Source organism: Flavobacterium cryoconiti (assembly GCF_048158645.1).
Lineage (GTDB): Bacteria > Bacteroidota > Bacteroidia > Flavobacteriales > Flavobacteriaceae > Flavobacterium > Flavobacterium cryoconiti.
In genome coordinates this window covers 115,343-346,028 of sequence record NZ_JBLNKW010000001.1, presented here as the reverse complement: position 1 = coordinate 346,028, position 230,686 = coordinate 115,343, and the positions used below count along the sequence as shown (strand labels likewise).

Sequence of the window (230,686 nt, the reverse complement as noted above, 5' to 3'; positions counted from 1 at the left end):
TTTGTGCTTTTAAAATGATGGATGGCATCATTGTCATACACTTCAAAATAATAGTCATAGGACACTCCTTGTTCTACTGGAAGATTACTCGGGAAGGAAAATACAAATTGATCGACCGTTGTTTTTTTAACAGCTATTGTTCCACGTTTAGCAGTTTGCGGTTTGTTTCTTTCGTAATATACAATCTGGAGTTTTGACAATCCATAATCATCAGAAATTTGCCCTAAAACATAGTTCCTTCCCACCTTCAAACTGTCTGGTACATTGTTTACAGTAATCGCTGGAAACTGATCTTTGACAATGGTAAGCTGATAATTCAGTTTTTCGTAGTTTTTTACCTTATCATTCGAAGTAAGAATTTGATAATCTGTGTTTTGAAGTATATTTTTAGATAAAGTAAAACTATTTTCCGTTTTCGAAAAGGAAACAGTAGACTTACCTTCAATCCAATCTATTTTTTGAGTGGCTTGTGTATCCATTTTCCAAGTTACACGAGTTCCTTCGGGAATAATGGCGTTACCGGTTCCTTTGATGTTTTCAGGTTTTTTATTCAAATAAGAAGGAAAGTTCAATTGCATTTCGAAATTAGCAATCGAAGGAACAGTAATCACTTTCAATTCATAATCGGATGAAGAAACAGCATTTCCCTCCACGTGGAACAAAACAGTTTCAGAAGGCTTTAGAATTTTAAATTCGAACTCCCCTGCTTTTGTGTTTTCCATAAAATAACTTTCATCTCCTATGAAAATCATGGCATTCTCCGGAACAACTTTACCTACTGTTTTAACTCGAAGTATAAAATCTTTTCCTTGTTCAGTTTGCAGACTCGAATTTAAAACTACAAACTTGAAAGGAGCCGGAGGTAAAAAAGCCGAATTGAAATGCACTACTCTATTCAAACTTTGCGAAATCACATTGCTATTACCCGAAAAATAAAAGACGGCAAAAAACAAAATAGGAATTAGTGCTAACGGTAAATATTTCTGGTTTGTATTGAAGTTTATAGCATTGCCAAAAGGGATTGGTTGCAATGCATTGGCTTTTTGTTCAATCGATGCGAGTAACAATTCTGATTTATTTTGATGATTATCAGCATCCGCCAATTGCAGAAAATTAGTCAGCTTGTCGCTCACTTCCGTAAAATGATTTCCAATTATAGCTGAAGCCTGATTGTAATCAATTCCTTTTTGGAGTTTGAATAATTTGAAAATTGGAAATAAAATAAATCTCGACAACAAGTACACTTCAACACCCACAAAAACCCAAAATAAAATCGTTCTTCCCATTGGCTTAAGCCAAAGAAAATATTCGACAAAAAGCGTAAATAGAAAATACAACAATCCTAAGCCAATAAAAAAAATGATTCCTCGTATCAATTCATTGGTGTAAAACTTTCGGATAAAAGCTTCCAGTTTCTGATAAATAAAATTTTGATTTTCCAAAACGTAAACTTTGTTTTTTGTAACCAATAAAAGTAATAATTTATATGAAATGAACATCAGAAAAAAGTACTCTAAATACGAAACATAATATGTGAATTACACATGACCGATGAAAGACAATAAATAACTACATGTGAATAAAGAAATGTTAAAAAACAGCAAACTCATTAATCTTACATTAACTCATTTTCAAATAATCCAATTGAGTTATTGAATTTGTATCTTTGCAAAAAATTTACAGCAATGTCTAAACAAGTTCGTGTGCGTTTTGCACCAAGTCCAACTGGACCTTTACATATTGGCGGAGTACGTACCGCATTATTCAATTATTTATTTGCCAAAAAAAACAATGGTGTTTTCTTCTTACGAATTGAAGACACTGACCAAAACCGTTTTGTTCCCGGAGCCGAAGAATATATCATGGAAGCCTTGGAATGGCTAGGAATTGCTCCAGATGAAACTATTGGGAAAAATGAGAAATTTGGTCCATACCGTCAAAGCGAAAGAAAAGATTTGTACCAAAAATATGCTGATGAATTAATTAATTCCGGTAATGCCTATTATGCTTTTGATACCGCAGAAGCTTTGGACACAGCAAGAAAACTGGAAGAAGAACAAGGAAAAACATTTATATACAATCACCACAACAGAGAAAAATTAGACACTTCTTTGGTTATTTCTGCTGAAGAAACTGCCCGAAGAATTGCTGATGGAGAACATTATGTAATCCGTTTTAAAACTCCGGTTAATGAAACTTTACATTTGCATGACATCATTCGTGGAGATGTAAAGTTTGAAACGAGTCTTTTGGATGATAAAGTATTATTTAAAAGCGATGGAATGCCAACGTATCATTTGGCTAATATTGTAGATGATCATTTAATGGAAACTTCACACGTAATTCGTGGTGAAGAATGGTTGCCATCGATGCCTTTACACGTTTTATTGTACAGAGCCTTTGGTTGGGAAGCACCTGAATTTGCACATTTACCATTGATTATGAAACCTGTTGGAAACGGAAAATTATCCAAACGTGACGGTGACAAGATGGGCTTTCCTGTATTTCCATTGGATTGGAAAACCGAAGAAGGCGTTTCATCTGGTTACAGAGAAAAAGGTTTTTTCCCGGAAGCAGTTGTTAACTTCTTAGCTTTATTAGGTTGGAATGATGGAACCGAAAAAGAATTATTCACTTTGGAAGAATTAGTTGAAGCATTTGATTTAAGCAGAGTTCACAAAGCTGGAGCTAAATTTGATCCTGAAAAAAACAAATGGTTCAATCACCAATATTTGGCAAAACAAGAAAACATTAGTTTAGCGAAAACCTTTGCTCCTATTGTAGAATCTAAGGATGTTAACCGATATTACTCTTTGGTAGAACTGACAAAAATTGTTTCTTTAATCAAAGAACGCGCTCATTTTGTTTCTGAATTTTGGGAATTAAGTGATTTCTTTTTTATGGTACCAACAGTCTATGATGAAAAAGCAAGAAAAAACTGGAAGGAAGAAACACCAACATTGATGGAAGAATTAATTTCTGTTATAGAAGAAATTACTGATTTTACTTCGCTGAATATTGAAACTATTGTAAAAGATTGGATGACGAAAAACGAAATAGGAATGGGTAAAGTAATGCAACCGTTTCGTTTGAGTTTGGTTGGCGCACTGAAAGGTCCTCACCTATTTGATATTGTTGAAGTAATTGGAAAAGACGAAACAGTTAACAGAATTCAAAAAGCAATAGCTACTTTATAAAAAAACCTTTCAGAATTTAAAACTCTGAAAGGGTCTAATTAAAAAAGCTTCTAATCTAGATTCAGGATTAGAAGCTTTTTTTTTATAAATAAAGAATCAAATCTCCATTGATAATTCCTGGATTTCCTTTGAAATTTACCCCTAAATTCTTCGTGTTCAAGTTACCCAGCATATTGTTTATTCCATATTGATAGGAAACATTAAGTCGGAAATGACGAACTCCAGCTGTTATTCCTACCGTAGGATAAAAATTAAATTTAGAAATATCCTCAATGTCTTTTGCCAATAAAGTGGTTCCTGAAATGATGTTATTTTCGTTTTGGCTATCCACTTTCAATTTTCCGTTTACTTGAACTAATGGCCCAAATTCAACACTCAAATGATTCTCAATAAATTTATAACTCAACTGCAACGATATTTGAGCAGAAGGTAATTTATAATTCACGTCTTCATTTGCTAAAAAAAGCGTTTTTGTGGCAACTGAAAAATTATTTTCACTAAACTGCATTGCGTAAACCATGTCCCAATTGTCATAGAAATTTCCTCGCATCGAAAGTCCGGCATTCCATCCTGTTCCTGGTTTGGTTTGGAAATTATTAGTGTTCAACGTAAATTGATTGATACCTAAACTGATTCCAATTCTGTTAGAATCCCTGTATCCATATTGGGCAAAAGCAGTTATGGTAATTAAAATAAAAACCGAGGTAAGATATATCCTTTTCATAAAATTAAATTAAACAAAGACAAACCTAAAGTTTTTTTGTAATTTAACAGTAATTTTTTAAACTAAATTATTCATACTATGGACATTCCGTTGATTATTTTTCTTGTATTTGCATTATTTATTTTTCTTTCCTCCTTCTTCACGGTAAAACAACAATCCTCGATTATTATTGAACGCTTTGGAAAATTCTTAAGTGTTCGAAATTCTGGATTGCAGTTGAAAATTCCATTGATTGATAGAATTGCAGGACGTGTAAATCTAAAAATCCAACAGTTAGACGTTATCATTGAAACCAAAACCAAAGACAATGTGTTTGTAAAAATGAAAGTTTCCGTTCAATTCAAAGTGATTCAAGAAAAAGTCTATGATGCCTTTTATAAACTGGAATATCCACACGATCAGATTACCGCTTATGTTTTTGATGTGGTTCGTGCCGAAGTTCCAAAACTGAAATTAGATGATGTTTTCGAAAGAAAAGATGATATTGCAATAGCCGTAAAACGCGAATTAAACGAGGCTATGACTACTTATGGGTATGATATTATTAATACTTTGGTAACCGATATTGACCCGGATATTCAAGTAAAAAATGCCATGAATAGAATTAATGCTGCTGACAGAGAGAAAACTGCAGCTGAATTTGAAGGAGAAAGTACAAGGATAAGAATTGTAGCCAAAGCCAAAGCAGAAGCAGAAAGCAAACGTTTACAAGGACAAGGAATTGCTGATCAAAGACGTGAAATTGCTCGTGGACTTGTAGAAAGTGTAGAGGTTTTAAATCGTGTGGGAATCAATTCGCAAGAAGCTTCGGCTTTAATTGTGGTTACGCAACATTACGATACGCTACAGGCCATTGGCGCCGATGCAAACTCTAATTTAATTTTATTGCCTAATTCTCCACAAGCAGGAAGCGATATGCTGAATAACATGGTGGCCTCTTTTACAGCCTCAAACCAAATGGGGGAACTGATGAAGAAAAACAATAAAAAGGTGAAACCAAAAACAGAGGAACATCAAACAGGTCATCAAGCTCCACCACCACCAGAAAATCCTGAAATAGAAATATAATATTTGAATTTTTTAAATAAAAAAAGAGGCTTAATTGCCTCTTTTTCTTTTTGATAACCAACTTTTTACAAACGGAACCGCTTTATTTAGTATAAAAGGAATCGCCGTTGATACGATAGTTCCGTAAGGAATAGCGGAACTATAGGTTCCTATTAAGTCACTCACAATATTTTGTGGAGTAAAACTCTCTTTAGTTTTTTTAACACCATAAACCAATTTTTGATAACTGATTTCTTTTTCAATTTTTAAGATTTCCAGTTCCCTTTCTATTTGAGCATAAGAAGAATATTTTTTAGTTTCCATAATTTTTAGTCGTTAAAAAATATTTCTGAAAATTTCTCTAATATTGGACCTTCAACTATTTTGTCTTTAACTAAAAACAAAAGACCTGTTGCAACAAGATACGCTCCTCCTACGATTAGAAATCCAAGCGGATAACTATCTAAAGAATTGCCTATTGCCATAGCAGCCGCTACAGAGCAAAACAATAAGACCATACCGAAACATAAAAAAATCAATGAGAACTTAAGAATCATGGTAGTAGACTTCATTGCTACTTTAAAACCCCATAATTTATAATAAGCCTTGTTGTTTTTTAAATATGCGTGGATTTGTTCCTGAATATCTTCTGTATTTTCTTTTAATTCTTCAAAAGCCATATTTATTTGTTTTTAATATCAATTAGAAAATAACCAATATTATTTTTGAAGTTTAGCATTTTGTTCTTTTAAATCTGCCAATTTTGATTCTAAAAAAGAAATCACATCTTCTGTTTTATGGCTCACGTTAGAAATCAAGTCTTCATACGTTTCTTGAAGCTCTTTTTTTTTGTTGTGAACAAATTTACTCTTCAACTCTTCTGATGCATTTTCGAATTTGTGTTTTAAATCTTTTATGGCATCATCATAACCATCTTTAAATTTTTCTCTTGTTCTTGTACCTTTATCTGGAGCAAACAAAATTCCAATTCCAGCTCCAATGGCTGCACCAGTTAAAAGAGCCAATAATGTATTTCCTGCGTTATTCGACATGATATTCCATTTTTGATTGTTAATTATTAAAATTACAAATTTTATTAACATATCGCTGTTAACAAGCAGTTAATTTATTTTAAACAAGGCTAAAAAACGAAATAAAAAGCGCTATTAAAACAAATCTTTAGCAAGTGTATTAGAACTCGTAAAACTAAAAAAAAGTCTTTAAATCCATTTTATTTAAGCCTTTTTTAATTAATAAATATTATAGAAAATTAAATTTTAATATCAATTTACTATAATAAAAAAAGCACCTTATAAAAGACGCTTTTAATCATTAAAATCTATAAGAAAGATTTAGTTCTAAAATTTCAATTCATTTAATAATTCTAAAACTTTTTCTGTTTTTTCATTCTTTTTTAATTCTGAAAGCTGTGTTTCAAAAAGACTGAAATTATTCAAATCATTTTGTAAATTTTGAATAGCCAAAATTCTAACCGCAGCCATTTGACTTTTTAATGACATCGTATATAATTTTGTTAAAGATTCTTCTTCGATATCTTTGACTTGTACTTTATCTGAATAATGTAAAATCAAATTCGAAAATAACAATGAGTTATTGTCATTTTTAATATTTTTGACAATAGTCTGAATAATTAAACTGTAGTTATCAATACTTTTTATGTTATCAACAATATTGCTTAAAATTAAATTAGCATTATTTTCATCCTTTTCCTTTACATATTTATTGATTTCTTTTTGGGTATTCATCAATAAATTTTCTTCTTTTTTACCTTTTTCTTCCCAAGCATCTTTCAATCCTACAGTTTTATTAAAGACAATTTTATCATCGGTTGTGTCTTTATCAACATTGAAATAACCCAAACGTTGAAACTGGAATTTCTCATCTGATTGTACCGTTGCCAAACTTGGTTCTACAAATCCTTTTACAATTTGTAACGAACTTGGATTCATAAATTCTAAGAAATTTTTCTCCTTATGACTGTCTGGTGCTTCATCAATAAACAAACGATCATACAAACGAACTTCTGCTTCCAAAGCATGTTCTATAGAAACCCAATGCAAAGTTCCGGCCACTTTTCTTTGACTGGCTTCACTCCCACTTCCGCTTCGGCTATCTTCATCATAAGTCACGTGAATTTCAGTAATAGTTCCTGCAACATCTTTTACAACACTTTCTCCTTTAATGATATAGCCATTTTTAAGACGCACTTCTCTGCCTAAACTCAATCGGAAAAATTTGGCTGGAGCTTCTTCTAAAAAATCTTCTCTTTCAATGTATAATTCTCTTGAAAAAGGAACTTTTCTAAATCCAGCACTTTCATCTTCTTGATTGTTTTCGGCTTCTAACCATTCTTCTTTATCTTCAGGATAATTTGTAATCACCAATTTTATTGGATCTAAAACTGCCATAACTCTTGGAGCATTTTTGTTTAAATCTTCGCGCAAACAAAATTCCAAAAGTGAAAAATCAATTATATTTTCTCTTTTAGCAACACCAATAATATCACAAAACTTACGAATAGAAGCAGCAGTATATCCTCTTCTTCTCAATCCAGAAATCGTTGGCATTCTAGGATCATCCCAACCATTTACTATATTTTCCTGAACCAATTGCAATAGTTTTCGCTTGCTCATTACGGTGTAATTCAAGTTCAAACGAGCAAATTCATATTGATGTGGTCTTACTTTTGATTCATCATAAATTTGGTCTAAAAACCAATCGTATAATTCACGGTGCATCACAAATTCAAGTGTACAAATAGAATGCGAAATTTGCTCTATATAATCACTTTCTCCATGTGCATAATCATACATTGGATAAATGTTCCAATCATTTCCTGTTCTATGATGATGACGAAGTAAAATACGGTACATCAATGGATCACGCATCAACATGTTCTTAGAAGTCATATCAATTTTGGCACGTAAAACATGACTTCCTTCCGGGAAATCACCATTTTTCATTCCTTCGAATAAAGTAAGATTTTCTTCAATAGAACGGTTTCTATAAGGTCCATCAACTCCAGGTTGTGTTGGCGTGCCTTTTTGAACCGCCATGTCTTCAGAAGATTGACTGTCTATATACGCTTTACCATTTTTAATCATGGTAACCGCCCATTCGTATAACTGCTGAAAATAATCAGAAGAATACAATTCTTCGGTCCAATTAAAACCTAACCATTTCAAATCTTCTTTGATTGCATCTACATATTCCTGCTCTTCTTTGGCTGGATTAGTATCATCAAAACGCAAATTAACTGGAGCATTGTACCTTAATCCTAAGCCAAAATTTAAGCAGATAGATTTAGCATGACCAATGTGTAAATACCCATTAGGCTCCGGCGGAAAACGAAAACGTAATTTATCTTGTGGAAAACCATTGGATAAACTGTCTTCAATGATTTGTTCTATAAAATGGAGTGATTTTTCTTCGGTTGACATTTTTTTGTTTAATTTTAGCAAAGATAAATAAATGGTTTAAAGTTTACTGTTTAAAGTTACAGAGATAGCTTTAAACCTAAAAAACTTTGAACAAAAAATTAAAAAATGGGATTTATAAAACTAAAAAATATCAGAACCTACTCCTATCATGGTTGTTTGATTGAAGAAGGAAAAATTGGTTCTGATTATTCAGTTGATTTAAAAGTTAAAACAGATTTACGACAATCATCTATTACAGATAACTTGGTTGACACGGTTGATTATGTGTTGTTAAACCAAATTGTGGTGGAAGAAATGGCTATCAGAGCTAACTTATTAGAACATGTTGCACAACGTATCATTGCCAGAATTATGAAAGAAGTTCCAGCCATTTCAAGAGTTATTCTGGGCGTTTCAAAATTAAATCCTCCTATTGGTGGTGACGTTGAAGCGGTTACAATAGAAATGGAAGATTATAGAAGTTAAATTAAAAATGTTTCGAAAGGTTTAATAAATATTTTTTGAAATTTTTAAACTTTAAACTTTTAAACTTTAAACTTTTTAGTTACTTTTGCCATCCGTTCAACTACGGCGTCGTGGCCGAGCGGCTAGGCTGGGCTCTGCAAAAGCTCCTACTCCGGTTCGAATCCGGACGATGCCTCTAAAACCTTCAAAGCAATTTGGAGGTTTTTTTATGACTAATTTTTAAGAAAAAATATAAAATTTAATACTATTCTTTTAAAACTTAAATGAACTTATATTCCTTAAATGGTTTGGAATTTTCAACATATTAAAGAATATAAGAAATGCTGTAATTATTCCATTTTTTAGAATAAAAAAAAGTCTAAATCCGATAGAAATATTCGGATTTAGACTTTTTTATTTTTGAAATAAAAATGTATTCACTTATTTATCAATCTTTTCGAATGCTTTTTTAACCATTTCTTTTTCTTTTGGAAACCATCCTTGAGTGATTAAAACTATTCCGAAAATCATTAAAACAACACTAATTCCTTTTTTAATTTTAAGAATATTTGTAGGGGTCATTTTAGTTTTTAACTGTTTCGCCAGTATTATTTTAATACAGTCAATGAATAAATAGGATAGTATTACCGTGATAAAAAAAGTTAACATTCTGGATGTTTGCATTTCAAGTTTTGGTCCTATTGAAATAATAATGGCTAACCAAAATCCTAAAACTCCAATATTAATAATATTCAGAAAAAATCCTTTTATAAAAAGACTTAAATAATTCTTTTTTATAATCTCTTTATCTATTGCTTCTGTATTAACTTTTTCTTCTTTTTTTAACCTGACAAAAGAAATTATACCATAAACTAACATCAATATTCCACCAAAAATAAAAAGGGCAGGTTTATCTTTTAAACTTTGAATTAATCTGTAACTGCCTAAATAAGCTATTCCGATGAATACAATATCACCTAAAACAACCCCTAAATCAAAAACTAAAGCAGCTCTAAATCCTTTTATAATACTCGTTTCAAGTAATATAAAAAACACAGGACCAACCATAAAACTCAAAAAAATTCCCCAAGGAATACCGGATAAAATATCGTTTATCATTAAAAATTAAAATTTATCAGAATAGAATGCAAAACTATTATTTTTCTATGATAGTACCACCTAACAATGTTTCTTTATTAATTTGTTTTGGTTTTCCATGAATATAAATAGAACCACCAGCTTTCACTTTTGCATCGACCAATGTAGTAGCATAGATTTCTGCCTTTCCTCCTGCAGCGACGCTTATTGATGTTTGTGCCGTATGTAAATCACTTGCTTTCAAAATTCCACCAGACGTAATGACAACATCTTGATTTAATGCTTTTCCAGAAATGTCAATTATTCCTCCTGAATTTGCTTTAACATTCACTTTTTCTACGTCTAAATCAATGTTTATTTCTGATCCGGCTTTTGAATTTAAATCAATACTGGTTTGTTTAAAAGTGTTTTCACTTGAAACATAACTTCCCTCGCTTGCACTGATACTTTCAATTCTTTTAAAATATAATTTAACTGTAATAGCATCACCTGATAATAATTTTGGAAAAGGCATTCTTATCTTTAATTCTCCATTTTTATTAACTATTTCAACTTCATCCGCTCTATTTCCTGTTATAATAATTTTATTTTCTGAGCCAGAAATTAATTTTACATTGATTTTATCAAATACTTTAACTGCATCAAAATCTCCTAAGTTTCTGGTTACCTGAGCATTTGTTAATTGACTTAAAAATACAAAGGCAATAATCACTAATTTTTTCATTTTTTTTATTTTATTGGTTCTTCAATTCTTCTTAAAAAATTAAAATCCAGTTGTTTTTTAACTAAATCGGCATTTTTTACTTTAACGTAAATTTCATCTCCTAATTGCAATAATTTACCCGAAGTTGCGCCAGTTAGTGCATATTGTTTTTCGTCAAATGTGTAATAATCATCTTTTATATCACGTATTCTACACATTCCTTCACATTTATTCTCGATGATTTCTACATAAATTCCCCATTCAGTCACACCGGAAATTACACCCAAAAATTCTTGATCCTGATGATCTTGCATGTATTTTACCTGCATGTATTTGATAGAATCCCGCTCGGCATTGGTTGCCAAACCTTCCATTGTTGAGGAATGAACGCATTTTGTTTCATACGTTTCTTCATCAACTGATTTTCCTCCGTCAAGATAATGTTGTAATAATCGATGCACCATTACATCAGGATAACGACGAATTGGTGATGTAAAATGCGAATAATAATCAAAAGCTAAACCGTAATGTCCTATGTTATCCGTAGAATATTTGGCTTTACTCATACTTCTAATAGCCAAAGTATCAATTAAATTCTGTTCTTTTTTACCATTTACTTCTTCCATCAAAGCATTCAATGATTTAGAAATATCGCCTTTATTACGGAAATCAATTTTGTAACCAAACTTTGCAATTACCGTTTGCATGGCAATTAATTTATCTTCATTTGGTTCATCGTGAATTCTGTAAATGAAGGTTTTCTTTTGTTTTCCAATGAATTCTGCTACTTTTTTATTAGCCAAAAGCATAAATTCTTCAATCAGATGATTGGCATCTTTGGAAACTTTAAAATAAACTCCTTGAGGTTCACCAGCTTCATCTAAATTGAATTTTACTTCTACTTTATCAAAAGAAATTGCTCCATCGGCCATTCTTCTTTTTCTAAAAATTTTAGCTAATTCATCCAGTTTTAAAGTCGCTGAGACAATTTCTTCCGAAACTTGATACGAACTTCCAGTTATTGAAATTTCTTCGGGAATAACATCGTCCTTCGTTTCTATGATATATTGCGCTTCTTCGTAAGAAAATCTTTGATCAGAGTAAATTACAGTTCTACCAAACCATTGATTGACGACCTGAGATTTTTCAGTGATTTCGAATATTGCCGAAAACGTATATTTTTCTTCATTTGGACGCAACGAACAAGCAAAATTTGATAATACTTCGGGTAACATTGGCACTACTCTATCCACTAAATAAACAGAAGTTGCTCTTTGATACGCTTCATCATCTAGAATGGTTCCTTCTTCAAGATAATACGAAACATCTGCAATGTGAATACCAATTTCGTAATTACCATTTTCTAATTTTTTAAATGATAAGGCATCATCAAAATCTTTGGCATCTTTTGGATCAATTGTAAAAGTCAACGTATCACGCATGTCACGACGTTTGGCAATTTCACTTGCTTCTATCGATGTATCTATTTTTTGGGCATAGGTTTCCACTTCAATAGGAAATTCTGATGGTAAGCCATATTCAGCAAGAATAGCGTGAATTTCAGTATCATGTTCTCCTGGTTTTCCTAAAACTTTGATTACTTTTCCAAAAGGACTATCAGCTCTGTCTGGCCAATCTTCGATATGAACTAAAACTACATCTCCTTGCTCTGCCTCTCCTATTTTATCTTTTGGAATAAAAATATCCGTGTACATTTTTGGATTGGCTGTAGAAACAAAAGAGAAGTTTTTCTGGATATCAATAACACCCACAAAATCCGTTTTATTTCTTTCAATCACTTCAATCACTTCACCTTCAGGTCTTTTCCCTTTTCTTCGATTGTAAACATAAACTTTTACAATATCTTTATCTAAAGCGTGATTTAAATTATTGGTTGGAATGAAGACATCTTCTTCTAAATCTGGACAAACAAAATAAGCTGTTTTACGACCAGTCATATCAATCTTACCTTCGTAATAGTCTTTGCTTATTGCTTTTATTAAATATTTACCAGGTTCTGATTCTATAATTTTATTTTGAGAAGCTAGAATCTTCAAATCTTTTATAATTTGATTTCTGCTTTGGGTGTCATCCAGTTCCAGCTTTGCTCCTATTTGTTTATAATTGAATGCTTTATTAGCACTTTGCGACAATATTTTTACTATTTTATCAGAGAAATCTTTCTCTTTTTTGATCGGCTTTCTTAATCTTTTACTCATACATCTTTTCTTATTGCGCATAAAATTACGAAATAGTTAATCGTTATCAATAAACGGTTAGCAGTTTTAAAGAAAATATAACTTTACAGAATAGTTGTACCTTTATAAAAACAATTAAAATGGAAGATTTTCAAACTATTGCTATTTTTAATTATTCACATGAAATTGTTGTTCTGAAGCACATTTTAGATCAAGAAGAAATTCCTTATTTTTTTGAAAATGAAACAACATTAGCTGTTGTTCCTTTTTATTCAAATGCATTAGGCGGAATTAAGTTAAAAGTACACGTTAACGATTTTGAAAAGGTTCAGGAAATTTTAGATCATTTGAATAACAATCTAACCATAGTTTAATTCAATTTTAAAATTTTTATTTCTTCAAAGTTGTCAACATATATTTAAATAAACAAAAAGAAAAATTAAATTTAAATTCTTTCTTGGTTGTTATTATAGCGTGTTAATAGCCACAATAAATTTATTTTAAAAGGTATTGTAATGAAGTTTAAAGTTGTTATACCGACTTATCAACAATACTATTTTAAGGTAAAGGATTAGTTTTAAAGTGTTTTTAAATTTTAATTAACAATGGTTAATAATTCAAATAGAATTGATTTTGTAAATAACTACTTTTTGAGTTTTTGTTAATAAACTGTTTTTTTATAATGATAACTATTCTAAAAATTCACCAAACAATATTTGGATTTCTAATGTGGGTTTTGGATTACTTATTTTTTGGTTACAACCAAAAAAAACTTCTAATATTCTATCCAAAGTTATGAACAGGTTGTGTTAATTTAAAGTTAACTGAATATCAAGCAATTGCATTTTACTATTAACAATGTAAAAAATTAACATTTTAAATATAAAATGTACATTGATTAACAGCTATTTATATATTTATTAAAATTGTTGATAACCGCTAATCAAATAGCAATCTGATAGTTATAAACGCTACAATTCACCTTAATTTTAATGACTTATTTTGAATTGAATTATACTATTAAAGAAAGCGGAATTTAAATTCAACAAAACTAAATTTCTTTATTTAAATTTGCACCATACAACTTAATATAGTAAAAATGAAAATATCCATAGGAAACGATCACGCTGGTCCAGAATACAAAAAAGCAATTGTTGAAATGCTTAAAGCAAAAGGACATGAAGTAACTAATTACGGAACTGATTCAGCAGATAGTGTAGATTATCCTGATTTTGGCCATCCAGTTGCTATTGATGTTTCTGAAGGAAAAGCTGATTTTGGAATCGTTATTTGCGGAAGCGGAAATGGAATTTCAATGTCGGTTAATAAACATGCAAAAGTACGCGCCGCTTTATGCTGGATAAAAGAAATTGCAGTTTTAGCCCGTCAACATAATGATGCTAATATAATTAGTATTCCAGCTCGTTATACTTCAATTCCGCAAGCAGTAGAAATGGTAGATGCTTTCTTAAATACTGAATTTGAAGGTGGAAGACATCAAACAAGAGTGGATAAAATTAGCTGTTAGTAATTATTTTATATGAATATCTTTTCATAAAAATAAAATAATCCAACAGCAATTACAATTTGAATAAATACAATTCTGTAAAATTTAAAAAGATAGTATTTTTTAGCAATTTTATGTCTAAAAATGTACATGGCTAATGCCGAACCAATTGTGCCGCCAACAGCAGCAAATGATAAAAGGGTTTCTTCGGAAATCCTTTTTTTATGGGTAATGGCTAATCGTTTATCATAAGCAGTAATTATAAAAGCTAAAATATTCAAGGTTAAAAAACTATATAATAAAGTCATAAATGATATAAATTTCAAGTTTAAAGCTATTATTTTAGCTAAAAAATTAATTAGACAATTTCATTTTTTTCTAATTAAACAATTTTTAGATTAACACATTTAAAATTATCTAATTACATAATGACTAATATACAATTTATAAATAAAACTGTTGTAACAGCAGCGGTTAATATTCAAAAAACCGTTCAATTATTGCAAGAGGATTGTACCATTCCGTTTATTTCCCGGTATCGAAAAGATACAACAGGAAATCTGGATGAAGTACAAATAGAACAAATTGCAAAGCTTCAAAAGGAATATGAAGTGATTGTAAAAAGGAAAGAAGCAATTTTGAAATCCATTACCGAACAAAATTCACTTTCGCCGGAATTAGAGAAAAAAATCCAGCAAAGTTTTGATTTACAGGAACTCGAAGATTTTTATCTGCCATTCAAAAAGAAGAAAAAAACAAAAGCTGATGTTGCTCGTGAAAACGGATTAGAGCCTTTGGCAAAAATCATCATGGCACAAAATAATGATGCTATTGATTTTATTTCTTCCAAATATTTGAATGAAAACGTCATCAATGAAGATGCCGCTTTACAAGGCGCCAGAGACATTATTGCCGAATGGATTAATGAAAATATTTATGTTCGAAAACAACTCCGAAGATTGTACGAACGTAAAGCAATCATTACCACCAAAGTAGTAAAAACTAAAAAAGACGAAGAAGCAGCCCAGAAATTCAATCAATATTTTGAGTGGTCAGAACCGTTGACTAAAGCGCCATCCCATCGATTATTAGCGATGCTTCGTGCCGAAAATGAAGGTTTTATCAAGTTTAAAGTAGAAGTAGATATTGATGAAGCGTATGATATTATTGATACATTAATCCTAAAAAGCCAAAACAGCACAACACCTCATGTACAATTAGCTATCGAAGACAGTTACAAACGATTGTTGAATCCGGCAATTTCAAATGAAGCTTTACAAGAGGCAAAAGCTAAGGCTGATGCCAATTCCATTCAGGTTTTTGCAAATAATCTTGGACAGTTATTATTAGCACCGCCTTTGGGTGAAAAACGAATTCTGGCGATTGATCCTGGATTTAGAAGTGGTTGTAAAATTGTTTGTCTGGATGAAAAAGGCGATTTGTTGTACAATGAAACCATTTATCCGCACGCGCCCCAAAAAGAGGAAGCGATGGCGATGAAAAAAGTCCGTTCGATGGTGAATTCCTATAAAATTGATGCAATTTCGATAGGAAACGGAACGGCTTCTAGAGAAACAGAATTTTTTATCAAGAAAATAGCGTTTGACAAACCGGTTCAAGTTTTTATCGTTTCTGAGGCCGGAGCATCTGTTTATTCTGCATCCAAAATTGCGAGAGAGGAGTTTCCTGATTATGATGTTACGGTTCGTGGTTCGGTTTCTATCGGGCGACGATTGAGTGATCCATTGGCCGAATTGGTGAAAATTGACCCTAAAGCCATTGGCGTAGGCCAATACCAACACGATGTGGACCAAAATAAGTTAAAAGAAGAATTGGATAACACGGTGATTCGTTGTGTGAATTCCGTTGGGATAAATATCAACACGGCGAGTAAACACTTGTTGAGTTATGTGAGTGGAATAGGAGAGAAGCTAGCCGAAAACATTGTGCAATACCGTTCAGAAAACGGCCCTTTTCAAGACCGAAAGCAACTCAAAAAAGTACCTCGTTTAGGCGAGAAAGCCTATCAACAAGGAGTTGCTTTTATTAGAATTTCGAATGCAAAAAACCCATTGGATAATTCAGCAGTACATCCGGAAGCCTACGGAATTGTGGAAAAAATGGCGAAAGATTTGAAATTGACGGTGCATGATTTGATTGCCAACAAAGAGAAAACAGCTTTAATAAAACCCGAAAATTACATTACGCCTGAAATAGGTTTGCTGAGTTTAAAAGACATAATCAAAGAACTCGAAAAACCAGGATTAGATCCTAGAAAATCGGCCAAAGTATTCGAATTTGACCCCAATGTAAAAACAATAAAAGATGTAAAATCAGGAATGATTTTGCCGGGAATTGTGAATAACATTACCAATTTTGGTTGTTTTGTAGATATTGGAGTAAAAGAAAGTGGATTGGTTCACATCTCGCAACTCAAAGCAGGTTTTGTAAGTGATGTCAATGAAGTTGTAAAATTACATCAACATGTTCAAGTAAAAGTAACGGAAGTTGATGAAGACAGAAAGAGAATCCAACTGACGATGATTATTTAAACCATAAAAAAAAGGCTTTTCAAATTATGAAAAGCCTTTTTTTTATTTTGTTTCTTCTTCTTTTTTATCAGCTGGCTGATTGTCATCTTTGGCTGCGTTTTTGAATTCTTTAATTCCGCTTCCTAAACCTTTCATTAATTCCGGGATTTTTTTACCTCCAAAAAGTAATAAAACAACGGCCAATATAACAAGGATTTCTGTAACACCTAATCTTCCCATGATTGAATAATTTATTGCCGAAGCAAATTTGTGATAAATCTAACGACAAAGATAAATAGAATAACTTAACAGAAACTCTTTTTAAGGCAATTATTTGGTTTCAATAACGTTAAAAATTTATTAAAACAAATTTACCATCTTTAAAAAGGGGCAAATGGAACGGAATACTATCCATACTATAAATTGATTATATTTGTTCAATAATCAAATTGTATGTCCGGAAAAAGACAAAAAAGAAAAAAACTCAAGGAAAATTTATTCAATAAAAGACGTTTAATAATTTTAAACGAAGATACTTTTGAAGAAACATTTTCTTTAAAACTTACTTTGATGAATGTTTTTGTATTTGTCACTTTGAGTACCATTATTATTATCACAGTTACCACTTTTATTATTGCCTTTACGCCTTTACGTGAATTTATTCCGGGATATTCTTCTTCAAAACTTAAAAAAGATGCCACCCAATTGGCTTTAAAAGCAGATTCTTTGTCGTTTGCTTTAAAGAAAAATGAAGCTTATATTAAATCCATTCAAAAAGTATTAACAGGACAATTGGAATATGCAAAATTCAACAAAGATTCCATCCTTGCGGCAACTGAAGAAGTTTCCTCTCCGGTAAATTTAGCTGCTTCAAAAAAGGAAATGGAATTAAGGGAACAAGTCGCGAAAGAAGAAAAAGAAACGATTTCTAAAAAATCAAAGTAAAAATTCACCTATCTTTTATCTTTAATAAAGAATAAATCCAAAAAATGTCAATAAAATCAGTTGCTGCAAAACTATTTGCACTTAAAATTTATAAAAAAACTCAAGCTTGGGCGAATAATCCTGTGGAAACCCAAAACAAAGTTTTAGAACACTTAATTAAAGAAGCTAAGGAAACTCAATTTGGACTCGATCATCATTTTGATACTATAAAATCAAGTGCTGATTTTGCTAATCAGGTTCCGGTTCGGGATTATGAAGCGTTGAAATCCTATGTCGATAAAGTGGTAAAAGGCGCCGAAAATATTCTCTGGAAAGGGAAGCCGTTGTATTTTGCCAAAACATCCGGAACAACATCCGGCGCTAAATACATTCCGTTGACCAAGGAATCCATGCCTTTTCATATCGAAGCGGCGCGAAATGCGATCCTGCATTATATTCATGAAACGGGAAAAGCTGATTTTATTGATGGGAAAATGATTTTCCTGCAAGGAAGTCCAATTCTGGAAGAAAAGTACGGAATAAAATTAGGAAGGTTATCCGGAATTGTAGCTCATTTTGTTCCAAAATACCTGCAAAAAAACCGAATGCCATCTTGGGAAACCAATTGTATTGAAGATTGGGAAACCAAAGTAAATGCGATTGTCACAGAGACATTCAACGAAAACATGACGGTAATTTCAGGAATTCCTTCTTGGGTGCAAATGTATTTTGAGAAACTGCAACAAAAAGGAGGTAAGCCAGTAGGAGAAATCTTCAAAAACTTCAATGTGTTTATTTACGGAGGGGTAAATTACGAACCGTATCGGGCTAAATTCGAAAATTTAATTGGTCGAAAAGTAGACAGCATCGAATTATTTCCAGCCTCGGAAGGTTTTTTTGCATACCAGGATTCCCAGAAAGAAAGAGGTATGTTATTGTTGTTGAACTCTGGAATTTTCTATGAATTTATAAAAAGTGACGAGTTTTATACTGAAAAACCAAGACGTTATACCATTGGTGAAGTTGAATTAGGCATAAATTATGTGTTGATTATTTCTACTAATGCAGGACTTTGGGGTTATAATATTGGTGATACCGTTCAGTTTACTTCATTAAAACCGTATCGCGTTATCGTTTCGGGAAGAATCAAGCATTATATTTCCGCTTTTGGAGAACATGTCATCGGGAAAGAAGTAGAAAGTGCGTTGCAGGAAGCGATAATTGGAACTACTATTCGAATAAATGAATTTACTGTAGCACCACAAATCACACCAACGGAAGGGTTACCGTATCACGAATGGTTCATTGAATTTGAAAACGAACCGGAAGACAGCGACACTTTTGCGGAAGCGATAGACAATGCCATGAGAAAGCAAAACGTATATTATGACGATTTGATTGTGGGGCGCGTATTGCGAAAAGTTGTGATTACAAAAGTGGTCAAAAACGGGTTTCAGGAATATATGAAATCGATAGGCAAGCTGGGCGGACAAAATAAAATCCCCAGACTTTCTAATGACAGAGCCATTGTGGATTTATTAAACAAAAAATAAAAGGGTTACATTTGAGTTTTAGAAAATAGAATAAATGAAAGATACTAAACATATATCACGTTCCAGAGCACAGGAATCATCTGCAGCCATTGAAAAAATGTACATCACGATGCGTCATTTATTCAATAGAGGATTTTATAAACCAATGGGAATTTCAGGAGATACTTTGAGGGAAGCTTTACTGGCTTTGCGACCAGAAATTTACGGTAACATTGCCGAAGAAAAAGTGGAATTGAATGGTCTTTTATACGTTATTGAGCGTTTGCCGGTAGGAATTGAAGAATGTAGATTTATCAATTTAACTTCGGATGAAGGGTATTCTAAATCCCATTTTCAAGCGATTGTTCCACCAAAAAGGCGCCGCAATTGTTATCGAATTGATGAGGAACAAATGAATGTGGAGATTACGCGTGGACGTTCGGATATTTATGATATTTTGACGCATTTAACGTTCATTTTCATCGAATCCCATAAAATAAGAAACAGGGTTTTACTGGATGATGCAGGCGAAGTTTCGCGGGATTGGTTCAAACTGGAACAGGCAGTTTCCCAAAATAAAAAACTGACTCTTGTAGAAAAAGAGAAAGCAATTTCGCATGCTTCAAATATTTTAGGAAGAACATTTGAGGAAGTTTTAGAGATATATGATGCCTTTGGGTCGGTAACTTCGCCAGATCGTTTCTTGCATGTAATCTTCTGGCTGGGGAAATTAGCGATTGAGGAAGTGGTTGACAATAATAAAAGAACCATAACATTCAGTCCAATTTTAAGAGAACGATTGGGACATCATATTCATGGCGAAATTTGGGCAACGAACATTAAGGAAGTTTTGAAAGAGAATCAGCTTTTAGACCGTCCAATCCATGTGATTAGTGCCAATATGCATAGTGTAATGAACTCTATTTTTGCTACGCCAGTTTTAAAAACAAAGTTCAAAGACAAATCGGATTTCTTTATTTATGAAGAATTGAGTAAGTCTGGTGCCAATGAAGTTCGGAATTTAGTAGAAGAATCAGCCTTAAAATACGGAATGATTTCGCTACCGGATACTTCAGGAACCAATATTGACGTGCAAATTTTTGACACAGCTAAAATTGACTGGGCTAAAACCTCATTTCCAAAAGCAAATACAGGAGCTAAAAAACCGGTTATAATCGTGATGGATTATGCTTTTGGCGAGCAAGCGTATGAAACGATTGACGAATTATTGAAACCGTATAAAAAAGAGACCTTATTGAATGTGGAATCGGTTTCCATCATGGGGAAAGCGGGAATTTTAGAAGGCGGAAAAGGAGATATTATGATTCCGAATGCGCACATCAATGAGGGAACTGCAGATAATTATTTTTTCCATAATGAATTGTCGGCTGAGATGTTTGAAGGCAATGATATCGCAGTTTTTGCAGGACCAATGGTTACTGTATTGGGAACATCATTGCAAAACAGGGATTTATTAAAGTTCTTTCATGAATCGACTTGGGGTGTAATTGGATTGGAAATGGAAGGTTCTTATTATCAAAAAGCCATTCAATCTGCATCGAAAATCAGAAAAAGCGTCCCTTTGGATATCAAAGTGAGATATGCGTATTACGCTTCGGATAATCCATTGGAAACAGGAAGTACCTTGGCTTCTGGCGGACTGGGAACAACAGGTGTAAAACCAACGTATTTGATTACCATTAAAATATTGGAACAAATTTTCAACGTAAAATAAAAGAATAGCATGAATAAAAACGAACCCAATAATCAAGAGGATCAGGAGATTGATTTAACACAAATTTCTAAAAAAATAAAAAGTTTTTTTGAAGGAATTAATACTTTGATATTCAAATGCATTCAGTTTTTTGTAAAAAAAGTGGTTGTGATTTCAATTTTGATACTCGTTGGAATCGGTCTGGGAATGTTCTTAGACGAAACACAAAAAACCTATGATCATCAAATTATAGTTACCCCAAATTTTGGAAGCACGGATTATTTATATTCTAAAATTAATTTACTTGAATCTAAAATAAAAGAAAGGGATACCGTTTTTCTTAAAGAAGTTGTAGGGATAAAAAAGCCTAAAGAAATTCTAAAAATTGAGATCAAACCTATAACGGATGTTTATAAATTTATTGAAAATAAAACCGAAAACTTTGAATTAATCAAGTTGATGGCGGAAGGCGGAGACATAAAAAAAATCCTGGAAGATAATTTGACCAGTAAAAATTATCCCTTACATACCATTACTTTCAAAACCAATAAGACAACAAACGATATTGAAACGGTTGAGCCTATTTTAAAATATCTAAACGAAACGGATTATTATAAAAAAATCCAAAAGGAAACGGTAAATAATGTCCAAATAAAGATGATTCAAAATGACACTATTATTTCACAGATAAATAGTGTTTTAAATGGATTTTCTAACATGGTAAATGGCGCTCAAAAAAGTGATAAACTGGTTTATTATAATGAAAATACGCAACTAAATGATGTTATTAAAACTAAAGAGGTTTTGATTAATGAACAAGGAAATCATAGAGTAGAATTAGTTGGATTAAATAAAATTATAAAGGATAACAGTTCAACATTAAATATTGAAAACACGAACTCAGTCAATGGAAAGTTAAAATTGGTTTTACCTGTTTTGTTTCTGTTTTTATTTATTTTAATACATTTATTTAGGGCTTATTATAAAAGCCAAATTAAAAAATCAAAATTGATATAATTATTTTTAACCCTGTTTTAAAACGAAACAGAATCGAACAGAAATTTAATTAATCAACCAATACAATTTCCTAAAATTTTGAAAAAAATCAATATGGGTTTCAATAAAATAAAAAAAAATCCATTTGTTTTACAGAGTTTAAAAACGATGTTTTTAAGAATTATAGGGGTAGTTACTCTTTTTGGATTTTCCTTGTTTTTGACGCATAATTACGACCCAAGAATCATTGGTCAATTTGACTTTATACAAAAAATCCTTTTGGTTTTAAGCAGTATATGTATTTTGGGCACAGATCAGTCCATTTTATATTTTACAGGTATTTTAAAAAGTACAAATGAAACGGAAAAATTAAAGGCAATATATCAGAGAATTATTTCGCTTATTTTAATATTGTCCTTAGTAGTATTGATTCTTTTCTTCTTTTTTGGAAAAAGCATTATACATTTTTTTTTTAATGATAATAACACCTACAGATTAGTCTTAAAAGCGGTGGTCGTATTGTTCTTTTATTCCTTGACTCTATTTAATACTGAGACAATAAGGGCTTTAGGTAGGGTATATATGGCGGAATTGTTTAGAAACATATTCAAGTACGTTTCAGTTATATTTGGAGCTATAGTTTTGTTTTATTCTCATCAGGAAATCTATCTCATCGATACTTTTTTGATAGGATTTATAGTGTTGGCAATTATAACAACAGGAATTGTTATTTGGATTTTAAAAAAAGAAGGATTTGTTTCCTCGAATATAAGTGACAGTAGTCTTTTTTCCTATTCATTTATTGCGTCAAAATCGTATCCAATGGCAGTAAGTAATTTGGCCATTTTTTTGATGATGACTCTAGATGTTGTTTTTTTAAAAAAATTTAAAGGAGACGAAATAGTAGCCTATTATTCAATTGCTATGAAGTTAGTCTCTATTTTATTTTTGATTAATAACTCTGTATTTATTTCGGTTTCTTTAAAGATTGCACAACAATTTACAGATAATAATAAGATTGCTCTTTTAAGTACAATGAAACAAAGTTCCAGAATAATTTTTGTTATCACACTGCCTATTGTTGTGGTAGTCTGTTTTTATTCTGAAAGTATTCTACATTTCTTTGGACCTAATTATATACAAGCCAAACAAGCACTTTTAATATTAATGGTTGGTCAATTATTAGCTTCCTTATTTGGAATAACAACTATTTATTTGAACATGACTGGAAGACAACGTATTTTTCAAGTGGTATTAATTTCAGCGGTATTCTTGAATTTTATTCTTAATTTTATATTAATTCCAATATATTCTCTTACCGGAGCGGCAATTGCTTTTGTGTCTAGCTTACTTTTTTGGAATATTATCACCGCATTTATTGTTTATAAAAAAGACAAACTATTAATTATAATGCATTAAATGGACAAGGTAAATAAAAACATTCTTTTTAGTATAATTGTACCTGTTTATAATGTTGAAGAGTATTTGAGTCAATGTATAGATAGTATTTTAGAACAATCATTTTCTAATTTCGAATTAATTTTGGTTAATGACGGTTCAACAGACACCTCATTAGCTATTTGTTCAAAGTATAAAGAAAATGATGAAAGAGTTGTATTAATAAATAAAAAAAATGAAGGTTTATCTGCTTCTCGAAATCAAGGGCTATTAGAAGCCAACGGTGAATATATAGTATTTGTTGATAGTGATGATTTTTGGGTTGGACAAAATGTATTACAAGATATTGCGGCTTTAATCAACAAAACAAATGTTGATATTATTATTCATGAAGAAAGCAGGTATTTTTCTTCAAATAGAATAGAATGTAAATACAATCAAAACAAATTAAAACACATTTCTGGAAATTTTGAAGAGGATGCTTTAGATATGGTTTATCATCATTTATATGTCGCAAGTGCTTGGGATAAAGTAATTAAAAAATCAATACTAATAGAAAATGATTTATTTTTCACTTTAAATAAATTTGGAGAAGATATGGAATGGTGTGCTAAATTGATGAATCATCTGCAGACCTATTGTATTTATCCTAAATCATTTTATATGTATAGGCAATTAAGGCCAGGTTCAATAGTATTTAATATTAACGAAAAGGTTGTTTTAGATATTTTCATGTCAGTAAAAAACGGATTAATTGAAATTGAAAACAACAAAAAGACACTGCAATTGGCTATAAAAAACTATTGGTCTTTTTATTATGTTGTAGTATTAATGCATTTTGATAAACTTTCCTCAAACAATAAAAAAGTACTTATTAAGGATCTAGCTTCATGGAAAAATTTAATCTCTTCAGGGAGAAACGTTACAGTAAATAAAGTAAATACATTTTATAAAATTTTACCGTTTTCAGTCTTACCTCAATTTATGAGTATATATGCAAAGGTGAATTTGTTTTATAAAAAAACGAAATTATGATTTCCATTTAAATCGAACTATTATTTACATGAAAACAAAAATTACAAGAAATAAAGTTGTGTTTATAAGTTTGTTTTTGGGGAATTTAATCATAGCCTTATTAACGCCTTATATTTTACCGGAAAGATATTTTAATGATACAATAACCATAATATTTGACAAAGGTCATGAAATAGGCTGGTTTGGTAGTTACCCGTTTGTGATTATGTTTTATAAACTTACAGGTTTGCGACATCTTCCTTTTTTTCTTATTGCTTTGATTCAGTTTCCTATAGTGACTTACATATTATATAAAATAGGTGTGCCTTCGAACTTCCATAAGTTGAACGTAAAAAATATTTTGGTCTATATTGCACTACTGCTTTTAGGAATATACATGTCCATGCCCACTAAGGAATTTATCACTTTTTTACTGTTTTGTACCATTCCTTTTATATTTCAATCCAAGAGAAACTCATTATTTAAAATTGTTTTTTCACTGGTTTTAATCGCTTGTTTTTCGTTTTTCAGGCCCTACTATCTATTGATGCCAATATTTGCGGTTGGCATGTATTTAGTGTCGTTTATCAAATTTGAGAATAAAACATTTTCTACTATTTTTTATGGAATAGTGATTGCCATTTTTTTATCATTAAGCCATGGTGTAATCAAGGGTGAGTATATTTCAAGAACAACAAGAGAAAATTATGTGATTAATAATATAAATAGAAACAATATAAATACGGCAATAGTATCGCCAATTTCACAAGATACTTGGTATGGCGAGGCATTTGGTATTGTCTATGGTTTTATGGCTGTAAACGCACCTGTAGTTGAGGCAATAAAGCACATTTTATCTCCTCAAGTACTCGCTTTTGTAATCTGGCAATTATTGATTTTTTATATTTTATTTGTTCGGTTTTCCAGATGTTTAAAAAACAGAAAGCAATATCAATTTGAGTTGTGGACTTTATTAATTTTATTTGCTTATTTTATTGTTCAAGGGATATTTGAACCCGATTTAGGCACTTCGATCCGACATAAAATAGGCCTTTTTCCTTTAATATATTTTGCATTGTACTATGAAAATTTCAGAAAAGACATTCGACAAAGTATTTAATTTATTTTTATTTTTAATTGCTATCACTTTAATTTTCAGAAAACTATGCACTATTTTTTTGATAGTTTTTGTTGTTTTCAATTTATTGTTTGTAAAAAAAATAAAGATTTCAAAAAGCCAACTACCAATTATGTTAGTAATAGCAGCTCCATTTTTGATGGAAATGTTATTTTTTGGAAATAATGATTCTTATTCGCTTGGTTTAAAATCATTGGAGAAAAGTCTTTCGTTACTCTTTTTTCCACTATTTATAATTGGAAATTATCAACGAGTTCAATTTCTTAAAATTTTGAAAGCTTATTGTATCGGTACAACGCTTATTATGATTTTCTTTTTTGTGCGTTTTATAATACTGGATCCAGAGCATTTTTTCAAATACCTCAGTGGCATTCATCTTTGGGAAATGGGCTATGTGTTTTCTGATAGTATTGGGATTCATGCACCAGCGCTCAATATGCATTTGGCTTTTGTCGCATTTTCTAATCTTTATTTTTTGTTTGAACCTTCAAATATAAATGAGGATAAATGGATTAAAATTAGGAATTTAACCCTTTTTATTCTCTCCTTCTTTTTTGTTTTGTACGTGAATACCAGAATGGCATTGTTAGCTACTTTGTTTGGTTTTATGACGGTTGGTTATTTCCAAATTTCCAAAAGTTATAGTTCTAAAGTTATCTTCAAAAGAGCGATAATTACACTGGTTTTGATTGGCTCCGTTTTATTTTTGTTCCTACAAAAGAATCCTTATATGAAAGAAAAGTATTCGACCCAGATTTTTTCGAATATGGACAAAATAGGGAAATTAGATGAAATAGACCATCCAGAAATAGCTGTTTACAGTTCTTTTGTAACCCGATTATCCATCTGGAAATCAGCATGGGAATTGTCTCTTAAAAATCTTCCTTTTGGAGTGGGAGCTTCTGACGGGAAGTTAGAATTAGTAAAGTATTTTAAAGAAACGAATCAAATATTTCTTGCAAAATATGAGTTTCCAACGCACAATCAATTTTTAGATTATTTATTGAAATTTGGAATATTGGGACCAATTGTAGCCTTATTTTATATTGGATTTATTGCTTATTTAGGAATTAAGACAAAGAATGCAGTTATAATTTCTTTCTTTTTTTTGTTTTTCATTTCAAACCTTACAGATGATTTCCTTCTTCGTTTTGATGGAATTGTTTTCAGCGGATTATGGATTTCAATATTTGCGAGTTATTGGCTTCAACAAAAAAGTAAGCTGATTGTTGTATAATATTTTTCAGAATGACACAAAAAAACCGCTTATTTAGCGGTTTTAATTACATCTTTTTTAAATTCTAAATGCGGGTATATTTCTCCAACCTCAGGAAACTGTTTCAGTGTTTCTATTGGCACATTTTCAACTACATAATCAGGACCAGCAGGCAGTGTTTTAAGATAGTCATCAGTTGCAGGAATTGAATTTGTTCTCCAACGGGCACCTTCTTTTATTAAATACCATTGCCCTGTTGAGGCGTGAACTATTTTTCCTTCGTATCGATCAAAGTCAGTTAGTTCAACTTTTACTTCATTAGACGCTTTAGGCGCAACCTCTTGAATGGCATCTTGTTGTGTTGTTTCCTCTTTCTTGTTTCCACAAGACAATGAAAATAAAGCAACTAGAGTCGCAATCATAAACGTTTTTTTCATTTGAATTTATTTTAAATAATAGAAATTAAAATTTCAGTAAATATCGTTATTTTTTCTAATCAAAGAAACTTAATAGAAGTTATATATAATTGGATTTTTTTTAAATAGATCCTAAAGAGATAATTTAAATCAATACTTTGTAATTATTAAATTTGTGATACATTTGAGTTTTTAATAATAATTGCGCAAGGAATAACTAATGATTATTATTCTTTTACATCATAAAAATGGCAAAAAAAAAGATAGTTCATTTATTACATTCCATAGGCGGAGTCGATGTGTATTTGAGACTTGTTTTAGAAAATATGAATACTGATTCGTTCGAAAACATAGTTATTCATGGAGTCCAAGACACAATTAAACCTTTTTTTGATAAAAATGGGAATAAAGTAAAAGAATATAAAGTTTCTATTTTTAGAGATATTTCAATAATCAATGATATTAAATCACTTGTTCAGACCTATAAAATTCTAAAAAAAGAAAAGCCAAATCTAATACACGCACACAGTGCTAAAGGTGGAATTATAGGCCGAATTTCGGGAAGATTATTAGGAATAAAAGTAATTTATACGCCACACGCTTTCTCCTATTTAAGTACGCAAAACGGTTTGAAAAGAAACCTTTTTTTGAGTATTGAAAAGTTTCTTGCCAATGGAAACAGTTTGCTTTTAGCCACATCACAATCCGAAAAAAAGCGAGCTATAGAAGAGGTTGGTTATAAAGCAGAAAATACGATAGTTTTCAACAATTGTATTGATCCAATAACTAAAATACATCCTTTGACTATCCCTAAAAATTGGCCTGAAGATTATATTTGTACCGTTGGGCGTCCATCGTATCAAAAAAATATTGAGCTAATGATACGGGTTTTGTATGAAGTTAATAAAGAAGCTAAAATTCATTTAATCGTAATGGGAGTTGGTCCAGTATCAGGTCAGTTAGAATCGGTTAAAAATTTGATTCAGGAGTTAGACATGAGCAATGATGTAACGCTTTTAAATTGGACTGAAAGAACCGATGTTTTTCATATAATTAATCAATCTAAGTTTTATCTTTCAACTTCCAGATATGAAGGAATGCCTTATTCTATTCTTGAAAGTTTAGCATTATCTAAAGCTTGCGTGGTTAGTAATTGTGATGGAAATAAAGATTTGATTATTGATAATTATAATGGATTTGTTGTTGATAATGAAGATATAAAGGGTTTTAAAAGTAAAATTTTAAAGTTATTAATCGATAAAGAATTATTGGATAAATTGTCAAAAAATGCTTTCAATTCGTATTCTGAAAAATACAACATCAAAAGAAATATTTCTGAACTGGAATCTATTTATTTGAATTAATATTGAAAAAAAGAATTTTAATGTATAAAGAGTACATCAAACAAAAGATTAAGAAAGAAAAATTTCATCCTGGGATTATTGGGTTTTTCATTAATTATAATTTTCTGATCCGAAAATCAATTCGAAGCGCTATAAAAAATAATGCGGATAAACTTGATGGCTCTTTGTTGGATTTTGGTTGTGGGACTAAACCGTATAAAAAACTATTTGTAAACGTAAAGGAATATATTGGTGTAGATTATAAGATTAAAGGAAGGAAACAAAATTATAATGAAGTAGATGAGTTTTATGATGGTAAAAAAATTCCATTTGAAAATGAACGATTTGATTCTCTTTTGTGCACCGAAGTTTTAGAACATGTTTTTAATATCGACGAATTATTAAAGGAATTTAATAGAGTTTTAAAGAAAAATGGAACGGCACTAATTACGACTCCTTTTATGTGGGAAGAGCACGAAATGCCCTATGATTTTGCAAGATATACTACACCAGCTTTACAACATTTGTATCAAAAAAATGGTTTTAAGGTGGTTGAGAATTTTAAAACAGGAAATTATATTGAAGTTATTTTTCAATTTAATTTAAATTACATAAAGAATATACTCCCTAATAATAAAAACGTAAGACAGGTTTTCCTGATTCCTTTTATCTTGTTTTTTAACTTTTTTGGAGTTCTGTTTAGTCTATTATTGCCAATTGATAAAACAGCTTATTTCAACAATGTATTTGTTTTAGAAAAAATGGAATAATTTGAATTGCTTCGTCAATAATTGAAAAGGAATGGTTATGAAAAAAAGATTTTGCTGATATTTCTTTCACAATCCTAATGATAAGTTTATTTTTGACAGAATCCTCTTTATGACGACAAAGAGCATTGCGTTATTTGAAGTAATCTATTTACTTTTTAATAAATTATTTTCATAATATCCAAACTTTAAAAATCTATATGAAAAGAATACTTATCACTGGAGCCGCTGGATTTTTAGGATCACATCTTTGTGACCGTTTTATTAAAGAAGGCTATTTTGTCATTGGAATGGATAATCTCATTACTGGAGATTTAAAAAATATAGAACATTTGTTCAAACTTGAAAATTTCGAATTTTATCATCATGATATTACCAAATTTGTTCACGTTCCGGGTCAATTAGATTATATTTTGCATTTTGCTTCACCGGCAAGTCCAATCGATTATTTGAAAATTCCGATACAAACATTAAAAGTAGGCTCTCTTGGGACGCACAACCTTTTAGGTTTGGCACGAGTAAAAAATGCCAGAATTCTTATTGCATCCACTTCTGAAGTTTATGGCGATCCATTGGTCCACCCACAAACTGAAGAATATTACGGAAATGTAAACACCATAGGACCAAGGGGTGTTTATGATGAAGCGAAACGTTTTCAGGAATCAATAACAATGGCGTACCATACTTTTCATGGTGTAGAAACCAGAATCGTTCGAATTTTCAATACGTACGGTCCAAGAATGAGACTCAATGACGGTAGAGTTATTCCAGCATTTATAGGTCAGGCGCTTCGTGGTGAAGACTTAACTATTTTTGGAGACGGAATGCAAACGCGTTCTTTTTGTTATGTTGATGATCAGGTGGAAGGTATTTTTAGATTATTGCATTCTGATTATGTTTTACCGGTAAATATTGGTAATCCGGATGAAATCACCATTAAAGATTTTGCCGAAGAAATCATAAAACTGACAGGAACCAATCAGAAAGTGGTTTATTTTCCTTTGCCAATAAATGATCCATTGCAACGACAGCCTGATATTACAAAAGCAAGAAAATTGTTAGGTTGGGAAGCAAAGGTAAATCGTGCCGAAGGAATGAAAATCACTTACGACTATTTTAAATCATTGTCCAAAGAAGAACTTTCTAAAGAAGAACACAAGGATTTTTCGGGTTATATTAAATAGCGAAAGGATAGCATTTTTGAATTTATCTTTAAATTAATAGTTAGAATACATTCACTAATTATGACGGCATCACAAATAGGAAGATATTCAAAATACATACGGCCTATTAGTGTTTCAATTGATCTAATAGTTATTTCAATACTAGGCTTGTTCTTTCTCGAAGACCTCAATTTAAATATTGAGCATTATCTTATTTATCAAACAATTGGATGGATTGCAGCTGCTTTTTCTATCAAGTTTTATGATGTTTATCGCTTTACAAAACCAATTGAAATTATTTCGAAAATCGTCAAACAGGGGATTTTATTTCTTTTAATAATCATTGCTTTTTTTCCGTTTTCTAAACAAGTTGTTTTTAGCGGAACAGTGATTGCCCTTTTTATTTCATCAGTTATAGGATTGATTACTGTTTCAAAATTCCTACTGTTTTATTATTTAAAGGAATACAGAATAATAACAGGAAGTAATTACCGAAGCGCGGTGATTATTGGATATACACCCGAAGCAATTCGATTAAAAGATCTTTTCGAAACAAGAAATGATTATGGGTATCGTTTTTTAGGGTATTTTTCAGATAAGAAATCAAATCAAAATATTAAAGGAAAATTGGCAGATTTGAAACCTTTCGTGATTGAAAATTTTGTTGATGAAATTTATTGTTCATTGAACGAAATCTCCAACGAGCATTTGAAAGATTTAATAGATTTTGCCGATGAAAATAATAAAACAATAAAATTCATTCCGGATACTAAAGAAATTTTTTCAAAAAAATTAAAAATAGATTATTACGAATTTTTCCCAGTACTGTCTTTAAAAAAAACAATTCTGCATGATCCGGCGACTAAAGTATTTAAAAGGACATTTGATATCGTTTTCTCCATTATAATCATTGTATTTCTTTTATCTTGGTTGATTCCTTTATTAGCTATTTTGATAAAATTAGAATCTTCAGGCCCCGTTTTTTTTAAACAAGGAAGACCCGGAATTGATGAAAATGAATTTTATTGCTATAAACTTCGTTCTATGAGAATCAATAAAACAACCGAAAAAGAAGCATCAAAAAATGATCCTCGTGTTACCAGAATAGGTAAATTTATGAGAAAAACAAGTTTAGACGAAATGCCTCAATTTATAAATGTTCTACTTGGTGAAATGTCAGTTGTAGGTCCGCGGCCTCATCTTTGGGCACAAAATAAAATTTATGGAAATAAGGTTAAGAAATATATGGTACGTCACTCTGTTAAACCAGGAATTACTGGATTAGCTCAAGTGAGTGGTTTTCGTGGTGAAATAGAAACAGATGATGATATGATTAATAGAATAAAATTTGATGTTTTTTACATTGAAAATTGGTCTCTTATATTAGATTTAAAAATAATTTCTCAAACAATAGTTAACATTTTCAAAGGCGAAGAAAAAGCATATTAAAATGGAAATACCATTAGTCTCAATTATAACACCGTCCTTTAATTCTGAAAAATTCATTGCTGAAACGATTCAATCTGTTCAGAATCAAACCTACAAAAATTGGGAAATGATTATTGTGGATGATTGTTCTTCAGATGAAACGCTTTCTATTGTTACAAAAATAGCACTTCAGGACAATAGAATCCAACTTTTTCAATCCGAAAAAAACTCGGGAACCGGTATTGCACGAAATACTGCGCTGACTAAATGTAAGGGAAGGTATATTTCTTTTTTGGATGCTGATGATTTGTGGAAACCACAAAAACTGGAGAAACAAATTAATTTTCTTAAAATCAATAATTTACCATTTATTTTTTCTTTTTATGATTGCATTGATGAAGAAGGAAATCCATTGAACAAAAGAGTCGAAGCGCCTAGAAATCTTTCCTACAGACAACTTTTTTTTTGTAATTATGTTGGGAATCTTACTGGTATTTATGATGTGAATTATTTTGGAAAAATTGCTATTTCTTCCATCCGTAAACGCCAAGACTGGATGTTATGGCTTACAATTTTAAAAAAAATAAAAACGGCACAACCAATTCCTGAAAGTTTAGCGTTGTATAGAATTAGAGAAAATTCAATTTCAGCTTCTAAATTGGACTTATTGAAGCATAATTTTGCGGTTTACAGGACTTTTCATGGATTTAATATAATTGTTGCATCCTTTTGTATGATTGGGTTTTTATTTACGCAATTAATCATAAAACCGCGTTATATAAAACCAATCAAATCATAGATTTAAACTGTTTTAATTTTCCACGATTGCTTCTTTCTAAATTGCCTTTTCTTGTAAATTTAAAATTCAAATCAGGTTCTAGATACAGGGAAATTGCAGCTTCTATTTTTTGAATTTGTTTCGAATTTAATTCATTTTCACTGACATACTCGATTTCAAAAGAATCAATTTTTGTTTGCTTGATAATGAATTCTTTTACGTTTCCATCGTCTTCAATAAAGCTTTTGGTTACATAATAAAAGGTCAATCCAGGTGATTTTTTCCCGCTTGGCAAAAGTGCAATATCATTCGTTCTTCCAATTAATTTCTTGAGAATAGGTTTTTTTAACGTACTTTTTTCGTCGAGAATTCCAATATCGCCAATATCATAACGAATAAACGGATGCGATTTATTGAATAAGGAAGTAATCACAATTCGGCCCGAAGTACCGTTTGGAACCGCTTGATTATTGTCATCCAAAATCTCTACAAATAACGTTTCCGAATTCACTTGCCATTCGTCTTGAGGATTTTGAAAAGCGATTAAATCTAGTTCCGAAGCACCGTATTCATTGACAATTGGAATTCCAAATTGTCGCTCCAAAAGAATTTTATCATCTTCAAAAAGCATTTCGGAAGTCACCATGCACACTTTTAAAGTAGGACAGATTTCCTTTAAAATGATGTTTTTTTTCTTTAAATATTTGGCAAATAAAACGATAGAACTCGTATAACCATTGATGTAATCGAATTTTTTATTCTGAAATTTCCCCAGAATGGTTTCTAATACCACATCTGACAAGTCAAAAATAGAGAATCGAAACCGATGGCTCAAAAAATCTTTAAAACGTTCTTTTTTGTTGCCAATAAAATCCATTGGAATCCCATAAAAACGGGCCTGATACGAAAGGTTAAAATCAATTCCATACCAACCAAAACGATACATATTAGAAGCCCAGGTCAAAGCGTGACTGTATTTATCTTTGGCAAAAATAAAGGGATCACCACTGGAACCAGACGTTTTATTAACGTAACTGTTTTTTGGAGAATACCCATTCGAAAGCCTTTCCAGCAATGGTTGTTGTAAGTTTCTTTTATTTAAAACGGGTAAATCGTGCCAGTTGGTAGCATTTGAACCAACTAACTCCTGATAAAATGGATTATTCTGTAAATGAAAAGTAACGATTTCCACTTTTTTATTTTCAAGGAAAGCTTCGTGTTCTTTTTCGGATAAAGCTACAATTTTTCGCAATTCGGCTTTGGCTTCCTTCATTGGGAAACCATTTAGTTGCAGTGATAAGTCGAAAAGTGGAAACATTTAGGCTACTTTTTGAGTGTCAAAACGTTTTATGGATTGCAGTTCTTTTGCTTTGTGTTCTTGTTCTTCCTCTATGTCAAAATCATCCTGAAGACCAAGCCAAAATTTAGCGGAATTACCAAAATATTGACTCAAACGTAAAGCCGTATCAGCCGTAATTCTTCGGTTTCCTTTCGTAATTTCAGAAATTCTGGTTTGAGGAATTTTTAAATCCTTAGATAATCGGTATGCCGTTATTTCCAAAGGAATAAGAAATTCTTCTAATAAGATTTCACCCGGATGTATGTTTTTTAATTTTTCCATTTTTACTGTTTTAATGATAATCTAAAATTTCAACATGGGAAGCATTTCCATTTTCCCATATAAAAATAATCCTCCATTGATTGTTAATTCGAATGCTATAATAGTCTTTTAAATTACCATTTAGTTTTTCTAATCGGTTGGAGGGCGGTATTCTTAAATCTGCTAAATCTTGAGAATTATTAAGCATTCTTAGTTTTCGTCTGCCTATTTGTTGAATTTCGATAGAAGGTTTCTTTACAACAATACCATTCCATATTTTTTCAGTTTCTTTAGATCCAAATGAAATTATCATACCTTTAGCGTTACTAACGTCAAAAGTAAGTAAAAAAAATTATTATTTCATCTTAAAACAAACTATTTTTGCACCACAACTAAATAAAACTACATCATGACTATTTTACTATTGGGTTCAGGCGGAAGAGAGCATGCTTTTGCATGGAAAATGATTCAAAGTCCGCTTTGCGACACACTTTTTGTAGCACCAGGAAATGCTGGGACAGCAACAATAGCTAACAATATTGATATAAGCCCAACTGATTTTGACGCTATCAAAGCTTTTGTCCTTCAAGAAAAAGTAGAAATGGTTGTTGTAGGACCCGAAGATCCATTAGTAAAAGGGATCTATGATTTCTTTTTAAATGATGGGGAGTTAAAACATATTCCAGTTATCGGGCCATCAAAAATTGGTGCTCAATTAGAAGGAAGTAAAGAATTTGCTAAAGAATTTTTGATAAAACATAATATCCCAACTGCTGCTTACGATAGTTTCACTGCTGAAACAGTGGAGAAAGGATGTGAATTTTTGGAAACATTGCAACCGCCTTATGTTTTAAAAGCAGACGGATTAGCAGCTGGAAAAGGCGTTTTGATTATTCAAGATTTGGCGGAAGCCAAAGAAGAATTAAGAAACATGTTAGTGCACCAAAAATTTGGAGATGCCAGTTCTAAAGTGGTGATTGAAGAATTCCTTGACGGAATCGAATTAAGCTGTTTTGTCCTTACTGACGGAAAAAATTATAAAATCCTGCCAACTGCCAAAGATTACAAACGTATTGGCGAAGGCGACACCGGATTAAATACAGGCGGAATGGGAGCAGTTTCTCCGGTTCCTTATGTTGACGCTGTTTTGATGGAGAAAATCGAAACACGCATCGTAAAACCAACTATTGATGGTTTCCAGAAAGACGGAATTCCATACAAAGGATTTGTTTTTATAGGATTGATTAATGTGAATAACGAACCAATCGTAATTGAATACAATGTGAGAATGGGCGATCCGGAAACGGAAGTGGTTGTTCCAAGATTGAAAACAGATTTAGTTGAATTGTTTTTGGCTGTTGCCAATGAAAAATTAGATGAAATAACACTTGAAATTGACGAAAGAAGTGCTACTACAATTATGGTAGTTTCTGGTGGTTATCCGGAAGATTTCGAAAAAGGAAAAGTGATTTCAGGATTAGAGAACATTCAGGATTCTATTGTTTTTCACGCAGGGACAAAATTAGAAAATGGAAATGTTGTTTCGAATGGAGGAAGAGTTTTAACCGTAACTTCTTATGGAAATGATTTCGAAGAGGCCATAAAAAAATCTTACCAAAACATAGATAAACTAAATTTTGATAAGATGTATTTTAGAAAAGATATTGGAAACGATTTAAAATAGTTTCCAATTATCGTTCACTTTTTTTTAAAATATTATTTTAAGAAAGAGTGAGCGGTAGTATCTTGATTTTCTGTTCCGTTTGCTTCAAAAATTTTCAATTGTTTGATCCAATATACCATTGCAGACGCACAAATAATCATGAAAATCCAGTTGATAGTATTAGCAGCAAACCAAGATTTAAGCTCTAATGAGCGTAAAAAATCTAGAGGAGCAAATAAAATATTTACAAATAAGTATTGTATTCCTTCGAAAAATGCTTTCATAATGTATAAAATTAATTTTATTAGTTGTTTTTAAAGAGCTCTGGATAGTAAAAGGTCTTATTTAGTAAGAATCTTTTTGAACTTGCAGGGTTTCCTTTTTAAACAAGTATTATATTTACAATCACAAAAGTATAAAATATCCTTATGATAACAAGTGTTTTTAAAAAATCTACACCATTAAATTTTTCTTTGGTAGTAATTTTAATGCTGGTTTTCTTTTTAATATACCAATTTCAAGATTTATCTTGGACTAATTCCTTTTTTTTGATTTTAAAAAAAGTGGCATTGTTTTGCATTTTATTGGCTTCTGTTTTTATTACCAATTTCGTTGTAAAGAAAAACGGACTCAGTAAAGACAGTACATACACCATTTTTTTCTATTTTTTATTGTTGCTTTTTTTTCCTTCGGTATTAGATAACACGAACCTAATTGTTTCAAATTTCTTTATACTATTAGCCCTTCGCCGATTGATTTCATTGCAATCACTTAAAGCTTCCAAAGAAAAAATATTTGATGCTTCATTGTGGATTTTTTTAGCCTCATTATTTCATTTTTGGAGTATTATTTTTATTGTATTGGTTTTCATATCAATAATTTTCCATGTTTCCAGAGATTATAGAAACTGGTTCTTGCCGTTTATTGCCTTTTTCACAGCGGCAATTCTTTTCTTGTTATATGCGGCAGTATTCAATGTGAACGTAATCGAATATATAACAAGGAGTGTAACGACGGATTTTAGTATTGATTATTTTACTAATAATTATCAAAACGCTGCTTTTTCGATATATGCTACAATTGCATTATTTTTCGTTATTTCCATGTTTGCAACATTGTCTAACAGACCACAGCTTTTACATGTTTCTTTCAAAAAAATAATAGCTTCCTTCTTTATTGGAATAGTAATTTTCTTCATTTCCTCCAATAAAAGTAATGATTTATTGTTGTTTACCTTTGCGCCGTTAGCCATCATGGCAACAAGTCATATTGAAATTGTGCAGCTAAAATTGAAACAGGAAATCGTATTGTTTGTTTTTATTCTTTGCAGTCTTTTTGCTTTTTTCTCGCAATTATAGTTTCTCGCCAAAAGCTAAATCTCCCGCATCGCCAAGCCCCGGAACAATATAACTGTGTTCATTTAGTTTTTCGTCTAATGTAGCGATCCAAAGATGACAGGTATCGGGTAAATGTTGTTTAAGGTGTTCAATTCCTTCTGGGGCGGCAATTACAACTGCAATGTGAATTTCCTTTGGAGTTCCTCTTTCCATTAATTTATTAAAAACAGCAACTATAGATTGTCCAGTAGCGAGCATGGGATCAATCAATAGTACATTTTTGTTGTTTATATCAGCGATTGCTTGGTATTGAACCACAATTTCAAAATCATCATCATTATTAGGATGGTGTCTGAAGGCTGAAATAAAACCATTTTCAGCATTGTCAAAATAATTCAAAAAACCCATGTGCAATGGCAATCCTGCACGCAAAATGGAGCACAAAACCAATTTATCTTCAATTTCAGTCGTTTTCTTGATGCCAAGAGGCGTTTGAATTGTTACGTTTTTGTAATGCAATTCTTTGCTCAATTCATAAGCCATTATTTCACCAATACGTTCAATATTTCTTCTAAAACGCATGCTGTCGTTATGAACATTCACATTTCGAATTTGTCCTAAAAAATGGTTCAGAACACTATTGTTTTCGGATAAAATATGGATTTGCATGGTTTTAATTTTGGAATTAAACTTCTAAAGTTTTTTTAATCTATAAAAGTATAAAAAAGTATCTTTGCCTTTTAATATATAAAGATATGTTTTCAAAATTAGCTTATTCCGTTTTCGAACAAAGTATTAAAGATTATCATCAATTTGATAATGTTGATCAGCCTATAAATAATCCGTTTCCGAAGGATAAATTCGAACATTTATTGTATCATAAAAACTGGATTGACACGGTGCAATGGCATTTTGAAGATATTATCCGTGACCCAAATATTGACCCGGTTGCCGCTTTGACTTTGAAAAGAAGAATTGATGCTTCTAATCAAGAACGTACGGATATGGTGGAATATATTGACAGTTATTTTCTTCAAAAATACAGCCATGTAGTAGTAAAAGAAAGTGCTAAAATCAATTCAGAAAGTCCTGCTTGGGCTTTTGACAGATTGTCAATTTTAGCTTTGAAAATTTATCACATGAATGAAGAAGCGACTCGTGCAGCAGCTTCCCAAGATCACAGAGATAAATGTCAGGCAAAATTAAATATTCTTTTAGAGCAAAGAACTGATTTGTCAGCCGCAATTGATGACTTAATAAAAGACATTGAAAATGGTGATAAATTCATGAAAGTGTACAAGCAGATGAAAATGTACAATGACGATGATTTGAATCCTGTTTTGTACCAAAACAAGAAGTAATTCTCGTTTTAATTTGTCCCAAAAAATCAAACATATAACCGTCATGAGGCTTTCCGCAATGGGAGATGTTGCCATGACGGTTCCTGTTTTGCGCGCTTTTGTAAATCAGCATCCAGAAGTTAAAATTACGGTCGTTTCCAGACCATTCTTCAAACCTTTTTTTGATTCCATTCCCAACGTTTCTTTTTTTGCTTTCGATGTAAAAGAACGACACAAGGGATTTCTGGGATTGTTGCGTTTGTTCCAAGATTTAAAAGGATTCCATACTGATGCTTTCGCCGATTTGCATAATGTTTTGCGTTCTAAAATCGTCAGAAGTCTTTTTGCTTTAAGCGGAAAAAAAGTGGCTTCGGTTGATAAAGGAAGAGCAGAGAAAAAAGCATTAACCCAACCCGAAAATAAAATTTTCAAACAACTGCCAACTATGTTTGAAAGACACTGCAAAGTATTTGAACAACTTGGTTTTACCGTTGATTTATCCTCCCGAAGTGTCGGGACAATTTTCCCTGAAAAAGCAGTTTTAGATACTGAAATCATCAAATTTACTGGAGAAAAAAACCAGAAATGGATAGGAATTGCTCCTTTTGCACAATATGATGCTAAAGTGTATCCTTTGGATTTGATGCAGGAAGTCATCAACCAATTAGCCAAAAATGCAGACTGTAAAATACTGCTTTTTGGTGGCGGAAAAAAGGAAATAGAACTCTTAAATTCGCTTTCTTCGAACAAAGAAAATGTCATTACTATGGCAGGGCAACTTAAATTTCAGCAGGAATTACAACTCATCAGTAATCTTGATGTAATGCTTTCCATGGATTCCGGAAATGCGCATATTGCGGCCATGCTTGGTATAAAAGTGATTACGCTTTGGGGCGCAACACATCCTTATGCCGGATTTTCGCCTTTTAATCAACCTTTAGAAAATGCTTTGGTTTCCGATAGAAATCAGTTTCCAAAATTACCCACTTCGGTTTATGGTAATAAAATAGTGGAAGGTTATGAAGATGCCATGCGAACGATTGCTGTTGATTCTATCGTAAAGTCTTTAAATGGCTGTAAACAAATAGGATAAATATTCATGCATACTATACGGTTTTAATCTCTTCAACATTTTATTGTTATATGTAAGAATAATTTTAACATTTTTATAACGAAAAAATTTCAAATTTTTAGTGAGAATAATACTATTTTTGGTTTAAGTGCTTGAGAATTTGCACTCAAAACTGACCTGAGGCGGAAGAAGATTGCTTTTTCGGTGAAGTCGCTTTTAGAAATTTTGAGATGCTAAAACAATAAAATAGAAACTATTTATGCCAAAAATTACAGTAACAATTGCAATTTTGCTCTTATTCTCTTTTTCAGCATTTTGTCAAAAAGCAAACCTTTCGGGTGTTTTAACGGATGGTAGCGAAAAAAAACCTGTTTACAATTCAGTTGTTGCGTTATTAACCCCCATAGATTCTATTTTATACAAGTTTACCCGATCGGATAAAGAGGGGAACTTTAATCTCAAAAATGTAAAAGCAGGAAACTATATCTTGATGACGGCGCATAGCCAATATGCCGATTATGTAGATGCCATAATCGTTAATGAAAATGAGAAAAACTTAGGAAAAATTGCTTTGATGAGCAAAATTAATGCGCTTAGAGAAGTAATTATAAAGACGGGTTCCATTAGAATTAAAGGAGATACTACCAGTTATAGAGCAGGTGATTTTAAGGTTGATGCCAATGCCAATGTAGAAGAATTACTGAAAAAACTGCCAGGGATTCAAGTAGATAAAAATGGCGTCATAAAAGCCATGGGGGAAACTGTAGAAAAAGTATTGGTAGATGGCGAAGAATTTTTTGGTGATGACCCTGGCATGGCGGTAAAAAACTTACGTGCTGATGCGGTCAAAGAAGTACAAGTTTTTGATAAGAAAAGTGATCAAGCCGAGTTTACAGGAATAGATGATGGTGAAACAAAAAAAACAATTAACCTAAAATTAAAGGAAGATAAGAAGAAAGGGTATTTTGGCAAAATAGACGCTGCAAACGGACCATTGACAAATATAGATTCCAGATACAATACCAATCTTATGTTTAGTGATTTTAAAGGTAAAAGAAAACTATCTGCTTTTTTATTAAATGGGAATACAGGTCAAGATGGACTTGGTTGGCAGGATAGCGAAAAATTTGGTGGACGGGAGAATGATATCAGTATGAGTATGGATGATGATGGAAATGTAAATTATGAATGGACAGGTGGCAATACTGATGAAGAGCCGTATGTTGATACTCAAAATGGTTTTATCAAAAACACCAATGCAGGATTGCAGTACAGCAACAAGTGGAATGATAAACAAACATTGAATCTATCACCAAAATACAATAAGCAAATTTACAACAACAATAATAGCAGGATTACCCAAACACAAATAGGAGAAACCCAATTAAACGAAAACACAGCAACGATAAGCAATGTAAATAGAAGTAATTTTAAACTAAATGCTACTTACGACGTAAAATTAGATTCTATAAATTCCATAAAATTTACCGCGAAAACTAATTTTTATACTACCGATAGCGATGAATTTACAAACGGAAAGACTACGGGAGATAATGGATTATTAAAAAACAAACAGGAAAAAACATTTACTACAAAATCGGATAAGGAATCTTTGTTTGCAAGTATTTTGTATAAACATAAATTCGCCAAAGCCCGTCGTACATTTTCTGTAAACAGTAGTTGGAATATATTGAATACGAATGCAAATAATTTTTTAAAGTCTTCCAACGAAAGTTATGATGGAGGTGTTTTTTCCTCTAGGGATGATGTGGATCAAAACAAAATAGGAGAAAAAACAAATCAAAATATTACGGTAAACGTTGCCTATACAGAGCCTATAGGTAAGAAATTTGCATTGCAATTCGCTCATCAAATTACTTATAATAATGGTGATAGCAATTATTTAACGTATGATTATTCGGATGCTACAGGTAAGTATGATTTGGTTGTAAATTCTTTATCAAACCAGTTCAAACAAACAATAACAACAAACAAGCCCAATATAAAATTGAGTTACAATGCCAAAAAAATAAATTATAGCTTTGGCAGTGGTTTTGGTTTTACTTCGTTTGATTTGCAAGATCAAACTTTAAACAAAGAGTACAGGCGCAGCTATACTAACTTTTTTCCAGCTGCAAATTTCTCCTACAAGTATAAAAGCAATAGTAACTTGCGTTTCAATTATCAAGGCGCAACTAAACAGCCTACCATCGATCAATTACAGCCTTTGAGGAACAATCAGGATTTTTTCAATCAAACTGTAGGTAATCCAGATTTAAAGCAATCCTTTACCAATAGTATAAACCTATCAAACAGTAGTTATAGTATTTTGACAGAATCGCATTTTTACCAAAGTATTTCTTTTAGAACGACTACCAATTTAATTTCTTACAACAAAGATATAGACCCAGAAAGTGCTAAAACAATTTCCAAACCCATAAACACAAATGGTAATTTTTCTGGAAATTTTTATTTTGGATATGGATTCAAGATAAAAAAAATAGATTTACAAGTTAATCTTAATCCATCTGTTAACTACAACAAATCAGTACTTAGTATTAATAACAAAACCAGTAATTCCAATACTTTAAATTCAGGATTTTCAATTTACTTGTATAAATCAAAAGAAAAGAAATACGAATTTAGTTTAAGTAATAGTTTTTCAAATAACAGAAACAGTACTTCTTTAAACGATGAAATAAAATCGTTTAACACCAATAATTTGGGCTTGGATATAGGGGTTTATTTCAGAGAAAAATGGAAATTATCCACAGATTATAATTTATACTCTCGACAAAAAACGGTCGATTTTCAAACCAATCTTACTAATCAATTGTGGAATGCAAGGCTGCAACGTACCTTCAAAAACGATGAGTTTACGGCTTATATCATGGTACGAGATATTTTGAATCAAAATATAGGCATAAATAGATATGTTCGTGAAAATGTAATAGGTGAGGAACGAAACGATAGGCTCAAAAGATATGCTATGATAGGCTTTACCTGGAATTTTAAAAATAAAGGCGAAACAGCGAAAAAATAGATTAGTAACTTTGCTGAAATAAAACATACAAATTTGACAACGTCATTTTGCTTTTTTTAACACAGAATAAAAGCAAAGAACAAGACAAAACGAGTTCACGGAATAACAATAAATAGTAACATATGAAATCAATACTTTTTTTTATTACTGTACTAATTTTTACAACTACATCAAAAGCACAACAATTTATAGATAAAGCTGTAATTGAATATGAAGTAAATACCAATCTCAAAAAAACGATGAGCAATGATAGCTGGGATGAGATGATGAAAGAAAACCTGTCGGACTTAAAAATATCTTATTTCACCTATACTTTTGCAGATAACAAAAGCATATACAAATTTGATCGATGGAGCCCAAAAACAAGAATACCAAAACACGAAAAAGATGCCGACGAAGAAAATACTTGGTATTTTGATTTTACAATAGGAAAAATGAATATGCAAAAACAAATAGTAGGAACTAATTTTGTAATAGCAGATAGCATACCAAATATACAGTGGAAAATCACAAATGAACATAGAGAAATAGCCGGTTATAATTGCCGAAAAGCCGTGGGCAAAATAATGGATGACGTATATGTATTTGCTTTTTACACAGACGATATTACCATTTCTGGCGGTCCATGTTCTATAAGCGGTTTACCGGGTATGATTTTAGGACTTTCAATACCAAGATTATATACCTCATTTATCGCGACCAAAATAGATTTAAATAGAAGTACCACATCCGACATAAAACCAATTACAGCCAAAAAAACCTATGACTTACTGGGTCTGAAATCGATGATAGAAGAAAAAACAAAGGATTGGTATACCTATGGCGAGGATAAAGAAGAAAACAAAAGACAAAAAAATCTTTTTTTATGGAATGCTTTTTTATAATTGGTTAACTACTTGATTTTGAATCGTGTTTTAAATTTGGTGCTACAACTCATCAGTAATCGTGATGGGATGCATCGATGGATTTATTTGGCAGCTATTAACGGCAGGCTTAATTTACATGCCCGGCCAATATAAGAAATTGAATTTGTGACCGTCTGGATCTGCAAATCCAAAAGTGTATCCCTTTTCGAACTTCTGCGGTTCAGAATAAATTTTGCCGCCAGCTTTCTTAACCTTTAAGTACCATTGATCAACTTCTTCTTTACTTTTGGCCGAAATAGAAAAAATCACTTCATTTTGCTTTTCTAAATTTGCAACTTCACTTTTCGCACTGCTTTCAAATCTTGCTTTTGCAAAGAAATGAACAACAAATTTCCCTTTACCAAAAAGAAAACTTGACAATTCTTCCGTACGATTCCCATTTGTTTTAAAACCCAATTCTGTGTAGAATTTGGTTGTCCTATCTAAGTCATTTGAGGCAAGATTCGCCCATATCATTTCGGGTTCCATAAATTTAAATTTTAAAGATCTGTTTTTGATAACTAAGTTAAGGATTAATGCTTTAGTTCTTTTAAAAAGCGATGTTAAATTACGTTATATTCGGTTTTCCACTGGCTTGTTCAATGTCATTAAGCTAAGAGTTTATTTGTCATTCTGACGAAGGAGGAGTTTCATAATATTGTTGCATAACTTGTTTATAAGTGTGATAAAATAACACAAAGCAATTAAAAATCAGTCATGTATAATCGATTCCCCTAAACTGCGTAGATTTTAATTGTACTATTATTCTACTAATATACTAAAAATCAAAACCTCCCTAAAATAAAAAAACTTCCCTTTTCAGAGAAGTTTTCGTTATAATTGAGATGTTTTCTAAACGTCATCGTAATCTACATAAATAGTTTCTGACGTGGGGTGCGCTTGACAGGTTAGGATTAAACCATCGGCGATTTCTTTATCAGTAAGGATAGAGTTTTTAGTCATTTCGGCAGTTCCTGAGGTAACACGAGCCAGACAACTGCTGCAGATTCCGCCTTGGCAAGAATAAGGAGCGTCAAGACCTTGTTTTAAAGCTGCTTCCAGGATGGTTTGTTTTTGTGACATTTCAAAAGTCGTTTCATCATCATCCACCATAACAGTGATTTTTGAATGTCCTTCTAATGATTTTTCGATTTTATGTTCTTTGGAAGAAGTTGTAAACAATTCAAATTTTATAGCTGATTCTTTGATGTTTTTTGCTGCCAAAACACCAGAAACAGTATTAATCATTTCCTCCGGTCCACACAAATAGAACTTATCAAATTCCAATTCCTTGTGTTTGTTATTCAAAACAAAATTCACCGCAGATTTATCTATTCGGCCAAACAATGCATGTTCTGCTTTGGCTTGACTGTAAACATAATGTACAAAAAGACGGCTTACATATTGCAATTGCAAATCGTGTAATTCTTGATGAAAAATTGTTTCTTCGGGAGATTTGTTGCCGTAAACAAGGACAAAAGAACTTTTAGGTTCACTTTTCAATACTGATTTCAGGATAGAAAGTACGGGCGTGATTCCGCTTCCGGCTACAAAAGCCACATAATTTTTTTGTCGGTCAGCTTGTGGTTCAAAAGTAAATTTTCCTTCTGGTTTTCCTACTTCCAGCGCATCACCTGCTTTCAATTTGGTATTGGCAAACTGAGAAAAAGCACCATTTGTTACTGCTTTTACAGCAATTCGCAATTCACCGCTTTCTGGAGCGGAACAAAGAGAATACGCACGACGAATTTCCTGATTGTCTAAGGTAAGTCGAATATTAATATATTGACCCGCAATGAAAGTATAGTTTGGTTTTAATTCCTCGGGAACATTAAAAAGTATAGAAACCGCATCTTTGGTTTCACGTTTTACTTCTTTTATAATAAGTTTTAAAAAGGATGGCATGTGATTAATTTTTTACAAAAGTAGGAAACGACAAATAAATGGGGATTATAATTGCCGATTTTTTTATATTAGATGTAACATTTCAAGAATTTTACTACCAATTACGAAACCAAACTATAAACCATGTTCAAAAAATTTATCTATCTCGAATGGAAGGCTTTCACGAGATCAGCTTCCTTCGCAACAAATTTGGGTTTAAAAATATTGATGCTTTTTGTGGCGATTTATTTTGCTTTAGTTTTTTTGGCTTTGGGAATTGGAGCCTTTTATATTATTAAGAAAATGAATTTGGAACCATTGGTAACCGTCAATAAATTCCTGATTTACTACTTTTTATTTGATTTGATTATTCGTTTACTGTTGCAAAAAATTCCGGTAATGAACATTCGTCCCTTATTGGTTTTACCGTTTAAGAAACCAACAATTGTCCATTTTTCTTTGGGCAAAACCATGCTGTCTTTTTTTAATTATGCACATGCTTTTTTCTTTTTGCCTTTTTCAGTTGTATTAATCATGGAAGGATATGATGTGGTGAGTGTATTGCTTTGGCATTTAGCTATGATTTCACTGATTTATATCAATAATTTTTTAAATATTGTATTGAACAATAAAGACAATTTGTTTGCCATTTTCATAGGAATTGTGATTGTTTTAGGTGGCTGTCAGTATTATCATGTTTTTGATATTACGACTTATTCAGCTATTTTCTTTGAGGGCTTATTCCACACAAAATGGATGTTTTTGCTACCAATTTTAGTTTTAATGGGACTTTATTCTGTTACGTTCAACTATTTCAAAAACAACTTATACCTAGATTCAGGACTTTCAAACAAACACCAAATCGCCAAAACCGAGGATTTAAAGTGGCTGAATCAGTTTGGAACATTGGGAACATTTTTGAAAAATGATATTAAACTCATCAAAAGAAACAAACGATCTAAAACTACGGTGATTATGAGTGTGGTGTTTTTATTTTATGGTTTCCTATTCTTTACCAATGGAATCAAAGCATACAATAATCCCATAATGCACATTTTTGCAGGAATTTTTGTTTCGGGTGGTTTTTTATTCACTTTCGGACAATTTGTGCCCAGTTGGGACAGCTCTTATTATCAATTAATGATGACCCAAAATATTCCGTATCGCGGGTATTTGAGCTCAAAATGGTGGCTGATTGTTATCGCGACGGTCATTTCTACGATTTTAGCTTCATTCTATTTGTATTTTGGATGGCAAGTGTATCTGACAATTGTGGTGGGCGCCATTTATAATATTGGAGTGAATTCTCATTTGGTGCTTCTTGCGGGCGCATACACAAAAACACCAATAGATTTGGATTCAAGCAAAGGTGCTTTTGGAGATAAAAAAGCCTTTAACGTAAATACCATGTTGATTTCGTTGCCCAAATTGCTATTGCCATTGGGACTTTATTGGATTGGTTCCACATTAATGAGTCCTAATCTAGGATTAGCAATGGTTGCCGTTGCCGGAATAATAGGTTTTGCTTTGAGAGATAAAGTTTTCACACAAATTGAGAAAATTTATAAAATAGAAAAGTACAAAACCATAGCGGCATACAAACAAAAGAGTTAACAGTCAATTTTCATAAAGCGATTAACCAAATCAACAAATAACCGATTAAACTTTTTTAAAAATGATACAAGTAAACGATCTTTCAAAAATATATAACGGCACAACAGTTCTTAAAATCGAAAATCTGGAAATCCTAAAAGGGCAAAGTTTTGGATTGGTAGGAAATAATGGCGCCGGGAAAACCACATTTTTCAGTTTGCTATTGGATTTAATCCAGCCTTCAACGGGACATATTATCAATAATGAGATTCAAGTGAATGCAAGCGAAAACTGGAAACCTTTCACCGCTTCTTTTCTGGACGAAAGCTTTTTAATTGGCTACTTAACCCCCGAAGAATATTTTTATTTTATAGGTGATTTACGCGGACAAAACAAAGCGGATATTGATGCTTTGCTTGCTAAACACGAGGAGTTTTTTAATGGCGAAATCTTAAAAAACAAAAAATATTTACGTGATTTATCCAAAGGAAACCAAAAGAAAGTGGGAATTATTGCGACACTTATTGGTAACCCGGAAGTGGTAATTCTGGACGAACCCTTTGCTAATTTAGACCCTACAACGGTCAATAGATTGAAAAAAATCATCAAAGAATTAGCCGAAAATCCAGATGTAACAGTGCTGGTTTCCAGTCATGATTTAATTCATACGGTAGAGGTTTGTAACAGAATTGTGGCGTTAAACAAAGGCGAAATCGTGAAAGATATTCAAACATCTGCCGAAACGTTGCAAGAACTGGAACTGTTTTTTGCAGTTTAAAATTTAATTTGGGCGTGACCCGGAAAGAAAAATTCCGGGTCGGGATTTTCGCTCTCAATCTTTTTTATTCTTGAAAAAAGAATAAAAAAGGATTTCCGCTGCAAACGAAGTTCACTGAACACCAACATAAATAAAAGCTTGGTGAAGTACTCCCTCACGCAAAAGCAAAACCGGCAATCAAAAAGAAACTCAATAATTTCCACGATAGCAAAAAGAAACGTATTTTTACAAGTCATTATACTAAAAAGTATTTTTAGAAGTTAATTGATAAAAACCGTTTACCATTGAAAACCAACACATTCAAACATATATTTTCGCTAGGATTTTTATTGTTTTTGGTAGCGTGTTCTACTAAAAAGGACACTTTTTTGGCGAGAAAATCCCATGCTTTGAGCACCAAATATAATATTCTATACAACGGGCAAATAGGGTTGGACAAAGGAATTAATGGTATAAAAGCAAACAGTAAAGATAATTTTTGGAAGCGTTTGCCTATCGAAAGAATGCAAATGGATGAAGCCATTTCTACAGATGTAAAATCTAAAAATGCTGATTTTGAATTGGCCGAGACCAAAGCCACAAAGGCAATTCAAAAACACTCCATGAACATTGGCGGAAGAGAAAAAAACAGCCAAATAGACGAAGCGTATTTGCTGCTTGGTAAATCCCGTTATTATGACCAAAGATTTGTTCCAGCACTGGATGCATTCAATTATATTTTATACAAATATCCCAACAGCAGTAGAATTTATGAAGCCAAAATTTGGCGTGAAAAAACTAATATGCGACTGGGTAATGATGCTTTGGTTGTGAAAAACATGACCAAAATGCTGAAGGAGAAAAAGCTGAAAAAACAAGTTTTTGCTGATGCAAATGCACTTTTGTCAGAAGCTTTTTTAAACTTGGAAGAAAAAGATAGCGCTTTAGCAAAATTAAAAAAAGCCGAAAAATATACCAAAGTAAAAGCAGAAAGAGCAAGATACCGTTTTATTCTTGGGCAATTGTACGAGGAATTAGGCAAAAAAGACAGCGCTATTTTGAGCTATGAATCCGTGATAGCCATGAATAGAAAATCCGAAAGAAAATATGTTATTCAGGCTTACGCCAAAAAAGCGCAATTATTCGATTATAAAACCGGAGACACCACAGCGTTTTTAAAAACATACAACAAACTAATTGCCGATAGAGAAAATAGACCATTTCTAGATGTAATTTATAGAGAAAAGGCGGTGTTTTATGATAAAAACAACAAACAAAAAACAGCTTTAAATTTTTACAATGCTTCGCTGAAAAAAGCAACGACAGACCAATATTTGATTGCTTCAAACTACAGGGATTTAGGAAATATGTATTTCAAAAATGCCGATTATCCCGTGGCAGCTAAGTATTATGACAGTACTTTAGTAAAGCTGGATGTTAAAACCAGAGAATTCATTCACATTCAAAAAACCAGAAAAGATTTAGATGAAGTAATACAACTCGAAGCTATTGCCAAAACAAACGACAGTATTTTGCATGTGGTTGCTTTGTCAGAAACGGATAGGATTTTGTATTTTGAAAATTATATCGACAAGTTAAAAAAAACGGATGAAGCTAAAAGAATTTTAGAAGAAAAACTCAAAAAGAAACAAGAAAATATAGAAAGAAATACCAAAACGGCTTCCATAGATCCAGCTTCTCCTAATCAGGATCCAGGAAAACCAGCTAAAAAATCATCATTAGCACCACCTACTATGGCCAGTATTTCGGGGCAGCAGTCAGCCAGTGTTTTCTATTTTTATAATACTACAACCATTGCATTTGGAAAATTAGAGTTTAAAAAAATATGGGGAGACCGATCCTCGAATGGAAATTGGAGATTATCAGCCAACAAAACTGATTTTGCTGTGAATGATTCCATTGGTGGGGACAAAGCAAAATTGGAAGACAAATTAGCGGCTGATAAACCAGTTGAAACATACACGACTGACTATTATCTAAAACAGCTTCCCACAAAGCAAACCGCAATTGACAGCATTGCCAAAGAGCGTAATTTTGCCTATTACCAACTTGGGATTATTTATAAAGAAAAATTCAAAGAATATGAATTGGCCAGCGCTAAACTGGAACAGTTATTAAAAAATAATCCTGAAGAAAAATTCATTCTTCCTGCACTCTATAATTTATATAAAATTTATCAAATTACGGATGCTGCTAAAGCGGAGGAAATGAAAAATAGAATTTCGGCCCAGTATCCAAATTCTCGTTATGTACAAATAATAAACAATACAAATTCGGTACCTGCAGATAATGAATCACCGGAGAAAGTCTATAATAAATGGTATAAATTGTATCAAGAGGAGCAATATACTGTAGTGTTAGCAAAAATTGATGATTTGATTAATCAGTTTTCGGGTGATGAAATAGTTCCTAAATTTGAACTGTTAAAAGCAACTACTCTTGGAAAACTTAGAGGATTGACAGCTTATAAAAATGCGTTACAGGAATTAGCGGATAATTATCCTAACAGTGAAGAAGGCAAAAAAGCAGTAGAAATCCTGACAACTCAAATTCCGTTTTTGGAAGACAAGAATTTTAGTACTGTTGATGCCAAAAATTGGAAAATTCTTTATAAAGCAGCAGCAAGAGAAGATAAAGCTACAAAAGCAATCGAAGAAAAAATCAAAATGTTTATTGCTAGTGAAAACATTCAAAAACTAACCTATTCCTTTGATATTTATACGGAAAAAGAAAATTTCATTACCATTCACGGAATTAATTCGGAGGTTTATGCAAAAGATATTGCACAAACAATTAAAGAAAACAACAAATATAAAATTGATGAACCTGCAATAGTTGTTTCTGGTGAAAACTATAAAGTAATTCAAATCAAGAAAAATTTAGAAGCGTATTTAGCACCAAAAAATCAATAATCATGTTTGATAAAAAGCCAAAATCATACACGGATCTCTTGGGTAAAACCAATAGGATAGTAGAGGGAACTACCATAAAAGGCGATATTATTTCTCAGGCTGATTTTAGATTGGATGGAGAATTAATTGGTAATTTTCAATCCAGCGGAAAAATAGTTATAGGGCCAGCAGGAAGTGTTACCGGTGATATAGTTTGCAAGAATGCTGATATAGAAGGGAAGTTCAACGGTAAAATTCATGTTACCGAAATATTAAACGTGAAATCGAAAGCAAGTATTCATGGCGAAGTTTCGGTAGGGAAATTATCGGTAGAGCCGGGTGCTGATTTTAGTGCTTCTTGTACAATGAAGACCAATATAAAAAATCTAATGCCGCACGATGGACAACAAACCCAACAAAAAACAAGCTAGTAAGTGGCTCGCCTTGATTAACATCCCGATTCAAATGGGAGCAATCATCTTTCTGTTTTCCTATCTGGGAAATTGGTTAGACGAAAATCATCCCAGCCCTAAGGTGTATTACAATAAAGTTTTAGTGATGATTGGCGTTGCGTTAGCGTTATATAATGTGATAAGACAAGTTAACGAAATCAATAAATCACAATAATTTTTTTAAATATTAAAGATCAGTACAAATCAATATTAGACCAAGTAGGTTTGTGATTCATTGAATTTAAAATAACTTTGCCCGCTAGTGCCTTCTCGGCAAAAACCAAACCCAATGAATTTAAAAAATTACAAACCGCTCTTAAACCTATTGTTACTCGCCGGATTAGCTTACATCCTTCACAAAGTTGTTTTTTATGCTTTTGATATAAATGATAAAGCTTTTCACTATTCGATAGAAACCCTTTATTTACTGTTTTTAGGCTTATCAATACTAGTCTTTATTGTTTTGTTGAAAGTCAAAGAGCGTAGTTTTGACAATATAGGAATGTCATTTCTATTAAGTACAAGCGTTAAGATGATTTTTTGCTACTTGATTTTAAGACCTTTATTGCAGGCTTCAACTCAAAATAACACAATGGAGAAGAAGAATTTTTTTGCGATGTTTATTCTCTTTTTAGCAATTGAAACCGTTCTAACGATACGCATACTAAACGAAAAGCAATAAATATGATGTTTATGTATCAAATGCTTCAAAAAATAAATTTTTATATGCTTTTGAATATTAATAAAAAATGTACATTTGCACCAAATTTCAGAAACGTAATAAATTAAGATAATTAACTGTTATGGTGATTTCAAACAAACCACTTAGATTTATATTAGTAGCTTTAGTAGCATGTCTTCCATTAATTAGTTTTGCAAATCCTGAAGTGGATACTGTAAAAGTAAAAACAGAAGTTGCTCATGAGGTGTCAGAAGAAGCTCATGCTGAACCAACAGATGTAAAATCTAAAATCAAGGAATTTATCAATCATCACCTTTTGGATGCTCATGATTTTACATTTTCTGTAAATGAAGAAACAGGTGAACATTATGGTTTTTCATTACCAATTATTCTTTGGGATAATGGATTGCAGGTTTTTTCTTCTTCAAAATTCCATCATGGTGAAGAAACGGCGGAACACAATGGTAACTATTATGTGTTACACCACGAAAAAATATATAAAACAGATGCTTCTGGAGAATTAACAGAAGGAGAAAATGGATTTCCAACAAATATCAGACCGATAGATTTCTCAATCACTAAAAGTGTTATCGGTATAATGTTAGTTTCCTTATTTATGTTTTTCTTGTTTTCAGGTTTAGCAAAATCGTATGCTAAAAATAATGGAATCGCTTCAGGATTGGGACGTATTTTTGAACCTCTTGTTTTGTATGTGCGTGACGAAATTGCAATTCCAAATATTGGAGAAAAAAACTATAAAAAATACATGAGCTATTTGCTTACTATATTTTTCTTTATTCTTTTTCTTAATATTTTAGGATTGATGCCACTTGGATTTAATGTAACTGGAAATATCGCTATTACAGTATCGTTGGCAATTTTAACGTATATCATTACAACTTTAACAGCTAATAAAAATTATTGGGGACACATTTTCTGGATGCCAGGTGTGCCAACTCCGATGAAATTTATCTTGGCACCAATAGAATTATTAGGAACAATAATCAAACCATTTTCATTAATGATACGTTTGTACGCTAATATGTTAGCTGGACACGTAGTTTTAATGAGTATCATTGGTTTAATGTTTATCTTTAAAAGCTGGATTGGAAGCACGTTATCTTTTGGATTAGCATTTGCGCTTTCTATCCTTGAAATATTGGTTGCGTTTTTACAAGCTTATATTTTCACAATGTTATCTGCACTTTATTTTGGAGCAGGAAACGAAGAGCATCATCACGACGAGGCTCACCATTAAGTCGAAAGTCAAACGTCGAAGGTTTAAAAGTCAGCTTGACTTTATGACATTAGACTTTACAACTTTAGACTATTAATAAGAATGTTTAATTTTTAATATATATATTATGCAAATTCCAACTATTGTAGGAGCAGGATTAATTGTAATCGGAGCAGGTTTAGGTATTGGTAGAATTGGTGGTTCAGCAATGGACGCTATTGCTCGTCAACCAGAAGCTTCAGGAAAAATCCAAACAGCTATGCTTATTGCAGCTGCACTTATTGAAGGTATTGGTTTCGCTGCGTTATTCGCATCTTAATTAAAACTAAAAAAGCAATAGTTGCAACGGTTGGTTGTGACTATTGTTTTTAAAATTAAAACATAAAAAATTTATAATTATATATAATGGATAAGTTAATAAATGATTTTTCGTTTGGTTTGTTTATTTGGCAAGTTTTAATATTTGTTGGATTAATATTCTTATTAAAAAAATTCGCTTGGAAACCAATTCTTGATGCAGTAAATGATAGAGAAGAAGGAATTAAAAATGCATTACTTTCTGCTGAAAACGCTAGAAAAGAAATGCAAAATTTGCAAGCAGATAACCAACGTATTTTACAAGAAGCAAGATTAGAGCGTGACAACATGCTTAAAGATGCTCGTGAAATGAAAGAGAAAATGGTTGCTGATGCTAAAAACGAAGCACAGGCTCAAGGTTTAAAAATGATTGAGCAAGCGAAAGCAGCAATTGAAAGTGAAAAAAATGCAGCAATGGCTGAATTGAAATTACAAGTTTCAACTTTATCATTGAGTATCGCAGAAAAAATATTGAAAGACGAATTATCTAACAAAGAAGCTCAAACTAAATTAGTTGAGAAAATGTTAGGTGACGTAAAGTTAAACTAACAATTATGGCAAGTACAAGAGCAGCAATTCGTTATGCAAAAGCAATTCTAGACTTAGCAAACTCAAAAGGTGTTGCCGAAGTTGTAAATAACGATATGAAATCTATTGCTTCGACAATTAATGGTAATTTGGAATTGAGTACTTTTATTCAAAATCCTACCATGAAAGTGGAAGTTAAAGAAAAAGCACTGTTAGAAGTTTTTGCAGGTATCAATGGTGTAACTCAAGGGTTATTTCATTTATTATTTGAAAACAAAAGATTCGAAATTCTGGAAGCGATTGCTTTAGAATACAGTAAATTATCTGATATCATGAATGGTGTTGAAGTGGCGCAAGTGACTACAGCTATTACAATGGATGCAGCATTAGAAGCTAAAGTTTTAGCAAAAATTGCAACATTATCGGATAAAAAAATCACAATAGAAAATATAGTAGATGCTTCAATCATTGGAGGATTTATTCTAAGAATAGGCGACAAGCAGTACAATGCATCAGTAGCTAACAGATTACAAGTATTAAAGAGAGAGTTAAGTAATTAGTTTTATTACACAGTTAAGTGTCTAAATTATAAATTAAGATGGCGGAAATCAAACCTGCTGAAATTTCAGCAATATTAAGAAAGCAAGTAGAAGGTTTTGAATCTGGTGCTACACTAGAAGAAGTAGGAACAGTACTTCAAGTTGGAGATGGTATTGCTCGTGTTTACGGGCTTTCGAATGTTCAATATGGAGAGTTAGTTGAATTTGACAATGGATTAGAAGCTATTGTTTTGAATCTTGAAGAAGACAATGTGGGTGTGGTACTTTTAGGACCATCTACAGGAATCAAAGAAGGTTCAACTGCAAAAAGAACACAACGTATTGCTTCTCTTAAAGTAGGAGAACAAATGGTAGGTCGTGTAGTAAACACTCTTGGTTTTCCAATTGATGGAAAAGGACCAATAGGTGGAGACTTATACGAGATGCCTTTGGAAAGAAAAGCTCCTGGAGTTATCTTCCGTCAACCAGTTACTGAGCCATTACAAACAGGTATCAAAGCAGTAGATGCTATGATTCCAGTTGGTCGTGGACAACGTGAGCTAGTTATTGGGGACCGTCAAACAGGTAAATCAACTGTTTGTATTGATACCATCTTAAATCAAAAAGAATTTTACGATGCTGGGAAACCAGTATTCTGTATATATGTTGCAATTGGACAAAAAGCGTCAACTGTAGCAGGAATTGCTAAAATGTTAGAAGAAAAAGGGGCAATGGCATATACCATTATCGTTGCTGCTAATGCTTCTGATCCAGCTCCAATGCAAGTTTATGCTCCTTTCGCAGGTGCTGCAATTGGAGAATATTTTAGAGATTCAGGTCGCCCGGCTTTAATTGTTTATGATGATTTATCTAAACAAGCTGTTGCGTATCGTGAGGTTTCTCTCTTATTAAGAAGACCACCGGGACGTGAAGCATATCCTGGAGACGTTTTCTACCTTCACAGTAGATTATTAGAACGTGCTTGTAAAGTAATTGCAGATGATGGAATTGCTAAAGACATGAACGATTTGCCAGATTCATTGAAATCAATTGTAAAAGGTGGTGGTTCATTGACTGCTTTACCAATTATTGAAACTCAAGCTGGTGACGTTTCTGCCTATATCCCAACAAACGTAATTTCGATTACAGATGGTCAAATTTTCTTGGATGGAGATTTGTTTAACTCTGGGGTTCGTCCAGCGATTAACGTAGGTATTTCAGTATCTCGTGTTGGAGGAAATGCACAAATTAAATCAATGAAAAAAGTAGCAGGTACTTTAAAACTGGATCAAGCACAATTCCGTGAATTGGAAGCGTTTGCTAAATTTGGTTCTGATTTAGATGCAGTTACTTTAAACGTAATTGAAAAAGGAAAAAGAAACGTTGAAATCTTGAAACAAGGTTTGAATGATCCTTATACTGTTGAAGATCAAGTTGCGATTATCTATGCTGGTTCTAAAAACTTATTGAGAAATGTTCCTGTAAATAAAGTAAGAGAATTTGAGAAAGATTTCTTGGAATTCTTGAACAACAAACACAGAGGTACTCTTGATGCTTTGAAAGCAGGAAAATTAACAGACGAAATTACAGATGTAATCGAAACTGTAGCAAAAGAATTATCAGCAAAATATAACTAAAAAAGTTTTAAATTTTAAGTAGTAAGTAGTAAGGTTTTCTTTATTACTTATTACTTAACAATTACTACTTAATACTTACAAAACAATGGCAAATTTAAAGGAAATCCGTAATAGAATTACTTCCGTTTCATCTACGATGCAAATTACATCGGCAATGAAAATGGTTTCTGCAGCAAAGCTAAAGAAAGCACAAGATGCAATTACAGCAATGCGCCCTTATGCCGAAAAATTAACGGAATTATTGCAAAATCTTTCTGCGACACTTGAAGGTGATGCAGGTGGAGAGTTTACAACACAACGTGAGATAAAAAAAGTTTTAGTGGTAGCCATAACTTCAAATAGAGGTTTGTGTGGTGCATTTAATACAAATGTTATCAAAGAAGCTAAAAACCGTTCTGAGTTTTATGCCGGAAAACAAGTTGATATTTTTGCCATCGGTAAAAAAGGAAATGATGTTTTGAGCAAAACATTGTCAGTAGTAGATAATCAAAGCACTGTTTTTGACGATTTAACTTTTGATAATGTAGCTAAAATTGCGGACTTGTTAACTGAGAAATTCGTTTCTGGAGAATATGATAAAATTGAGTTGATTTACAACCAATTTAAAAATGCTGCAACACAAATCGTTCAAACAGAACAATTTTTGCCATTAGCACCCATAAAATCTGATCTTACAGTTTCAACTGGCGATTATATATTTGAACCTTCAAAAGAAGAAATTGTGTTGACCTTGATTCCAAAATCATTGAAAACACAATTGTATAAAGGAATTCGTGATTCATTTGCTTCAGAGCACGGAGCGCGTATGACAGCCATGCATAAAGCAACTGATAACGCAACTGAATTGAGAAATCAATTGAAATTGACCTATAATAAAGCACGTCAAGCTTCTATTACTAATGAGATCTTAGAGATTGTTGGTGGTGCGGAAGCATTGAATGGATAATAAATTATTGATTCAAAATATATTCTAAGAGCCAACCATGTGTTGGCTCTTTTTTTGTTTAATTTTATAGTTTAAAACACAGTAGGAAGAATGAAATTGGAAATTAGAGAACTGACCACCTTAGACGAAATGCTTAGCAATATTGAAGTAATGCGATTTTTATATCCCACTTTTACTTTAGAAAAATATGGAGCCTATTTGGTTGAGATGATTCCACATAATTACAAGCAAGTAGCTGTATTCGAAAATGAAGTTTGTGTGGCTGTTTCAGGATTTTGGTCGGGAACAAAACTTTGGTCGGGAAAATACATCGAGATCGACAATTTTATCGTTCATCCGGAACATCGCTCCAAAGGTTTGGGGAAAATGATGACAGATTATATAGACGCAAAAGCGAAAGAAACGGGTTGTACCATGATTGTTTTGGATGCTTTTACTGGAAATTTTACGGCACACCGCTTTTATTATAACCAAGGATATGTCCCAAAAGGATTTCATTTTCTTAAAATTTTAAACGAAGACGGATTAAGTTAAATCTCCAAAAGATGAAACGATGTAAAAGAATTTTGCTCTTTTTTATACTTGTTATTAGCTTAACTTTTTGTGCTATGAAACAGGAACTTCAAACGGAATTTCCACAAGAAATAAAATCCGTTTATTTTCAAAAATGGTTGGATGGAGAGAAAGGAAGCGGCATTGATTTTTACATTGAATTCAAAAAACGGCTTTCTAAGGAGATTAAGTTGGAGAAAATCTATTTTAGAAATCAGGAATCAAATCTTGAAGAAGCTACCAAAAATACTTTCGTAGCACATTTTTATCAAAAAAACAGCATTCCAGATTTAATCCTGGATAGTGATTTCTTAAAAGAATATGGGAACAAAGCACCCGTTATTATAAAACCCAAATTCGATTTAAAACCTAACGAAGCAGTATTGGAATATAAGAAAATGGATCAAACCCTTTTTTTTAAAATAGTAAATCCCAAAGAAAAGCCAATGATTGCGTATCCATCGATAAATAAACCAAAGAATTAGTTATTTTTGTTTTTATAAATATAAACAGATAAATCATTTTGGGATTATATAAAAGCCTTTTCAAACAAACAGCAATTTATGGACTAGCTACGGTTATACCTAGAATGTTCAGTTTTTTACTAGTTCCACTTTACACTGATTTATTGCCAAAAGCCGAGTATGGAAAAGTCTCCATAATTTTCGCTTGGATGATTTTTTTCAACGTTATTTTGGCTTACGGAATGGAAACCGCTTTTTTTAGGTTTTATAATAATGAAACAAACAAGAAGTCCGTTGTAGAGACTACTATGGTTTCGATTTTTTGGACCTCCATTTCTTTTCTATTTGTTGGGCTTTTATATCGAAATACCTTGTCTCAATGGTCAGGGATAGATGCGCAATACATCACCTATACCATTTGGATTTTAGCATTGGATGCTTTAGTGATTATTCCGTTTTCAAAATTGAGAGCTTACCAAAAACCGATGGTTTATGCTGCAATAAAAATTGGAAATGTTTTAATTAATCTTTCTTTAAGCGTTTTCTTTTTACTCTTTTTACCCAAAATTGCGGAATCCCATCCAAATGGATTTTTAGGTTCCTTGTATATTGAAAACTTCCAGATTGGCTATATCTTTTTAGCTAATATCATTGCCAGTTTATTGACATTTGTAGTGTTGTCACCAGATTACATCTTGCTTAAATGGAAGTTTGATGCTGCTCTTTGGAAACGAATGATGCGTTACGGATTGCCTATAATGGTCGCCGGAATTGCATTTGCCATCAACGAGCAATTTGATAAAATTCTATTAGGGAAATTATTACCGGTAAATATTGCCGAAGCTGAAGTTGGAGTGTATTCCGCCTGTTATAAATTAGGGCTATTCATGGTTTTGTATAGAACGGCTTATACTTTAGGAATTGAACCATTTTTTTTCAGCCATGCATCTAATGCGAATGCACCGCAAACCTATGCTACAGTGACTAAATATTTTGTCATTTTTGGTTCTTTTATTTTATTGGGAGTAATCGTTTTTGCCGATGTTTTAAAACAGCTTATGATTCGTGATACGTCCTATTGGGAAGCCATGAAAGTCGTTCCGCTGATTATTTTAGCCAATTTTTTCCTCGGAATTTACACGAATCTTTCCGTTTGGTACAAACTCATCGATAAAACCTATATTGGGGCTTATATCTCCATTGTTGGCGCAATTGTGACATTGGTGTTAAATTACCTGCTTATCCCCACGATGAGTTATTATGGATCAGCAATCGCAACAATAGCGGCTTATGGAAGCATGATGTTTATCTCCTATTATTTAGGGAATAAATACTATCCAATACCTTATGATGCCAAGAAAATAGGTGGATATCTTGGTCTTTCAATAGGATTTTCGGCCATTTCATTCTATGGTTTTAGAGAAAATTATTTTGTTGGAATTCCATTACTACTCGCATTCATGTATTTCATATATTACAACGAAAAAGAAATGTTAACCCGAATTTTGAACCGAAAAAACAACTAGCATTTAATTAGAAGCTAATCGCGCTGTACGTTGCAAGCTTTACTTTAAAATTGGTTTTTTCTAAGTCCATAAAGGAGCTTCCTTTGGTCGCTCTTTTTGTCCAAGAAAAAATACAATTTTAAAATAAAGGCTTTTCACTCTCATCACGGCTAAAAAAAATAACAATGACAATAAAAATTATTAATAAATCGCAACATGCTTTGCCAAACTATGAAACCATAGCTTCGGCAGGAATGGATTTAAGAGCTAACTTAACGGAATCAATAACCTTGAATCCATTGGGAAGAGCCATAGTAAAAACAGGACTTTTCATAGAATTACCTATAGGATACGAAGCACAGGTTCGCCCAAGAAGTGGTCTGGCTGCCAAAAAAGGAATCACCGTCCTCAATTCTCCCGGAACAGTTGATGCTGATTATCGAGGAGAAATAGGAGTGATTTTAGTAAATTTATCCAATGAAGCTTTTGTGGTCGAAAATGGGGAACGCATCGCACAACTCATCATCGCACAACACGAACGTGCAGAATGGATAGAAGTTCAGGAATTAAGCGAAACTTCAAGAGGCGAAGGCGGTTTTGGAAGTACTGGAGTGAAATAAATTAATTTAATAATTTCAAAGATTTAATAATTAAAAGATTTAAATTCTAATTTTTCAATCTTTTAATTTTTCAATCTTTTAATATAAAAGAACATGAAAATAATAGTACCAATGGCTGGGCGAGGTTCCAGATTAAGGCCGCATACATTAACCATTCCTAAACCATTAATTCCTATTGCAGGTAAACCTATTGTACACCGTTTGGTAGAAGATATTGCAGCTGTTTTGAATCAAGATATTGAAGAAATTGCCTTTATTATTCATGAAAGTTTTGGAGCAAAAGTGGAAGAGGATTTAATCGAAATAGCTCAAAAATTAGGTGCCAAAGGAACTATTTATTATCAAAACGAAGCTTTAGGAACCGGTCACGCTATTATGTGCGCCAAAGATTCTTTGATTGGGCCAGCTGTTATTGCTTATGCCGATACTTTAATTCGCGCCGATTTCGATTTAGATCAAAATGCTGATAGTGTTATTTGGGTAAAACAAGTAGATCATCCGGAAGCTTTTGGGGTGATAAACCTAAACGATGCGAATGAAATAGTAGAACTGGTGGAGAAACCCAAGGAGTTTGTTTCGGATCTTGCGGTTATTGGAATTTACTATTTTAAAGATGTTGCCATTTTAAAAAATGAACTTCAATTAGTATTAGATAATAATATTATTCACGGTGGAGAATATCAAATTAACGATGGAATAAAGCAAATGATGGCAAAAGGCATGGTATTTGTTCCCGGTAAAGTAGCCGAGTGGATGGATTGTGGAAACAAAGACGTTACCGTGGAAACGAATTCCAGAATGTTAGGATTCCTGCACAACGATGGAATACATTTAGTGGACTTTGATGTTAAGTTAGAAAATTCAACCATCATTCCGCCATGTTATATTGGGGAAGATGTGGTTTTAGTCAATGCAACTGTTGGACCTAATGTGTCGTTAGGAAAAGGATGTCATGTGTCAAACAGTACCATAAAAAACAGTTTGGTACAAACCCATTCCCATATTAAAAATGCAAATCTGGATAATGCCATGATAGGGAATCATGCCAATTTTGACGGTAATTTTACAAGCATCAGTATTGGGGATTATTCAGTGTTAGAATAACTGCATCCAAAGTGATGAAATGGCAAGAAACATTCAATGAAAAAAGGGGCTTTCATAATTCTATTTTTGGTTTTGCAATGCAATTCAGCTTTGCTATTGGCGCAAACCGAACCGGAAGAAATTAAGCAGGAAAAAAATCAGTTTCAGGAATTTTTTTATGAAGCGTTGCTTCAAAAGGGGATTGAAAATTATGACAAAGCAATTAAAGCTTTAGAACAATGTGTAAAACTCCAACCCAATAATGCCACAGTCTATTTCGAATTAGGAAAAAATTATCTGGCATCAAAGGATTATGGAAATGCATACAGTTCATTTGAACACGCCACACAAATTGATCCAAAAAACAGATGGTTTTGGGTGGGAATGTATGATGTGAGTTATGAAACCAGCAATTATAATCAAGCGCTGATTGCCATCAATAAATTAATACCATTTGACGAAAAGTATAAAGAGGATTTAACATCGCTTTATATGGGGACTAAGCAATTTGACAAAGCGCTTGATCTCATCAATGAATTGAATGCCACTTTTGGAAAATCGGAAAGAAGGGAATTATATAAAATGCAGATTTTATCGGAAGGGAAATTTCAAGATGTTGAAGAGTCCAATTTAATAGCACAAATCGATAAAAATCCAAAAGAAGAATCCAACTATATCGCATTGATTAATTTGTATTCTAAGAATAATGAAACGGAGAAAGCATTTGAAATAACCAAAAAGTTAGCAGCGGCAATTCCAAATTCTGAATGGGCGCAGGTGAGTTTGTTCAAAGTTTATTTGGATAACAATGAAGCTCCAAAAGCTATAAATGCCATGAATATTTCTTTGGCCAGTGCCAAAATAGATTCAAAGATAAAACATAGAATGCTGAATGAGTTTTTGATATTTGTGGATAAAAATCCTCAATATTCTCCTGATTTAGAAAAAGCAATTGCCTATTTCGATACTGATGCAACTGTTGATGTAGCTAAAGAAATTGGAAAATATTATCATAGTAAAAAGCAATGGGACAAAGCCATTATGTTTTATGAACGTGCTTTAAAGAACAGTTCAGCTGAAGATATCGAAACGAATTTACTTTTGCTTCAAGCGTATACTGAAGTAAAACAGTTTGATTTGGTTGCCAAAAAAGCCATGACAATGATTGAAACATTTCCTACGCAACCGCAGTTTTATTATTATTCAGGTTTAGCAAATAATCAATTGCAGCAATATAAAAAAGCGGCAGCAATTCTGGAAATGGGTTTAGATTATTTGGTAGACGACATAACATTAGAAACAAATTTCAATATCCAGCTTGGAGAAGCATATAACGGTTTGGGAGATTTCAAGAAAAAAGAAATGTATTTCTCCAAAGCCAACGAATTATTAAAACAAAAAAAATAATGAAAAAATTTTCAATATTACTGGTACTTGTAGTCTTTATGGCTTCGTGTAAATCGAAAGCTATTGTGGCAGAGGCTAGTGTAAAATCAAACTATTTGACTGCTGACAAAATAATAGAAAATCATTACAACAATAAAAACAATTTTTCTACATTATATATTAAGTCCAACGCAAGATATGCTGATGAGAAACAAACTCAAAATGTTACTGCCGAAATAAAAATAAAGAAAGACCAACAAATCTTGATTAGTATTCGGTTTTTGGGTATTACAATGGCAAAAGCATTGATTACGCCAACTGCAGTAAACTATTATGAAAAAATAAACGGCAGTTATTTTGAAGGGGATTTCAGGGGATTGAGCCAATGGCTGGGAACTGATTTAGATTTTAATAAGATCCAAAATATGTTACTTGGCGATGCAATTGATGATTTGAATAAAGGAAAATATACCGAGTCATTAGTGGAACAAACCTATAGACTGGATGATGTTTCTAATAACAATACGAAAAAATCGTTCTTTTTTGATACGGAGAAATTTTTGGTCAAAAGACAGGAAATAAAACAAACTGCTGAAGATAGAATGATTCAGGTTGCTTATTCAGATAACAAGGTGTACAATGAAGCGACATTGCCTTCAAATGTTTCTATAAATACGTTTCAAAAGAAAGGTAAAACGGAAATTAATTTAGATTATAACACAATAACATTCAATGAGGAACTTTCTTTTCCTTATAGTGTTCCAAATGGGTACAAAAGAATTATAATTAAGTAAATTTGCAAAAAATATTTTTTTAATATGCCAAAATTTCTCCTAAGCCTAATTTTTATAAGCATGACTTCATTACTATGGAGCCAGGAAACACAACAAGAAAAATTAGAAGAACGAAAAGCCCAGATTCAAAAAGAAATTCGCGAAAATGAAAAGCTATTGCAAACCGTAAAGAAAAAAGAAAAAACGGCTGTAAATGTAATTGTTATTCAAAGCAATAAGATAAAGCTTAAAGAAAAACTGATCAATACTACTGAAAAGCAAACAAAGCTTTTGGGGAATGATATGTATATTAATCAGGTAAAAATTAATAAACTCAAGAAAGAACTGGTAATCTTAAAGGAAGATTACGCGGAGATGATTGTAAAGTCGTATAAAAGCCGTTCTGAGGAGAGTAGAGCGATGTTCTTATTGTCTTCTGAGAATTTCTTGCAAGCGTATAAAAGAGCACAGTATATGAAGCAGTATACGAATTACAGAAAAATGCAAGGGGAAGAAATAAAGACGAAAACAGGTGAACTTGTCGATTATAATGGAAAGCTGAATGTGCAAAAAACGGCCAAACAAAAACTTATTGCTGAAAATGAAAAAGAGCGTTTGTCATTAGAAAAAGAAAGACAAGAGCAAGAAAAATTAGTCAAATCCATTAAGAAAGATAAAAGCAAGATTCTCGCTGAAATTAAGAAAAAACAACAAGAGTCGAGACAAATCGATAAACAAATTGACCGATTAATTCGTCAGGCGATTGCTGAAGCCAATAGAAAAGCAGCGATGGAAAGAGCGATGGAAAAGGCTAAAGCGGAATCAAAAGCGGATGCAAAAACAGAAACAAAAGCCGAAATAAAAACACGAGCTAAAGAAATTGCGGCTACGTCTTCAGTATCTTCATCAAAAATTGAACTAACAGCTGAAACCAAATTAATCGCTGATAACTTTAGAGCCAATAGAGGAAAATTACCTTGGCCGGTAGAAAAAGGATTTGTGTCATTAGGATATGGAGATCAGGCGCATCCTGTATATAAAACCTTAGTTATTCACAATAGTGGAGTGGAGATTACAACTGATGCTGGAGCTAGTGCAAGAGCCGTTTTTGGAGGGGAAGTAACCAGTGTAATTGTTTTATCACCTATAAATAAAGCGGTAATGATACAACACGGGGATTTCTTTACAGTGTATCAAAATTTAAGTTCTGTGTTTGTCAATAAAGGCGATAAAGTAAGTACCAAACAGAGTCTTGGAAAAGTTAGAACAAATAGTGAAGGTAAAACGATAATCAAATTTTTAATTCTTCAAAATACTACCTACAACAATCCTCAAAGTTGGTTGTTTAATATGTAATAGTTTAGAATCGGTTTAGTTTCAGTTCTTATATTTAGCTAAAAAAGCGAATCAAATTATTATTTTTGATTCGCTTTTTTTGTGCCAAATAACTTGATTATTGCTGTTGCTGTTGCTTTTGTTGCTGCTGCAGTAACTCAATGTAATCCAATTGTTCTTGGAGTTCTATGGAAACTTCTTCGAGTTGCACATCATTTATATCTTCAAATTGTCTTCCATCTTCGTAGCCTATCGAAACGCATACGGAGAGCGTTTGTCTGGAAAGTCCCTTGAAAGTCCCTTTTACCGGCGTGCAATCATAGAAATTACGACCTACGGAAAGTTTTACGTGATTGTCCATGGTCCAGATATTGTTAGTAGGGTCTAAACCAAGCCAGCCCTGTTTTGGAGTGTAAATTTCGACCCAGGCATGTGTGGCACCTTCGCCTCTGAGTCCGCTTTCGTTAGGGCAAATATATCCGCTCACATATCTTGATGGAATTCCTGCCGTACGTAGGAGTTGTAATAGTACATGCGCAAAGTCTTGGCAAACTCCTTTTCTAATTTCTAAAATCTCATCGACGGTGGTTTCAATATTGGTGATTCCTTTGGTGTACTTAAAATTTGTAAAAATGTATTGATTGCATTGCTGCGCAATTTCTATAATAGGTTTATCAATACAGTTTATTTCGTCCAGAATTGCATTGATTTCGTTTTGCTTTTTGATGGTTTCGGGATAACCAAGTCGCAGTAAAGAAATGCTTTTTTCTTTTTCTTTTGCCAAATCCTTTACCGTAGTATGATCTATTTCCGGTATTTTAAGCGAATGATTGACACGAACTAACATTCTTGATTCGATAGTCATTTCAGTATGTGCTTCCAATGTATTAAAGTTGCCTACTCGATTACCGAAATAATCCTGAGAAATTTCCACCTCGGGATTATTCGTTATTAAAAGCTGGTATTGAAGTACATCTTGGTTGTCAAAATGGTGTGGGAATAAACGAATCTCATTTATACTTTCTTTTATGGGCCAGTTGTATTGGTATTTTGTGATGTGAACTATTTTGAAAATTGCCATTTTATATTACGTATAAGAGAAAAATAATTTAGAAAAATCTGTAGAAAACTGTATTAATTGTGTTCTGGTATTGTTAAGTACGTCTTCTAATTCTTTGTTGGTAAGATGATGATAATCCGTAAATTCTACTGAACTTTTAAGTCTTCCAAATTGATTGTGCAATGTTCGTGCTTCGCTAAGATTATTATCTTTAAACAAATTGTTCAAATAGGTGTCTATTAATTCTAAAGTATAAATCACGGAATGGGCAAAATCTCTATTGAAGATAACCTGTTGCACCACTTTGCGATTGTGCGGAATATTACTGTAACTTTTTAAGTATAATTCGTAGCCAGAAAGAGAAAGTAATAATCTTCTCCAATACAATAAATCTTCATTTCCATCTAGATTATACTGAATAGGCGCATAGTACGCTTGGGTCAGAGAAATGGTTTGCAGACATCTTTCTATATGTTTACCAATACTTGAAAAACACCAACCCAATCCTCTGGGCATTGTAACCTGAAGAATTCCATTGTACAGCAAAAAATCTTTATTGAGTTTTGAGATAATATTACTCGCATCAGAAGTTTCTAATTTTTTTGGCAAGTCGGGCGAATTCATGAAGTGATACAAAGAATTGATGTGTTCCCAAAGTTCTTTTGTAATTTTATCTTGGGATCCTCTCGCATTTTCTCGTGCTTTGATAACGAGATTCTTTACGGAATTATGGTTTGGACTATCGCAAATGATATACTTTAAAACAAAATTTGTGTCGTATTGCATTTGATTTATTTGTTCCATGGACAAATCAGTGTAGTATTCCAATAACGGTTTATACCCTTGAGAATCATTCGTTTCTTTGTCAAAAGACAAGATATAAAAGGTGTTTAGGGTAAGTAACATTCCATCTGTTCTTTCCATATATCGGTTGAGCCAAAACATTCCGTCTGCAACTCGGCTGAGCATATTTACTTTCATTTTGTTTACTTTTTAAAAAGGTATAGCATTATTAGACCTTTAATTTATTTTACTATCCAAGTATCTTTACTTCCTCCGCCTTGCGAAGAATTAACAACTAAAGAGCCTTCGGTAAGCGCGACTCTTGTTAGTCCACCAGGAACTATTTTTACGCCATTGGGTCCACACAAAGCATAGGGCCTTAAATCGACATGGCGCAGTTTTAGTTCTCCGTCGATAAGGCAAGGAACGGTGCTGAGTTGAATGATGGGTTGTGCAATGAAATTACGTGGATTACCAACAATGGCAATTTTTGCGTTATCTAATTCCTCTTGGGTAGCCTTATTTCCCATAATCATTCCATAGCCACCACTCTGATTGGTTTCCTTGATGACCATGTTTTCCATATTAGCAAAAACCATTTCTCTTTCATCTAGATTTTCCATTCGGTACGTTGGCACATTTTTTAGGATCGGCTCTTCGTTCATGTAATATTTTATCATGTCTGGGACATACGCATATACCGCTTTATCATCGGCGACACCGTTTCCTACCGCATTTACCAAAGCTACATTTCCTTGTTTGTAAGCGCTAATAAGTCCTGGAACGCCCAGCGTACTGTCTGGTTTGAAAACCAAAGGGTCAAGATATTCGTCATCCAAGCGTCTGTAAATAACATCAACCTGATGAAGCCCTGAAGTGGTTTTCATATAAACTTTATTATTGTTTACCACTAAATCTCTTCCTTCGACCAAAGGAATTCCCATTTGTCTGGCTAAAAAAGTATGCTCATAATACGCCGAGTTGTAAACTCCGGGTGTTAATAAGACTACGTTTGGGTTGGAAATATTTCTTGGAGACAGCGAAACCAAAATATTATGAAAAATCATCGGATAATTACTGACCATACTCACATGATTAGAGGTGAGCATTTCAGGAAAAATACGTTTGGTTATTTCTCTGTTTTCAAGCATGTAACTCACGCCACTTGGGCAACGCAGATTGTCTTCCAGTACATAAAACTCTCCTTTTGCTCCCCGAATTAAATCTATTCCTGCAATGTGAACATGAATGTTGTGAGGTACTTTAATACCATGAACTTCTTGGATATAGTGCGGACAAGAGGCTATTAATGAAGCTGGAATGATTCCTTCTTTTATAATGAGTTGTTCGTTATAGATGTCTTCCAAGAATAAATTGAGTGCTTTTAGCCTTTGTTTTATTCCGGATTCTACCTCGTTCCAGTCTTGTTGGGTAATGATTCTTGGAATGATATCAAAAGGAAAAATCCTTTCAATGCCTTGATTGTCGTCACTATAAACGGTAAAAGTAATTCCTTGATTCATAAAAAAATCAGAAGCCTGTCTATGCTTATCGTTTAGTTTTTCGTGATTTAAGCTTTGCAATGTTTGTAAAACTTGACGGTAAGATTCCCGAACTCCTTCATTAGAAAACATTTCGTCCCAACCATTTGGGTTTAAATTAGGCATCAATTTCATCATATCACATATTGTTAAAAAATTAAACTTTTCTACATTTTATTATAAAAAATGCATCTTTAAAGCTAAAATACCAATTTAATTTTTATGTAAATAAGGATTACGTGACTATTTAATAATTTTTATAGCATTCTTTTTTTGGCAATTGTTTTTTGACAATTATTTTGTTTTACAATGTTGTTTTTTTTGATTTCGCAGTAGAATAAATATTTTTTGATTGATAAACCCCGTAAAATATGGCACTTGAGGATTTATTATTTAAAAAAATAAATATATAGTTTGTAAAAAGAAGGGCGTGAAAATAAAAATAGAAAAGAGTAGTTTCTATTTGCGAAAAAGAGTAGTCAATTTTAGACTGTAAATTGAATGGTAGTTTTTAATTCGAATCAAAAGAAAAATCCCAGTTATTAAGTAGATTTAATAACTGGGATTAGGGTTTATTTTGTGTGAATAACCGTTTTTGATTATTTATTAAAAGAAGATTTTATAGCTTTCATTACACTTGGAGTCGACCATTGACCTGCCACAATAATACGTCTGATGGTGTATAGCGGATCAATTGAATCTCTTTTGGTAGACAAGATAAATGCCATTTGGTATCCGCTCTTTTTTATTTCGGGAATAGCCGCTTTGTTCCACAAACCAAAAGGATAAGCAAAATAAGTCACCGGTTTACCAATGATGTCTTCCAGTTTCTTTTTGGGTTTTGCCAATTGAGTCTCCCAGTCTTCTCCTACGTATTTAGTCACCATGTGGTGATCCCAAGTATGTGCTGCAACTGTATTCCCGCTGTCAGATAAACTTTTAATTTGCTCTTTTGTCAAATAGTTAGGACGATTAATGGAAACGGTCATTACAAAGAATACTCCTTTGAAACCATATTTTTTCATTTCGGTAGCGCCTAAACTGTATTGTTCTCCACGTGTATCATCAAATGTGATCATGATTGGATTTGCTGGTAACGGAGCATCATGAACTAAATATTCATACAATTGATTGGGTAAAATGCTGTGATATCCTTCGTCTGACAATGCTTTCATTTGTTGTGCAAAATTAGCAGGAGATACGGTATAGGTTTTTGTCATTTCACCGGCATTGGCGCTAAGCTCCTTAATATTATGATAACATAATATAGGTACTTCTTTTTTGGAAAGAATGGTTGCCAAGTCAGCCATTTCTTTCTTGGGAGCAACTTTTTGAACAGGCGCATTCAGCTCAGTTGTCTCTTTTTCTATTTTAGTTGGTTTAGAGTTACAACCAGCTAATAGAAATAAACCTATAGAAACTAAAAATAAGATATTTTTCATAATTGAAAAGCGAATTATTGGTATTGAATGTAGATAGGTTTAGGAGTAAATTTCATCAGCTCTTCTGGAGTGTACATTACCCAATTTTTTTTAATGTCATTTTTATAAAACAATTTAAAACCAGTAAATTGAACAGGTTCTCTATAAATATAACTTAGATAAGTAGATCTTTTCAAGATTCTGTCGCCAAAACCATCCATATCCATTACAATCTGTACTTCAGGCACTTTTTTTATATTCTTATAGTTAGTTACCATCCCTTGTGTAAAACGGTGTACTACGAGTATTTTTGGAGTCAGCTTGTTTTTACGGACTATATTTGCCAAAATATCAATAGCATCATTGATATCATCAGCATCGAAAGTGCCTATTTTTGAGCCGGGACGATGCCCACCCTTCATCGAAAATTCAGGGTCAATTCCTAAATGGACATTGGGCATTGAAAGGTATTTTTCTAATGTTGTCACTTCGTCTTTCACATTACTATGACCTACTTGGATGTCTAGAAATACCAAGGCATCTATAGGCTTAGCCCAACTCAAAATGGTATCAATTTGTTTAAACGGCATACGCATTCTGTGTTTGTTGTCTTTTCCAGGTGCGCCTTGGGCAGTGATTGCAATATAATGCAAAGCAGGAATTGTTTTTACGGAAGGATCTACCGCCTGCCATTTGGCTACTTCACCTTGTAATTTTTTAATCATTTCGTTTCTGGGAAGTTCTCCTAAAATTCCCATTCTTTTGGAATATAAATTTCCATAATAGGCAATGATTCTATGGTATGGCAAAAGTGCTCCTGGCAAAGGATAAGGTGTTTTTACCGGCCATTTCCCTGTAGTATCATTATTGCTCAAGGCCAACATTCTTTTATTATAATCAAGAGTGTCAATGGTAAGAGCTATTTTTTTGACTAAGGTATCAGGCTGTTTTGTTACTGTTTTTTCTTCTCCGTTTACTGTATCAGCGGCTTTACCGCGATTACAACTGGACACAAAAAATAATAAGGGAAGTATAAGTAATGCGAGAGCTGGCTTTTTCATAAATAAACGGTGTTTAGTTTTCAATGCAAATATAAAGTATTTTGTGTGCGGCTTGTCAATTATAATAACGTCTAAAGGCTATATTTTTTACATAATTCACGGATTCAGATTTAGAATTTGAGTTGTTTTGATTTTAATGATAATTAGTTAGATTGTAAAGCAGATTTATTTTAGGCTAAAACGAGTAAAATTCTTTTTTATGCGAATACCCAACATAAATTAAATTAAAACGATTAAAAAATAGTTTATTAATAGTTGCATCATGGGATTTTTGCAGAATAATTAGTTGTTTTTAAACCGTATTTATATAAATTGCGAATTGCAAATTCAATTAATTAAAGTGGTATGTCAGAAATAGATGCAGAACGAGCGCGGTTAAAATTAAGGCACGATAATAAAGGCTGGAAAAAGTGGGGACCTTATTTAACAGAAAGACAATGGGGAACGGTTAGGGAAGATTATTCACAAAACGGTGATGCCTGGAATAATATTACCCATGATATGGCACGTTCAAAAGCGTATCGTTGGGGAGAAGAAGGTATTGGCGGAATTTCTGACAATAAGCAACATATTTGTTTTGCTTTCGCTTTTTGGAACCATAAAGACCATATTTTAAAAGAACGGTTTTTTGGTTTGACCGGAAATGAATCAAATCATGGTGAAGATGTTAAAGAATTGTATTTCTATCAAGATGCTACGCCTACCCATTCGTACCAAAAGATGCTTTACAAGTATCCTCAAGCTGCTTTTCCTTATGAAAAACTGGTTAACGAAAGTAAAAAACGAACCCGTCTTCAACCGGAATATGAATTACTGGACACAGGGATTTTTGATAAAGATGCCTATTTTGATATTTCTATTGAATATGCAAAAGCCGATGAACAGGATATATTAATTAAAGTTACGGTAGAAAATAGATCAAATGTTGCTGCTCCCATGACGGTTTTGCCAACGCTTTGGTTTAGGAATACGTGGTGTTGGGGGTATGAAAAATATAGTCATAAACCAATATTAACAGGTATAGGCAACTCTATTATTGAAGTAAGTCATCGTTTAGTAGGGCATTTTAAATTATACGCTGAAAAGGCAAAGGAAGTTTTATTCTGCGATAATGAAACAAATTTTGAGAGGTTATATAATTCTCCCAATCCGACGCAATACACTAAAGATGGTATAAATGACTATATTGTCAATAAACGCAAAGAGGCTGTAAATCCAAATCATATTGGTACTAAAGCTTCGGTAAAATATGACGATGTAATTCCTGCGAATGGGAAAAAGGTCTATCGCATGCGATTTACGAATCAGACTCCGAGTGATGCTTTTGCCGATTTTGATACTATTTTTCAAAAACGACTCGATGAAGCCGATGAATTTTACGCCGGTCTTCAAAAAGGAATTGAAGAAGAAAAATTAAGATCTGTGCAACGTCAAGCGTATGCTGGAATGCTTTGGACAAAACAATGGTATTATTATAATGTTTTTGAATGGATAAAAGGAGATCCATCCATGCCAAAACCGGATTTGAATAGGAAGAATGGACGAAACAGTTCTTGGAAACATTTGTATACTTCCAATATCCTATCGATGCCAGATAAATGGGAATATCCTTGGTTTGCCGCATGGGATTTAGCATTTCATACATTGCCTTTAGCTCGTCTTGACCCTGATTTTGCAAAAAGACAATTGTCAGTGATTTTGAGGGAATATTATATGCATCCAAATGGTCAAATTCCGGCCTACGAATGGTCATTTTCAGATGTAAATCCGCCAGTACATGCTTGGGCAACTTGGAAAGTTTATGAAATTGACAAGGAAATGAATGGCGGAAAAGGAGACATTGTTTTCTTGGAACGCATTTTCCATAAACTGCTCTTAAATTTCACTTGGTGGGTGAATTTGAAAGATGAAGGAGGAAATAATATTTTTGGGGGTGGATTCCTTGGAATGGATAATATTGGAGTTTTTGACCGTTCAGCAGCCTTGCCAACCGGCGGGCATTTAGAGCAAGCTGATGGAACAGGTTGGATGGCGATGTACAGTTTAAATATGTTGCGTATAGCTTGTGAAATCTCTCTTGAAAATCCTGTTTATCAGGATATGGCTTCTAAATTCTTTGAACACTTTTTACACATTGCAGGCGCCATGCAATCCATTGGGGGTGATAAATTAAATCTTTGGGATGAAGATGACCAGTTTTATTACGACATGCTTCACAAAGAAAATGGCGATGCCGAGCTTTTAAAAGTACGTTCCATGGTGGGGTTAATTCCTTTATTTGCGGTCGAAGTTTTAAATGCAGATTTGTTAGAAAAATTACCCGATTTTAAACGTCGTGTCGAATGGGTATTGAATAACCGTCCTGATTTAGCCAGTTTAATCTCCAGTTGGTATCATCCCGGAAAAGGCGAAACCCGTTTGCTTTCCATCCTTCGTGGTCATCGAATGAAAATGATTATGAAGCGAATGTTTGATGAAACAGAGTTTTTATCCGATTTCGGAATTCGTTCGTTGTCCAAATATCATAAAGAACATCCTTATAAATTTACTTATGAAGGAGGAACGGTACAAGTCGATTATACGCCAGCCGAGGCTACGGGAGATATGTTTGGCGGAAATTCAAATTGGAGAGGCCCTATTTGGTTTCCAATGAATTATTTGATTTTAGACTCTTTAGAAAAATTCTCGAGTTATTACGGAAACGACTATGAAGTTGAATTCCCTACAAACTCAGGGCAAATGATGAATATAAAACAAGCAGCTGAAGGAGTTTCTAAGCGATTATTGTCTCTATTTATTCCGGATGACAATAAGAAAATTCCAATGTATGGTGAATACGAGAAGTTTCAAAACGACCCTGTTTTCAACAAAAATCACTTGTTTTTTGAATACTTTGACGGGGATACCGGTAAAGGGTTAGGTGCCAATCACCAAACAGGATGGACTGGACTGATCTCAGAAATTATCCGACAGTTATATGTGAAATAAAAACTAATCTATTTATTAAAAACAAAAAGACCATCAGCAATGATGGTCTTTTTTATATACGATTTAATTAATTATTTCTTAATGCTGTATTTTTCAGTTCTAGCATCTTTGATTACCCCTTTCCAGTTTAATCCAAAACCAAAATCATACATATTCCCGTTAGCATCTACATAAGGTGTCATGTCGTGAGGAACATCTTCCATTTGTTTTTCAACGGTTGACATATTCAATGGCATTTGTAAAGGCAACAATCCGGAAGGCTCTGTTTTTCCAGAAATAATATCCATTAAAGCCTCTACTTGTACACCAAATTCACCTACTATTGCATCAACTTCTTTTTCAAATTCACCAAAAACCATTGGGTTAGAAATATTGACAGATACCAGTACCGGTTTCCCATTCATCGCTTTTTTAGTTTCCAGAATCGTATTTAAATCCGGATACGAATTTGATTTAGACGTTTTATTCAAATACGAACGGTTTGTAATCGTTGGGTCAATCACAGGATCTCCTGCAGCAATACTTTGCGCTCTGGCATCTACAGCCGTATAATCTTTTAATTGCAAATTGATAGGAACATATCCATTTCCTCCGGCTTCTCTATCGGCTCTGCTGTATCCACCGCTTATTGGACTTTTGATAAATACGATGGCAAAATCAGCTTTAGCAGGATCATCCGTTACAGTATAATATTTTTTAATCAATTCTAAATTAATCGGATATTCAATTTTTTCAGGAGAGGGTTGTCCAAAAAAGTTGATTCCTGCAGGCGTAACTCTTTTCGGGATATATACCGTCTTTCCTTTTGCGATTGGCAAAGTCTTATTTTGATTTTTAATCATCACAATAGATTTCAATTGGGTGTCATAACCGGCTTTCATAAATTCAGGTTGACCTACAATTGCTTTGGTCTCATTAGCATCTAAATAAGAATTTTCAAATAATCCCACTCTAAAAATATTCAAAAGCAAACGAACCGCTGATTGCTCAAAACGCTTGCGCATAAACGTTTCTCCGTGTTCTTTAAGACCCATTTGGTACGCTTCAAGCACGGGCTTGATGTCATTATTTCCGCCAAATTGATCTACCCCGGCCATCATAACTTTATAATGTCTTTCGGCAATAGTTAATTTTTCAACACCCCAAGATTTACCTGCAAAAACATCAGGTGTAGGTCCTTCATTGGCAGTAATCAACCAATCCGTGCAAACTACTCCATCATAACCGTACTTATTTCTTAATAAATCAGTAATAATGTATTTACTAAATCCGTTTCCAACATTCTCACCGTATTTTTTATCCTGACCATACGAAATCGTATAATACGGCATCACTGCCGATGCTTTTTTAGTTTTTCCTTTCAATTTAAAAGCGCCTTCTAAAAAGGTTTTTAAATGGGTTTCAAAGTTATTTCCTGGATACACGGCAAATTTTCCATAAGCAAAATGTCCATCACGACCTCCTTCTTCCGGACCTCCACTTGGCCAATGTTTTACCATTGCGTTGACACTTTGATTTCCCCATCCATCATAAACATCAATTGATTTAGGTGAGGTTTGAAATCCATCTACATAGGCTCTTGCCATGTCTGTGGCTAATTTTGGGTCTTCGCCAAAAGTACCTACAAAACGATTCCATCTTGGTTCTGTCGCTAAATCAATTTGTGGAGATAAGGCTGTAGTAATTCCTAAGGCTCTGTATTCCTTGGCAGCAATAGATCCAAATTTCTCTGTAATAGTCGGGTCAAAAGTAGCAGCCAATCCTAATTCTTCAGGCCATTGTGATATGGAACCGCCTGATCCTGCATTGTATTCAGAATCTTTATTGGCTCCATTTCTTGGGTCAGAACTGTTATTGGATGGAATTCCCATTCCAATCCCTTCCACTAATGCTTGTATGTTGTTATTCCATTGTGCCGCAATTATCGGGCTTTGAACCGAAGTCATTAGCACATGGCGTAAATTGTCATTTGTTAAAAATGCAATTTGTTGATCGGATAAATCCGAAGGTTTTGCGCCACTTTTAGAAAATGGTTTTTCATTATACGTTCCGGTAAACATTCCTGCTTCCTGGGCTGGAACAGACTGATGTCTGCTATATAACATTAATCCGGCCATTTGCTCCACTGTCATTTTGGTGGCAAGATCTTTGGCACGTTCCGCTACCGGTTTTCTCCAATCTTCATAAATATCTAACTTCCCGTTTTTGTTCAAATCTTTAAAAGCTAAACCGTCTACTTGTATGATTTTAACTCCTGATTTGGGTGAATATCCTAATGTTTGGCCTCCTTTATTTTGAACAATAGTGTAAGAGTCTTTAGGAGTTTCCGTCCATTTTTTTTGGGCATAAGTTTGCGTTCCAACAAGTAAAATTAACGCAGGTATTACTATTCTTTTTTTCATGTTTTGGTTGTTGTATTTGGTATGTAAATAGCTTAATTATATTGGTTTAATAACATGTTCTCCTCTTTTTGACGAAAAAAATCGGTGTCAATTGCCCGCCTTATTTCTATTCGATTCACGAAAACGATTTCAAATATAATAAATAATGCGTCACATCAACACAATGAAATAAAAATATTTTTTTTAAATACTTTTAGAACTAACTAAAAATAAACATTTTAAGGATACTTTGTGTAAAATAAAAGTACTGTTTTAGAGGATGCTACAAACAAAAAATCTAGTATTACAAAAAGTGGTAACAAAAAGGAGTATTTGAAAACCAGTATTCCGTTAAACTGGTTTTTTAGTTATTTTTACATCCTTCTAATCAACCAAAAATGAATAAATTTTCAGCTTTACTTATTGCATTGATAGTGCCCATTTTTCTTTTGGGTCAAGTTAAAAACGATTCATTATTAAAAGAATTAGATAATACCGTCAATGAATATGGGGTGTATTTAAATCGAAAAGAGGCCGATATAAATAAACTTAAAGGGCTTTTAAACTATACCGCTACAGACCTGCAAAAATTCGATATTTATGGCAAATTATATGTTCAATATAAAGCATACCAGTCGGATTCAGCATTAATTTACGCTAGAAAGAGTTTATTAATTTCCCAGAAATTAAAAAATCCAGACAAAGTAAACGAAGCAAAATTAAACGTTGCTTCCATAATGGGAACTTTAGGAATGTATAAGGAATCCCTTGATATATTGGAAACAATAAACATCAATTTGACGCCAAATCTAAAGGGAAACTATTATTGGACGAATCGGATTATCTATGGTTATTTGAATGATTATGGCACTTCCAGTCAAGAAAAAAAGGAATATGGTGCGTTGACAAAAAAATACAGAGATTCGGCAATGCTCTATTTTTCGCCAAAATCTATAGAATTTGGTATTGCCAAATCAGACCAATTATTGGAACATGGGCATGCGGATCAAGCGATAGCATTGCTGCGTGTATTCTTTTCAAAAACCGCAAAACAAGATCTGGATAGAGCCGTTATCGCCTATATTATTTCGGAAGGGTATCGATTGAAAAAAGACAAAGAACAGGAAGAAAAGTGGTTGATTGTCTCTGCAATATCCGATTTACAATTGGTAAAAAAAGAAAATATCTCATTGCGTAAATTGGCTTTCATCCTTTATGAACAAGGCGATATTGACCGTGCTTATAAATACATCAAAAGATCATTAGAAGATGCTCTTTTTTGTAATGCGAAATTGAGAACTTACGAAATATCAAAAATGTTGCCCATTATCAATGAGGCATATGAAAATAAAAATGAAACCAACAGAACGCAGCTAATCATTTTTTTAATTTGTGCCAGTATCTTATCCTTGTTCTTATTAGTCGTTTTGATTCTGCTTTTTAAACAAATGAAAAAATTAGCGAATGCCCAAAAAGAAATAAGTTTAGCCAATACAAAACTGTCGGTATTGAACAAAGAATTAAATGAAATCAATGAAAGGTTGAATCAAACCAATGCAACACTTGCTGAAGCGAGTTTGTTGAAAGAAATTTATATTGGCCGCTACATGGACCAATGCTCCGATTACATTGCAAAACAGGAGGAATACAGACGAAAATTGAATGTAATGGCTACTGCAGGAAAAATGAATGAACTCGTAAAAGCAGTGAAGTCAAATACTCCTATTGAGAAGGAATTAAAAGAATTTTATACCAATTTTGACCAAACCTTTTTACAATTATTCCCGAGTTTTATTGATGAGTTTTCGAAATTGGTAGCAGACAAAGAGCTGCTTCATTTGAAACAAGGGGAGCTTTTAAACACGGAGTTAAGAATCTTTGCACTAATTCGTTTGGGTATTAAAGACAGTACAAAAATTGCAGAATTTTTAAGGTATTCGGTATCGACGATTTACAATTATCGGTCACAAATAAAAAACAAATCGGTAGGACCCAGGGAAGAATTTGAATCCAAAGTCCTTTTAATTGGTTCATCCGGTAAAAACTAAAACTGTTTACCTCGCGATTACCTGTTGAAAAGCAGTTTTTGTTGCATTCTTATTTTATAAATCTACCACTTTTTTCGAAGATAAATTAATTTTAAAACATTGATTTTCAATTAATTATAAAAAATATAATTTACTTTTTTTCTACCTTCAAAATTTTAAGCGAGGAAAGAATCTACTTTTACTATATCGAAATTTTTGAAATATAAGACAATGTTCCAACGTGTTTAATAAATCGATTTCGTCCAAAAAACCACTAACTAAAAAATTTAAAATGAAAGTAGTATTATCAAGGGGAATGGCCATTGCATTGTTTTGCTTTGGATTAGTATCAACAAACCCATCTGTAGCGCAAGAGAAAAAACCGACAATTGACCGCAAATGGTGGAAGGAAGCCGTTGTATATCAAATTTATCCAAGAAGCTTCAAAGACACTGATGGAGATGGAGTAGGCGATTTGAAAGGGATTATTCAAAAATTAGATTATATCAAAAGTTTAGGAATAGATGTAGTTTGGTTGAATCCAATTTACGGTTCACCAAATGCAGATAATGGATATGATATTTCTGATTATCAATCTATAATGAAAGAATTTGGAACCATGGAAGATTTTGATGCATTGTTGAAAGGAATGCATGAAAGAGGTTTAAAATTAGTAATGGATTTAGTTGTGAATCACAGTTCAGATGAGCATAAATGGTTTCAGGAAAGCAGAAAATCCCGAGACAATCCATACCGAGATTATTACCATTGGTGGCCAGCCGAAAAAGGAAAACCAGCTTTCCGTCCGGGTGCTTTTGAGGCCGATGGAAGTGGTTGGAGATATGATAAACAAACGGATTCTTATTATTTACATTACTTCAGCTATAAGCAACCGGATTTGAATTGGGAAAACCCAAAATTGCGTCAGGAAATTTATAGTATGATGAATTGGTGGTTTCAAAAAGGGATTGATGGATTCCGTATGGACGTGATTCCATTTATCGCAAAAGACACGACTTTTCCGGTGATTACTCAAGCCGATTTAGATAAAAACTACCAAGGACGTTGGGATGTTTTTATGGCCAGCGGACCTCATTTGCACGATTATTTAAAAGAAATGAATAAAGAAGTTTTGAGTAAATATGATGTAATGGCATTAGCAGAAGGTGCTGGAATGACGCTTAAATCAGCTCACGATTTTGTGGATGCTGATAGGAAAGAACTGGATATGGGCTATCATTTTGAAGGCACCAACTTAGGATATATTCCTGGTTATTTCAAAAAGATGAATCCAAATTGGAGTTTAGTTGATTTCAAAAAAATCTATTCTGACTGGGATGCTGTTTATGACCAAAAAGGTTGGGGAACCATTTATTTAGGAAATCACGATCAACCTAGAATGACTTCTCGTTGGGGAAATGACGCACCGGAATTTAGAGCTGTTTCATCAAAAATGTTGACCACATTTTTACTTTCGATGAAAGGAACGCCTTATTATTATAATGGAGATGAAATAGGAATGGTAAATGCCAAATTCAATAAAATTGAAGATTATAGAGATATTGAAACGATTGCAGAATATGAAAAAGTAAAAATTGCCGGTGGTGATTTAAAACAATTCATCGAAGATCAAAAAACAGGCGGAGCAAGAGACAACGGAAGAACTCCTTTTCAATGGGATAGCTCTAAAAATGGAGGCTTTTCAACAGCGGAACCTTGGTTAAAAGTAAATGATAATCATACTATTTTGAACGCAGCGGATCAAGAAAAAGATCCAAATTCAGTCTTGAATTACTTTAGGAGAATGACCAAACTTCGCAAATCGAATCCTGTTTTAGTATATGGAAAATACACTCTTTTAGACAAAAATAATCCTAATGTGTATGCGTACACTAGAGAATTAGATGGTAAAAAAGTGTTGGTGTTATTAAATTTTTCTACCAAAAATGCTATTGCAAATACAGGAATTAACTTAAAAAACGCAAAAATTTTGATTGATAATTATGCGACACTATCAAAAAAAGCTACTCTAAGACCTTATGAGGCTCTTATATTAGAGTTGAAATAACCATTAAAATTATACAAAACTTTTACGCATAGTAAGGGTTTTGTTTTCTTAAAAAAATGGATGTTTAAGTGTAACTAACGGCTTTAAACTGTAACCATTATTTTTATAATCAAAGCAGAAAGGTCTCAAGCGACACCTTTCTGCTTTATTCATTAATTTATACCAACAACAAAATCAACGTTAACACAACACCGGCAGCAGTGAAGTATAATCCTTTTTTGAATATTGATGTTTTGGGCATGAACATCCAGAAAGAAGATATAACAAAAAATAAAAGCGATAAACCAAAAAAGACATTTAAAAAGAATAAAGGATCTCCAGACCTTGCTTTATGCAGTTGAGTCATTTTTTCGATAGCAGCAGGAAGTTCTTTTGTTTTATAATCAGCTACTCCAGTTTTTTTGTTGTATGTTCCATCCTTAAAATAAACAACATCGCCTTCTTCACGATCCGCTTTAAAACCACGAATTTCTAACATTCGTCCTAAATCCTCTCCACTGGCATTGGGCTTAACCGTTTTAACTACTTGTTTTTCTTCTTTCAGAAAACCAGAATCTCTAAAAATTAATATAATTCCACTTAAGGCATAAACAGCCATAATTCCAGCAAGGAAAAAGCCTAAATAACGATGAACAATACGCATTGTTGTACTAAGAGTTTGTTTTTTTGACATACTTAAACAGGTTTTTCAAAAAAAAAGTATTAATTGATTTTATGTTAATTGTTAATAAAAATAGTGGGCTGATAAAAGAAATATCGCGACAAATCTATAATTATAGAAACGTTTGACAAAAAAAGAATTAAAAGGTTTAATCCCTTGGAGTAATTTTTTTTAAATAATTTTGTTATCCTACAAAAAAATCTTTTATCGTCAATCTGATAAAAACGTTTATTGGATTCAAAAACTAAAATTTGGGCAATAAATAGTCTTTTCAAGATTTATTTCTTGAAACTTTTTTATCAGTAATTTTACATAGATTGACAGCGCCCCAATTTCTTTAACAGTTACACATCTATAGCATCATAAACAACCACTTTTTCCCATAAATGAGAATGATTTTTTATAAACGCCTGATGAATCGGATGATCCTGATATACTTTTTGTCCGGCTTCATCATCAAAAAACATGAGTTCTGAAACACTCCAAGAAGTATCCACTACCTCACGTTTTTCCGTTGAAGCTAAAACGCCCACATGAATTTGGCGAATAGTTGGAATTGCCGCTAAGGTTTTCAAACCGGAAATCAATTGCTGTTTATCAGCTTCTGATTGAGGGTTCTTCAACCAAAAAAATACATGGTGCAACAAGGGTTTTTTCTTTGGACGCATTGCAAAGCCCATAATACCCGCAACTCCAAATAAAGCTGCAGAACCAATAAATCTTCTACGTATCATCAATTTATTTATTTTAAAAGGTAAATATCGAAATTTAAAAAATAAAAAATGACAAAAAAGCTCCTTTATTTTTTGGAACGGCTTCGCACAGAGCAATTAATGCCCTAAATTGAAGTTTTCTTTTAGATGTTTTTTTAATTCTAATAAAATCTTGCCTATAAAAAAAGGTTCCAAGCTACTATCTTGAAACCTTTTCGGGTGTTAGATCCACTTCTTATTGTATTATTTCATTGGAACGCCTCCCTGATTGTTTTGATCTCCTTCTTTAAGGTCATCATTAGTAACCCCTTTCTTTTTGGCTCCAGTGAAATTCATTGAACCAAAATTATAGCTGAATGTAATTCCAAAGGAACGGATTGGAAATTTAAAGGTACTGGTTTGACTGAATCCCTGTCCACTTGAATTTTGTTTGAATTCCAAATCCTTTTTAAATGGCGATACCATGTTAATTCCCAATGATGCCGTTTTGTTCCAAAATTGTTTTTTGACTCCAAATACCATTAAATTAAAAGCGGGACTGGTGCCTTGTAGCGTTTTCTTAGAAGAATTTTGGATTACAAAAGCTTCAGCTGAAATGTCGTTTTTTAATTGAAGTGTCCCACTTACAAACGCAGAATATTGTATGGAAGTGCCATTAGTGGATTGTTCCAAATTGTATACCCCGGTTGGGTCTGGTTTGTAAGTGAAGGCATTAAAGTTTCCACGTAAGGTTAATACCTTAAACGGATTTACGGAACCGAAAAAACTCATTCCAAAAGATTTATTGTTTCCAATGTTTTGATAATTGGTGATTGTTCCTGTCTCTCCTGATAAAGGTGTTGCAATACCTTCAATCAGGTCTGATGTATATTTATAATACGCCGAAATATTCAAGCTGCGTTTTTGTGAAAATGTGGAGTACCCAAATTCTACGGTTTGTGATACTTCAGGATCAAGGGTTGGATTTCCTTGTGTTTGTGCTTGAATATTTGATTTATTAATAAATGGGTTGAGGTACGTAAAGCTAGGTCTTGAAATACGTTTGCTATACGTCAATTTTAAAGAAGACGAAGCTGACAATGCTTTCTGTAGTGTGAAACTTGGAATAAATGTCCCGTAGTCAATTTTGAATGGACTTAAATTAGTTTGTAAGGCATTTGTAGGATCACCTTTGATGGCTGTGTTTTCAAAACGAGCACCTGCCATTACGGTAAAACCTTTGGGTAAAGTTAGCGTTCCTACTGTATAAAGGGACGCAACATCCTGGTCGTAATTGTATAAATTAGAACTGATAGGGTCAAAAACAAATGCATTTTGTGCATCAGGAACATAATTTTGGAAATCACTTGAAATCTTTCTGATGATTGTTTTACCTCCGGCTTCCAGTTTAAATTTTTCGGTTACCGGCAAGGTATAATCCAATTGAAGTGTGTATTCATTATTTGTTCCGTCATTATTTGCTTTTTGATTGGTATAAAAACTGGAATACATATTTTGATAATCTGTATTAACTAAACTATGGCTCCATTGCGATGAAAATGTAAGTTCGTGTCCCTCTTTTGCAAATTTATGGCTATAGTTAAGGTTCCAGTCAAATCCTCCAAAAGAATTTTTTGCACTGCTTTGTCCAGTATAAATGCTGCTGTTTGCGTTATTCAGATAATCCGTAAAGGTATTTTCACTCGTACCTGTTCGCTCAAATCCTCCGTCGTTATATCGGAAAGTTGTACTTAAACTGTTGAAAGTATTAAAGTCATATCCAGCTGTTACAGATGCTACGACACCACTACGTTTTACTTCGTTAGTACCTTTACTCGTGTGCAAACTGTTGGTAGTACTGTTGTTTAAAATTTGATTCGATTCGGAAGCGGACTCTTGTGGCCAGCCGTTGTTGAATCCAACATTTGCCGAAAGGCTGAAACGGTTTTTATTATAATTAATGTTGGCATTAAAGTTATTTTGTCTCGTGCCAATACCACCACTTACAGACCCACTTACTCCGGAAACATTCTTTTGTTTAGTGATAATGTTTATTATTCCGGCAGATCCCTCGGCATCATATTTTGCAGATGGTGAAGTAACCACTTCAATGTTTTTGATTTGGTCAGCAGGTATTGTTTTTAATACATCCGAAAGGTTGGCGGAAGTTGCCCCCGATGGTTTTCCATTGATAAGCACACACACATTTCCATCCCCACGAATGGATACTTTTCCGTCAATATCTACATTGACCATAGGAACTTTCTGCAATACATCCGTGGCATTACCGCCGCTTGCCGTCAAGTCTTTTTCTACGTTGTAAACAATTTTGTCAATCTTGTTCGTCACTTGTTGCGTTTTTCCGACAACAACAACTTCTTTCAACGTATTTGTTTCAGGACTTAGAATTACTTTCCCAATTTCAAGATCCAACTTTGCATCGGTTGTGATTACTGATTTAATAGTTTTGTCATTGTAACCAATAAACGAAATGGTAACGGTATAGGTCCCAGCTTGAATTTCATTCAATTTGAAATTTCCGGTAGCATCGGTCAAAACGCCCGTTATGGGTTTAGTAGAGTTGATTTTGTAAAGGCTTACCGAAGCATAATCTATCGGTGCCTTAGTTATCGAATCGATTACGGTACCAGAAATTTTTCCCTTTATGCTATTCGTTCCGGTAAAAGTTTGCGATTTTACAGATAAAACAGCAAAAAGTAATACGGTAATAAGGATGATTTTTTTCATTTTAAGATATTTTAAGTTCTGAATCCGTTAGAATTGTTTAAATAAATTCGTTTGGATTACGGTACAAAGCAACATCTTAATAGGAACATATACCAGCACATTCGACAGAGAGGCGGAGAACGTCGACGGAACTTTAGCAATTCAAAATTTTAAGCCCAGTCTTGGAAAAATTTTATAAAATTATCTTTGTATTGATCGGTGACAGCAATGGTAATTTTGTCAATTTGGACGGAATTTTTTGTAGCGGACTTTATTTTATCCAGAGATACAATATAAGACCTGTGAATTCGCATAAATTTATTTTCAGGAAGCTTTTCTTCAAGCGATTTCATACTGGTCAGCGACAGCAATGGCTTGTCTTCACTGAGCCTGAATACTTTCACATAATCTTTCATGCTTTCTATATAAATGATATCATCGACTGCGATTCTAACGAGCTGATATTCAAATTTCAGATAAATATAAGCTACTTCAGTTTCAGGAATTGGAGGACTAAATTTTCGAATTTCCTGTTCCGGGTTTCGGATGAGTTCGAAATAACCCAGTGCCTTTGCAACCGATTTACTAAAATCAACAAAACTAAAAGGTTTAAGAAGGTAATCAAGCGCATCTACCTTGTAACCATCAAGCGCATATTGGTCAAAAGCCGTAGTAAATATGATTCTTAAATTCCCTTTTACACGGTATTGTTCGACAATCTTTGCCAGTTCAATTCCATTTATGTCTGGCATTCGAATATCAAGAAAAATTAGGTCAATATCCTGTTCATGGATTGCTTTTAATGCTTCGATGGCATTCGAAAACTGTCCCACTAATGATAAGGATGGCGTTTGTTCTATATAAGAAACTATAATTTGTAGCGCCAGCGGTTCATCATCAACCGCGATACATTTTAATATCATGAGATTTGTAATTTTAAGATTACCGAGTATTCCATTTGAAGGGTATCTTCAGTAGTGATTAATTCGTACTTACCCGGATAAATCAAATCGAGTCTTCGGCGGGTATTGATTAAGCCAATTCCGTTACTTTCTTCTTTACTTAAGGTTTGATTTTCAAATATAGAATTGCGTACTTCAATTTGTAGAAATTTTTCGGACTGCTCAATTCCGATATAAATATAGCTTGGATAAATACCGCTAATTCCATGTTTATAGGCATTTTCGATAAAAGGTAAAAATAACATTGGTGCTACTTCAACATCCTTGATACTTGTAGGTTTTTCAAATATTACCTGCACTTTATCCGTTATTCTCAGCTCCATAAGTTTAAGATAATCGGTTACAAAACCTATTTCTTTACTTAGCGTTGTCAGGTTGTTTTTGGTATCATAAAGTACGTAACGCATCATGTGTGACAACGTATATATAGCTTCCCGTGCCGGTTGGTTTTCGGTACCCGCCAAGGCATAAATACTGTTCAGGATGTTGAAAAAAAAGTGAGGGTTGATTTGCGATTTAAGGAATGATAATTCCGAAGTGACTTTTTCTTTTTCAAGATTTTGACGCACTTGGGTTTCCGCTTGCAGTTTTTTGGCAACGCTTATCACTGTGCTTGCGCCCACCATTAGCAAGGTTATTATGATTTCGCTTAAATTTGAAATCAAAGCTCCATGCATATTGTCTTTTTTAGAAATTTTAAAATGCTGATTTAAAATGGCGTCAAGGTTTATGAGTGAGTTGAAAGTATCACTAATGTACAGAACCGATAGTGTCAGAAGGCATATCGCAATAAAGAAAAAACCGTTCCTGCCCTGAAATAAAAGGGTAGGAATGATTATTTTATAGGTAAGATAAAACACTATAATCCATATAACATACATAAAGATTTGTTTTATCCAAAATTCCATAGGAAAGCTGATATTCATATATAGCGGCATACTTTGGACTATAAGCAGTCCAAAAAAGAGTATAGCTTTTGAAAAAATCGAAATATCTTTAACTGAAAATGGTTTCATCAGGTACAATTTAAAAATAAATGTACGGAATATATTAAGTCCTAAAATCGAAATCGGCAGTTTCCTATAGAATATCGACAGATAGCCCTAGTTCATCTTAGAAAAATTGAAGCATTGAGATTAATTCGTGAATTGAGCCAGACATATAAATAAAAAAGTTTCAAGATTAACATCCTGAAACCCTTTATAGAAGTTGTCTTGTTGAAGAAGCTACAAATTAAACTCCTCTAATATATTGTATGATGTTTTTATAAACATTAAAAGTGACAAGCGGTTTGTGAGAAATATAAAGACTAATAATATAAGCAATTATTAATTTTTAAACATAAGGCAATCTTATTTCAATCTCCTTTTGTAGCTAACTGTATGGCAACTATTTCTGTATTACAGTGGTCAAATCTTTAATAAAAAAGGATAGGATTATTTAAAAAGCATAGGTTAGTGTTGCATTCCAAACGAAGTCTTTACTCGCCTTTATATTAGTGTCAATCACTTTATTGAAGAATACTGAAACTGAGATTGGATTGTCGACTTTTGAAACTGTAAACGTAGTACTCGAATAAAAACCATCGAGATCATTCATTCGAAGATAATACAATTGTGGACTTATCTTCATTCGTAAACTATTAGATACTTCAATATTTGAGACACCAGTATTAACGGTAACAAAATGCGTGTTTTTAATAGTCCCTAAATCAAAACCATGAGAATATAAATAATACATCCCCAAAGTTACGTTTTTAGAAATGCGGTAGGTAGGTACAACCTCTGTAGCCAGATATCTTTGACTTACAATATAATCACTTGTAACACCATCCTTAGTTAAAGGCATTGTTTTAAATACAAATGCAGGATGAGCACCAATATTCAATGAAAATTTATCACTTTTGTAGGCTTTATATCGCCCCCAAAAAACAAATGACCATGGCTTTCCTTCTAATGAAACTCGAAATTCAGGCTCAAAAGTTAGCCTGCTTGTTCCAAGCGACAGATTAACTATTGCCGCGGGTTTTCCTAAGCTAAATGTGGGTATGATAGAAATGCCATTATTAGTAACACTAATTGAGCCTTTAAGCTTTATATCGTCCTTTGTTTCGTTTTTTATATTGTTTGATTCTTGTGAAAAAAGAACCAATGTATTTGTGAACACTATTATTAATAAAAGAATTTTAATTGTATTTTTTTTCATGTTAATTACTTGAAATTATTTAAATAACACATTCATTTAAAATGCGTTGGGTTAATTTAAATGAAAAAGAAAAAAGCATGGTTTTTTTACAATGAATTTCAAACCAATACTTATGGGTATCAAAGAATTGAGATATTTCCTGACAGTCGTATTGTTTTAGATTCAAAATCAGTTTGCATTTAGGTATAAAAAGCCTGATAATACAATCCTATTAGGCTTGAAAGCTTTTATTAACTATAAAAAGAGATTAAGAAAAGCTATTTCAAATCTTTAATTCTTAAGACGATCTACTTGTCTTTATACAAATAATAAAATCAAAGCTAATACAAGTCCCGTTGGAAGCCCTTCTGTTTTTATAATCCGCTACACCAGCCTTTTTGTTATATTGTTCCATTCTTAAAACAAACAACATCTTCTCTTCACAATCCGTTTTAAAGCCAAGAATCTTTAGCATATGATTTAAATCATCTCCGCTAGCATTTGGATTAACTGTTTTAATAACTTGTTTTTCTTGTTTCAAAAAACTAAAACGGCACTTCGCTTTAGTTTTAAAAGCCTAACATTGCTGTTAGGCTTTTTAAGCTTTGTTTTTTTTCAAAAACTAAATCAATAATTGCATGCAAAAATTAATGTTTCAAGTCTACAAATTGGGCATCAGCAGCAAATGCAGCATTTGTTTTCTCTACCACTAATTCTTTTGCTAAAGAAAAAGCAGCTGTTTGTTTAATGTTTAATGACGATGTTCCAATAGCTACTTTATAAGAACCTGCTTCAGCAATCCAAGCATTTTTAGCAGTAACAAATGATGCTAAATCTTTAGGATTTAGTGTCAAAGTAATGGTTTGGCTTTCTCCAGGTTGCAATAAATTTGTTTTGGCAAAAGCTTTCAATTCAGAACTAGGTTTGTCTGTATTTTTAAAGGGAGCAGAAAGGTATAATTCTACCACTTCTTTTCCAGCGGTTTTTCCTGTATTTTTCACGGTTATTGTTGCGGTCATTTCATTGGCAAAAGCTTTAGCACTTAATTTCAAATTAGCCACATCAAAGCTTGTATATGATAATCCGTAACCAAACTCGTAGGATGGTTTCACATTAAAAGTGTTGTAATAACGATACCCAACATAAACTCCTTCTTCATACGTTACACTTGTAGGGTTTTCAGCAGGTGTTCCAATCCAGTTTTTGAATGAAGGCGTATCTGCATAATTTACCGGGAAAGTCATTGTTAATTTTCCTGATGGGGTTACTTTTCCTGAGAAAACATCCGCTACAGAGTTTCCTCCTTCTTGACCCGGTTGCCACGGTAAAAGGATAGAATCTACTTTATCTTTCCAACTGGCTGTTTCAATTACACCACCAATATTCAAGACTACCACCACTTTTTTTCCTTTGGCGTGAAAAGCAGCCGAAACCGTATTGATTAAGTTGATTTCATCTTGAGCTAAATTGAAGTCGGCATCTACTTTTCTATCATCCCCTTCACCAGCATTTCTACCTATTGTAATCAAGGCAACTTCAGATGAATTGGCTTTATTTTCAATAATTTCCTTGCTCAATTCCAGTTCTTCAATACGTTTTGGAGAAGCCATTAATCCGCCATTTTTTTCACGACGCTCTAATTCTTTGGCTTTTTGATCTGCTGAATAGGGTTTGTATAATCCCTCTAGGTCTTTATCAATTGAAAATCCTGAATTCGTTAATCCGTCAATTAATGAAATCGTGTACGCTTCATTTACATCACCACTTCCAGTTCCTCCTGAAATAAAATCATATGAAGTCACCCCAAAAACTGCTAATGGAGCCGTTTTAGAAGAAAAAGGCAACGCATTATTGTCATTTTTCAATAAAATAGTTCCTTCGGCTGCTGCTTGTCTTGTTACTTCAGCATTAGCTTTTAAATTTGGTTTCCCCGAATAGTTGTAATTGTTCATCGATGGCGATTTCATTACCAATTCTAGAATGCGAGTCAAATCTTTATTTATTACTGCGGCGGATAGCTTTCCGCTTTTCATATTGTCTAAAATCGCTTGTTTTTGAGCAGGCATTCCTGGCATCAATAAATCATTTCCAGCTGCTAATTGTGCTGTAACATTGCTCACGGCATTTGGAGAAAAAGGAGAATTTGCACCGCCAAAACCATCATAACCACCAAACCAATCCGTCATTACCAACCCTTTGAATCCCCATTCATCTCTTAAAACTGTGGTTAATAAATCTTTCCTTTGAGAAGTATACGTCCCATTAATTAGATTATAAGATGACATAATGGTCCAAGGTTGTGCTTCTTTTACGGATATTTCAAAACCTCTTAAGTAAATTTCACGCAAAGCTCTTTCGCTAATATGTGCATTTACACCCATACGGTTGCGCTCTTGATTATTAGCTGCAAAATGTTTAATTGAAGTTCCAACACCATTCGATTGAATCCCATTTACAATTGCTGCCGAAATTTTACCGGTAAGTAATGGGTCTTCCGAATAATATTCGAAGTTTCTACCACACAATGGATTTCTGTGAATGTTCATTCCTGGTCCTAATAAAACATCAACACCATATTCTTTCACTTCATTACCAATAGCTTTCCCCACATTGTTGATTAATTCCGTGTTCCAGGTAGATGCCAATGAAGTTCCTACAGGAAATGCCGTTGCGTAATAGCTGTTTGGGTCATTGTTTCGTTTTGGATTAATTCTCAAACCTGCTGGACCATCAGACACCACAACCGTTGGAATTCCTAATCGTTGTAAATCATAGGTTCCACCCGCTGCACCAGGAACTTTTCCTTGAAAACCTTCTGTTGTAAACTTAAAAGTTGCTACATCAAATCCAGGCATTCCAATTCCAATAAGCATGTTTGCTTTTTCGTCATCGGTCATTTTGCTAATCAAATCCTGAATTCTATCATTCATCGGAAGACGGTAATCTTCGTATTTATCTAATTTTCCGTTTTGGTTTAAATCAGAAAAGGTAAACCCGTCAATAGTAATTATGGGTTTGTCATTTGAATCTGTAACTTCAGGATGTTTATTCCAAGAAATCCCAGAAACAACTAATGTTGAAAGAAGCGATATTTTCGCAATTTTCGAAAAAGATAATTTTTTCATATGGTTTTTTAGTTGGTAATTAATATTGCTTCATTATGAAGCAATATTAATTATATTTTTTAATATTTGCAAAAAAGAAGTGTAAATTTTCATTATTGGTTTTTTATAAAAGAAATTACTTATAATAATTTAATTTTTATTAGAATTTATAACAATGGGGTTTAAAAAAATAATTGAAGAAAAATCAGATAAATCTTGGGGAATGTATATCCCAAATTTGTCTATTGACTGTGTAATTTTTGGATTTCACGATACTATTTTAAAGGTTTTGGTTGTTAAGATGAAGGGTAATAATCTTTGGGCACTTCCTGGAGGCTATATATTAAAAACCGAAAATATAGAAGTCGCCGCCAATAGAATTCTGCAACAAAGAACAGGTGCCAACAATATTTATCTGCAACAATTTCGGGTTTTTAGTGATTTGAATCGGTCTGAAGGATTTTTTGAAGAATTTGAAAATACCATTTGGAACAAACAGCGCTTTCTTTCCGTAGGATTTTATGCTTTAGTGGATTTTTCAACTGTAAATTTAGTGGTTGATGATCTTTCGGATGCTTGCGAATGGAAATCTGTCGATGAATTGCCACAATTGATGATGGACCATAAAAGTATTTTTGACAAAGCTTTAATTACACTTCGAAAACAATTGAATTATAAACCTATTGGTTTTAATTTGTTGCCAGAAAAATTCACCATGCCGGAAATTCAAAAATTGTATGAAATTATTCTGGGAAAAAAGCTAAATCGCGGGAATTTTTTTAGGAAAATGTTGCGTTACGATATTTTAATAAAATTAGACGAAAGCAGAAAAGGCGGTGCTCACAAAGCCCCTGATTTGTATAAATTTGATGTTGAAAAATACCAAATGGCATTAAAGAATGGTTTAAATGAAGGATGGTAAAATGATTTAATTTTAGACATAAAAAAGCCCGACATTGCTGTCAGGCTTTAAAGCTCCCTCTCTGGAAGAAAGTTGCGATTTTTATTTTGCGGTTATTTTGGTAATTCTTTTACCATTGGAGTTTCATCAAATTTTTATAATCTTCTGTGGTCCTGTAAATATAAGAACTTATATAAATTAAAGGGTCTTTAAATAATCAATACTTTTTTTCAATGCTATTTCAGGGGATTGTACCATATCTTGTTCCACGAAGAAATGCTCAACACCATTTTGTTTTGCAGCAGTAAGTATTGTAGGCAAATCTAACACACCTTCACCACATGAAGTCATGTAAGGAAAAAGACTAATCCATTGTGATGAATCGCCACCATCTCCTGCGAATCTTTTTGCTTCTTTCATGTCTTTTATATGCACCATTTTATACCTGTCTTTGTGCTTTTTGAATAATTCAACGGGATCTGCTCCACCGGCTATTGTCCAATAAAGATCCATTTCAAAATAAACTAAGCTAGGGTCAGTTTGGTCAAAAATAATATTTAATGGCATAACGCCATTCACATTGTTTAAACCATAACCATGATTGTGATATGCAAAACGAATTCCTTCTTTCTTGGCTTGAGCACCAATCGAGTTGAATTTTTCTGCTACTCGTTTATAGTCGTCTAAATTTTTTCTTTCAGCATCCGGAATGGAAGGAAGTACCACATATTTTGCACCGATTAAATGAGCGGCTTCCGCCAATGGACCCATATTATTTGATAGTGTGTCTAAATCAGTATGCATGGAAGGAATACTAATACCATTTGATTTTGCTGCCTTAAAAAAATCAGAAGCCGTTTTGTTAAAGAAGCCACTTCCTTTGAATCCTAGTTGGGGTGTAACAGCATTCCATGAAGCTTTTGCTTTTTCAGTACTGAATTCATAAGGACCAAAACATTCCACCTCTTTATATCCCATTTTAGCTAACATGGCAAAAGCACCGTCAAAGTCATTCTCTAACATTTTTGGTATAGAGAATAAACCCAAGCCCACTTTATTAATTAATGGAGTTTTAGCAAACAGTTCATTTGCGTTTACTAAGGATGCTACAGAAAATAGAGCAGTGCTTTGAAGAAATTGACGACGTTTCATAGTAAATAATTTAGGCCTCTAATTTATTCAATTATTTGGGAATAAAAATTATTTTATATAAAAGTGATGCCTTTTTTCGAAATTTAAAAATCAGGAAGCACTAATTTTTAGACATAAAAAAAGCCCGACATAGCTGTCAGGCTTTTAAAGTTTCCCTTATTGACATAGAACCAGAAGACTTTTGATAATTTGATTTCTTAAAAGTTCGAAAGACATTTTAGGAATAGAAATGCAATTACACCAAGAATCTTCATTAGATAAAATAACTTTCGAAACGCTTTAAACTTCAAACTAATTTTATATCGAAAAACAAAATACCAAAAAAGAAATGGGTATTTTAGCAGATATTTCGCATTTGAGATTTAAAATCCTTAAGGCAGAAATTAACAAATAATAATTTATTTAAAATGTCAGAAGACCAAAAGAAACAACTCGAACAACAGCTTTGGAATATTGCCAACACGTTGAGAGGAAAAATGAACGCAGATGAGTTTCGGGATTATATTTTAGGCTTTATATTCTATAAATATTTGGCTGAAAAAATGGAAATTTATGCCAATAACATTTTAAAGCAAGACAAAATACAATTTAGGGATATACAAGAAAATACCGAAGAAGGACAACAATATATCGAAGCCATCAAAGAAGCCTCTCTTGAAAAGTTAGGCTATTTCTTAAAACCTTCTGAATTATTCAGCGAAGTTGCCAAACGAGGCAATAGCGACAGCAATACTTTTATTCTCGAAGATTTACAAAAAATACTGACCAATATCCAGTTGAGTACGATGGGTACACAAAGTGAAGAGGATTTTGAAGACCTTTTCTCGGATATGGATTTGAACAGCAATAACCTTGGAAGAACAGCCGAAGCAAGAAATACTATTATTGCAAAAGTATTGATGCATCTTGACCAAATTGATTTCAAGCTGGGAGATACCGAATTAGATGTATTGGGTGATGCTTACGAATATTTGATTGGACAATTTGCCAGTGGAGCAGGAAAAAAAGCCGGCGAATTTTATACTCCGCAGGAAGTCAGTAAAATATTAGCCAAAATTGTTACCACAGGAAAAAATAAACTAAAATCAGTTTATGATCCCACTTGTGGCTCGGGTTCCTTATTGCTTCGTGTAGCAAAAGAAGTAGAAGATGTAAACAACTTTTACGGACAAGAAATGAACCGCACCACGTACAACCTTGCCCGAATGAACATGATTTTACACGGGGTACATTTTCTAAAATTCGACATCAAGCAGGAAGATACATTGGAGCATCCGCAACATAAAGGTTTAGAATTTGAAGCCATCGTTGCCAATCCGCCATTTTCGGCACAATGGAGTGCCAATCCCTTATTTACATCCGACGACCGTTTTAGCCAATATGGAAGATTAGCTCCAAGCAGCAAAGCCGATTTTGCCTTTGTACAGCACATGATTTATCATTTGGCAGAAAATGGCATTATGGCAATTGTTTTGCCACACGGCGTTTTGTTTCGTGGAGGAGCGGAGTTGCATATCCGAAAATATCTGATTGAACAGAAAAATTATTTAGACGCTGTGATTGGTTTGCCAGCCAATATTTTTTATGGCACCAGTATTCCCACTTGTATTTTGGTGTTCAAAAAATGTAGAGAAACTCCCGAAGATGTTTTGTTTATAGATGCCAGCAAAGGTTTTGAAAAAGTGAAGACTCAAAATATGCTGCGTGATGAGCATATTGACAAAATTGTGGAAACCTATCGTGACAGAACCATCATTGAAAAATACAGCCACAAAGCCACATTACAAGAAATTGCTAATAATGACTACAACCTGAATATTCCTAGATATGTGGACACATTCGAAGAACAGGAAGAAATTGACATTCAAGCCGTAATGAGTGGAATAAAAGAATTAGAAGCCAAACGAGCCGATTTGGATGTTCAAATTGAAGTATATTTTAAAGAATTGGGATTGGTAGTTTAGTTTTTAAAATAAAATATAAGAATAGTTTATCGTTTTCCTGACATCAGGAAGATGATATTGAAAGGAATAAACAGATGGCAAAAGATAGAAAAACAACTATTAATGTACAAGGAACTGAAATTATAATTATTTCTCAAAATGAGAATGATTTTATTTCATTGACTAATATGGCTAACAAATTTGGTGGTGATGATTTGATTTATAGTTGGATGCGTAATCGAAATACGTTAGAATTTTTAGGTATCTGGGAACAATTACATAACCCCATTTTTAAAGGTGGCGAATTCGAGACCTTTAAAAAAGAAGCAGGTTTAAATACATTTCATTTAACACCAAAAAAATGGATAGAAGCCACCAATGCAATAGGTATTCAATCAAAAGCAGGGAGATATGGTGGTGGAACTTATGCACATAAAGATTTGGCTTTTGAGTTTGGTTCTTGGTTAAGCCCTGAATTCAAGTTGTATCTTATCAAAGAATTTCAACGATTAAAAGACGATGAAAACAACCGATTATCATTAGAATGGAATTTAACAAGAACCCTTTCCAAAATAAACTACCGCATACACACCGATGCGATTAAAGAACACATAGTACCGCAAAGCATTACAAAAGAACAAGCTAGTTTTATATACGCCAATGAAGCTGATGCTTTAAATGTGGCATTATTTGGTAAAACAGCAAAGCAGTGGCGTGATGAAAACCCTAAACAGGAAGGTAATATAAGAGATTATGCCTCAATCGAGCAATTGCTGGTATTAGCCAATATAGAAAGTATGAATGCTGAATTTATACGAATGGAATTGCCACAAAACGAGCGATTAATCAAACTGAACCAAATAGCCATTACACAATTGAAATCGCTAATGGGAAACCAAAACATCAAGAAGTTAAAATAAGTAAATACCATTTTCCTGATATCAAGAAAATGGTACAAAATTTCATCAAATCCTTAATGTTTACCGTTAAGAAACAGAATAGCCAATATGCAAGAAAAATATAAGAGTATGAGCAATGTTCCAAATTATACAACGAAAGTCCCAAATAGAGGAATTTTCCCTAAACTTCGTTTTAAAGAGTACACAGGAAAATGGACAGAAACTCCTTTTTCTGATGTTGGAATATTTTTAAAAGGAAAAGGTATTTCTAAAGACCAATTAACAGAAGAAGGAACACGATGTATTTTATACGGCGAACTTTACACTAAATATAAAAATGAAATTATTAAAGAGGTTTTTAGCAAAACTTCTATAGACCCAAAAGGACTTGTAGTAAGTGAAAATAATGATGTAATTATACCTTCTTCAGGAGAAACTGCGATAGATATCGCTACAGCTTGTTGTGTGAATTTGGACAGCGTGCTTTTGGGTGGAGATTTAAACATTATCAGACCTCATAAAGACAACGGTAATTTTATCAGTTATCAACTCAATGGTAAAAGAAAACAAGATATTGCAAAAATAGCTCAAGGTTCTTCGGTTACACATTTGTATAATGATAGCCTTAAAAAGCTAAAAATATTTTTGCCAGAAGATAGAGATGAGCAAGACAAAATAGCAACTTTTCTATCTTTAATAGACGACCAAATTCAAACTCAAAACAAAATAATTGAGGAATTGAAGGTTTTAAAAAGTTCTATCAGCAAAAAGATATTTTCTCAACAGTTACGATTTAAAGATGATAATGGAAATAATTTTCCAGATTGGGAAGTAAATATATTAGGAGAGTTATGTAAAGTATATGATGGTACGCACCAAACTCCAAACTACGTTGATAATGGTATTCCTTTCTTTAGTGTAGAACACTTAACTGCCAACCAATTTAATAAAACAAAATATATTTCCGAAAAAGTTTATGAAAAAGAGAATAAAAAAGTAAAATTAGAAAAAGGAGATATTTTAATGACAAAAATAGGAAGTATTGGTGTCGCAAAATATATTAATTGGGATGTAAAAGCTTCTTTTTATGTAAGTTTAGCCTTAATTAAAAAGTCTATTGAAATTGATAATGAATATTTATGTCACTTCATTAATACTGATTTTTTTCAGTCAGAATTATGGAAAAGAACAATACACGTTGCTTTTCCTCAAAAAATTAATTTGGGTGAAATAAGCGAATGTTTAGTAAAAATTCCGGCACTTCTTGAACAAACTAAAATTGCGAATTTCCTTTCTTCAATTGACGAAAAGATTGAAGTTGAAATTTTATTATTAAACCAATTACAAAGCCAAAAACAGTATTTATTATCAAATCTATTTATATAAAAAGGTTCTGTAACAAGTACTTTTTTTGATTTTCATATTCGATTAATAACTGCTTTTCAATCTCGATTTTCTCATCTATTTGAGATAAAAAAGTGGCAATTTTGGTTTGCTCTTCTGTACAAGGAATTCCAAAATTTTCATTCTTATAATCTTTAAAATAGATGTGTGGAATTGTACTACCTGTTACATATTTTGTAAAATCGATATTACTTAACAGGTAAAATAAAAAATAAGTATTTGTATTAGCTAATGGTTTAATAATATCCATCGTTCCTAAAACAGAAGATTTTCCTTTGCAGTAAAAAAGCCTCCCAACACCGGCTCCATCCTTTACAATGCTTATGTAATCGTTTTTTTCTTCATAGAAATCAACTTTTTTTAAAACTCCTGAAGCGCCATAAATAATATATTCTCCAAAATTGTCTTCTATTTTGTTTGCTGAAATATTAGAGGATTTCTTTTCACAAATTTCTCCCAAACTCTTAACTTCCCAATCAGGGAAATCACTTCCATTATCATCCTTAAACCTTATTTTTTGAGTAAATAATTTTTCGCTTGTTGCCTTAATTAAGGTTTTCAGATTCTCAATTATTTTGCTTTGAGTTTGGATTCTTTCATCAATTAAAGAAAGGAAAGAAGCGATTTTTTGTTGCTCGGTTAAAGAAGGAAAGGAGAAAAAACCATTTTCAACGACATTCCAATCAGCTCTTGGCATTTTTGAACCACTGGATTGATTTGCCAAATCAATAAATGAATTAGTTTGAACTATTCTATACAAAAAATCATTTGAAATATTTTTCCCTTTTAATACCCAAATTTCAGATGAACATACACCATCAAATGGTGCTTGGAGATATTTTTTCAAATAAGGTCTCAATTTACCAAACAATACATCGCCTTCATTGAAAACATTTTTTATACTTCCTGATTTACTTCCATCTGTATAACCAAGTAATTGTCCCGTTTCTGTTGCTAAATGCTCCAATTCTATACATTTAATAGAATCTGTCGCATTAATTGGATTGTATTTTCCGGATTTATTGGACGCAACTTCCCCCAACTTCTTCACTTCCCACTCCCCATCAAACTCTGGAAATCTCAAATTTGGAACTATAACAATTAAGGATTTCAAATTCCCAAAAAAAAGATTAAGAATCCTCAAACCTTAATTTATTTTCTTTGAGATTAATAATCTTAAAAATTAAATTATGAACGAACAAAAGAAAATTTCAGAAGTCATTACCCTATGGAAAACAGACAAAAAGCAGTATGTCAAAAAATCGAGTTTTTCGGCTTATGTGCTTTTAACAGAAAATCATTTATTGCCTATTTTCGGGAATCAATACACTATTGAAGAAGCAGAAGTACAACAATTTGTGTTTCAAAAAATAGAACAGGGATTGAGTCACAAAACCATCAAGGACATTTTGATTGTACTGAAAATGGTGCTAAAATTTGGTGCTAAAAACAAATGGCTCGAATATCAAGCTTTCGATATACAATTCCCAACAGAACGAGAGAAACACGATATTGAAGTCTTGAGCAGAACCAACCAAAAAAAGGTAATGAACTATATTCAAGAGCATTTTACCTTCCGGAATTTAGGTATTTTCATTTGCCTGAGTGCAGGAATACGCATTGGCGAAGTTTGTGCCTTGACTTGGGAAAATATCGACACCGATAGAGGAATTATCAGCGTAAAAAGAACCATCCAACGAATTTATGTTATTGAAGAGAACATTCGCAAGACAGAAGTTATTTTGGACACGCCCAAAACCAAGAATTCCATTCGAGATATTCCGATGAGCAGGGATTTATTGAGAATGCTGAAACCCATCAAGAAAATTGTAAATAATTCTTTTTTTGTATTGACCAATGACGAAAAACCAACGGAACCAAGAACCTACAGAAGCTATTATAAAAACTTAATGCGGGAATTAGGGATGCCTGAACTCAAGTTTCACGGTCTTCGCCACAGTTTTGCCACAAGATGTATTGAAAGTAAATGCGATTATAAAACCGTCAGCGTTTTACTGGGACATTCTAATATCAGTACGACTTTAAACCTGTATGTGCATCCTAATTTAGAACAAAAGAAAAAAGCAATTGACCAAATGTTTAGGGCGTTGAGGTAATTATGAATTATAAGTTATGAATTATGAGTTGTAAGTAAAGTTTTAGATAGTTTTTTTCTAAATTTGAAGTGATTATTTAGTTATGAATTATCAAAAATTCATAATTTATAATTCATAACTTATAACTCATATTTATTTTGTCCAAACAATCCGAACAAGTTTTAGAAGAGCAACTCATTGAACAATTACAAAAATTAGGGTATCAATATAAGGCTATTTCCGATGAAAAATCGTTATTAGCCAACCTGAAAACGCAATTGGAAAAACACAACCGCATTCAATTCAGCGATTCCGAATTTGAAAAAGTGCTCAATATTCTCAATAAAGGTTCAGTGTTTGAAAAAGCCAAAGTTTTACGTCAGAAACAGCATATTGTAAGGGATAATGGCGACAATCTTTATTTTGAGTTTATCCAAAGTGAGCATTGGTGTCAAAATCAATTTCAGGTTACACAACAAGTATCGATGAAAGGTACTTATGAAAATCGTTATGATGTTACCTTGCTCATCAATGGTTTGCCATTGGTACAAATAGAACTCAAACGCCGAGGTTTGGAAATGAAAGAAGCTTTTAACCAAATCAATCGCTATCAAAAACATAGTTTTGGTGCCGGACAAGGTTTGTTCCATTTTATACAACTATTCATTATCAGCAACGGTGTGAATACAAAATACTTTAGCAATTTTGGTTTACACAAGCAGGAATACTTACAAACTTTTCATTGGACAGATGAAAATAACAAACCCCTCAATAATATCTTAAACGAATTTGCCGATACGTTTTTAGAACCTTGCCACATCAGCAAGATGATATGCAAGTATATAGTGCTGAACGAAACCGAAAAGAAATTAATGGTATTGCGTCCGTACCAATATTTTGCAGTAGAAAATATCATCAAAAAGGTAACTGAAAATACCATTTTGAATGGGTATGACATTGAAAAGAACGGTTACATCTGGCATACCACAGGTTCAGGAAAAACATTAACCAGTTTTAAAGCCAGTCAGATTTTATCCACGATTCCTGCCATTCAAAAAGTAGTTTTTGTGGTGGATAGAAAAGATTTGGACTATCAAACCAATCAGGAGTACGATAAATTCAGCAAAGGTTGTGTGAGTTCAGCGGAAAATACCGATGACCTTATTCGTAAATTCAATGACCCGAATGTAAAAGTTATTGTAACCACGATTCAGAAACTCAACAATGCCATTTCAGGTAAAAATCTTTCCAAAATGAAAAACATTCAGCACCAACGAATGGTTTTTATTTTTGATGAATGCCACCGTTCACAGTTTGGCGAGACGCATAAAAACATAGTGAGTTATTTTACCAATATCCAACTTTTTGGATTTACTGGTACGCCAATTCTAGCAGAAAATGCTAATGGCGAGAAAACCACCACAAGTTTATTTGGCAAATGTTTGCACAAATATGTAATTACCGATGCTATTAGAGATGAAAATGTACTGCGTTTTTCGGTAGAATATATCAAAACTTTCAAGCAGAAAGAAAACATCATAGATTTAAAAGTTGAACAAATCAACGAAGCCGAAGTATTTGAAGCACCCGAACGCAAAAATGCAATTGTTGATTATATCCTGCAACATCACGACCAAAAGACACAAAACAAAAACTTCAGTGCAATGATGTGTGTGCAAGACATTGATGCTGTAATTCAATATTACGAAATTTTTAAAGCCAAAAAACAGCGAGGCGAACACGATTTAAAAATAATTACCATTTTTAGTTTTGCTCAAAACGAAGAGGAGATGGAATACGATATAGAAGATTCGCAATTGGATATCGCTGCCGAACCTCAAACTCAATATGGCAGTAAACCCAAGCCACATCGCCGTGAAATATTAGACAATTATATAGTCGAATTTAATACCACATTTGGCACAGCGCATAGTACTAAAGACAGCCAGAGTTTTTATAATTATTACAATGATGTAGCCAAAAAAGCAAAACAAAAAGAAGCTGATATATTGCTAGTCGCCAATATGTTTTTGACTGGTTTTGACAGTAAATTTGTAAACACTTTGTATGTCGATAAAAACCTGCAATACCACGGATTGATTCAGGCATTCAGTCGTACCAACCGTACCTACGACAAAAACAAAACACAAGGAAATATTGTGTGTTTTCGTAATTTAAAGGATAAAACGGATGAAGCGATAACACTCTTCAGTAACAAAGAAGCCATCGATGAAATTATTGTAGAGCCTTATGAGCAATATGTGGCGAAATTCAATGCGGCTACACAAAAAATGCTGGAATTAGCACCACAAGTACGTGCTGTAGATGATTTATATACCGAGGAAGACAAAATGCAATTTATTCTAGCCTTTAGAAATATGATGCGATTGTATAAAAAAATGGGGCATTACACTGAATTCACTTGGGATGATTTGGATATTGATGAACAACTTTTTGCTGATTATAGTGGTAAATATCAAGATTTAAAACAGCAAATATCCATTCAAACCGATAAGGAAAAAACATCCATCCTAAACGACATCGATTTTGAATTGGAATTGATACAAAGAGATACTATCAATGTAACTTACATCATTCAATTATTGATAAAATTAAGGTCAAGAAACAACGCGGCAGACAAGGAAAATATTGAAAAAGAAGTCTCTAATTTATTAAACAGCCAAGTTACATTAAGAAGCAAGCGTGACTTGATAGAGAAATTTATTCAGGAAAATTTACATATAATTGACGATACAGATACCATTCCAGATGAGTTTGAAAAATTTTGGAACGAAGAACAAATAAAAGCATTCAAAGCCTTGGTCAACGAAGAAAACCTTTCGGAAGCAAAAACAGAAAAGCTATTGGAGAATTACCTTTTTGCCGAGAGAGAACCATTGCGAGATGAAATCCTAGAATTGATAGAAGGCGAGAAACCATCTATTTTGCATCGCAAAAAAACTGGAGACAGAATTTTGAGTAAGATTATAAGCTTTGTGGATACTTTTGTTAATGGAATAACAGGAAATTAAAATCATAGTATAAAAGCTCTCTTTACAAAAAGCTCGAAAATACGTGACGTTAAAATCAAGGTTTAATTGATTTACAAAACATTAAAAGGGAAAATCTGTTTTCTTCTATTTCTATTTAGGGATAATCTACAATAGAATGGAGGTTGATTCTTCTTGTTTGTTCTGTTTTTTGCTTGAACAAATAGAATTTTAAAATTGTTTGTTGTAATAACTTTGAGTTTAAACGTTCAATTAGTCACGATAAAGTGTTGCTTTTTAGGTAAATAGATGTTTCTTTTTTTGCAGAATAACCTGTCAAATGACAAAATCTCCATTTTTCAATAAAATATCGTGAAGTTTTGATTTCACTACTGCTTGAAAATATAAAAGACCTTAGCATTGCTGGAATTTTTTTTTAAAGCATTAGTTCTATCAGTTTTCTTTGTTACAGAAATCTATGAAATACATTTTACTTTGTATTAAGAACAAAAATCAATAGGATTAAACAAGTTATTACCTAGACCAAAAGGGATTAATTTTAAATATTGCAATCTTCCTATAATAATTGCAGGATGCGTTTTGAATTTTTTAGCATATTCAACAACATCATTTTCTGTTAAAATAGGGTTGTTGGTTATTTCATTTTCTTGTTCTTTATTTAATAGCAAATCTGCCGAAAATGCATCAGCTTGATTTTCATAAATTTGGTTTTCTCCATCATATTCAATATTTTCAATTGAAATATATTTTTTACCGTGAAGCAAAATATGCCCAATTTCGTGAAAAAAGGTAAACCAAAAGATATCATTTCTTCTGTAACGACCACTTAATTGTACTAAAGGAACATCATTTAACCATCTTGTAGAACCGTGAATTGGTGCTTTTGGTAAACAAGGTGTGTGAACCACTTTTACTCCTGCAGAATTGCATAACTCTTGTATCTGAATAAAAAAATCAGTTGGTTGCGATGCCATAATTTCTTTTAATTTCGGTAAAATTTCAGTTAATTTCTTTCTGTCAAATTCTGGAATAGTAAAAGCATCCGCTTGAATTTCTCCTTGTCTTAACCAAGCTGCAATAGCTCCAGCGTTTTCATTTTCTTTTAATGAAATTCTAAAATTGACTAATAATTTTTGATTATGATAAAAATCGTAATATCCTTTAGTATTAGAAACTTCAAAATATTCAAATAAATTAATAACCTTTTCTTCTTTTTTTATGGTTGGTTCAACCCAACCCAATGAAGCCATTTTAGCATAAGGAAAAGTTTTTGACCATTCTATACCTTCTTCTATTGTTTTTTGATATTCAACTCTTGCTAAATATTCATCATAAGTTCTTTGTCTGTTAATCCAAAAATGAGAAGGAATTTTCAATACTTGTTCAAATAAAATTCCCATTTCAGGCGTAATGCTACTTTTTCCATTCAAAACATCTGAAATTGTTTTCTCAGGTTTTCCAGTTCTTACTGCAAATTCTTTTGCTCCCATTTCTTTTTCAGCTAAAATTTCTGATAGAGTTGTTCCGGGATGTGAAACTGTTTGAGGGTAATATTGGGTAATTGTTGCCATTTGTTTTTTTGTTAGTGATAATCTTCAATTTCAATTATTTCAACTCCTTTTATCTCTATCCAGAGATATTGACCGTCCTCATTGGTAGGGATGGGGTCTTCGTGAGGCTCAAAAATTAATCTATAAGGATGGACTAAATTACAAGCCCATTGTCCTTTTCTGTTCCCAACTAATTCATGGTAATTGCCAGGTAAATTTCTAACATCTTCTAAAGTTTGTGCTGCAGTTAAATCATCAAGCCGCTGTTTGAAGAGTCCAGCTTCTCGTTTTCCAAGTTTATTTTCTGCTAATCGGTCGTTATTAGCATACTTTCTTAATTTGTTATCATCAAACGTAATATTCATGCAAATATATATTTTTTTGTTAACAGAAAGTGTTAATAAAAATTATTTTTTTGTTAATACTTATTTTGTGAATAATTCTAAAAGTAAATTACAAATCTTTTTTATAGGATTAATCTGAAAACAAATATATGTAAAAATTGTAGAGGAGAAAGTTGAGGTATTTAGTAAAAACAAAAAAGCCTTTACATTTCTGTAAAGGCTTTCTGCAATTAGCTCCCTCTCTTGGGCTCGAACCAAGGACCCTCTGATTAACAGTCAGATGCTCTAACCAACTGAGCTAAGAAGGAAACTGTATATTTTTATTCTGGTAAAGAATGAACGTTTTTGTTGGCTTGTTAGTGAAGTGTGTTTCACTTGTAAAGCGGTGCAAAGATAGGGCTTAATTTGATTTCTGCAAGCAAAAATAAAACTTTTTTTAATTTTTTTTACTTCCCAAGAATTGACTTGTAAATGTCGTTTCCATTAGCAAATAGTAACAGTGTTATAAGTAATACGAAACCAACCATTTGTGCATTCTCTAGGAATTTATCACTTGGTTTTTTACCACTAACAATTTCATATAATAAAAACATTACATGGCCACCATCAAGTGCCGGAATAGGCAATAAGTTCATTACACCAAGCATAATTGATAACAAAGCGGTAATCGTCCAGAAAACTTCCCAGCTCCAAGTATTAGGAAAAATATCAAATATGGCTTTAAAACCACCTACTTGTTTGTAAGCACCGGTACTTGGACTGAAAATCATTTTCAGTTGTTTTCCGTACCCTACTAATTGGTCTTTTCCTTTTGTTAATCCTACAGGGATAGATTCCAAGAAACCAAACTCTTGTTTACTTACTTTGTAGTATCCTAACTTTTCTAGAGATTCCATTCCTAAACCTCCAATTTGCACTCCTAGTTTTCCATCTTTAGAAACGGTAACAGGAACTTGAACTTCTTTTTGGTCTCTTAAAATGGTAGCAGTGATCGTTTTGTTTGTGTTATTTTCCAGAACTGTCTTGGCTTCATCAAAGTATTTTGTTTTTTGACCATTAAGAGCAATAACGATATCTTTTGGTTGTAAAGCAGTATTTTTAGAATCTGCAGCAACAGCCCCAATAACAAACGGCATTCTGATAGATACTAATGGTCCTTTTTCAAATTTTGATAATTGATCCACAAAATCATTTGGCATTGTGATAGACTGCTCAGTTCCATTTCTTTCAATAAGGACTTGTTTCCCCATTACCACTTTGGCATTGATTCCATTATCAAAACGTTCAACTTTTTCGCCATCAATAGAAATGATTCTGTCACCCGTTTTGAAACCTGCATTTTGCATGGCTTTATTTTCAATCAAAAGACCGTCTTTCAAATCGGAGTTAGCAATATAGGTATCGCCATAAGCAAATGCCATTCCGATGTAAATAATGAATGCCAAAATGAAATTCACAGTAACACCACCAAGCATAATAATCAAACGTTGCCAAGCCGGTTTAGAACGAAATTCCCAGGGTTGAGGTGGCAAAGCCATTTGCTCTTTGTCCATGCTTTCGTCAATCATTCCGGAAATTTTCACATAACCGCCCAAAGGCAACCAACCGATACCGTATTCAGTTTCGCCAATTTTCTTTTTTAGAAGGGAATATTTAACATCAAAAAATAAGTAAAATTTTTCGACTCTGGTTTTAAACAATTTTGCAGGAATAAAATGTCCTAATTCGTGAAGTATAATAAGTAATGATAAGCTCAATAAAAATTGAGAAAGCTTGATAACTATGTCCATTTTTTAATTTTAGTTCTTTTACAACTTACAAAAGTAAGGTTTTCTATTTGTTTAATTTACAATAATTGTTCCATACCGTTTTAAATGTTTGTTAATTAATTAAATTTCAATTTTTACTTTCAGTTATGTCCCTTAACTTTACTTTTTCAGGATAATTTAAACCATATAAGAAACAAGGAGTATATGCTTTTTTCAAAAGTATGCTGTTTATTATTTCCAAACTAATCCTGTCAGACTACTTTTTTAGAAAATCATTTTTTACCTTTAAATTAAACTTTATACAAATGGCAGCACAGTTATTTTCACCACTTCAAATAAAAAACACCACCCTTAAAAACAGAATTGTTATTTCACCCATGTGCCAGTATTCGGCAACAGATGGTTTTGCCAGTGATTGGCATTTGGTGCATTTGGGTAGTCGTGCCAGTGGCGGAGCAGGATTAATTATTCAGGAAGCGACTGCGGTTTCTCCTGAAGGTAGAATTTCTCCTGGTGATTTGGGACTTTGGAAAGACGAACAAATCGATAAGATGCAAGTAATTAATCGTTTTATTGTGAGTCAGAATTCAGTTCCCGGAATCCAATTGGCGCATGCCGGAAGGAAAGCAAGTGCAGCCGCACCTTGGGAAGGAGGCAGAAAATTAGATGAAACCCAAGGCGGTTGGAATACGGTAGCGCCAAGTGCTGTTGCCTATCATGATAATGAAAAAGTGCCAATCGCGTTAGACAAATCAGGAATTCAAAAAGTAATCTCCGATTTCAAAGCGACTACAAAAAGAGCGGTTCAAGCAGGTTTTCAAGTACTGGAAATTCATGCAGCCCATGGATATTTGTTGCATCAGTTTCTTTCGCCTTTGTCTAATTTTCGAACGGACGAATACGGAGGAAGTTTCGAAAACCGAATCCGTTTTACTTTAGATATTATGGAAGCAGTACAATCAGAATGGCCGCAAAACTTGCCTTTGTTTGTTAGAATTTCTGCTACAGATTGGGCGGAAGGCGGTTGGAACATCGAAGAATCAGTTCGGCTTTCGAAAATACTAAAAGAAAAAGGCGTGGATTTAATTGATGTTTCTTCGGGTGGATTGGTGTCATACCAACAAATTCCGGTGGGACCCAATTATCAGGTTCCTTTTGCAGAAAGAATAAAAAAAGAAACTGCAATAATGACAGGTGCCGTAGGATTAATCACAGCATCCGGTCAAGCGGAAGAAATAATTGCAACCGGAAAAGCGGATTTGGTTTTGTTCGCAAGAGAATCCCTTAGAAACCCCAATTTAGGATTGACATTCGCTCAGGAACTTCAGGCTGATGTGCAATGGCCGAAACAATACGAAAGGGCAAAAATTAAATAAAATGTAAACACGAATTATTTTTTACCAAAATTTCAAGCAATCATTTTGCCTATTTCTTCAATGAACTTACATTCCTTATATGTTCTAAAATTTAACCGCATAAGGAATGTAAGTTCGGCTAAGTTTTAAATTAAAAGTTATAAATTTGTGTTCGACTAAACACACACACATGCAAAAAATAAGAACTGCTTTACTTTCCTACGGAATGTCAGGAAAAGTGTTCCACGCCCCGTTTATATCATTTCATGAAGGATTTGAACTGATTGGTTCATGGGAAAGAAGTAAAAAACTGATACGTGAAGATTACCCTTTGGTTAAAAGTTATGCCACAATGGAGGCTTTACTCGAAGACGATGTCGATTTAGTGATCGTTAATACGCCGGTGGATACGCATTATGAATATGCCAAAAAAGTATTGCTTGCGGGGAAACACGCCATTGTCGAAAAAGCATTTACCACAACCGTTGCCCAAGCACAGGAATTAGCTGCTTTGGCAAAAGAAAGAGGAGTAAAGCTAGCCGTTTTCCAAAACAGAAGATGGGACAGCGATTTCAAAACCGTACAAAAAATTATTTCAGATAAAATGCTGGGTGATATTGTGGAAGCTGAATTTCATTTTGATCGTTACAATCCGCTTCTGAGTCCAAAATCACACAAAGAAACTGCTAATTCCGGAGCAGGAATTCTAAAGGATTTAGGACCGCATTTGATTGATCAGGCCTTGTGTTTATTTGGTTTGCCTGAATCTGTTTTTGCTGATATCAGAATCACGCGAGAACATTCTTTGGTAGACGATTATATAGATATTTTGTTGTATTATCCTGATTTCCGTGTTCGCTTAAAAGCGGGATTTTTTGTCAGAGAGGCCGTTCCGGCGTTTGTTGTTCATGGTAAAAAGGGTTCTTTCCTGAAACCGCGTGGCGATGTACAGGAAGATGATTTGAAACTGGGAAAAAAACCGAATCTCGACACTTGGGGGAAAGAGCAAAAAGACAAAGAAGGTTTGCTTCATACGGAGTTCCATACTGATATATTAATGGAAAAGGTACCAACACTTCAAGGCAATTACTATGATTTTTTTGATGGAGTTTACAATTCTATTTTAAATGATGTTCAAGAGCCGGTAACGGCCCAGGATGGAGTTCATGTCATGCAAATTATTGAAGCGGCAATACAAAGTAGCGCCCAAAAGAAAGCAATTAATTTGTAGGCTTCATTCAATGAATGTAAAAATTAACCGCAAATTTGTCAATTTAAAACATGCAGATGAATGGGCAAATTTGCGGTTATCACTTTTTAAGTTGTAATAAATACCCTCTTTTTTTATAAACAATAACGATATATTTTTGACGAGATGTGTTGTTTAGACGTAATGAACGATTGCTTTTTGTACTTTTGACGGTATAAAACTCTAAAATCAAATCCTTTGATAGATTTAAACTTTTTAGGCAGGTTCAGGACCAAAGCAAAATTCAAAAAAACATATAAAGACATCAAGATTTCTTATTTGAACAGAATTCGTTGGGCAGTGTCTATGTTTTATTTTGGAATGGGTTTGTGTTTTGCCACTTGGGCAAGTAGAATCCCGGATATTAAAACCGCATTGCATTTAAGTTCAGGAGAATTAGGGTCAATATTATTTGCAGTTCCATTAGGACAATTGGTAGTTATGCCTTTTTCCGGAAAATTAGTCACCCGTTTCGGGAGTCATCGTATCCTTATATTATCGCTATTATTTTACGTTTTTAGTTTAACAAATCTTGGACTGGCTGCTCAGGCTTGGCAATTATCACTTGGATTATTTGTATTTGGGATATTTGGAAATTTGGCAAACATAGCCGTAAATACTCAGGGGGTTTATACCGAAGAACTTTTCAAGAAAACCATTATGTCTTCTTTTCATGGGATGTGGAGTTTTGCAGGATTTACTGGCGCATTAGTTGGTTTAGGAATGTTAGCACTAGAACTAACGCCGTATGAACATTTTTTGATAGTAGCTGGAATTGTACTTTTGATGATTGCTTTTAATTATAAATTCCTGATAAAAGCCAAAGAAATAATCAAAACCGAAAAGAAAAAATTATTTACAAAACCGGACAGTGCCTTAATTTGGCTAGGTATAATTGGTTTTTGCTGCATGGCCAGCGAAGGAGTCATGTTTGACTGGAGCGGTGTTTATTTCAAAGATGTTATCAAAGCGCCCGGACCATTAGTGATTTTAGGCTATACTTCTTTTATGATTATGATGGCTGGAGGACGTTTTTTTGGTGACGGTCTGATTCATAAATTTGGAAGAAAACCAGTAATGCAAATCAGCGGAATTATTATTTCACTGGGATTATTTACGTCAGTATTTTTTCCATACCTAATTCCGTCAACTATTGCATTTATGTTTGTGGGACTTGGGGTTTCCACCATTGTTCCTACCTTATACAGCATTGCAGGAAAAAACCCAACGGTTCCTCCTGGCGAAGCTTTAACAATCGTTTCCAGTGTAAGTTTCCTGGGGTTTTTAATGGGCCCTCCAGTTATAGGATACATTGCTGAATTATCCAGCTTGCGATTCTCATTCGCTTTTATAGGTGTTTTCGGGTTTTTGATTGCGTTCATGGTTTCCAGAATCAAGGCAATTCAATAGGCGTTTTTTTAGGAGCACAACTCCCCTTTTTTCATAAAAGCGTTCACACCCGCTGTACACAGTATCTTTTTTCTCGTAAAAAAACGAGAAAAAAGGATACTTGCTCCCGTCGGGGCTACTAATCCCGTTTTTAATTTCTTAGGACTTTTGCAAGGAGATAGGTTAGTAAAACAGTTTTTTTAAATATAAGATTTATTTTATTAAAAAAAATATATTTATAGTTTTTTTCTTATATTTACAATTAGAAATTCTAAACACCACGCCTTTCAGCAGAATTTCATTCGGCATCAAATTCTAATTTCCAAAAACATTTTCCCATTATTTTATTCTTTATCTCTTTTTGGGATAAAGAATCTTTATTCATTGGCGTATTCTCATTCGCTTACAAAAGACATAATGTGCTTATGAAAAAAATTACCCTAATTCTCTTCTTTTTTGTTGCAATATCTTTTGCTTTTGCACAACAAGAAACAAGTATTTCCGGAAAAGTTATCGATTCCAAAACCCAGCAACCATTAGCATCTGTTGTAGTTACCATCCAAAATACAAATTTAATGCAGCTGACAACAGTTGACGGAAAGTTTAGATTTGATACAGTTTCAGCAGGCAGCCAATTAGTTTTATTTCACAGTCAGGGGTATAAAGACGTCTTATTTTCAGTTGAAATCATAGCGGGACAAATACTCGATTTAGACACCATACTTTTAGAAGAAGACCAAACTTCTGAACAACAAACCGGTTTAATCGCACTTTCCGAAAGTGATTTAAGCGATGACAACAGCGGCTCCGAAAGCACTTCGGGGCTTTTGCAATCCTCAAAAGATGCTTTTCAGCAAGCGGCGGCCTTCAATTGGGGACAAGCCCGTTTTAGGATTCGGGGGTTGGATAGCGAACAATCCACGACGATGATTAATGGCGTTTCCATGAATAAATTATACGATGGCAGACCACAATGGGGCGATTGGGGCGGACTGAACGATGCGCTCCGGAATCAGGAATTTTCCATAGGAACCGCTCCATCTGATTATACTTTTGGCGGAATATTAGGCACTCAGGAAATCAATACTCGAGCTTCCATTTACAGACCCGGAACCCGAATTTCATTTTCCGGAACCAATACTAATTATAGTTGGCGCATGATGGGAACCTATGCTTCCGGAATGAATGCGCGAGGCTGGGCATTTGTAGTTTCGGCAGGAAAGCGATGGGCACAAGAAGGTTATTTTGAAGGAACAAATTACGATGCTAATTCAGCGTTTATAAGTGTGGAGAAAAAACTGAACGAGAATCATTCCTTAAACGTTACGGCTTTTTATACTCCAAATTCAAGAGGAAAAAATTCACCAAATACCACCGAAGTTTCCCAATTGACAAACGGAAAATACAATTCCTATTGGGGTTTTCAAGGTGGGAATAAGAGAAATTCGAGAATGAAAACCATCGAAGAACCGATTGTGATGCTAAATCATTATTTTAAAATAAACGACCATACTAATCTGAATTCCAGTTTAATGTATCAGTTTGGAAAAATCGGGAACAGCAACATCGATTATCAAAATGCCAATAGCCCAGATCCTACTTATTATAGAAAACTGCCAAGTTACTACAGTTCGCATTACGATTCAGATAACGGGGAATTTTCAGGTGAATTTACACCAGATTTAGAGAATGCGGAAAAAAGCAAAGTACTGTTTTCAGCCAATCAGCAAATAGATTGGAACGCGATGTACCAAGCCAATCAAAACCCAATTTTAAATACAAATGGAACAATTTTAGGTTATGAACCAAGCAAAAGCAAGTATGTTTTGTATGAAGACCGCACCGATGATAAAACAATCGTGGCAACTTCTACATTTAATACACAACTCACGGAAAATGTTATTTTGAATGCTGGGGGTTCTTTCAAAAACTTGAAATCGCACAATTATCAGAAGCTTTTGGATTTATTGGGAGGTGCTTATTTTGAAGATATTGATGGGTTTTATAACGGAAATCAATCGCAATCTGACTTGAATAATCCAAACCGTCAAGTGGTTGTTGGTGATGAATACGGATACAATTATAATTATGTTGCCAATACGCTCGATGCCTTTACACAATTCAAATTTTCGTATAATAAAGTGGATTTTTATCTGGCTCAAAGTTTCTCTAACACTAATTATCAAAGGGAAGGTTTGTACAAAAACGGGATTTATGAAACCAATTCCTTTGGAAAAAGTGAGAAAGCAACATTCGAAAATTTTGGTTTCAAAGGCGGGCTAACGTATAAAATATCCGGAAGACAATTGTTGATTTTTAACGGATCACATTTGACAAAAGCCCCAACAATCAGGAATACTTTCCCCAATTCTCGATTAAATAATAGGATTGTTGATGATTTAGAAAGTGAAAACATAAGCAGTCTGGATGCGAGTTATAGCTATCGTTCTCCAAAATTTAAAGCCCGACTTACCGCTTTTTATACATTGATAAAAAATGCGACACAAACTTCATTCTTTTACGCCGAAGGAATTTTTGACGATGGAGCGGGATATAACAACACCAGCGCATTTGTGAGTCAGACGCTAACGCATTTGAACAAGAAAAATTTAGGTGCCGAATTAAGTCTTGAATATCAGATAAACCCAACCTTGAAAACCACTTTTTCGGCAGCTTTTGGAGAATATACATTTGATAGTAATCCAAATGTAATGGTGACAAATGATGCCGAAGCTTCAATAGAAAATACAAATCCTGTTTTTGATTTTGGAACCGCAGCATTGAAAAATTATAAACAACCGGGTTCGCCACAACAAGCGTATTCGTTGGGAATTGAATATCGGGATCCTAAGTTTTGGTGGATTGGGGTAAATATAAATTATTTGGAAAACAGTTATATTGATGTTTCTCCCATTGCCAGAACAGATCACTTTTTTATCAATCCTGCCAGTGGATTTCCCTTTCCGGAAGCCACCGAAGAAAGAGCCAAGGAATTATTGCAACAGGAAAAATTTTCTCCAGCAACATTGTTAAATATTGTTGGGGGTAAATCATGGCGAGTTTTCGGTAAATACCTGGGTCTTTTTGCCAGTATCAATAATGTGCTCGATGTTACTTACAAAACAGGAGGTTATGAACAGGCCAGAAATGCCAATTTCAGGCAACGCAATCAGGATGTTTCCAGTGGAACGCCTTCTTTTGGCAACAAATATTTTTACGGGTATGGAAGGACTTATTTCGTAAATCTTTCCATCAATTTATAAATTTGAAAACAGAAACATCATGAAAACAACTTTCAATAATCTATTTTTTTCTATAGTAATAGCAATTGCTTTTACCAGTTGCGTAAACGATGAAGTAGCTATTCCAAAACTAATGTGTACCCAACCGGATTTAACCGTAAACCGAACCGTTGCCGAAGTTCGGGAAAATGCCAATGCAATTGTAAGCCAATACAAGTATGACGACATCATAGAAGCGTACATTGTTTCCAGTGATGAATCGGGGAATTTTTTCAAGTCGATTTCCTTTCAAACTTTGGCAACAGCCACAACACCGGCTATAGGATTTAGTGTTCCTGTGGATGCGACAAACTTGTATATTGATTACAGATTAGGCAATAAAGTATATTTAAAATTAAAAGACCAATACACTGATATTTTGTTTGGCGGCATGCGTATAGGAAGCATTTTTGTCAATTCTTACAATGAAGGTGGAGTAGGGCGACTTTCCCAAAATGACTATAAAAAGGTGTTGAATGCTTCTTGTACAACTGTAAAAGAGGAACTTCTTGTAAAGACAATTTCAATGGAAGAGGTATTGAATGATTCTAATTTGAATACTTTGGTTGAATTATCCGATGTTCAGTTTACGGCTGATGCTATTGGTCGCCATTATTTTGAGGAAACCAATAATGTGGGTGGTGCAACCAATTGGGGTTTGATGGATAAATTAGGAAATCAAGTGTATTTTAGAACGAGTAGTTTTGCTGATTTTTCGAGTAATTTGGTTCCGAACGGTAGCGGAAAAGTAAGAGGGGTTTTAACAAAATATGGAACGGATTACCAATTGTTACCGCGCTCAGCGAAAGATGTTGTGATGACTGGAACTAGAGCAGCTCCTTTTTTCTCCCAAGATTTTGAAACGGTGATTGATAAATCAAATTTGAGCCTTCCGGGTTGGGCAAATATTGTTCAAAAAGGAGCGCTTTCCTGGAAAGGGACAGTATACTCCGGAAATGGTTATGCTGAATTTAATATTTCAGGCGCAAAGGTGGTTTCGAATGTGGCTTGGTTGATTTCTCCAAAAATAGATATGGACAAGCATACTAATGAAGTATTAACTTTTAGGGCTGCCCAGCATCATTTAGATGTTGATTCCCAATTGAATTCTTTGGAAGTTTATGTTTCCACTAATTTTGACGGATTGAATGTGGCTTCCGCAACTTGGATTCCAGTTTTGGCGAAATTACCAAAACAAGCCACGCCTTGGTATCAATTTGTGGGAAGTGGAGCAATAGATTTATCTTCTTATAAAGGCAAAATAAATATTGCTTTTAAATATACAGGTTCCGGTAGGAATCTGGCTTTGGATGGCGCTTTTCAAGTGGATGATGTGCAGGTATTTGGAAATTAATATTGGCCACATAGCAATGAAAAACACAATTTATGTAGCGTGTATTTTATATATTTGCAATCTTAAAAATTAAAATTTATGAAATCTATTTTATTAGCATTAGTTTCTATACTATTTGTTTCTTGCTTATCAGATGCTGGAACATCTAAACCTGTTGATTATACAGTTCAAAATGAAAAAGAAATTGTTGATTATGTCGCCAAAAATCATTTAACTGCTACAAGAACCGATTCAGGATTGTATTATGTGGTTAATGAAGCCGGTACTGGAACTCAACCTACCGCAACGTCTAATTTAACAGTGGCTTACAAAGGTTATTTTACAAACGGAAATGTATTTGATGAAAGTAAAGCGGAAGGAATTTCATTCGGATTGAATCAAGTGATAAAAGGTTGGACTGAAGGAATTCCTTACTTTAAAGCAGGAGGAAGTGGTGTCCTTTTAATTCCGGCTCACTTAGGCTATGGAAGTAATGATAGTGGTCCTATTCCTGGGGGTTCTGTGCTTGTTTTTGAAGTTAAATTAATTTCAGTGAATTAGGCTTTTGTTTTTCTTTCCTAATAAAACCAAAATAAAAAGGCTGTCTTTTCGGACAGCCTTTTGTACTTAATTATTTTTTGATTTCAACGATGCTTATCGCATAACCTCCGCCTGGAGCACTGAACTGTGCCAGTTTTGATTTGTTGGTCACATTTATTTTACGAATCGTATAAGCTTGTGGATTTGTTTTATAATGCGCATTCTTGGCATCTGCATAAATCGTGGCTACATACGTTTTTCCTTTTTCCAAGAAATCAAATTTGATAGTTGAGGTACGAGGAGTTTCTCCGTTTACATTACCAATGAACCAATTGTTGGTTGCTTTTGCTTTACGCGCAACAGTAACATATTGACCTGGTTCTGCTTCTAGGTATTTACTGTCTGTCCAATCTACCGCTACATCTTTAATGAACTGAAAGGCATCAGCAAAGCGGTCATAATTTTCAGGTAAATCGGCTGCCATTTGCAACGGACTGTACATCGTTACATATAAAGCCAGCTGATTTGCAATTGTACTGTTCACATGTGATTTATTATCAGGATTGATTTTGCTTAAATCCATTTCAAAAATACCCGGAGTATAATCCATAGGTCCGCCTACTAAACGTGTAAAAGGCAATACCGTTACGTGGTTTGGTTTAGAACCTCCAAAAGCTTGATATTCGGTTCCTCTTGCGGCTTCGTTACCAATTAAATTTGGATACGTTCTACAAATACCCGTTGGACGAATAGCCTCGTGAGCATTGACCATAATTTTATACTCGGCTGCTTTTTCGACAGCATATTGATAATGATTGACAATCCACTGGCTGTAATGATTTTCGCCTCTTGGCAAAATATCACCTACATAACCGCTTTTCACGGCATCATACCCATTGTCTTTCATAAACTGATAGGCTTTGTCCATATGACGCTCGTAGTTACGAACGGATCCAGAAGTTTCATGGTGCATAATCATCTTAATGCCTTTTGATTTTGCATATTCATGTAAGCCTTTAACATCAAAATCCGGATAAGGAGTTAAAAAATCAAAAACATAATCTTTTGAATGTCCAAACCAGTCTTCCCAACCTTCATTCCAACCTTCGACCAATACAGCATCAAAACCGTTTTTGGCTGCAAAATCAATATATTTCTTCACATTGGTATTATTCGCACCGTGTTTGCCATTTGGTTTTGCTTTTGCAAAATCAGTAACGCCAAGTTGTACCGTTGGGAATTCATCGGTGTACGCCCATGAACTTTTTCCAGTAATCATTTCCCACCAAACACCTACATATTTAACTGGTTTTATCCATGAAGTATCTTCGATTTTACAAGGATCATTCAAGTTTAATGTCATTTTTGAAGCTAGAATTTCTCTTGCGTCATCACTAACGATTATTGTACGCCAAGGTGAATGGCTAGGTGCTTGCATATATCCTTTATCTCCTTTTGCATCTGGTGTCAACCAAGATTCGAATACCATGTTTTTATCATCCAGATTCAAATGCATGCAAGAATAATTGATTAAGGCCGCCTCATGTAAATTGATATACAATCCGTCGCCTGTTTTTAGCATAAGCGAAGTCTGGACTCCTGTTGTAGAAAAAGACCTTTGAGAAACATTTGCAGTAGTTGCTTTTTCTGATAAGCCTCTAATTTCTGATAATTTTGAGGTAGTATAATCATATTCTTGGGTGTCATAATCACCAGGAATCCAAAAAGCGGTATGGTCGCCTGTCATTGCAAATTGGGTTCTTTCTTCCTTGATTACAAAATAAGTAAGGTTTTTTTGCGAAGGAAACTCATAACGGAATCCTAGACCATCGTCAAACAAACGGAAACGAATAACAATTTGTCTATCGGTTTCTTTTTGGTTTAATGTTACTGCCAATTCGTTATAATGATTGCGAATTGAAGCAACTTCTCCCCAAACTGGTTTCCAGTTTTCATCAAAAGTGGATGTTTTTGTATCAATAACAGTAAAATCATTTAACAATGACTTTTTATCATTTTTTAGCTCAAGACCCAATTTACTTGGTTTTATAACTGCTTTACTTTTGTAATTTAAACTGTAACTTGGAGTTCCGTCATTTTGTAAGGAGAACTCCATTACAAATTTTCCATTTGGTGATTTTAACTGCTGTGCATTTACAGTGTTAAAAAAAGCGAGCCAAAGTAAGGCTGTAAAAAGAAAATGTTTCATTTTTTAAAATAGATTTAATAATTAATTTTTTTCAGGTTTGGTAATAGATGGCAATCAACATGAATTTCACGAAATCGATTTATTGAAAAATCTAAAGTTTTCCGGATTTCGAGAAAGTAAAAGTAAACGCTTTAAGCGCTACATATTTTTATCATTCTAAAAAAGTAGATTAAATTTTAATTTTAAACATCTAATATACTGTTTAAAAGTTTGTTATGTAAATTTATTGCTAAAAAAAAGTAGTGTATTTATAATAAAAAAAAGGTCTTCAGGATTGTTCTAACCCTGAAGACCTCCTTGAAAAATAGAATTTTTCTATTTTAAATTAGTTCCTATTCGCATTACTTTTGCTTCAAATTCCTCTCGTGGACCCGCTGCTTTGTTTTTGAGTTGCGAACGGTAATTGTAAATCGTGGATACCGAATACCGAAGGAATGTTGAAATTTTTGCGCTGTCCTTTATGCCTAAACGGATGAGTGCAAAGATTCTTAATTCGGTATTCAGCAGTTCGCCTTCCTTCAATTGTGTTGCTTCGTCATCAACTAGCAACGCTTTAAACTCTTCGATAAAATTAGGAAATAGCTGCAAGAACGTTTTGTCAAAATTGGTGTAAAATTCCTTAAGCTCATTTTCGACAAACTGTTTCGATTTTACGGCACTTATCAGGTCATTCATTTTCCCTGTAGTGACCATTACATTCAATTTTCGGCGGTATTCGTCTAACTTGCCAATGTAGTCTGAACACTGGTCCATGTAACGCCCAATGTATATTTCCTTCAAAAGATTGGCTTCGGTCAGCGTATAATTGGTCTCATTCAATTTCTCATTGAAAGTATTTAATTCGGTATTCAGTTCTGAAAGCTTGGTGTTGGCCAAACTTAAATCCTGTTTTGCTTTGGACAATTTTTTCATTTGCTTAAAAAGTAAAAAAAGCACCGCCAACAGGAACACCGATAATATACTGGCACTTATCAAAAACAGAATTAATTGGAGTCGGTTGGTTTCATTTTGTTTTTGATATGCCTCGTTGATGATGGGCAGCATCTTAGATATTTCATACGTTCGTAAACGGGCATTGCAAAAAAGGGCGTCTTCGAGGGAACGTTTTATATATTTATAAGCGCGGTCTATATCTCCGTTTTCATACATTAGAAAAGCCAAAGAACGCAACGAAATATATTCTTTCTTGGCCAACTGCAAATCAGAAATAGCAGAAATTGTCAGCCATTTTTTCTCCTGTACATGGTCTTTTTTTACGCGATACGCCTGCGAAATAATATAGGCAATAACAGCTTTGTCAGGACTATTAGGAGCAATATTCGGAAAATAGTTTAGTAATAAATGAAGTGTCTCGTTATATTTTCCCTTGTCAAGAAGCGTACTGGACTTCGCCATAATATAAGCGCTTGATTGCGTTGGATAAAAATTTAAGGAGGAATCACGGTACTTCTTAGTCAGTAAAACATACTTCTCTTTTTCCTGAAGCGAAGCCGCATAATCTGACATATATCCATAAACTACGCTGTTCACGGTAAAATAATAGCCTTTTAGGTCGGGAGTTGTATTGATGTTGATGGTATTAAGTATGTCGGTCGCTTCCTTATACATTCCTAATGTTCCCATGATGGAAGCCAGATTTAATCGGGCATCATTCCGTTTTCGGGTATCATTTAATTTTTCGGCTATTTGAAAACTCTTTCGGGCGTAAATCAATGCTGAGTCCGACTGATATAATTTATACTCCCCATACAATTTTCCGTAAATGGCATATTTTTGAATATCAGTCGAAGTGTATTGCAGCAGTCCTTTGAGTTTGTTTATTTCATTCTCTTTTTTATTCGAATACAATTGGTAATCAGCTACTGTTTTATCCAATTCATCTAACAGCGAATCAAAATTATTTTGCCCAAAAAGAAGAACGGGAAATAGTGATGCAATAAGTAATGTCAAAAATCGATTCATTCAAATGGGATTAATTTCATGTAAAAATAATTAAAAATCCAAATTAACTCCTAAAGTATGCCGGGCAAACGCAGGAGAGTTGTTTTTTAGCCACGAATTACACGAATTACACGAATTACACGAATTACACGAATTTTTCCTATTTTTTTAAAATTAAAGACTAATTCGAGGCAAAACTTTTCTTTAGTCTAATTTCCGGCTCGACCAAAAAACTATCATTATTCACACCTTCTTATTTTTTTATAAACCCATAATTACATAAGTCCCTGACAAATCATTAAATTTGTAGCTTATTCAAAGACATGTTAGAAAAAGAAGTAATAAATTTCGAAAAAACGGCTATAGTTGGTATTGTAACTCAAAATCAAAGTGAAGAGAAACTAAACGAATATCTTGACGAATTAGAATTTTTGACTTTTACCGCTGGGGGCCAAGTGGTAAAACGTTTTTCGCAAAAAATGGAACGCCCAAATCCCAAGACTTTTGTAGGAACAGGAAAAATAGAGGAAATCAATCTTTTTGTAAAAGAAAATGACATTTCGACTTTGGTATTTGATGATGAATTATCGCCTTCCCAACAAAAAAATATATCTAAAATCATCGATTGTAAAATTCTGGATAGAACGCACCTTATCCTTGATATTTTTGCACAACGTGCCGAAACTTCGTATGCGAGAACGCAAGTAGAATTAGCGCAATGCCAATATTTATTACCAAGGCTTTCCGGAATGTGGACACACTTAGAACGTCAAAAAGGGGGAATTGGAATGCGTGGACCTGGGGAAACGGAGATTGAAACGGACAGACGTATTGTTCGTGACCGAATCGCATTATTGAAAGAGAAAATAAAAACCATTGACAAGCAAATGGGCGTGCAACGCGGCAATCGCGGCGCTATGGTTCGTGTGGCTTTGGTAGGATATACTAATGTTGGGAAATCAACTTTGATGAATGCTGTTGGAAAAAGCGATGTTTTTGTAGAAAATAAACTTTTTGCCACCTTGGACACCACCGTTCGAAAAGTAGTGATCAAAAACTTGCCTTTCTTGCTTTCGGATACCGTAGGGTTTATTCGAAAATTGCCGACGCAATTGGTAGATTCTTTCAAAAGTACGTTGGATGAGGTTCGTGAAGCCGATTTGCTATTGCATGTGGTTGATATTTCGCATCCTGAATTTGAAGATCATATCGCATCGGTAAATCAAACGTTATTGGATATCAAAGCGAATGACAAACCGATAATTATGGTTTTCAATAAAATTGATGCTTACAAACCGCTGACTATTGATGAAGATGATTTAATGACTGAAAAAACACCAAGACATTTCACTTTGGAAGAATGGAAATCAACTTGGATGAGCCGAGTAGGCGAGCAAAATGCCTTATTTATTTCGGCAACAAACAAAGAAAATTTCGAGGAATTCAGAGAACGCGTTTATGAAGCCGTAAGACAAATTCACATCACCCGTTTTCCGTACAATAAGTTTTTATACCCGGATTATAAAGACGCTGTGGAGAAAGAAGAAAAAGAAGAAATCGATTAATTTCCAAGCTATAAAACAAACCAATCCCTTTTGATCGTTTCAAGAGGGATTTTTTTTGGGCATGCCCAAGCTTCCTCTGCGTTACAGCTGCGTCAGGCTCCCGAGGCTTCGGGACGCTACAATCTTTTATTTCGCTACGCTGCATAAAAGGATTTCCGCTGCCATCCTTCATGCGGGGCTGCGGTAGTAATTGCCATTGCACTTTTACAGACGTTTTATAAGAAAAAAATAATATATTTGAGAATAAATAAAGTCTGACGTTTGTCAGACATATCTACCCAATTTAGGGGTGATTTATATGATTTTGTCATACATATATACAAGTTGGCGGTAATTACAATACTTACGAATAACAGACAATGAGATTATGAATTTAAAATTATACATCAAAATAAATGACAGAAAATTTAAGGCCAAGAAGAAAATGGCCGTTTAGACTATCTTTAACATTAAATGTAATTTTTCTCTTATGTTGGAGCTTGAATTATTTAAATAGTCCTACATACAAACTAGGCGTATTAACCCAAGACGTAAAAGCTGGGTTTTTTATCGGTGACAGCGTTTTTATTAATATTCCAAAAGGAACTACTGTAAGAGATATTTCTCAACAAGGTCTATCGGCAATTGGTCAATTTGAAAATAATAGATTTGAAATTGTTGTGACAAGTGAGCGTGATATTGTCAACTACAATTTGCCTAAAGACAGCATTGCAACATTTGGAAACTTTTATTCAGCAGACAATAAATTGGAAAAGGAATGATGTATAAGCAACTACGCCCAACTGGCGCTCGTTTGTCCACATTCTCTGGTGCTCGTCTGCGACGAGTACCTACTTAAATTAAGAAACAAATTATAGCGTTTGCAACGCGAATCGTTAAAACAGGAGTGTCTTTAAACAAAACAAATATGCTACTGTTTTAGAGTTCCTTAAAATCAATATATTTGAAAAAAAATGTCTGAGAAATACAAAGTCATTGATAGTACAGTGCCTACTTTTATTACTATAACAATTGTAGATTGGGTAGATTTATTTGTACGACCTAATTATTGTACTATTTTAGACGAATCCTTAAATTATTGTATCAAAGAAAAAGGATTGAGTGTGCATGCTTATGTATATATGACTAGTCATATTCATTTAATTGTAACAGCATTTGATGGTGAGTTACAAAATGTTATTCGGGATTTTAAAAAATTCACTTCAAAAAAACTGATAGAAGCGATTAAAGAACATCCTGAGAGCAGGCGAGAATGGCTGTTACGTAAATTTAGTTTTGAAGCTCAAAAATCAGGAAGGGCTAAAAATTATAAAGTATGGCAAGATGGTTTTCATCCTGTTATATTGGATACTTTAGAAAAAATAGAACAGCGTGTAAACTACATACATTATAATCCGGTTGAAGCCGAAATCGTTTTTCATGAAAGAGATTATGTAAATAGTAGCTATAGGAATTATGAAGAAGACAATACTATTTTTTGTAATGTAAATGTCGAACCTTTATGGTAATCTGTTTATAATAGCCGCGTTGCAAACGCTTTATTTAGTTGACACAAGGAAGTAGGTACTCGTTGCAAACGAGCACCAGTGGAGGGGAGTTATAGCGTTTGCAACGCGAATCGTTAAAACAGAGCTACTCATTGTATTGCGACATCCTGCACTCAGCCATTTGGAATAAGAAATAAAAACAACAACTTAAAAAATTATAATTATGGCACTTATCAATCCTTACATTAACTTCAACGGAAATGCCGAAGAAGCATTCAATTTTTACAAATCAGTATTTGGTGGAGAGTTCGCAAAAATTATGCGTTTCAAAGACTTATCAAGTTCTGAATATCCAGTAGCAGAAAATGAGGCAAATAAAATAATGCACATTGCTTTACCCATTGGCCAAAATATTTTAATGGCCAATGACGTTCCGGAAAGTATGGGTCGAGTAAATGAAAATGAAAACAGATCTAAAATATCTATTAGCGCAGAAAGTCGTGAAGAAGCCGACACGTTATTTAGCGGACTTTCAGCAGGCGGAAATATTGAAATGCCTATTGGCGACAGTCCTTGGGGTTCCTATTTTGGGATGTTTAGAGACAAATTCGGTATTGAATGGATGGTGGATTTTGACCCAAAATATAACGGAAAAGTATAGGCAGAAAACAACGAATGCCAAACGGCGATTTGGCAAAAGGTGGGTTGATGTGCTTCGTATGAACCTCGCACTAGTGTTTGACTGCGACGAGTGCTTACTTAAATTGAAAGACAAATTGTAGCGTTTGCAACGCGGATCGCTAAAACAGGGCTATTTCAGGACGTGAAACAGAATAAAAAAAGGACCTTTAGAAATTTCTAAAGGTCCTTTTTTATGAAAAATGCGTTTTTTTAGAAACCGTAATTAACCCCTAAACCAAATACTTCTCTTACTTGAACGGCTTGAATCGAATTGTCATCGTAAATTGCCTGTACAGCCACATTTGCTGACAAGTATTTGTTTATTCTCATGATTACATTCATTTGGTAATCGACATCAATGTTTTGAGGTTTGTCTAAATAATTGGAATATAAATTCAATCTGTTTTCTATACCAACATTTGTCATGATATTGAATTTGTAATATCCCGAAATACTGGCTCCAAATTCAAATCGCGAAGAATCACCTTGTAATACTCCAAAAGAACGACCAAATTCAGTAAAATGAGGATGAACGATAATTAGTTTTGCTGTTGCAGGGGAAAAATTGACACTTAAATGATTGTTTTTTTTCCACCACATTCCAGGTCCAACTTGAAAATAAGCCGGAGAAAAGAAATGAGAAATTTTGATGTTGTTTTTATCAAAACCAGAGTCCATTTGGGTTTTGAAATTAAAAAACATGGAATAGTACCATTCTCCTTGGGCATTCTTGCCCCAAAGTGAATTCAGTTCTAAACGATCATCGGTTTTGGCTATTTTTTCAGCTCCTTTTATTTTACTCAAACCATAAGCCAGAATGAATTTATTATCCCAAACTACGTCTCCATTTTTATAGTTGAAATCATAATTCAAACCAAAATTCCCCGCAACGTTCGAAGTTCCGCCTCCCAGCCATTGTTTGTTATAAGCTGATTGATTAAGAAGCAAAGAGATATTTCCTTTTTTGGTCCAAAGTTTTGTGGTGTCTTTTGAAGCTTCTTCTTGCGCATTAACTGAAATTATGGCAAAAAGAAACACTAAAGAAAATACTATTTTTTTCATGTCTTTATGTTTTAAATTCTACTATTAAAGTATAAAATAAATGCGATATATCAGTCCTTTTTATGCGCTTTATATAATGGAACGGCAGAACATGCTTCACCATACATAATACTTCGTGCAAAAGGTTGTAAGTAATGCGCTGCTAATACGTAAGCCCGCATCGGAACCGGTTTTCTGGAGCATCCTTTTATAATGACAGGTTTATTTTCATACACCGAATAATCAATTTTAGGCAACAATTCTTCATAAAGAGAAGCGTCTAAATCTTCTAATGTCCCATTGATGATTTTCTTTGCAAATGGCGCTAATTGAATGGCAACCAAAATCGAAGCCCAAGCCGGAACAATAGCATCGGTACTGCAATTAATAGCAACATATTGATCTTGATATTGTGACCAATCGTGATTTTTCAGCTGCTCTCTAAAGTCTTTTTCTTTCAATAAAAAACCTTCTAAAAGCCATTGCGAAATATCTATTTGTGCACGAATCCCTTTCGGATAATAATCTTCAAGATCGAAAACTTCCAAAACACTATTCGCAACTTTATTTATTATTTCTTCCATTTCTGAAGTCTTAAAGTCGAATGTCGAAAGTCATAAGGCCAGTATTTTGAGACTTTATGACTTTTGACATTAGGACTAATTTAAAGCATTCCCAATTCTAATTTTGCTTCTTCGCTCATTAAATCTTTGCTCCAAGGCGGATCAAAAGTAATTTCTACTTCCGCATCTTTTACATTTGTAATTGATTTCACTTTTTCTTCTACTTCTCTAGGTAAGCTTTCTGCAACAGGGCAGTTTGGAGAAGTAAGCGTCATCAATATTTTTACTTCATAATCCGTATTGACCATTACATCATAAATCAATCCTAATTCGTAAATATCTACAGGAATCTCAGGATCGTAAATAGTCTTTAATATTTTTACGATTGATTCTCCTAATTCGGCAGTGTCTATAATTGTTTCTTCCATTTTTATTTAGTTTTGCGTGTTGAATGCCAAAGCATACATTTTTATATTTTTTATCATGGATACCAATCCATTGGCGCGTGTAGGCGATAAATGTTCTTTCAAACCAATTTCATCAATAAAACTCATGTCGGCTTCCAGAATATCGGAGGCTTTTTGATTCGAAAAAGTGCGAATTAATATCGCGATAATTCCTTTTGTCAAAATCGCATCACTATCAGCAGTGAAAACAATTTTATCGTCATTTTTTTCTCCCTGCAACCACACTTTCGATTGGCAACCTTTAATCAAATTGTTTTCTGTTTTGAATTCTTCTTTTATCAAAGGAAGATTTTTTCCTAATTCAATGATGTATTCATAACGTTCCATCCAGTCGTCAAACATAGAAAACTCATCAACGATTTCTTCTTGTATGTCTTTAATTTTCATAGTATGCTGAATTTATTTCAGTATTATTCTTTTTTAGTGAATGAAGTTATTTTATTTACGAATTTCTTAATTTCTTTTGGTGGAAAACCATGATCAAAACCAGTCGTTTCATACGTTTTGTCTTTGTAGGTAATTTTCAAATTGGCAATAGCCGCACCGTCATAAAAACGTTTTTCAGTTGGTGCTTTTAATTTTGCCAAACTGTCTAGTTCTATTGTTTTAAAACATTCCACTAATTCTTTCCAGTCAGCATCAGCTATTTTTGTTGGTACCGGTTTGTCGTTTCCGCTTCTGTCTTTTGAAACAGTTACCATCTGATTCTTCACCGTTATTTTTTGATAAGAACCTCTGGTATTGGCAACATATTCAATTACTGCAGTTTCAATATCCTGTTTTTTTTGGGCTTCACACCCTTTTCCAAGAAAAATTGTCAAGAACAAAATAGATAGTATTTTCATGTGTAGCTAATTTTAATTTTTTTAAGACAACATAAGTTGTGCTTTTTTAATGGCTTCAACCATAATGTCAATTTCTTCTTTGGTATTATAAAAAGCAAATGATGCTCGTATCGTTCCGGGAATACAAAAGAAATTCATGACTGGTTGCGCACAATGATGCCCCGTTCTTACGGCTATTCCTAATTTGTCAATTATCGTACCAATATCATACGGATGAATTCCTTCAATATTGAACGAAATTACAGAAGTTTTTTCTGCTGATGTGCCAAAAATTTTCAAACCTTCAATTTCTAATAAACGTTGGGTTCCATATTCCAATAATTCCAATTCTTGTTGTTGAATGTTTTCAAAACCAACTTCGTTCATATAATCAACGGCAGTTCCCAGAACAATTCCTCCAGCAATATTTGGTGTTCCGGCTTCAAATTTATGAGGTAAATCAGCGTAAGTTGTTTTTTCGAAAGTCACTTCCTTGATCATTTCACCTCCACCTTGATACGGCGGTAATTTATTCAACCACGCTTCTTTTCCGTATAAAATTCCAGTTCCTGTTGGACCACACATTTTATGTCCAGAAAAAGCATAAAAATCACAATCCAATTCCTGAACATCTGGTTTCAAATGTGGAACCGCTTGCGCTCCGTCAATGAAAACCGCAGCTCCAACTTCATGTGCCTTGTCAATCATGTATTTAATTGGATTGACAGTTCCAAGTGCATTCGAAATATGATTTACGGTTACGATTTTAGTTTTATCCGAAAGCAATGTGTCATATTCGGACATAATCAATTCGCCCTCTTCATTCATTGGAATTACGCGTAAAGTCGCTCCGGTTTTCTCACATAACATTTGCCAAGGCACAATATTGCTGTGGTGTTCCAATGCCGAAACTAAAACTTCATCACCAGGTTTTAAAATAGAAGCAAATCCATTGGCAACCAAATTAATTCCATGCGTTGTTCCCGAAGTGAAAAGCACTTCGTGAGCAAATTTTGCATTGATATGATTTTGAAGTTTCCCTCGTGAATTTTCGTAGGCATCGGTAGCCAGTTGACTCAAAGTATGAACGCCACGATGAATATTAGCATTGATTTCCTGATAATATTTTGAAATTGCATCAATCACAACTTGTGGTTTTTGCGAAGTGGCTCCGTTGTCGAAATAGACCAATGGTTTCCCGTTTACTTTCTGGGAAAGAATAGGGAAGTCGGCTCTAATTTTATTTACATCTAACATTTATCTGCTTGTTTTTATTGTTTTTTATTGGTCAGATAGAACGCCAATAATTAACATTTTTTTGATAACCCAATTTGCTATTGGCGTTTCATTATTTAGAATTTTTCTAAATACAAAAGTAGTGAAATTGAAATTAATTTTCGGCAAACACTTGTTAATAAACTTCATTTTCTTAATCCGATAATGGTTCAAAAAAATGTGACTCTTTTTTATTAAATTGCTTCAAATTAATTCTCTATGAAAAAATTCTTCAGGTTCGTTGGTTTTGCCTCTTTTATAGGAATCTTTTATTTTGGATTCACCACTTATCCAAAATTGGATTTAATCTCTGGTTTTTCAGCCAAAAGTATTGCTTCGGGACATTTTATCGATAATCGTTCCCAACAAATGATTGAGAAAGGTGACAATGATATCGATATGATTGATTTGGCCAAAAACAAAATTGAAGCTGTTGGAAAATTTGCGGTAGCTTCAGTTTATGGTTTGAAAGAACGAAAAGCAATTTACCGGGAAGGTTTGGGAGCGACTTTAATCAACGATGATTTTGATGTTTCAAAACCGTATGAAGTTCCAAAAAGAACGAAATTGAATAACAATTTGCCTTTTCCGTATGGAAATAAGGAACCAAAAGCCAGCCTGCCGATTGGCATGGACACTGTTTTTGCAAATGTTGATTATACTAAATTGAATGTGGCTGTCGCCAATGCTTTTGATAAAAAGAACCAAATCAAAAAAAGAACCCGTTCCGTTTTAGTGATTTATAAAGATAAAATCATTGCCGAAAAATATGACTCGGGTTTCGATAAAAACAGTAAAATATTGGGTTGGTCCATGACCAAAAGCATTACTGGTACCATGTTTGGAATTTTGGAGAAACAAAGAAAATTTGACATTGATGATCCTGCGCCAATTGAGGAATGGAAAAATGACAACCGAAAATTGATTACAACAAGCGATTTGCTGCACATGAATTCCGGTTTACAATGGGTAGAGGATTATAGTACAATTTGCGATGCTACCAAAATGCTTTTTCAGGCCGAAGATATGACTCGGGTACAACTAGAGAAACCGACGGAATATAAACCCAATATGCGGTGGAATTATTCTTCCGGAACTACTAATTTGCTTTCCGGGATTTTGCGGAAGCAGTTCAAAACGCATCAGGAATATTTAGATTTTTGGTATTCGGCTTTGATTGATAAAATAGGAATGAATTCTATGGTGATTGAAACGGATATGGCAGGAAATTATGTGGGTTCTTCTTACGGTTGGGCAACAACACGAGATTGGTCAAAATTTGGGTTGTTGTATTTGCACAAAGGCAATTGGAATGGGAATCAAATTTTGGACGAAAGTTGGATAAAATACACAACAACTCCCACGAATACTTCCAACGGAAGATATGGCGGACACTTTTGGCTCAATGCCAGCGGACACTTTCCTGATGTTCCAAGAGATATGTATTACTGCAGCGGTTTTCAAGGTCAAATGGTAGCGATTATCCCATCATTGGATTTAGTAATCGTTCGAATGGGTTTGACCGAAGAACCTGAATTTGATTTTAATGGAATGTTGAAAGGGATTGTGGGGAGTTTGAAAAAATAAAAAACCCTTTCAGAGTTTTAAACTCTGAAAGGGTTGCTATTAAAACTTCTTTCTTATAAACGACTTACAAATCAAATCCCAATTTCACGCCCAATTTATTGGCGATGATAGTGGTAATTCGTTTTTTAAGTTCCGGTATTTTGATGTTTTCGATAACTGCATTCGAGAATGCATACATCAATAACGCTTTGGCTTCTTTTTTAGGAATTCCACGTGCTTGCATGTAAAACATAGCCGTTTCATCCAATTGTCCAACAGTACAACCATGAGAACATTTTACATCATCGGCAAAAATTTCCAATTGTGGCTTTGCGTTGATTGTGGCTTTGTCGCTCAATAGAATGTTGTTGCTTTTTTGGAATGCATTTGTTTTCTGGGCATCTTTCTCCACGTACACTTTTCCGTTGAAAACGCCTGTAGAACGATCGGAATAGATTCCTTTATAATCCTGGAAACTTTCGCAATTTGGAGTCGAATGCTTCACTAGAGTATAATGATCTACGTGTTGTTTTTCACCAATAATCGTTATTCCGTTTAAGGTACTTGTCAATCGTTCCCCAAAGTGATAAAAATTCAAGTTGTTTCTCGTTAAGTTTCCTCCAAAAGAAAAAGTGTGAACTGAAACATGACTTTCTTTCTGTTGAGAAACAAACGTATTATCGATTAAATTTGCTTCAAGCGCATCGTTTTGAATTTTGTAATAATCTACGATAGCACGTTTTTGAGCAAAAATCTCGGTAACGGAATTTGTCAACACTGGATTTTCGGTTAAACTTTGGTGGCGCTCGATAATTTGAACATGTGAATTTTCACCCACAATCACTAAGTTTCTTGGTTGAACCAAAAGCGCCGCTTCATTTCCTGTTGAGAAATACATAATCTCAATAGGCTTGTCTGCCACTTTACTTTTCGGAATGTGAATATACGCTCCTTCATTGGCGAAAGCCGTATTCAAAGAAGTCAAACTTTCATCTTTACTCGCTATTTTATTAAAAAAGGTGTCGATGATCATTTTATATTTTGGTTTTGTCAATGCCGATGACATCAAACAAACATCAATTCCGTCGTGTGTTGTTGACGATAAATGCGAACTGAAAACGCCATCAATAAACACCACTTTATAAGTGTCTATTTCGTGTAAAAAGTATTTTTTTACTTGGTTAAATTCAATTGCACTTTCTTGCTTTGGAAAAACGGTAAAGTCATTTTTTAAGATGGCATTTAACGAAGTATATTTCCAAGCTTCGTCTTTTTTGGTTGGGAAACCTTTATTTTCAAAGTTTTTTATGGCGGCAGTTCTCACATCATGAAGTTCGGAGTGAACATCGACACGCTCTTCGAAAGCCATAAAAGACGATAGTAATTTTTCTTTTAATTCCATTTTTATTTAAGTCTTAAAGTCGAAAGTCAAATGTCTTAAAGTCGGTACAAGCATAAGATAGCTGTTTCAACTATTCTTGACTTTTGACTTTAAACTTTAAACTTTACGACTAGATTCTAAGTATTTAATAAAACCACTCAACAATTTTGATATTTCTGTTACTGATTCTAAAAGTTTTTCAAATTCTTCTTTAGTAATATAATCCAAATCAAATGCTAAATATAATTGAGAACGAACTTCTCCAGCGGAAGCTTTTGCAACATATAAAAAGTAAATAAACTCTTTGTCTGTATTTCTCTCAAATCCTTCAGCGATATTTGATGATATAGAAATTGATGCTCGTCTAATTTGTCTAGTGAAATCAAAGTCTTTTTTGAAATTTGTCTTTTCAGTAATTAGGTATATTCTTTTGTTGAATTGTCTTGATTTTTGCCAAGAATTGATTTCTTCGAAAGAATTAAATTTTCCCATTACTTTTTTCTTTTGACTTTATGACCTTCGACTTTAGACTATTTTAATTTTACGCTTCTTGTTCTTGTTTAATCCAGTCGTATCCTTTTTCTTCCAGTTCGTGTGCTAGTTCTTTTCCACCGGATTTTACAATTTTTCCGTTGTACAGTACGTGAACAAAATCAGGAACGATATAGTCCAATAATCTTTGGTAGTGCGTAATAACTACGATTGCATTTTTGTCGCTTTTTAGTTTGTTAACACCATTTGCAACAATACGTAAGGCATCAATATCAAGTCCAGAATCAGTTTCGTCAAGAATAGCCAATTTTGGTTCCAACATTGCCATTTGGAAAATTTCGTTACGTTTTTTCTCTCCACCAGAAAATCCTTCGTTTAAAGAACGAGAAAGAAATTTTCTGTCAATTTCTAATAATTCTGATTTCTCACGAATCACTTTTAGCATTTCGTTAGAAGGCATTTCTTCCAGACCTTTAGCTTTACGAGTTTCGTTAATAGCGGTTCTCATGAAGTTTGTTACTGAAACTCCTGGAATCTCCACTGGATATTGGAACGATAAGAACACGCCTTTGTGCGCTCTTTCTTCTGGTGCCAATTCAGAAAGGTCTTCTCCGTCTAAAGAGATTTCACCTTCAGTTACTTCGTAGTTTTCGTTTCCTGCAATGATGGAAGCAAGTGTACTTTTTCCAGCACCGTTTGGCCCCATTATCGCGTGAATTTCTCCTGCTTTTACTTCAAGGTTAATCCCTTTTAATATTTCTTTGTCTCCAATGGAGGCGTGTAAATTTTTTATTGATAACATAAACGTCTTGTTTTTATAAAGTCTTAAAAAGGTTATCCTACAGATCCCTCAAGAGAAATTTCTAATAATTTTTGTGCTTCTACAGCGAATTCCATAGGTAACTTATTCAATACATCTTTACTGAAACCGTTTACAATTAAGGCGATAGCTTTTTCGGTTGGAATTCCACGTTGGTTGCAATAAAAAACTTGGTCTTCGCCAATTTTACTTGTCGTAGCCTCATGTTCGATTTTTGCCGATGGATTTTTACTTTCGATATAAGGGAAAGTATGTGCCCCACAATTATTTCCCATTAATAAGGAATCACATTGTGAAAAGTTTCTGGCATTATCAGCTCTAGCGCTAATTTGCACTAAACCACGGTAACTGTTTTGTGATCTTCCTGCAGAAATTCCTTTAGAAATAATGGTTGATTTAGTGTTTTTACCTAAATGGATCATTTTGGTTCCTGTATCGGCCTGTTGGAAATTATTGGTGACAGCAATCGAATAAAATTCGCCTGTTGAATTGTCTCCTTTTAAAATAACAGAAGGATACTTCCAAGTTATAGCGGAACCAGTCTCTACTTGTGTCCAAGAAATTTTTGCGTTTTTCTCGCAGATTCCTCTTTTGGTCACAAAATTATAAACTCCGCCTTTACCTTCTTTATTTCCAGGATACCAGTTTTGAACGGTAGAATATTTTATTTCGGCACCGTCTAATGCAATTAATTCTACTACTGCAGCGTGCAATTGGTTTTCGTCACGACTTGGAGCAGTACAACCTTCTAAGTAGGAAACATAACTGCCTTCGTCAGCAACTAATAATGTTCGCTCGAATTGTCCTGTTCCAGCCTGATTGATTCTAAAATAAGTTGAAAGTTCCATTGGACAACGAACACCTTTTGGAATATAACAGAACGAACCATCAGAGAAAACGGCCGAATTTAGCGCAGCATAAAAATTATCTTTTTGTGGGACAACTGTTCCTAAATATTTGCGAACTAATTCTGGATGCTCTTTGATGGCTTCAGAAATACTCATGAAGATAATTCCTTTTTCGCCTAATGTTTTCTTGAAAGTAGTCGCTACTGAAACCGAATCGACTACGATATCCATAGCTACATTATTCATCATCTTTTGCTCATCAACAGAGATACCTAACTTTTTATACATTTCTAAAAGTTCAGGGTCTACATCGTCCAATGTTTTATTTGGATCTACCGCTTTTGGAGCTGAATAGTAGGAAATTGCCTGAAAATCAGGTTTGGTATAATGTACATTAGCCCATTCTGGCTCAGTCATTTGCTCCCAAGCACGAAAAGCCTCAAGACGCCAATCGGTCATCCATTGCGGTTCTCCTTTTTTGTGTGAAATAGCCCTAACGATATCTTCATTCAACCCAATAGGAAACGTTTCTGATTCTAATTCGGTATAAAATCCGTATTCGTATTCTTTGTTTTCGAGTTCGATTTTTAAGTCGTCTTCGGTATATTTTGACATATTTTTTTATTTAATGTTTTACAAAGAGAAACTCTCTCCGCAACCACAAGTTCTATTGGCATTTGGGTTATTGAAAACAAATCCTTTACCATTTATTCCTCCTGAAAATTCTAATATTGTTCCGGCTAAGTATAGAAAAGATTTTTTTTCTACAGCGATAGTGATATCGTTGTCTACAAAAATTTTATCATCGTCGCTTTTTGTTTTATCAAATTTTAAATCATAAGACAATCCAGAACATCCGCCGCTTTTTACACCAACTCTTACGTAGTCGATTGCAGCATCAAAACCATCATCTTTCATTAAATCGATGATTTTTTTTCTTGCAGTGTCAGAAACTTTTATCATAGCTTATATTGATTTTGTCTAAATTAAGGACAAAGATAGTGTATAAAAATCTTTTTCCATAATTGATACCATTTTTATAGCCAATGCAAAAATAGAAAAAACCTATTTGAAACGAGTAAAAGCGTTTGAATTCCTTAACTTTGATTCCTCTCGAAAAAAAGAAATGACATGAAATTATATCCTATAGAAACCGGAAATTTTAAATTAGATGGTGGTGCAATGTTTGGTGTTGTACCCAAAACTATTTGGAATAAAACCAACCCAGCCGATGAAAATAACTTAATTGATATTGCTGCGCGCTGCCTGTTAATTGAAGATGGCGATAAATTGATTTTGATTGATACCGGAATGGGAAACAAGCAATCCGAGAAATTTTTCGGGTATTATTCGCTTTGGGGAACGCATTCTATGGATAAATCCTTAGCCAAATTTGGTTTCCATCGGGATGATATTACCGATGTTTTTATGACACATTTGCATTTTGACCATTGTGGCGGAAGTGTGCAATGGAATAAGGACAAAACGGGCTACGAACCCGCATTTAAAAATGCAAAATTCTGGAGTAATGACAGCCATTGGGAATGGGCAATAAAACCAAATCCCAGAGAAAAAGCATCTTTCTTGTCTGAAAATATTTTGCCGATGCAGGAAAGCGGTCAGCTCCATTTCATCCAAAGACCGGAGGGAGATTTTCTTGAAAAATCAGAACTGGGTTTTGGGATTTTCTTTGCTGATGGTCATACGGAGAAACAAATGATTCCTTATATTCAATATCAGGATAAAACTATTGTTTTTTGTGCGGATTTATTGGCAACAGCTGGACATGTTCCTATTCCATATGTTATGGGATATGATACCAGACCTTTATTAACCATGCCGGAAAAAGCAAAATTTCTAAACGCTGCTGCTGAGAATAATCATTATTTATTTTTGGAACATGATGCGCATAATGAAATTATAACGGTCGAAAAAACAGAAAAAGGTGTTCGGTTGAAAGAACGATTTACGTGTGATGAAATTCTTTAAATACTCAAATTAAGATATAAAAAAAACCCACATTTTCAGATTTTGAAATGTGGGTTTTCGTTTTAAAATTTAGGGTTATTCTACCGCTATTTTGCGTGTAGTTGTTATTCCTTGGCTTTGTAAATTTATATAATAAACTCCTTTTGGCAAACCAGCTAAATTGATGACATTGTCATTAGAACCGGATGTAAAGCTTGTTGTTTTTATTAATTTTCCTAAAGCATTGTAAACAGTTACTTTTTCCAATACAACTTTATTTATATGTAATTGTCCTTTTGTAGGATTTGGGTAGAGAGTGATTTTATCAAAAACTGAATCTTCAAGACCTAAAGTAGAAGAATAAGTTGCTGTTATGTCTTTTGCTCCAGCCCAATTTGCATCTGAATAGGCTTCATTATCAACTTGAATATAGGTCAATGACGAGTTTATTTTGAAGTCAACACCTAATAAATTATTGTTGTTACCATTGTTCAAATTCAAATAGTTTAATTTATTGTTTGAACAGTTTAAATAAGTCAACAGCGTATTTTTAGAAACATCTAGACTTAATAATTGATTATTAGAGCAATTCAATTTGGCTAATAAAAGATTGTTTGAGAGGTCTAAATTAATTAACTGACCACTAGAAGCCATAGTTTTGCCTGTTTTACTTGTAATTGGCACTGAACCATTGCAATAAAGTTCTGTAAGCAGCTTATTTTTAGAAACATCTAGAGCGGTAAGTGGATTATTTGAACAGTCTAAAAAGGTTAAAGCTATGCTTTTAGAAACATCTAAAGAGGTTATTAAATTCTCTTTGCAAATTAATTTTTCTAAAGAGATAAAATCTTGAATTCCTGTCAAATCGGCAATGGAACTAAAAGAAACATCCAGAGAGGTTATCTCAGTAATACTTGTTGTTGTCACTTTTCCATCAACAACGCCCGAATCAATCCCTAAGGCAATTAGTTTGCTCTCGAAGTTAGCATCTGGAATTAATGTGTATGGCGTACAGTCTGTATTGTAACTCGCTGTAGCGTCTTTTAAATTTGCCCAATTGGTATTAGAATAAGTGATATCATCAACTAGTATACAGGTTAGATTAGGATTGTTTACAAAATTTGAAAAGGTTAAGTCTAAAATAGTATTGAAACCATTTTTCAAGTTTAAATAAGTAAGTTGATTGTTTTCACAAGCTAATTCGGTAATCAATGGGTTTTTCGAAATATCAAGACTTGTAATGTTATTATTTAAACAATCAAAAAAGTCTAATTTTGGATTATTTGAGATATCAATTGTTTTGATCTCATTAGAATTGCACATAAACCCCAGTAAATTAATATTCTGAGAGACATCTAAGCTAGTTATTTGATTGTTGTAACAATAGAAATATTTCAAATTTACATTTTTTGTAACATCCAAATTCGTTAATTGATTTCCTCCACAATATAACTGTATTAAAGATGTATTATTTGTGATATTTAATTCAGAAAGTAAATTTGAAGTACACAATAATTTCAACAACATATTATTTGATGAAACATCAATGGTGGTTATTTTATTGGAACTAAAAGATAAATTTGTTAATAGAGTGTATTTAGAAACATCGAGCGATGTTAATTGATTTGTAGAGCAGTTTAAATTTGTCAAACCTAGATTACTGGTGTTGATTAAATTGGTTAATTTATTTACAGAACAATTTACAACTATTAATTTACCGTTTTTAGAAATATCTAAAGTAGTTAAATTGTTTTTTTGACAATCTAACGATTCCAAAGCTACAAAATCTTGAATCCCCGTTAAGTCGGAAATAGAACTAGAAGAAATATTCAAAGCAGTCAATTTGCTAATACTGCTGGTTAACACTTTTCCATCCGCTACACCCGAATCAATACCAATCGTAATTAATTTGTTCTCAAAATTTACATCAGGGATTAATGTATAAAGATTATCATTGGAACTATACAAACCAGTTATCTCTTCCTGAGTTAACACGCGATTCCAAATTCCAATGTCGTCTATTGAGCCCTTAAAATATTCATTATAAGTGTCTCCCGCAATTCGTTTTCCTATTCTAAAGGTTTTGTTTATTGTATTTAAACTTACGGTTTTTCCCGATACATAATTACCATTAACAAATAAAGAAACATTAGTTCCATCATAGGTTAACGCGAAAAAATACCAATCATTACTTAAATAATTAAAGTTGTTTACATAAAAATCATCATTGGAAAAATCAGGTCCATTTTCAGTTTGAAGATAGCCTTTTGAATAGATACTAAGTGCAAATCTTTGGGCTTTTGATAGACTGCCATAATTAAATATACAAGCTTTTAGATTTTCATTGGAGTTGGGAGTATTTGTTTTGAACCAGCCTGAAATTGTCCTTGGAGTATTATTTTGAGGAATGGTAGCTATAACTGCATCAATATAGCTACTTACAGCATCAAAACTGTAAGCCTTGTCTGCATTCCCAAATCTATCAGTGGTTAAAGTAGCTCCGGTTACAGTGCCATTATATCCATTTTCGCTGACATCATTTGCATTGCCAGTAAAGGGATAATAAGCCAGCAAACCGTTTGTAGGAACATATGTTGAAATATTTGTGTTTTGAGCGTAAGTTGATAAACTCATTAAAAACAGCAATAAGAGTAGTTTTATTTTCATAAATAAAAGATGTAGTTTTTTTATTACACAATATTACAATTAATATTGCTTTTCTCACCATTGATTATGTGTAAGAATTTATCTATTTTAAAATTTAAATTATATTTATCAATTGATTGCCAGAGATTTTAGCAATACATGGTTTTAGCACCAGTTGTTATATATGATGAATTACGATACGCTACCTAGGTTAATTTTAAATGAAAAAGCAAAATTTCTAAACGCGGCTGCAGATAATAATTACTATTTGTTTTTGGAACACGATGCCCAATTATAACGATCGAAAAAAGAAAAAGGAGTTCGATTGAAGGAACAATTTACTTGTGATGAGATTCTTTAAATACTCAAATTAAAATATAAAAAAACCACATTTTCAAACGGATGAAAATGTGGTTTTGACTTTTATAAAACTTTATGTTTACTGAACTATTATTTTTCTGGCAATATTTGTTCCTTCGCTTTGTAGACATATAAAATAAGCACCCTTGGTCAAACCGCTTAAATCTATGGTATTACTATCTGATGGATTGGTAAATTTTGTTGTTTTTATCAATTTACCCAAAGCATCATAAACAGTTACTTTTTCTAGCATAATATTATCAATATGCAACTGTCCTTTTACAGGATTGGGATATAAAGCTATTTTATCAAAGACAACATCTTCAATTCCCAAAGTACAAGCTGTTTTCGAATAAATTGCCGTTGCGTCTTTGGCTCCAGCCCAATTAGCATTAGAATAAACAGGATCATCAACTTTGATACACGGTAACGACGAGTTGCTTTTAAAATTAACAGTCAACATATTGGTGTTATTGCCATTGTTTAAATTTAAATTTTGCAAACTATTGTTGGAACAATTTATAGCTGTAAGAAGGGTGTTTTTAGAAACATCTAAACTTACTAATTGATTATTAGAACAACTCAATTTGGTTAAAAACATATTATTGGAAAGATCTAAAACAGTCAATTGAGTTGTGCCACTAATTTTGGCATTACTCATTTTATTTATTATGGTTACAACACCATCACAATATAGTTCTGCAAGAAGAATGTTTTTTGAAACATCAAGAGTAACTAAAGGGTTATTAGAACAATCTAAATATTTTAATGCCGTGTTGTAAGAAAGATTGATAGTTGTTAACGAATTTCCTTTGCAAATTAAGGTCTCTAAATCTGTAAAATATTCTATGCCTGATAAATTGGTGATACCAGAATTTGATACGTCTATACTCTTCACATTTGATATATCGGCGAACAAAACCGAGCCGTTTTTACCATCTGTATCAATACCTAATGCGATTAATTTGTCTTCAAATTCATTGCTGATTAAAATGTAAGGAGGAAGGCAGTTTGTGGAATAACTAGCTGTCGGGTCTTTGTAATATAACCAATTACCATCAATTAAAGACATGTCGTCTACCTGAATACAGGCTAAATCAGGATTATTTGTGAAATCAAAATTGTAAAGAATATCATTTTTTCCGTTTTTTAAATTTAAGCTTGTTAACTTATTATAATTACAAATTAAATTGGACATATTACTATTTTTAGAAATATCAAGATTTGTAAGCAAATTGCTGTTACATATTAATTGGTTCAGTATTCCATTTTGAGATAAATCCAGATTTATAAGAGAATTATGATTGCAGTCTAGTTTTGTCAAATTAACATTTTTAGAAATATCAAGTTTTGTAAGTGAATTAGAAGAACACTTTATCTCTGTCAACATTACGTTTTTAGAAATATCGAGAGTAGTAATTAAATTAGAAAAGCATTCTAATTTGGTTAAAATTGCATTTAGGGATGTATCAAGATTTGTTAACCTATTTCCATAACAACTTAATTCGCTAAGTTGAAGATTATTCGAAATATCAAGAGTAGTTAATAAGTTATTGCTACTCTCTAAATATTGCAAAGCGATATTTTTAGTAATATCTAAACTTGATAATTTATTTTGAGAGCATCTTAAAAAAAATAATTTTTCGTTTTTAGAAACATCTAGATTAGTTAATAGATTGGAAAGACAAACTAAATATTCCAATTCAGTATTATTAGTAATATTAAGGTTAGTTATATGATTAAATGAAATGTCTAAATCAATTAATAAAACATTTTTAGAAACATCTAAACTTTCTAAATTATTTGTACTTGAAATATTACCTGTGCCACAGTATAAATATTTTAACAGAATGTTTTTAGTTACATCTAAACTTGTTAATTGATTCAGTTCGCAATTGAGGAGGATTAAAGCTATATTATTAGAAACATCCAGATTTTTTAGCTGATTTTGAGAACATATTAATTCTTCTAAAACTGTATTTTTTGAAACATCAATACTTGGCAATTGATTTGAAGAGCAATCTAAATTTTTTAAAGCTGCAAAATCCTGAATGCCTGTTAAATCACTTATATTGTTGGCAGAAACATCTAAAGAGGTTATTGTTTGAACATTAGCTGTCAAAATTTTTCCATCTACTGTACCTGAATCTATTCCTAATGCAATAAGTTTTTTTTCGAAATTAATGTCTGGAATAAGTGTGTATAAAGCTGGAGGAGTACAGGCTTCTGAATAACTTGCTGTAGTATCTTTTGCGCCGGACCAATTGGTATTTGAATAGATCGCATTATCCACTTGGATACAGGTTAGATTTGGATTATTATTTGAAGAAAAATTAGCATTTATGAAATTTATATTATTCCCGTTTTTTAGATTTAAATAGTCTAATTTGTTGTCGTTACATTTTAAAGAATTGATTAATGTGTTTTTCGAAATATCTAAATAGGACAACTGATTATACTTACAATATAATTTTATTAACGCCAAGTTTTTAGAAACATCCAGGTTTGCTAATTGATTATTGTCACAAATTAATTCCGTTAACCCGGTATTTTTCGTTACATCTAAGTGAGCTATTTGATTATTAAAACAAGATAAAAAAGTTAATGAAGTATTATTAGAAACATCTAAGCTTGTAAGCTGATTCTCTGAGCAAATAAGACCATTCAAAAATGGTAAATTGGAAACATCTAAAGTTGTTAATTCATTTGCTCTACAGTCTATTATGCCTAACTTAATGTTTTTAGAAACATCTAAATTTGTTAATAGATTTAAAGAACATCCTAATGAAGACAAAGCAATAAAATCCTGGATGCCTGTCAAATCAGAAATATCACTCATTGAAACATCTAGATCAGTAACTGTATTGATACTTGAAGTTAAGACTTTTCCATTTTGACCATCTTTATCAATACCAAGTTCAATTAACTTGGTTTCAAATTTTACATCAGGAATTAGTGTGTATTGTGCATAAGTAGATAAACTTACGAGAAAAAGCAAAAGGAGTAATTTTTGTTTCATATCTTATTTTTATTTTAACGTATTACAATAACACAAATTTATAAAATATTTTCTTACTTTTTATTAATAAATTTATTTTAATACAATGATATTCAACACTAAACTCTGGACACTTTTTAATATAAAAAAGCCTTAAAGAATCATAATTTTATATCAAATGGAAAAAGGAGGTCGATTATTCGCAGTTTTTACGTGTGAACAAATCCTAACATAATGTTAACCCTAAATATTTTTGTAACAAAATAATTTATTTTAGACAAATATTTAAAACTTAACATAACGAATAATGAATAGTATTAAACCAATTTATTTATCTGCATTTGCAGTATTAGTTCTGGCAGGATGTGGCGCTTCAAAACAAGTTTCTAATTCTAATGCAACTCTTACTGCAATAAGTGCACCTTTAAACATTACAAAAAAGGCGCCAATAACTGAAAATGACTTGAAACGTTGGAGTCATTTAGATATCGTAAAAGATACGATTCCCGGAATGAGTGTTGATAGAGCGTATTCTGAATTATTGAAAAATAAAAAAGGGGTAAAAGTTATCGTGGGGATTGTAGATTCAGGAGTTGATATTGAGCATCAAGATTTAAAATCGGTGGTTTGGACCAATACAAAAGAAATTGCTGGTAACGGAATTGATGATGATAAAAATGGATATATTGATGATATTCACGGTTGGAACTTCCTTGGAGATATCACTAAAGAAAATTACGAGTTCGAGCGAATTATTAAAAACAAAAATATAGTTGATGAAGTAACGTATCAGGCTGCTAAAACGGCAAATGATGCTAAAATTGCCGATGCTGCTAAAGGGAAAGTACGCTTGGAGCAAATGTTAGTAACTCTAAGCGAGGGAGATGCTAGATTGATCAAGCATTTTGGAAAGCCAGTTTATACAGTTGAAGAAGTTAAAGCAATTGTATCACAAGAACCGGAAATGCAAAAAAGTAAGGCTGCTATGGAGCAAATGCTTTCTTATGGGATGCCTTTGACAGACTTGAAAGTTGCTGTTCAAAAACAATTAGATGGCTTCAATGCGCTTTTACAAGGAGACAACTTGAAGAATGATTACAGAAAAGTTGTTGGAGACAACCCCGAAGATATTACGGATACAAAATATGGTAACAATAACGTTATGGGTCCGGACAAGAATGGAATTCTTCATGGAACTCACGTTGCCGGAATTGTTGCTCAAGTTAGAAACAATCAATTAGGTGGTGACGGAATTGCAAATAATGTTGAAATCCTAACCGTTCGTGCAGTGCCAGATGGGGATGAATACGATAAAGATATTGCTCTTGGGATTCGTTATGCAGTTGATAATGGCGCTAAAGTAATTAACGGAAGTTTTGGGAAAAGCTTTTCACCGCACAAACAATGGGTTTATGATGCGATCAAATATGCGGAGAAAAAGGATGTATTAATTGTTCATGCTGCCGGAAATGATGCAAAAAATATCGATACCGAAAATAATTTTCCTAACGATTCTGATGATAAAGTAACCGAGTTTGCTGATAATGTAATCACAATTGGAGCATTAAATTTTGAATACGGAAACAAAGTAGTGGCACGATTTTCTAATTTTGGAAAAACTAATGTTGACGTTTTTGCACCAGGTGTAAAAATTTATGCGACCACACCAAATGACTCTTATAAATATTTACAAGGAACGTCAATGGCTTCGCCAAATGTTGCAGGAGTTGCAGCAATAATCCGTTCGTATTACCCAAAATTATCGGCACAACAAGTGAAACATATTTTGATGGATTCAGGTGTGGCAATTACAACAGATGTTATTGTTGGAGGAAAGCCTGCTGACACGCGATCTTTTACTACTTTATCTAAATCAGGGAAAATAGTAAATGCGTACAATGCGTTATTGATGGCAGAAAAAATGTCTAAAAAATAATAAATCAGTTTATTTATAAATGGAAGGGCAGATTGTCCTTCCATTTTTATTTTGAACAAGATAAAAATACCCTTTAATATTCATTTCTTTGCTTTCGAACAAATCTTAATGGAGTGTTAATCCATTTAAATTCTGGGACAAAAAAACATAATTTAGGCCCCACATTTAATTTTAAAAATTTATAAATGAACCATATTAAGCCAATTTACTATTCAGCCGTTGCTTTTTTTGCAATAGTGGGATGTACTGCTCAAAAACAAGTTTCTAAAACTACTGTACCTACAACAGTAAGTGCGCCGTTAATTATTAAGAAAGTTGCCCCTATAAGTGAAACTGATTTAAAACGTTGGAGTCATTTAGATTTAGTGAAAGATACGATTCCCGGAATGAGCGTCGATAAAGCGTATGCCGAATTATTGAAAGATAAAAAAGGAGTAAAAGTTATCGTGGGGATTGTAGATTCAGGAGTTGATATTGATCACGAAGATTTAAAATCAGTGATTTGGACCAATACCAAAGAAATTGCCGGAAACGGAATTGACGACGATAAAAACGGGTTTGTAGATGACATTCACGGTTGGAATTTCCTTGGTGATTCAGGATTTGAAAATTTAGAGATGACCCGTATTCTAAAAAAAGCAGATGATGGATCAGTAACATATAAGAATGCTAAAGCAGATTATCAAAAAAAATATGACGAAGCTTTAGAAGGAAAACAACAAGTAGATTTTCTTTTGAATACGAATAAAGCAATCCAAACGTATTTAAAGAAAGATGATTACACACTTGAAGAATTGAATGCAATCGTTAGTACTGATGAAACTTTGAATAGATGTAAAATGATTATGACTCGCGTTATCGGGCAGTCAGGGCCAAAATTTGCCGCTGATATCGAAGAGTATAGAAAGTATATTTACGACCAGTTGAATTACAATTTGAATAAAGAATTTAACGGAAGAAAATCAGTTGGAGACAATCCAGATGATATAAATGACAATAAATATGGAAACAATGTTGTTTACGGACCGGATAAAGAAGAAGCGCTGCACGGAACTCACGTTGCCGGAATCATTGCTCAAGTAAGAAATAACAATTTGGGTGGAGACGGAGTTGCAAATAATGTTGAAATTATGGCCGTAAGAGCCGTTCCTAATGGGGATGAATACGATAAAGATATTGCTTTAGCGATTCGATATGCGGTTGATAATGGTGCTAAAGTAATTAACGGAAGTTTTGGAAAAAGCTATTCTCCACATAAGCAATGGGTTTTTGATGCTATAAAATATGCTGAAAAGAAAGATGTTTTATTCGTTCACGCATCTGGAAATGACGGAAATGATATTGATTTAGAAAAAAACATCAATTTCCCAAATGATTCTGAAGACAACAAAATAGAGTTTGCTAAAAACGTACTTACTGTTGGAGCCTTGAACAATGTATATGGAGAAGCGGTAGTTGCGCCATTTTCTAATTATGGAAAAATCAATGTAGATGTGTATGCTCCGGGAATGGAAATTTATGCATCAGTGCCAAATAATAAATACAAATATGAACAAGGAACCTCAATGGCTTCACCAAATGCGGCTGGTGTTGCTGCATTAGTTCGCTCGTATTATCCTAAATTATCTGCCGTTCAGGTAAAACAAATTTTGATGGATTCAGGAACACCACTTCCTGAAACGATAGAATTGGGAGAAACTCAAGAGAAAAAATTAAATGCTGAAACTTCAAAATCAGGAAAAATGATCAATGCTTATAATGCTTTGATTCTAGCTGAAAGAATGTCTAAAAATTAAATTCAAATAGGTATTAATCTAATGGGAGAGCTTTTGCTCTTCCATTTTTTATTATAAAAAATGATGCGAAAACTCCTTTTACTATCTTTTATCACACTTAATTTTAGTGTTTTATTGGCACAAAGTTCCACGTATTGGCAACAACATGTTGATTATAAAATGGACGTCACGATGGATGTGAAAAATTACCAATACAAAGGAAAACAAGAATTGGTGTACACCAATAATTCTCCAGATACTTTGAAAAAAGTATATTACCATTTGTTTAATAATGCTTTCCAACCCGGAAGTGAAATGGATGCCAGAATTCAAAGTATCAAAGATCCGGATGCCAGAATGGTCAATAAAATAAAAGTTGACGGCAAAGAGGTCAAAGAAAGCCGAATCAAAACTTTGAAACCTAACGAAATTGGGTATTTGAAAATCGCTAATTTCAAGCAAGATGGAATTGTCGCTTCTGCAAAAACGGTAGGAACGATTCTTGAAGTGACTTTGGCAAGGCCAATTCTACCGAATTCAAAAACTACTTTTACGTTGGATTTTGATGGTCAAGTTCCAGTTCAAATTCGTCGTTCCGGAAGAAATAATGTGGAAGGAATAGAATTATCAATGGCGCAATGGTATCCAAAAATAGCCGAATTCGATTTTGAAGGCTGGCATGCAGACCCTTATATCGCAAGAGAATTTCAAGGTGTTTGGGGAAATTTTGATGTAAACATTACGATTGATAAGGATTACACTTTAGGAGGTTCCGGATATTTGCAAAACCAAAACCAAATTGGACATGGATATCAAGATGCTGGAGTTACCGTAGTTTATCCGAAGAAAACAAAAACATTGACTTGGCATTTTATAGCGCCAATGGTTCATGATTTTACTTGGGCTGCTGATAAAAATTACATACATGATGTAGTTAAAGGACCTAACAATGTTGATTTGCATTTCTTGTATAAAAATAATCCAAAGACGATGGAAAATTGGAAACAATTAGAGCCATTAATGGTCAATGTGATGGATTTTTATAACAAGAAAATTGGAGATTATCCATACAAACAATACTCCTTTATTCAAGGTGGTGATGGCGGAATGGAATATGCCATGTGTACGTTGATGCTAGGTGACGGAACTTTAAAAGGAATTTTAGGGACTGCAACGCATGAGTTGGGACATTCGTGGTTTCAACATGTATTGGCTTCAAATGAATCGAAACATCCTTGGATGGATGAAGGTTTTACAACCTATGTAGAGGATTTGGCATTAAATGAAATGGCAGTCAAAAAAGAAGAAAATCCATTCAAAGGAAATTATAAGGCGTATTATTCCTTAGTGGATTCTGGTAAAGAGCAACCGCAAACCACACATGGTGACCGTTATGATGAAAATAGACCTTATAGCATTTCGTCTTACGTAAAAGGTAGTATTTTCTTGTCTCAATTGGGTTACGTGATTGGACAGGATAATTTAGCCAAAACATTAAAAAAATACTACCAAGATTTCAAGTTCAAACATCCTACGCCAAATGATATCAAGAGAACAGCTGAGCGTGTTTCAGGAGCTAACTTAGATTGGTATTTAGTGGATTGGACTGAAACGACCAACACAATTGACTATGGGGTCAAAGATGTAAAAGAGAATGCCGATAAAACTATTGTAACATTAGAAAGAATAGGCAGAATGCCGATGCCAATCGATTTGACTGTGGAATATACGGATGGAACAACAGAAAGTTTCTACATTCCACTACGCATGATGAGTTTCGAAAAAGAAAATCCGAATCCAGCCGTAAAAAGAACGGTTCTGAATGATTGGGCTTGGGCGTATCCTACTTTTGAGTTTATAATTGCCAAACCGAAAACGTCCGTCAAGAAAATCACCATTGACCCAAGCGGATTAATGGCCGATGTGAAACAAACCAATAATGTTTATGAAATAAAGTAATTTTAAAAAGCCCTGAAAAGGGCTTTTTTATGCTTTGTTTTTTCTTATTTCACTTGGAGTTTTTCTAGTTGATGTCTTGTTTTTTGACTTTGGTCAAAACCATGAGACATGTTAAGAAAATTTGTGTTTTACTGTCTCTAAAGCGGATTCCTTTTTTTGATCATTATTTGAGTTTTCTTCAACTAAATGATTCCTTTTTTCTGCCTTTTTAAACGGAAATAATTTTCTGTAACTCAAGACCCTCCATAACCATTCGACGGGACCATAGTTGTATTTTGAAAGCCACCATTTGCTAATAAACAATTGAATAACAAATACCGAAACCGCCAATGTAAAGTAAAACCAATAAGGCATACTATTCGATATATTCAAGCCAATCCCTGAAAAAATAAATGCAGCAAGTATATTTTGCGTCATATAATTCGTTAATGTCATTTTTCCGGAAACCCTGAAATAATTGAAAATTGTTTTTAGTTTATTGTTAGAATATAATAAGCAAATTCCAGTTGCGATAAACAACATCGTGCTTAAAATTAACCAGTAAAAAGGGTTGAAATAGGTGAAAAAAGTAAGTTTGTTTGCCATTGCAATTTTTAAAAACACACCTAAAGAAAGCGCAGTAAATAGACTTATAAAAAGCGCGGTCTTTAATTGTTTTTTCAATTCATATAAACGATTAAAAAAATTAATTTTTTGAGCATAAAACCCTAAAAGCATACAAGCAAACATTACTATATGTGCCGTAATTGCATATCCCAGTACAATCATTTGTTCGTAATAACTTGCTAATAAATTAAATTCAAAGAAATCGAACCAGTTTCCGGAATAATATAATTTTAGATAGTCAGAGCTTGTTGAAATTTCAGGGTAAACCATTTTTATATTGTTGATGTAGGCAGCAATAAATGGAATCATTAAGAAAAGAAGTAAGGAAGTTATTAGAATTTTTTTTGTTGAGCTTTTATAAAACAGCAGTAGTACAAGACCCAAAAAGGCATAATCTTTCAAAATATCACCCAACCAAAAGGCGGAATCAATAAATGCAAATCCAAATAGCAGAATCATTCTCCAAGAAAAGAAGAAAACAGGATTTTTACCTTTATTGGTCACATTATTTATGAGAACAGCAAAGCCATAACCAAACAAAATCGTCAATAAAGTCCAAGATTTTGCAGAGAAAAAAATTTCATTTACTGCCCCAAGAATATGAGATAAACTGCTGTTGTCATTTGCGGAAGTAGGTAATCCAATATGGAAAAAATCCGAATAATTACCAAGGACAACTCCTAACAGTGCCCAACCTCTTAGGATATCGACAATAGCTGTCCTCTTATTTTCTTCAATTGGCTGAAAGGAATTTTTCATATAATTAGGTTTGATTTAAGTCTAATTTTTCTGGATGTAAATCAAAAGTAAGAAAAATAATAAGAACCAATTTTTTTTAATTCTAGTTTTTATTAAGCCCAAATAATGATTTTTTGGAAGAGGTTAAAGTGAATGGTTTTGCTTTTCTCAGTATTACAGATAACCTTAAAGGAGTACTGTTCCATTAAATGAAAAATGTCTGATTTAAAACTAGGCTCGTCACCTTAATTTTAAAATCAGACATTTTAAGCCAGAGAAAAAAGTCTATTTCAAATGCTCCAACATATCCACGGTCATGGATTCTAAATCAAATTCGTGTTTCCAGTTCCAATCTTTTCGAGCTTCAGTATCATCAATACTTGCAGGCCAGCTATCGGCTATTTTTTGACGAAAGTCAGGTTTGTATGTGACAGTAAAATCCGGAATGTGTTTTTTGATTTCGGCAGCAATCTCCGTTGGTGTAAAACTCATTGCGGCCAGATTATAGGAAGAATGAATTTTTATTTGTTCGACCGGTGCTTGCATAATTTGTATTGTTGCAGCAATTGCATCATCCATATACATCATTGGCATTTTAGTTTCAGAGGATAAAAAACATTCGTATGCTTTATCCGAAAGAGCTTTGTGGAAAATATCCACCGCATAATCCGTAGTTCCGCCGCCAGGAGGTGTAGACCAGCTGATTAAACCAGGATAACGAATGCTTCGCACATCAACGCCAAAAATATTGTGGTAGTATTCACACCATCTTTCGCCTGCTTGTTTGCTGATTCCATAAACCGTTGAAGGTTCCATAATGGTATATTGGGGCGTATTTTCTTTGGGTGTTGTTGGACCAAAAACAGCAATGCTCGAAGGCCAGAATATCTTTTTTATTTTTTTTGCTTTCGCCAAATTCAAAACGTGAAACAAAGAATTCATATTCAAATCCCAGGCAAAAGCAGGGTTTTTCTCGGCAGTAGCCGATAATAACGCTGCCATAAGATAGATTTCATCGATTTGATGAATCTCAACAAGGTGCTCAATCTGATTAAAATCCAAGGCATTTACCACTTCAAATGGACCCGAATTGACAACATCATTATTCAGTTTTCGAATATCAGAAGCAATTACGTTTTCTGTTCCATATATTTTTCGCAACTTATGGGTAAGTTCCGTTCCAATTTGTCCGCAAGCGCCTATAATCAATATTTTAGTACTCATTTTGTCTGTTTTGAAATACAAAGATAACGTTTTCGTAAATAACACAAATTTGATATAAAAAGTTATAAATTTACTAAAATGGTATTTAAAATGAGTGTAAAATTCTTAATTTTTGTTTTTTTAAATATAAAAAGAGCTTCAAGGATATTAGATTGTTATTCCTATGTTGTAATTCGTAATTGTAAATTTACTTTGTAACTTTGTACTTTAATTCAAATTCAAATGATAAACAAAATAGTGGTCTTCTTTTCTCTGATTTTTATCTTGTTTTCGTGTCAAGATGATAGTCAAAAACGGATTGCCGAAAATAAGAAAGAGATCAAAAAAAAAGAAGTCATATTTAAAAACATAGAAAAAGGCTGGGTTTTTTATGACACACCTATAACTGAGGCTTCAGAGAAAAGCATCGCTACCTGGAATGAATTGCGAATGTTTTTGGCTGAATTAGCTCAAAAGCCTAAAAAAACCATTGGCGCTTTTCAACAAAAAGCGAAAGCACTTTCTAAAAAGGCAATGGCTTTGAATGATAATGTTCCTTATAATTTTAGTAAACCTCAGATAAAAAGTAGAATTTCGACCTTAATCACTAAGGTTCGAATGCTGGATTTATTCATTCATCTGGATAATGTTCCTGATAAAAAAGTGACGCGGTTAGTTGCTGAAATTAATTTGGAATTAGTTTCCTTACAAAGACAAATGGATAAAATTGTAGAAAAAGGTAAAATTCCAGTCGAAGAAGGAGAATCTGACTTGTTGAAAATGATGGATGCTTCAAGAGCAATTCCTAATACGCCAGCACCTAATACACCAATCGACCCAAATATGCCACGCGTTGAGTAAAAAAGCCTTATATAACACCTACGATAATTCGCCAAAAACCCAGCAAATTGTTGCTCGTTTATTGGGAAATAATCAAGTAAAAATGCATCTTTCCGGATTACTCGGATCGGCGCTTTCCTTTGTAATTCGTTCCGTTTTCAAGAAATCGGAACTTCCTTTTTTGGTTGTTTTAAACAATAAAGAAGAAGCCGCCTATTATTTGAACGACCTCGAACAGATGGTTGGCGACCAAGATGTTTTGTTTTATCCCGGTTCCTATCGTCGTCCGTATCAAATTGAAGAAACGGATAATGCTAATGTTTTGCTTCGCGCCGAAGTCCTTAACAGAATCAATTCCCGTAAAAAACCGGCCGTTATTGTTACCTATCCAGAAGCATTATTCGAGAAAGTGGTGACCCGAAAAGAATTGGATAAAAACACATTGAAAGTTGCTGTTGGCGACAAGATTTCCATCGATTTTATCAACGAAGTATTATTCGAATATGAGTTCAAAAGAGTCGATTTCATTACGGAACCCGGAGAGTTTTCGGTTCGTGGAGGAATTGTTGATGTATTTTCATTTTCGAATGATAATCCGTACCGAATTGAGTTTTTTGGAGACGAAGTAGAAAGCATCCGTACATTTGATGTTGCGACGCAATTGTCTATTGAAACGCAAAAAAAGATTACCATAATCCCAAATGTGGAAAACAAAGTTTTTCAGGAAAACCGAGAAAGTTTCTTGGATTATATTTCGGAGAAAACCGTTATTTTTATTCAGAATACCGAAGATTTTTTATCACAATTAGACAAGCAATTTGGCAAAGCCGAAGAAGCTTTCGCAAAATTGTCGCAGGAAATAAAGCGTTCAACACCGGAACAATTGTTTTTGAATCAAGCGGAATTTATAAAAAGAGCGTTGGATTTCTCGATTGTAGAATTGAGTTCAAAACCTATTTTTAGAACTGCCAAAAAATTCGAATACCACATTCAGCCGCAACCGTCATTCAACAAACAGTTCGATTTGTTGTTGAATAATCTGAATGAAAATCATTTCAACGGCTACAAGAATTATTTGTTTTGTTCCAATGATGCCCAAGCCAAACGATTTCATGATATTTTTGAAACGTTGGATGAAGCCAATTCTGAAAACATCAGAAAACAATACCATACCGTTGTTTTGCCTTTGTACCAAGGATTTATAGACGAAGAAAACCAAATAACCTGTTACACGGATCATCAAATTTTTGAGCGCTATCATAAATTTAGCATCAAAAATGGCTATTCGAAAAAACAAAATATCACTTTAAAAGAACTAACAACTTTGTCCGTTGGCGATTATGTGACGCATATCGATCATGGAATCGGGCGGTTTGGAGGTTTACAAAAAATACAAGTCGAAGGAAAGACACAAGAAGCCATCAAGCTCGTTTATGCCGATAATGATATTGTGTATGTGAGTATTCACTCGCTGCACAAAATTTCAAAATACAACGGAAAAGACGGAACGCCGCCCAAAATTTACAAATTAGGTTCGAATGCCTGGAAGATTTTAAAACAAAAAACCAAGGCGCGCGTCAAACATATTGCATTCAATTTGATTCAACTGTATGCCAAGCGACGATTAGAAAAAGGATTCCAGTTTGCACCCGACAGTTATTTACAAAATGAACTGGAAAGCTCGTTCATTTACGAAGATACGCCGGATCAAACCAAATCGACGGCGGAAGTAAAAGCCGATATGGAAAGTGATCGTCCAATGGATCGATTGGTTTGTGGGGATGTGGGTTTTGGAAAAACCGAAGTTGCCATTCGTGCGGCTTTCAAGGCGGTGGATAACAGCAAGCAAGTTGCGATATTAGTTCCTACGACCATTTTAGCGTACCAACATTATAGAACTTTTACCGAACGATTGAAAGACATGCCGGTTTCTGTTGGCTATTTGAACCGTTTTAGAACAGCGAAACAAAAAGCGGAAACCTTAAAATTATTAGCCGAAGGAAAACTGGATATTGTTATTGGAACGCATCAATTGGTCAACAAAAATGTCGTTTTCAAAGATTTGGGATTGTTGATTGTGGATGAGGAACAAAAATTTGGTGTCAACGTAAAAGACAAACTCAAAACCATTGCTGCCAATGTTGATACATTGACATTGACAGCAACACCAATACCGCGAACCTTGCAATTTTCATTAATGGCAGCGCGCGATTTATCAGTGATTACAACGCCACCACCTAATCGTTATCCTATTGAAACGAACGTGGTTGGCTTTAGTGAAGAGTTAATTCGGGATGCGATTTCGTATGAAATTCAGCGTAATGGACAGGTTTTCTTTATCAATAATAGAATAGAAAATATCAAAGAAGTGGCTGGAATGATTCAGCGTTTGGTACCAAATGCCAGAGTTGGAATTGGTCATGGCCAAATGGAGGGAAAAAAACTGGAAGAATTGATGTTGGCTTTCATGAATGGAGAATTTGATGTTTTGGTGGCCACAACCATTATCGAAAGCGGTTTGGATGTCCCTAATGCGAATACAATTTTTATTAATAATGCGAATAATTTTGGATTGTCTGATTTGCATCAAATGCGCGGTAGGGTGGGGCGTAGCAATAAGAAAGCGTTTTGCTATTTTATTTGTCCACCGTATTCTGCGATGACAGATGATGCCCGAAAACGAATTCAAGCTTTGGAACAATTCAGTGAATTGGGAAGTGGTTTTAATATTGCGATGAAAGATTTAGAGATTCGTGGTGCCGGAGATTTATTGGGAGGTGAACAAAGCGGTTTCATCAATGAAATTGGTTTTGATACGTATCAAAAAATTATGAATGAGGCTATTGATGAATTGAAAGAAAATGAATTCAAGGATTTGTATCCTGAGGAAAACAATTTGGAGACCAAAGAATACGTCAAAGACCTGCAAATCGATACCGATTTTGAGTTGTTATTCTCTGACGAATATATCAATAATGTTTCGGAACGATTGAGTTTGTACAATGAATTGGGCGGTGTGAAAAACGAAGAAGAACTCATCATTTTCCAGAATAAACTGATTGACCGTTTTGGCCCTTTGCCTCCACGAGCGAATGCTTTGATGAATAGTATTCGTATTAAATGGATTGCTACCCGTATTGGAATCGAGAAATTGGTGATGAAACAAGGCAAGATGATTGGGTATTTTGTGTCTGATCAACAATCCGATTATTATCAGTCGAATCGTTTTCATCAGGTGTTGCAATTCGTGCAAACACACAGTTCTATTTGTAAAATGAAAGAAAAACAAACGCCAGCTGGTTTAAGGCTTTTGTTGACTTTTGACAATGTAAAAAATACCAGGACTGCTTTGGAATTAATGGAGTTGTTGGGGAAGTAGTTTTTGAAATAAAAGCTTCAAGTATCAAAATTCGGAAAGTTTCATAAAATTTGTATATTTGATTTTTACAAATTCATTCGCAATGAAATTAAAATCAATAGACGAGTTTTACCAAGAAATCTCTGGAGACTCCGGTACGGAACCGAGCACATTATTGCCCAATGGAATCCAAAAAGAAATTGGTCATTTCAATGTTTTCAATATCAAAGAACTTTATGAAAGACTAAAAGATAAGTCTTTTATGCCTTATGACAGAAGAGCATATTACAAAATAAGTTTGATACGAGGAAAAAATAGAGTGGAATATGCAGACAAAGTAATTGATATTGAAAAGAATGCTCTTTTATTTGCCACACCAAAAATCCCATACAATTATGTTCCGCAAGACACACAACAGTCGGGACATTTTTGTGTCTTTACCAGTGAGTTTTTAACCAAGGACAAAAGCGGAATAGAATTAGACAAACTGCCTATTTTTCAAACGGATGGGTATCCTGTTTTCCAGCTTACGGATGAAGAAACAATAGAGATTGATTTATTATTCAAAAAAATACATAAAGAAATCAATTCGGATTATGTGTATAAATACGATTTGATTCGGAATTATGTTGCGGAGTTGATACACTTTGGACAAAAGCTGCAACCCATAACTGCCTTATATTCAAAACACAATTCGGCTGCCAGAGTTTCTTCCTTATTTATGGAATTACTCGAACGACAATTCCCAATTGAATCCCCTCGCCAAAGGTTAGAGTTGAAATCGGCCAAAGATTTTGCTGTCCGTTTGGCTATTCATGTCAATCATCTTAATAAAGTTTTAAAAGAGAACTCCGGTAAAACTACCACCGAGTTAATCAGTGACCGATTGATTCATGAAGCGAAGATTTTATTAAAAGAAACCGATTGGAACATTTCGGAAATCGCCTATTCACTGGGTTTTGAAGAGTTGGCACATTTCTCTAATTTTTTCAAAAAGCAAACGGCATTATCACCGTTGTCTTTTAGGGTTTAAATAAATTGAATCCTTTTAAATCTGCAGAATCTGCGTGCCAATTTATTTTTTCTTCACGCAGATTTTGCAGATTTCTATTTTGCTTTTTAAGAATTGCGTATTGAATAACAACACATTTAAGTACATAAACAGTCGACCTTAAATGAACTTGCATTCCTTATATGGTTAAAAAATCATGATTTGAATTTCGCAAACTCTGGATTGATATTTACAATTGACTAGCTTTACTTCTACACTAATTTTGCTGTATTAATTTAAAACAACTATTTAAGATGGAATCAAAGAGAAACAAAATAGCATTAGTAACCGGTGGAAGCCGCGGATTAGGGAAAGACATGGCTTTAAGCCTTGCCAAAAAAGGAATTGACGTAGTCTTAACGTACAACAGTAAGAAAGAAGAAGCGGAAGCTGTTGTAAAAGAAATTGAAAATTTGGGACAGAAAGCAGCGGCCATACAATTGAATGTTGCCGAAGTGAGTAGTTTTGAGTTGTTTTTTCAAAATGTAAAGACTGCTTTAAAAAACACTTTCGATGCAGAAAAATTTGATTTTTTAATTAACAATGCGGGCGTAGGTGTTCACGAAAGTTTATTGACAACGACTACAGCTCAATTTGACGATTTGGTAAACATTCAATTCAAAGGTCCCTTTTTTCTAACTCAAAAAGCTTTGGAAATAATGAACGATGGCGGTGGAATTGTAAATATTTCATCTGGATTGACTCGTTTTTCATTTCCGGGATATGGTGCTTATGCGAGTATGAAAGGTGCGATGGAAACATTGACAAAATACCAAGCTAAAGAATTGGGTGAAAGAAAAATCAGAGTAAATATAGTGGCTCCGGGCGCTATAGCAACAGATTTTGGCGGTGGTGTGGTTCGCGATAACGAGCAATTAAATCAATTTATTGCTTCGGTAACGGCATTGGGACGAGTGGGCTTGCCAGAAGATATTGGAAGCGTAGTGGCCTTTTTATGTACAGACGATGCAAAATGGGTGAATGCACAACGAATTGAAGTTTCAGGAGGAATGAATTTGTAATACCTAAATTATAAATTTAAATGCTTAGGTTATTTTTTATGTCATATAAGAGATGTAAATTCATTTAAGTTGATAATACAAAGGGGTGTATGAAATCAATTCATACACCCTTTTGTGTTTTTAAAGTAATTGTTTTTATATCATTATTTTATAATCACTTTTTTGGTAACGTCAAGATGATTCGTGTTAACATAAAAAACACCTCGTAAGAGGTGTTTAAAACTAAACCCAAATTATATTTAAAACTTATATTGTAGTAAAATCTCATTTGTATTTTTAGCACTGGCCATCGTTGAAATAGTGCTCATTTCATATGCATATCCAATGATGAATTTCTTGTTAAGAATAAAATTAGCCATTGCTGCATAGGCTTTATCTGTTCGATACAATGCACCAACTTCAAAATTATTCTGTATTTGCAACATGGTACTGAAATCAACAGAAAATGGGGCAGCAGTAACATACCTGGCCAACACAGATGGTTTTAATACTAATGTACCTGCTGGATTAAGATTAAAATCATAACCACCGCTTAGATAAACTCTAGGTTTGTTGGTTTCTACTGTTGCATATCCATTATCATTTTTTGCATTTTGGATATTTAATAATTTTGGAACCGAAAGCGATACATAGAATTTTTCGCTTTTTAATAAGGCACCCGCACCAAAGTTGGGATTAAAGGTGTGAATGGAACCAAAAGCAGGATCTGCTTCAACAGAATACAGTTCTAATCCGGCTGTATTTAGATTAAAATTAGTACCACCAGCGTTGATACCCAAATACAAATCGGTGCTTTGAGTCATTTTTACTTTATAAGATAAATTAATATCTACAGCCGTTTGTTTTTCTATAAAAGTAGAAGAATTGACTACAGCGATTCCAAACCCAAGATTATTTGCTATTGGCATTCCAAAAGAAACTGCCTGAGTTTTTGGTGCATTTGCAATTCCGCTCCATTGATTTCTGAGGGAACTTGTAATTACGGTTTGCTCATCGACACCTGCATATGCGGGATTGATAACATTCATGTGGTATTTGTAAAAAGCGAAAGAGCCTTCTTGTTGGGCAAAAACCGAACTACCAATTAAGAGTAGTGCGGCTGCCAATATATAATGTATTTTTTTCATGTTACTTTTTATTTATAAATTATTTAGCAATGTAAATCCAACCTTGTTTGTCAATAGAACCATCATTACCTAAATCAATTTGATAGAAATAAGAACCTACAGCTACAATTGAACCGGTGTTTTTGTATTCTCCATTCCAATCATTTTGGTAATCTTTAGAAAAATAGACTTCTGCTCCAGTGCTGTTTAATACGCGAACGGAGGAATTAGGATGATTTATTAAATTATTTATAAACCAAGTGTCATTTTTACCATCTCCATTTGGAGAAAATCCTTCGGCTACATTTATTTCAACTAAATCACATGCGTCACCAATACCATCATGGTCAATATCTGCCTGATCTTGATTATAGGTTGTAGGGCAGTTATCATTTACATCCAAAACACCATCAAAATCATGGTCTTCATTATACACTTCGATTGTGAAATTTTTAGTTGTAGAGCCAATTGAATTCGTAGCAGTAACAGTATAGCTGATTGCAGTTGTCTCTACAGTTGGTCTTCCGCTTATTGCTCCAGTGGTGGGATTAAAATTCATTCCGGTGGATAAAGAAGGATTGATGCTAAAAGTCGATACCGGATTTGAAGTTACAGTTGGTACTACCGCTTCCATTACTATGTTTATTGGTAACCTAAGGTTGCCGGCATATGCTAAAGCTGTTGGTATTCCTTGTATTTCAATACTAATTGTTTTTGAAGAAAAACCATAGCTATTGGTTGCAGATACTGTGTATACTGTTGCAGATTGAATGCTTGTTGGCGTTCCACTGATAATACCAGTAGCAGAGCCCAATTGAAGTCCTCCGGGTAATGCTGGATTTACAGTATATACAAGATTGCCTAAACCTTCATCTACTGAAGGAACTAAGCTTGTAATAGCTGTATTTGTAACAAAAATATTAGGGGTACTATAGTTTAATTTACTTGGTGCAGAAGGGATTAAAATACTATATTCTGCGGTCGTTTTATTAAAAATAATGTTATAAACACCGGCTGTTGGAACAGTTATAGGATTAGCATCAACAACTGCTGTTCCTGATGGAAAGTCTGTTCCTCCCCAGTTGTAAGGTAAGGTCCAAGTGTGGTCACCTCTAAATTTTAATGCGCCTGGTATTAAAGAAACTCCGTCAAGTGTATAAACAATTCCATTTGAAGTCGTCATATCCGTATCAGTTACCCAAGCTCCCGGGGTAGCATCTCCAAATATACTTATGGTTTGAAATGTAAAACTGTAAACTCCAGTTATTTTATTAAAAGTGATGTTGTAAATACCGGCTGTTGGTATCGTTATACCATTTGCATCAACAACTGCTGTTCCTGATGGAAAGTCAGTTCCTCCCCAGTTGTAAGGTAATGTCCAAGCATGATCCCCTCTAAATTTTAATGCACCTTGTACCAGAGAAACTCCGTTAATTGTGTAGTGAATGCCATCTATAGTTGCCATGTCAGTATCCGCATTCCATCCGCCAGGAGTCGCATCACCAATTAAACCTACTATAGCATATACTATTTGTGGGGTGGCAAATGAATAATCTCCAGTCGTTTTATTAAAAGTGATATTATAAATACCTGTAGTTGGTATAGTTATAGGGTTAGCATCAACAACTGCTGTTCCTGAAGGAAAGGCTGTCCCTCCCCAATTGTAAGGTAATGTCCAAGCGTGATCCCCTCTGAATTTTAATGCTCCTTGTACTAAGGAAACTCCATTAAGAGTGTAAATGGTACCGTTAGTAGTTGTCATGTCAGTATCGGTTACCCAAGCTCCCGGAGTAGCGTCTCCAAATATACTGATCACTTGATAGTTTACCGGTGGAATTGTAATTGAATAGGCTCCAGTCGTTTTATTAAAAGTAATATTATAAATGCCTGCTGTTGGTACAGGTATAGGATTGGCATCAACAACTGCTGTTCCTGCTGGAAAGTCAGTTCCTCCCCAATTGTAAGGTAATGTCCAAGCATGATTCCCTCTAAATTTTAAAGCACCAGGAATCAAAGAAACTCCATTAAGGGTATAAATAGTCCCGTCTGTAGTTGTCATGTCAGTATCAGTTACCCAAGCTCCCGGAGTGGCATCACCGAATATGCTTATGGTTTGAAATGTAAAACTATAAACACCTGTAGTTTTATTAAAAGTAATATTATAATTACCCGCAGTTGGTACAGTTATACCACTACCATCGACTGTTGCAGTTCCTGAAGGAAAGCTTGTTCCTCCCCAATTGTAAGGTAATGTCCAAGCATGATCTCCTCTAAATTTTAATGCTCCTGGTATCAAAGAAACTCCATTAAGGGTATAAATAGTCCCATCTGTAGTTGTCATGTCAGTATCAGTTACCCAAGCTCCCGGAGTGGCATCTCCAAATATGCTTATTACTTGAAAACTTACTTGCGAAACGGCAAATGAATAAACTCCAGTTGTGATATTGAAAGTAATATCATAATTACCAGCGGTTGGTATTGTAATACCATTGGCATCAACTACTGCTGTACCTGAAGGAAAAGCGGTGCCTCCCCAATTGTAGGGTAATGTCCATTCGTGATTTCCTCTAAATTTCAATGCGCCAGGAATCAAAGCAACTCCGTTGAGAGTATAAGTCGTTCCATCAGTAGTGGTCATATCAGTATCTGTTGTCCAGCTTCCTGGTGTCGCATCTCCAAATATACTGATCGTTAGAAAAGCTGAATTCTGTTTTTCTTCCGAAATAAGCGGTGGCTTTTTTGCATTTGCAAAAGAAATTGTCAAAAGACAAATAATAAAAAAGAGTAATTTCTTTTTCATAGTTTTTTGGTTTTTAAGTTAGTATTATATTTATTTTTTTGGTAATTCTGTTTAATAAACCATATTACAAAACAGGTGTATTTGTAATATGGTTTGTGTTTTATTCTTCAAATTAGATTTTTTTCAAACCCTTCATTTCTGAAGCATTCCCTTCTTTGATACTGATGGCAGTACCTCCACCAGGAGCGATGTATTGTTTCAAAACACTTTTTGAAGTCACTATGATTTTTTGAATCGTATAATTTTGTGGTTTTTCGTTCCAACTGGCATCTTTAGCATCCGAGTAAACTGTTGCTATGTATTTTTTACCTTTTGGAAGATAATCAAAAGCAATAGTTGCCGTTCTTGCGTTTTCATCAGTTATACCACCCACGAACCATTCGTTTTTACCTTTTGCTTTACGGGCAATAGTGATGTAATCTCCCGGCTCAGCTTCTAGGATATAGCTATTGTCCCAATCTACTGCAACATCTTTGATAAACTGAAAAGCATCTGGAAAACGATTGTAATTGTCCGGAATGTCAGCTGCCATTTGCAACGGGCTGTACATCGTCACATAATAGGCTAGTTGTTTTACCAAAGTTGTATTGACACGTTGGTTTCCACCAGTTTTGTAATAGGTAAGATCAGTTTGAAAAATACCAGGTGTATAATCCATTGGTCCGCCCATCAAGCGGGTAAATGGTAAAATAGTGGTGTGTTCCGGAGCTAATCCTCCCATGGCTTCAAACTCTGTTCCTCGGGCTGATTCTTGTGCAACCCAGTTTGGATAGGTACGGTTTAATCCCGTAGGACGTACTGCTTCGTGGCTGTCAATCATGATTTTATAATCGGCAGCGCGTTCTGCTACGTGTATGTAATGATTGACCATCCATTGTCCGTCATGGTGTTCACCACGTGGAATAATCTTCCCTACATAACCTGTTTTTACAGCATCATATCCATTGGCATTCATAAACTCAAAAGCACGGTCCAAACGACGTTCGTAGTTTGTTGCAGCTCCAGAAGTTTCATGGTGCATGATAATCTTTACGCCTTTTGCGGCAGCGTATTCATGTACTGCTTTTACATCAAAATCAGGATAAGCAGTTGTGAAATCAAATACTTCTTCTTTCCAATTGTTAATCCAATCTTCCCAACCTACATTCCAACCTTCGATAAGGATGGCGTCAAAACCATTTTTTGCTGCAAAATCAATGTATTCTTTGGCATGTTCCGTTGTCGCTCCGTGTTTTCCATTTGGCGTAAGCTTAGTGAAATCTTGATTTAGTTTTACATTATTCTCTTTTCCGTAAGCCCAGGTACTTTTTCCAGCCACGAAATATTCCCACCAAATTCCAATGTATTTCACTGGTTTTATCCAAGAAACATCTTTGTAACTTGTAGGTTCGTTGAGGTTTAAGATTAGTTTTGAAGCCAAAATATCAGTGGCCTTATCACTTACCACAATAGTTCTCCAAGGCGTTTGAGCATCCGTTTGCATGTATCCTTTATTCCCGACAGCGTCCGGAGTAAGATGGCTGCTCATTTTGAAAGTCGTAGCATCCACGTTTAAAGACATGGCTGGATAATTAATCAATGCCGCTTCGTGAATATTGATGTATAAACCATCTGAAGATTTCATCATGGATGGCGTTTGTACCGCCAAATTTTTTATAGGGAATTGGGAATTGATTTCAACGGTAGCTTTTTTCATCAAGGAAGGAATCTCCGAAATCTTGGATGTGGTATAAGCATATTCATTTGTGTCATAATCTCCCGGAATCCAGAAAATTTTATGATCTCCTGCCAATTGAAATTCGGTATGCTCTTCTTTGATTACAAAATAATTCAAATCATTTTGTTTTGGAAATTCATATCTAAAGCCCAATCCATCGTTGAATAAACGAAACCGAATTCGGATGTAGCGGTTGTTGTTTTTGGCTTGCGCCAAAGTAACTAGCAGTTCGTTGTAATTATTACGAATCGTTTTTTGTTCGCCCATAACGGGATCCCAATTAACATCAACAGCCGTTTGGGTTGTGTTTGTAATAGAAAAGCCATCAATGAATGATGCTACATCTTTTGTTTCTATTCCTAAAGTACTGGGTTTGATAACTGGTTTTCCCTTGTAGGTCAATTGGTACGAAGGCACTCCATTTTCTCTCAATTCAAATTTTAGAACAAGGTTCTTGTTAGGCGAATTGATTTCTTGTGCGAGCATCCATAACGGACTTGCACAAACGAATAGAAATAACGCATGAAGACGTATTTTTTTAAGTCTAAAGTTCATATTTTTTCATTTTGTTTAATTAATAAAGAGATGCTATTCTGGTTTAATAGTGGTGCTTTAATTTAGATTATGCCGTTTTTTGAATGCACTGAATAGGTATGAATCGTTCTTGTGGAACTTTCACAGCGTTGCAGGAATGAACTGTAGTTCATCCTTAATAAATTGACGCAAAGGCACAAAGACACATAGGTTCGAAGTATTTTAAAAATTTAAATAAACTATCAAATTGCTTAAAAACAAGAAAGTGATATGAATTAAATCTTTTGTGCCTTTGTATTTTGCGGCAATAAATAGAATAGTGTTTTGGCTAACGAATGTTACCTAAAATTAATTTTCAGCATTAATTTTTCAATACTTTATATTGAAATGGCAATAAACTTATTTGAGTAGTTGCTGTTATTGCAGCACCGGTAAATCCATCTTTCCAAGTCAATTTAGATAATGAAACGGGAATAGTATAATTGACTGTTGCAGAGGTTAAGTTAGATAACACAAAGACTTTTTCAGTAGCAGTTTCCATAGTGAATGCACTTACAGCATCACTACTATACCCTTTGTAAGTCCCTTTTTTTAGCGCATTGCTAGAATTTCTGAAAGCAATGATTTTCTTATATTCGGCTAGCATATCTAAATCGGCAGTACTCCAGTCAATAGGGGTACGGTTAAAATAATCGATTCTTTTATTGTATCCTACTTCTTGTCCGTTATAAATCATAGGTACTGAATTCATGTATGCTGCAACTACAAATGCTGCAATAGAACCTTTTTTTCCACCAAATAACTCTAACGGTGTACCATCAGAAAGGTTGACATCATGATTGGTTGTGTACCTAACAATTCTATTTTCAGGATTATAATTATTAGCATATTCCGTAGCATTCGAATCTTGTAAAGTGGTAGCAGATTTATTTTCTTTGAAAACTTTTTCCAAAGCACTGAAGAAGTTAAAACCAAAAGTATAATCAAAACCAGCAGCAAATTGACTCACTTTTGATCCTTCTGCAAGCATTAATATATTCTGATTTTTCTTGATTTTTCTTAAAGCGGTAATGGCTTCTGACCAAAAATTCTGAGGTACAAAATCAGCATAATCACATCTAAAACCATCTATATTTGCACTGTAAACCCAATAGGACATCGCGTCAATCATTCCATTTCGCATTTCAGTATTTGTAAAATCTAACTGAGCGACATCATTATAATTTGTTCCGGGAGGAATAATAATATTTCCACTAGCATCTTTTTGATACCAATCTGGGTGTGCGGTAATCCAGGCATTATCCCATGAAGTATGATTAGCAACCCAGTCCAATATAACTGCCATGTTTTTTTTGTGGGCTTCTTCCACCAAAACGCGTAGATCTTCCAAAGTACCAAAATCTGTATTTACAGCTTTATAATCTTTAACAGAATATGGAGAACCTAATCCACCCGCTGATCGAACTACTCCAACAGGATAAATAGGCATTAAATAAATAACATTAACCCCAAGCTCTTGAATAGAAGTTAGTTTTTCCTGAACCCCTTTTAGAGTTCCTGCCTGACTAAAAGCACGAATGTTTACTTGATAAATGACGGCATCTTCTTTTTTAGGCATTTTTTCAAACCGTGTTCCAAATTGTGGATAAGCCGGAGCTGGAGTTGACTCATTATCCGAAGAACTGCATGAAGCTAGTACCGAAGAAAAGATAAGTACAAAAACGATGTTGATATATAATTTCATTTTTTTGATTTTTAATAATAATCGTTAAGAACTTAGAAATGGTTGCATCCCTTCCTCTTTTTCAATAAAAAGGGATGCTTTTTAAAATTACTAACTAAACCATTTTATGCTAAACGAGTATTCTGTTTATTAGATTTTTGTAACTGTATAAGTAGCAGTGGCAGGATAAAGACCAGTTGTAGCATCTTTTTCTTGTATAGAAAACGTTACTTCATAAGTACCGGCTTCACTAACATCATAAGCTCCTTGATTGTCTATGTACATTATACCATCAGTATTATTTTTCGGGCCATAATTTACAGTCCAAGTGTTATTAAGCCTGAATTTTAAAGCTCCTGCGCTTAAAGTCCCTTTAAATTTCCACACTTTTAGTTGATGATCATACGTCATATTGGTAGAGTTATCCCAGCCTCCTGCAGTTGCGGTACCAATTATTCCCCAGGAAAAAGGAGTCGCTGTCCATTTTGCAGTGTTTAGGTTTACAGTCATTTGATATGAACCCGCTTTTTCAATTTGAAAATCAGTATCACTACCATTAACGATATTTCCATTGGCGTCCGCTCCGTAAAACTGACTCCAACTTCTTTCATTGGTGAATTTAAATCCTAAACCTTGTGTTTCTGGAAAAGTCACATATCCTTGAAAAATACCGCTATCAATTGCTTTTAGTTCTGCAGCAGTATTTACATCCCATCCTTGGTAACTTCCTGGCATATAGATTGCTCCAAACACCACTTTTTTAGCAAAAGGAGTTACGCTTAATTCTATAGGATTTGAATATATTTTTCTGTCCAAAGTTGATTCTACACGAACTACTATTTTTCCTGCAACATCAACTGGAAGGCCTAATTTAATAGCCATTTTGTTAAGGTCACTTCCTGAAAAAGCTTTGCTTAATACATCTACTCCAACTTCAACACGAACTGCTTTTGACCAAGCTGTAGCTCCAATGGCATCTGCTGGGATATCAAATTCCAAAGCATACGTTACGGGTGCATTCACAGGAAATATTACTGCAGGCCATGACAGGGTTAGTACAGATAAATTTTCGTTTTCTGTAGAAATTACTATAGCATTTGACGAAGCCTCTATTGGACCTGAAAAATTCACTTCTTTTAGAGAGGTAAGTATGGCGTCATTTTCACAGGATACACCAAGGAAAAGTAACGCGCAAATTACGAATAACTTGTTTATATATTTTTTCATAATAGTTCTATGTTTAGTAACCTGGATTTTGTTTTATTCCTTTGTTTGCATCCAATGCCGCTGTTGGTATTGGGAACAATTTTCTGTAATTGGCAGAAACACCTCTGAAATCATTTGCTAATAAGAATTTATCAAAACGAATCATATCTTGTCTTCTGTGTCCTTCCCAGTTTAACTCAAATCCTCTCTCATTATAAACATCGTCTAATGTAGGATTTGCAGCTAATATTCCAAGTCCGGCACGTTGTCTGACAGGATCGATGAATGGTTTTGCAGCAGCGGCATTACCTAGTCTAACATTACATTCTGCTTTCATTAATAATACATCAGCATAACGATAGATAGGAAAATCATTTGATGCTCCACCACCATCCATAGGTGTAACAGGATAAAATTTAGTGTTGCGAACACCCGCTTGTGGTGCGGCACCAGGATTGTCTAATGATGCTACATCAATAGAATAATTTACTCCTCCGCCTTGGTCTCCATAACGGAATTGTTTTTTACGAATGTCATTGTCATCGTATTTCAAAAAGAAATCTTTAGGCACAATAGTACCATTCCATCCGCTATAGCCAAACAAGTTTTTGGCGTCTGGTCCGTTTAGACTTCGAACTGTGAAAATATTACGGGATACTACATTTGCAGTAACAAACATGGCTAATATGGTTTCATCATCCGGGAGTACATCACCAAATAATTCATAGTATTTGTTTCCCATTGGACTGGAAGCATTAGCTGCACCGGAATGAAGTGAGAATCCACCACCACTCACTTTATCACAAGCGGCCAAACATTTTTCCCATTCAGGAGTGCCAGTATATACTCCGGCATTCAAATATACTTTAGCCAATAAAGTGTAACCGGCCCATTTGTTGAATCTTCCGTAATAGTTTCCTCCTTTGGTAGCCGAAAGAGTTTCTACATTTTCGGTTAACTCTTTTACGATGAAATTATAAACCTCTTTACGGCTTGATTGTGGAATTTGATCTACAGTTATATTATTATCCGTGTAGAAAGGAACATCTCCAAAATCATCTATCAGTAAATAGTAGAAAAAGGCTCTCAATACTTTAGCTTCGGCAATTTTTGAAGGTTCAGCATTTGATTTTTCTAATTGGTTAACGGCTAAATTGGCATTGAAAATAGATTTGTACAACCATCTCCAAGTGTTGTTTATAAAAGAATCTGTTGGCAACCAATCGTGTTTGTATAAACGAGCAAAATCCAATTCCCAGTCACCGGTTGTTCTATGAGGAATAACTTGTTCATCCGAACTAAAGCAGTTTAAGTCATACCAACCTCTGTCTGCCCCAGCATATCCTACACCATCCCAATTTCCGCCAACTTGGGCGTAAACACTTGCCAATGCTACATCAGCTCCTTGCGCAGATCCATAAAAGTCATCTGCTGTATATTTATCATATACTTTTTCATCAACATTGGTACAACCAACAAGTAATAAGAAACTTAAGCTTCCTATTAGCAATATATTTTTGATTTTCATTTTTCTTTTACTATTTAAATTTCACATTCAAACCAAAGGCAAAACTTCGGGTACGGGGATAAATACCATTATCGCCTCCAAAGCCATTACTACCACTCATATTTAATTCGGGATCAATTCCTGAGTAGGGTGTAATCAACAGTAAATTATTTCCGGTAAGAGAAAGGCGAACAGATTCAATATATTTGATCTTTTCAAAATGAAAATTGTAGCCAACAGTTACATTTTCTAATCGTAGAAAAGAACCATCTTCAAGCCATAAATCAGAACCATATTTAGAAGTGAATAATCCTAATGGAATGGCACTGTCCAGAATATTTGCTTTACCGATATTTTCTAAATAACTTAAGCTTGATCGCAGGCCATTATATATTTTGTTTCCTCCTGATCCTCTCCATAACATAGAGACATCTAAATTTTTATATTGGAAAGTGGGGTTAAATGCATACGTATAAGTTGGTAAAGCAGACCCTTTTATCAAACGGTCCGGGCTTGTATTTCCTTGATCGATGATTCCATTTTTGTCAACATCAAGTACGGTTTCAGAATTTGCATTGTCTTTTCCGGTATGATGTAAGATGTTGAAAGTCCCAATAGGCTGTCCAGCTATCAAAAATGAACTTGGTCCCCAAGACACATTATCAGTATTTAACGGAACTCCGTTGATACTGCCGCTTAAGTTTAATACTTTGTTTCTCAATAAAGATACATTCCCGGCAAGTGTAAGTGTCGTGTTTTCTGTTTTTATCAAATCATAGCCTAATGCAACTTCCAGTCCTTTATTTAATAGACTTCCTACGTTTGCTTTTATTGTATTGAAAGGAAATGGAGGTTGTGGAACAGTATAATCAAATAAAAGATTATCAGTAGTTGCTGTAAAAACATCGACAGTTCCTCTGATTCTGTTATTTAAAAGAGCAAAATCTACTCCGATGTTGGTTTGTTTTTTTGTTTCCCAACGTAAATCTGCATTAGCATTTTGAGTCACATTGAAATTGGTAATTTGTTGACCTCCAAAATAAGTTACTCCAGATCCACCCACTAATGAAATAGAGTTTTGTGGATACAACCCTTGTTGGTTACCTGTAACACCATATCCTCCTCGTAATTTTAACTCGCTGAAAATAGTTTGGTTAGCCATAAAAGGCTCTTTGTCTATTTGCCAAGCTAACGAAGCTGATGGAAAATCTCCCCATTTATTATTTACACCAAATACTGAAGAACCATCTCTTCTGATACTGGCCGTAAATAAATATCGGTTTAAAAACGAGTAATTTACACGTCCTAAAAACGAAACTAAGGTTCTGTCGTTTTTATAAGAGCTAATATCTCCTGGTTGTACCTTGGACAAATCACCCAATTGTAACGCATTATAAGTAGCAATGTCATTGATAAAGCCTTTGGCCTGAGCAAAATTACCCTGATAGGTTTGGTTTTGCCATTCGTATAATGCCAAAGCGTTGATGCTGTGGTCCCCAAATACTTTTTTATACGAAAGACTAATATTCATTAATCTTTCATTTTGTTTGTTGTTACTAATGTTAGCGTATCCTTTTTGGTCCATTGCATACGCATTAGTCGATTCGGCAGGAAGATAATATCCATTTGTGCTATTCGTTTTTCTCCAACTTCCAAACCAACCTGCTGTTAAGCCTTTGTATAAATCTAAATCAGCTTTTAGGCTTCCAAATAAATTGTCATATTGTCCTTGATTGGTAACAGTTTGTGCTGCTGCATAAGGATTTAGGTATTGAAAAACATTTGGATCTGTAAAATAACTCCCATCAGTATTATAAACAGGATCCGTAGGGCGCATTACATAAGCATTTGTAATTAAATTAGATGTAAATGCTGCTCTTCCGATGCTTCCAATACTATTAGTTGCATTGGTAATACCACTGTTAAGATTGAAAGTCAATTTTAATTTATCATCGATAGCCGATTGAGTGGCTTGAATTCTACCGATATATTTTTGATTACTGGTGTTGATAACAACTCCATCTTGCAAAATAGCACTTATCGAAGCTCTATAACTAAATTTATCTGTTCCTCCACCAAAAGATAACGTATGGGTTTGCGTAGCGCCACTTTTAGTAAGAATACCATACCAATCCGTATTTGAGCCATGATTAGCCGAGGCAGGAACGCCAACTAATTGCGCTTGTTGCCACCATTGGTCAGCATTCAGCATGTCTAGTTTTCTAGGTATATAATCGACAGCCATTGAGCTAGAATATTCCACAGATGTTTTTCCAGCTTTATTTTTCTTGGTACTAACAATAATTACACCTGCAGCACCTCTAGAACCATAAACGGCAGTTGCAGAAGCATCTTTTAATATGTCCATCGAGGCGATTTCACTTGGAGGAATTTGGTTTAATAAATCCATATTTCCTTGAACACCATCCACAACAACTAAAGGATCATTTCCACCAATTAGAGAAGATATTCCACGAATTCTTATACTTGGTGCCGTACCTGGTTCACTACCTGTTTGGGTAATATTTACCCCGGCCATTTTACCGGAAATTAATTGTAATGGATTCACAACTGCACCTTGATTCATGTCTTTTGCAGCGATTGAAGAAACTGCACCTGTGACATCTTTTCTGGTAGAAGATCCATAACCTACTAATACAACTTCTTGTAAAGAAGTTGTTTCTGGGAAAAGTTGAATAATGCTATTGTCTTGATTTGCAGAAACTCTTCTTTGTTTATATCCTATATATGATATCAGAAGCATGGCATCACTGTCTTCAACGGTTATTTCAAAATTTCCGTTAGCATCAGTAATAACTCCTTTTTTTGTTTTTTCTTCAATAATGGATGCACCGGGAAGTGGCATTCCATTTTCATCAGATACTTTACCTTTGATGGTCTTTTTTAAATAAAACTTCTCATCTGTTTTTTCAATAAGAGGTTTTTTCAAAATAATTTGAGTATCCCTAACTTTAAAATCCGTACCAGTTCCTTTGAATAGTTTCTCCAAAACTACATCAATTGTTTGGTCCTTTACACGGATAGAAATGATACGATTTAAATCAATATCATTCATTTTATAAATAAATCGAAAATCTGTTTTTTGCTCAATGGTTTCAATAACCGTTTCCACGGTTGTGTTGTTTAATTCTAAACTTACTTTTGTTTTTTGTGCATAAGTATTAGCTCGAATATTAAACATAGCCACCAAAAGAAGGAGTGTAGTTAGTTTCAATTTTAGGTTATTTTGGAACAATGGGAATTGTATCCCACTATTCTTTGGTTTTTTTTTCATAATTTTGTAAATAGATTGTATTTAATCAGTTAGGTTCAATCACTTATTCAATCGGAAATTGTTCGCAGCTCTTTCCGATTTTTTTATGCTTCAATAGTTAACTCGTCATTTTTCATTGGTTTTTAAGGGTTATTTAATTAGTATCTCATTGTTTTTTATGGTGTAATTAATGCCGTGAACATCATTAAAGTAACTCAGTACTTTCTCTATTGGTTCATCACCAAAACTGGCATAAAATTTCTCATTAGCCAATTTCTTGTTTTGGTTTACAATAGTAACATTGTAGTGTCTTTCCAGTTTTTTGGTTATGTCGTTAAAGCTCATATTTTTAAATGTCAATCGCCCTTCCATCCATGAAGTATAAACATCAGTAATAACAGGTTTTGTTTCAATATGATTGTCTTTTCTATTAAAACTACCTTTGTATCCTGGTTTAAGAATGGTGTTTTTATTAGCGTCAAATTTCTCATTTGCAGTATATAAACCTACAGAGCCTTCTACTAAAACTACATCAGTTAAATTATCTTCAGGATAGCTGGAAACATTAAAATGAGTTCCTAAAACACGAATGTTCAAATTGTCTGCATTCACTATAAAAGGGTGTTTTTTATCTTTTGTCACATCAAAAAAAGCTTCTCCGTCCAGAAAAACCTGTCTGTTTTCACCAGCAATAAATCGTACTGGATATTTAAGGGTGGTTCCTGAGTTCAGATGTACAATTGTTCCGTCAGATAATTCCAATTCAAATCGTTTTCCGTATGGGATTTTAATGGTATTGTAAACTAGTTTTTCTAGAGGGGTTTCGGTATCGTAGGCAATTTTATTTCCATTATGGTTAGCTACAACATTTCCTTCGGAGTCGGTTACTTGGGATTTCTTACCGGCTGAAATAATTTGAATATCACCGTTTGCTAATTGCAAAGTGATTTCATTGCTATTTATAATTGCATCATTTTTTTGTTTGAAAAAACCGTGTTGATAAGACCATCCAATGGATAACAAAACAATAATTGATGCTGCAACAGAAATGTATTTGAACAGTGGAAACTTTTTGGTTTCAATTGCTGTTGATTCCGTTTCTTTTGCACTACTTAATATTTTAGAAAATATTTTATCTGCAGTCGCTTCATTCATTTCTGGAATTTCGTCTACTAGTATTTTTATGTCTTCAACTGTTGGGAAATCAGCAGTGAGTTTATTTTTTCTGTAATAGTCAACAACTTCATTACTTTCTTCCAAATTGCATTGGTTTAAAATAAATTTATGAAGTAATTTTTGTATTTCTGAATTTTCATTCATTTCGAATTGGGTTTTTTGATCCTGTTCTATATAATACAGTTGAATTGGAGTTGAGTATTACTCAAACGTTGTAAATTTCTTAAATTTAACATAAAATAATTTTAAATAAATAGTCGTAAGGCTCGTAATCCCCTGTTATTACTGATGTTTCTTATTTTTTTTAAATAAAATTTTTTTTAAAAAAAAAGCCAAAAAAAATCACCCATAAAGAGTGATTGAGTTTTTAATATTTTTTATGGATTTATAAGATACCATCATGGCCTTTAAAAAAAAGACGTATTGATTCCAGTGCTTTGCTCATTTGGCTTTTTACGGTATTTACAGAAATGCCTAATTCATGGCTGATTTCTTCGTAGGTTTTACCTTGTTTGCGCGACATTTTAAAAATAAGTTTGCGTTTGGGTGGCAGTTGTTTTATAGCTTGTTTTTTTAGTCTTTTGCAATCAGCTTCTCGAATGGAATAATCACCCTGATCATGAGATTTTTGACTTTTGTAGAAAATCTCTTCTTTTAGAAGTTCATCATTGGCGGCTTTACTCAAAAAATTAAAGGCTTGATTTCTGGCAATGGTGAATAAATACGATTTAAAGGATTGCTCTAAATTCAAGTTCTCTCGATGCAACCAAACTTTCAAAAATACTTCTTGAACATTTTCCTCGGCTAATTCTTTTGACTTCAGAATACTAATGCTATAGCCATAAATATCTTGGTAATAGAAATCAAAAAGGGAACGAAATGCTTTTTCGTTGTGATTTTTGAGTTCACTAACCAATAATTGTTCGCTATAGTTTTTTGTTTCTGACATTAATTTGGGTACCCTTTATTTTTTTGGTATTATAATAAGAGACTCTCAATTCTAGCCTCTTAATTGCCTGATGAATTAGCAAATATATAAAAATATTATTCGCATCGATTTCTTTAAGCCAAAAAGGATTTTTAATTTACTCCTAAAACTTTATAGATAAGTAGTATTACTATAATGAAGAATGGATTGGGGTTTAACTTGAAAATAAAATTTGTAATAAAAAAGCTTCCAGTCTTTTTTGAAGGCTGGAAGCTTTAAAATATAGAATAAGAAATATTAATTTTTTAAATCTTTAATTACTTTAAAAGCGACATCTACTTCATTTTCACTTACTAAAATTGTAAACTCATTTGAAGTCGAAATTACTTCATTGATGATAATTCCTTCCCAAGCCAAACGTTGGAAAATGAAATAGTAAATTCCTGGAACTACGATATTTTCTTTAGGTAATTTTACCGTTATCGAAGCCAGATTATCCAGTTTTTGAATCAATTTTTCGTTGGCAAAATGTTTGTCTACCAAATGGTTTATTGTATTACTTACCACGATATTAGTTTCATTTACGCCTCTTGACGAGGTATAAAAAATATCTGGGAAAGCATTCAAATCAGTGATTAATTCAGCTTGTTTGTTTAAAACCGTATCCGATGCTGCAAAAGTATAATCGGTTAGTTCAGAGCGAACTGTAATCTCTCCAATGTTTTTTATTACTTTATTTATTTTATGATTTAATCTAAAATCCAACTCTTCCGTAAGTCTTTTTAGAGACATAACTACAGCACCTTGTTTTACTTCTTTACCAAATTCAGATTCTAATTCAGTCATTATATTCCGTGATAAGGAAGTCAAATTAATGATTCCAAGAGATAAAGCATTTAATAGAAAAGGCTTTGTTTTGATGTAATTTTCTACAATGGATGAAACAGTTTTCATAATTGGTTAGGTGTTTTTACGTAGTTTTTACTTAGTTAGAGTGTCAAAAATCTCTGCAAAGATAGATAAAAAACAATTTGTTACAAATATAACATTGATTTTTTTTGTTAAAAATGATAAAAAGCATCTATAAGGTGTTCAATTACAAAAGATTTGCCTTCTTTGTGGATGGCAATAATATCAAAACGGACTTCTACGTCTAAATCACTCTTACTTACGAAAGCATCTACCGCCTTTACCAAAAGTTGTATTTTTTTGGGTTTTACAAAATCTTGGGGTAAACCAAATTCTAGGGACGAACGGGTTTTTACTTCAACAACAGCAAGTGTATTTTCTTTTTGGGCAAGAATATCAATTTCGGCTTTTTGAAAAGTCCAATTGGTTTCCAGAATGGTATAGCCGTCTTTTTGCAGGTATTCTACCGCCATTTCTTCTCCAAGTTTTCCCAGTTCGTTGTGTTCAGCCATGCAAAATAATATCAGGGTTCAGTCGCAGTTTTAAACTTCTGCAATCAAAAATCATTTTTTTACTCAAAAATCACGCTACTGGAATTTTTGTCCAAATGCAGAGTGACTTTACTCCCTAAAATCAATGCTCGGTTATCATGAATATGTCCTGCAGGGAAATTATAAATAACAGGAATATTGTACTTTTTAGTAACATCCTCTATGATTTCAAGTGCGTTTTTGCCCCAAGGAATGTCATTGTCTTTCATTTTTGACATCGAACCAACAATAATTCCCTTAATACTTTCTAAACAACCGTTGCGTTTTAAGTTCATCATCATGCGATCAATGTGATATAAATACTCATCTAAGTCTTCTATAAACAAGATTTTATTCGTGCAATCTATCGCTGATTGAGAACCAAATAAACTGTATAAAATAGATAAATTCCCGCCTACTAATTCACCAGAAGCGTCACCAAATCGATTCATTCCAAAAGGTTCTATAGTATATTTCAATGGCTCACCAAACATGGCAATTCGTAAACTTTCAATAGCTTCAGGAGTTGCTTTTGGAATACTGATAGGCATAATACCATGAATGGATTTAAAACCCATAGTATTCAAATGATTGTGCAAAACGGTGACATCACTAAAACCAATAATCCATTTTGGATGCTGTTTAAATTTGGTAAAATCCAATAAATCGATCATTCTCACGGTACCATAACCGCCACGAACACACCAGATTGCTTTGATATTTGGATTGTCCATTTGTTCCTGAAAATCTGCAGCACGTTGCTCATCAGTACCAGCCAGTTGATTGTCATCTAAGCCAATACTTTTCCCAATAATAACTTCCAGTCCCCAGCTATGTAATAAATCTATTGCGGGTTTCAGGTTGTCGTCAATGTTTTTTCGAGCTGTTGCCAATATGGCTATGGTATCTCCTTTTTGTAAAATAGGTGGTGTAATCATTAGTGTGCTAGCTTGAGAATTGAAGGATTGTAAAACAAAAATAAGAAATAGGAATTTATATAAAACAAAATTTCTATTTATAGTGAATTGTGAAGCATACATATTCGTTTCTTTTTCTAAAACAAATATAGACAATTACAAAATAGTTTTAAGTTACATCTTCAAATGACTATTTTTACAATAAACGTAACCATTACGACTCCTATTTATGGCTAAAAATTTATGTATACGAATGAGAATTACCCATCTGATTTTAGTATTGTTTTTGTTTTCCCCATTAATAAAATCAAGTGCTCAACAAAAAAATTATGTGATTCATACCGTTGCGTTCTATAATTTCGAAAATCTTTTTGATACGATAAATGATATTAAAACGAATGATGATGAATGGACGCCAACTGGTGCGCAACGATGGACATCAAGAAAGTATTATCATAAACTAGAAAATTTGGCTAGAGTTTTGTCTGAAATTGGTTCTGCCGAAAATCCGGATGCACCAACTTTCATAGCCGGTTCCGAAATTGAAAATAGAGGAGTTCTGGAAGATTTAGTCAAACAGCCAAAACTGATAAACAAAAATTACGGTATTATTCACTTCGATTCACCGGACAAAAGAGGAATTGACGTGGCTTTATTGTATCAAAAAAAACAATTCCAACCCACGAGTTATCTCAATATTCCGCTGTATGTTTATAAAAATAACCTAAAAAATACAGTTGCTTTAAAAACAGAATCCGACGAAAAAACAGATGATATTTTGCAAGTAAGCACACAAAATAATCGGGTATATACAAGAGACCAACTCTTGGTTACCGGATTTTTGGATGGTGAAGAAATAAACATAATTGTCAATCACTGGCCATCGCGTTCCGGAGGAGAGAAAAAATCAAGCCCGTTTAGGGAAGCTGCTGGTATTTTAAACAGAAAAATTATTGATTCCATCCAAAGAATAAATCCAAATGCGAAAGTCATTACATTGGGTGATTTGAATGACGGACCTTATAATAAAAGTGTGAAAGTTGCGCTTGGTGCAAAAGCAAAAAAGACAGAAGTTCCACCACTCGGAATTTATAATCCATTCGAAGAAATGGCCAAAAACGGGATGGGAACTATTGCAAATCGAGATGCCTGGGATATTTTTGACCAAATCATGGTTTCGCAATCCTTATTAAAACAGGATTACTCTTCTTTTCGGTATTGGAAAGCAGGAATTTATAATAAATCGTTTCTAATACAAACCAGTGGTCAGTATAAAGGATATCCGTTACGGCATTCTGCCACTGAGGTCGGATTTAGCGATCATTTTCCAGTTTATATTTATTTAATCAAAGAAGTAAGGCGCTGAGTTGCTGAGGCCCTAAGGATCTAAGGGACTGAGTAAAATTATTATGTTCTATAATTCAAAATCTTAGTATCTTAGTACCTTAGAAACTTAGCACCTTTATAAATATGGCAATAGCAAAACCTTTCAACCTTAATAAATGGATTGACGAAAACCGTCATCTGCTGAAACCGCCCGTTGGCAATAGAAATTTATACAGAGAATCCGGTGATTATATCGTGATGATTGTTGCAGGACCAAACGCCCGAAAAGACTATCATTATAACGAAACCGAAGAATTATTTTACCAACTCGAAGGTTCCATAAAAGTGATTATTCAGGAAGATGGAGAGCGCAAGGAAATGGAACTTCATGCCGGCGATATGTATCTTCATCCTGCCAAAGTTCCACATTCTCCGGTTCGTTCCGAGGGTTCGATAGGATTAGTGATTGAAAGAAAACGCGCCGGAAAAGGATATACGGATGGTTTATTGTGGTTTTGTGATAATTGCAACCATAAATTACACGAAGTCTATTTTGAACTCCATAATATCGAAAAAGATTTTCTGCCCCATTTCGAGCATTTTTATAATTCAGAAGCACTGAGAACCTGTGAAAAATGTGGGACCGTTATGGAAACCGACCCAAGATTTGTTGCCCAAAAATAGTTTTTTCATTTGAAGCTATTCCCGTCATCCGCTCTATCTTTTGTGGCTTAAAGAAAGCCACAAAAGGATGCCGCTACTACCAGGGCTAGTATATAAGGGTATAGACAAAATTTAGCTTACAGTTCAAATCGTTTACCTTGTTCGGGAAAAATAAATTGCACATCTAAATCATTTTGTTTTTTTAACTGCGTTTTAATTTTTGCGTAATTTTCAACAGGAGGTTTCATATGGGTAATGATAATTTTAAAACCTTTCAAAGCATTTTTTCCTGTAAGCTCACTTATAGAATGAAGCTCTTTCAATAGATAATTAGGAGTTAAATGCCCAAATAAAAGAGAGTCAGGTTGCTCGTTTGGGAACGAAACCTCAATAAAAATACCTTTTAATTGCTTGTTTTTAATTAGCGGCGCAATATCAGTCCATAGCAAACTTAATTTATTGCTTTTTTCAATAGGATCACAACCCGTATCACCTAAATACAAAGCATAAGCCTCTCCGTTTTTAATTAAAAAAGCGGTACTTTCAAAAGGATTTACATGACTTAGCGGAAATGCTTTTACTGTCATTGTTGTATTTTTAATTCGAGTTTCTTCTTTTGAATTTAATGTTTGAAAATGGTATTTTTTTATGAGATAACCATTTCCTTCGTCTCCAAAATTGGCCCAGGTTTGCCCGTTGAAATAATGTTGCTTCATCATTTCCATGCAACTATTGGTTGCGTAAACGGTCTTTGAAGAATCGGCAGGTGAATTAATAATTAAACCAGAAACATGATCTAAATGTGCATGGGATATTAAATACCCTTTTATGTATTTTTTCAAAACAACTTCCGATGGTATTTTGAAAACTTTATTCTCTATGGCTTTTTCAATTCCTGCATGTATGGTTCCCGCATCAAGACAAATAAAATCAGTAGTGTTTGAAGGTGCCAGTAAATAGGCTGAAAGATTTTTTTCGTCAATACCGCCTTTTACTCCCAAAGGTATAACTTGGAAAACTGTTTTTTGTCCCCTTTGTGCAAATGCACTTACTGATATTAAAACCAAACAAATCCAGATTTTTTTAAAAATTACCATGTTTTAAATGTGTATAGATAAATTAAATTTCTGTCTGTAAAATTAGTTGGTTCTTTTGTATTGGACGCTTTTTTTTGCAAAATCAATTGCAACTCATCAAATTGATTTAATTTTACTTCGATTTTAACAAATTAATTCGATTGAAATTCAACTCTAAATAATATCTTTACAAAAAAATATAACAATTTTAACTAAAAAAGTTACAATGATAACAATAGCAGATCAATTCGGAATGAAAGAAGCATTGGCGCAATTGGGTGTAAAAGCCATAAATGAAGGAACATCAACAGGAATAAACCATTTTTCAAATGGAGAAATTCTGGAGAGTTATTCACCAGTTGATGGTCAATTAATAGCATCAGTAAAAACTTCAACTGCCGCCGATTACGAAAAAGTAATGCAAACCGCTACCGAAGCTTTTAAAACATTTAAATTGATGCCAGCGCCACAACGTGGTGAAATAGTGCGTCAGTTTGGAGATAAATTGCGAAAAAACAAAGAAGCTTTAGGTAAATTAGTTTCCTATGAAATGGGGAAATCATTGCAGGAAGGATATGGAGAGGTTCAGGAAATGATTGATATCTGTGATTTTGCAGTGGGTCTTTCCCGTCAATTGCACGGATTAACCATGCACTCAGAACGTCCGGGACACAGAATGTATGAGCAATACCACCCAATGGGCGTTGTTGGAATCATTTCAGCATTCAATTTTCCAGTGGCGGTTTGGGCTTGGAATACAGCACTGGCTTGGATTTGTGGAGATGTTTGCGTTTGGAAACCTTCAGAAAAAACACCACTTTGTGGAATTGCCTGTCAAAACATTATTGCCGAAGTTATCAAAGAAAACAATCTTCCAGAAGGAATTTCTTGCTTGATAAACGGAGATTACAAAGTAGGGGAAATGATGACTAATGATAGACGTGTACCATTGATTTCTGCAACGGGTTCTACTCGTATGGGGAAAATCGTAGCACAAGCAGTTGCGGGTCGTCTTGGAAAATCATTATTGGAATTAGGCGGAAACAACGCGATAATCGTAACGCCGGATGCTGATATTAAAATGACTGTTATCGGGTCTGTTTTTGGGGCAGTGGGAACGGCTGGACAACGTTGTACTTCAACACGTCGTTTAATCATTCACGAAAGTATTTATGACAAAGTAAAAGATGCCATTGTTTCTGCTTACAAACAATTACGCATCGGAAATCCATTAGACGAAAACAACCATGTTGGTCCGGTAATTGACAAGCATGCTGTGGAAATGTACAACAAAGCATTAGAAAAAGTAGTTGCCGAAGGTGGGAAAATCCTAGTGGAAGGTGGCGTACTTTCTGGTGAAGGATACGAAAGCGGTTGTTATGTAAAACCAGCAATTGCTGAAGCTGACAATACTTTTGAAATCGTTCAACACGAAACTTTTGCTCCGGTATTATACTTATTAAAATATTCCGGAACTGTTGAGAATGCTATTGCGATTCAAAACGGAGTAGCACAAGGATTATCATCAGCCATTATGACTAACAATTTGCGCGAAGCGGAACTTTTCTTATCCGTTACTGGTTCTGATTGTGGAATTGCAAACGTAAACATAGGAACTTCGGGAGCGGAAATTGGAGGTGCTTTTGGTGGAGAAAAAGAGACAGGGGGTGGACGTGAGTCTGGTTCTGATGCATGGAAAGTATACATGAGAAGACAAACGAATACCATTAATTATACCACAAGTTTGCCATTGGCACAAGGAATAAAATTTGATTTGTAAGTTTTAGATTAAAATAAATTTATAAAAAGCGCCTTGTCCTATTTTGAGATAAGGCGTTTTTTTATAAATTAGACAAAAAAAACAATTAATGACCAATTTAGAAGCAACATTCACAGATATTTCAGGTTGGCATAAAAATGTTCATTACAGTACTGGTGGTAGTCGAAGTAAATACATTGCTTTACACCCCGAAACAAATGAAGAGTATTTTTTTAAAGGATCAAAAGAAACCCCTGCAGGAGAAATTAAATTCCCAATGGAATTTTGGTCTGAGATTGTTTCTTCTAAAATTGGACAATTTTTAGGTTTTCCAATGTTAGATTATAATATTGCTTATGATAACAAACACAAGCAAAAGATAGGATGTATATCTAAGTCGATGGTTTTAAGCTCGAAAAATAAATTGACCGAGGGAGTTGCTTATTTAACGGGTTTTAATTCAAAATACATTCCAAGTCAGCATAAAACTTATTATACATTTCAATTTATTTGTAATGCTTTGAATAAATTTTATTTAGGAAACTATATTAATAATATTATTGAAATTATTGTTTTTGATTGTGTAATTGGAAATTCTGACAGACATCAAGAAAATTGGGGGACAATTGCTTATTATCAGGAAATTTTTGATAATATTGAAAGAGATGTTAAAAGCAATGAAGTTAGTTTTTTTGGTAACATTAAAAATAACTTTAATAGATTATTGGGGGAAATGTTAGTCCAAAAACATAATACAAACAATAAACTTAGTAAATCAGATTTAATTGCACAAGCAGATTTAGCTCCGCATAAATTTGCTCCAATTTATGATAGTGGTTGTTGTTTAGGAAGAGAGCATTTAGATGATAAAGTTTTAAAAATGCTCGAAGATTCTCAAATGATTGAAGCATACGTAAGAAAAGGTGAGTCAGAAATCCATTGGGAAGGACATGCTAAAAAAAGAAAGCATTTTGAACTTGTAGAATTGTTGTTGGACTACTATCCGACCGAAACGAAAAATTTTATAGGCAGAGTTAAAGAGAAATACAACTCAGATGCAATAAAAGAGATAATTGAAAATATTGATATTAATGTTCCGAAGGATTTAATTAACTTTAAATTATCGGAAACAAGAAAACAATTGATGTTTAAATTGGTAACTTTGCGCATTGAAAAATTAACCCAATATTTATGAAAGCAATAGGAAACATACAACTTATCTGGAGACCAGGTAAAGGTAGTAGAAGAATTTCTGTTGGTACTATTAAAAAAAGTGCCTCAGAAGGAATCCGCTTTCAATATAATCAAGAAGGTGTTGAAGAAGCTAAGAAGTTAGGTTTTGTTCATTATGAAGGTTTTCCTGATACAGATAAAATTTATACCGAAAATGTAATTGAAATTTTTGGTCAACGACTAATGCGTAGTGAGAGGTCTGATTTAAAGGATTTTTATGATTTTTGGAATATCGATTTAAGTAAGAAAGAAGATAAATATTACATGTTGGCTTTCACTCAAGGGCTATTACCAACAGATAATTTTGAGTTTTTGGCTCATTTTAACCCTGTAGAAAATTTATCTTTTGTTACTGAAATAACTAATTTATTGGAAAGTCAAATACCTTCAGACAAGGTTGCTGTTGGAGATGTTTTAAGATATGAATTAGAACCAAATAATTTATATGATAAAAAAGCTGTAAAAGTTTTTAAAGATGAATTGTACCTTGGGCATATCAAATTAATTCATTGTAATGTTTTTCATAAAACAAATAAGCAGTTTGATTTAATTGTTCAAGGAATTGAAAAAAATGGGGTGTTAAAAAGAATTTTTGTTAAAGCAAGTCTTTAATTTATATTCTGAGAATCAATTATACCACAAGTTTGCCATTGGCACAAGGAATAAAATTTGATTTGTAATACGCAATTCATTTTAATCATAAAAAAAGGCAATTTGAAAATTTCAAATTGCCTTTTTTTATGATTAAAATTCGGGAATTCTTTGCTTTTAAAAAGTATTACAAATTGAAAGAAGCACCAATATTAAAAACAAACTGGTTGTTTAAATTATCAAAACCAGTAATAGTGTTGTCATATTTTGCTATTGGAATTCCAGCTTCTGTGAAAATACCAAAACCTTCCGTAAAGAAATAACGAAATCCAAGGTGTGCACCAAAATTTCTCAGGCCTAAATCAAGTCCTGGATAAATATCCATTTTTGGATCCAGTTTAAGGACATTTCCTAAATTAGCATTGAATCTCACTTTTGCATCAAATCGATCTCCAAATTTAGGTTTGTTCCCTAAATCATCATTAGAAACAGACAACAAATAAGAAGTTACAAATCCATAAGACATATTTTCACCAAGGCCAAAATCAGTAGAAAGACGAATTCCGGAACCTCCGTTTTGAATGTTTGCTCCAACATCAAATTTAGTATCTCCTTTTCCTTTGTATGCTTGTGCATTAACAAAACCAACTAACAATAATAATGATAGTGTAATAATTTTTTTCATGATTCTTGGGTATTAAAATTTTGTGCAAAAGTAGTTTATTTAAACTAATTCCTACCTTTTTCATTAGAGTATAAAAGGTCTAATGGTTCACTTTGCCAGAATTCTTTGGTATCAACATCCATAATAGTCAAAGGACCTTTGAAAGCGGCGCCGGTATCTACATTCCAAATACAAGCCATTTGTACTGGAGTTGTTTTGCCAATACGGGAAACAGGCGTGTGACCAATATAAATTTCATTGTATAGGGTTAATCGTTTGGGATAAAATAAATTACCAGGTTTCATGTTTTTGTCTAATGCCAAAGCGGTTTCCCACAAGGTTCTGTCCCAATAAAAAAGTTTTGGAAAATATTCAAAATCGACGCCATTCATATTGGTGAAACCGGCGTGAATAAATAACCGATTTTGGTCGTCAAGATAAAAATTTTCCAATGATTGCAGGAATTCAACATGTCTTTGTTTGGTTTCCAGATTAACCGTTTCATAGGCATTGACTGTTGCTTCACCTCCGTGTTTGTACCACAAAAGATTGTCTTTGCTGTCCTTAAGCCAGTGTAGAAGTAATTCATCGTGGTTGCCACGAATAAAAACGCAATTGTTTTTAATATTCAATTCAATCAAATAATCAATTACCTGTGGTGATTGGCTCCAGCCATCTACATAGTCCCCCAAAAAGATTAAAGTATCTTCAGTAGTTACTTTGGCTCTTTCCATAATTTGGTGTAGCGCATGCAAACCACCATGTATATCGCCTATGACGAGTGTTCTCATTTCTAGTTGTCTCAATTTGTTCTTTTACAAAAATAGCAGAAAAACAGTATCGTTTTTATATTTTTTTTGGTTCAAATTGAAGCAATATTGATTGAAAAAATTCCTAAAAATATTTTTTGAATTCGTTAGGTATTTCGTTAATTGGTTTTATCATTACTTCTTTGTAGTACACTTCGCTAGCTTCACTTTGTAATTGTATTTTTCCTTCAATTAGCGGATTGAATTTCGTACCATCCCAAAAGCGAGAATTTTCCAGCACCATTACCACATGGCCATTTACAATATGAAGACTTTTTCCTTCGAAACATACCAGTTCTACTTCGGTCCAACTACCCATTGGGCTTTCATAATTATCTTTTCGGGTACAATAACCGGTTCTTTCCGTATTAGTTCCAAAGGGTAAAAAAGATTGATTTTCATCGGCTATGGAACTCATCACGCCTTCTGAAGCAAACGCTTTTATATCGATGGCAGCATTGGCAATGTTCCAATAATCACCAAAATGTCCTTCCATGAATTGAAATTCTTGTGACAGCATCCACGCTTTCCAATAATCAGCACCAGCTGGACCTTGTGAGTGATACAATACTCCGGCATCCAGCAATTTATCTGTTCTCGGTTCCCATTTTTTAGTTCCCCATTTTACTTTAAGTTTTAGGCGGTAATTTTTATAACTATTTTTGGAAAAAACACAACCGTAATATTCTCCGGAAACTCTTAAAACAGGAACATTATTTTCTTGGATTACAGTAAAAACACCAGCTTCATTTTTGTTATAGCCAATGGGTTCAATAGCTTTCCCTTCACTATCGACAGGAACTTGACCATTGTAATTATTTTTATGTTTATAACTCAAATACGTATCCCATTGACTGAGATTTGAATCTAGAAGATTGGTCCAATCCTTATTTTTAGAAGTCTGTGCGTACAGTTCAAAGGTTGTGGGAAAAAGGAGCATGGAACAAAGGAATAATTTAATGATGGTTTTCATTTTACGGTTAATTTTTTATAATTTCATAGATTATGGCAAATATTCTGATTCAATAAATTGATACAATTTGGAAAATTTATTGAATTCAAATATATTGTTTAATAACAACATAAAAATGTTTTAGGATTTTCCCTTCGACACAATTTTTTTAAGGAATTAGAACTTTAATAAAGTAAATAATCATCTTAATTATTTGAAATTAAAGTAATTAATGTAAATTTGAGGGCTAAAATCAATATTTTAGTGCTAAAAAAAAATCACTGTTTTTGGTGATAGTTTGATAAAATATTTTAGGTTATTTTTACAAAAACTTAAAACACATATAAGATGAATGCAGTTCTCGCTTTGTTGTTTCTTTTGACCAGTTTTGTATGTCAGGTGATAAATAATATTATAGTTTGGTTTGCGGCATTGTGGTCGTAATACAATCGAAAGGAATCAATAGTTCGCTTTAATTTTTAACTACACATTCTATTTCATCTTCCTCAGAATTTCCGAGCCATCTAGTATGGCTTTTAGATTTATCTTTTTTTGTAAAAGATGAAATTTCAAAATAAATATGAAAATATACCTGCAGATACTATTTTACTTTCTTCTAATTAGTTGTAATTCAAGTAAAAAAACGGCTAACGTAAAAATTCCCAATCAAAATTTCGAAGTTAAATTAGACAGTGCAAATTGGTATGACACTTCAAGAAAACGATTAATTCCGGTTGCATTTTATTTGCCAAAGACAAACGAAAAAATTATAAATCAAAAAGTGGTACTTGTCAGTCATGGTTATGCAGAAAATACCCCTGGAGCTAATAAAGGCTATTCTTATTTGACGAAAAATTTAGCTTCAAAAGGATATTTTGTAGTTAGTATTCAGCATGAATTATCAACAGATGATTTAATTCCTAAAACGGGAATTCCCCAAGTTGTGAGACGACCAAATTGGGAAAGAGGAGCGGAGAATATTTTATTTGTCCTTAATAAATTGAAAAAGACAAATCCAGATTTAGATTATAAACATTTAATCCTAATTGGACATTCGAATGGAGGTGATATGTCGGTTTTATTTGCTCATAAATACCCTGATTTAGTAGATAAAATAATTTCGTTAGACAATCGCAGAATGGAATTACCCAGAACTTCTCAGCCTAAAATTTATTCATTACGATCCAGTGATCAACCTGCTGACGAAGGCGTTTTGCCAACTGTTGCAGAGCAGGAAAAATTTGGTATAACAATCATTAAACTTCCTAATACGATTCATAATGTCATGAGTGATAGAGGAAATAAAAGACAGAAAAGAGAAATTAATGGATATGTTATGCGTTTTTTATTGCAATAAAATAGCCGAATAATTATAATAACTAAACGTCACTGCACATCATATTTCATTTTTCTCAAAATACGTAACGCTTCTTTAAACGACAAATACACTTGCGTAAAAGGTTTCAAAAGCAGTTTGGCATCAATCAGTTTTTGTTTGGCTTCTTCAAAACCGTTGAGGTAACAAATCATGAAGGTCGAGGGTAAATTTTCTAAATCTTTGCGTTCCCTTTCGGATAACGAAAGCCCTTTTTGGAGCTTATTCAGCAGAGTAATATTGGCATTATAAATATGAAATAATAGTTTTTTATTGAATTCTGGTGGCTGAAAAAGCATTTCTCTTTCAATTTTGTAATAACCATTATCATGAAAATGAATGGTTTGTTTTTCTAAAGGATAGTAACTCGTTTTATCATTCAAACCCAATGGAACATACTCGATAATCGTAAAAGTATCTTCATCATAAATGATTTCGACAACATCCTGAGCCGAGTAAAATAGCTTAATTTGTTCGTTTATCAATTCAATATCTACGCGTGATAAATAGGTTTTATCACGGGATTTTTTGGCGATTCCAGCCCAGCAAATCACAAATAATTCCTTAAAAACTTTATATTTTGGTGCCATGTCTTTGTGACGAAAATTCATAAAATCAATCACGCCGTCCAATGTATATTCGATGCTGTTTCTTGAATTATTTTCAATGCCAATTACGGTTTCCGTGTTCTGGTAATTTTTTTCTATTTCGCCTTCCACCGGCATGGTATTGCTGCCTCGCCTTATAAAAACGCTGTTGGCAGGAATGGTGTGAATTCCTTTTTTGAAATGGGACGTTTTACTTTTGGGTTTGATGGTTACTAATCCAATCACTTTATCCTTTGGCAGATTTGGAAAAGGCACATTTTCATATTGAATTTTGGGTGGATTTTCCAGATAGGCGTTCACTAAATTTTGAATCCTGCTATCGTCAAAGAAATCATCACCAACAATAGTATTGTCTTGGTCTTCAACGCCTACGACAATATAGGAATTATTCGTGGGATTTGAATTAGATAAAGCGCAAATGTGTTTCAAAAACTTAGCTTTCCCCTCTCGGGTATGCAAATTCAACTGCCGTTTTTTGTCATAAAAACTGCTCTCATCATTGTGAGCGAGTAGGTTTTTAATTAAAATTCGTTTGTTGATCATTAGTATTAGATTTTTATATCATTTAGACTGTTGGATTTTTAGATTGTCTAAATAATCTAAAAATCCAACAGTCTAAAAATTTAATTTTAAATATCTCTTTTTAAAATAGTTGCTGAAGCCTGTGCAGTTGGAAATACAATCAAATCAGCAATATTTACGTGATAGGGTCTGGAAACCACAAAATGAATGATATCAGCAATATCCTCAGGTTGTAAGGCTTCAATACCTTTATAAACATTGGCAGCTCGGTCCGTATCTCCTTTGAAACGCACTTCGCTAAATTCCGTTTCTACCATACCGGGATGAATGGAGCCAACCCTAATTCCATAAGGATTCAAATCCATACGCATGGCTTGGTTTAGGGCATCAACGGCATGTTTTGAAGCGCAATACACGTTTCCGTTTGGGTAGACTTCTTTTCCGGCAATAGAACCAATGTTGATAATATGACCTGATTTTTGTTCAATCATTTTCGGAATTATAGCTTTCGAAACATACAACAGCCCTTTTACATTGATGTCAATCATTGCATCCCAATCATCTAAATTTCCATTTTGGATGGAATCCAAACCGTGCGCATTTCCGGCATTATTAATCAAAACATCAATTTTAGAAAACGTTTCTGGTAAGGAATTGATGCTTTCAAAAACAGCCTTTTTATCGCGAACATCAAATGATAATGTATGGATTTCAGTAAATTCAGAAAGCTCTTTTACAAGTGCTGTCAATCGGTCTTCACGGCGTCCACAAAGAATAATTTTATAATTATTTTTGGCTAATATTTGTGCAGTTGCTTTACCAATTCCGCTGGTTGCACCAGTTACTAAGGCTATTTTACTCATGGTTTTTTTTATATTTTTCAATCATCTCTTTTCTGTTTTTTTGCAATCTGCGACCTCATTATGGAACATTTTTTCCCATACTTTCTGCCCAAATGGCAAACCAATCTTCTTGTTCTAGTTCTAATTCGACGGCTTTCATTAATGCCTGAATTCTTGCGACATTAACCGTTCCAGCAATAGGAATGACTTGGGCTGGATGTTTCAAAATCCATGAAAGTAAAATCGTATCAGAACCCAAATGGTATTTCGAAACTAATGTTGCCAATAATTTTTTTAGTCGGTGAGTTTGTGGAATATCTTCTCTGAAAACGCATCCTAACGGATTCCATGACATAGGACGAATGTGGTTCGTTTGCATATAATCAAAGCTTCCGTCAAGCATAGGCTCGAAGTTGGTAGCTGAAAATTGCACTTGATTGTAACTGATTTCTGTTTTCTGACGAATCAATTCTGTTTGGGAAGAAGTAAAATTAGAAAGACCAAAATCTATGATTTTTCCATCTGATTTTAGTTTCAAAACCGCTTCGGCAATTTCATCTGCTTGCATCAAAGGACTTGGTCTGTGTAATAAAAAGACATCTAGATAATCAGTATGTAAATTTTTTAAGGAATTTTCAACGGACCAAATAATATGGTTTTTCGAATAATCATAATGTTTTATGGTGTTTTTACGGTTTTCCGTCACCATTTGGATACCACATTTGGATATCAGTTGTATTTTTTCTCTGGCTATTTTGCTGGAAGCAAAAGCTTTTCCAAAATCAGATTCAGTGGTATAATCACCGTATATATCAGCATGATCAAAGGTGGTGATTTTGTTTTCTAGACATACCTTAATCATGTTTTCCATTTCTTTGGTATTTAGATTTTTATCCCAAATTCCCCAATTCATGACACCAGCAACGATAGGTGATAATTTTGTTTTACTCATGGTTTTTATTTTTTATTGAAATGCGTAATTCTTCGAATTCAAATCATATTTTTCAAAGTTCTTAAAAATATGAAAATTGTATCATAATTCGTCCTTAAAATTAAGGGTTTGGTCGAAGTTTTAACCATTTTTTAACATCTTACGTCTAAAAAAAAATTCAATTTGCACCATCAAAACGAAGGCATTAAATTCAAGGTTTTAAAAATAATAAAATGGAAGAAAATACAGCGACTTTAGACATTAGAGCAATCAATGAAAAAATTGAAAGAGAGAGTGCTTTTATAGACCTTCTCACAATGGAAATGAACAAGGTTATTGTGGGTCAAAAGCACATGGTGGAGCGTTTATTAATTGGACTTTTGGGTCAGGGACATATTTTGTTAGAAGGAGTTCCCGGATTAGCAAAGACATTAGCGATAAATACTCTTTCACAAGCTGTTCAAGGATCTTTCAGCAGAATACAATTTACTCCTGATTTATTGCCTGCCGATGTTGTTGGGACAATGATTTACAACATCAAACAAAATGAATTTTCGATAAAAAAAGGACCAATTTTCGCTAATTTCGTCCTTGCCGATGAGATTAATCGTGCGCCTGCCAAAGTACAATCGGCATTGTTAGAAGCCATGCAGGAAAAGCAAGTGACTATTGGTGATACTACTTTCAAATTAGACCGACCATTTTTGGTTTTGGCTACGCAAAATCCAATTGAGCAAGAAGGAACGTATCAATTGCCTGAAGCTCAGGTCGATCGTTTCATGTTGAAAACGGTTATTGATTATCCAAAAATGGAAGATGAGCGTTTAGTAATTCGTCAAAACCTAAAAGGAAGTTACGAAAAAGTAAATGCTGTCGTTTCAGTAGAACAAATTTTACGTGCTCAAGAAGCAGTTCGTGAAGTGTATATGGATGAAAAAATAGAAAAATACATACTTGATATTATTTTTGCCACCCGTTATCCGGAGAAATATAAATTAGCTGATTTGAAACCATTAATCAGTTTTGGTGCTTCGCCACGTGGAAGTATCAATTTGGCGAATGCCGCAAAATGTTATGCTTTTATCAAACGTCGTGGCTATGTAATTCCAGAAGATGTTCGTGCTGTAGTTCATGATGTATTGCGTCACAGAATTGGAGTTACTTACGAAGCCGAAGCTGAAAATATTACTTCAGTGGACATCATTAACAAAATCGTAAACGAAGTAGAAGTACCTTAAAAAGATTTAAGATTTTTGATATATGATTTTAGATTTTAGATCTGAAATCAGCAATCGTTAATCAACAATCAACAATCAAATGGATACAAAAGAGCTTTTAAAAAAAGTACGGAAAATAGAAATCAAAACCCGAAGATTGAGTGATCACATCTTTTCGGGAGAATATCATACTTCTTTCAAAGGACGCGGAATGACGTTCAGCGAAGTGCGCCAATACCAGTACGGAGATGATATCCGTGCGATTGATTGGAATGTAACCGCACGTTATAATGAAGCACATGTAAAGGTTTTTGAGGAGGAACGGGAATTGACCATGATGTTAATGGTTGATATTTCGGGTTCGGAAAGTTTTGGTTCGAAAAACCAATTCAAAAAAGATATAGTTACAGAGATTGCCGCAACAATGGCTTTTTCGGCGACTCAAAACAATGATAAAATAGGTTTGATTTTGTTTTCGGATGAAATCGAATTGTATATTCCGCCTAAAAAAGGAAGATCGCACGTATTGCGTATCATCAGGGAATTGATAGAATTTCAACCTAAAAGCCGTAAAACAGATATTGCTCAAGCTTTAAAGTTTTTATCGGGAACCCAAAAAAAGAAAGCCATCGTGTTTGTGATTTCAGATTTCATGTCGGAAGATTACGAACAAACATTGAAAATAGCTTCCAAGAAACACGATATAACGGGCATTCGCGTGTACGATATTCGAGAAGAAAAAATGCCAAATTTAGGTATGGTTTCCATGCTTGATGCTGAAACCGGAGCAATCGAATTGATTGATACTAGTTCAAAATCAGTGCGAATGAATTATGAGAAACAGTATCACGATAAGGTGAACTATTTCAAAGAAACGTTCAGTAAATCAGGTTCAGGTGTTGTAAACACTAGAGTTGACGAAAGTTATGTCACTAAATTATTGAGTTATTTTAAATCGAGATAAATCCCCTCCCAGCCTCCCCAAAGGGGAGGAGATGATAAAGGATTAAAATTTTCACGACTCGGCTCCCTCTCTTTTGGAGAGGGTTGGGGAGAGGAAAAAATATTTAATATAAAAATGAAAATTAGACTTTACCTGCTTTTTTTACTGGTTACAACGGCTGTTTTTGCACAACAAAAACAAGTAGTCACAAGTATTGACACGATTAAAAATAAAATTGGTGCTGAATTTAAACTGTCGATAAAAACGACGGTTGACACAGCGTCTAAAGTGATTTTTCCAAAACTAAAAAACTTTGGCGCTTTAGAGGTAATCCAGTCGTATCCTATTGATACCATAAAAACGGATGGTCGTTATGAATTGGTAAAAAAATATGGTTTAACCCAATTTGACTCCGGTAGATATGTTATTCCGAGTATAAAAATCTTCATCAACAGTAAGCCGTATATGACGGATTCTCTTTTGGTTGAAGTTGCGAATGTTAAAGTGGATACTTTAAAGCAAAAAATGTTCGATATCAAAGGCATTGCTCAAGCGGATAATTCGATAGGAGATTGGTGGAAATATCTTTTGATTATCGCCTTGATTGTTGGAATTGGAGTTTTGATTTATTGGTACATTAAAAAACACCAAAAGAAAAAGTTAGAAGCTGAAATATTCAAAACGCCAATAGAAAAAGCGACCAGTTTGCTAGATACTTTAGAGAAAAAAGAACTTTGGCAAAAAGGAGAAGTAAAAGCCTATTACAGTGAATTGACGGATATCGCCAGAAATTATATTGAGGAAGCAATCGAAATTCCGGCAATGGAAAGCACTACATCAGAGCTGATTCAAGGGCTTAGAGCAGCTTCTGTCAAAAAGAAAATGACGCTTTCACAGGAAATTATCGAAAATTTGGAGCGTGTTTTGAAACAAGCCGATTTAGTGAAATTTGCGAAATCAAAACCATTGGATTTTGAAATCACCGAAGACCGAAATAAGATTCAAAAAGCAATTCTGACTTTAGACAATTCTATTCCTGTAGAAGTTCCTGTAGAAGAAGATGTTTTATTGAATGAGGCACAAAGACAAAAACAGATACAAATTCAATTATTAAAAAAGAGAAAAAAACGTATCGTTACTGCAGTTGTTTCGGTTGTTTTTTTATTGGTAGCAACTACCACTTTTTTCATTGTTCTCAAAGGATTTGATTATGTAAAAGATAATGTTCTAGGTAATCCTACTAAAGAATTATTGGAGGGAGAATGGGTGAAAAGTGAATATGGAAACCCGGGTATTATAATAGAAACTCCAAAAGTGCTGAAGCGAGTTGATTTGACTAAAACACTGCCTAAAGACGGAATGGCGTTGATTAAAGAAATGCAATCTTTTGCCTATGGAAGTGTTTCAGATCATTTTTATCTCATGGTTTCTACTTTAAAATATAAAAAAGAGACCGAAATAGATTTGAAAAAATCAATGGACGGAGCGCTGCAATCACTAGAAGTTCAAGGCGCTAAAAACATGATTGTGAAACAAGAAGATTTTGAGACCAAAGAAGGAATTAAAGGACTTAAAGCCTACGGTACATTTCAGAAAATAGATGATGATAAACAAAACAGCGTGAAAATGTATTATGAAGCATTATTGTTTAGTCAAGAAGGTGGGTTACAACAAATTTTACTCTTCCATGAAGAAGGAGACACGTATGCAAATGAAATATCAGAACGCGTTTTGAGTTCTGTCGAATTAAAACAAGCAAGTAAATAATGGCTAAAATAACTTTTTTAAACCCAGAATTTTTTTGGTTGTTTCTTCTGATTCCAGTTGCGATTGCCTGGTTATTTTGGAAAAAGAACCAACAATCAGCGACGTTAAAAATAAGTTCATTACAAGGATTTAAAGGCACAACTTCTTATTTAACAAAGCTAAAACCAATATTGAATGTGTTTCGGGTATTAGCTTTGTCTTCTTTGATTGTGGCAATGGCAAGACCGAGAACGGTTGATGTAAGCAATAAAACAAAAACGACAAAGGGAGTTGATATTGTAATGGCAGTGGACGTTTCCGGAAGTATGTTGGCCAAAGATTTGAAACCAAATAGAATGGAAGCGCTGAAAAGAGTGGCTGCTGATTTTGTCGAGGAACGACCTAACGATAGAATCGGATTGGTGGTTTATGCTTCGGAGGCCTATACAAAAGCCCCGGTTACCAGCGATAAAGCAGTTGTTTTGGATGCTATCAACAGTATAAAATACGATAATGTTTTACAAGATGGGACTGGAATAGGAATGGGATTGGCCACAGCCGTAAACAGATTGAAAGACAGTAAAGCGAAGAGTAAAGTGATTATTCTTTTGACAGACGGGGTGAACAATGCCGGATTTATTGAACCTGAAACTGCTGCTGATATTGCCAAACAATACGGAATTAAAGTATATACCATAGGAATTGGAACCAATGGAATGGCAATGTTTCCTTATGCGGTGGCGCCAAATGGACAGTTTTTATTCCAAATGATGAAAGTGGAAATTGACGAACAATTGATGAAAAGTATCGCCAGAAAAACAGATGGGAAATATTTCAGGGCTACAAGCAATAGCAAATTGGCTGAGATTTATGCGTCTATCAATAAACTGGAAACCACAGAAATCGAAGAACTAAAATTCTATGATTATGATGAAAAATTCAGACCTTTTATATGGTTTGCAGGTTTTCTGCTATTACTGGAAATAGGATTGCGAAATACGGTTTTTAAAAGCTTTATATAATGACAGTCGCCAACTGAAAAGTGTGACTAAAAGATAAGAAATGGAATTAGACGAAAAAAAATATTTATACCTTCTTTTTATACTACCCATCGTGGTGTTGGTTTTTCTAGTTAATTTATATTGGAAAAGAAAAAAACAACGCGAATTTGGGGATTTAGAAATGGTGAAAAAACTAAGCCCGGAAAGCTCTGTTTTTAAACCAGTTTTGAAGTTGGTATTGTTATTACTGGCATTACTTGGACTAATTCTTGGATTAGTAAATCCAAAGATTGGTACCAAAATGGAAACCGTAAAACGAGAAGGAATTGACATTGTTTTTGCAATGGATGTATCCAAAAGTATGTTGGCCGAAGATGTAGCACCCAATCGTTTGGACAAAAGCAAGCAAATCGTTTCGCAAATTATCAATCAGTTAGGAAGTGACAGAATAGGAATTGTGGCTTACGCAGGAAGTGCTTTTCCAGTATTGCCAATCACGACCGATTATGGTGTAGCAAAGATGTTTTTACAAAGCATGAACCCTGGAATGGTTTCTTCCCAAGGAACATCGCTGGATGAAGCCATAAAATTATCGTCTACTTATTTTGATGATAAAAGTAAAACCAGCAAATTATTGATTCTGATTTCAGATGGTGAAGATCATTCTGAAGGTGCCGAAAGTGCTGCTGAAGAAGCCAATAAATTAGGAATGAAAATTATTACGATTGGGGTTGGAACTGAAAAAGGAGGGACGATTCCATTGAAAAAAAACGGAATTGTTGAAAGTTTTCAAAGAGACAATAACAATCAAGTCGTAATAACTAAATTAAATAAAGCGAGTTTAGAAGCTATTGCAAAAGCTACCAAAGGCGGTTATGTAAATGGGAATAACACTAAAGAAGTGCTGGAATATATCAAGAATGCTTTGGATAAAATCCAAAAAACAGAATTTGAAGCGACAGAAATGGCTGATTTTCAATCGCAGTTTCAATGGTTCTTAGGTTTTGCTTTTGTTTTCTTATTTCTGGATATTTTTCTTCTGGAAAGAAAAACAAGTTGGGTAAACAAATTGAATTTATTTAACGAGAATAAATAAAATATAAAGAGCAAAGTATCTGGAAGAAGCTCCTTTATTGGAACTAAAATAAAAAATATACTTTGATGCTTACATTTAAAAAATAAAATGAAGAACTTAATTTTACATCTTTTATTACTCATTTCTTTTGTTGTAAACGCACAACAGAAAGACAGAATATTGCCTAAAGCAAATGAGGAATATGCTGAAAATAAATTTGTAGATGCTGAAGCTAATTATAGAATTTCGGATTCGAAATTTCCGAATAAAACAATTGCTCCATACAATTTAGGAAATGCTATTTATAAGCAAAACCAAGTTGCTGAGGCAAAATTCGCTTATGCAAAAGCATTAAAAAGTGCTAAATCAAGACCGGATAAACACCAAGCCTTTCATAATTTAGGAAATGTTTTCATGAAAGAAAAGGATTATACGCAGGCAGTGGAAGCTTATAAGAATGCATTGAGGAATGATCCTACAGATGAAGAAACCCGTTATAATTATGCTTTGGCAAAGAAAAAGCTAAAAGAAAATCCGCCAAAGGATGACAACAAGAAAAAAGATAAGAAGAGCGATAAAGACAAAGACAAGAAAAAGGACGATAAGAAAAAAGACGGCGACAAAGATAAAAAGGACGATAAAAATAAGGACAAGAAAGACGACAAAGGAAACAAGGACAAAGATAATAAAGGTCCTAAACCAGATGATAAAGGCGAGCCAAAACCAGCACCGGGAGGAATCTCTAAACAGCGTTTAGAAAATCTTTTGGATGCGGTAAATAAGGAAGAAAAGAAAGTTCAGGATAAAGTGAATGCCCAAAAAGTAAAAGGAAAACCAGTCAAAACAGAGAAAGATTGGTAATTCAATTAGATAATTTGAAAATGAAAAGATTTATAGCAGTACTAGTTTTAATGGTGTGCAGCTCACTTAGCGCTCAAGTACAATTTGAGGCGAGAGTAAGTAAAACCACGCTAGGCTTAAACGAAAGACTTCGTATCGATTTTATAATGAATGTAGATGGGGATAATTTTAATCAACCGTCTTTTGATGGCTTTAGAATTATAGCAGGACCAAGTCAGCAGGTGAGCCAGTCATGGGTAAATGGCAAGAGTTCTTTTGAAAAAGTATATTCTTATTTTCTTTTGCCAAATCAAAAAGGATCGTTAGTTATTAAGCAAGCCGCCATAGAATACAACGGGCAAATTTATAAAACATCGCCCATAAGAATTAATGTTACTGCGGCAACGGAACAGCCTAGAGATCCAAACGATACCAGTGTTTCGGCAGATGATAATATTTATCTTGTTGCCGATATTTCTAAAACAAATCCGTATATAAACGAACCAATTACAGTGGTTTATAAGTTGTATTTCAGTTATAATATTGGAATCACTAATTGGCGGGAACTCAACAAACCGAAGTACAATGATTTCTGGAGTCAGAACATCGATATCAAACAGCTTGTTGCTGAAGAAGGGATGTTTAAAGGGCAAAAATACCGTTATGTGGTGTTGAGAAAAACAGTCTTATATCCGCAAAAATCAGGAAAGTTGGCAATAGAACCGCTGTCATTAGACATTGATGTGCAATTGCCTACAAACCGTCGCGATATGTTTGGACGTGTAATTGTTACTGATGGCAGTAAAAGGGTTTCTGCAGGAACAAAAACGATTGCTGTCAAAGCACTTCCAGAGGCAGGAAAGCCGGAAGATTTTTCTGGAGCTGTAGGTAATTTTGATTTTAAAGTAACACCAACAAAGACCGATTTAAAAAACGGAGAAAGCCTTAATTTAGTTGTAAGTGTAACTGGGAAAGGGAATATGAAATTGTTCAGCTTGCCAAAACCAGTAGTGCCAAATGCTTTGGAAATGTATGATGCCGTTCATAATGAACAAGTAGATACGCCACTTTCAGGAATGTCAGGAAAAATTTCAGATAGTTATACCATTATTCCGCAGTACAAAGGAAATTACCCAATAAAACCATTACAGTTTTCTTATTTTGATTTGGGTTCAGGTACGTATAAGACTATTAGTTCAAAAGAAATAATGATTAATGTGTTGGACGGTCCTTCAGCTTCGAATGCAACGACTGCTTCAAATTCAGGTGAGAATAAGAATAAAATAGGGAGCGTAGAACAATTCAAATTCATCAAGTTGAAAAGCAATCTTTTGAACAGGAATAAAAAAGATTTCTTTGGTTCTAATTTGTTTTATGGATTGTTGTTTTTCCCGTTTCTATTATTGCCTTTGATCGTATTATTCAAAAAGAAAAAAGAAGCTATTGACGGCGATATTACCGGAAATAGAATCCGAATGAATAATAGATTGGCAAAGAAATATTTATCGGAAGCCAAAAAGCAAATCAACAACAAAGAACTGTTTTATATTGCGCTTGAAAAAGCGATGCATAATTTCCTGAAGGCTAAATTACATATTGAGACTTCAGAAATGAGCAAGGATAATATTCAGGAATTCTTGTTGTCTAGAAATGCCAATCCAGAAGCGGTGAATGATTTTATCGCACTTACAGAAAACTGTGAAGTAGCCAGATATGCACCATCATCAAGTGTTACGATACAACAGGATTTTGATAAAGCGGTAGCGATAATCTCTGAGTTAGAAAAACAGATTGTTTAAATAGCTATTTAAAATAGACACTAAACAACGCAGATTAAACTAATTTTGAGTTAACTAACTTTCCGTCTTTATGCCTTCGTGGCAAAAAAAATGAAGTAGTGCCTCCGGGTAAATAAAAATAGAAATGAAAAATATAGTATACATACTCTTACTTTCAACCCAAATTTTCTTTGCCCAAAACGGCTTTGAAAAAGGGAATGCCTTTTACGAAAAAGGGAAATATGAGGAAGCTGTTACAGCTTACGAAAGTGTTTTGAAAGACAATAAATATTCGTCAGAATTGTATTTTAATTTAGGAAATGCCTATTATAAATTAAATAAAGTTGCGCCTTCCATTTACAATTATGAAAAAGCATTGGTGCTTAATCCAAATGATAGCGAAAGTATCAATAACTTAAAATTTGCTCAAAAAAGAACTATTGATGAAATTAAAGTAATCCCAAAAGTTGGTTTTGGAAAACTAGTACGTGATTTCACGGGAATTTATCATTACAATACCTGGGCTTGGATTTCAGTAGGTCTTGCAACCGCATTCTTGTTGTTTTTTATTGGATATTATTTTTCACAAATTACGGTTTCTAAGCGAATTTTCTTTTTTGGAATGTTTGTCCTTATTTTTCTGATGCTAATAAGTGTTTCGTCAGCAATTTTCGAAAAAAGCCATTTTGATAATGAGAAACCGGCTATTATTTTTGCTGAAATTACAGAAGTAAAAAGTGAGCCGCAAAAAGCGGGTTCCGCTATTTTTGTATTGCACGAAGGAACAAAAGTTTTTGTACAGGAAACATTAGAAAATTGGAAAAAAGTGCAACTAACTGATGGAACCGAAGGTTGGATTGAGAGTAGCGCTATAAAGGAAGTGAAATAATAGTATTCAGTGTTCAGTCGCAGTATTTCGTTTTGAATACTATTTTAATGCAATAATAAGTTTAGCATGTATTTATGGGCTGACTATCGATGCTGTTATCTGAAAACTGCCTACTGCTTTTTCTTCAAACCATCGTACCATTTCTCTATTGAAGGATACATAAATCGAGCTGTTTTTTGTATGGGATTATAAAATAAAGATTTATCCAATGTCTCTTTTTTGGCTATAAAATTGTGATAATTTATTTTTTCGAAAACAGCGAATACAATACCTAATATCAAAACAGTTTTCAATACCCTGAAAAAACCACCGCCCAATTTGTTAATCCAGCCTAAAAAGGCTAAATCTGCTATTCCGGTAAGGAATTTTCCCAATAATGATATTCCAACCACAACAAGGATAAAAGTGAGCACAAAAGCAATCACTTGAATGGTATATGGATTCCAATGAACAAAACCTGCCAACATTCCTTTTATAAGCGAGGAAAATTTTATAGCAAAATAAATCCCGACTATTAATGAAACTAAAGAAGCTAATTCTACAAAAAGCCCATTCCTGATGCCTTTATACAAAGCAAAGGCTAGCAATGCACCCAAAACAATATCTAAAAAACTCATAATTATAGTTTATAAAATAAAAAGTGCAAATATAAAAGAATTGTTCGGTATCAATTGCCAAATTTCAAGTTCTTATCTTTGTCAAAATAATTCGATTACTATTTTTGAAAAATCTACAATCAAAAATCGGAAATCTGCAATCAAAAATTAAAATGTCAAGAGACACACAACTTAAAGAACGCTGGGAACAGCTTGTAACTATACTTTCTAATCAATTTTCTCAAGGAGAAGATTTAGATCTCGATGCTATTATTTATCTAATTGGAGTACAAGAACTCGGAAAAGTGCATAGCGAATACAAGAAAGACGAAAAACTAAACCTGATGCACATCGCGATTTGCAGATTATTAGAGCCTTATGGCTTCTATGAATTTGAATTTTTTGATGAAGAAGGATGGCCTCATTACAAAGTGAAAGAGGAGTTGCCACCACTAAAAGCGGGTGAACAATCAGTTTTAATGAAAGAAGCCATTGTGAATTATTTTATTGAAAGAGAATTGATAGATTAGTCTTCAGTTAAAATGCCCAGCTTAAATGAACTTATATCTCTTATGTGGTTTAGAAAGAAGTAGAAAACGGGTAAAAAACAATCTAACAATTTAGAATGGAAACTTTAAACTTTAAGCGGGAAACCTAAAACAAATTTTGTAATTTTGCACTCTCAATTATTGGATGAAAATGATAGACAAGATAAAAGAATATATTGGTGAAGCACAAGCTTTCTCAACGCAAAACACAGCAGATTTAGAAGCATTCCGAATTAAATTTCTTGGAACTAAAGGGCTTTTGAAAGACCTTTTCGCTGAATTCAAAAATGTTCCTAACGAACAAAAGAAAGAATTTGGACAAGTAATCAATTTGCTTAAAACTTCTGCCGAAGAAAAAGTAAAAACCATACAGGAAGCTTTAGAAAGTAAAGAAGAAATCAAAGGCTTTTACGGTGATTTGACGCGTTCGGCTGAACCAATAACTATTGGCTCTCGTCACCCTATTTCATTAGTAAAAAATCAAATTATTGACATCTTTTCAAACATTGGTTTCAATGTTTCTGAAGGTCCAGAAATTGAAGATGACTGGCATAATTTCACCGCATTAAACTTACCGGAATACCATCCGGCACGTGACATGCAAGATACGTTTTTCATTCAAACGAATCCTGATATTTTGTTGCGCACGCACACATCATCCGTTCAGGTGCGTTACATGGAAGAGAATAAACCGCCAATTCGTACTATTTCTCCGGGAAGAGTTTTCCGTAATGAGGCTGTTTCGTCCCGTTCTCACTGTATTTTTCATCAAGTGGAAGGATTGTACATTGACAAAGACGTTTCTTTTGCCGACTTAAAACAAACGCTTTTATATTTCACCAAAGAGATGTTCGGAAAATCAAAAATCCGTTTACGTCCGTCTTATTTTCCATTTACGGAGCCAAGTGCTGAGGTTGATATTTATTGGGGTCTGAAAACAGAAACCGATTACAGAATCACCAAAGGAACCGGTTGGTTAGAAATCATGGGTTGCGGAATGGTTGATCCTAACGTTTTGAAAAACTGTGGCATTAATCCTGACGAATACAACGGTTTTGCATTCGGAATGGGAATCGAAAGAATTGCCATGTTATTGTATCAAATCGGCGATATCCGTATGTTCTACGAAAATGACGTTCGTTTCTTGGAGCAATTCAAATCAAGCATTTAAAAATTTAAGAATGTTGATTAACTATTTCTGAAGGATTTAAAATCTGAATTCAGAAATCGTTAATCTTATATCTAAAATCAAAAATATGAAATCCGACATCATCATCCCCGAAGTAGAAAACGTATTCCTTGCTGCAGTTCAGGAATGGAGTGACGATTTCATGGAAAAAGTATGGTATGCCTATTTAATAAATGATAGTGACTACCTTATAGAAAGCGTAATGGTCGTTTCCAAAGCTTTTGGAACCATAGACGGTGAAATGAAAAAAACATCACTCTTGCGTCATGCTTTTGTAGAAGTGCCACCAGTTTCAGTGATCAAAATAGAAATGATAGAAAAAAGTGTTCTGGCGCTTAACAATGAATTTATGTTGACTTATTTTATCGGAGATAAATTGCACGACAAAAAATTCATTTTCAAATCGCATTCTATCCATGAGGATTTTGTGGAAGAAGTGCCTATTTTATTCGTTGACGGAGTTATTGTGAGGTAAATCTATTTCGGCTTCAAGCCGAATTAAAAAATAATTATAAAAACAAAGGCACAATCTTTATGTAGATTAGTGCCTTTGTTTTTTGTTAGAATTGAAGGAATTCTTCTATTTTACTATAAGTAATCTGATTAATCTAATTTATCAGTCAGAGCCTTAAAAACAGTTTTTGCATCTTTTCCCCCGTACAGAATTTCATAAACGGCGTCTATAATCGGCGTTTTGGCTCCATACCCTTGATTGAGTTTATAAGCGCTTTTTGCAGCATAATAACCTTCGGCAACCATGCTCATTTCCATCATTGCTGATTTTACCGTGTAGCCTTTACCAATCATATTCCCGAACATTCTGTTTCTGGAGAATACAGAATAACCGGTAACCAATAAATCGCCTAAATAAGCCGAATCATTGATGTTACGTTTCATTTTATGAACCTTTTTTATGAATTTTTTCATCTCCCGAATCCCATTGCTCATTAAAACCGACTGGAAATTGTCCCCGTAACCTAATCCGTGAGCCATTCCGGCTGCAATTGCATAGATGTTTTTTAGCATGGCAGCATATTCAGTTCCTATAATGTCATCTGTAATCTTCGTTTTGATATAATTTCCAGATAGATTTTTAGCAACAATTTTAGCTTTTTCATCATCGCCACAGGCAATAGTCAGATACGACAATCGCTCCATAGCCACTTCTTCTGCGTGACAAGGTCCGGTAATTACACCTATATTATAATAAGGAATGTCATATTTAACATGAAAATGTTCACCAACAATTAAACTCGTTTCGGGAACGATACCTTTTATTGCTGAAAAAATGATTTTGTCTTTCAATGAAACCGTCAATTTTTCTAATTCAGCATCCAAAAAAGCAGATGGAATTGCAAAAATGATATAATCCGCATAAGCCACAGCCTCGTTGATATCACTGGTGAGTTTCAGTTTTTTGACATCAAATTCAACAGAACTTAGATAATTTGGATTGTGTTTGTAGGTTTTAATGTGTTCTATAGCAGCTTCATTACGCATATACCACGAAATCTCCGAAAGATTTACACATAGCATCTTTGCAATCGCTGTTGCCCAACTTCCTCCGCCAATCACTGCAAATTTTATGTTTTCGGTCATTTTTTTATTAAATTTAATCAAAAGTACTTAAAAAAGTAGTGATTATACAAATAAAATTGGAACAAGAAATGGACATTCTATGAGTTTTCAAAAGGGGATAATTCTATGAGATAAAAAATAATTTTATTTTTTTTATTTTTTAACACAATATATATATTCAATTTGCGTTCTATATGATTATAAATTAATCATTTAACAAATATAATGCAAATTGAATTAGTTGGTTTTGTTTTAGTATTTTAAAAGGCGTCCCCATAATTAATATGAGAACGCCTTTTTATTTGTGCCAATGTCAATCAGCATCAGTATTATTTGAATTAATAACTCATTTCTACAATGGATTGTATTTTCTCTAAAGTAATATTTTGTTTTTCACCCAAAGCTTTCCAGCCTCTCTGTTCAAAACGGGTTACGATAAAATCAGCCGTTTTTTGAAAGTCTTTTGTATAATCAGATAATTTCGTTTGCATTCCCATCGTGTGAAAGAATTCAACCGTTTTGTTGATGGCTTCATCAGCAATTTCATCATCACTTCCGGTTAAATTAAAAATACGTTTTCCGTATTGTGTTAATTTTCCTTTTTTGGTTTCAAACATTACTCGGTATAAATTTGGACCAACAACCGCCAAAGTTCTGGCGTGATCGATTCCGTACAAAGCGGTCAATTCATGCCCAATCATGTGCGTCGCCCAATCCGAAGGAACTCCTTTTTGGATTAATCCGTTTAAAGCCATAGTACAACTCCACATAAAATTAGAAGCTAATGCATAATCCGTAGGATTTTGAACTACGTCAGGACCTACTTGAATCAAAGTTTGTAAAATACTCTCTGCTATTCGGTCTTGAAGATAACCTTCGTGCGGATAGGTTAAATATTGTTCCAAAACGTGTGTGTAAGCATCAACAATACCGTTTTGCAATTGTCTTTTTGGCAAAGAAGCTATTACAGTTGGGTCGCAAATAGAGAATTTTGGAAACAAAGCGGAACCGCCAAAATCCAGTTTTTCTTGAGTAGTTTCAATCGTAATCACAGAACCAGAATTCATTTCGCTTCCCGTTGCTGGTAAAGTCAAAACTGTCCCAAAAGGAACGACTTTAGTAACATCTTTAAAAAGGATTCTTTTCTTAAGAATATCGATTGGATTTCCTTCAAAATTTGCCGCTGCCGAAAGAAATTTTACACCATCAATAACACTTCCTCCACCAACGGCAAGAATGAAATTAATTTTTTGCTCCCGAATGATTGCAACAGCTTTCATCAAAGTTTCAAAATGAGGATTGGCTTCGATGCCTCCAAATTCAATTACATCAAATCCTTCTAAGCTTTTACGAACTTGCTCGTGAATCCCATTTTTAAAGATACTTCCACCACCATAAGCCAATAATATTTTAGCATCTTTTGGAACTAATGTAGCTAGTTTTTCTATTTGTCCTTTGCCAAAAATTAAGTTGGTAGGATTGTATAATTCGAAATTTAACATGTTTATTTTTTTGCGTTCAATTGATTTAATATTTTCTCAGCCACAAGTTTAGAGGAAGCTGGATTTTGTCCTGTAATTAATAATCCATCTTCAACGGCATACGGATGCCAGTCAGCAACTTTGCTATACGTAGCGCCGTTTTTTTGTAAAACATCTTCTAATAAAAAAGGAACTACTTTAGTTAAACCTACCGCTTCCTCTTCGGTATTAGAGAATCCGGTTACTTTTTTGCCTTTTACTAAAAATTCCCCATTTACTTTTACATTTTTCAAAGCTCCAGGAGCATGACAAACGAAACCTACTGGTTTATTGTGTGTGTAAAAAGATTCAATCAATGCGATTGAAGTTTTGTCTTCGGCTAAATCCCAAAGTGGACCGTGACCTCCTGGATAAAAAACGGCATCATAATCTGCTTGATTTACATCCGATAATTTTTTTGTGTTTTTCAGTTTAGCAAGAAGTGCCGTGTCGCTGTCAAATCTTTTGGTGTCCTCTGTCGCAGCTGATGGATCTTCACTTTTTGGGTCAATAGGCGGCTGTCCTCCCAGTGGTGTTGCAATATCAATTTGGACTCCATTATCAGCCAAAGCGTAATAAGGTGCCGCTAATTCTTCGGTCCAAAATCCTGTTTTTTCTCCTGTGTTACCCAATTTATCGTGACTGGTAACCACAAATAATACTTTTTTCATACCTTTTTTATTTATTTTTTGTGCGGTTGCGGTTATGCAACTTACGGTTAATGCTATAACAGCAAATAATGTAATTTTCTTCATGACTGATTTTGTTTGTACAAATTTAGGGCGAATATGCTATTAGTAAAAATAATTTAAATTATGTTTGTGATAAATATATTTATATCATGGTCAATCTAGAATGGTACAGAACCTTTAAATCGGTTTACAAAAATGGAAATTTTTCTTTGGCTGCCAAAGAATTGTTTATCAGTCAACCTGCTGTTAGTCAGCAAATATCAATGTTGGAAGCGCATGTAGGATATAAACTTTTCAATCGAAAGTCAAAAGGGGTAGAGCCAACGGAATATGCCAAGTTACTCAATAATCTAATCATCGAGGCTTTAGACCGATTGGAAAATGTGGAGAATGGTTTTCGTTCCAAAGCGTTTAATGCAAACCGATTGATTTCAATTGGAATTTCGAAACACTTGATGAGCAGTTTGGGAAGTTGCTTAATTTCAAAATTTGATTTTATTGATTTTAGCTTTCATGAAAATGACATGCTTTTTGAATTGGTAGATTCTAAAAAACTTGATTTTGCGGTTGTAACCAAAAAATACGATACGTTTGACACGATTCAGAAAAAGGTGGGTGAAATCAAACAAGTCATTGTAGGTTCAAACACTATTGATGCCTCCGAATTAAAATCGAATATTAAAATTAAAGATTTCACGGCAATCGAACATTGGTTAAACGATCAAAAATGGTTCAGTCATAATGCACAAATTCCACACATCAAATTATTTTGGTTGTATGTTTTCAACAAAAAAAGACCCTCGATGGTTCCCAATTATATTATCCCATCCGAATATGAAATGCTCGAAATACTTTCTAGAAATACTGGAATTGGAGTAGTTTGGGATATAAACGCAAAGAATTTTATTGCTGAAAAAAGAGCACAATTACTATGGAATAGCAAGCAAATGCCAACTACGGAAGTGTTTTTATTATCGGGTAAAAATGAGAATCTGAGTGCTATTTTTGAAAATATTCAAGCGGAATTGAAAAGTGTGTTAAAGTAATTTTATCATAAAGCACTATAGTTTTTATGTCAAATCGAGCGCAGTCGAGATTCTTTTTTGACAGTTGAATTAAAAAAAGGTTTCGACTGCGCTCAACCTGACAAGAATAGAATAAAACGATATTATTACTTCCTGTAAAAATTATTATGATCAATATATTCCCAAACTTTTGGCGGTAACAAAGGCTGCACATTTTTTCCCTTCTTAATATTATCCCGAATAAATGTTGACGATATTTCAACAACTGGAGCATCGATCATGTGAATTTTTGGATGGTCCTTAAACATTAGGTTCTCAGCTTCACTTGAAAGTCGAGGATAGACATAAATTTCATGATGTGCCAGAATTGCTTCGTAGTTTTTCCATTTATGCAAAGATTTTAAATTGTCTTCGCCCATGATTAAGGAGAACTCGTAATTCGGAAATTTTTCTTGTAAATAAACTAAAGTGTTCACTGTGTAATTGGGCTGTGATAACTTAAATTCAATATCCGAAGGTTTGATTTTTGGGAAATCCTCGGTGGCAAGATGTACCATTTGCAAACGATGGTAATCATCAAGTAAAGTACTTTTTTTCTTCAAGGGATTGTGAGGCGTAACCACCATCCACACTTGGTCTAAATCGGCATGTTCCGCCATGTGATTGGCAATGATGAGATGCCCAACATGAATGGGATTAAACGTTCCGAAATACAGCCCTATTTTCATTAATTTAAAGATTAAAAAATTAAATGATTTATTTAAAGATTAGAAATAATTTTGAATTTTTCAATTCTTTAATTTTTCAATCTTTTAATCGTTAACAAAGTTCTTTACCAATTGATATGCTTCCTCAAGAGCAATATTTAAATCGTAGTTTTTTATAATAACATCAAACTGCGGTGCTGTTGCCAGTTCAACCGAGGCTTTTGCAATGCGCATATTGATTTTGTCTTCACTTTCAGTAGAACGTTCTTTCAGTCTTCTTTTTAGTTCATCCACGCTCGGTGGTTTCACGAAAACGGCTAAAGTTTCTTCGGGGAATTTATGTTTGATACGCAATCCGCCAGATACATCAATATCAAAAATCACGTTTTTTCCTTTGTCCCAAATGCGTTCTACCTCGCTTTTTAAAGTTCCGTAAAAATTGTCGCGATACACTTCTTCCCATTCCAGAAAGTCTTCGTTTTTGATGTGCTTTTTAAATTCTTCGGTCGACATGAAATAATAATCTTTTCCATTTGTTTCTTCGCCTCTTGGTGCGCGGGAAGCTGCCGAAATAGAAAATTCAAGATTCAAATCTTCTTTGCTTAATAAATGCCTAACTATGGTAGTTTTCCCCGATCCTGATGGTGCTGAAAAAACGATTAATTTTCCTCCTGTACTCATTTTATGCTGAATTTATTTCAGTATCTATTTATGTTTTCCTGCAAGGTTTTTTTAACCTTGTAGGTCTAATTTATTGTAGAAACCTACAAGGTAAAAAAACCTTGCAGGTTATGACTTATAGAACGTTCAATACCTGTTCTTTGATTTTTTCCAATTCGTCTTTCATCTGAACGACTAATTTTTGCATTTGTGCGTGATTCGATTTAGAACCCATCGTATTGATTTCACGTCCCATTTCTTGAGTAATGAAACCTAGTTTTCTACCATTGGCTTCGGTACCGTTGATAGTTTCAAGGAAATAATCAAGGTGATTGGTTAAGCGCACTTTTTCTTCGGTGATGTCTAATTTCTCTAAATAATAAATTAGTTCCTGCTCAAAACGATTTTCATCAACATTTACTTTTAGTTCTGAAATTGCAGTCTGCAAACGGTCTTTTATCGCCTGAACACGTTCTGGATCAAGTGCTAAAGCTTCGGTCATGTATTGACGGATATTGCCAATTCGCAATTGAAATTCTTTTTCAAGAGACATTCCTTCATCTCTTCTAAAGGTTAAGATGTTTTGTAATGCTTCTTCGATAACGGTTTGGATTTGTATCCAGTCGTTTTCATCAATTTCATCACGTTCTATTTTCATGGTATCCGGCATGCGAATGGCCATTTTCATTAGTTCGGTTTCATCAGCATCAGCATAGACTTCTCTCAACTGGTTGATGTATGCTTTTACAATGGGCACATTGACTTTCGTCGAAGTTTGTTCCGCGGTACTTTCGATAAAAATAGAAAAATCCACTTTTCCTCTTTCCAGTTTTAGGGCAATTTGGTTGCGTAAACCCAATTCCATTTCGCGGTAAAGAGAAGGCATTCTCACATTCAAATCCAAACCTTTACTGTTTAAGGATTTTACTTCTACCGTGATTTTTTTGGTTGGTAATTGCAAAGTCGCTTTACCAAAACCCGTCATTGATTGTATCATATAATTTTCTAAAAGAGGTCAAAGATAAGGAAAAGCCACCGAACACCCAAAGAGGTGAATTACTGATGGTTTTGTTGTGATTTTGATGGTTTTTGGCCTATGCCAAAGCTTTCATTACTTGCAACATGTTTTGCTGTGTATTGCCAATATATATCTTGTCGTTGATAATAAAAACAGGACGGCTTAAGAACGTATAGTGCTCCAGAATGTATTTCTTGTAATCATCTTCGGTTAAAGATTTATTCTTCAAATCCATTGATTTATAAAGTTGTGCTTTTTTGCTGAAAAGCGCTTCATAACTTCCGGAAAGTTCGCGCATTTGTTCCAATTCCTCCGCTGTAATAGGATCTTGTTTGATGTCATGAAACTTAAAATCATGGTCTTTCGGTAATGATTTTATAATTTTTCTGCAGGTATCGCAAGAAGCGAGATAATATATTTTGTCCATGTAAATAGCAATTTCTTTGTGCAAAGAAAAATCATTTGATACGGAAAATGATTATTTTTATCAAAAAATTCGAAAAATGTATCAAACATTCCCTATTACCGAAAACAGTAGAAACACCTTGTCAAAGTTTTTACAAGGATATACATTAGAGCAACTCAATACAATTCCTGCTGGCTATAGCAATAATTTGATTTGGAATATTGGTCATATTGTAGTGGTTCAACAGATGTTGGTTTACAAACTGTCGGGTTTGCCTATGATGATTTCGGATGAAATGGTCGAAAAATATAAAAGAGGAACTAAGCCGGAACAAGACGCAACACAAGCTGATGTTGATGAAATTCAATCATTGCTTTTTGAAACCATCAATCAAACCAAAGCCGATTTAGAGAACAAAGTATTCGAACATTTTCAGGAATTCACTACCATGAACGGTTTTACGATAAAAACTGCCGAAGATGCCATTTCTTTCAACGTCTATCATGAGGCCGTTCACACCGGAATGATGATGAGCATCCGAAAGTTTGTTTAGGAGTTACCCGCTATTCGTTTCAATCTTTTTATTGTTATTGGAGCTGACATATTACAATTTCTAGCGCCTTATAATTCTTAAGGAAAGTCTTGGTTATTTTGCAACCAAATAATCATTCACTTCCTTGTATGATAATAATAGTTCTTTTGGGCCATCCGCATACGATGCCGCTTCATAGGAATTGTAATAAAGAAGCAATCCTCTATCGGTATAGAAAATATTTTGTGGCAGATAAAATTTCTCATCCTCAAACATTAACCCAGTTGCGTTTATAGATTTGTTTTCCGGGATTTTATATTTGGCTCTGAATTTTTTTTCGGCGAAAGCCATAAAAGCATTCTTGTTTTTAAACAATTGATTGTTCGGAATATATTTCCCAGTTTCTGGATTAAAAATTAACGAACGCAATCCTTCATAGCCATGAGCGCCACCGGTAAAGGTGTAATGTTTGATTTCGATGTTCAAAATACTATCCGATTGGTATTTTACACTTCCTTCAATTTTGCCTTCCCAACCAAAAGTGTCTTTCGGAAATTCTTTTTGGAGTTTTTCATAGGAATCAATAAACGAAGTCAACAATCCATTATAATTAGTAGAAGTATATGGCTTTTCGCCAAAATAAATAATCTCCTTCAATACTGAAAACACTTTTTTATTGATGCTGTCCGCAACAACGGGAACATCTTTTGCAACCGGAATTTTTACAGTTATCTGAGGACAATTTTCCTTGCAAGGCAAAGTCGTTTTTTTCTGAAAAGATTGCTCTTCAAAAGCTAATTCGTTAGAACAACGCGCCGCAGAAAAAAGTAATAGAGTAAAAATTATAAAGTGCTTCATTTCAAAATTGTTAATTATATACAAAGGTATCAACTTGCGGCTTGGTTAGAATAAATTAAAAGGTAAATTTGTAAAACAATTCAGCATTTGAAAATTAAACGATATGAAATTTAATACTAAAGTTATTCACGGTGGTCAACACCATGATCCAAGTACAGGAGCAGTTATGCCTCCGGTGTATCAAACGTCAACATTTGTGCAAACAAGTCCCGGACACCCGATAAATCCGGATTATGAATACAGTAGAGCTGCAAATCCTACCAGATCAGCACTCGAAAATGCATTGGCAAGTATTGAAAACGGAACACGAGGATTGGCTTTTTCGTCAGGATTAGCAGCCACAGATTGTATTTTACGTTCTTTCAAAGCAGGTGACGAAATCATTGCGATGGACGATTTATATGGTGGAACGTATAGAATGTTTACCCGTATTTATAAAGATTCAGGCATAAAATTCCATTTTGTGGATATGAATGACATGGAGAAATTCAAGTCATTAATCAATGAAAACACGAAATTGGTTTGGGTAGAAACGCCAACCAATCCATTGATGAAATTAGCCGATATTCAGGAGATTGCTAAAATCACCAAAGAGAAGAAAATCCTTTTTGCAGTTGACAATACTTTTGCAACACCCTATTTACAAAAACCATTAGACTTAGGCGCTGATATTGTCATGCATTCGGCAACTAAATATCTTGGCGGGCATTCTGATGTTATCGCTGGAGCATTGATCGTAAAAGATGAAGCGCTGGGAGAACAATTGCATTTTCAACAATTTGCGACTGGAGCCACACTTGGGCCAATGGACAGTTTTTTGGTTCTTAGGGGAATTAAAACCTTGCATTTACGTGTGGAAAGACATTGTGAAAACGGTGGAAAAGTAGTGGCTTTTTTAAGCAACCACCCAAAAATTAAAAGGGTTTATTATCCAGGATTACCAAGCCATCCGTATCATGAAATTGCCAAAAAACAAATGAGTGGTTTTGGGGGAATGGTTTCCTTTACTTTTGTTTCGGGTAAAAAGGAGGATGCTATTGACTTTCTTGAAAAACTAAAAGTTTTCACTTTGGCCGAATCTTTAGGCGGAGTAGAATCATTAGCCAATCACCCGGCTTTGATGACACATGCATCGATTCCGGAAGACAAACGTGCAGCAATTGGAATTACTGATGATTTGGTTCGATTGAGCGTTGGTATTGAAGATGCCGAAGATTTAATCAAAGATTTGAAACAAGCGTTAGCGTAAATTTATAAAAATAAACAGTCCGATTTCCTCCCTCTCCTTTGGAGAGGGTTGGGGTGAGGAAGGCAACAAAACCCCAATTCTAAACTTCAGAATTGGGGTTTTGTTTTTTATAAAGGATTGTAATTGCTATTGTAAGTAATAAATATATCCAACATTTAACCAAACCAACCAATCGTTAGCTTTGTTTTCTTTGTAAAGTGCCGGATTTGGATTTAATCCGTCTACCCAATTAGAGAAATAATATTGAAATCTTAAATCAATCATTAAATCTCGTAAAGGAGTAAGTTTATAACGGGTTCCTACACTTGATACGACTGACCAAACCGACCCTCCTTCAGTAGAAAAACCATAAGGGCGACCATCTGTAGGGGTTAAATATTTAGGAAAAGTGGTTAAAGGTGTCCCTAAAGGCCCCATTGTTGAATAAGCTTTGGCATTGTAATAACTGAATTGTCCTCCAAGGCTTATGAATGGACCTAAACTACCAATTCTTGAGGTAAAATCACGAATGCTTAATGGAAAATATTCCAGTTGCATTCCTATATTAGTTACAGCGGTACTTCCTCGCATAGCTCGTAATTGATCCGCACCAAGGGAAGTTTTATTTGGTTCTACCCATTCTCCAAAATGTTTCAATTCGGTTTTATTATACGAAAGTTCTGATCTTAATTTAAAATGGTCGTTAAAATAAGTTTCGGGAGTATAACAGTTACATTCAGCTTTGTAAGAGAAATTTAAATAATGAATGATTCCAATTCCAATTCCAGTATTTCCAGAGTTTGTGTTTAAATCGTGACGTTCTCCATAATCAGATTGAAAGGCTACAGGACCAAATATAACTCCTACTTCATGCGAAAAACCAAATTGCGCATTTGTATTATTTGAAAAGCCAAATAAAATAAATAAAGTAAGTATGGTTTGTTTGATCATCAGATGTAAATTTCAAATCTTGACAAATATATAAAAACATCATGCATTAATTAAAATAAACTAAAAATTAAATATAAGTAACCAAATTCTTGTTTGTTTACGAAAACTACAACGTTTTCGTAACAAATGGGGCTTCAAAAGTAGATTTCTTTATAATTGCTTAATAAAAAGATAATTCTGTTGATAATGTCAAAAAAAAAGCTGCAATATTCCTTTAAGATGTATCTTTGTACACACTAACGAAAACGTTTTCTTAAACGTTAATAATCTAATTATTATGTCACAAAGTATTACTACTTTTATCGAAGCGGTTGCTAAAAAGAACCCTAACGAGCCTGAATTTATGCAGGCAGTTTTAGAAGTTGCTGAAACAGTAATTCCTTTTATAGAAGAAAATAAAAAATACCAGAACAAAATGCTTTTGGAGAGAATGGTCGAATCGGATCGTATCATTACATTTCGTGTAACTTGGATTGATGACAAAGGAGAAATCCAAGTGAATAGAGGATATCGTATTCAGATGAATTCTGCAATTGGACCATATAAAGGAGGACTTCGTTTTCACCCTTCAGTTAATTTAAGTATTTTGAAGTTTTTAGCTTTTGAGCAAACGTTCAAAAATAGCTTAACTACATTGCCTATGGGTGGTGGAAAAGGAGGAGCTGATTTTGATCCAAAAGGAAAATCAGATAATGAAGTGATGCGTTTTTGTCAAAGTTTTATGACGGAATTGTGTAAACATATAGGAGCTGATACTGATGTTCCTGCTGGAGATATAGGTGTTGGTGGAAGAGAAGTAGGGTATATGTTTGGTCAATATAAAAGAATCAGAAATGAATTTACTGGTGTTTTAACTGGGAAAGGAATTTCATTTGGAGGTTCATTGATTAGACCAGAAGCTACAGGTTACGGAGCAGTTTATTTTGCTCAAAGCATGTTAGCTACAAAAGGAGATAGCTTTACAGGAAAAACAGTTGTTGTTTCCGGTTCAGGAAATGTGGCGCAATATGCTACTGAAAAAGCAACTCAATTAGGTGGAAAAGTAGTTACTATGTCAGATTCTGCAGGATACATTTATGATGCTGATGGAATTGATGCAGAGAAACTAGCTCACGTAATGGTAATCAAAAATGAGTTAAGAGGTAGAATCAGTGATTATGTAACTAAATATCCAAATGCAAAATACATTGCAGGAAAACGTCCTTGGGATGTGAAATGTGATATTGCATTACCATGTGCTACCCAAAACGAATTGAATGAAGACGAAGCAAAAGCTTTAGTGGCGCACGGATGTATCTGTGTTGCTGAAGGAGCTAATATGCCTACGATGCCAGATGCAGTAATTGTTTTTCAAAAAGCAAAATTATTATTTGCTCCGGGAAAAGCATCTAATGCTGGTGGAGTTGCAACTTCAGGTCTGGAAATGTCTCAAAATTCACTAAGATTGAGTTGGAGTTCTGAAGAAGTTGATGAAAGATTGAAAGGAATTATGTTGAATATTCATGCTTCTTGTGTGAAATATGGTTCTGATGCTAACGGTTATGTTGATTATGTAAAAGGAGCCAACATAGCAGGATTTGTAAAAGTAGCCGATGCTATGCTAGCTCAAGGAGTAGTATAAATCAGGTTTAATTATAATTTAAAATGCCTTCTACCGATATTAAGGATAGAAGGCATTTTTTTTGTGTAACAAAATTCTAATACTTCCGTTTGTTCTATATTTGTAAACCAATATTCCTGCAAATAATGAAAAAGAGCGTTTTATGTTTTTTGCTTTTACTTTTTATCCAAATGGGTTTTGCCCAAAGTAATCTGTTGTGGCAAGGATATTTCTCTTATAATGAAATTAAAGACGTTTCAGAATCTACAACTGCAGTTTTTGCCGCTTCAGAAAATGCTTTATTTTCTAAAAATATAGCAACAAGCCAGATTAAAACTACCAATACCATCGATGGACTTTCCGGAGAAACCATTTCGGCATTATACCACAGTGCAACATTCAATAAAACAATTGTAGGATACAAAAACGGATTGTTAATAGTCATCAACGAAGTTGATGGAACCATGCTCAATGTGGTCGATATTATAAATAAACAACTTCCTTCAAACATAAAAAAAATCAATCACTTCATGGAATTTGAAGGCATTGCTTATGTCTCCTGTGATTTTGGAATTGTTCAATTCAATTTGGCTACCATGCAATTTGGTGATACCTACTTTATTGGTACCAATGGCGCTGAAATAATAGTGAACCAAACAACATTATTTAATGGATTTATTTATGCAGCTACTAATAACGGTGTAAAAAGAGCCGATATAAGCAATAAAAACTTAGTGGATTTTAGCCAGTGGGAAACTATCGCTGCTGGAAACTGGTCTGGCGTGGCAACCTTAGGTTCAGATTTGTTTGCTGTTAATGCTTCAGGATACATTCATAAATACGATGCGAGTGCTAATTTGTTTATGGGATATTTAGCGCTTTCATCACCCGCTTTGGATATGAGAGCAACTGCCGGTTATTTGATAATAACGACTCTAAACAGTATTTATATTTACAACAGTCAGATGGTTTTGGTGCGCCAAATAAACACAAACCAAATTACAGCAAGCACTCCGAGTTTTAATTGTGCTACAATAATAGGTGACACCATTTTTATTGGAACAAAAGAAGACGGATTGATTACCACTTCAATTTCTTCAGTTGCGACTTTCGAAAATACAACTCCAATTGGTCCTTCACGGAATAATATATTTGCGCTTCAAGCGACATCAAATTCGCTTTGGACCGTTTATGGGGATTATACAGTAGATTACAATCCGTATGATTTAGATAGTTATGGTGTGAGTAAATTTAGCGCAACAGGATGGTTGAATATTCCCTATGAGAAAGTTTTGGGAGCTAAATCTATGACCAGAATCACGGTTAATCCCAGTAATGAAAACGAAGTGTATGTGAGTTCTTTTTTTTCAGGATTGCTGAAAATTGAAAATGATGAACCGAAAATTTTATACAATCAAACCAATAGTGGTTTAGAATCATTAACATTTGTGGGTCCAAATTATATTGATGTTCGAATAAACGGAGCTGCATTTGATAAATCCGGGAATCTTTGGGTAACTAATAGCAGAATAAAAAACGGATTGAAAGTATTGAAATCTAGCGGTCAATGGCAAAGTTACGCGATGGATAATATTCTTGATTTAGCGATTGACAATAGTTTTGGAAGAATGGCAATCGATAAAAATGGAACGAAATGGCTAACCACCAATAGAGATGGTATTATTGGTTTTAACGAAAGTAACAATAAATTTAAAAAAATAACAACAGGTACTGATACTGGGAATCTGCCTATTGCTGACGTAAGAGCCGTTGCTGTAGATACCAGAAACCAACTTTGGATAGGAACCGCAAAAGGATTACGAATTTTATCAAATGTTGGAAGTTTCTTGTCTGAAGATAAATTAACGACCAATTCCATAATTATTTTAGAAGATAACTTGGCACAAGAATTATTATACGAGCAATTTATTACTGATATTGTTGTTGACGGAGCAAATAATAAATGGATTGGTACAGCAGATTCAGGTGTTTTTTTAGTGTCGCCAAACGGTCAAGAAACAAAATATCATTTTACGACCAGCAATTCCCCTTTGCCCAGTAATGTTATAAATGACATTGATATCAATAGCGTAACAGGTGAGGTTTTTATCGCTACCGCCAAAGGTTTAGTTTCTTTCAAAGGGGTTTCGACTGCTGCCAATGAAGATTTAAGCAATGCGTATGTGTACCCAAATCCAGTGCGACCTGAATATCAAGGAACCGTTAAAGTTGCCGGGTTGCTGGATAAAGCCAATATTAAAATCACCGATATTGAAGGAAATCTGGTTTATGAAACCACTTCCGAAGGCGGAACAATAGAATGGGATACCACCGCTTTTGGGAAATATAAAGTCGCTTCGGGGGTGTATATGATATTTATTTCGGCACAAGACGGAGTGGAAACGAAAGTTAAAAAAGTAATGATAATAAGATAATTCTGGGTTTTAGAAGATTTAAAACCAACACCTAAAAATGCTCGTAAAAACCAAAGCCATCGTACTTTCATCCTTAAAATTTCAAGAAAAAAGCTTGATTGTGAAATGCTTCACGCTGTCGCATGGTTTGAAATCTTATTTTGTTCGGGATGCTTTTTCTTCCCGGAAAGCCAATCAAAAAATTGCTTATTTTCAACCATTGACCATTCTTGAAATTGAAGCGGTTCATAAGAATAAAGGCACTTTGGAAAATTTCAAGGAAATAAAAATCGCTTCTCCTTTTCATTCCATTCATTCGGATATTTATAAAAGTACGATTGTGATGTTTATTTCGGAAATGTTGCACCATTCGATTCATGAAGAAGAAAAAAATGAGCACTTGTTTACTTTTCTGGAAACTGCTTTGCATTGGTTGGATAACCACGCTGAAATTGCTAACTTTCATTTGATTTTATTATTGGAAACCACAAAATATTTGGGCTTTTATCCTGATATTTCTGATATGGATATGCCTTTTTTCGAAATGAACGAAGGCGTTTTTACGCCCTTTCATGCTATCAGTTCGCTTACGGAACATGAAAGTAATTTATTCAAAAAACTGATTGATTTGAAATTCGATAACAATCAAAAAATATTCCATGTCATTGAAAGACAAATGGTTTTAAGAATACTGATTGATTACTACAGTTTTCACTTGGACGGCTTTAAAAAACCAAAATCTTTAGACGTTTTGAAAGAAGTTTTCTCTTAGAAAGCAATAAAAGGATATTTTGATTCCATTTTATCGAATTATCGGTCCAATTTCGTCTATTTTTCCTCTTCTTTTCTTTCTTTTATTCAAAATTCCTTACTTTCGCACCTCGATTTAGAAAAGGATAAAATGAGCACAAAATTTACTGAATACAAAGGACTTGACTTACCAACTGTAGCGTCAGAAGTACTTGATTTTTGGAAGAAAGAAAATATATTTGAGAAAAGTGTAACCACTCGTGAAGGAAACCCACCATTTGTGTTTTTTGAAGGTCCGCCTTCGGCAAATGGATTGCCAGGAATTCACCACGTAATGGCGCGTGCAATTAAAGATATTTTTTGCAGATATAAAACTCAGAAGGGCTTTCAAGTGAAGCGTAAAGCAGGCTGGGATACTCACGGATTGCCTGTGGAATTGGGTACTGAAAAAGAATTAGGAATCACCAAAGAAGATATTGGAAAGACTATTTCCATCGAAGAATACAACGAAGCGTGTAAAAAAACCGTGATGCGTTATACCGATGTATGGAATGATTTGACTGAAAAAATGGGGTATTGGGTTGATATGGAAGATCCATATGTGACGTACAAATCCAAATATATGGAAACGGTTTGGTGGATTTTGAAACAAATCTACAACAAGGATTTGATGTACAAAGGCTACACAATCCAACCGTATTCTCCAAAAGCTGGAACTGGATTGAGTTCACATGAAGTAAACCAACCGGGAAGTTACCGTGATGTAACGGATACTACTGTTGTGGCACAATTTAAAGTTATTGACGCACACAAAGAATTATTGTTTTCTAAGTTTTACGATTATATCACTTCAAAAAACTTACAGCATTACAAATTAGAAGCTTTGGATTTAGACGAAATCTATTTCTTGGCTTGGACGACAACGCCTTGGACATTGCCTAGTAATACGGCTTTGACTGTAGGTCCAAAAATTGAATATGCTTTAGTAAAAACATTCAATCAATATACGTTTCGTCCGGCAACATTGATTTTGGCTAAGAATTTAGTTGGAAAACAATTCGGGAAAGGTTTCTTCGAAAGTGCTGAACCAGCTGATTTTGAAAATTTCAAAGAAGGCGACAAGAAAATTCCGTATCAGATTTTGGCTGAATGCAAAGGAGCTGATTTGGTTGATATTCGTTACGAACAATTATTGCCATTTGTATTACCATACCAAAATCCGGAAAATGCTTTTAGAGTAATTTCAGGGGATTTCGTTACTACCGAAGATGGAACAGGAATTGTGCATACTGCGCCAACATTTGGTGCTGATGATGCAAAAGTGGCTAAAGAAGCTACGCCAGAAGTTCCTCCAATGCTAGTTCTTGACGAAAATGGAACTCCAGTTCCATTAGTAGATTTACAAGGAAAATTCACTTTGCACATGGGTGAATATGCCGGTAAATATGTAAAAAACGAATATTATAATGATGGTGAAGCGCCGGAGCGTTCTATAGATGTTGAGATTGCTATTCGATTAAAAGAAGAAAATAAAGCCTTCAAGGTAGAAAAATATGTCCACAGTTACCCACATTGTTGGAGAACAGACAAACCTATTTTATATTACCCTTTGGATTCTTGGTTTATAAAAATTTCGGAAGTTAAAGACAGAATGTTCGACTTGAACGAAACCATCAACTGGAAGCCAAAAGCTACAGGAGAAGGGCGTTTTGGGAATTGGTTGAAAAATGCCAATGACTGGAATTTATCCCGTTCAAGATTTTGGGGAATTCCTTTACCAATTTGGAGAACCGAAGAAGGAACCGAAGAAATCTTAATAGGTTCCGTTGAAGAATTATATAATGAAATTGAAAAATCAATCGCTGCAGGTTTTCAAAAAGAAAATCCTTTCAAAGGTTTCGAAATTGGAAATATGGCGGAAACGAATTATGATTTAGTTGATTTACATAAAAATGTAGTCGATGAAATAACGTTGGTTTCAGCTTCTGGAAAACCGATGACGCGTGAAGCGGACTTGATTGATGTTTGGTTTGATTCGGGCTCCATGCCTTATGCACAATGGCATTACCCTTTTGAAAACAAAGATAAAATAGACGAAAACAAAGATTTTCCTGCTGATTTTATCGCAGAAGGAGTCGATCAAACACGTGGTTGGTTTTATACCTTGCACGCTATCGGGACTTTAGTTTTTGATAAAGTAGCGTATAAAAATGTAGTTTCTAACGGATTGGTTTTAGACAAAAACGGGCAAAAAATGTCCAAACGTTTAGGAAATGCCGCTGATCCATTCGAAACATTAAAAGAGTATGGTCCTGATGCGACGCGTTGGTATATGATTTCGAATGCGAATCCTTGGGACAATTTGAAATTTGACTTAGAAGGAATTGCTGAGGTTCGCAGAAAATTCTTTGGAACATTATATAACACGTATTCGTTCTTTAGTTTGTATGCCAATATTGATGGTTTCAAATTTGAGGAAGCGGAGATTCCGTTAAATGAAAGACCGGAAATTGATCAATGGATTATCTCGGAATTGAATACCTTGATAAAGGATGTTGACAGTTATTATGCGGATTATGAACCAACAAAAGCGGCTCGTGCAATCTCTGAATTTGTACAGGAAAACTTGAGTAACTGGTACGTTCGTTTGTGCAGAAGACGCTTCTGGAAAGGGGAATACGCACAGGATAAAATTGCGGCTTATCAAACCTTATATACGTGTTTGTTAACTATAAGTAAACTGGGTGCGCCAATCGCTCCGTTCTTTATGGACAAACTTTACAGAGACTTAACTTTAGCAACACAGTCGGAAAAGTACGACAGTGTACATTTGGCGGAGTTTCCAAAACACGTTGAAAACTTTGTTAATAAAATGTTAGAGAGCAAAATGCAGAAGGCGCAGACCATTTCATCACTGGTTTTATCACTCCGTAAAAAGGAAATGATAAAGGTGCGTCAACCATTGCAAAAGGTAATGATACCGGTACTTGACGAGAATCAGAGGGCTGAAATTGAGGCCATTTCCGACCTTATAAAAGCAGAGGTAAACGTAAAAGAAATCGTACTTTTGGATGATGCTTCGGGTGTTTTGGTGAAACAAATTAAACCGAATTTTAAAGCGCTCGGACCACGTTTTGGAAAGGATATGGGCTTGATTTCTAAGGAAATACAAGGGTTTTCTAAAGAGCAGATCAGTCAGTTGGACAAGGAAGGAAGCCTGAATATTGTTATTGCAGGAAATAACGTAACTTTAACATTAGAAGATGTAGAAATTACATCACAAGATATTGAAGGCTGGCTGGTAGCCAATTCTAACGGAATAACGGTTGCGCTTGACATTACAATTTCTGAAGCATTAAAACAAGAGGGAATTGCCAGAGAATTAGTAAACAGAATTCAGAATATCCGTAAAGATTCAGGATTTGAAGTTACCGATAAAATTAAAGTTCAACTGAAAAGAAATGGACTTTTAGAAGAGGCGATTCTTAAAAATGAAGCGTATATAAAATCAGAAACATTAACCAGCGATTTGGTTTTTGTAGATGAAATAGAAAACGGTACGGAAATTGAGTTTGACGAAATAAAAACAATGATATTAATTTCAAAATAATATAATAAAGATGGTAGACGAAATAGCAAGATACTCTGACGCTGATTTAGCAGAGTTCAAAGAGATAATCCTTAACAAAATTCAAAAAGCACAAGCAGATTTAGATTTGATAAAAAGTGCTTACATGAATGATTTGAATAATGGGACTGATGATACTTCGCCTACGTTTAAAGCCTTTGAAGAGGGAAGCGAAACGATGTCAAAGGAAGCAAACTCACAACTGGCAATCCGTCAGGAAAAGTTTATTCGCGATTTGAAAAATGCACTTTTCCGTGTAGAAAATAAAACCTACGGAATTTGTAAAGTAACAGGTAAATTAATCGGGAAGGAAAGATTGAAAATCGTTCCTCACGCTACAATGAGTATCGAAGCAAAAAACTTGCAACGATAAACCTCTTGTTAAACAATATTTAACGCTCCATTGGGAGCGTTTTTTTTGATTAAATTGTTACTTTTGCGCCATTAAAATTTATAAAATGTCATTACGAAAAGCGTATCTCCTTATTTTTATCATATTACTTGTTGATCAAGTTTCAAAAATATACATCAAAACTAATTTTATTTTAGGCGAAGAAGTTGAAGTGTTCAAATGGTTCAAAATTCTTTTTATCGAAAATGAAGGGATGGCTTGGGGAACTAAAATCCCGGGAGCGTATGGAAAATTATTCCTGACACTTTTTAGATTGGTTGCCGTTGGTGGAATTGGGTATTGGCTATGGGATTCTGTTGAAAGAAAACACAGTTCTAATTACTTAATTGTTGCCATTGCATTAATTCTTGCAGGTGCTTTTGGAAACATCATAGATTCTGTTTTCTACGGAGTTATTTTTGACGACAGTCACCAGCAATTGGCTACTTTATTTACTGACAAACCTTATGGAACTTGGTTTCATGGTCAAGTTGTCGATTTGTTTTATTTTCCTTTTTGGCATGGAGTTTTACCAAGTTGGATACCAGTTTGGGGCGGAAAAGAATTTACTTTTTTCAATGCTATTTTCAACGTTGCCGATATGGCCATTTCTACAGGAGTAGGAATCTTGATTTTTTTCAATAAGAAGGCATTTCATCATAAAACTGCATAAATTTTTAAATCACTACTTCACAAAATAAAAAAGACCTATTTCATAATTTGAATAGGTCTTTTTCTTTTTATTGGATTTATTTGTTTTGTCCCGGAGCATAACGTTTAGCGCTTTTATCTCCATTCATTTTTTTGGCTTGTCCTGGTGGAATTCTTTTAGTCTTATAAGAGGTTCTGTTCGAGTTTGTTCCTACTCTAACAGCACAGTTAGATAGTGAAAGGGCAAATACAGCAATTAAAATAATTGTTGCAAATCTGGAGTACTGAATTTTTTTCATAGCTTTAATTGGGCTTTGTTTACGAAAGTACGCTTTCAAAATTAAAAAGAGTGAATTAAATTCGGTGTAACGCAATAATCCAGTTTCACGTCACTTTCAAAAACATCTGTAATCAATTCTTCAGGGTCGAAGAAAGAAAGACCAATTTTGATTACATCCGGTTTGCATTCCGATAAGAATTTATCGTAAAATCCTTTACCGTAACCCACTCGATTTCCTTTTTTGTCGAAAGCCAAAAGCGGTACAAAAACTACATCAATTTTATGCGCTGGAACTTCAATGCCATCAACAGGTTCTGGAATATTGTATTCGTTTTTTTTGATTTTAGTATTATCAGTCAACAGGAAATGAGTCATGTTTCTGGTGTCAAAATCGCTTTTAGAAATGATAATTTCCTTGTCTTTTCCGGATAATAAGTGTAGAATAAATTCAGTGTTGACTTCCCTGAGTTCCGTAATAGGAAGAAAAATATGGAAATAGGTTTTCTCCCAAATTGGGAGTTGCAGTACTTTATTGGCAATAGCCAAACTCATTTCTTCCAATTCATTTTCAGAAAGTGAATTTCGCAAGGCTTTGTATTTTATTCTTAGTTCTTTTTTATTCTTCATCTTCTTCGTTAGTATTCGACATGTGATAAATAGCATCGCCTTCGTAAACAATAGGCGAATGATTGGCATTGATTACATAACCGTCATTTGGCGCTTTTACTTTTCGTTCAAATTTTCCAAAAGGATCTGTTATGGTGGCAAGAATGGTTCCTTTTTTTACAAATTTTCCAATCGTATCGTAATCGTGCAATAATCCAGAACATTTGGCTCGTATCCAGCCCGATTTTTCAATATAAATGGAAGGTGTTTTTTGTTTAGTAACAAAATGTTTTGGATCCAGCATATCAAGATGAGCTAATAATCGTTTAACTCCATTTACGCCTTCGTCAGCAACATCGTTATTGATATCAAGGGATTTTCCACCTTCAAAAAGCAGCATTTTGACATTCAATTTCTCACTGGAACTCCTGAAAGATCCTGAAATATTTTTAGAATATAAAGTAAACGGCGCATTGAATACATCGGCCAGTATTTTTAAGGCTTCATTGTTTTGGGTAAGACGAATTTGAGGCGCATTGAAACGACTGGCGCCACCTGCGTGAAAATCGACGGCATATTGTACAATTGGCATAATCTCCGTTAAAATATGAAAAGCGAATCTACTGGCTAGAGAACCAGTTTTACTTCCTGGAAAAACCCGATTTAAATCTCTGCCATCAGGAAATTCACGGGCTTTATTTACAAATCCATATACATTAATTATAGGAATACAGATGATTGTGCCTCTTTTTGGTTTGTTTATTTTTTTGCTGATAAGTTGCCTTACAATTTCGACACCATTAATTTCATCACCATGAATTCCAGCTGAAAAAAGGACTACGGGACCGTCAATTTTGGACCTTCTTATTATGACTGGAATATTTAGTTTTGTTGTAGTATGAAGTCGTGCAATTTCCACATTGATGGTTTTACTTTCGCCGGGAATAATGCTTTCGCCAAAAATGACTATTGGTGCGGAATTATTTTTTATCATAAGTTCTTGAAAATATAAAAATAAGGATAATAACGAATTAGAAAGTAAAATTCTGATAAAACTTTCATCAGAAAGATTTCAAGGGTATTGATTTGTATTTCGGGATTTTTGAGATTAACTTTGTTACATGAATCCAACAAGTTTAGCCCTACAAATACAGACTTTGCCTGATAATCCCGGTGTATATCAATATTATGATAAGGAAGGGAAGATTTTGTATGTAGGCAAAGCCAAAAATTTAAAAAAAAGGGTTTCTTCCTATTTTAATAAAATTCATGATACGGCCAAAACGAATGTATTGGTTAAGAAAATTGTGACCATAAAACACATTGTGGTCCCTACGGAAACGGATGCGCTTTTATTGGAAAATAACCTTATAAAAACCTTGCAGCCCCGTTACAATGTACTGTTACGAGATGACAAAAGTTACCCGTGGTTGTGTATTAAAAAAGAACCTTTTTCGCGCATATTTGCTACTAGAAGAATGGTTAAAGATGGCTCGGAATATTTTGGTCCCTATACGAGTTTCAAAACGGTGAATACTATTTTAGAACTGATTAAAGAGTTATACCCACTGCGGACTTGCAACTATGATTTGAGTAAAAGCAATATTGATAGCGGGAAATTCAAGGTTTGCCTCGAGTATCATATTGGGAATTGTATGGGACCTTGTGAAGGTTTTGAAACTTTAGAAAATTATCAAAAACAGGTTGATGCAATTCGCGAAATCTTGAAAGGGAATTTCAAGGAAAGCATGAAAGATTTCAAACGGGTCATGACGAATTTGGCTGCAGATATGCATTTTGAAGAAGCGCAAAAAATCAAAGAAAAAATAGAAGTTCTGGAAAATTACCAATCGCATTCTACGATTGTAAATCCAAAGATTACCAATATCGATGTGTTTTCGATTGTTTCGGATGAAAGTGCGGCTTATGTGAACTTCCTGCAAATTTCTCATGGCTCGATTATTCGTTCGCATACGATGGAAATCAAAAAGAAATTAGACGAACCCGATGAAGAATTACTGGAATTGGCGATTATCGAATTGAGAGAGCGTTTTCAATTGTTGTCCAAGGAAGTTATCGTTCCGTTTCCTGTTGACTTGGGTGAAAACATAAAAATTACGGTCCCACAATTGGGAGATAAAAAGCAAATTTTGGATTTATCCATTCGAAATGCTAAGTTTTACCGCATTGAGCAATTAAAACAACTGCAAATTGTAGATCCCGATCGGCACACGAAAAGGATTATGGCGCAAATGCAAAAAGATTTGCGATTGCCGGTGGAGCCAAGGCACATAGAATGTTTTGATAACTCGAATATTCAAGGAACGAATCCCGTTGCGGCTTGTGTGGTTTTTAAAGATGGAAAGCCCAGTAAAAAGGATTACCGCCATTTTAATATAAAAACGGTCGAAGGACCGGATGATTTTGCGTCAATGACCGAAGTAGTTTACAGACGATATAAACGATTGCTGGATGAAAATGAACCTTTGCCTAATTTAATAATTATTGATGGTGGGAAAGGGCAATTATCATCGGCACTAAAAAGTATTGATGAATTGGGTTTGCGGGGGAAAATAGCCATAATTGGAATAGCCAAAAGACTGGAAGAGCTTTTTTATCCAGGAGATTCTATTCCGTTATATTTAGATAAAAAATCAGAAACCTTGAAAGTAATCCAGCAATTGCGCAACGAAGCACACCGTTTTGGGATTACGCATCACAGAGATAAAAGAAGTAAAGCAGCGCTAAATTCTTCAATAGAAAGCATTCCTGGTATTGGAGAAAAAACAATGTTGACTTTGATTCAGCACTTTAAAAGTGTTAAAAGATTGAAATTAGCGTCAGAAAAAGAAATTTCTGACGTTATAGGTGTATCAAAAGCCAAAAAAATTACCGAATTTTACAAAACATCAAATGAATGATTAATTTAGATTGTTGAATTTGTGGAAAATGATAATTAATTGCCGCCAAATTCTATTGCCACCAAATTGCTACTTATGAAGAAAATTACGCTGTTATTCATCGTTTTTTGTACTAGTTTAACTGCGTTTTCGCAAGAGCAACACCGACCAAAAATAGGGTTGGTCTTAAGTGGTGGTGGAGCAAAAGGATTTGCTCATATTGGCGTTTTGAAAGTGCTTGAAGAAGCAGGTGTCAAAATTGATTACATTGGCGGAACCAGTATGGGAGCAGTTATTGGCGGACTTTATGCTTCGGGATATAATGCAAGCCAGATTGATTCTATTTTTCAATCAACAAATTTTGATGAATTATTAAACGATTTCATTCCCAGATCTTCTAAAAATTTTTATGAAAAACGAAATGACGAATTATACGCGTTAGTCTTGCCTTTTAATAATCTAAAAATAGGTATTCCCGAAGCGTTGTCTAAAGGAATGTACAATTATAACCTATTGAGTAGAATTACCAGAAATGTTAGACACATCAAGGATTTTAATAAATTACCAATTCCCTTCTTATGTATTGGTACCAATATAGAAACAGGAGAACAAGTTTTGTTGAATAAAGGGAATTTGGCTCAGGCTATGATTGCCAGTTCCGCTTTTCCATCGTTATTTTCACCGGTTGAAATTGATGGAAAATTATTGGTAGATGGTGGTGTTGCTAATAATTATCCTATTGAAGAGGTACGAAAATTAGGTGCGGATATTATAATAGGCGTTGATGTTCAAAATGATTTATTAGATAGAACGCAACTAAAAAATGCAACAAGAATTCTGGTTCAAATCACCAATCTTCAATCTATAGAAAGAATGAAGAAAAATGTCAAAGAAACGGACATCTATATAAAGCCGGATATAAAAAACTATGGCGTCATTTCATTTGATAAAGGACAAGAAATCATTAGAAAAGGAGAAGAAGCAACATTCTCTGTTTTTGAAAAACTAAAATTATTAGTTGATGAATCAAATCCATATAAGAAACCAGCATTAAAAATAGTTACGGACAGTTTGCAAATTGAAAACATAAATTGCAATGAACTGGACAATTACACGCAAGATTATGTTGTTGGGAAATTAAGATTTAAGCCAGGTGTTAAAACGACATACAATGGTTTGTTGAAGGGAATAAACAACATCAATGCAACTCAAAATTTTAGTACGATATCGTATTCGTTAGATGCGAATAATGAACATGATGACTTAAATATGACGTTGAAAGAAAATCCTACAAAGACCTATTTGAAATTTGGGTTGCATTATGATGGTCTGTTTAAGAGTGGTGTTTTGGTTAATCTAACCCGTAAAAAAACTCTCTTTAAAAATGATATAGCATCAGTTGATATTGTTTTAGGAGATAATATTCGATACAATTTAGATTATTATATTGAAAACGGATTTAATTTGAGTTTTGGTTTTAAATCCCAATTCAATCAGTTTAATAGAAATGTAGCAAAAGAAATTAGTAATTTGAATTTAAATAATGTGAATTCAATTAATGTTGATTTCTCGGACTTGACTAATCAAGCTTATTTTCAATCTTTATTTGTTCAAAAATTTTTGGTTGGAGGTGGTGTCGAGCTTAAATTTTTAAAAATAAAATCAGAAACTTTGGCCAATGTAGATCCAATAATTGATAAAAGTAATTATTTAAGTGTTTTTGGATATGCAAAATACGATTCGTTTGACGATAAATATTTTCCTAAAAAAGGATGGTATTTTTCAGGTGATGTTCAATCCTATTTGCTTTCCTCAAATTATACGGGAGATTTCAAACCGTTCTCTATCGCTAAAGCTGATTTTGGTATAGCCACAACAATTTTTAAGAATGTAACAATCAAGATTCAAACAGATGCTGGTTTCTCATTTGGAAACGAAAGCGTCTCCTTTTTTAATTTTATTTTAGGAGGGTATGGGTATACTCCTATAGATAATTTTAAGTATTTCTATGGCTATGATTTTTTAAGTGTGGCTGCCAATAGTTATATAAAATCAACAGGAACTATTGACTATGAATTTTACAAAAATAACCATTTTAACTTTTCGGCAAATTTCGCCAATATTGGAGATAAAATTTTCGAATCTGTAAATTGGGTTTCGGTTCCCAAGTATTCAGGATATGCGGTTGGGTATGGTCTGGAAACGGTAATTGGTCCTATAGAAATAAAACATTCCTGGTCTCCTGAAAACACAAAAGGATATACTTGGTTTAGTATTGGATTTTTGTTTTAATTATAATTTATTTCAATAATAATTCCGATATTTGTTATAATGAAAACAAAATGGCTAGGTTTATTAGATTATCTTCAATTCCTCATCAAGAGAAATCCTGAGTGAGAACCCTTTTTTTGATTTAACATAGCACATTATAAAGTAATCTCAACTTTAAATTGTTACACTTTTAAACAAAAAAATTATGCCTTTATATCATAAATTGGGAAGTTTTCCCCAAAAGAGACACACGCAATTCGAAAAACCAAACGGCGGTTTGTACTACGAGCAACTTTTTGGAACCGAGGGTTTTCATGGCCATTCGTCATTATTATATCATGTTCACAGACCAACACAAGTAAAGGAAATTCTTAATTCCTATTCTGTTGAACCAAAAATTGCAATTGGAAAAAACATAAAATCGTTACTCTTAAAAGGGTTTGAGTTAAAACCCGAAGACGATTTTCTGGATAGTCGCAAAGCCATGTTGGTCAATAAAGATTGCACCATTGGATTAGCAGCGCCAAAACAATCGTTGCGTACGTATTTCTATAAAAATGCCGATGCCGATGAAATGATTTTCATTCACAAAGGCAAAGGAAAATTGCGTACCATGATGGGAAATATTCCTTTTAAATATGGAGATTATCTGATTATTCCTCGCGGAATTATTTATCAAATCGATTTTGATACTTTAGAAAATCGATTGTTTTACGTCGAATCATTTGCGCCATTTTATACTCCAAAACGCTATAAAAACGAATCAGGTCAGCATCTGGAACATGCTCCGTTTTGCGAACGCGATTTTATTTTGCCAAACGAGTTAGAAACACATGATGAAAAAGGAGACTTCCTTATCAAAATCAAAAAAGAAGGCATGATGCATGAAATTGTATATGCCACACATCCTTTTGACGTTGTGGGTTGGGATGGCTACAATTTTTCTTATGGATTTAGCATTCACAATTTCGAACCTATAACAGGTCGCGTGCATCAACCGCCACCAGTGCATCAAACATTCGAAACAGCAACTTTTGTAGTTTGTTCTTTTGTTCCAAGATTGTACGATTACCACCCAAAAGCAATTCCGGCACCTTATAATCACAGCAACATCGACAGCGATGAGGTTTTGTATTATGTAGACGGTGATTTTATGAGTCGCAATAATATTGAGCAAGGTCACATTACGTTACATCCAAAAGGAATTCCGCACGGACCTGCACCAGGAGCAATGGAGCGCAGCATTGGTCAAACCATAACACACGAATTAGCCGTTATGGTCGATACATTTCGCCCGTTAATGGTAACCGAAGAAGCAATGGGACTTGACGATGGACAATACTACAAATCTTGGGTAGAATAAGTCATTGCGAGGAACGAAGCAATCGCACTTAAGTATATAATAATAAGGAGCTATTTCCTGCTATCCGTTGCAATCTTTTTTCGGTAAAAAAAACCTCAAAAAAGGATTTTCACTATTATCAGGGCTAGGGCTTTAGTATAAATAACAACATCTTTTTAAATTAATAAAATCCGTGTAAATCTATTGTAGCAGCGTCATTTGCGTTCCAAAATTAGATTTGCCGAATCAAAAAATAAATCACAATGAGCAAAGAAGTAAAATCAGTAGAATACGGACTAGAAAAAATATTTGAAGGAGCGCAAGATTTTCTTCCTTTATTAGGAACCGATTATGTAGAATTCTACGTAGGAAATGCAAAACAATCCGCACATTATTATAAAACAGCTTTCGGATATCAATCATTGGCTTATGCAGGCTTGGAAACTGGAGTAAGAGACAGAACGTCCTATGTGCTTAAGCAAGATAAGATTCGCATCGTATTGACCACGCCATTAACGCAAGATTCTCCCATACACGAACATTTGAGAAAACATGGAGACGGGGTAAAAGTTGCTGCACTTTGGGTAGAAGATGCCACTAGCGCTTACGAAGAAACAATGAAGCGCGGTGCGCGCTCTTTTATGGAACCAACAGTGGAGAAAGATGAATTTGGGGAAGTAGTGCGTTCGGGGATTTATACGTACGGAGAGACCGTTCATATTTTTGTAGAACGTAAAAACTATAACGGTGTTTTTCTTCCGGGATATAAGGAATGGAAATCCGATTACAATCCGGAACCAACAGGATTAAAATACATTGACCATATGGTGGGTAATGTAGGTTGGAACGAGATGAATACTTGGGTTAAGTTCTATGAAGAAGTAATGGGATTTGTGAATTTCCTTTCCTTTGATGACAAACAAATTAATACTGAATATTCGGCCTTGATGAGTAAGGTAATGTCCAATGGAAACGGAAGAATTAAATTCCCAATCAACGAACCTGCCGAGGGAAAGAAAAAATCACAAATTGAGGAATATTTAGATTTTTATGGCGGACCTGGAATTCAGCATATCGCTATTGCAACGGATGATATTATCAAAACAGTATCTCAGTTGAAAGCAAGAGGGATAGAATTCTTGTCAGCTCCTCCGCATACCTATTATGAGGCAATTCCGGAGCGATTGGGAGAACATATGAAGATGATGAAAGAAGATTTAAATGAGATCGAAAAGCTAGCCATTATGGTCGATGCGGATGAGGAAGGGTATTTATTACAAATATTTACAAAACCGGTACAAGACAGACCCACGTTGTTTTTTGAAATTATTCAAAGAATGGGAGCCAAAGGTTTTGGAGCAGGTAATTTCAAGGCCCTTTTTGAATCAATCGAAAGAGAACAGCAATTGCGAGGAACGCTATAAAAGAGTGTTATTTTTATGTTATGTTAAAAAATAATCAGTGAATAGTCTGTTTTTTTGCAAATGTTGTGTTAAACTTTATTTTTTGATTTTATAAACTAGTTTTATTAATTAGCTTTGCACTCTCAAAACAGGAAGGGGTGGTTTCCTTCCTAAATTGATATAAATTTCATAATTTATAGTTTTTTGGTTAGTTAATAGCATAAAAACTCAGTCATTATTTGACTGAGTTTTTTTGTTTTAATATATTTGGAACAAAATTTGCAGTTACGGTCAATAAATTGACAAAAAGTAATGAAAAAAATAATACTATTCATCCTATTTATAACCACAGTAAGTTTTGATTCTCAAAAAGAAGATGCTTACGATGTGGGCGAGTATTTTAAATTCCGTATCCATTATGGTATAGTAAATGCCGGATATGCTACGCTTGAAGTCAAAGATGCAGTTGTTAATAATAAGAAAACCTTTCATGTAATAGGTAAGGGATACACAACAGGAATGTCTCGTTTTTTCTTTAAGGTTGACGACTTGTATGAAAGCTATATTGATAAGGAAACCAGAAATCCATATCAATTTGTAAGAAAAATTAATGAAGGCGGTTACACTAAAAATCAAGAAGGGTTTTTCAATCAGACTACAAATAAAATCCTTGTAAAAGATTACAAACACAAAAACGAGAAGACAATTGTCATTCCTAAAAACACACAAGACATTTTGTCTACTTTTTATTATTTGAGAAATTATCCAAGTATTGATAAAATTAAAGTAGGAGAATCAATAGCAATAGACATGTTCTTTGATGATGAATCTACAAAGTTTAAGATGAAATTTATAGGTCATGAGGATATTACAACTAAATTTGGGGTTGTTTCAACGATGGTGTTTAGACCTTTAGTACAATCAGGGCGTGTTTTTAAAGAACAGGAAAGTTTAACTGTTTGGATTTCAGATGATGATAATAAAATACCTTTGCGAATAAAAGCAAGTTTGGCTGTAGGATCAATCAAAGCAGATTTAGATGAATTTAGAGGATTGAAGAATCAGTTTAAAATAAAAAATAATAATGGACAATAATAATTCTGAAGCAATTTTAAAAGAAATTGAGCTTAAATACCAAGCAATAGACCAGAAAACCGAAACGCAACTTGAAGGATTACTTTGGTCTAAGCCAATTACTTATTGGGATTATATTCAAACAGATGCGTTATTAAATCTTCAAATTCAAAGAACAGTACTACCGGATGAAATGGTTTTTATCATGTATCATCAAGTCAATGAATTGATATTCAAGATGATTTTATGGGAAATGCATCAAATTTCTTATTGTAAAGAGATCAAGACAGATTTTTTTACTGAAAGATTAATGAGAATCAGCCGTTATTTTGATATGTTGACAACTTCTTTCGGAATCATGGAAGACGGAATGGAAGTAGATCAATATATGAAATTTAGAAACACACTTACTCCGGCAAGTGGTTTTCAAAGTGCACAATATAGATTAATAGAGTTTTGTTCTACGGACTTAATAAATCTTGTTGATTATCGTTATAGAAGTTCAATTGATAGAGATGCTCCATTTGAGTTTACTTTCGAACATTTGTATTGGCAAGCTGCAGGAAAAGATTACCAAACAGGGAAAAAATCATTTCTTTTAGAGGAATTTGAAAGAAAATACAAAGGAATGTTTTTAAAACACATGGAGGAATACAATACCATAAACATATGGCAAAAATTCAAGCAGCTTCCTGATGTAGATCAAAAAAATCCAGAGTTAATTCAAGCGATGCGCCATTATGATCATACTGTAAATATTACTTGGGTAATGCAGCATTTAAATGTAGCGATAAAATATATTGATCATAGCGGAAAAGGGGATGGCGAGGCTACAGGTGGAAGTGATTGGAGAAAATACATGCATCCAAAATACCAACGCAGAATATTTTTTCCTGAATTATGGACGAAGGATGAGTTGGCGAATTGGGGGGAATAAAAATAATTAGAATAAAAAAAGATAGTTTGAAACAAGTATTAATAACAATTATAGTGTTGTTTTCTTTAGTTTCTTGTAATAAATCTAATGATATATTAGACAAAGAAATTATAAAACCAGTAGTTAAAAAAATAGAGTTTGGGTTTAAATACTCTGATTTTAATGTGATTCACGATACCATTAAAAAGGGAGATACTTTTGGTACGATTATCGAAAATCAAAATATCGGTACTAAGAAAGTATATGATATTATTGAAAAAGTAAAGGATACATTTGATGTTAGGATAATTAGGGTCAACAAACCGTATACGCTACTTAGATCCAAAAATAAAACAAACAATTTACAAGTTTTTATTTATCAGCCGGATGCATTAACCTACTATGTTGTTGATTTACGAGATACAGCTGTGGTTGTTTATAAAAAAACAAGACCCATTACGATTAAGACCAGAACGATAGGTGGATTGTTGAAAGGTTCTTTGTCAGAAACTCTTGAAAGCGCGAAAGTAGAAGGTTCATTGGCAAGTAAAATTTCTAAAATTTATGCCTGGTCTATTGATTTCTTTAAACTTAAAAAAGGAGATCGATTTGCCATTACTTTTACGGAAAGATATATAAATGACACGGTTTATGATGGTGTTGATAGTCTTAAAGCTGCCTTTTTTGAATACAAAGGGAAAATAATCTATGCATTTCCTTATGCTCAAAATCCATCGTCCAATAAAATTGAATATTATGACGAAGAAGGAAAGACATTGAAAAATTTCTTTCTTAAAACACCCATTAAATTTAGTAGAATTTCCTCGCGATTTTCAACTAATCGGTTTCATCCTGTACAACAAATCTGGAAAGCCCACAAAGGAACTGATTATGCAGCACCATACGGAACGCCCATTACCACTACTGCTGCGGGAATTATTGAGCAAACTGGTTTTACAGCTGGAAACGGTAATTTTGTAAAAGTAAAACATAATGGAACCTATTCTACTCAATATTTGCACATGTCAAGAATTTTAGTTCGTCGTGGACAGCATGTGAATCAGGGACAGGTTATCGGTTTAGTGGGGAGTACAGGTCTTGCTACAGGTCCTCACGTTTGTTATCGATTTTGGAAAAATGGAGTTCAGGTAGACGCATTAAAACTTAAATTGCCTACTGGCGAACCTATGAGCGGTAGAAATAAAGACCGATTTATTAAAGTAATAACTCCTTTGAAATGGGAATTAGACAGTGTTGCAAATTTATAGTTTGACTATTGAAACCATTTCATTCGAATTCAGAATTGTTTTATATCAATTCTGAATTTCACTATTTTGGCAATTTACCCAT

The 230,686-nt window shown here is 33.7% G+C and carries 194 protein-coding genes and 2 tRNA genes (1 of these 196 only partly in view); 108 read left to right on the top strand and 88 right to left on the bottom strand.

What is annotated here, in order from left to right; translation table 11 throughout:
• Positions 1 to 1,442, bottom strand: the 5' end (the start) of a protein-coding gene (locus ACM55H_RS01435; RefSeq protein ID WP_416834807.1) for a hypothetical protein. 1,861 nt of this gene lie to the left of the window's left edge; the window shows 1,442 of its 3,303 coding nt (coding positions 1-1,442); the start codon lies at positions 1,440 to 1,442; its stop codon lies beyond the left edge, outside the window.
• 243 nt (positions 1,443 to 1,685) lie between these two features.
• Between ACM55H_RS01435 and gltX the strand changes: the two genes are divergently transcribed.
• Positions 1,686 to 3,197 carry a glutamate--tRNA ligase gene (gltX, locus tag ACM55H_RS01430; protein WP_416834806.1) on the top strand — a complete coding sequence of 504 codons (1,512 nt, stop codon included), beginning with the start codon at positions 1,686 to 1,688 and terminating at the stop codon, positions 3,195 to 3,197.
• An 82-nt stretch (positions 3,198 to 3,279) separates the two neighbouring features.
• On the opposite strand, the gene ACM55H_RS01425 is transcribed toward gltX, so the two are convergent.
• On the bottom strand, positions 3,280 to 3,921 hold the full coding sequence (locus ACM55H_RS01425) for a porin family protein (RefSeq protein WP_416834805.1): 642 nt from the start codon (positions 3,919 to 3,921) through the stop codon (positions 3,280 to 3,282).
• Positions 3,922 to 3,999: 78 nt separating this feature from the next.
• Between ACM55H_RS01425 and ACM55H_RS01420 the strand changes: the two genes are divergently transcribed.
• Positions 4,000 to 4,989 carry an SPFH domain-containing protein gene (locus ACM55H_RS01420; protein ID WP_416834804.1) on the top strand — a complete coding sequence of 330 codons (990 nt, stop codon included), beginning with the start codon at positions 4,000 to 4,002 and terminating at the stop codon, positions 4,987 to 4,989.
• A 30-nt stretch (positions 4,990 to 5,019) separates the two neighbouring features.
• On the opposite strand, the gene ACM55H_RS01415 is transcribed toward ACM55H_RS01420, so the two are convergent.
• The 4 genes from ACM55H_RS01415 to ACM55H_RS01400 form a co-directional block, all read right to left on the bottom strand.
• Positions 5,020 to 5,292, bottom strand: coding sequence for a DUF6327 family protein (locus ACM55H_RS01415; RefSeq protein ID WP_416834803.1), 273 nt, complete (start codon positions 5,290 to 5,292; stop codon positions 5,020 to 5,022).
• Between the two features lie 5 nt (positions 5,293 to 5,297).
• Complete coding sequence (locus tag ACM55H_RS01410) at positions 5,298 to 5,648, bottom strand: phage holin family protein (RefSeq protein ID WP_416834802.1); 351 nt, start codon at positions 5,646 to 5,648, stop codon at positions 5,298 to 5,300.
• A 39-nt stretch (positions 5,649 to 5,687) separates the two neighbouring features.
• Positions 5,688 to 6,020, bottom strand: coding sequence for a YtxH domain-containing protein (locus tag ACM55H_RS01405; RefSeq protein WP_416834801.1), 333 nt, complete (start codon positions 6,018 to 6,020; stop codon positions 5,688 to 5,690).
• A 306-nt stretch (positions 6,021 to 6,326) separates the two neighbouring features.
• On the bottom strand, positions 6,327 to 8,429 hold the full coding sequence (locus ACM55H_RS01400; RefSeq protein WP_416834800.1) for a glutamine--tRNA ligase/YqeY domain fusion protein: 2,103 nt from the start codon (positions 8,427 to 8,429) through the stop codon (positions 6,327 to 6,329).
• 105 nt (positions 8,430 to 8,534) lie between these two features.
• Here ACM55H_RS01400 and folB point away from each other — a divergent pair, with 105 nt between their 5' ends.
• The gene (gene folB / locus ACM55H_RS01395) at positions 8,535 to 8,894 is read left to right on the top strand and encodes a dihydroneopterin aldolase (RefSeq protein WP_416834799.1); all 360 of its coding nucleotides are present in this window, start codon (positions 8,535 to 8,537) and stop codon (positions 8,892 to 8,894) included.
• Positions 8,895 to 8,998: 104 nt separating this feature from the next.
• A tRNA-Cys gene (locus ACM55H_RS01390) sits at positions 8,999 to 9,069 on the top strand.
• Positions 9,070 to 9,314: 245 nt separating this feature from the next.
• Here ACM55H_RS01390 and ACM55H_RS01385 read toward each other — a convergent pair.
• Genes ACM55H_RS01385 through rnr form a run of 3 tightly spaced genes read right to left on the bottom strand, consistent with a single transcriptional unit; the run spans position 9,315 to position 12,893 of the window.
• Positions 9,315 to 9,992, bottom strand: a complete 678-nt coding sequence (locus tag ACM55H_RS01385) for a LysE family translocator (RefSeq protein ID WP_416834798.1) — start codon at positions 9,990 to 9,992, stop codon at positions 9,315 to 9,317.
• Between the two features lie 37 nt (positions 9,993 to 10,029).
• The gene (locus tag ACM55H_RS01380) at positions 10,030 to 10,695 is read right to left on the bottom strand and encodes a head GIN domain-containing protein (protein ID WP_416834797.1); all 666 of its coding nucleotides are present in this window, start codon (positions 10,693 to 10,695) and stop codon (positions 10,030 to 10,032) included.
• Between the two features lie 5 nt (positions 10,696 to 10,700).
• Positions 10,701 to 12,893 carry a ribonuclease R gene (gene rnr, locus ACM55H_RS01375; RefSeq protein ID WP_039108351.1) on the bottom strand — a complete coding sequence of 731 codons (2,193 nt, stop codon included), beginning with the start codon at positions 12,891 to 12,893 and terminating at the stop codon, positions 10,701 to 10,703.
• 119 nt (positions 12,894 to 13,012) lie between these two features.
• Between rnr and ACM55H_RS01370 the strand changes: the two genes are divergently transcribed.
• Together ACM55H_RS01370 and rpiB are read left to right on the top strand one after the other, a co-directional pair.
• Positions 13,013 to 13,246 (top strand): hypothetical protein, encoded by a 234-nt coding sequence (locus tag ACM55H_RS01370; RefSeq protein WP_039108353.1) that lies wholly within the window; start codon positions 13,013 to 13,015, stop codon positions 13,244 to 13,246.
• A gap of 725 nt (positions 13,247 to 13,971) precedes the next feature.
• Positions 13,972 to 14,400, top strand: coding sequence for a ribose 5-phosphate isomerase B (gene rpiB / locus ACM55H_RS01365; protein WP_416834796.1), 429 nt, complete (start codon positions 13,972 to 13,974; stop codon positions 14,398 to 14,400).
• An 8-nt stretch (positions 14,401 to 14,408) separates the two neighbouring features.
• On the opposite strand, the gene ACM55H_RS01360 is transcribed toward rpiB, so the two are convergent.
• Complete coding sequence (locus ACM55H_RS01360; RefSeq protein ID WP_416834795.1) at positions 14,409 to 14,687, bottom strand: DUF1294 domain-containing protein; 279 nt, start codon at positions 14,685 to 14,687, stop codon at positions 14,409 to 14,411.
• A gap of 120 nt (positions 14,688 to 14,807) precedes the next feature.
• Here ACM55H_RS01360 and ACM55H_RS01355 point away from each other — a divergent pair, with 120 nt between their 5' ends.
• Positions 14,808 to 16,931, top strand: coding sequence for a Tex family protein (locus tag ACM55H_RS01355; protein WP_416834794.1), 2,124 nt, complete (start codon positions 14,808 to 14,810; stop codon positions 16,929 to 16,931).
• Positions 16,932 to 16,973: 42 nt separating this feature from the next.
• Here ACM55H_RS01355 and tatA read toward each other — a convergent pair whose 3' ends face one another.
• Positions 16,974 to 17,150 carry a twin-arginine translocase TatA/TatE family subunit gene (tatA, locus tag ACM55H_RS01350; protein ID WP_416834793.1) on the bottom strand — a complete coding sequence of 59 codons (177 nt, stop codon included), beginning with the start codon at positions 17,148 to 17,150 and terminating at the stop codon, positions 16,974 to 16,976.
• A gap of 213 nt (positions 17,151 to 17,363) precedes the next feature.
• Here tatA and ACM55H_RS01345 point away from each other — a divergent pair, with 213 nt between their 5' ends.
• The 8 genes from ACM55H_RS01345 (at position 17,364) to ACM55H_RS01310 (ending at position 26,863) form a co-directional block, all read left to right on the top strand.
• Positions 17,364 to 17,855 (top strand): peptidase, encoded by a 492-nt coding sequence (locus tag ACM55H_RS01345; RefSeq protein WP_416834792.1) that lies wholly within the window; start codon positions 17,364 to 17,366, stop codon positions 17,853 to 17,855.
• Positions 17,856 to 17,899: 44 nt separating this feature from the next.
• A complete protein-coding gene (locus tag ACM55H_RS01340) occupies positions 17,900 to 19,387 on the top strand; it encodes a GH3 family acyl-acid amido synthetase (RefSeq protein WP_416834791.1) in 1,488 nt (495 codons plus the stop codon).
• Positions 19,388 to 19,421: 34 nt separating this feature from the next.
• Entirely contained in the window at positions 19,422 to 21,101 is a 1,680-nt protein-coding gene (locus ACM55H_RS01335) for a DUF6909 family protein (RefSeq protein WP_416834790.1), read from the top strand.
• A 9-nt stretch (positions 21,102 to 21,110) separates the two neighbouring features.
• Positions 21,111 to 22,097, top strand: coding sequence for a hypothetical protein (locus tag ACM55H_RS01330; RefSeq protein WP_416834789.1), 987 nt, complete (start codon positions 21,111 to 21,113; stop codon positions 22,095 to 22,097).
• Between the two features lie 78 nt (positions 22,098 to 22,175).
• Positions 22,176 to 23,495 carry an MATE family efflux transporter gene (locus tag ACM55H_RS01325; protein WP_416834788.1) on the top strand — a complete coding sequence of 440 codons (1,320 nt, stop codon included), beginning with the start codon at positions 22,176 to 22,178 and terminating at the stop codon, positions 23,493 to 23,495.
• Positions 23,496 to 24,509 carry a glycosyltransferase family 2 protein gene (locus ACM55H_RS01320; protein WP_416834787.1) on the top strand — a complete coding sequence of 338 codons (1,014 nt, stop codon included), beginning with the start codon at positions 23,496 to 23,498 and terminating at the stop codon, positions 24,507 to 24,509.
• A gap of 28 nt (positions 24,510 to 24,537) precedes the next feature.
• A complete protein-coding gene (locus ACM55H_RS01315) occupies positions 24,538 to 25,608 on the top strand; it encodes a hypothetical protein (RefSeq protein WP_416834786.1) in 1,071 nt (356 codons plus the stop codon).
• A 130-nt stretch (positions 25,609 to 25,738) separates the two neighbouring features.
• The gene (locus tag ACM55H_RS01310) at positions 25,739 to 26,863 is read left to right on the top strand and encodes an O-antigen ligase family protein (protein WP_416834785.1); all 1,125 of its coding nucleotides are present in this window, start codon (positions 25,739 to 25,741) and stop codon (positions 26,861 to 26,863) included.
• A gap of 29 nt (positions 26,864 to 26,892) precedes the next feature.
• Here ACM55H_RS01310 and ACM55H_RS01305 read toward each other — a convergent pair whose 3' ends face one another.
• Complete coding sequence (locus ACM55H_RS01305; RefSeq protein ID WP_416834784.1) at positions 26,893 to 27,279, bottom strand: hypothetical protein; 387 nt, start codon at positions 27,277 to 27,279, stop codon at positions 26,893 to 26,895.
• 227 nt (positions 27,280 to 27,506) lie between these two features.
• Here ACM55H_RS01305 and ACM55H_RS01300 point away from each other — a divergent pair, with 227 nt between their 5' ends.
• The 5 genes from ACM55H_RS01300 to ACM55H_RS01280 all read left to right on the top strand — a co-directional run bounded on the left by ACM55H_RS01300 (position 27,507) and on the right by ACM55H_RS01280 (position 32,758).
• Positions 27,507 to 28,622: a glycosyltransferase gene (locus tag ACM55H_RS01300; RefSeq protein WP_416834783.1), complete on the top strand. Its 1,116-nt coding sequence runs from the start codon at positions 27,507 to 27,509 to the stop codon at positions 28,620 to 28,622.
• A gap of 20 nt (positions 28,623 to 28,642) precedes the next feature.
• Complete coding sequence (locus ACM55H_RS01295; RefSeq protein ID WP_416834782.1) at positions 28,643 to 29,371, top strand: class I SAM-dependent methyltransferase; 729 nt, start codon at positions 28,643 to 28,645, stop codon at positions 29,369 to 29,371.
• Positions 29,372 to 29,568: 197 nt separating this feature from the next.
• Positions 29,569 to 30,552: a UDP-glucuronic acid decarboxylase family protein gene (locus ACM55H_RS01290; protein WP_416834781.1), complete on the top strand. Its 984-nt coding sequence runs from the start codon at positions 29,569 to 29,571 to the stop codon at positions 30,550 to 30,552.
• A gap of 60 nt (positions 30,553 to 30,612) precedes the next feature.
• The gene (locus ACM55H_RS01285; RefSeq protein WP_416834780.1) at positions 30,613 to 31,980 is read left to right on the top strand and encodes an undecaprenyl-phosphate glucose phosphotransferase; all 1,368 of its coding nucleotides are present in this window, start codon (positions 30,613 to 30,615) and stop codon (positions 31,978 to 31,980) included.
• A gap of 1 nt (position 31,981) precedes the next feature.
• Positions 31,982 to 32,758, top strand: coding sequence for a glycosyltransferase family 2 protein (locus ACM55H_RS01280; RefSeq protein ID WP_416834779.1), 777 nt, complete (start codon positions 31,982 to 31,984; stop codon positions 32,756 to 32,758).
• Here the strand turns inward: ACM55H_RS01280 and ACM55H_RS01275 are convergent.
• The 3 genes from ACM55H_RS01275 to ACM55H_RS01265 are packed head-to-tail and all read right to left on the bottom strand — an operon-like array spanning position 32,748 to position 34,650.
• A complete protein-coding gene (locus tag ACM55H_RS01275) occupies positions 32,748 to 34,055 on the bottom strand; it encodes a phenylacetate--CoA ligase family protein (RefSeq protein WP_416834778.1) in 1,308 nt (435 codons plus the stop codon). The two genes, ACM55H_RS01280 and ACM55H_RS01275, sit on opposite strands and share 11 nt — an antisense overlap.
• On the bottom strand, positions 34,056 to 34,358 hold the full coding sequence (locus ACM55H_RS01270) for a HigA family addiction module antitoxin (protein ID WP_416834777.1): 303 nt from the start codon (positions 34,356 to 34,358) through the stop codon (positions 34,056 to 34,058).
• Positions 34,359 to 34,368: 10 nt separating this feature from the next.
• Complete coding sequence (locus ACM55H_RS01265) at positions 34,369 to 34,650, bottom strand: type II toxin-antitoxin system RelE/ParE family toxin (RefSeq protein ID WP_416834776.1); 282 nt, start codon at positions 34,648 to 34,650, stop codon at positions 34,369 to 34,371.
• A gap of 96 nt (positions 34,651 to 34,746) precedes the next feature.
• Here ACM55H_RS01265 and purD point away from each other — a divergent pair, with 96 nt between their 5' ends.
• The gene (purD, locus tag ACM55H_RS01260) at positions 34,747 to 36,021 is read left to right on the top strand and encodes a phosphoribosylamine--glycine ligase (RefSeq protein WP_416834775.1); all 1,275 of its coding nucleotides are present in this window, start codon (positions 34,747 to 34,749) and stop codon (positions 36,019 to 36,021) included.
• 32 nt (positions 36,022 to 36,053) lie between these two features.
• Here purD and ACM55H_RS01255 read toward each other — a convergent pair whose 3' ends face one another.
• Positions 36,054 to 36,284 carry a DUF6341 family protein gene (locus ACM55H_RS01255; RefSeq protein ID WP_039108372.1) on the bottom strand — a complete coding sequence of 77 codons (231 nt, stop codon included), beginning with the start codon at positions 36,282 to 36,284 and terminating at the stop codon, positions 36,054 to 36,056.
• A gap of 144 nt (positions 36,285 to 36,428) precedes the next feature.
• Here ACM55H_RS01255 and ACM55H_RS01250 point away from each other — a divergent pair, with 144 nt between their 5' ends.
• Positions 36,429 to 37,358, top strand: a complete 930-nt coding sequence (locus tag ACM55H_RS01250; RefSeq protein WP_416834774.1) for a DUF6427 family protein — start codon at positions 36,429 to 36,431, stop codon at positions 37,356 to 37,358.
• Here ACM55H_RS01250 and upp read toward each other — a convergent pair.
• Entirely contained in the window at positions 37,353 to 38,006 is a 654-nt protein-coding gene (gene upp / locus ACM55H_RS01245) for a uracil phosphoribosyltransferase (RefSeq protein ID WP_416834773.1), read from the bottom strand. The two genes, ACM55H_RS01250 and upp, sit on opposite strands and share 6 nt — an antisense overlap.
• 86 nt (positions 38,007 to 38,092) lie before the next feature.
• Between upp and ACM55H_RS01240 the strand changes: the two genes are divergently transcribed.
• From ACM55H_RS01240 to ACM55H_RS01225, 4 genes are all read left to right on the top strand, one after another.
• Positions 38,093 to 38,698 (top strand): DUF4254 domain-containing protein, encoded by a 606-nt coding sequence (locus ACM55H_RS01240; protein WP_416834772.1) that lies wholly within the window; start codon positions 38,093 to 38,095, stop codon positions 38,696 to 38,698.
• A gap of 43 nt (positions 38,699 to 38,741) precedes the next feature.
• On the top strand, positions 38,742 to 39,770 hold the full coding sequence (locus ACM55H_RS01235) for a glycosyltransferase family 9 protein (RefSeq protein WP_416834771.1): 1,029 nt from the start codon (positions 38,742 to 38,744) through the stop codon (positions 39,768 to 39,770).
• Between the two features lie 238 nt (positions 39,771 to 40,008).
• Positions 40,009 to 42,792 (top strand): outer membrane beta-barrel protein, encoded by a 2,784-nt coding sequence (locus tag ACM55H_RS01230; protein ID WP_416834770.1) that lies wholly within the window; start codon positions 40,009 to 40,011, stop codon positions 42,790 to 42,792.
• 122 nt (positions 42,793 to 42,914) lie between these two features.
• Positions 42,915 to 43,676: a GLPGLI family protein gene (locus tag ACM55H_RS01225; protein WP_416834769.1), complete on the top strand. Its 762-nt coding sequence runs from the start codon at positions 42,915 to 42,917 to the stop codon at positions 43,674 to 43,676.
• A gap of 114 nt (positions 43,677 to 43,790) precedes the next feature.
• Here ACM55H_RS01225 and ACM55H_RS01220 read toward each other — a convergent pair whose 3' ends face one another.
• Both ACM55H_RS01220 and ACM55H_RS01215 read right to left on the bottom strand, forming a co-directional pair.
• Positions 43,791 to 44,186 (bottom strand): VOC family protein, encoded by a 396-nt coding sequence (locus tag ACM55H_RS01220; RefSeq protein WP_416834768.1) that lies wholly within the window; start codon positions 44,184 to 44,186, stop codon positions 43,791 to 43,793.
• A gap of 363 nt (positions 44,187 to 44,549) precedes the next feature.
• Complete coding sequence (locus ACM55H_RS01215; RefSeq protein WP_416834767.1) at positions 44,550 to 45,602, bottom strand: 2Fe-2S iron-sulfur cluster-binding protein; 1,053 nt, start codon at positions 45,600 to 45,602, stop codon at positions 44,550 to 44,552.
• Between the two features lie 123 nt (positions 45,603 to 45,725).
• Here ACM55H_RS01215 and ACM55H_RS01210 point away from each other — a divergent pair, with 123 nt between their 5' ends.
• The 20 genes from ACM55H_RS01210 (at position 45,726) to ACM55H_RS01115 (ending at position 64,960) form a co-directional block, all read left to right on the top strand.
• Entirely contained in the window at positions 45,726 to 47,195 is a 1,470-nt protein-coding gene (locus ACM55H_RS01210; protein WP_416834766.1) for a DUF5687 family protein, read from the top strand.
• Positions 47,196 to 47,256: 61 nt separating this feature from the next.
• On the top strand, positions 47,257 to 47,952 hold the full coding sequence (locus tag ACM55H_RS01205; protein ID WP_416834765.1) for an ABC transporter ATP-binding protein: 696 nt from the start codon (positions 47,257 to 47,259) through the stop codon (positions 47,950 to 47,952).
• A gap of 284 nt (positions 47,953 to 48,236) precedes the next feature.
• A complete protein-coding gene (gene porW, locus ACM55H_RS01200) occupies positions 48,237 to 50,864 on the top strand; it encodes a type IX secretion system periplasmic lipoprotein PorW/SprE (protein ID WP_416834764.1) in 2,628 nt (875 codons plus the stop codon).
• 2 nt (positions 50,865 to 50,866) lie between these two features.
• Positions 50,867 to 51,274, top strand: coding sequence for a bactofilin family protein (locus ACM55H_RS01195; RefSeq protein WP_039108391.1), 408 nt, complete (start codon positions 50,867 to 50,869; stop codon positions 51,272 to 51,274).
• A complete protein-coding gene (locus tag ACM55H_RS01190; RefSeq protein WP_416834763.1) occupies positions 51,243 to 51,470 on the top strand; it encodes an AtpZ/AtpI family protein in 228 nt (75 codons plus the stop codon). Before ACM55H_RS01195 ends, ACM55H_RS01190 begins: the two co-directional genes overlap by 32 nt.
• A 114-nt stretch (positions 51,471 to 51,584) precedes the next feature.
• Complete coding sequence (locus ACM55H_RS01185; RefSeq protein ID WP_416834762.1) at positions 51,585 to 51,977, top strand: hypothetical protein; 393 nt, start codon at positions 51,585 to 51,587, stop codon at positions 51,975 to 51,977.
• Positions 51,978 to 52,098: 121 nt separating this feature from the next.
• Positions 52,099 to 53,235, top strand: a complete 1,137-nt coding sequence (gene atpB, locus ACM55H_RS01180; RefSeq protein WP_416834761.1) for a F0F1 ATP synthase subunit A — start codon at positions 52,099 to 52,101, stop codon at positions 53,233 to 53,235.
• 106 nt (positions 53,236 to 53,341) lie between these two features.
• Positions 53,342 to 53,533 carry an ATP synthase F0 subunit C gene (atpE, locus tag ACM55H_RS01175; RefSeq protein ID WP_007136870.1) on the top strand — a complete coding sequence of 64 codons (192 nt, stop codon included), beginning with the start codon at positions 53,342 to 53,344 and terminating at the stop codon, positions 53,531 to 53,533.
• Between the two features lie 86 nt (positions 53,534 to 53,619).
• Positions 53,620 to 54,120, top strand: a complete 501-nt coding sequence (locus tag ACM55H_RS01170) for a F0F1 ATP synthase subunit B (protein ID WP_039108395.1) — start codon at positions 53,620 to 53,622, stop codon at positions 54,118 to 54,120.
• 5 nt (positions 54,121 to 54,125) lie between these two features.
• Positions 54,126 to 54,659, top strand: coding sequence for an ATP synthase F1 subunit delta (gene atpH / locus ACM55H_RS01165; protein ID WP_039108396.1), 534 nt, complete (start codon positions 54,126 to 54,128; stop codon positions 54,657 to 54,659).
• A gap of 38 nt (positions 54,660 to 54,697) precedes the next feature.
• Positions 54,698 to 56,275 carry a F0F1 ATP synthase subunit alpha gene (atpA, locus tag ACM55H_RS01160; RefSeq protein WP_039108397.1) on the top strand — a complete coding sequence of 526 codons (1,578 nt, stop codon included), beginning with the start codon at positions 54,698 to 54,700 and terminating at the stop codon, positions 56,273 to 56,275.
• 85 nt (positions 56,276 to 56,360) lie between these two features.
• Positions 56,361 to 57,221 (top strand): ATP synthase F1 subunit gamma, encoded by an 861-nt coding sequence (gene atpG, locus ACM55H_RS01155; protein WP_416834759.1) that lies wholly within the window; start codon positions 56,361 to 56,363, stop codon positions 57,219 to 57,221.
• Positions 57,222 to 57,311: 90 nt separating this feature from the next.
• Entirely contained in the window at positions 57,312 to 57,755 is a 444-nt protein-coding gene (locus tag ACM55H_RS01150) for a GNAT family N-acetyltransferase (RefSeq protein WP_416834758.1), read from the top strand.
• A gap of 74 nt (positions 57,756 to 57,829) precedes the next feature.
• The gene (locus tag ACM55H_RS01145; RefSeq protein WP_416834757.1) at positions 57,830 to 58,258 is read left to right on the top strand and encodes a hypothetical protein; all 429 of its coding nucleotides are present in this window, start codon (positions 57,830 to 57,832) and stop codon (positions 58,256 to 58,258) included.
• Between the two features lie 38 nt (positions 58,259 to 58,296).
• On the top strand, positions 58,297 to 59,763 hold the full coding sequence (locus ACM55H_RS01140; protein WP_416834756.1) for a lipopolysaccharide biosynthesis protein: 1,467 nt from the start codon (positions 58,297 to 58,299) through the stop codon (positions 59,761 to 59,763).
• 164 nt (positions 59,764 to 59,927) lie between these two features.
• On the top strand, positions 59,928 to 60,362 hold the full coding sequence (gene dut, locus ACM55H_RS01135; protein WP_416834755.1) for a dUTP diphosphatase: 435 nt from the start codon (positions 59,928 to 59,930) through the stop codon (positions 60,360 to 60,362).
• A 93-nt stretch (positions 60,363 to 60,455) separates the two neighbouring features.
• A complete protein-coding gene (locus tag ACM55H_RS01130; protein WP_416834754.1) occupies positions 60,456 to 61,466 on the top strand; it encodes a sugar phosphate nucleotidyltransferase in 1,011 nt (336 codons plus the stop codon).
• A gap of 36 nt (positions 61,467 to 61,502) precedes the next feature.
• The gene (locus ACM55H_RS01125; protein ID WP_416834753.1) at positions 61,503 to 62,852 is read left to right on the top strand and encodes a tetratricopeptide repeat protein; all 1,350 of its coding nucleotides are present in this window, start codon (positions 61,503 to 61,505) and stop codon (positions 62,850 to 62,852) included.
• Positions 62,852 to 63,625, top strand: a complete 774-nt coding sequence (lolB1, locus tag ACM55H_RS01120; protein ID WP_416834752.1) for a lipoprotein insertase outer membrane protein LolB1 — start codon at positions 62,852 to 62,854, stop codon at positions 63,623 to 63,625. Before ACM55H_RS01125 ends, lolB1 begins: the two co-directional genes overlap by 1 nt.
• A gap of 60 nt (positions 63,626 to 63,685) precedes the next feature.
• Positions 63,686 to 64,960, top strand: coding sequence for a murein hydrolase activator EnvC family protein (locus tag ACM55H_RS01115; RefSeq protein WP_416834751.1), 1,275 nt, complete (start codon positions 63,686 to 63,688; stop codon positions 64,958 to 64,960).
• 97 nt (positions 64,961 to 65,057) lie between these two features.
• Here the strand turns inward: ACM55H_RS01115 and ACM55H_RS01110 are convergent, their stop codons facing one another.
• The 5 genes from ACM55H_RS01110 to ACM55H_RS01090 all read right to left on the bottom strand — a co-directional run bounded on the left by ACM55H_RS01110 (position 65,058) and on the right by ACM55H_RS01090 (position 70,805).
• A complete protein-coding gene (locus ACM55H_RS01110) occupies positions 65,058 to 66,020 on the bottom strand; it encodes a transglutaminase family protein (protein ID WP_416834750.1) in 963 nt (320 codons plus the stop codon).
• A gap of 6 nt (positions 66,021 to 66,026) precedes the next feature.
• Complete coding sequence (locus ACM55H_RS01105) at positions 66,027 to 66,980, bottom strand: alpha-E domain-containing protein (protein ID WP_416834749.1); 954 nt, start codon at positions 66,978 to 66,980, stop codon at positions 66,027 to 66,029.
• A gap of 44 nt (positions 66,981 to 67,024) precedes the next feature.
• The gene (locus ACM55H_RS01100) at positions 67,025 to 68,461 is read right to left on the bottom strand and encodes a circularly permuted type 2 ATP-grasp protein (protein WP_416834748.1); all 1,437 of its coding nucleotides are present in this window, start codon (positions 68,459 to 68,461) and stop codon (positions 67,025 to 67,027) included.
• A 461-nt stretch (positions 68,462 to 68,922) separates the two neighbouring features.
• Positions 68,923 to 69,765, bottom strand: coding sequence for a polysaccharide deacetylase family protein (locus tag ACM55H_RS01095; protein ID WP_416834747.1), 843 nt, complete (start codon positions 69,763 to 69,765; stop codon positions 68,923 to 68,925).
• Positions 69,766 to 69,779: 14 nt separating this feature from the next.
• Positions 69,780 to 70,805: a hypothetical protein gene (locus ACM55H_RS01090; protein WP_416834746.1), complete on the bottom strand. Its 1,026-nt coding sequence runs from the start codon at positions 70,803 to 70,805 to the stop codon at positions 69,780 to 69,782.
• A gap of 345 nt (positions 70,806 to 71,150) precedes the next feature.
• Between ACM55H_RS01090 and ACM55H_RS01085 the strand changes: the two genes are divergently transcribed.
• Positions 71,151 to 73,793, top strand: a complete 2,643-nt coding sequence (locus ACM55H_RS01085) for an MGH1-like glycoside hydrolase domain-containing protein (RefSeq protein WP_416834745.1) — start codon at positions 71,151 to 71,153, stop codon at positions 73,791 to 73,793.
• Positions 73,794 to 73,864: 71 nt separating this feature from the next.
• On the opposite strand, the gene ACM55H_RS01080 is transcribed toward ACM55H_RS01085, so the two are convergent.
• On the bottom strand, positions 73,865 to 76,195 hold the full coding sequence (locus tag ACM55H_RS01080) for a glycoside hydrolase family 3 protein (RefSeq protein WP_416834744.1): 2,331 nt from the start codon (positions 76,193 to 76,195) through the stop codon (positions 73,865 to 73,867).
• Positions 76,196 to 76,572: 377 nt separating this feature from the next.
• Between ACM55H_RS01080 and ACM55H_RS01075 the strand changes: the two genes are divergently transcribed.
• Both ACM55H_RS01075 and ACM55H_RS01070 read left to right on the top strand, forming a co-directional pair.
• Positions 76,573 to 78,222, top strand: coding sequence for a DUF6377 domain-containing protein (locus ACM55H_RS01075; protein WP_416834743.1), 1,650 nt, complete (start codon positions 76,573 to 76,575; stop codon positions 78,220 to 78,222).
• A gap of 271 nt (positions 78,223 to 78,493) precedes the next feature.
• Positions 78,494 to 80,269, top strand: coding sequence for a glycoside hydrolase family 13 protein (locus tag ACM55H_RS01070; protein WP_416834742.1), 1,776 nt, complete (start codon positions 78,494 to 78,496; stop codon positions 80,267 to 80,269).
• Positions 80,270 to 80,426: 157 nt separating this feature from the next.
• On the opposite strand, the gene ACM55H_RS01065 is transcribed toward ACM55H_RS01070, so the two are convergent.
• The 6 genes from ACM55H_RS01065 to ACM55H_RS01040 all read right to left on the bottom strand — a co-directional run bounded on the left by ACM55H_RS01065 (position 80,427) and on the right by ACM55H_RS01040 (position 87,516).
• On the bottom strand, positions 80,427 to 80,942 hold the full coding sequence (locus tag ACM55H_RS01065) for a hypothetical protein (protein WP_416834741.1): 516 nt from the start codon (positions 80,940 to 80,942) through the stop codon (positions 80,427 to 80,429).
• Between the two features lie 332 nt (positions 80,943 to 81,274).
• Positions 81,275 to 81,664: a Dabb family protein gene (locus ACM55H_RS01060; protein ID WP_416834740.1), complete on the bottom strand. Its 390-nt coding sequence runs from the start codon at positions 81,662 to 81,664 to the stop codon at positions 81,275 to 81,277.
• Between the two features lie 222 nt (positions 81,665 to 81,886).
• Entirely contained in the window at positions 81,887 to 84,370 is a 2,484-nt protein-coding gene (locus ACM55H_RS01055) for a TonB-dependent receptor (RefSeq protein WP_416834739.1), read from the bottom strand.
• A gap of 149 nt (positions 84,371 to 84,519) precedes the next feature.
• Positions 84,520 to 85,272 (bottom strand): LytR/AlgR family response regulator transcription factor, encoded by a 753-nt coding sequence (locus tag ACM55H_RS01050; protein ID WP_416834738.1) that lies wholly within the window; start codon positions 85,270 to 85,272, stop codon positions 84,520 to 84,522.
• Positions 85,269 to 86,327, bottom strand: a complete 1,059-nt coding sequence (locus tag ACM55H_RS01045) for a sensor histidine kinase (RefSeq protein ID WP_416834737.1) — start codon at positions 86,325 to 86,327, stop codon at positions 85,269 to 85,271. Before ACM55H_RS01045 ends, ACM55H_RS01050 begins: the two co-directional genes overlap by 4 nt.
• 424 nt (positions 86,328 to 86,751) lie before the next feature.
• Entirely contained in the window at positions 86,752 to 87,516 is a 765-nt protein-coding gene (locus tag ACM55H_RS01040) for a hypothetical protein (RefSeq protein ID WP_416834736.1), read from the bottom strand.
• A 60-nt stretch (positions 87,517 to 87,576) separates the two neighbouring features.
• Here ACM55H_RS01040 and ACM55H_RS01035 point away from each other — a divergent pair, with 60 nt between their 5' ends.
• Positions 87,577 to 87,699 carry a hypothetical protein gene (locus ACM55H_RS01035; protein ID WP_416834735.1) on the top strand — a complete coding sequence of 41 codons (123 nt, stop codon included), beginning with the start codon at positions 87,577 to 87,579 and terminating at the stop codon, positions 87,697 to 87,699.
• 94 nt (positions 87,700 to 87,793) lie between these two features.
• Here the strand turns inward: ACM55H_RS01035 and ACM55H_RS01030 are convergent, their stop codons facing one another.
• Together ACM55H_RS01030 and ACM55H_RS01025 are read right to left on the bottom strand one after the other, a co-directional pair.
• The gene (locus ACM55H_RS01030) at positions 87,794 to 88,036 is read right to left on the bottom strand and encodes a hypothetical protein (protein WP_416834734.1); all 243 of its coding nucleotides are present in this window, start codon (positions 88,034 to 88,036) and stop codon (positions 87,794 to 87,796) included.
• 106 nt (positions 88,037 to 88,142) lie between these two features.
• Entirely contained in the window at positions 88,143 to 90,620 is a 2,478-nt protein-coding gene (locus ACM55H_RS01025; protein WP_416834733.1) for a glycoside hydrolase family 3 C-terminal domain-containing protein, read from the bottom strand.
• Positions 90,621 to 90,774: 154 nt separating this feature from the next.
• On the opposite strand from ACM55H_RS01025, the gene ACM55H_RS01020 reads away from it, so the two are divergent.
• Positions 90,775 to 91,521 (top strand): NUDIX hydrolase, encoded by a 747-nt coding sequence (locus ACM55H_RS01020; protein ID WP_416834732.1) that lies wholly within the window; start codon positions 90,775 to 90,777, stop codon positions 91,519 to 91,521.
• Positions 91,522 to 91,698: 177 nt separating this feature from the next.
• Here the strand turns inward: ACM55H_RS01020 and ACM55H_RS01015 are convergent, their stop codons facing one another.
• On the bottom strand, positions 91,699 to 92,652 hold the full coding sequence (locus ACM55H_RS01015) for a sugar phosphate isomerase/epimerase family protein (protein ID WP_416834731.1): 954 nt from the start codon (positions 92,650 to 92,652) through the stop codon (positions 91,699 to 91,701).
• 407 nt (positions 92,653 to 93,059) lie between these two features.
• Between ACM55H_RS01015 and ACM55H_RS01010 the strand changes: the two genes are divergently transcribed.
• The 3 genes from ACM55H_RS01010 to ACM55H_RS01000 all read left to right on the top strand — a co-directional run bounded on the left by ACM55H_RS01010 (position 93,060) and on the right by ACM55H_RS01000 (position 96,880).
• The gene (locus ACM55H_RS01010) at positions 93,060 to 94,616 is read left to right on the top strand and encodes a type I restriction-modification system subunit M (protein WP_416834729.1); all 1,557 of its coding nucleotides are present in this window, start codon (positions 93,060 to 93,062) and stop codon (positions 94,614 to 94,616) included.
• 74 nt (positions 94,617 to 94,690) lie between these two features.
• A complete protein-coding gene (locus ACM55H_RS01005; RefSeq protein ID WP_416834728.1) occupies positions 94,691 to 95,515 on the top strand; it encodes a KilA-N domain-containing protein in 825 nt (274 codons plus the stop codon).
• 87 nt (positions 95,516 to 95,602) lie between these two features.
• Positions 95,603 to 96,880 (top strand): restriction endonuclease subunit S, encoded by a 1,278-nt coding sequence (locus tag ACM55H_RS01000; protein ID WP_416834727.1) that lies wholly within the window; start codon positions 95,603 to 95,605, stop codon positions 96,878 to 96,880.
• On the opposite strand, the gene ACM55H_RS00995 is transcribed toward ACM55H_RS01000, so the two are convergent.
• Complete coding sequence (locus ACM55H_RS00995; protein WP_416834726.1) at positions 96,873 to 97,982, bottom strand: restriction endonuclease subunit S; 1,110 nt, start codon at positions 97,980 to 97,982, stop codon at positions 96,873 to 96,875. The two genes, ACM55H_RS01000 and ACM55H_RS00995, sit on opposite strands and share 8 nt — an antisense overlap.
• 106 nt (positions 97,983 to 98,088) lie before the next feature.
• On the opposite strand from ACM55H_RS00995, the gene ACM55H_RS00990 reads away from it, so the two are divergent.
• Positions 98,089 to 99,015 carry a tyrosine-type recombinase/integrase gene (locus ACM55H_RS00990; protein WP_416834725.1) on the top strand — a complete coding sequence of 309 codons (927 nt, stop codon included), beginning with the start codon at positions 98,089 to 98,091 and terminating at the stop codon, positions 99,013 to 99,015.
• A 137-nt stretch (positions 99,016 to 99,152) separates the two neighbouring features.
• Positions 99,153 to 102,026, top strand: coding sequence for a type I restriction endonuclease subunit R (locus ACM55H_RS00985; RefSeq protein ID WP_416834724.1), 2,874 nt, complete (start codon positions 99,153 to 99,155; stop codon positions 102,024 to 102,026).
• Between the two features lie 458 nt (positions 102,027 to 102,484).
• On the opposite strand, the gene ACM55H_RS00980 is transcribed toward ACM55H_RS00985, so the two are convergent.
• The 4 genes from ACM55H_RS00980 to rseP form a co-directional block, all read right to left on the bottom strand.
• Positions 102,485 to 103,576 carry an ImmA/IrrE family metallo-endopeptidase gene (locus ACM55H_RS00980; protein ID WP_416834723.1) on the bottom strand — a complete coding sequence of 364 codons (1,092 nt, stop codon included), beginning with the start codon at positions 103,574 to 103,576 and terminating at the stop codon, positions 102,485 to 102,487.
• 11 nt (positions 103,577 to 103,587) lie between these two features.
• Positions 103,588 to 103,920, bottom strand: a complete 333-nt coding sequence (locus tag ACM55H_RS00975; RefSeq protein WP_416834722.1) for a type II toxin-antitoxin system RelE/ParE family toxin — start codon at positions 103,918 to 103,920, stop codon at positions 103,588 to 103,590.
• Positions 103,921 to 104,133: 213 nt separating this feature from the next.
• Positions 104,134 to 104,207, bottom strand: a tRNA-Asn gene (locus ACM55H_RS00970).
• A gap of 138 nt (positions 104,208 to 104,345) precedes the next feature.
• Entirely contained in the window at positions 104,346 to 105,689 is a 1,344-nt protein-coding gene (gene rseP, locus ACM55H_RS00965) for an RIP metalloprotease RseP (RefSeq protein ID WP_416834721.1), read from the bottom strand.
• Between the two features lie 284 nt (positions 105,690 to 105,973).
• On the opposite strand from rseP, the gene ACM55H_RS00960 reads away from it, so the two are divergent.
• The 6 genes from ACM55H_RS00960 (at position 105,974) to ACM55H_RS00935 (ending at position 114,836) form a co-directional block, all read left to right on the top strand.
• The gene (locus ACM55H_RS00960; RefSeq protein WP_416834720.1) at positions 105,974 to 107,044 is read left to right on the top strand and encodes an NADH:flavin oxidoreductase/NADH oxidase; all 1,071 of its coding nucleotides are present in this window, start codon (positions 105,974 to 105,976) and stop codon (positions 107,042 to 107,044) included.
• Between the two features lie 169 nt (positions 107,045 to 107,213).
• Positions 107,214 to 108,254 carry a Gfo/Idh/MocA family oxidoreductase gene (locus ACM55H_RS00955; protein WP_416834719.1) on the top strand — a complete coding sequence of 347 codons (1,041 nt, stop codon included), beginning with the start codon at positions 107,214 to 107,216 and terminating at the stop codon, positions 108,252 to 108,254.
• A 216-nt stretch (positions 108,255 to 108,470) separates the two neighbouring features.
• Positions 108,471 to 109,682 (top strand): MFS transporter, encoded by a 1,212-nt coding sequence (locus ACM55H_RS00950; protein WP_416834718.1) that lies wholly within the window; start codon positions 108,471 to 108,473, stop codon positions 109,680 to 109,682.
• Between the two features lie 404 nt (positions 109,683 to 110,086).
• Positions 110,087 to 112,924, top strand: coding sequence for a carboxypeptidase-like regulatory domain-containing protein (locus ACM55H_RS00945; RefSeq protein WP_416834717.1), 2,838 nt, complete (start codon positions 110,087 to 110,089; stop codon positions 112,922 to 112,924).
• Positions 112,925 to 112,943: 19 nt separating this feature from the next.
• Positions 112,944 to 114,296, top strand: a complete 1,353-nt coding sequence (locus tag ACM55H_RS00940; RefSeq protein WP_416834716.1) for a DUF5689 domain-containing protein — start codon at positions 112,944 to 112,946, stop codon at positions 114,294 to 114,296.
• Between the two features lie 78 nt (positions 114,297 to 114,374).
• Positions 114,375 to 114,836 (top strand): FKBP-type peptidyl-prolyl cis-trans isomerase, encoded by a 462-nt coding sequence (locus ACM55H_RS00935; protein WP_416834715.1) that lies wholly within the window; start codon positions 114,375 to 114,377, stop codon positions 114,834 to 114,836.
• 70 nt (positions 114,837 to 114,906) lie between these two features.
• Here the strand turns inward: ACM55H_RS00935 and ACM55H_RS00930 are convergent, their stop codons facing one another.
• Both ACM55H_RS00930 and ACM55H_RS00925 read right to left on the bottom strand, forming a co-directional pair.
• Positions 114,907 to 117,024, bottom strand: a complete 2,118-nt coding sequence (locus tag ACM55H_RS00930; RefSeq protein WP_416834714.1) for a glycoside hydrolase family 97 protein — start codon at positions 117,022 to 117,024, stop codon at positions 114,907 to 114,909.
• A 315-nt stretch (positions 117,025 to 117,339) separates the two neighbouring features.
• Entirely contained in the window at positions 117,340 to 118,986 is a 1,647-nt protein-coding gene (locus ACM55H_RS00925) for a DUF6377 domain-containing protein (RefSeq protein WP_416834713.1), read from the bottom strand.
• 302 nt (positions 118,987 to 119,288) lie between these two features.
• Between ACM55H_RS00925 and hflX the strand changes: the two genes are divergently transcribed.
• The 4 genes from hflX (at position 119,289) to ACM55H_RS00905 (ending at position 122,678) form a co-directional block, all read left to right on the top strand.
• On the top strand, positions 119,289 to 120,530 hold the full coding sequence (hflX, locus tag ACM55H_RS00920) for a GTPase HflX (protein ID WP_416834712.1): 1,242 nt from the start codon (positions 119,289 to 119,291) through the stop codon (positions 120,528 to 120,530).
• Between the two features lie 395 nt (positions 120,531 to 120,925).
• Entirely contained in the window at positions 120,926 to 121,291 is a 366-nt protein-coding gene (locus tag ACM55H_RS00915) for a hypothetical protein (RefSeq protein WP_416834711.1), read from the top strand.
• 192 nt (positions 121,292 to 121,483) lie between these two features.
• Positions 121,484 to 122,038 carry an REP-associated tyrosine transposase gene (locus ACM55H_RS00910; RefSeq protein WP_416834710.1) on the top strand — a complete coding sequence of 185 codons (555 nt, stop codon included), beginning with the start codon at positions 121,484 to 121,486 and terminating at the stop codon, positions 122,036 to 122,038.
• A 202-nt stretch (positions 122,039 to 122,240) separates the two neighbouring features.
• Entirely contained in the window at positions 122,241 to 122,678 is a 438-nt protein-coding gene (locus tag ACM55H_RS00905) for a VOC family protein (protein WP_416834709.1), read from the top strand.
• 230 nt (positions 122,679 to 122,908) lie between these two features.
• On the opposite strand, the gene ACM55H_RS00900 is transcribed toward ACM55H_RS00905, so the two are convergent.
• The 6 genes from ACM55H_RS00900 to ACM55H_RS00875 all read right to left on the bottom strand — a co-directional run bounded on the left by ACM55H_RS00900 (position 122,909) and on the right by ACM55H_RS00875 (position 126,850).
• On the bottom strand, positions 122,909 to 123,760 hold the full coding sequence (locus ACM55H_RS00900; RefSeq protein ID WP_416834708.1) for a DUF3078 domain-containing protein: 852 nt from the start codon (positions 123,758 to 123,760) through the stop codon (positions 122,909 to 122,911).
• A 50-nt stretch (positions 123,761 to 123,810) separates the two neighbouring features.
• A complete protein-coding gene (locus ACM55H_RS00895) occupies positions 123,811 to 124,323 on the bottom strand; it encodes a DUF2480 family protein (RefSeq protein ID WP_416834707.1) in 513 nt (170 codons plus the stop codon).
• Positions 124,324 to 124,403: 80 nt separating this feature from the next.
• Positions 124,404 to 124,730 carry an SUF system Fe-S cluster assembly protein gene (locus ACM55H_RS00890; protein WP_035669120.1) on the bottom strand — a complete coding sequence of 109 codons (327 nt, stop codon included), beginning with the start codon at positions 124,728 to 124,730 and terminating at the stop codon, positions 124,404 to 124,406.
• Positions 124,731 to 124,736: 6 nt separating this feature from the next.
• Positions 124,737 to 125,156, bottom strand: coding sequence for a SufE family protein (locus ACM55H_RS00885; protein WP_314896616.1), 420 nt, complete (start codon positions 125,154 to 125,156; stop codon positions 124,737 to 124,739).
• A gap of 23 nt (positions 125,157 to 125,179) precedes the next feature.
• Positions 125,180 to 125,614, bottom strand: coding sequence for a hypothetical protein (locus ACM55H_RS00880; protein WP_416834706.1), 435 nt, complete (start codon positions 125,612 to 125,614; stop codon positions 125,180 to 125,182).
• A gap of 21 nt (positions 125,615 to 125,635) precedes the next feature.
• On the bottom strand, positions 125,636 to 126,850 hold the full coding sequence (locus ACM55H_RS00875) for an aminotransferase class V-fold PLP-dependent enzyme (RefSeq protein ID WP_416834705.1): 1,215 nt from the start codon (positions 126,848 to 126,850) through the stop codon (positions 125,636 to 125,638).
• 237 nt (positions 126,851 to 127,087) lie between these two features.
• Here ACM55H_RS00875 and ACM55H_RS00870 point away from each other — a divergent pair, with 237 nt between their 5' ends.
• The gene (locus ACM55H_RS00870) at positions 127,088 to 128,455 is read left to right on the top strand and encodes a serine hydrolase domain-containing protein (protein WP_416834704.1); all 1,368 of its coding nucleotides are present in this window, start codon (positions 127,088 to 127,090) and stop codon (positions 128,453 to 128,455) included.
• Positions 128,456 to 128,519: 64 nt separating this feature from the next.
• Here ACM55H_RS00870 and sufD read toward each other — a convergent pair whose 3' ends face one another.
• From sufD to ACM55H_RS00845, 5 genes are all read right to left on the bottom strand, one after another.
• On the bottom strand, positions 128,520 to 129,836 hold the full coding sequence (gene sufD, locus ACM55H_RS00865; protein ID WP_416834703.1) for a Fe-S cluster assembly protein SufD: 1,317 nt from the start codon (positions 129,834 to 129,836) through the stop codon (positions 128,520 to 128,522).
• 96 nt (positions 129,837 to 129,932) lie between these two features.
• Positions 129,933 to 130,307: a four helix bundle protein gene (locus ACM55H_RS00860; protein WP_416834702.1), complete on the bottom strand. Its 375-nt coding sequence runs from the start codon at positions 130,305 to 130,307 to the stop codon at positions 129,933 to 129,935.
• A 49-nt stretch (positions 130,308 to 130,356) separates the two neighbouring features.
• A complete protein-coding gene (sufC, locus tag ACM55H_RS00855) occupies positions 130,357 to 131,109 on the bottom strand; it encodes a Fe-S cluster assembly ATPase SufC (protein WP_039108445.1) in 753 nt (250 codons plus the stop codon).
• A 32-nt stretch (positions 131,110 to 131,141) separates the two neighbouring features.
• Positions 131,142 to 132,590 carry a Fe-S cluster assembly protein SufB gene (gene sufB / locus ACM55H_RS00850; protein WP_416834701.1) on the bottom strand — a complete coding sequence of 483 codons (1,449 nt, stop codon included), beginning with the start codon at positions 132,588 to 132,590 and terminating at the stop codon, positions 131,142 to 131,144.
• An 18-nt stretch (positions 132,591 to 132,608) separates the two neighbouring features.
• Positions 132,609 to 132,938: a HesB/IscA family protein gene (locus ACM55H_RS00845; protein WP_099714058.1), complete on the bottom strand. Its 330-nt coding sequence runs from the start codon at positions 132,936 to 132,938 to the stop codon at positions 132,609 to 132,611.
• Positions 132,939 to 133,106: 168 nt separating this feature from the next.
• On the opposite strand from ACM55H_RS00845, the gene ACM55H_RS00840 reads away from it, so the two are divergent.
• Positions 133,107 to 133,964 (top strand): MBL fold metallo-hydrolase, encoded by an 858-nt coding sequence (locus tag ACM55H_RS00840; protein WP_416834700.1) that lies wholly within the window; start codon positions 133,107 to 133,109, stop codon positions 133,962 to 133,964.
• Between the two features lie 75 nt (positions 133,965 to 134,039).
• On the opposite strand, the gene ACM55H_RS00835 is transcribed toward ACM55H_RS00840, so the two are convergent.
• The gene (locus ACM55H_RS00835) at positions 134,040 to 136,610 is read right to left on the bottom strand and encodes a LamG-like jellyroll fold domain-containing protein (protein WP_416834699.1); all 2,571 of its coding nucleotides are present in this window, start codon (positions 136,608 to 136,610) and stop codon (positions 134,040 to 134,042) included.
• Between the two features lie 418 nt (positions 136,611 to 137,028).
• Complete coding sequence (locus ACM55H_RS00830; RefSeq protein ID WP_416834698.1) at positions 137,029 to 139,968, bottom strand: T9SS type A sorting domain-containing protein; 2,940 nt, start codon at positions 139,966 to 139,968, stop codon at positions 137,029 to 137,031.
• 286 nt (positions 139,969 to 140,254) lie between these two features.
• On the opposite strand from ACM55H_RS00830, the gene ACM55H_RS00825 reads away from it, so the two are divergent.
• The 3 genes from ACM55H_RS00825 (at position 140,255) to ACM55H_RS00815 (ending at position 145,617) form a co-directional block, all read left to right on the top strand.
• Positions 140,255 to 141,883, top strand: coding sequence for a S8 family peptidase (locus ACM55H_RS00825; RefSeq protein ID WP_416834697.1), 1,629 nt, complete (start codon positions 140,255 to 140,257; stop codon positions 141,881 to 141,883).
• A gap of 185 nt (positions 141,884 to 142,068) precedes the next feature.
• Positions 142,069 to 143,679 (top strand): S8 family peptidase, encoded by a 1,611-nt coding sequence (locus ACM55H_RS00820; RefSeq protein WP_416834696.1) that lies wholly within the window; start codon positions 142,069 to 142,071, stop codon positions 143,677 to 143,679.
• A gap of 63 nt (positions 143,680 to 143,742) precedes the next feature.
• On the top strand, positions 143,743 to 145,617 hold the full coding sequence (locus tag ACM55H_RS00815; RefSeq protein WP_416835088.1) for a M1 family metallopeptidase: 1,875 nt from the start codon (positions 143,743 to 143,745) through the stop codon (positions 145,615 to 145,617).
• A gap of 111 nt (positions 145,618 to 145,728) precedes the next feature.
• On the opposite strand, the gene ACM55H_RS00810 is transcribed toward ACM55H_RS00815, so the two are convergent.
• Both ACM55H_RS00810 and ACM55H_RS00805 read right to left on the bottom strand, forming a co-directional pair.
• Positions 145,729 to 146,982: a DUF418 domain-containing protein gene (locus tag ACM55H_RS00810; RefSeq protein ID WP_416834695.1), complete on the bottom strand. Its 1,254-nt coding sequence runs from the start codon at positions 146,980 to 146,982 to the stop codon at positions 145,729 to 145,731.
• Positions 146,983 to 147,246: 264 nt separating this feature from the next.
• Positions 147,247 to 148,185 carry an L-threonine 3-dehydrogenase gene (locus tag ACM55H_RS00805; protein WP_416834693.1) on the bottom strand — a complete coding sequence of 313 codons (939 nt, stop codon included), beginning with the start codon at positions 148,183 to 148,185 and terminating at the stop codon, positions 147,247 to 147,249.
• Between the two features lie 222 nt (positions 148,186 to 148,407).
• Here ACM55H_RS00805 and ACM55H_RS00800 point away from each other — a divergent pair, with 222 nt between their 5' ends.
• The 4 genes from ACM55H_RS00800 (at position 148,408) to ACM55H_RS00785 (ending at position 154,435) form a co-directional block, all read left to right on the top strand.
• Entirely contained in the window at positions 148,408 to 149,025 is a 618-nt protein-coding gene (locus tag ACM55H_RS00800) for a hypothetical protein (RefSeq protein ID WP_416834692.1), read from the top strand.
• Complete coding sequence (gene mfd / locus ACM55H_RS00795) at positions 149,018 to 152,383, top strand: transcription-repair coupling factor (protein WP_416834691.1); 3,366 nt, start codon at positions 149,018 to 149,020, stop codon at positions 152,381 to 152,383. Before ACM55H_RS00800 ends, mfd begins: the two co-directional genes overlap by 8 nt.
• Positions 152,384 to 152,465: 82 nt before the next feature.
• Positions 152,466 to 153,395, top strand: a complete 930-nt coding sequence (locus ACM55H_RS00790) for a helix-turn-helix domain-containing protein (RefSeq protein WP_416834690.1) — start codon at positions 152,466 to 152,468, stop codon at positions 153,393 to 153,395.
• A 272-nt stretch (positions 153,396 to 153,667) separates the two neighbouring features.
• Positions 153,668 to 154,435, top strand: coding sequence for an SDR family NAD(P)-dependent oxidoreductase (locus ACM55H_RS00785; protein WP_416834689.1), 768 nt, complete (start codon positions 153,668 to 153,670; stop codon positions 154,433 to 154,435).
• 239 nt (positions 154,436 to 154,674) lie between these two features.
• Here ACM55H_RS00785 and ACM55H_RS00780 read toward each other — a convergent pair whose 3' ends face one another.
• The 12 genes from ACM55H_RS00780 to ACM55H_RS00725 all read right to left on the bottom strand — a co-directional run bounded on the left by ACM55H_RS00780 (position 154,675) and on the right by ACM55H_RS00725 (position 172,783).
• Entirely contained in the window at positions 154,675 to 155,562 is an 888-nt protein-coding gene (locus tag ACM55H_RS00780) for a PorP/SprF family type IX secretion system membrane protein (RefSeq protein WP_416834688.1), read from the bottom strand.
• A gap of 19 nt (positions 155,563 to 155,581) precedes the next feature.
• Complete coding sequence (locus tag ACM55H_RS00775; protein ID WP_416834687.1) at positions 155,582 to 158,341, bottom strand: T9SS type B sorting domain-containing protein; 2,760 nt, start codon at positions 158,339 to 158,341, stop codon at positions 155,582 to 155,584.
• 112 nt (positions 158,342 to 158,453) lie between these two features.
• Positions 158,454 to 160,613: a glycoside hydrolase family 97 protein gene (locus ACM55H_RS00770; protein WP_416834686.1), complete on the bottom strand. Its 2,160-nt coding sequence runs from the start codon at positions 160,611 to 160,613 to the stop codon at positions 158,454 to 158,456.
• A gap of 340 nt (positions 160,614 to 160,953) precedes the next feature.
• Positions 160,954 to 162,336, bottom strand: coding sequence for an alpha-amylase family glycosyl hydrolase (locus ACM55H_RS00765; RefSeq protein WP_416834685.1), 1,383 nt, complete (start codon positions 162,334 to 162,336; stop codon positions 160,954 to 160,956).
• Positions 162,337 to 162,465: 129 nt separating this feature from the next.
• Complete coding sequence (locus tag ACM55H_RS00760) at positions 162,466 to 163,542, bottom strand: SusE domain-containing protein (RefSeq protein WP_416834684.1); 1,077 nt, start codon at positions 163,540 to 163,542, stop codon at positions 162,466 to 162,468.
• A gap of 13 nt (positions 163,543 to 163,555) precedes the next feature.
• On the bottom strand, positions 163,556 to 165,049 hold the full coding sequence (locus ACM55H_RS00755) for a RagB/SusD family nutrient uptake outer membrane protein (protein WP_416834683.1): 1,494 nt from the start codon (positions 165,047 to 165,049) through the stop codon (positions 163,556 to 163,558).
• Between the two features lie 10 nt (positions 165,050 to 165,059).
• On the bottom strand, positions 165,060 to 168,323 hold the full coding sequence (locus tag ACM55H_RS00750) for a TonB-dependent receptor (RefSeq protein ID WP_416834682.1): 3,264 nt from the start codon (positions 168,321 to 168,323) through the stop codon (positions 165,060 to 165,062).
• A gap of 129 nt (positions 168,324 to 168,452) precedes the next feature.
• Positions 168,453 to 169,622, bottom strand: a complete 1,170-nt coding sequence (locus ACM55H_RS00745) for a FecR family protein (RefSeq protein WP_416834681.1) — start codon at positions 169,620 to 169,622, stop codon at positions 168,453 to 168,455.
• Positions 169,623 to 169,863: 241 nt separating this feature from the next.
• The gene (locus tag ACM55H_RS00740) at positions 169,864 to 170,427 is read right to left on the bottom strand and encodes an RNA polymerase sigma factor (RefSeq protein ID WP_416834680.1); all 564 of its coding nucleotides are present in this window, start codon (positions 170,425 to 170,427) and stop codon (positions 169,864 to 169,866) included.
• 276 nt (positions 170,428 to 170,703) lie between these two features.
• Complete coding sequence (locus ACM55H_RS00735) at positions 170,704 to 171,360, bottom strand: aspartate kinase (RefSeq protein WP_035669162.1); 657 nt, start codon at positions 171,358 to 171,360, stop codon at positions 170,704 to 170,706.
• A gap of 107 nt (positions 171,361 to 171,467) precedes the next feature.
• The gene (locus tag ACM55H_RS00730) at positions 171,468 to 171,827 is read right to left on the bottom strand and encodes a YraN family protein (RefSeq protein WP_416834679.1); all 360 of its coding nucleotides are present in this window, start codon (positions 171,825 to 171,827) and stop codon (positions 171,468 to 171,470) included.
• Positions 171,828 to 171,886: 59 nt separating this feature from the next.
• Positions 171,887 to 172,783 (bottom strand): S66 peptidase family protein, encoded by an 897-nt coding sequence (locus ACM55H_RS00725; RefSeq protein WP_416835087.1) that lies wholly within the window; start codon positions 172,781 to 172,783, stop codon positions 171,887 to 171,889.
• A 232-nt stretch (positions 172,784 to 173,015) separates the two neighbouring features.
• On the opposite strand from ACM55H_RS00725, the gene ACM55H_RS00720 reads away from it, so the two are divergent.
• Entirely contained in the window at positions 173,016 to 174,128 is a 1,113-nt protein-coding gene (locus tag ACM55H_RS00720) for an endonuclease/exonuclease/phosphatase family protein (protein WP_416834678.1), read from the top strand.
• A 104-nt stretch (positions 174,129 to 174,232) separates the two neighbouring features.
• A complete protein-coding gene (locus ACM55H_RS00715) occupies positions 174,233 to 174,772 on the top strand; it encodes a 3-hydroxyanthranilate 3,4-dioxygenase (protein ID WP_039108466.1) in 540 nt (179 codons plus the stop codon).
• A 116-nt stretch (positions 174,773 to 174,888) separates the two neighbouring features.
• Here ACM55H_RS00715 and ACM55H_RS00710 read toward each other — a convergent pair whose 3' ends face one another.
• Positions 174,889 to 175,848, bottom strand: a complete 960-nt coding sequence (locus ACM55H_RS00710) for an MBL fold metallo-hydrolase (protein WP_416834677.1) — start codon at positions 175,846 to 175,848, stop codon at positions 174,889 to 174,891.
• Between the two features lie 205 nt (positions 175,849 to 176,053).
• On the opposite strand from ACM55H_RS00710, the gene amaB reads away from it, so the two are divergent.
• From amaB to ACM55H_RS00695, 3 genes are all read left to right on the top strand, one after another.
• Positions 176,054 to 177,607 carry an L-piperidine-6-carboxylate dehydrogenase gene (gene amaB / locus ACM55H_RS00705; protein WP_416834676.1) on the top strand — a complete coding sequence of 518 codons (1,554 nt, stop codon included), beginning with the start codon at positions 176,054 to 176,056 and terminating at the stop codon, positions 177,605 to 177,607.
• 88 nt (positions 177,608 to 177,695) lie between these two features.
• A complete protein-coding gene (locus ACM55H_RS00700; RefSeq protein WP_416834675.1) occupies positions 177,696 to 178,781 on the top strand; it encodes a HipA domain-containing protein in 1,086 nt (361 codons plus the stop codon).
• Positions 178,778 to 179,431, top strand: coding sequence for a hypothetical protein (locus tag ACM55H_RS00695; RefSeq protein ID WP_416834674.1), 654 nt, complete (start codon positions 178,778 to 178,780; stop codon positions 179,429 to 179,431). Before ACM55H_RS00700 ends, ACM55H_RS00695 begins: the two co-directional genes overlap by 4 nt.
• Before the next feature lie 166 nt (positions 179,432 to 179,597).
• Here the strand turns inward: ACM55H_RS00695 and ACM55H_RS00690 are convergent, their stop codons facing one another.
• The 3 genes from ACM55H_RS00690 to ACM55H_RS00680 form a co-directional block, all read right to left on the bottom strand.
• Positions 179,598 to 180,095 carry a DUF6646 family protein gene (locus tag ACM55H_RS00690; protein WP_416834673.1) on the bottom strand — a complete coding sequence of 166 codons (498 nt, stop codon included), beginning with the start codon at positions 180,093 to 180,095 and terminating at the stop codon, positions 179,598 to 179,600.
• A gap of 44 nt (positions 180,096 to 180,139) precedes the next feature.
• Positions 180,140 to 180,865 carry a metallophosphoesterase family protein gene (locus tag ACM55H_RS00685; protein WP_416834672.1) on the bottom strand — a complete coding sequence of 242 codons (726 nt, stop codon included), beginning with the start codon at positions 180,863 to 180,865 and terminating at the stop codon, positions 180,140 to 180,142.
• Positions 180,866 to 180,968: 103 nt separating this feature from the next.
• Complete coding sequence (locus tag ACM55H_RS00680; protein WP_416834671.1) at positions 180,969 to 181,856, bottom strand: 3-keto-disaccharide hydrolase; 888 nt, start codon at positions 181,854 to 181,856, stop codon at positions 180,969 to 180,971.
• Between the two features lie 559 nt (positions 181,857 to 182,415).
• Between ACM55H_RS00680 and ACM55H_RS00675 the strand changes: the two genes are divergently transcribed.
• Entirely contained in the window at positions 182,416 to 183,192 is a 777-nt protein-coding gene (locus ACM55H_RS00675; RefSeq protein WP_416834670.1) for a serine aminopeptidase domain-containing protein, read from the top strand.
• Between the two features lie 29 nt (positions 183,193 to 183,221).
• Here the strand turns inward: ACM55H_RS00675 and ACM55H_RS00670 are convergent, their stop codons facing one another.
• From ACM55H_RS00670 to ACM55H_RS00660, 3 genes are all read right to left on the bottom strand, one after another.
• Positions 183,222 to 184,361, bottom strand: a complete 1,140-nt coding sequence (locus ACM55H_RS00670) for an ATP-binding protein (RefSeq protein ID WP_416834669.1) — start codon at positions 184,359 to 184,361, stop codon at positions 183,222 to 183,224.
• 86 nt (positions 184,362 to 184,447) lie between these two features.
• The gene (locus ACM55H_RS00665) at positions 184,448 to 185,203 is read right to left on the bottom strand and encodes an SDR family NAD(P)-dependent oxidoreductase (protein WP_416834668.1); all 756 of its coding nucleotides are present in this window, start codon (positions 185,201 to 185,203) and stop codon (positions 184,448 to 184,450) included.
• Between the two features lie 58 nt (positions 185,204 to 185,261).
• Positions 185,262 to 186,134, bottom strand: coding sequence for an aldo/keto reductase (locus ACM55H_RS00660; RefSeq protein WP_416834667.1), 873 nt, complete (start codon positions 186,132 to 186,134; stop codon positions 185,262 to 185,264).
• Positions 186,135 to 186,346: 212 nt separating this feature from the next.
• Between ACM55H_RS00660 and ACM55H_RS00655 the strand changes: the two genes are divergently transcribed.
• From ACM55H_RS00655 to ACM55H_RS00620, 8 genes are all read left to right on the top strand, one after another.
• Entirely contained in the window at positions 186,347 to 187,351 is a 1,005-nt protein-coding gene (locus ACM55H_RS00655) for an AAA family ATPase (protein WP_039108478.1), read from the top strand.
• A 79-nt stretch (positions 187,352 to 187,430) separates the two neighbouring features.
• The gene (locus ACM55H_RS00650) at positions 187,431 to 188,294 is read left to right on the top strand and encodes a DUF58 domain-containing protein (RefSeq protein ID WP_416834666.1); all 864 of its coding nucleotides are present in this window, start codon (positions 187,431 to 187,433) and stop codon (positions 188,292 to 188,294) included.
• Positions 188,295 to 188,408: 114 nt separating this feature from the next.
• The gene (locus tag ACM55H_RS00645) at positions 188,409 to 190,040 is read left to right on the top strand and encodes a hypothetical protein (RefSeq protein ID WP_416834665.1); all 1,632 of its coding nucleotides are present in this window, start codon (positions 188,409 to 188,411) and stop codon (positions 190,038 to 190,040) included.
• The gene (locus tag ACM55H_RS00640; protein WP_416834664.1) at positions 190,040 to 191,041 is read left to right on the top strand and encodes a vWA domain-containing protein; all 1,002 of its coding nucleotides are present in this window, start codon (positions 190,040 to 190,042) and stop codon (positions 191,039 to 191,041) included. Before ACM55H_RS00645 ends, ACM55H_RS00640 begins: the two co-directional genes overlap by 1 nt.
• A 40-nt stretch (positions 191,042 to 191,081) precedes the next feature.
• Positions 191,082 to 192,116, top strand: a complete 1,035-nt coding sequence (locus ACM55H_RS00635) for a VWA domain-containing protein (RefSeq protein WP_416834663.1) — start codon at positions 191,082 to 191,084, stop codon at positions 192,114 to 192,116.
• A gap of 87 nt (positions 192,117 to 192,203) precedes the next feature.
• Positions 192,204 to 192,956, top strand: coding sequence for a tetratricopeptide repeat protein (locus ACM55H_RS00630; protein WP_416834662.1), 753 nt, complete (start codon positions 192,204 to 192,206; stop codon positions 192,954 to 192,956).
• Between the two features lie 20 nt (positions 192,957 to 192,976).
• Complete coding sequence (locus ACM55H_RS00625; protein WP_416834661.1) at positions 192,977 to 194,734, top strand: BatD family protein; 1,758 nt, start codon at positions 192,977 to 192,979, stop codon at positions 194,732 to 194,734.
• Between the two features lie 124 nt (positions 194,735 to 194,858).
• Positions 194,859 to 195,602, top strand: a complete 744-nt coding sequence (locus tag ACM55H_RS00620; protein ID WP_416834660.1) for a tetratricopeptide repeat protein — start codon at positions 194,859 to 194,861, stop codon at positions 195,600 to 195,602.
• 110 nt (positions 195,603 to 195,712) lie between these two features.
• Here ACM55H_RS00620 and ACM55H_RS00615 read toward each other — a convergent pair whose 3' ends face one another.
• On the bottom strand, positions 195,713 to 196,219 hold the full coding sequence (locus tag ACM55H_RS00615) for a CvpA family protein (protein ID WP_416834659.1): 507 nt from the start codon (positions 196,217 to 196,219) through the stop codon (positions 195,713 to 195,715).
• A 152-nt stretch (positions 196,220 to 196,371) separates the two neighbouring features.
• Here ACM55H_RS00615 and ACM55H_RS00610 point away from each other — a divergent pair, with 152 nt between their 5' ends.
• The 3 genes from ACM55H_RS00610 (at position 196,372) to ACM55H_RS00600 (ending at position 198,410) form a co-directional block, all read left to right on the top strand.
• On the top strand, positions 196,372 to 196,728 hold the full coding sequence (locus tag ACM55H_RS00610; protein ID WP_416834658.1) for a hypothetical protein: 357 nt from the start codon (positions 196,372 to 196,374) through the stop codon (positions 196,726 to 196,728).
• 169 nt (positions 196,729 to 196,897) lie between these two features.
• Complete coding sequence (pheS, locus tag ACM55H_RS00605; RefSeq protein ID WP_416834657.1) at positions 196,898 to 197,917, top strand: phenylalanine--tRNA ligase subunit alpha; 1,020 nt, start codon at positions 196,898 to 196,900, stop codon at positions 197,915 to 197,917.
• 85 nt (positions 197,918 to 198,002) lie between these two features.
• The gene (locus ACM55H_RS00600) at positions 198,003 to 198,410 is read left to right on the top strand and encodes a hypothetical protein (RefSeq protein ID WP_416834656.1); all 408 of its coding nucleotides are present in this window, start codon (positions 198,003 to 198,005) and stop codon (positions 198,408 to 198,410) included.
• Positions 198,411 to 198,538: 128 nt separating this feature from the next.
• Here ACM55H_RS00600 and ACM55H_RS00595 read toward each other — a convergent pair whose 3' ends face one another.
• The 3 genes from ACM55H_RS00595 to ACM55H_RS00585 all read right to left on the bottom strand — a co-directional run bounded on the left by ACM55H_RS00595 (position 198,539) and on the right by ACM55H_RS00585 (position 201,788).
• Positions 198,539 to 199,534, bottom strand: a complete 996-nt coding sequence (locus ACM55H_RS00595; RefSeq protein WP_416834655.1) for an NAD(P)H-dependent glycerol-3-phosphate dehydrogenase — start codon at positions 199,532 to 199,534, stop codon at positions 198,539 to 198,541.
• A gap of 317 nt (positions 199,535 to 199,851) precedes the next feature.
• Positions 199,852 to 201,015, bottom strand: a complete 1,164-nt coding sequence (locus tag ACM55H_RS00590) for an iron-containing alcohol dehydrogenase (protein ID WP_416834654.1) — start codon at positions 201,013 to 201,015, stop codon at positions 199,852 to 199,854.
• A 2-nt stretch (positions 201,016 to 201,017) separates the two neighbouring features.
• Positions 201,018 to 201,788: a type 1 glutamine amidotransferase domain-containing protein gene (locus tag ACM55H_RS00585; protein ID WP_416834653.1), complete on the bottom strand. Its 771-nt coding sequence runs from the start codon at positions 201,786 to 201,788 to the stop codon at positions 201,018 to 201,020.
• Positions 201,789 to 201,874: 86 nt separating this feature from the next.
• Between ACM55H_RS00585 and ACM55H_RS00580 the strand changes: the two genes are divergently transcribed.
• Complete coding sequence (locus ACM55H_RS00580) at positions 201,875 to 202,771, top strand: LysR family transcriptional regulator (protein ID WP_416834652.1); 897 nt, start codon at positions 201,875 to 201,877, stop codon at positions 202,769 to 202,771.
• Positions 202,772 to 202,896: 125 nt separating this feature from the next.
• On the opposite strand, the gene nadD is transcribed toward ACM55H_RS00580, so the two are convergent.
• From nadD to ACM55H_RS00560, 4 genes are all read right to left on the bottom strand, one after another.
• A complete protein-coding gene (gene nadD / locus ACM55H_RS00575) occupies positions 202,897 to 203,478 on the bottom strand; it encodes a nicotinate (nicotinamide) nucleotide adenylyltransferase (RefSeq protein WP_416834651.1) in 582 nt (193 codons plus the stop codon).
• Positions 203,479 to 203,562: 84 nt separating this feature from the next.
• Positions 203,563 to 204,138 carry a guanylate kinase gene (gene gmk, locus ACM55H_RS00570; protein ID WP_416834650.1) on the bottom strand — a complete coding sequence of 192 codons (576 nt, stop codon included), beginning with the start codon at positions 204,136 to 204,138 and terminating at the stop codon, positions 203,563 to 203,565.
• 115 nt (positions 204,139 to 204,253) lie between these two features.
• Complete coding sequence (locus ACM55H_RS00565) at positions 204,254 to 205,114, bottom strand: YicC/YloC family endoribonuclease (protein WP_416834649.1); 861 nt, start codon at positions 205,112 to 205,114, stop codon at positions 204,254 to 204,256.
• Positions 205,115 to 205,211: 97 nt separating this feature from the next.
• Complete coding sequence (locus tag ACM55H_RS00560; RefSeq protein ID WP_416834648.1) at positions 205,212 to 205,562, bottom strand: arsenate reductase family protein; 351 nt, start codon at positions 205,560 to 205,562, stop codon at positions 205,212 to 205,214.
• A gap of 76 nt (positions 205,563 to 205,638) precedes the next feature.
• Here ACM55H_RS00560 and ACM55H_RS00555 point away from each other — a divergent pair, with 76 nt between their 5' ends.
• Positions 205,639 to 206,094 (top strand): DinB family protein, encoded by a 456-nt coding sequence (locus ACM55H_RS00555; protein WP_416834647.1) that lies wholly within the window; start codon positions 205,639 to 205,641, stop codon positions 206,092 to 206,094.
• Between the two features lie 93 nt (positions 206,095 to 206,187).
• On the opposite strand, the gene ACM55H_RS00550 is transcribed toward ACM55H_RS00555, so the two are convergent.
• Positions 206,188 to 206,931 (bottom strand): DUF3298 and DUF4163 domain-containing protein, encoded by a 744-nt coding sequence (locus ACM55H_RS00550; protein ID WP_416834646.1) that lies wholly within the window; start codon positions 206,929 to 206,931, stop codon positions 206,188 to 206,190.
• Positions 206,932 to 207,034: 103 nt separating this feature from the next.
• On the opposite strand from ACM55H_RS00550, the gene ACM55H_RS00545 reads away from it, so the two are divergent.
• On the top strand, positions 207,035 to 208,180 hold the full coding sequence (locus ACM55H_RS00545) for a cystathionine gamma-synthase (protein ID WP_416834645.1): 1,146 nt from the start codon (positions 207,035 to 207,037) through the stop codon (positions 208,178 to 208,180).
• Positions 208,181 to 208,306: 126 nt separating this feature from the next.
• On the opposite strand, the gene ACM55H_RS00540 is transcribed toward ACM55H_RS00545, so the two are convergent.
• Positions 208,307 to 209,110 (bottom strand): THC0290_0291 family protein, encoded by an 804-nt coding sequence (locus ACM55H_RS00540; protein ID WP_416834644.1) that lies wholly within the window; start codon positions 209,108 to 209,110, stop codon positions 208,307 to 208,309.
• Positions 209,111 to 209,387: 277 nt separating this feature from the next.
• Here ACM55H_RS00540 and gdhA point away from each other — a divergent pair, with 277 nt between their 5' ends.
• The 6 genes from gdhA (at position 209,388) to ACM55H_RS00510 (ending at position 218,566) form a co-directional block, all read left to right on the top strand.
• Positions 209,388 to 210,731 (top strand): NADP-specific glutamate dehydrogenase, encoded by a 1,344-nt coding sequence (gene gdhA, locus ACM55H_RS00535; protein WP_416834643.1) that lies wholly within the window; start codon positions 209,388 to 209,390, stop codon positions 210,729 to 210,731.
• A gap of 125 nt (positions 210,732 to 210,856) precedes the next feature.
• The gene (porZ, locus tag ACM55H_RS00530) at positions 210,857 to 213,145 is read left to right on the top strand and encodes a type IX secretion system anionic LPS delivery protein PorZ (protein ID WP_416834642.1); all 2,289 of its coding nucleotides are present in this window, start codon (positions 210,857 to 210,859) and stop codon (positions 213,143 to 213,145) included.
• A gap of 37 nt (positions 213,146 to 213,182) precedes the next feature.
• Entirely contained in the window at positions 213,183 to 213,896 is a 714-nt protein-coding gene (recO, locus tag ACM55H_RS00525; protein WP_416834641.1) for a DNA repair protein RecO, read from the top strand.
• A gap of 129 nt (positions 213,897 to 214,025) precedes the next feature.
• Positions 214,026 to 217,484: an isoleucine--tRNA ligase gene (ileS, locus tag ACM55H_RS00520; protein WP_416834640.1), complete on the top strand. Its 3,459-nt coding sequence runs from the start codon at positions 214,026 to 214,028 to the stop codon at positions 217,482 to 217,484.
• Positions 217,485 to 217,494: 10 nt separating this feature from the next.
• Complete coding sequence (locus ACM55H_RS00515) at positions 217,495 to 217,875, top strand: TraR/DksA family transcriptional regulator (RefSeq protein ID WP_082014118.1); 381 nt, start codon at positions 217,495 to 217,497, stop codon at positions 217,873 to 217,875.
• Positions 217,876 to 217,960: 85 nt separating this feature from the next.
• A complete protein-coding gene (locus tag ACM55H_RS00510) occupies positions 217,961 to 218,566 on the top strand; it encodes a lipoprotein signal peptidase (protein ID WP_416834639.1) in 606 nt (201 codons plus the stop codon).
• A 76-nt stretch (positions 218,567 to 218,642) separates the two neighbouring features.
• Here the strand turns inward: ACM55H_RS00510 and ACM55H_RS00505 are convergent, their stop codons facing one another.
• From ACM55H_RS00505 to ACM55H_RS00495, 3 genes are read right to left on the bottom strand one after another with little or no spacing between them, the layout of a single operon-like run.
• A complete protein-coding gene (locus ACM55H_RS00505; RefSeq protein ID WP_416834638.1) occupies positions 218,643 to 218,843 on the bottom strand; it encodes a hypothetical protein in 201 nt (66 codons plus the stop codon).
• 41 nt (positions 218,844 to 218,884) lie between these two features.
• A complete protein-coding gene (locus ACM55H_RS00500; protein ID WP_416834637.1) occupies positions 218,885 to 219,451 on the bottom strand; it encodes a 5-formyltetrahydrofolate cyclo-ligase in 567 nt (188 codons plus the stop codon).
• Positions 219,441 to 220,424, bottom strand: a complete 984-nt coding sequence (locus ACM55H_RS00495) for a succinylglutamate desuccinylase/aspartoacylase family protein (RefSeq protein WP_416834636.1) — start codon at positions 220,422 to 220,424, stop codon at positions 219,441 to 219,443. Before ACM55H_RS00495 ends, ACM55H_RS00500 begins: the two co-directional genes overlap by 11 nt.
• Positions 220,425 to 220,551: 127 nt before the next feature.
• Here ACM55H_RS00495 and uvrC point away from each other — a divergent pair, with 127 nt between their 5' ends.
• The 7 genes from uvrC (at position 220,552) to ACM55H_RS00460 (ending at position 230,604) form a co-directional block, all read left to right on the top strand.
• Positions 220,552 to 222,351 carry an excinuclease ABC subunit UvrC gene (uvrC, locus tag ACM55H_RS00490; protein ID WP_416834635.1) on the top strand — a complete coding sequence of 600 codons (1,800 nt, stop codon included), beginning with the start codon at positions 220,552 to 220,554 and terminating at the stop codon, positions 222,349 to 222,351.
• Positions 222,352 to 222,426: 75 nt separating this feature from the next.
• Positions 222,427 to 224,622: a patatin-like phospholipase family protein gene (locus ACM55H_RS00485; RefSeq protein WP_416834634.1), complete on the top strand. Its 2,196-nt coding sequence runs from the start codon at positions 222,427 to 222,429 to the stop codon at positions 224,620 to 224,622.
• Between the two features lie 184 nt (positions 224,623 to 224,806).
• Positions 224,807 to 225,964, top strand: coding sequence for a homogentisate 1,2-dioxygenase (locus ACM55H_RS00480; protein ID WP_416834633.1), 1,158 nt, complete (start codon positions 224,807 to 224,809; stop codon positions 225,962 to 225,964).
• A gap of 242 nt (positions 225,965 to 226,206) precedes the next feature.
• Positions 226,207 to 227,367 (top strand): 4-hydroxyphenylpyruvate dioxygenase, encoded by a 1,161-nt coding sequence (gene hppD / locus ACM55H_RS00475; RefSeq protein ID WP_039108515.1) that lies wholly within the window; start codon positions 226,207 to 226,209, stop codon positions 227,365 to 227,367.
• Positions 227,368 to 227,658: 291 nt separating this feature from the next.
• Positions 227,659 to 228,441, top strand: a complete 783-nt coding sequence (locus tag ACM55H_RS00470; protein WP_416834632.1) for a DUF3108 domain-containing protein — start codon at positions 227,659 to 227,661, stop codon at positions 228,439 to 228,441.
• A complete protein-coding gene (locus ACM55H_RS00465) occupies positions 228,431 to 229,357 on the top strand; it encodes a tryptophan 2,3-dioxygenase family protein (RefSeq protein ID WP_416834631.1) in 927 nt (308 codons plus the stop codon). The genes ACM55H_RS00470 and ACM55H_RS00465 overlap by 11 nt, the downstream gene beginning before the upstream one ends.
• A gap of 26 nt (positions 229,358 to 229,383) precedes the next feature.
• Positions 229,384 to 230,604, top strand: a complete 1,221-nt coding sequence (locus tag ACM55H_RS00460; protein ID WP_416834630.1) for a M23 family metallopeptidase — start codon at positions 229,384 to 229,386, stop codon at positions 230,602 to 230,604.
• The last annotated feature ends 82 nt before the right edge of the window (positions 230,605 to 230,686 follow it).

What these genes read in the sequence shown, in the direction of transcription:
- gltX (WP_416834806.1), top strand. Translation starts at nt 1,686, where the DNA reads ATGTCTAAACAAGTTCGTGTGCGTTTTGCACCAAGTCCAACTGGACCT.
- ACM55H_RS01425 (WP_416834805.1), bottom strand. Translation starts at nt 3,921, where the DNA reads ATGAAAAGGATATATCTTACCTCGGTTTTTATTTTAATTACCATAACT.
- ACM55H_RS01420 (WP_416834804.1), top strand. Translation starts at nt 4,000, where the DNA reads ATGGACATTCCGTTGATTATTTTTCTTGTATTTGCATTATTTATTTTT.
- ACM55H_RS01415 (WP_416834803.1), bottom strand. Translation starts at nt 5,292, where the DNA reads ATGGAAACTAAAAAATATTCTTCTTATGCTCAAATAGAAAGGGAACTG.
- ACM55H_RS01410 (WP_416834802.1), bottom strand. Translation starts at nt 5,648, where the DNA reads ATGGCTTTTGAAGAATTAAAAGAAAATACAGAAGATATTCAGGAACAA.
- ACM55H_RS01405 (WP_416834801.1), bottom strand. Translation starts at nt 6,020, where the DNA reads ATGTCGAATAACGCAGGAAATACATTATTGGCTCTTTTAACTGGTGCA.
- ACM55H_RS01400 (WP_416834800.1), bottom strand. Translation starts at nt 8,429, where the DNA reads ATGTCAACCGAAGAAAAATCACTCCATTTTATAGAACAAATCATTGAA.
- folB (WP_416834799.1), top strand. Translation starts at nt 8,535, where the DNA reads ATGGGATTTATAAAACTAAAAAATATCAGAACCTACTCCTATCATGGT.
- ACM55H_RS01385 (WP_416834798.1), bottom strand. Translation starts at nt 9,992, where the DNA reads ATGATAAACGATATTTTATCCGGTATTCCTTGGGGAATTTTTTTGAGT.
- ACM55H_RS01380 (WP_416834797.1), bottom strand. Translation starts at nt 10,695, where the DNA reads ATGAAAAAATTAGTGATTATTGCCTTTGTATTTTTAAGTCAATTAACA.
- rnr (WP_039108351.1), bottom strand. Translation starts at nt 12,893, where the DNA reads ATGAGTAAAAGATTAAGAAAGCCGATCAAAAAAGAGAAAGATTTCTCT.
- ACM55H_RS01370 (WP_039108353.1), top strand. Translation starts at nt 13,013, where the DNA reads ATGGAAGATTTTCAAACTATTGCTATTTTTAATTATTCACATGAAATT.
- rpiB (WP_416834796.1), top strand. Translation starts at nt 13,972, where the DNA reads ATGAAAATATCCATAGGAAACGATCACGCTGGTCCAGAATACAAAAAA.
- ACM55H_RS01360 (WP_416834795.1), bottom strand. Translation starts at nt 14,687, where the DNA reads ATGACTTTATTATATAGTTTTTTAACCTTGAATATTTTAGCTTTTATA.
- ACM55H_RS01355 (WP_416834794.1), top strand. Translation starts at nt 14,808, where the DNA reads ATGACTAATATACAATTTATAAATAAAACTGTTGTAACAGCAGCGGTT.
- tatA (WP_416834793.1), bottom strand. Translation starts at nt 17,150, where the DNA reads ATGGGAAGATTAGGTGTTACAGAAATCCTTGTTATATTGGCCGTTGTT.
- ACM55H_RS01345 (WP_416834792.1), top strand. Translation starts at nt 17,364, where the DNA reads ATGTCCGGAAAAAGACAAAAAAGAAAAAAACTCAAGGAAAATTTATTC.
- ACM55H_RS01340 (WP_416834791.1), top strand. Translation starts at nt 17,900, where the DNA reads ATGTCAATAAAATCAGTTGCTGCAAAACTATTTGCACTTAAAATTTAT.
- ACM55H_RS01335 (WP_416834790.1), top strand. Translation starts at nt 19,422, where the DNA reads ATGAAAGATACTAAACATATATCACGTTCCAGAGCACAGGAATCATCT.
- ACM55H_RS01330 (WP_416834789.1), top strand. Translation starts at nt 21,111, where the DNA reads ATGAATAAAAACGAACCCAATAATCAAGAGGATCAGGAGATTGATTTA.
- ACM55H_RS01320 (WP_416834787.1), top strand. Translation starts at nt 23,496, where the DNA reads ATGGACAAGGTAAATAAAAACATTCTTTTTAGTATAATTGTACCTGTT.
- ACM55H_RS01315 (WP_416834786.1), top strand. Translation starts at nt 24,538, where the DNA reads ATGAAAACAAAAATTACAAGAAATAAAGTTGTGTTTATAAGTTTGTTT.
- ACM55H_RS01310 (WP_416834785.1), top strand. Translation starts at nt 25,739, where the DNA reads ATGTTAGTAATAGCAGCTCCATTTTTGATGGAAATGTTATTTTTTGGA.
- ACM55H_RS01305 (WP_416834784.1), bottom strand. Translation starts at nt 27,279, where the DNA reads ATGAAAAAAACGTTTATGATTGCGACTCTAGTTGCTTTATTTTCATTG.
- ACM55H_RS01300 (WP_416834783.1), top strand. Translation starts at nt 27,507, where the DNA reads ATGGCAAAAAAAAAGATAGTTCATTTATTACATTCCATAGGCGGAGTC.
- ACM55H_RS01295 (WP_416834782.1), top strand. Translation starts at nt 28,643, where the DNA reads ATGTATAAAGAGTACATCAAACAAAAGATTAAGAAAGAAAAATTTCAT.
- ACM55H_RS01290 (WP_416834781.1), top strand. Translation starts at nt 29,569, where the DNA reads ATGAAAAGAATACTTATCACTGGAGCCGCTGGATTTTTAGGATCACAT.
- ACM55H_RS01285 (WP_416834780.1), top strand. Translation starts at nt 30,613, where the DNA reads ATGACGGCATCACAAATAGGAAGATATTCAAAATACATACGGCCTATT.
- ACM55H_RS01280 (WP_416834779.1), top strand. Translation starts at nt 31,982, where the DNA reads ATGGAAATACCATTAGTCTCAATTATAACACCGTCCTTTAATTCTGAA.
- ACM55H_RS01275 (WP_416834778.1), bottom strand. Translation starts at nt 34,055, where the DNA reads ATGTTTCCACTTTTCGACTTATCACTGCAACTAAATGGTTTCCCAATG.
- ACM55H_RS01270 (WP_416834777.1), bottom strand. Translation starts at nt 34,358, where the DNA reads ATGGAAAAATTAAAAAACATACATCCGGGTGAAATCTTATTAGAAGAA.
- ACM55H_RS01265 (WP_416834776.1), bottom strand. Translation starts at nt 34,650, where the DNA reads ATGATAATTTCATTTGGATCTAAAGAAACTGAAAAAATATGGAATGGT.
- purD (WP_416834775.1), top strand. Translation starts at nt 34,747, where the DNA reads ATGACTATTTTACTATTGGGTTCAGGCGGAAGAGAGCATGCTTTTGCA.
- ACM55H_RS01255 (WP_039108372.1), bottom strand. Translation starts at nt 36,284, where the DNA reads ATGAAAGCATTTTTCGAAGGAATACAATACTTATTTGTAAATATTTTA.
- ACM55H_RS01250 (WP_416834774.1), top strand. Translation starts at nt 36,429, where the DNA reads ATGATAACAAGTGTTTTTAAAAAATCTACACCATTAAATTTTTCTTTG.
- upp (WP_416834773.1), bottom strand. Translation starts at nt 38,006, where the DNA reads ATGCAAATCCATATTTTATCCGAAAACAATAGTGTTCTGAACCATTTT.
- ACM55H_RS01240 (WP_416834772.1), top strand. Translation starts at nt 38,093, where the DNA reads ATGTTTTCAAAATTAGCTTATTCCGTTTTCGAACAAAGTATTAAAGAT.
- ACM55H_RS01235 (WP_416834771.1), top strand. Translation starts at nt 38,742, where the DNA reads ATGAGGCTTTCCGCAATGGGAGATGTTGCCATGACGGTTCCTGTTTTG.
- ACM55H_RS01230 (WP_416834770.1), top strand. Translation starts at nt 40,009, where the DNA reads ATGCCAAAAATTACAGTAACAATTGCAATTTTGCTCTTATTCTCTTTT.
- ACM55H_RS01225 (WP_416834769.1), top strand. Translation starts at nt 42,915, where the DNA reads ATGAAATCAATACTTTTTTTTATTACTGTACTAATTTTTACAACTACA.
- ACM55H_RS01220 (WP_416834768.1), bottom strand. Translation starts at nt 44,186, where the DNA reads ATGGAACCCGAAATGATATGGGCGAATCTTGCCTCAAATGACTTAGAT.
- ACM55H_RS01215 (WP_416834767.1), bottom strand. Translation starts at nt 45,602, where the DNA reads ATGCCATCCTTTTTAAAACTTATTATAAAAGAAGTAAAACGTGAAACC.
- ACM55H_RS01210 (WP_416834766.1), top strand. Translation starts at nt 45,726, where the DNA reads ATGTTCAAAAAATTTATCTATCTCGAATGGAAGGCTTTCACGAGATCA.
- ACM55H_RS01205 (WP_416834765.1), top strand. Translation starts at nt 47,257, where the DNA reads ATGATACAAGTAAACGATCTTTCAAAAATATATAACGGCACAACAGTT.
- ACM55H_RS01195 (WP_039108391.1), top strand. Translation starts at nt 50,867, where the DNA reads ATGTTTGATAAAAAGCCAAAATCATACACGGATCTCTTGGGTAAAACC.
- ACM55H_RS01190 (WP_416834763.1), top strand. Translation starts at nt 51,243, where the DNA reads ATGGACAACAAACCCAACAAAAAACAAGCTAGTAAGTGGCTCGCCTTG.
- ACM55H_RS01185 (WP_416834762.1), top strand. Translation starts at nt 51,585, where the DNA reads ATGAATTTAAAAAATTACAAACCGCTCTTAAACCTATTGTTACTCGCC.
- atpB (WP_416834761.1), top strand. Translation starts at nt 52,099, where the DNA reads ATGGTGATTTCAAACAAACCACTTAGATTTATATTAGTAGCTTTAGTA.
- atpE (WP_007136870.1), top strand. Translation starts at nt 53,342, where the DNA reads ATGCAAATTCCAACTATTGTAGGAGCAGGATTAATTGTAATCGGAGCA.
- ACM55H_RS01170 (WP_039108395.1), top strand. Translation starts at nt 53,620, where the DNA reads ATGGATAAGTTAATAAATGATTTTTCGTTTGGTTTGTTTATTTGGCAA.
- atpH (WP_039108396.1), top strand. Translation starts at nt 54,126, where the DNA reads ATGGCAAGTACAAGAGCAGCAATTCGTTATGCAAAAGCAATTCTAGAC.
- atpA (WP_039108397.1), top strand. Translation starts at nt 54,698, where the DNA reads ATGGCGGAAATCAAACCTGCTGAAATTTCAGCAATATTAAGAAAGCAA.
- atpG (WP_416834759.1), top strand. Translation starts at nt 56,361, where the DNA reads ATGGCAAATTTAAAGGAAATCCGTAATAGAATTACTTCCGTTTCATCT.
- ACM55H_RS01150 (WP_416834758.1), top strand. Translation starts at nt 57,312, where the DNA reads ATGAAATTGGAAATTAGAGAACTGACCACCTTAGACGAAATGCTTAGC.
- ACM55H_RS01145 (WP_416834757.1), top strand. Translation starts at nt 57,830, where the DNA reads ATGAAACAGGAACTTCAAACGGAATTTCCACAAGAAATAAAATCCGTT.
- dut (WP_416834755.1), top strand. Translation starts at nt 59,928, where the DNA reads ATGACAATAAAAATTATTAATAAATCGCAACATGCTTTGCCAAACTAT.
- ACM55H_RS01130 (WP_416834754.1), top strand. Translation starts at nt 60,456, where the DNA reads ATGAAAATAATAGTACCAATGGCTGGGCGAGGTTCCAGATTAAGGCCG.
- ACM55H_RS01125 (WP_416834753.1), top strand. Translation starts at nt 61,503, where the DNA reads ATGAAAAAAGGGGCTTTCATAATTCTATTTTTGGTTTTGCAATGCAAT.
- lolB1 (WP_416834752.1), top strand. Translation starts at nt 62,852, where the DNA reads ATGAAAAAATTTTCAATATTACTGGTACTTGTAGTCTTTATGGCTTCG.
- ACM55H_RS01115 (WP_416834751.1), top strand. Translation starts at nt 63,686, where the DNA reads ATGACTTCATTACTATGGAGCCAGGAAACACAACAAGAAAAATTAGAA.
- ACM55H_RS01110 (WP_416834750.1), bottom strand. Translation starts at nt 66,020, where the DNA reads ATGGCAATTTTCAAAATAGTTCACATCACAAAATACCAATACAACTGG.
- ACM55H_RS01105 (WP_416834749.1), bottom strand. Translation starts at nt 66,980, where the DNA reads ATGAAAGTAAATATGCTCAGCCGAGTTGCAGACGGAATGTTTTGGCTC.
- ACM55H_RS01100 (WP_416834748.1), bottom strand. Translation starts at nt 68,461, where the DNA reads ATGATGAAATTGATGCCTAATTTAAACCCAAATGGTTGGGACGAAATG.
- ACM55H_RS01095 (WP_416834747.1), bottom strand. Translation starts at nt 69,765, where the DNA reads ATGAAAAATATCTTATTTTTAGTTTCTATAGGTTTATTTCTATTAGCT.
- ACM55H_RS01090 (WP_416834746.1), bottom strand. Translation starts at nt 70,805, where the DNA reads ATGAAAAAGCCAGCTCTCGCATTACTTATACTTCCCTTATTATTTTTT.
- ACM55H_RS01085 (WP_416834745.1), top strand. Translation starts at nt 71,151, where the DNA reads ATGTCAGAAATAGATGCAGAACGAGCGCGGTTAAAATTAAGGCACGAT.
- ACM55H_RS01080 (WP_416834744.1), bottom strand. Translation starts at nt 76,195, where the DNA reads ATGAAAAAAAGAATAGTAATACCTGCGTTAATTTTACTTGTTGGAACG.
- ACM55H_RS01075 (WP_416834743.1), top strand. Translation starts at nt 76,573, where the DNA reads ATGAATAAATTTTCAGCTTTACTTATTGCATTGATAGTGCCCATTTTT.
- ACM55H_RS01070 (WP_416834742.1), top strand. Translation starts at nt 78,494, where the DNA reads ATGAAAGTAGTATTATCAAGGGGAATGGCCATTGCATTGTTTTGCTTT.
- ACM55H_RS01065 (WP_416834741.1), bottom strand. Translation starts at nt 80,942, where the DNA reads ATGTCAAAAAAACAAACTCTTAGTACAACAATGCGTATTGTTCATCGT.
- ACM55H_RS01060 (WP_416834740.1), bottom strand. Translation starts at nt 81,664, where the DNA reads ATGATACGTAGAAGATTTATTGGTTCTGCAGCTTTATTTGGAGTTGCG.
- ACM55H_RS01055 (WP_416834739.1), bottom strand. Translation starts at nt 84,370, where the DNA reads ATGAAAAAAATCATCCTTATTACCGTATTACTTTTTGCTGTTTTATCT.
- ACM55H_RS01050 (WP_416834738.1), bottom strand. Translation starts at nt 85,272, where the DNA reads ATGATATTAAAATGTATCGCGGTTGATGATGAACCGCTGGCGCTACAA.
- ACM55H_RS01045 (WP_416834737.1), bottom strand. Translation starts at nt 86,327, where the DNA reads ATGAAACCATTTTCAGTTAAAGATATTTCGATTTTTTCAAAAGCTATA.
- ACM55H_RS01040 (WP_416834736.1), bottom strand. Translation starts at nt 87,516, where the DNA reads ATGAAAAAAAATACAATTAAAATTCTTTTATTAATAATAGTGTTCACA.
- ACM55H_RS01035 (WP_416834735.1), top strand. Translation starts at nt 87,577, where the DNA reads ATGAAAAAGAAAAAAGCATGGTTTTTTTACAATGAATTTCAAACCAAT.
- ACM55H_RS01025 (WP_416834733.1), bottom strand. Translation starts at nt 90,620, where the DNA reads ATGAAAAAATTATCTTTTTCGAAAATTGCGAAAATATCGCTTCTTTCA.
- ACM55H_RS01020 (WP_416834732.1), top strand. Translation starts at nt 90,775, where the DNA reads ATGGGGTTTAAAAAAATAATTGAAGAAAAATCAGATAAATCTTGGGGA.
- ACM55H_RS01015 (WP_416834731.1), bottom strand. Translation starts at nt 92,652, where the DNA reads ATGAAACGTCGTCAATTTCTTCAAAGCACTGCTCTATTTTCTGTAGCA.
- ACM55H_RS01010 (WP_416834729.1), top strand. Translation starts at nt 93,060, where the DNA reads ATGTCAGAAGACCAAAAGAAACAACTCGAACAACAGCTTTGGAATATT.
- ACM55H_RS01005 (WP_416834728.1), top strand. Translation starts at nt 94,691, where the DNA reads ATGGCAAAAGATAGAAAAACAACTATTAATGTACAAGGAACTGAAATT.
- ACM55H_RS01000 (WP_416834727.1), top strand. Translation starts at nt 95,603, where the DNA reads ATGCAAGAAAAATATAAGAGTATGAGCAATGTTCCAAATTATACAACG.
- ACM55H_RS00990 (WP_416834725.1), top strand. Translation starts at nt 98,089, where the DNA reads ATGAACGAACAAAAGAAAATTTCAGAAGTCATTACCCTATGGAAAACA.
- ACM55H_RS00980 (WP_416834723.1), bottom strand. Translation starts at nt 103,576, where the DNA reads ATGGCAACAATTACCCAATATTACCCTCAAACAGTTTCACATCCCGGA.
- ACM55H_RS00975 (WP_416834722.1), bottom strand. Translation starts at nt 103,920, where the DNA reads ATGAATATTACGTTTGATGATAACAAATTAAGAAAGTATGCTAATAAC.
- rseP (WP_416834721.1), bottom strand. Translation starts at nt 105,689, where the DNA reads ATGGACATAGTTATCAAGCTTTCTCAATTTTTATTGAGCTTATCATTA.
- ACM55H_RS00960 (WP_416834720.1), top strand. Translation starts at nt 105,974, where the DNA reads ATGGCAGCACAGTTATTTTCACCACTTCAAATAAAAAACACCACCCTT.
- ACM55H_RS00955 (WP_416834719.1), top strand. Translation starts at nt 107,214, where the DNA reads ATGCAAAAAATAAGAACTGCTTTACTTTCCTACGGAATGTCAGGAAAA.
- ACM55H_RS00945 (WP_416834717.1), top strand. Translation starts at nt 110,087, where the DNA reads ATGAAAAAAATTACCCTAATTCTCTTCTTTTTTGTTGCAATATCTTTT.
- ACM55H_RS00940 (WP_416834716.1), top strand. Translation starts at nt 112,944, where the DNA reads ATGAAAACAACTTTCAATAATCTATTTTTTTCTATAGTAATAGCAATT.
- ACM55H_RS00935 (WP_416834715.1), top strand. Translation starts at nt 114,375, where the DNA reads ATGAAATCTATTTTATTAGCATTAGTTTCTATACTATTTGTTTCTTGC.
- ACM55H_RS00930 (WP_416834714.1), bottom strand. Translation starts at nt 117,024, where the DNA reads ATGAAACATTTTCTTTTTACAGCCTTACTTTGGCTCGCTTTTTTTAAC.
- ACM55H_RS00925 (WP_416834713.1), bottom strand. Translation starts at nt 118,986, where the DNA reads ATGAATCGATTTTTGACATTACTTATTGCATCACTATTTCCCGTTCTT.
- hflX (WP_416834712.1), top strand. Translation starts at nt 119,289, where the DNA reads ATGTTAGAAAAAGAAGTAATAAATTTCGAAAAAACGGCTATAGTTGGT.
- ACM55H_RS00915 (WP_416834711.1), top strand. Translation starts at nt 120,926, where the DNA reads ATGACAGAAAATTTAAGGCCAAGAAGAAAATGGCCGTTTAGACTATCT.
- ACM55H_RS00910 (WP_416834710.1), top strand. Translation starts at nt 121,484, where the DNA reads ATGTCTGAGAAATACAAAGTCATTGATAGTACAGTGCCTACTTTTATT.
- ACM55H_RS00905 (WP_416834709.1), top strand. Translation starts at nt 122,241, where the DNA reads ATGGCACTTATCAATCCTTACATTAACTTCAACGGAAATGCCGAAGAA.
- ACM55H_RS00900 (WP_416834708.1), bottom strand. Translation starts at nt 123,760, where the DNA reads ATGAAAAAAATAGTATTTTCTTTAGTGTTTCTTTTTGCCATAATTTCA.
- ACM55H_RS00895 (WP_416834707.1), bottom strand. Translation starts at nt 124,323, where the DNA reads ATGGAAGAAATAATAAATAAAGTTGCGAATAGTGTTTTGGAAGTTTTC.
- ACM55H_RS00890 (WP_035669120.1), bottom strand. Translation starts at nt 124,730, where the DNA reads ATGGAAGAAACAATTATAGACACTGCCGAATTAGGAGAATCAATCGTA.
- ACM55H_RS00885 (WP_314896616.1), bottom strand. Translation starts at nt 125,156, where the DNA reads ATGAAAATTAAAGACATACAAGAAGAAATCGTTGATGAGTTTTCTATG.
- ACM55H_RS00880 (WP_416834706.1), bottom strand. Translation starts at nt 125,614, where the DNA reads ATGAAAATACTATCTATTTTGTTCTTGACAATTTTTCTTGGAAAAGGG.
- ACM55H_RS00875 (WP_416834705.1), bottom strand. Translation starts at nt 126,850, where the DNA reads ATGTTAGATGTAAATAAAATTAGAGCCGACTTCCCTATTCTTTCCCAG.
- ACM55H_RS00870 (WP_416834704.1), top strand. Translation starts at nt 127,088, where the DNA reads ATGAAAAAATTCTTCAGGTTCGTTGGTTTTGCCTCTTTTATAGGAATC.
- sufD (WP_416834703.1), bottom strand. Translation starts at nt 129,836, where the DNA reads ATGGAATTAAAAGAAAAATTACTATCGTCTTTTATGGCTTTCGAAGAG.
- ACM55H_RS00860 (WP_416834702.1), bottom strand. Translation starts at nt 130,307, where the DNA reads ATGGGAAAATTTAATTCTTTCGAAGAAATCAATTCTTGGCAAAAATCA.
- sufC (WP_039108445.1), bottom strand. Translation starts at nt 131,109, where the DNA reads ATGTTATCAATAAAAAATTTACACGCCTCCATTGGAGACAAAGAAATA.
- sufB (WP_416834701.1), bottom strand. Translation starts at nt 132,590, where the DNA reads ATGTCAAAATATACCGAAGACGACTTAAAAATCGAACTCGAAAACAAA.
- ACM55H_RS00845 (WP_099714058.1), bottom strand. Translation starts at nt 132,938, where the DNA reads ATGATAAAAGTTTCTGACACTGCAAGAAAAAAAATCATCGATTTAATG.
- ACM55H_RS00840 (WP_416834700.1), top strand. Translation starts at nt 133,107, where the DNA reads ATGAAATTATATCCTATAGAAACCGGAAATTTTAAATTAGATGGTGGT.
- ACM55H_RS00835 (WP_416834699.1), bottom strand. Translation starts at nt 136,610, where the DNA reads ATGAAAATAAAACTACTCTTATTGCTGTTTTTAATGAGTTTATCAACT.
- ACM55H_RS00830 (WP_416834698.1), bottom strand. Translation starts at nt 139,968, where the DNA reads ATGAAACAAAAATTACTCCTTTTGCTTTTTCTCGTAAGTTTATCTACT.
- ACM55H_RS00825 (WP_416834697.1), top strand. Translation starts at nt 140,255, where the DNA reads ATGAATAGTATTAAACCAATTTATTTATCTGCATTTGCAGTATTAGTT.
- ACM55H_RS00820 (WP_416834696.1), top strand. Translation starts at nt 142,069, where the DNA reads ATGAACCATATTAAGCCAATTTACTATTCAGCCGTTGCTTTTTTTGCA.
- ACM55H_RS00815 (WP_416835088.1), top strand. Translation starts at nt 143,743, where the DNA reads ATGCGAAAACTCCTTTTACTATCTTTTATCACACTTAATTTTAGTGTT.
- ACM55H_RS00810 (WP_416834695.1), bottom strand. Translation starts at nt 146,982, where the DNA reads ATGAAAAATTCCTTTCAGCCAATTGAAGAAAATAAGAGGACAGCTATT.
- ACM55H_RS00805 (WP_416834693.1), bottom strand. Translation starts at nt 148,185, where the DNA reads ATGAGTACTAAAATATTGATTATAGGCGCTTGCGGACAAATTGGAACG.
- ACM55H_RS00800 (WP_416834692.1), top strand. Translation starts at nt 148,408, where the DNA reads ATGATAAACAAAATAGTGGTCTTCTTTTCTCTGATTTTTATCTTGTTT.
- ACM55H_RS00790 (WP_416834690.1), top strand. Translation starts at nt 152,466, where the DNA reads ATGAAATTAAAATCAATAGACGAGTTTTACCAAGAAATCTCTGGAGAC.
- ACM55H_RS00785 (WP_416834689.1), top strand. Translation starts at nt 153,668, where the DNA reads ATGGAATCAAAGAGAAACAAAATAGCATTAGTAACCGGTGGAAGCCGC.
- ACM55H_RS00780 (WP_416834688.1), bottom strand. Translation starts at nt 155,562, where the DNA reads ATGAAAAAAATACATTATATATTGGCAGCCGCACTACTCTTAATTGGT.
- ACM55H_RS00775 (WP_416834687.1), bottom strand. Translation starts at nt 158,341, where the DNA reads ATGAAAAAGAAATTACTCTTTTTTATTATTTGTCTTTTGACAATTTCT.
- ACM55H_RS00770 (WP_416834686.1), bottom strand. Translation starts at nt 160,613, where the DNA reads ATGAACTTTAGACTTAAAAAAATACGTCTTCATGCGTTATTTCTATTC.
- ACM55H_RS00765 (WP_416834685.1), bottom strand. Translation starts at nt 162,336, where the DNA reads ATGAAATTATATATCAACATCGTTTTTGTACTTATCTTTTCTTCGGTA.
- ACM55H_RS00760 (WP_416834684.1), bottom strand. Translation starts at nt 163,542, where the DNA reads ATGAAAAAATATATAAACAAGTTATTCGTAATTTGCGCGTTACTTTTC.
- ACM55H_RS00755 (WP_416834683.1), bottom strand. Translation starts at nt 165,049, where the DNA reads ATGAAAATCAAAAATATATTGCTAATAGGAAGCTTAAGTTTCTTATTA.
- ACM55H_RS00750 (WP_416834682.1), bottom strand. Translation starts at nt 168,323, where the DNA reads ATGAAAAAAAAACCAAAGAATAGTGGGATACAATTCCCATTGTTCCAA.
- ACM55H_RS00745 (WP_416834681.1), bottom strand. Translation starts at nt 169,622, where the DNA reads ATGAATGAAAATTCAGAAATACAAAAATTACTTCATAAATTTATTTTA.
- ACM55H_RS00740 (WP_416834680.1), bottom strand. Translation starts at nt 170,427, where the DNA reads ATGTCAGAAACAAAAAACTATAGCGAACAATTATTGGTTAGTGAACTC.
- ACM55H_RS00735 (WP_035669162.1), bottom strand. Translation starts at nt 171,360, where the DNA reads ATGAAAACTGTTTCATCCATTGTAGAAAATTACATCAAAACAAAGCCT.
- ACM55H_RS00730 (WP_416834679.1), bottom strand. Translation starts at nt 171,827, where the DNA reads ATGGCTGAACACAACGAACTGGGAAAACTTGGAGAAGAAATGGCGGTA.
- ACM55H_RS00725 (WP_416835087.1), bottom strand. Translation starts at nt 172,783, where the DNA reads ATGATTACACCACCTATTTTACAAAAAGGAGATACCATAGCCATATTG.
- ACM55H_RS00720 (WP_416834678.1), top strand. Translation starts at nt 173,016, where the DNA reads ATGAGAATTACCCATCTGATTTTAGTATTGTTTTTGTTTTCCCCATTA.
- ACM55H_RS00715 (WP_039108466.1), top strand. Translation starts at nt 174,233, where the DNA reads ATGGCAATAGCAAAACCTTTCAACCTTAATAAATGGATTGACGAAAAC.
- ACM55H_RS00710 (WP_416834677.1), bottom strand. Translation starts at nt 175,848, where the DNA reads ATGGTAATTTTTAAAAAAATCTGGATTTGTTTGGTTTTAATATCAGTA.
- amaB (WP_416834676.1), top strand. Translation starts at nt 176,054, where the DNA reads ATGATAACAATAGCAGATCAATTCGGAATGAAAGAAGCATTGGCGCAA.
- ACM55H_RS00700 (WP_416834675.1), top strand. Translation starts at nt 177,696, where the DNA reads ATGACCAATTTAGAAGCAACATTCACAGATATTTCAGGTTGGCATAAA.
- ACM55H_RS00695 (WP_416834674.1), top strand. Translation starts at nt 178,778, where the DNA reads ATGAAAGCAATAGGAAACATACAACTTATCTGGAGACCAGGTAAAGGT.
- ACM55H_RS00690 (WP_416834673.1), bottom strand. Translation starts at nt 180,095, where the DNA reads ATGAAAAAAATTATTACACTATCATTATTATTGTTAGTTGGTTTTGTT.
- ACM55H_RS00685 (WP_416834672.1), bottom strand. Translation starts at nt 180,865, where the DNA reads ATGAGAACACTCGTCATAGGCGATATACATGGTGGTTTGCATGCGCTA.
- ACM55H_RS00680 (WP_416834671.1), bottom strand. Translation starts at nt 181,856, where the DNA reads ATGAAAACCATCATTAAATTATTCCTTTGTTCCATGCTCCTTTTTCCC.
- ACM55H_RS00675 (WP_416834670.1), top strand. Translation starts at nt 182,416, where the DNA reads ATGAAAATATACCTGCAGATACTATTTTACTTTCTTCTAATTAGTTGT.
- ACM55H_RS00670 (WP_416834669.1), bottom strand. Translation starts at nt 184,361, where the DNA reads ATGATCAACAAACGAATTTTAATTAAAAACCTACTCGCTCACAATGAT.
- ACM55H_RS00665 (WP_416834668.1), bottom strand. Translation starts at nt 185,203, where the DNA reads ATGAGTAAAATAGCCTTAGTAACTGGTGCAACCAGCGGAATTGGTAAA.
- ACM55H_RS00660 (WP_416834667.1), bottom strand. Translation starts at nt 186,134, where the DNA reads ATGAGTAAAACAAAATTATCACCTATCGTTGCTGGTGTCATGAATTGG.
- ACM55H_RS00655 (WP_039108478.1), top strand. Translation starts at nt 186,347, where the DNA reads ATGGAAGAAAATACAGCGACTTTAGACATTAGAGCAATCAATGAAAAA.
- ACM55H_RS00650 (WP_416834666.1), top strand. Translation starts at nt 187,431, where the DNA reads ATGGATACAAAAGAGCTTTTAAAAAAAGTACGGAAAATAGAAATCAAA.
- ACM55H_RS00645 (WP_416834665.1), top strand. Translation starts at nt 188,409, where the DNA reads ATGAAAATTAGACTTTACCTGCTTTTTTTACTGGTTACAACGGCTGTT.
- ACM55H_RS00640 (WP_416834664.1), top strand. Translation starts at nt 190,040, where the DNA reads ATGGCTAAAATAACTTTTTTAAACCCAGAATTTTTTTGGTTGTTTCTT.
- ACM55H_RS00635 (WP_416834663.1), top strand. Translation starts at nt 191,082, where the DNA reads ATGGAATTAGACGAAAAAAAATATTTATACCTTCTTTTTATACTACCC.
- ACM55H_RS00630 (WP_416834662.1), top strand. Translation starts at nt 192,204, where the DNA reads ATGAAGAACTTAATTTTACATCTTTTATTACTCATTTCTTTTGTTGTA.
- ACM55H_RS00625 (WP_416834661.1), top strand. Translation starts at nt 192,977, where the DNA reads ATGAAAAGATTTATAGCAGTACTAGTTTTAATGGTGTGCAGCTCACTT.
- ACM55H_RS00620 (WP_416834660.1), top strand. Translation starts at nt 194,859, where the DNA reads ATGAAAAATATAGTATACATACTCTTACTTTCAACCCAAATTTTCTTT.
- ACM55H_RS00615 (WP_416834659.1), bottom strand. Translation starts at nt 196,219, where the DNA reads ATGAGTTTTTTAGATATTGTTTTGGGTGCATTGCTAGCCTTTGCTTTG.
- ACM55H_RS00610 (WP_416834658.1), top strand. Translation starts at nt 196,372, where the DNA reads ATGTCAAGAGACACACAACTTAAAGAACGCTGGGAACAGCTTGTAACT.
- pheS (WP_416834657.1), top strand. Translation starts at nt 196,898, where the DNA reads ATGATAGACAAGATAAAAGAATATATTGGTGAAGCACAAGCTTTCTCA.
- ACM55H_RS00600 (WP_416834656.1), top strand. Translation starts at nt 198,003, where the DNA reads ATGAAATCCGACATCATCATCCCCGAAGTAGAAAACGTATTCCTTGCT.
- ACM55H_RS00595 (WP_416834655.1), bottom strand. Translation starts at nt 199,534, where the DNA reads ATGACCGAAAACATAAAATTTGCAGTGATTGGCGGAGGAAGTTGGGCA.
- ACM55H_RS00590 (WP_416834654.1), bottom strand. Translation starts at nt 201,015, where the DNA reads ATGTTAAATTTCGAATTATACAATCCTACCAACTTAATTTTTGGCAAA.
- ACM55H_RS00585 (WP_416834653.1), bottom strand. Translation starts at nt 201,788, where the DNA reads ATGAAGAAAATTACATTATTTGCTGTTATAGCATTAACCGTAAGTTGC.
- ACM55H_RS00580 (WP_416834652.1), top strand. Translation starts at nt 201,875, where the DNA reads ATGGTCAATCTAGAATGGTACAGAACCTTTAAATCGGTTTACAAAAAT.
- nadD (WP_416834651.1), bottom strand. Translation starts at nt 203,478, where the DNA reads ATGAAAATAGGGCTGTATTTCGGAACGTTTAATCCCATTCATGTTGGG.
- gmk (WP_416834650.1), bottom strand. Translation starts at nt 204,138, where the DNA reads ATGAGTACAGGAGGAAAATTAATCGTTTTTTCAGCACCATCAGGATCG.
- ACM55H_RS00565 (WP_416834649.1), bottom strand. Translation starts at nt 205,114, where the DNA reads ATGATACAATCAATGACGGGTTTTGGTAAAGCGACTTTGCAATTACCA.
- ACM55H_RS00560 (WP_416834648.1), bottom strand. Translation starts at nt 205,562, where the DNA reads ATGGACAAAATATATTATCTCGCTTCTTGCGATACCTGCAGAAAAATT.
- ACM55H_RS00555 (WP_416834647.1), top strand. Translation starts at nt 205,639, where the DNA reads ATGTATCAAACATTCCCTATTACCGAAAACAGTAGAAACACCTTGTCA.
- ACM55H_RS00550 (WP_416834646.1), bottom strand. Translation starts at nt 206,931, where the DNA reads ATGAAGCACTTTATAATTTTTACTCTATTACTTTTTTCTGCGGCGCGT.
- ACM55H_RS00545 (WP_416834645.1), top strand. Translation starts at nt 207,035, where the DNA reads ATGAAATTTAATACTAAAGTTATTCACGGTGGTCAACACCATGATCCA.
- ACM55H_RS00540 (WP_416834644.1), bottom strand. Translation starts at nt 209,110, where the DNA reads ATGATCAAACAAACCATACTTACTTTATTTATTTTATTTGGCTTTTCA.
- gdhA (WP_416834643.1), top strand. Translation starts at nt 209,388, where the DNA reads ATGTCACAAAGTATTACTACTTTTATCGAAGCGGTTGCTAAAAAGAAC.
- porZ (WP_416834642.1), top strand. Translation starts at nt 210,857, where the DNA reads ATGAAAAAGAGCGTTTTATGTTTTTTGCTTTTACTTTTTATCCAAATG.
- recO (WP_416834641.1), top strand. Translation starts at nt 213,183, where the DNA reads ATGCTCGTAAAAACCAAAGCCATCGTACTTTCATCCTTAAAATTTCAA.
- ileS (WP_416834640.1), top strand. Translation starts at nt 214,026, where the DNA reads ATGAGCACAAAATTTACTGAATACAAAGGACTTGACTTACCAACTGTA.
- ACM55H_RS00515 (WP_082014118.1), top strand. Translation starts at nt 217,495, where the DNA reads ATGGTAGACGAAATAGCAAGATACTCTGACGCTGATTTAGCAGAGTTC.
- ACM55H_RS00510 (WP_416834639.1), top strand. Translation starts at nt 217,961, where the DNA reads ATGTCATTACGAAAAGCGTATCTCCTTATTTTTATCATATTACTTGTT.
- ACM55H_RS00505 (WP_416834638.1), bottom strand. Translation starts at nt 218,843, where the DNA reads ATGAAAAAAATTCAGTACTCCAGATTTGCAACAATTATTTTAATTGCT.
- ACM55H_RS00500 (WP_416834637.1), bottom strand. Translation starts at nt 219,451, where the DNA reads ATGAAGAATAAAAAAGAACTAAGAATAAAATACAAAGCCTTGCGAAAT.
- ACM55H_RS00495 (WP_416834636.1), bottom strand. Translation starts at nt 220,424, where the DNA reads ATGATAAAAAATAATTCCGCACCAATAGTCATTTTTGGCGAAAGCATT.
- uvrC (WP_416834635.1), top strand. Translation starts at nt 220,552, where the DNA reads ATGAATCCAACAAGTTTAGCCCTACAAATACAGACTTTGCCTGATAAT.
- ACM55H_RS00485 (WP_416834634.1), top strand. Translation starts at nt 222,427, where the DNA reads ATGAAGAAAATTACGCTGTTATTCATCGTTTTTTGTACTAGTTTAACT.
- ACM55H_RS00480 (WP_416834633.1), top strand. Translation starts at nt 224,807, where the DNA reads ATGCCTTTATATCATAAATTGGGAAGTTTTCCCCAAAAGAGACACACG.
- hppD (WP_039108515.1), top strand. Translation starts at nt 226,207, where the DNA reads ATGAGCAAAGAAGTAAAATCAGTAGAATACGGACTAGAAAAAATATTT.
- ACM55H_RS00470 (WP_416834632.1), top strand. Translation starts at nt 227,659, where the DNA reads ATGAAAAAAATAATACTATTCATCCTATTTATAACCACAGTAAGTTTT.
- ACM55H_RS00465 (WP_416834631.1), top strand. Translation starts at nt 228,431, where the DNA reads ATGGACAATAATAATTCTGAAGCAATTTTAAAAGAAATTGAGCTTAAA.